This window comes from Pseudomonas sp. KH_027 (assembly GCF_057838565.1).
The window spans coordinates 4306290-4534190 of sequence record NZ_CM174470.1 but is presented as its reverse complement, the minus strand read 5'-3'; the positions used below and the strand labels follow the sequence as shown (position 1 = coordinate 4534190).

The following is a 227901-nucleotide window of genomic DNA, read 5'->3' as shown; positions in this document are numbered from 1 at the left end:
TCGTCATTGCGCCGGACAAGGTCGCGCTGTCGATTCTGGGGGCGGTGGCGTTGAACATGGTGCTGGCGATCAACCACCGCGCCGGGCGCTATATGGGCGTGAGCTGAGCGGGTCGACGCGTTGACCGCTCGTCCAGGGCGTAAACCACCGGCGCGCAGGCGCTTCTAGACGCTCACGTCGAGTTCCTCGAGGTGGGCGCAGGCAGTTCGATCAGCTCGGCGTCGATCCGGCCATTGTCGATGCGCAGCAGCGCCAGTGAGATCGGCAGCTTGAAACGGCGGGGTCCGGCACTGCCGGGGTTGATATAGAGCACACCGTGCTTCAGCAGTTGCAGCGGTTTATGCGAGTGGCCGGTGACCACCACATCGATGCCGGCGGGCAGTTGCTCGGGCACGTTCGCCCGCGCATGGACGACATAAATACCGATACCACCGATCCGCAGCACCGCCTCGGCCGGAATGGCGCTGGTCCAGGCATCGCCCTCGTCGTTGTTGCCACGCACCACGGTCAGTGGCGCCAGCTCACGCAGGGCATCGAGGATTTCCGGCTTACCGATATCGCCGGCATGGATGATGTGTGCGCAGCCCTGTAACGCCGCGAGCGCTTGTGGACGCAGCAGGCCGTGGGTGTCGGAGATCAAGCCGATGCGCATGCGGGTTCCTTCTTGCGGCAGAAGTCTTGGTCATAATAAAAAAACCCGGCAGTTACGCCGGGCTTTTTTTGTTTCGGTTGGGCGCTTACGGCACCAGCTTGTCGAGCATCGCCTTGTCGCGTACCGCGCCTTTGTCGGCACTGGTGGCCAGCAGGGCGTAGGCCTTCAGCGCGGTGGTCACCTTGCGTGGGCGGACTTCCACGGGCTTCCAGCCTTTCTTGTCCTGCTCATGACGACGGTGCGCCAGTTCCTCGTCGCTCAGCAGCAGGTTGATGCTGCGGTTATGGATGTCGATCAGCACCTTGTCGCCTTCGCGCACCAGGCCGATGGCGCCGCCCGCTGCGGCTTCCGGCGAGGCGTGGCCGATGGACAGGCCCGAGGTGCCGCCGGAGAAACGCCCGTCGGTGAGCAGGGCGCAGGCTTTGCCCAGGCCCTTGGATTTCAGGTAGCTGGTGGGGTAGAGCATTTCTTGCATGCCCGGGCCGCCTTTCGGGCCTTCGTAACGGATGATCACGATGTCGCCGGCTTTCACTTCGTCGGCGAGGATGCCACGCACGGCGCTGTCCTGGCTTTCGAAGATCTTGGCACTGCCTTCGAAGACGTGGATCGACTCGTCGACGCCGGCGGTTTTCACCACGCAGCCGTCGCGGGCGATGTTGCCGTAGAGCACGGCCAGGCCGCCTTCTTGCGAGTAGGCGTGCTCGACGCTACGGATGCAGCCGTTTTCACGGTCGTCATCCACGGTTTCCCAGCGGGTCGACTGGCTGAACGCGGTCTGGGTCGGGATGCCTGCCGGGCCGGCCTTGAAGAAGGTGTGCACGGCCTCGTCGTCGGTCTGGGTGATGTCCCACTTGGCGATGGCCTCGCTCATGGTCTTGCTGTGCACGGTCGGCAGTTCGGTGTGCAACAGGCCGCCACGGGCCAGTGAGCCGAGGATGCTGAAGATGCCGCCGGCGCGGTGCACGTCTTCCATGTGGTACTTCTGGATATTCGGCGCCACCTTGCACAGCTGCGGCACTTGGCGCGACAGGCGGTCGATGTCGCGCAGGTCGAAGTCGATCTCGGCTTCCTGGGCGGCGGCGAGCAGGTGCAGGATGGTGTTGGTCGAGCCACCCATGGCGATGTCCAGGCTCATGGCGTTTTCGAACGCCTTGAAGCTGGCGATATTGCGCGGCAGGGCCGATTCGTCGCCGTCCTGGTAATAGCGCTTGCACAGCTCGACCACGGTGCGCCCGGCCTGCAGGAACAACTGCTCGCGGTCGCTGTGGGTGGCCAGGGTCGAGCCGTTGCCCGGCAGGGCCAGGCCGAGGGCTTCCATCAGGCAGTTCATCGAGTTGGCGGTGAACATGCCGGAGCAACTGCCGCAGGTCGGGCAGGCGCTGCGCTCGTATTCGGCGACTTTCTCGTCGGAGGCGCTGTCGTCGGCGGCGATGACCATGGCGTCGACCAGGTCCAGGCCGTGGCTGGCCAGTTTGGTCTTGCCGGCTTCCATCGGCCCGCCGGAGACGAAGATCACCGGGATGTTCAGGCGCAGGGCGGCCATCAGCATGCCGGGGGTGATCTTGTCGCAGTTGGAGATGCAGACGATGGCGTCGGCGCAGTGGGCGTTGACCATGTATTCGACGGAGTCGGCGATGATCTCGCGGCTCGGCAGCGAATAGAGCATGCCGTCGTGGCCCATGGCGATGCCGTCATCGACGGCGATGGTGTTGAATTCCTTGGCCACGCCGCCGTGCTTTTCGATCTCGCGGGCGACCAGTTGGCCGAGGTCCTTCAGGTGCACGTGACCGGGCACGAACTGGGTGAAGGAGTTGGCGATGGCGATGATCGGCTTCTTGAAGTCTTCGTCCTTCATCCCGGTGGCGCGCCACAGGGCGCGGGCGCCGGCCATGTTGCGGCCGTGGGTGGAGGTCTTCGAACGGTAATCGGGCATTGCGGCGTTCCTGCAGGCTATTCAGGTAATGGTCATAGGGTGAGCGCGCAAGGCGCCGTAGGCAAACGGAAAATCACCGTTGCGTGCGGACATGGCAGAGGAACGCCGCGGGATCGCCGCGGGCCCGGCCGGGGCTCACTGGCCCGCCTGAGGGTGTGGCAGGGGAGTGGCGATTCTAATCCTAGGTGTGGACAACACGAAAGGCCGCGGGCCGAATGGTCGTCGCGGGTGCGAATTGCTGGAGCAATGCGCAACGCGGTAGCGGCGCCTGGATTAGACTACGCGCCTGCACAACCCCGCCTGCAAGGATGACCGGCATGAGCGCCTCACCCACCCGTTCCCTGTTCTTTTACCTGGCCATCGGCCTGTGCCAGGGCCTGCTGTTCTGGTGGGGCCTGAGCCTGGGCGACTCGCCGCGCTGGCTGGCCAGCCTGGCTTGCGGGCTGATTACCCTGAGCCTGGTCGGCGGCCTGGGCCTGCAACTGCTCGGCGAGCAGAGCCGTGAGCGCGGTGCCCTGGCCCTGCTGCTTGGGCTCGCGCTGTTGATGGCAGTCATCAGTGGCTGGGTGTTCTGGCAGGCCAGGCCGCTCGGCGACGAGGGTCCCGATGATGGCCAGTTGCTGTTCAGCTGGAGCCTCGGTGCGCAGGTGCTGGGCTATATCGCCATCGCCTTCATCCTCAGCTGGGCGACCCGCGAGCAAGGGCGCCTGCGCTACGAGGATCTGTTCCGTCATGCCTGGAACAACGCCTTCATCCTGCTCCTGGCGTTCCTGCTGGTGGGCCTGTTCTGCCTGCTGTTGGGGCTTTGGGCCGGCCTGTTCGCCATGCTTGGCATCGACCTGTTTGGCGAGCTGTTCACCTCGTCGGGCTTCATGGCCATCAGCTCGCTGCTGGTGTTCGCCGTCGGCGTGCGCATGGGCTGTGAAAGCGAGCGGGTGATCGGCCTGCTGCGCGGCATTCTGCTGACCCTGTGCCGCTTCCTCCTGCCGCTGAGTGCGCTGATCGCCGTGCTGTTCACCCTGGCGCTGCCGTTCACCGGCTTGCAGGCGATCTGGAGTACCGGGCATTCGACGGCGATCCTGCTGTGCCTGATTTTCATCAACCTGCTGTTGCTCAATGGAGTGTTCCAGGACGGCAGCGCGGCGCCCGGGTATCCACGTTTGCTGCGCCACCTGGTGGAAGCCAGCGTGTTGTGCATGCTGGTGCTGGCGGCGCTTGCCGGTTACTCGACCTACCTGCGCCTTGCCCAGTACGGGGTCACGCCGCAGCGCTTCTATGCCGCCCTGCTGGTGCTGGTGGCGCTGCTGCATGGGCTGGCCCTGCTGTGGGCGTTGCGCCCGCGGCAGGCCGTCTGGCTGGGCAGCCTGCGCCGCAGCAATCCGCCGCTGGCGCTGCTGGTCTGCGTGTTGCTGGTGCTGGCGCACAGCCCCTGGCTGAATGCGCTGGATGTCAGCGCGCGCAGCCAGGTGCAGCGGCTGCTGGCAGGCCAGGTCAGTGCGCAAGATTTCGAGGTGGCCTATCTGCGCCATGAGCTGGGGCGCCCCGGCGTGCAGCAGTTCGATGGGTTGAAGGCGCGTCTGCAGGCTGGCGAGCTGCTCGAGGCATCGGCTCGCGCTGCGCTATTGGCACGTATGGATGAGCTGGTCGAGCAGGGGGCTTATGGCGCAGCCGCGTTCGATCCGCAGGCCATGCCGGAGCAGACCCTGGACTGGATCGGACCGGCCGAGGACGAGGCACAGCGGGTGGTGGATGAGCAGACGCTGAAGGATGAGTGCGACCATGCCGGCTGCCTGCTGTGGGCCGTGGACATGGATGCCGATGGGCGCAACGAGGTGTTGCTGCTGCCGACCAAACACTATGGCAGCGAGCTGTTTTTCTTCGCCCGCAACGAGCGCGATGAGTGGCAGGTGGCTGGCAGCTTCGAGCAGGCCTATTCCAGCGAAGACCTGATCGAGGCGGCGCGCCAAGGCAGCGTGACGCTGGTCAAGCCGCGCTACCAGAGCCTGCAGGTTGGCGGGGCACTCTACGTGCCGCTGCCGCCGGACGAATAATGAGCCGGGCCGGCGCCCCGTGAGGCGCCGGCAGGGGCTTAGCTGTTGGGCAGCAGGCGGCAGGTCATGCTTTTGATGTAGCGGGTTTCGGCAATGGCCATGTGCACCGGGTGGTCCGGGCCCTGGCCGCCGCGTTCGAGCATCATGATGTTGCGGTCGAGGTGGCGGGCGCTTTGCAGCAGGATGTTCTGCAGGTGCTCTTCTTCCAGGTGCATGGAGCACGAGGCGCTGACCAGAATGCCGTCCTTGCTGAGCAGGCGCATGGCCATTTCGTTGAGGCGGCGGTAGCCGGCTTCGCCGTTCTTCACGTCTTTTTTGCGTTTGATGAAGGCGGGCGGGTCGGCGACGACCACGTCGAAGCGTTCTTCGGCGGCCTTCAGCTCCTTGAGCGCGGCGAACACGTCACCTTCGATGCAGGCCACCCGCTCGGACAGGCCGTTGAGGGTGGCATTGCGCTCGACACCATCGAGGGCGAAGCCGGAGGCGTCGACACAGACCACTTCGCTGGCGCCGAATGCGGCGGCCTGTACGCCCCAGCCGCCGATATAGCTGAACAGGTCGAGCACGCGCTTGCCTTTGACGTAGGGCGCCAGGCGTGCGCGGTTCATGCGGTGGTCATAGAACCAGCCGGTCTTTTGCCCTTCGATCACCGGAGCTTCGAACTTGACCCCGTTCTCTTCCAGGGCGACCCACTCCGGCACCACGCCGAACGGGGTTTCGACATAACGCGGCAGGCCTTCGGCATCGCGGGCGGCGGAGTCGTTCTTGAACACTACGCCGCTTGGTTGCAGCACCTGAACCAGGGCGGCGAGCACGTCGTCCTTGTGGCGCTCCATGGTCGGCGAGCTGATCTGTACCACCAGAATGTCGAAGAAACGATCGACCACCAGACCCGGCAGCAGGTCGGAGTCGCCGTACACCAGGCGGTAGCAGGGCTGCTCGAACAGGCGCTCGCGCAGCGATAAGGCGACATTGATGCGGTGCACCAGCAGCGATTTATCCAGCACATGCTTGGTGTCACGCGACAGCAGGCGCGCGCAGATCAGGTTGTTCGGGCTCATGGCGACGATGCCGACCGGCTTGCCGCCAGCCGCTTCGAGGATGGCCTGGTCGCCGGCCTGGAAGCTGGTCAGCGGGCTGGCGACGACATCGATTTCGTTGCTGTAGACCCACAGGTGTCCGGCGCGCAGGCGGCGATCGGCATTGGCTTTGAGGCGCAGGCTGGGCAGGGACATGGGGTCGCTCTCCGGAAAAAGAGCGGGATTATAGCCCAGGCGACGCCTCAGCTGGTTGCGCACGCGTGCAGCGGGTTAATGTGGAATGGTCGGCATTTGGCTAGACTGTGGCGGTTTTCAGCTACCAGCAGTTGTCGCCGCCATGGCTAACGAGTTATCCGCCGAACAGATTCAGAAGGTCCTGCAGGGCATCAGCGTGCCGCCGCAGCCGCAGATCATGGTCGACCTGCAGATGGAACAGGTCATGCCCAACCCCGATCTGAAGACCATCGCCAAGCTGATCAGCCAGGACCCCGGCCTGTCCGGCGCGTTGCTGAAAATCGTCAATTCGCCCTATTTCGGCCTGGCCAACAAGGTCAGCTCGATCCAGCGGGCGGTCAACCTGCTGGGCAGCCGCTCGGTGATCAACATGATCAACGCGCTGTCGATCAGGGGTGAGATGAGTGACGAGACCATCGTCACCCTCAACCGCTTCTGGGACACCGCCCAGGATGTGGCGATGACCTGCCTGACCCTGGCCAAGCGCATCGGCTGCGAGGCGGTGGACGAGGCCTACACCCTCGGGCTGTTCCACAACTGCGGCATCCCGCTGATGCTCAAGCGCTTTCCCAATTACATGACGGTGCTGGAAGAGTCCTATGCCAGCGCCAGCGCCGAATTGCGCGTGGTTGATACCGAGAACCGCCTGCTCAACACCAACCATGCGGTGGTCGGCTACTTCACCGCCAAGTCCTGGAACCTGCCGCTGCACCTGTGCGAGGCGATCGCCAATCACCACAACGCCTTGGCGATCTTCAGCGATGACTCGGCGCGCGATGCGCAACTGAAGAACCTGCTGGCGATCCTCAAGATGGCCGAGCACATCTGCTCCAGCTACCGGGTGCTCGGGCAGCAGAGCGAGGACCATGAGTGGCAGAGCATCCAGCGCTTGGTGCTGGAGTACGTCGAACTGTCCGAATACGACTTCGAAACCCTCAAGGAAACCATTCGCGACCTCGGCGCGGGCTAGCGCCTGCTGACTTTCCCGCGCCGGCTTGGCGGCTGAAACCGGCCACGTCTGCCGTGTTATCGCCGGCCCGCTCTTCTGCTACTGTGACGGCCCCTGTTCGAAGCCCGGTCCGTCATGCCCGAACTCCCCGAAGTCGAAACCACCCGCCGCGGTATCGCGCCGTATCTCGAAGGTCAGCGCGTCAGCCGGGTGATCGTGCGTGAGCGTCGCTTGCGCTGGCCAATCCCCGAAGACCTCGATGTGCGCCTGTCCGGGCAGCGCATCGAGTGCGTCGAGCGGCGCGCCAAGTACCTGTTGATCAAGGCCGAGGCCGGCACCTTGATCAGCCACCTGGGTATGTCCGGCAGCCTGCGCCTGGTGCCCGAGGACACGCCGGTGGCCAAGCACGAGCATGTGGATATCGTGCTCGAATCCGGGTTGGCGCTGCGTTACACCGATCCGCGGCGCTTCGGTGCGCTGCTCTGGAGCAGCGACCCGCTCAACCACGAACTGTTGCTGCGCCTGGGCCCGGAGCCATTGACCGAGTTGTTCGACGGCGAGCGGTTGTATCAGCGCTCGCGCGGCAAAAGCATGGCGGTCAAACCCTTCATCATGGATAACGCGGTGGTGGTCGGGGTTGGCAACATCTACGCCAGCGAGGCGCTGTTCGCTGCCGGTATCGACCCGCGCCGCGAGGCTGGCTCGATCTCGCGGGCGCGCTACCAGACGCTGGCGCAGGAAATCAAACGCATCCTCGCCCACGCCATCGAGCGTGGCGGCACCACCCTGCGGGATTTCGTCGGCGGCGATGGCCAGCCGGGTTATTTCCAGCAGGAGCTGTTCGTCTACGGGCGCGGCGGCGAGTTCTGCAAAACCTGCGGCAGCACCTTGCGCGAGATCCGTCTGGGCCAGCGCGCCAGCGTTTACTGTCCGCGCTGCCAGCGCTGAGGATGAGTCCGCTCGGCAGGCACCCCTAACAATAAGAAAGCCAGAGGTATGGATGTCCGGGAATTACCTGCCGCCCAGTCGTTCGGCTGAGGGCATTGGGCGTTTGCTGCTGCGGCTGATGGGCTGGCGCATCGCGGGTGAGCTGCCGCAGTTGGATAAGTTCGTGCTGATCGGGGCGCACCACACCTCCAACTGGGACTTCGTGATCTTTATCGCGCTGAAGTTCGTCCTGCGCCTGAATGCCCGCTGGTTCGGCAAGCACACGATCTTCCGTTGGCCTTTCGGCGGATTGATGCGCGCCTGGGGCGGCCTGCCGATCCAGCGCGAGCGCCAGTCCAATACTGTCGAACAGGCGGTTCAGGCGTTTCGCCAGAACCCGCAGTTCATACTGGTGCTGTCGCCGGAAGGCACGCGCAAGAAGGTCGAACGCTGGAAAATGGGCTTCTACCATATCGCCTGTGGCGCCGGCGTACCCATAGTGCTGGCGGCGCTGGACTACCCGAACAAGCGGGTGGTGATCGGCCCGTTGTTCTGGCCGAGTGGCGATGAGCAAGCCGACCTCACGCTGATCTTGGCTTTCTACCGGCCTTTTCCGCCGAAAAAGCCGCACTACGCGTTCTACGGCGATTGACGGCCGTCACGCTGACAATTCCCCGAGCGCTGTTATAGTTAGCCACACCGTACCCTGAATCGTTGAAGGATCGCACCCATGAACCTGTTTCGCTCAACCGCTGTTGTCTTGGCGCTGACCACTGGCCTTCTGGCGCTGCCGGCACAGGCGGAGGTGGTGCAGCAGAATGCCAGTGGTGACCCTGTGTATAGCGTAGAAGCCCCGCCGGCCTATTCGATGATCGGCGATCTGGTGGTTGCCCGCCCATTGCTGATCGCCGCCACGGTGATTGGTGCCGCGGTATTTGTCGTCAGCCTGCCGTTCACCGCGCTGGGCGGCAACGTCGGCGAAGCCGGCAAGGCGCTGGTCGTCGATCCGGGCAAAGAAGCCTTCGTGCGCTGCCTGGGCTGCACCACCAGCGGCTACAAACAGAACTGAGTTCGGGCTGACGCTGAAAAGCCGGTCAATCGACCGGCTTTTTTGTGTCTGACTTGGGCGAGAACAGTGCAGCCTGGCCTATCCCGCGCGGATCGCTGGCAGCCTCGACGCTGGCGCTGTGCTTGTCCCACAGCAGCACCTGCTGGTTGCCGTAGCGCCGTTCCAGTGCTTTGAGCTGATGGCCGCGGGCTTGCAGGGCGGCGATTTCGGCCGGGGTGAACGCTGCGGGTTCGTACTCGATCTGGTCTGGCAGGTATTGATGGTGATAGCGCGGCACCGCCGGCCAGCTCGCCAGCGCCTGGCCATCGAGGTATTCGAGGATCGACAGCAGCACCATGCTGGGGATGCGGCTGCCGCCGGGGGTGCCGAACGTGGCGAATTGCCCGGGGCTTTCGATAAAGGTCGGGCTCATGCTCGACAGCGGGCGTTTGCCGGCGGCGATGGCGTTCGCCTGGCTGGCGCTCAGGCCGTAGGCGTTGGCGCCCTGCAGGTTGGCGGCGAAGTCGTCCATTTCGTCGTTGAGCAGCACGCCGGTGCCCGGCACGGTGAAGGCGGCACCAAACGGCAGGTTGACCGAAAGCGTGGCCGCCACGGCATTGCCGGCGCTGTCGAGGACTGCGAAGTGGGTGGTGTGATCGCCTTCGCGCCACGCCGGAGCGGGCGGCAGGCTGCTGCTGGGCGTGGCGCGCAACGGCTCGATGCTGTGCGCCAGTTGCTGCAGATAATGGCTGTCGAGCAGCTTGGCGGTAGGGTTGGCGATAAAGTCCGGGTCGCCGAGCAGGCTGCGGTCGCGATAGGCGCGGCGCAGCACTTCCACCACATAGTGGCTGCGCTGCAGCTTATCGGCTTGGCGCCAGGGTAGCTGTTGCAGCATCGCCAGGCTTTGCGCCAGGGCGATGCCGCCGGCGGAGGGAGGCGGCGCGCTGATCAATTCACGGCCTTCGGCCAGCGGGTAGCGCAAGGGTGCGCGTTCCACCACCCGGTACTGCGCGAGGTCGGCGAGGCTCCAGATGCCGCCGGCCGCTTTCACGCCGTTGACCAGTTTCTGCGCCGTTTCGCCGCCATAGAAGCCGGCCTTGCCATCGCGACCCAGGCGTTCCAGGGTGGCAGCCAGTTCCGGTTGGCGCAGCAGGCTCAGTTCTTCGGGGACTGCGCCCTTATCGTCGAGGAAGACCCGCGCGCTTTCCGGGTCGTCGCGCAGGGCCGCCAGGCGCCAGGTGGCGCGCTCGCGGTAGACGCGGTCGATGGAGACGCCGTCGCGCGCCAGACGGATCGCCGGCGCCAGGGAGTCGATCAGGGGCAGGCGGCCGAATCGCTGGGCCAGCTCCACCAGGGCGGCGGGTAAACCAGGGATGGCCGCCGCCAGGCTGCCATCCAGTGACAGGCCTGGTTGCACCTGGCCGTCGCGGCGGTACATCTCGGCGTGGGCCGCCAGCGGTGCCCGTTCGCGGGCATCGAGAAAGCGATAAGTCGGCTGTGCGCCGGCTTCGCGCAGCAGAAAGAAGCCACCGCCGCCGAGCCCCGAACCATAGGGCTCGACCACGGCGAGGGCGGCGCTGACCGCCACGGCGGCATCGAAGGCGTTACCGCCCGCCGCCAGGGTTTCCAGCCCGGCCACGGTGGCGGCGGGATGGGCGCTGGCGATGGCGGCTTGTTTGGGGGTTGGCGCGGCCTGGGCGAGCAGGGCACAGACCAGCAACAGGGCGCCGAACAGCGCTCTGGCAGGCAGGCTGCCGCGGATCAGGCGGCGCACGGGCTCAGGCTTTGCCGGTGAGGATCAGGTATTTCTGCATCAGCTCGTCTTTGCTTTCGACATGGGCTTCGTCGAGCGGGATGCAGTCGACCGGGCAGACCTGCTGGCATTGCGGCTCGTTGTAGTGGCCGACGCACTCGGTGCACAGGTTGGGGTCGATGACGTAGATCTCTTCGCCCTGCGAGATGGCGCCGTTCGGGCACTCAGGTTCGCAGACGTCGCAGTTGATGCAGTCGTCGGTGATGATCAGGGACATGGGACAACTCCTGCCGTGGCGCTGGCCACGACATTGGGAAACTATGCGGTGAATTGTGCCGCATTGGCGCCCGCAGTGCACGCGGGCGCCTTACCGCCGGGCTCAGCGTTTGAAGCGTTCGTTCAGGGCCGCGGCCACCGCCGGGTGGACGAACTTGGTGATGTCACCGCCCAGTGCCGCGATTTCACGCACCAGCGTGGAGGAAATGAACGAGTATTTCTCCGACGGCGTGAGGAACAGGCTTTCCACGTCCGGCACCAGTTGCCGGTTCATGTTGGCCAGTTGGAATTCGTACTCGAAGTCGGAGACGGCGCGCAGGCCACGCAGGAAGACATTGGCATTCTGCTCCTTGGCGAAGTGCGCGAGCAGGGTGGAAAAGCCCACGACCTCGACGTTCGGCAGATGTTTGGTGACCTCACGGGCCAGCTCGACGCGTTGTTCCAGGGGGAACAGCGGGTTTTTCTTCGGGCTGGCGGCTACGGCGATGACCACTTGATCGAACAGCCGTGAGGCGCGCTCGACGAGATCGCCATGGCCCTTGGTGATGGGGTCAAAGGTACCTGGGTACAACACTCGATTCATCGTGACGTCCTGGCGGAGTCCGTAGGGGATTCGGATGGTAGCGCAGCAGGAGCTTGGCGGCCAAGCCGGGGCGATGGCTTAAGGCTTGGCGTGGGCGATGAAATACAGGCGTAGGGTGGATTCAGCGCAGCAATCCACCAATGCCAGCGCAGGCTGCAACTCGGGTGCCGATGGCGGGTTACGCCGCTACGCGGCTAACCCGCCCTACGCTTTGCCGAGCCGCTCGGCCAGCCGCATAGCCAGTTGCGCAGTCAGGCCGTAGACCGACAGCTGCGGGTTGGCACCGATGCTGGTGGGGAACAGCGAGCCGTCGTGGATCGACAGGTTGCGCAGCTGGTGATGGCGGCCGAGGCTGTCGGTGACGGCTTGTTGCGGGTCTTCGCCCATGGCGCAGCCGCCCATCACATGGGCGCTGCCCAGGCGGGTGCGGTACAGCTCCAGGCTCAGGCCGTCGATCAGGGCGCGGGCTTCTTTCAGGGTCTTCACGTAGTCGGCATCGGCGTGCAGTGGCAGCACGCTTTTCGCCCCGGCGGCGAACTGCACTTCGGCCATGGTGTGGAAGGCCCGGCGTACGCCATCCCAGGTGTAGTCGGTCATCCGGTAGTCGAGCACCGGCGTGTCGTCGCTGCGCAGCTCCACTGTGCCTTCGGCGCTGTCCGGGTGGAAACCGTCGCGCAGCAACGCGAGCATGGCGTTGGTGTGCGGCAACTGCTCCATGCGCAGGGCGTTGTCGACGCCGAAGCGACCAAGCAGAGTGGCGGTCAGCGCCGGCTGCAAGGGCGGCACTTCCAGCTTGTAGGACATGCGCCCGGTGGTGCCGTGGTCCCACTGGAAGTGGTCGGAGTAGATCGATTGCGGCGCGCCGTAGAAGGGGTTGATCACCTGTTCGAACTGCGCCGCGGAGAAATTCACCAGGTGCAGGAAGGTGCGCTTGCCGGCGCGCTGATGGGGGTCCGGTGCTTTGGAGCGCAGCAGAATCGCCGGGGTGTTGATGCCGCCGCCCGCCAGGACGTAATGCTTGGCCTTGACGGTGATCTTGCGGCCGTTCGGCGCCACGCTGCGCTCGTCCATGCCCACGCATTCGATGCCGCTGACCTGGTCGCCATCCAGCAGCAGGCGTTCGGCGCGCGCCAGGTAGAGCAGCTCGCCGCCTTTCTCCAGCGTCGCCGGAATGGTGGTGACCAGCATCGATTGCTTGGCGTTGGTCGGGCAGCCCATGCCGCAGTAGCCGAGGTTCCAGCAGCCGCGCACGTTGCGTGGGATGACTTTCCACTCGTAGCCGAGCTTTTCGCAGCCGTTGCGGATCACATCGTTGTTGGGGTTCGGCGGGATCGCCCAGGGTGTGACGCCCAGGCGTTGCTCCATGCGCTCGAACCAGGGCGCCATCTCGGCCGGGCTATGGCCTTTGACGCCATGTTCCTTGGCCCAGTGCTCCAGGGTCGGGTCAGGCGTGCGGAAGCTCGAGGTCCAATTGATCAGCGTGGTGCCGCCGACGGCGCGGCCTTGCATGATGGTGATGGCGCCGTCCTTGCTCATCCGCCCGATACCTTCCTGGTAGAGGCTGGCGTAGGCCTCGTCTTCGAGCATCTTGAAGTCGCTGCTGGTTTTCAGTGGGCCTTCCTCGATCAGCAGCACCTTGAACCCGGCGGCGCTGAGGATTTCCGCCGTGGTGCCGCCACCGGCGCCGGTGCCGACGATGGCGACATCCGCTTCGAGGGTCAGGTCGTGGTCCAGGCGCGAGCCGTTGTAGGTTTTCCAACCGTGGGCCAGGCCCTCTTTGAAGCTATCTGGTACAGGCATTTAAGGCAGCTCTCAGGCGAATTCTTATTAGGGGCGTGGCGTGGGTCAAACCGTGGGTGGCCCTGGGTAGCCGCAGTGCGCCCAGGACTCGGCGCGGCTGTACCAGCTCATCATCACCAGTTGCAGCAGCGAGGTATGGCCCATTTTCAGCAGGCCGAGGGAGCTGTTCTGCCAGCGCGCGAGGAAGTTGCGCACGTCATCCGCCGAGGCGTTTTCCCAACTGCCCCAGACCCCGGTCAACGGCCCGCGGGTGATCGGCAAAGCGAGCACGTCGAAGAGTTGCACGGTGAGCTTGAGCATTTCCGGCGACAGGTGGTTGAGGCTGTAGTCGAGGCTCTGCAAGGTGCCCTCGATGGCCTTCGGCATCTGCGCCGGGGCGACGGCGCCTTCGAGCATCACCGGGATTAGCGCCTGCAGGAATGGCAGGTCAGTCGTGCGCAGTACCGCCAGCCCAGCCTGCGGCGTGCTCGTCGAGCAGCCGCTGAGCGTGGCGGCCAGACCCGCGGTGGCGAGGAAGGCCGAGCCGAACAGGCCGACCTTGAGCAGGCTGCGCCGCGACAGGCCGGCGGGTTCAATAGTGGTGTCGGTCATTTTTATTATCACCCGTGCAAGCTTTCGTAGGAGCGGGTTAGCGCACGAACAGCTTGAGAACCAGCTTCTGCAGCGCCTTGCCATAGGGTGGGTAGATCACCCTGGAGGCGTTGAAGCGCTGCTTGATGAATACGCCCTTGGCCTTGCTGAAGGTCAGGAAGCCTTCGTGGCCGTGGTAGTGGCCCATGCCGGATGGGCCGATGCCGCCAAACGGCATGTCGTCCTGGGCCACATGCAGCAAGGTGTCGTTCAGGCACACGCCGCCGGCATGGGTTTCGTGCAGCACGCGTTGCTGCTCGCCCTTGTTGTAGCCGAAATAGTAGAGCGCCAGCGGCCGGGGACGGTCGTTGATGTAGGCGAAGGCCTCCTCGATGCGTTCGTACGGCACGATCGGCAGCAGCGGCCCGAAGATTTCGTCCTGCATGACCTTCATCTCGTCGTTGACGTTCAGCAGCACGGTCTGCGGCATGCGCCGACCCTGGCCTTCGGCGAACAGGGGGAGCAGGGTGGCGCCTTTGCTTTCGGCGTCTTTCAGGTAGCTCTGCAGGCGCTGCAACTGGCGCTCGTTGATGATCGCGGTGTAGTCCGGGTTGTCTTTCAGGGTCGGGTAGAAACCCTGTACCGCCTGGCGATAGGCGGCGACGAAGCCGTCGACGCGGTCTTTTGGCACCAGCACATAGTCTGGCGCCACGCAGGTCTGCCCGGCATTCATGGTCTTGCCGAAAGCGATGCGTTCGGCGGCGTCGTTCAGCGGTACGTCAGCCGAGACGATCGCCGGTGATTTGCCGCCCAGTTCCAGGGTTATCGGCGTCAGGTTTTCCGCGGCGGCGCGCATCACATGCTTGCCGATGCTGGTGGCGCCGGTGAACAACAGGTGATCGAAGGGCAGCTTGGAGAAGGCCATGCCCACCTCCGCTTCGCCCAGCACCACGCTGACCAGGTCTTCCGGGAAGATCCGCGCCAGCAGCTCCTTGACCAATTGCGAGGTGGCCGGGGTCGACTCGCTCATCTTGATCATCACTCGGTTGCCGGCCGCGAGGGCGCCGACCAGCGGGCCGACGGCGAGAAACAAGGGGTAGTTCCACGGCACGATGACGCCGACCACGCCCAGTGGCTGGTACACCACCTTGGCGCTGGCCGGCTGGAAGGCCAGGCCGACCGCGCGGCGCGAGGGCTTCATCCACTTCTTGATGCGTTTGGTGGCGTAATGGATGCCGTGCACGCTGGGCATGATTTCGGCCAGCAAGGTCTCCTCGGCGGCACGGTTGCTGAAATCCTGGGAAATCGCCTTGACCAGCGCATCCTGCTCGTTCAGCAACAGTTCGCACAGGGCCTTCAGCCACTGGATGCGCTGGCCCGCCTCGGGCATCGGGTTGGCGCGAAAGGCCGCGCGCTGGCGGCTGAGCAGCTCGTCCAGTTGCGAGATCTGTTGCTGGCTGTGCTGCAGGTAAGCGATATCGGCGACCATGGTGCGACTCCTTGGCGATCCAGCGGGGGAAGCCCGACCGCCAGCAATAAGGCGGTTTGTGGCTTCACGGAAAGTGCGTGCTGGATTTTTAGAGCAATTACTCTAATGTGTCAAATAGGATGCCGTGGCAGCGTGTCGGGTGCAGCCCAACGAAAAGTCAGTATGCGTTCGTCCGCGTGGTATTGGGTAACACTGCGCAGGCTTGGCCCTGTACCTTTGGCACCGCACGGCGATCTACCCGTATCCAACCCAGAGCAGCTTTATGGCCGTACCGATCAAAACCCGCGAACGCATCATCCAGGCCAGCCTGGAGCTGTTCAACGCCCAGGGCGAGCGCAACGTGACGACCAATCACATTGCCGCGCACCTGGGTATTTCGCCGGGCAATCTGTATTACTACTTCCGCAACAAGCAGGCGATCATCGCCGAGCTGTTCAACCAGTATGAGCGGCGGGTCGATACCTTTTTGCGCCGTCCCCAGGGTCGCGCCATGACGGTGGCGGACAAGACCTTCTACCTGGAAGCGCTGCTGGCGGCCATGTGGTACTACCGCTTCCTGCATCGCGACCTCGAACACCTGCTGGAATCCGATACCGAACTGGCGGCGCAGTACCGGCTGTTCTCCCAGCGCTGTCTGAGCCACGCCCAGGGCATCTATCAAGGCTTCGTCGAGGCCGGGATTCTGCTGATGGACCACCAGCAGATCGAGGCGCTGAGCCTCAACAGCTGGATCATCATGACCTCCTGGGTGCGTTTTCTCTGCACGACACGCGGCGATCCCGGCGACCTCAGCGAAGAGCTGCTGCGCCGCGGTATCTATCAGGTGCTGGCGCTGGAAGGTGGGCATATCGCGCCGCTGGCCCAGGATGCAGTGCAGACGCTGTATCAGAAATTCTATGTGCCTATGGAGCAGGTGATTGCTCGACGCTCTACGGAGCCGGAGCAATAGTGGGCATGTGCAAAACGTCGCGCCAAGGCAGCAGATAGGGTTTCGATAAAAGCTTGGCGCCATGCTAGTGTCGTTCACGCTCTACACACTCTGCCCAAAGGTCGCCTCTCGCAGCCTGGATACCCCGCGCATGCTCACCAATTCTCCCCGCGTAGCCGTTTTTGGCACTGCCGAATCTGCAGCCTTGGCGTCGGAAGTCGACCACTACCGTGATCTGTCCAGCCTGCTTGCAGTCGCCAGCTACGATGTCGTGCTGCTGGACCTGCCGGCCGCCGCTGCGGGGCAGGCGCTGCGCAGCCTGCGCATGGTCGATGGTTACCGTTTCAGCCTGATCTACAACTGTCGGGACGGCGATGGCTGGTGCGAGGCCCTGGGTGACGGCAAGCCTCCGCCTGAGTTGGGTGCGCTGGCACCGCTCTGGCGTCTGTGGAAAGAACGTTTTGCCCTGTTCAACCGGGGTGCGGCCCCCGAACGCTTCGAAACCCGCGTGCTGGCCTGGTTGTGGTTGCGCTCGCGTGGCGATGTGCATGCGCTGCGCGATCCCGAAGTGCCGCAGCATTATCGCTACCCGCTGCTGGAGGTGCTGGCCGGCACCGAGGCGGTCAATGCTTTCGTCTGGCTGCAATTGATGACCCAGCAGGGCTGGCTGGAAGAGGGGGTGTTGATCGATCGGTTGCGCCTGTGTTCGGGCTGCGGTTCGGGGCGTTTGAACTATGTCGATGTGTGCCCGGAATGCAGCGCCCTGGACATTTCCCGCCAGCCTTCGCTGCACTGTTTCACCTGTGGTCATGTGGGCCCGCAGGACAACTTTCTTAAAGACGGCTTATTGCTCTGCCCCAACTGCCTGAGCCGTTTACGGCACATTGGCAGCGACTACGATCGGCCCTTGGAAAACTACCGTTGCCGCGGCTGCCAGGCCTTTTTTGTCGATGCCGAGGTCGAGGTACGCTGCCTGGACTGCAACCAGGTGCACACGCCGGACAAATTGCGCGTACGCGAGGTGCGCCATTTTCGCCTGGCGGAGGCCGGCCGGCTGCGCTGCCGCCAGGGCTTTGGCAAAGAGGCTGATGAAGTCGATCATTTTGGCCGGCTCAACCTGCTGGGGGCGAAGCACTTTCGCGAGATGCTCAACTGGCAGATTCAGCTCGTGCGCCGCTATGGCGCGCCGGAGTTTTCGCTGTTGGGCCTGCGCTTCGTCAACCTGGCCGAGGCGCTGGCCAAGCTCGGCGAGTTGCGCGGCCATGCGCTAGTGGACAGCCTGGTCGAGCGCCTGCAGGAAGCCGTGCGCGAAACGGATCGCTGCACCCGCAGCAGTGAGGAATACCTCTGGTTGCTGCTGCCGCACACCGGCGCTTCTGGCCTGGGCAGTCTGCGTCAGCGCCTGGCGAAGGTGGCCGAGTTGTTCCGCGCAGTCGAGGTGCGCGATATCGAGTTGCGGATGGTCGGGTTTACCGCGCCCCAGGATTTGCTCAAACAGGAAGATGCCGAGCTGTTGCTCGCGCGGCTGGCCGGGGAAATGGTTTGAGACGGATATGAACGGGTTTTTCCAGCAATGGCAGGGCATGCTTGCGGGGCTGGCCGGCCCGGACGGTATCAGCCAGCTGTTCCTGCAGCTGTTCCCTTACTTCATGCTGTTCGAATTGCCGCTCAATGTCCTGGTCCTGCTGGGCGTGCTGCGCTGGTTCACGCGCCGGCGCAGTAGCACGCCGCAACAGAGCCTCTACCAGCCGCAGGTGACGTGCATCATCACCTGCTACAGCGAGGGCCTGGACGTGCAGAAGACCCTGCTGAGCCTGTGCGAACAGACCTACCCGGGGCATATCGAAATGATCCCGGTGGTCGATGGCGCCACCGCCAACCAAACGACCCTGCGCGCCGTGCGCGACTTTCAGCTGAATGCCGAGCTGTACCCGCGCCGGCATTTGCGGCCCATCGCCAAATGGCAGCGCGGCGGCCGGGTGTCCTCGCTGAACGCCGGCCTGGCACATGCCAGCGGTGAGATCGTCATGGCCCTGGATGGCGACACCTCGTTCGACAACAACATGGTCAGCGCCATGGTCCGGCACTTCGCCGACCCGGATGTACCGGCGGTGGCCGGGAGCCTGCGCGTGCGCAATGCCTGGAGTTCGCTGACCACGGCGGTGCAGGCGCTGGAGTACCTGCTGTCGATCCATATGTCCAAGATCGGCCTCAGCGAATGGAATGTCGTCAATAACGTCTCCGGTGCCTTCGGTGCCTTCCGCCGCAGTTTCATCGAGCGCATCGGCGGTTGGGATACCCACACCGCCGAAGACCTGGATATCACCCTGCGGATCAAGAGCTATTTCGGTCGTCGGGCGCTGCGCATTCCCTTCGAGCCGGAGGCCATCGGCCATACCGACGCGCCGGCGTCCTTCCGGCAGTTCCTGATGCAGCGCCTGCGCTGGGATGGCGACTTGTTTTTCCTCTATATCCGCAAGCACAGCCACAGCATCACCCCGCGCCTGCTGGGCTGGCCGAATTTCCTGATGACCCTGGTCAGCGGCTTTTTCTTCCAGTTGGTACTGCCCTTCATCATCCTCGGTTACAGCCTGATGGCCTTGTTCCTGTTGCCCGGGACGACCTTGCTGGTGCTGTCCACGATGGTTTACCTGTTCTATTTCCTGATGACCCTGCTGCTCTATGTGGCCATGCTGGTGATGGTTTCCGAGCGTCCGCGACAGGATTTGCGCCTGGCCATCCTGCTGCCGATTTTCCCCCTGTTCATGCTGGTCATGCGCTGTTGGAGTGCGGTGGCGATGCTCAACGAGGCTTTGCGCCGTGGTCACGAGGAAAGCAGCATGGCGCCCTGGTGGGTACTGAAAAAGGCCACGAGGTTCTGATGCCGCGCCTGACGCTGTGTTGCCTGCTATTGCTCAGCCTGCCGCTGTACGCGGCCCCCCTGCCACTGGCGGAGCTGCTTGCCAATCAAGTGGAAGACCCGGCGGTACGGGCTGCCGAAGCCGAGGGGCAGGCCCTGGGCGCCGAGCGCGAACTGCGACAGGCTCAAGGCGGCTGGCAGGTTTTCGCCGGCGTCAGTGCGGGGCATTACCGCGAGTTGGTGACCGAGGATCTGCGCGACGAGTACGATGGCCGCGACCTGACGCTGGGGTTGCGCCACCCGCTGCTCGGCAGCCTCAAGCGCCAGGCCGACGCGGTTCAAGCCAGCCAGCACGAACAACAGCGGCAACAACTGCGTGTGGCCTTGCGCCGGGCCGAACAACGCCTGGCATTGCGCAGCGCCTATGCCGACTGGTGGCGGGCGCAACAGGAAGCTGCCTGGTGCGCGCCCATGGCGGCCGCGACCGAGACGGCTGTAGAGCGCATTGAACAGCGCCTGAAAAGCGGCTGGTTGTTGGCCTCCGAGGCGCACTTGCAGCGCAGCCGCTGGCAGGAGCTGGGGCGCCGTTGTGCCGAGCTGGTGCGGTTCACTGAAGAAACCCAGGTCAGCCTGGCCCAGTTTGCAGGCGTCGCCGTGCCGGATGCGGCCCAGGCGGTTGCCGAGCCATTGGCGGATCGTCCGCAGGCGCAAGCCGAGTGGTTGGCCCTGCTGGAACGCCACCCACGGCTGGCTGAGCGGCAGGACCAGCTGAGCCAGGCCGAGCAGGCACGGCAAAGCCCGTGGTACGGCGCTGTCGAGTCGGATTTCAGCCTGGCGCAGAGCGTTGAGGATCGCGGCGGGGCGGCCAGCCCCGGCAATGGCCTGGTGGCCAGCCTGAACTTCTCGGCGCCGCTCGATCTGCTCGGCTACGACCAGGCCCGTCGCCGCGCGGGCGAAGCCCGCTACCAGGCGGCCGAGCAACAATTGTTGGCCGAGCGGCGCAACCTCGGGCTGGAGCTGGGGCGGGCGTTGCGTGCCCACAGCGCGGCATTGAGCACCTTGGCCCTGCGGCGTGAGCAACTGGCTGCCGCCGAGCTGGCCCTGCGCGAGCGCCGCGCTCGGGCACCGCTGGAGCGTGAAGACGGCGTGCTGCGGGAGCTGGACGCCGAACGCGAGTATTATCTGAACGGCTTCGCCCTGATCGCGGCCTGGCATGCGACCTGGCTGCGCGAGGCGGCGCTGCGCCTGTTCGGCGATGACGATGCGGCCTTTGCCGCGCTGCTTGGCCAGAGCCGGCAGACCTTTGCCGCGCCGGGAGAACCGAGGACTAGTCGCAGCGAGGCGCGCTGGAGCCAGGCGAGCTATGTCTGGGACAGCCGCGCCCTGCTCGATCCGGTGCGCCAGGCCGGCGAGTTGCAACGTTTGCACCGGGCCGGCATGCAGGGCATCTATGTCGGGCTGGATGCCGCGCAGGTGCGCAACCTGTCGAGCACCCGCCCGGCGTTGCAGCAACTGCTGACGGCCGCCCGGCGCCAAGGCCTGAGCGTTGGTTTGCTGCTGGGCGACCCGGCCTGGATTCAGCCGGCCGGGCGCGCGGGGCTGCTGACGTTGATCGCCAGCCTGCGCGACCTGCCGTTCGCCAGCCTGCACCTGGACCTGGAAGTCGAGCAGCTCGGCTGGCCGGTTCCCGATACGCGGTTGCAGGATTGGCTGGACACTCTGCAGGCGGCCGCCGCGGCGAGTCCCTGGCCGCTGGCGCTGTCCAGCCATCCGCGTTGGTTTGTCGCCGCCGCCGCTGGGCAGACCTGCGTGCCTTGCGCCTTGCCCGGGATCGGCGTGCAGCGCGTCAGCCTGATGATTTACACCCGCAACACCACGCGCAGCAGCGAGTTGACCCGCGAGATCGCCCAGCGTTGGCCGGCCCTGCAGTTCCGTCTGGCGCAGAGCCTCGAGCCCGAGCTGCCAGCCAGCGAAAGCTGGGCCGGCAGCCCTCTGGGCGTTCTGCGGCAACAGCTCGAACGCTGGCGCGAGGCGTTGCAACCCTTGGGCGTGACCGGCATCGACTGGCAGGCCTGGAAAGACTTTCCGCACTGATGGACGCTCAATGAAGATTCGCTTTGACAGCCGCAAGGAGCACAACCCGACCCAGGAGCAGGGGCTGGAAGTACTGTATGCGCCGGGTAAACGCATGGCCTTTCGCCTGCGCTGGTACCTGATCCTGTTTCTGGTGCTCAGCCCGTTGTTCTGGTTTGTGTTCAAGGTCGGCTATGGCTTTTGGCTGGTCGAGGCGCCGGCGCAGTTGCGCCTGCCGACCTTGGACGTACGCGCCCGGGATGCCGGGGTGGTCGCCGAGCTGGACGTTAAACTGGGCGACCAGGTGGCTGCCGGCCAGCGCCTGCTGCGCCTGGACAATCCCGAATGGCGTTCGCGCATGGCGCAGCTGCAAGCCTCTGCTCAGCTGAGCCCCGCGCCGGCGATGCCGGTGGAGGCCCGCCAGCAGGCGTTACTGCGTGCTCAACTGAGCCGTGCCGAGCAACGCCTGGCGCAGGCGCGGGCCTTGCTGGCCGAGGGGGCGGCCACCCGCGGCGAATTGCAGGCGGCGCAGAACGAGCGGGACGCGCGGGAAAGCGAGCTGCTCGCCTTCGAGCAGCGCCAGCTCGAGGCGCAGCAGCAACCGCCGGCCTATGCGCGCGAGCTGATCCAGCAGAATGCCGAGCTGGTCTGGCTGCAGTCGCGCCTGCACGGTTTGCAGCTGCAGGCCGGCGACGCCGGACGGGTGGCGGAAATCCTGGTCAGCGAAGGCGAGAATGTCGGCCCCGGCACGCTGTTGATGCGCCTGACGGGAAGTGGTGAACCGTTGTTGTGGCTCTACCTCGAACCCCGCCATATCGCCTACGCCGAACCCGGGCAGCCCTTCGAGCTGCGCCTGCCGGATGGTCGCTGGGTCGCCGGTAAAGTCTTGCAGGCGGCAGACAGCGCCCGCAGCCTGCCTGGGGATCTGCGTTCGCCGTTCAGCGCCAACCAGCTGGGCTTGCTGGTGCCGGGTCGGTTGGACGAGCCGCTAGCGGCGCATTGGCGGGTCGATCAGTTGCCGCTGAAAGTGCGCTTTCCCCATGACTGGCAGCGCCTGCTGGGCAATTAGCGCTCGCGCAGCCAGGCTGGAATGCGGCGCTCCAGGTAATAAGCGGGGCGTCCCAGCGGGCCTTCGACAAAGCCGACATGACCGCCGCGCGGATGCAGTTCGAGGGTGGTATCGGTGGCCAGCTCAGCGGTTTCCGGCAGGCTGTGGCGGAATACGAAGGGATCGTCGGTCGATTGGATCAGCAGCGTCGGGATCGTGATCGCGCCGAGGTAATAGCGGCTCGATGCGCGCCGGTAGTAATCCTCGGCATCGGCATAACCGTGCAGCGGCGCGGTGATGCGCCCGTCGAAGTCCCAGAAGGTGCGCATGCCGTCCAGTGGCCCGAGCTGTTCGAGGGTGGCCAGGCGCTCGGCTTGGCCGTCGAGCTTGAAACGCGCCTGCTTGCCACGCACATAGGCGAGCATTTCGCGCATGAAATGGGTCTGGTAAACCTTGGAAAAGCCGATGCCGATGCGGTCCGCGCAGTGATCCAGGCGATACGGCACCGACACCGCGACCGCCGCCCGCAACCCGCACGCTGTACCGGTTTCACCCAGATGCTTGAGCAGCACATTGCCGCCCAGCGAATAGCCGACCGCATACAGGGGCGCCAATGGCCGCGCGCTGCGCAGGTGCTCGATGACGGTGGCGAGGTCTTCGCTGACCCCGGAGTGATAGCCGCGTGGCAGCAGGTTCGGCTCACCGGAACAGCCGCGCCAATTCAGCGCCACGCTGGCCCAGCCCTGGGCGGCCAGCTGTTGCTGCAAGCCGAGCACGTACAACGAGCTGGATGAACCGGTCAGGCCATGCAGCACCAGCACCAGCGGCGCCTCGGCCGCATGGGGGCCGTGCCAGTCGAGGTCGAGAAAGTCGCCATCTTCCAGCCACAGGCGTTCGCGCTGTCGCTCGAGCACGGGCGGGCGTCGGCACAGCGCATTCCATAGGGTCTGCAAATGGGCGCCGGGCAACCACCAGGCCGCTTTGAAGCTCGTGCTCATGTTGTTGCTCATCGATCAGTCGCAGGGTGGGTTACCCATGTGTCCGGGCCAAACACTAGATGTAACCCACCATGGGTCGGCGCGGTGGTCTTGGCGGGTTACGCCGCTGCGCGGCTAACCCGCCCTACGCCGTGCGTTGCCATAACGCGTAGTAGACCTGGCCGGCTTTCTGCTCCCGGTGCAGGCGCCAGTTGCCCGGCAGGCCAAGCCCCGAGGGTGGGGTTTCGCTTTCGGTGTAGACCCAGGCATCGTCGGCCAGCCAGCCTTTTTCTTCCAGCAAGGTGCAGGCTGGCAGCAGCAGGTTCTGGCTGAACGGCGGGTCGAGAAACACCAGGTCGAAGGCGCTGCCCGGCTGGTTTTCCAGGTAGCGCAGGGCATCGCTCTGCAGCAGTTGGCCGTTGCCGCATTTGAGCGTATCCAGCACCTGACGCAGGCTGGCGATGGCGCTGGCATTCAGGTCCAGCGCCAAGGCCATGCCGGCACCACGCGACAGGGCTTCCAGGTACAGCGCACCGCTGCCGGCAAACAGGTCGAGCACGCGGGCACCGGCCACATAAGGCGCGAGCCAGTTGAACAGGGTTTCGCGCACCCGGTTCGGGGTCGGCCGCAAGCCGTGGGCCATTGGGAAGCTGAACTGGCGGCTACGCCATTCGCCACCGATGATCCGCAGCTGGCCTTGGCCGCCGTGGGCTGGAACGTTGCTGGGTTTCGCGGGACGGCTCATCAGTGCTCCGGGACGCCGAGCGGCTGCTCGACGGGATGGTCGGTGGGGGGCGGCAGTTCTTTCTGCGGTACGCTCGGGCCGGCGCTGACGATCAGCAGCGCGTCCGGCTGCAGGTGTTTGCTCATCGCCGCTTTGACCTGACCGACATCGAGTGCCTGAACCTGCTGCATGAAGTCTTCCAAGTAGGTTAACGATAGGTCGTAGAAGCCAATGGCACCCAATTGCCCGACTATATCGGCATTGCTCGCGGTGGACAGCGGGAAGCTGCCGGCCAGCTCGCGCTTGGCGTCATCCAGTTCCTTTTGCGTCGGGCCGTTGCTCAGGTAGTCGCGCAGGATGCTTTGCACCAGTTTCAGGGTGCCTTCGCTGAGTTCGGCACGGGTTTGCAGGCTGATCATAAACGGCCCACGGGCCTGCATGGCACTGAAACCGGAGGAAATGCCATAGGTCAGCCCACGTTTTTCCCGCACCTCCTCCATCAGGCGCGTGCCAAAACCGCCGCCGCCGAGGATCTGGTTGCCCAGGTACAGCGCGGCGTAGTCCGGTTCGCGGCGGTCGATGCCCAGTTGGGCCAGCAGCAGGGTGGTTTGCTTGGAGGGGAACTCGATATGGCTGGGCCCGGCTTTCGGCTCCTGCGGCTGGGCCACCTTGGCCAGCGCCGGGCCTTTCGGCAGCGCGCTGGAGACCTGTGCCGCCATGGCTTCGGCCTCGGCCCGCGTAAGGTCGCCGACCAGCGCGATCACCACATTGCCGGCGGCGTAGGCCTTGCTGTGGAAAACCCGCAACTGCTCGATGCCGATGGCGGGAATCGACTGCGCGTCGCCTTCGCTGGAGTGGGCGTAGGGATGCTCGCCATAGAGCCGTTCGAACAGTTTCAGGCCGGCCAGTTTGCCGGGGTTCTGCTTCTGGTATTCGAAACCGGCCAGCACCTGGTTCTTGATCCGCGCCAGGGCGTCGGCGGGGAAGCTCGGCTGGCCGATGACCTGGGTGAACAGCTGCAGCGCCGGTTCGCGTTTGTCGGCGGCGGTCAGGCTGCGCAGGCTGGCGACGGCCATGTCGCGATAGGCGCCGTTGCCGAAGTCGGCACCCAGGTTTTCAAAACCCTCGGCGATAGCGCTGACGTCCTTACCGGGCACACCCTCGTTGAGCATGGCGTTGGTCAGCATCGCCAGGCCGGGCGTACCGGCGTCCTGGCTGCTGCCGGCGGCGAAGGTCAGGCGCAGGTCGAACATCGGCAGTTGATGCGCCTCGACGAACAGCACTTTGGCGCCTTCGGCGGTCTGCCAGGTCTGGATTTCCAGTGCGCGGTGGTTGGGTGCATGGCCGTTGAGGGCGGCCAGTGATTGCAGTTGCTCGCTCGGTACCGCCGCCGGTGTGCTCGGGACCCGGGTTGGGCGGTTGATAAAGAAGACCAGGACGGCCAGCAGCAGTAGCAGGGCCAGACCGAGCAGGCCGTAACGCAGAGCGTTGCGCTCACTCATGGGAAGCCTCCTTGGGCAGGATCTCGGCGACGCTCAGGCGCTCGCGGATGAAGTAGGTGCGGGCGGCTTGCTGGATATCGGCGGGTGTCACCGCTTCCAGGGTGGCGAGGTCCTCATCCATCAGCTTCCAGGACAGGCCGACGGTTTCCAGTTGGCCGATGGTGGTGGCCTGGCTGGTGATGGAGTCGCGCTCGTAGACCAGGCCGGCAATCACCTGGGCCCGCACGCGCTGCAACTCTTCGACGGACGGCGGCGTGTTCTTCAGGTCGTCGAGCTGCCGCCAGAGGCCGGCTTCGGTGTCCTGCAGGGTTTTACCGGTTTGCCCATTGGGCGTGGCGGACACTACGAACAGGCTGTCGCCGCGGGTGTAGGCGTCGTAATAGGCCGAGGCGCCGGACACCAGCTCTTCGCCGCGCTCCAGGCGGGCCGGCAGGCGTGCGCTGTAGCCGCCGTCGAGCAGGGCGCCGATCAGTCGCAAGGCATGCACGTCGCGGACCTTCTTGGCGCTTGCCAGCCCCGGCACGTTGAAGCCCATCAGCAGGCTCGGCAACTGGGTCTGCAGGTGCAGGCGAATGCGTCGCTCGCCCGGTTCGGCCAGCTCTACCGGTGTCTTGGCGTTTGGCACGGCGCGCCGCGGGGCAGGGCCGAAATAGCGCTCGGCCAGGGTTTTCACCTCGTCGAGGCTGACGTCGCCGACCACTACCAGGGTGGCGTTATTCGGCGCGTACCAGGTTTCGTACCAGTGACGCAGCTCCTCGACCGTCATGCGTTTGAGGTCGGCCATCCAGCCGATGGTCGGGGTGTGGTAACCGCTGGCAGGGTAAGCCATGGCCTGGAAGCGTTCATAGGCCAGGGCGCTGGGCTGGTCGTCGGTGCGCAGCCGGCGCTCTTCCTTGATCACCTCGATCTCGCGGCTGAACTCCTCCGGCGGCAGGCGCAGGCTGGCCAGGCGGTCGGCCTCCAGCTCGAAGGCCACGCTCAGGCGATCGCGCGCCAGCACCTGGTAATAGGCGGTGTAGTCGTCGCTGGTAAAGGCATTCTCCTCGGCGCCCAGCTCGCGCAGAATCCGTGAGGCTTCGCCGGGGCCGAGCTTGCGGCTGCCCTTGAACATCATGTGTTCGAGGGCGTGGGAAAGGCCGGTCTGCCCCGGTGTTTCGTAGCTGGAGCCGACCTTGTACCAAATCTGCGAAACCACTACTGGAGCCCGGTGATCTTCGCGGACGATGACCTTGAGGCCGTTTGCCAGCGTGAACTCGTGAGTCGGCTGAGGTTCTGCGGCCATTGCGGTCAGCGGCATGCAGAGGGCCGCGAGCAGCAGGCCGGCGACGTGGCGGGCAAGCATTTTCATTAAGCGATTGACCTGTCGGAAGGCCCGCTTGGTCTTAGCGTCGGCGGGCGCGGAGGTGCTAGGATACTCATCCGTTTTACTGGCGGCCACGGCTGTTGGGTTTTTACCCTGTCGGCGCGTCGCTCCCTTGAGATAGCCGTCTCCATGTTTGGTTCCAACGACGACAAGAAGACTCCAGCCGCTGCTGGAGAGAAAACTCCGGCTGAAACCGGAGAAAAAAAGAGCCTGTTCGGCTGGCTGCGCAAAAAGCCCCAGGCGCCTGCCGCCGAGGCCCAGGCCGTCACGCCTGAGGTATTGACGCCGCCAAACGGTGCGCTCGAACAGCCGTCGCCGGTAGAGGCGCCGCCGGCGTTCGTGCCGAGCCTGGCGCCAGAGTCGCCGGCCAGTCCGGTCGCGCCTGACCCTGTCGAGCCGCCGGCAGCTGCCGCGCGGCTGCCGGACATCCAGCCGGCAACAGCGGCCCCGGCCGTACCCGAGCGCGAGCAGACTGTCGCCGAGCCCGAGCCCGAGCCGCCGAGCCCGCAGGCAACCGCACCGATTACCGAGCCGCCAGTGCCGTTGGCCCAGGTAGTTGCTGCGCCGGTAGCGCCCGAGGTACCACTGACACCGACGCCGGTCAGCGTGCCGGACCTGGCGGCCAACGCCGAAGAAGCCAAAGCCGGCTTCTTCGCACGGTTGAAGCAGGGCCTGTCGAAGACCAGCGCCAGCCTCGGCGAAGGCATGGCCAGCCTGTTCCTCGGCAAGAAAGCCATCGATGACGAGCTGCTCGACGAGATCGAAACCCGCTTGCTGACCGCCGACGTGGGCGTCGAAGCCACCACGGCGATCATCCAGAGCCTGACGCAGCGGGTCGCGCGCAAGCAGCTGACCGACAGCGGCGCGCTCTATAAAGCCCTGCAGGAAGAGCTGGCGGCCTTGCTCAAGCCGGTCGAGCAGCCGCTGCAGATACCGGCGGCGAAAAAGCCGTTCGTGATTCTGGTGGTCGGCGTCAACGGTGCCGGGAAAACCACTACCATCGGCAAGCTGGCGAAAAAACTGCAACTCGAAGGCAAGAAAGTCATGCTCGCCGCCGGCGATACCTTCCGCGCCGCCGCCGTCGAGCAGCTGCAGGTCTGGGGCGAGCGCAACCAGATCGCGGTGATCGCCCAGCAAACGGGCGCGGACTCCGCCTCGGTGATCTTCGACTCGGTGCAGGCCGCCACGGCGCGCGGTATGGATGTATTGATCGCCGACACCGCCGGGCGCCTGCACACCAAAGACAATTTGATGGAAGAGCTGAAAAAGGTTCGCCGAGTGATCGGCAAACTCGATGAAGCCGCGCCCCACGAAGTGCTGCTGGTGCTGGACGCCGGCACCGGGCAGAACGCCATCAACCAGGCCAAGCAGTTCAACCAGACGGTCAACCTGACCGGCCTGGTGCTGACCAAATTGGACGGCACGGCCAAGGGTGGGGTGATCTTCGCCCTGGCCAAGCAGTTCGCGCTGCCGATCCGCTATATCGGTGTGGGTGAAGGCATCGATGATCTGCGTACCTTTGAGGCCGCCTCTTTCGTGCAGGCCTTGTTTGCCGAGCGGGAGCATCCATGATTCGCTTTGAGCAGGTCGGTAAACGCTATGCCAATGGCCACGTCGGCCTGCATGAGCTGAGTTTTCGCGTGCGGCGCGGCGAGTTTCTGTTCGTCACCGGGCATTCGGGCGCCGGCAAAAGCACTTTGCTGCGGCTGATTCTGGCGATGGAGCGGCCAACCACCGGCAAGTTGCTGCTGGCCGGGCAGGATCTGGCGCAGATCACCACCGCGCAGATTCCCTTCCTGCGCCGACAGATCGGGGTGGTGTTTCAGAACCACCAACTGCTGTTCGACCGTACCGTGTTCAACAACGTCGCCTTGCCGATGCAGATTCTCGGCCTGTCCAAGCCCGAGATCGCCAAGCGTGTCGACGCGGCGCTGGAGCGCGTGGCGCTGTCGGATAAGCGCGATCTGTTCCCCGGCGACCTTTCCACCGGCCAGCAACAGCGGGTCGGTATCGCCCGTGCGGTGGTCCATCGCCCAGCCCTGCTGCTGGCGGACGAACCCACCGGTAACCTCGACCCGCGGTTGGCGGCGGAAATCATGGGCGTATTCGAAGACATCAACCGTATGGGCACCAGCGTACTGATCGCCAGCCACGACCTGGCGTTGATCGCGCGCATGCGCCATCGCATGCTGACCTTGCAGCGTGGCCGCTTGATCGGCGATGGGGAGGCCGGCTGATGAGTGCGACTCGCAACCCGCAAGAGCCTTCCTCGGCCGCTGAGCGCGTAGGCGCTGCGCCGAAGAAGAACGACAAGAAGGATGACGGCGGGCCGGATTTCCGTACCCTGCTGCACGCCTGGCTGGAAAGCCATCGCTACAGCCTGGTCGACAGCCTGCGCCGCCTGGGCAAGCAGCCGATCGGCAGTTTCTTCACTTGCCTGGTGATGGCCATCGCCCTCAGCCTGCCGATGGGGCTGTCCCTGCTGCTCAATAACGTCGAGCGTCTCGGTGGCTCCTGGCAGCGTGCCGCGCAGATTTCGCTGTTCATGCAGATCGATGCCAGCGACGCCGAAGGCGAGCAACTGCGGGCGCAGATTGCCGAAATGGCCGATGTGGCGGAGTCCGAGTGGATCAGCCGTGAGCAGGCTCTGGCGGAGTTCCAGCAGCAGTCGGGCCTCGGCGAGGCGCTCAAGGAGCTGCCGCAGAACCCGCTGCCCGGGGTGATTCTGGTCACGCCCAAGGAAGTCGATAAAACTGGGCTGGAGGCCCTGCGCCTGCGCCTGGCGGAGCTGCCGAAGGTGCAGCAGGCGCAGCTCGATCTGCTCTGGGTGGAACGCCTGAGCGCGATCCTCAAGCTCGGCGAGCGCTTCGTCTTTGGCCTGACCCTGTTGCTGGTCATGGCGCTGCTGCTGGTCATCGGCAACACCATTCGCCTGCATATCGAGAACCGCCGCACCGAGATCGAAGTGATCAAGCTGGTGGGCGGCACCGACAGCTACGTGCGGCGGCCTTTCCTCTATATGGGTGCGCTCTACGGCTTGGGCGCCGGGTTTCTCGCCTGGGCGGTGCTGGCCTTTGGCCTGGACTGGCTGAATGGCGCCGTGCTGCGGCTGGCGGGCCTCTACGGCAGCGATTTCGCCCTCGGCGGAGTACCCCTGGCCGATGGTCTATCTCTGCTGCTCGGTGCGCTATTGTTGGGGTATATTGGCGCCTGGCTGGCGGTGGCCCGGCACTTGAACGAGCTCGCGCCAAAGTAATAAGTGTTTGTTTCTATTTGTTTTTTTGTGTTTTTTGAACTTTTGAGTCAACTGTATAGTCATATTCGCAGTGCTTGAAAGGCACACGTTTTCCGTGAGTCGGAGGATTCGCATGAGCAATTCTTTGCAACCTGTCTATGCCTTAGTCCCGGGTGCCAACCTGGAAGCCTATGTGCATGCGGTGAACAGCATTCCGTTGTTGAGCACCGAGCAGGAGCGTGAACTGGGCGAGAGTCTCTATTACCACCAAGACCTCGAAGCCGCCCGGCAGATGGTGCTCGCGCACCTGCGTTTTGTCGTACATATCGCGAGAAGCTATTCCGGCTATGGCCTGGCCCAGGCTGACCTGATTCAGGAAGGCAACGTCGGCCTGATGAAGGCGGTCAAGCGTTTCAACCCGGAAATGGGTGTGCGCCTGGTGTCCTTCGCCGTGCATTGGATCAAGGCCGAGATCCACGAATTCATCCTGCGCAACTGGCGCATCGTCAAAGTCGCCACCACCAAGGCGCAGCGCAAATTGTTCTTCAACCTGCGCAGCCAGAAGAAGCGTCTGGCCTGGCTGAACAATGACGAAGTGCATGCCGTGGCCGAAAGCCTGGGCGTCGAGCCGCGTGAAGTGCGCGAAATGGAAAGCCGGCTGACCGGCCACGACATGGCTTTCGATCCGGCAGCCGAAGCCGACGACGACAGCGCGTTCCAGTCGCCGGCCAACTACCTGGAAGACCACCGCTACGATCCCGCCCGGCAGTTGGAAGATTCGGACTGGAGCGACAGTTCCACCGCCAACTTGCATGAAGCGCTGGAGGGGTTGGACGAGCGTAGCCGCGACATTCTCCATCAGCGCTGGTTGGCCGAGGAGAAGGCGACCCTGCATGAGCTGGCGGCCAAGTACAATGTATCCGCCGAGCGTATTCGCCAGTTGGAGAAGAACGCCATGAACAAGCTGAAAGGGTCGATCGCGGCCTGAGCCTGTCAATCGCGTTGGAAAAGCCGCACCCTGGTGCGGCTTTTTTCTGTCTGTCTATTTCCGGAGCCTGACTATGTCCATGCCGCCGCTGCGTTTGCAGCATTGGCTGTTGTTTGCCCTGGTGGCGGTGCTGTTCTTTGCCTGGGGTGGTTGGTTGATGCGCGCGCCGGACAAGGCTCAGCCACTGTCCGGTTTCGCTCAATGGCAGAGCCAGATACTCACGCCCCAGGCCGATGAACGGCTGACCTTGGCGGGGTTGAGCGAGGTGACGCAAGGCGAGTTGTGGCTGCAGCCGCGGGTGGATGGCCCGCGCCTCCTCTATCGCGCGGAACTGGCGCAAGCCGATGAAACCTGGCATCTGGAAGCCGAGCTGGCACTGAGTGACCGCGAGCGCGCCAGCCTGATGGCGGCCGCGGGGTTGTTGAGTGTCCGGGATGCCGAACAACCCCTCAGCCAGCAGTTGCTCGGGCAATTGGGCCAGCACGCATTGACCAGCTTGACGCTCACACCGCGGCAGCCGGTGGCCGCCGAGCGCGTCGCCGCCAGCCTGGGTCAGCCGCGGCTGCGGTTGCAGTTGGCCGAGGGCGAGGCCTGGGTCTATCCGCTGCAAGGCTTGACCGCCCACCTGCAGGAGGAGCGGTTGCAGTTGCTGCGCATCGTGCCGCGCCGGGCGCTACGCTAGGCATCGGCCACGCCGGCGCTGCTTTTCGCGGTCATGGACCGCTCCTACAGGCCCGGCATTGACTAACTGGAGCGGGCCTGCATCGCATTGAGGTAGTGACTGCCGCCCAGTTGCTGCATCTGCCGACGGATCCAATTGGCGCGACGATTGACATAGCCGCTCGGGCGGCCGGCACTCCACTCGCGCGGGTTGGGCAGCACGGCCGCCAGCAGGCTGGCCTGGCGGCCCGACAGGTAAGGCGCACCGATACCGAAGTGCTTGTGCGCGGCGGCTTCGGCGCCGAACACTCCATCGCCCCATTCGACGCTGTTGAGGTACACCTCAAGAATCCGCTGCTTGGGCCAGAACAGCTCGATCAGCCCGGTGAACCAGACCTCCAGGCCTTTGCGCAGCCAGCTGCGGCCGGACCAGAGGAACAGGTTTTTCGCCACCTGCTGGCTGAGGGTGCTGGCGCCGCGCAGCGAGCCACCACGTTCGTTATGGGCCAAGGCGGCCTGGATGGCGGCGATGTCGAACCCCCAATGCTCGGCGAACTTCTGATCCTCGCCGGCAATCACGGCAATCTTCAGGTCGTCCGGCAGTTCCTTCCACGGGCGCCAGTCGCGCTTGAGGTCGATGGGCTTGCCGTCGACCCAGGACTCGATCTTGCGCTCGACCATCAGCGCCGTGCCGGGCGGCGGCACCCAGCGAAAGAGCAGCACCAGCAAAAGCGAGCCGGCCGCGAACCAGAGCAGGGCTTTCAATAGGCGGGGTAACAGTGATTGAAACATGCGCGGCTGAGCCTGGCGGTGAAGGCGGCCATTATAGCCAGGGGGATGGCCAGTCGCGCAGCTCTGTCGGGGCAACCCTGCCGCCGGTTGTCGCCAGGCGGTGGCAGGGTGCAGGGGTCAAGCGAAGACGAAGTACTTCCTGACGGTTTCCACCACTTGCCAGGTGCCGCGCATGCCGGCTTCGACGATGAAGATATCGCCGGCCTTGAGGTGGATCGGCTCTTTGCCCTCGGGGGTGATGATGCAGTAGCCCTCCTGGAAGTGGCAGTACTCCCAGCGGTCATAGTTCACCTCCCAGGTGCCCGGCGTGCAGATCCAGGTGCCCATGATCTTCTTGCCGTCTTCCGAGGTGTAGGCATTGAGGTTCACGGTGTGCGGGTCGCCGGCGATTTTCGTCCATTTGCAGGCATCCAGTACGGGGAGCGGATGGGTGTCACGCAGAACGGTGATCGGATTGGTCATGGGAGGCTTCCACTGGCAGTCGACAAGCGCGGTTGGGCGGCCACTATAGGTCGCCGGTGCGTGGCGCGATTGTCTACAGCCGACCTGCCATGCTTCGGTTCCCGTCACAATTTTGCCGCTGCGGGCTTGTGCGGGCATGATGGTCGGCCACTATTGCGGGTCGGTCATTCTGGAGTGCTGTGCATGCTGCGTTTATTCGTTTTGTTGGCGGCTTTTTTCGGCTTTTTCGGGGTTGCCCTTGGCGCATTCGCCGCCCATGGCTTGAAAAGCCGCCTGTCGGCCGAATACCTGGCGGTGTTCCACACCGGCGTGCATTACCAGTTGGTTCATGCCCTGGCGCTGCTGGCGGTGGCGTTGCTGACGCTGCACCTGCCGGGGCGCCTGCTGACGGTGGCGGGCAGCCTGTTCGCGCTGGGTATCCTGCTGTTTTCCGGCAGTCTTTATCTGCTGACGCTGACCGGCATCGGCAAGCTCGGCATGATTACGCCTTTTGGCGGCCTGGCCTTTCTCGCCGGTTGGGCGTGCCTCGGTGTTGCGGCCTGGCGTTTAACCTGACTTTGGCGTCAACTGTGAGACGAATGGCGCGCCTTTGCCTTGGTCATCGTCAGCGATAGGGCTAGAATGCCGGCCCCCCTCAAATTGTGATTGCCCTGTCATGCGCATTCAGTTGAACGGAGAAGCTTTCGAGCTACCTGATGACCAGACGGTTGCCGACCTGCTGGTGCGTCTTGAGCTGACCGGCCGCCGGGTGGCGGTCGAGCTCAATCTGGATATCGTGCCGCGTAGCCAGCACGCCGCCACGCGCCTGTGCGAGGGCGACCGGCTGGAAGTGGTACATGCCATCGGCGGCGGCTAGCTTGCGCCGCGACAGTGCAGCCTGACAGCAACAGAACCGGCGGTAACCGCGCCACAGCCGAAGAGGATTTCCGATGAGCCACGTTCGCAGCGATAAGCCCTTTACCCTGGCCGGTCGTACCTACCAGTCACGTTTGCTGGTAGGCACCGGCAAGTACCGGGATCTGGAAGAAACCCGGCTGGCCATCGAGGCTTCGGGCGCGGAGATCGTTACGGTCGCGGTGCGCCGTACCAATATTGGCCAGAACCCGAATGAGCCGAACCTGCTCGATGTGATTTCGCCGTCGCGCTACACCATCCTGCCGAACACCGCCGGTTGCTATGACGCCGAGGACGCGGTGCGCACCTGCCGCCTGGCGCGCGAGCTGCTGGACGGGCACACGCTGGTCAAGCTGGAAGTGCTGGCCGACCAGAAAACCCTGTTCCCTAATGTGATCGAGACCCTCAAGGCCGCCGAAGTGCTGGTCAAGGACGGTTTCGACGTGATGGTGTACACCAGCGACGATCCGATCATCGCCCGCCAACTGGCCGAGATGGGCTGCATCGCGGTCATGCCGCTGGCCGGCTTGATCGGCACCGGGCTGGGCATCTGCAACCCCTACAACCTGCGCATCATTCTCGAGGAAGCCAAGGTTCCGGTGCTGGTGGATGCCGGTGTCGGCACGGCGTCCGATGCGACCATCGCCATGGAGCTCGGCTGCGAGGCGGTGCTGATGAACAGCGCCATCGCCCACGCGCAGAACCCGGTATTGATGGCCGAGGCGATGAAGCACGCCATCGTTGCCGGGCGATTGGCCTACCTGGCCGGGCGGATGCCGAAAAAGCTGTATGCCAGTGCCTCGTCGCCGCTGGATGGTCTGATCCGCTGAAACACTGCGTGCGCGCCGTGTTCATTAACGTTAAGAGTTCGCCATGATCGAATCGCAAGAGCCATCCGTCCCGGTCGATGAAGAGCGCCATCTGCGCACCATCAAGAGTTTCGTCATGCGCGCCGGACGTATGACCGACGGCCAGCAACGCGGCCTCGACCAGGGTCTGCCGCGCTTTGGCCTGGAGCTGGCGGCCGGTGCGGCGGATTTCGATGCGGTGTTCGGACGCAGTGCGCCGCGCACCTTGGAGATTGGCTTCGGTATGGGCCATTCGCTGCTGGAAATGGCGGCGGCGGCACCGGAGCAGGACTTCATCGGCATCGAGGTGCATCGGCCGGGCGTCGGTGCGCTGCTCAATGGCTTGCTGACGCAGAACCTGAGCAACGTGCGCGTCTACCAGTGCGATGCGATGGAGGTGCTGCGCGACTGCATCGCCGACGCCAGTCTGGATCGCCTGTTGCTGTTCTTTCCCGACCCCTGGCACAAGTCGCGGCACCACAAGCGCCGCATCGTCAAACCGGAGTTCGCCGAACTGGTACGGCAGAAACTGAAAGTCGGCGGTGTGCTGCACATGGCCACCGACTGGCAGCCCTATGCCGAGTTCATGCTCGAAGTCATGCAGGTGGCGCCGGGTTACCGCAACCAGGCGTCGGACGGCGGTTGCGTGCCGCGGCCGCCGGAACGTCCGATCACCAAGTTCGAGCGCCGTGGCGAACGCCTCGGTCATGGGGTCTGGGACCTGAAGTTTCAGCGCATCGACTGATTCACCGTCTCTCTTACCGTTCATCTCGAATAGCCTTGGCGCTGGCGTCCGGGCCGTTCCTGGTTTGACCGACAACGACGCCACACCGGCCGCTCAGCGGCGCAGGGATGTTAATAAAGACCGGCACGAGCCGGCGCCAGGACGGCTCCTCACCGTACCAAACGCAACGACAAAGCTCGGCCTAGACTGGCTGGACAAATAAAAAAAACAGCGCGGTTTCGAGGCGCTGCGAGGAGAAGGCTGTGTTGAGATGTTGTGGAATTCTGCTGCTGATGGTGTGTGCGCTACCGGCGCAAGCCAAAGTCGATGCCGTCGAGGCCAATCGCCTGAATGGCGATCTCACCCCGCTGGGGGGTGAGCGTAGCGGTAATGTGGCGGGCACCATCCCGGCCTGGGACGGTGGCTTGGCGCAACCCATCGCGGGCTACCAAGCCGGCATGCACCACCCCGACCCCTATGCCCAGGATGCCGTGCAATATGTGGTCAACAGCAAGAATGCAGGCCAATACCAGGCGTTGTTGCCAATCGGCCTGAAGACGCTGCTGGAGAACAACCCCGACTATTTCCTGCGGGTATTCCCTACCCATCGCAGTGCGGCGGCGCCGCAACGCATCTATGACGCCACGCGCTTCAACGCGCTCAACGCCGAGCTGATTTCGGGCGGTAACGGTGTGCAGGGCGTGGCCGCCGGGATTCCTTTCCCGCTGCCGCAAACCGGCCAGGAAGCCATCTGGAACCACATCATGCGTTACCGTGGCGAGCAGATTCACTTCGTCACCAACCAGGCGGCGGTGCTCTCCAATGGCGCCTACAACCTGCTCAAGCTCGATCGCGACATCTACTTCCGCTACGGGCGCGAGGGTGTCAGCCCGAAGGACCTGGATAACACTCTGTTCTTCTACAAGTACAAGGTCGTTGCCCCGGCCAAGCTCTCGGGTTCGGCCCTGGTGGTACAGGAAACCCTCGACCAGGTGCTGTCGATCCGCAAGGCCTGGCGCTTCAATCGCGGCGAGCGCCGTGTGCGCCGCCTGCCGATGCTGGCGTTCGATACCCTGCAACCGGATACCAACGGCATGGCCACTGCCGACATGGTCGACGCCTATAATGGCGCGCCGGATCGTTACGAGTGGCAACTGCTCGGCAAGCAGGAAATGCTGGTGCCTTACAACAGCTATGCGGTGCACCAGAAAGGCCTGCCTTACGCGAGCATCCTGCAAGCCCAGCACGTCAACCCCGAGCTGCTGCGCTACGAGTTGCACCGCGTATGGGTGATCGAGGCCGCGCTGCGCAAGGGTTTTAGCCACCCTTACGCCAAGCGCCGCTTCTACCTGGATGAGGACAGCTGGCAGATCCTTGCGGTCGACCTCTACGACAAAGACGGCGAGCTGGTCGGTCTGCAGGAAAGCCACCCGATCAGTTACTACGATGTGCCGATGTTCGGCAGCACCCTGGAAACCATCTACGACTTCCCGGGTAAGCGTTATTTTGCCGATGGCATGGATAACAACGAACCCATGTACGACTTCCGGGCGCCGCTCAGTGCGGGCGACTTCACCCCGCAAGCGCTGCGTCGCGAAGGTAACTGAGGCCGCGCTGGCCGGATAAAAAACCGCCCTTGAGGCGGTTTTTTATGGCCGAGGGTTTGGGCTGCAGGGTTTTAGTCGACTAGTTCGGCGCCAATGATGGTCGGCTCCGGCAGGGCTATGGGGGCGGGGCAGACTTGCAGGTACTTGATGCTTTCCCGCGGGATGAGCAACAGATCGCCATCCACTTGGATGCTGAGGAACGGCGACTCCAGCTGCTTGCGTAGGCTGCGGGCGATGCTGCCAGGGTCGTCACTTTGTTGCGGGAAGCGCAGGATCAGGCGCTGGCCGTCCTGAAAGTGCAGGTAGAGATGCTTGAGTGGCTTCATGGGGCCTCCTGCTGGTGGCTATCGGCCGCCAGCAGGAGCCGTCAGCCTAGTTGCGATCCGCGATCACGCCGATCAGGAAGAAGACTAGTAGCAGTACCGGTGCCAGGGTGTAGTTATTGAAGTACCCCAGCCCTTTGGCCAGCCAAGGCGTGAGAAAGATCATCGCCAGGCCATAGCCGACCGCGCAGATCAGCACGAACAGCAGGGTGCGGAAGATGAAATTCAGCCCGCCGATACGCTGCTGCACCCAAGCGTTGATCCCCGGGCCGAACAGCACCAGCAGGGTCGCCATGACGGCCAGGGAGATGTCGTACAGATGCCCGCGGCTCCAGCGCGACAAGGTGGCGATCAGGTCGAGTAGCAAATCCATCCGGTGTCCTTAGCCCGTTCAGGGCAGAAAGTGTTGCAGCAGATCGTTGAGAAACAGCTGGCCTTCACGCGTTGCGACCAACCGCTCGGGGTCGGCCACCAGCAGGCCGCGGGCTTCGGCTTCGCGGCGCGCGCTGGCCAGTTCCGCCAGCGGCAGGCCGGTGCGTTGGCTGAAGAGCTCGGTTGCCACGCCGTCCGTAAGGCGCAGCACATTCATCAGAAACTCGAACGGCAGCTCCGCGGGGCCGAGTAGCCGCTCGCCGGCCTGGAAGGTTTTGCCCGAATCCAGGTAATCCTTCGGCAGGCGGGTTTTCCAGGCGCGGACGATTTGCCCGTTCGGATTGGTCAGTTTGGCGTGGGCGCCGGCACCGATGCCGAGGAAATCACCGAAGCTCCAGTAATTCAGGTTGTGCCGCGCCCGGCGACCATCGCGGGCGTAGGCGGAGACTTCGTACTGGACATAGCCGTGCTCGGCCAGCAGTGCCTGGCCGGCTTCCTGGATGTCCCACAGGGTGTCGTCTTCGGGCAGCGTCGGTGGCTGGTTCCAGAACACCGTGTTCGGCTCCAAGGTCAGCTGGTACCAGGACAGATGGGTCGGCGCCAGGTCGATGGCCTGGCGCAGGTCGGCGAGGGCCTCGTCGATGGACTGATCGGGCAGGCCGTGCATCAGGTCCAGGTTGAAGTTGTCGAAGCCAGCCCGGCGCGCCATGTCTGCCGCGCGGATCGCTTCGGCGCCGTCATGGATGCGGCCCAGGGCTTTGAGTTTGGCCTCCTCGAAGCTCTGCACGCCGATCGACAGGCGATTGATGCCGAGTTGGCGGTAGGCGCGGAATTTGGCTTGTTCGAAGGTGCCGGGGTTGGCTTCCAGGGTGATCTCGATATCGCGGGCGAACCTGATCCGCTGTTCGACGCCATCGAGCAGGCGCCCCAGGGCTTCGGCGCTGAACAGGCTGGGGGTGCCGCCACCGAAGAAAATCGAGGTCAACTCACGGCCGTGGACGTGGTGCAGATCCTGGTCGAGATCGGCCAGCAGCGCATCGACATAAGCGGTTTCCGGCAGCTCGGGGCTGGCGGCATGGGAGTTGAAATCGCAGTACGGGCATTTGCGCACGCACCAGGGAATATGGATGTAGAGCGCCAGCGGCGGCAGTTGCAGCAACCCCTCGCCCGCGGCGGAGCGCGGTGGGAAGATCAGTCCGTGCTCGCTCATGCCAGGCCCAGGCGCTGGCGCAACAGCGCCATGGCGCGGGCGCGGTGGCTCAGCTGGTTCTTCTCGGCCGGGGAGAGTACGGCGCTGGAGCAGCCGCGCTCGGGCACCCAGAACAAGGGGTCGTAACCGAAACCATGTTCGCCCTCGGCCTGTTCGAGGATGCGCCCATGCCAGAGGCCTTCGCAGACGATCGGCAGCGGATCATCGGCATGCCGCACCAGCGCCAGGGCGCAGACGAACTGTGCGCCGCGTTCGGCTTCCGGCAGGCCTTGCAAGGCGCTCAGCAACTTGGCGTTGTTCGCCGCATCGCCCTGGCCGTCGGCATAGCGCGCCGAGTAGATGCCTGGGGCGCCACCGAGGGCGTCCACTGCCAGGCCCGAGTCGTCGGCCAGTGCCGGCAGGCCGGAGACGCGGGCGGCGTTGCGGGCCTTGAGGATGGCGTTCTCGATGAACGACAGGCCGGTCTCTTCCGGTTCGATGCTGCTGAACTCGCCCACCGAGCGCACACGGATGGCGTCGCCGAGCATGGCTTGGAGTTCTTTGAGTTTGCCGGCGTTGTGGCTGGCCAGCACCAGTTGTGTGAAGGGCATCATTCGTCGGGGAAAAACTCTTGGCTGAAATCGAGGCTGTTGGCTGCGCTGTCGCCGGCTTGCACCTTGATGCTGAAGCGCAGCACTTCCTGTTGCGCGAAGGGGAACTGCGCCAGGTAGTAGATGGCGCCACTTTCATTGACCTGTTTGAAAGTCAGGGTGCTGACCTTGCCGAGCAGGTCCTTGACCTCGCCGCTGACCTGCGCGGTGCTGGCCTTGCCGGCTTTGAGCACGGCGATGTTCAGCACTCCGAGGGTCTTGCTGCGGGTCAGGCCGGCGGCGGCCGCGATGTCGGGCTGCAGGAAGCTGGAGTTGAAGGCGCTGTAATGCACATCCAGGTCGCCAAAGCTTTGCTTGCGTTCGGCGGCGGCGGGCAGTGCCAGGCACAGGGCGAGAATGAATAGCGCGAAGCGACGCATGATGGCTCTCCTTAAACGATGGCGACGGGCCTTGAGGCGGCAGGCCGCTAAATAGCGATGTGCAGATCCGACACGCCTGGGCCGCTGACGCGATAGATACCGATCTCACCCAATAGATTAGGCCAAACGCGGCTGGTCCAGCCGTGTCTGTGCTGGTGATCCACCGCCAGACGGTTGAGTACCCGTACCTTGCGCTCGCGGCACAGCGCCTCGAAGTCCTGGAAGGTGCAGAAGTGGATGTTCGGCGTGTTGTACCAGGTGTACGGCAGGAACTCGGAAACCGGCATCCGGCCTTTGCTCGCCAGGTACCAGCGGCAGCGCCAGTGGCCGAAGTTGGGGAAGGTGATGATGCATTGGCGGCCGACCCGCAGCATCTCTTCGAGAATCTTGTCCGGGTACTGCACGGCCTGCAGGGCCTGGGTCATCACCACCACGTCGAAGCTGTTGCTGGCGAAGTTGCCGAGGCCCTTGTCCAGGTCCTGTTCGATGACGTTGACGCCTTTGCTCACGCACTCGGCGATATTCGCCGGGTCGATTTCCAGGCCGTAGCCGCTGACCTGCTTGTGGTCGCGCAGCCAGGCGAGCAACTCGCCATCGCCGCAACCGAGGTCGAGCACCCGGCTGCCGGCGGGTATCCAGTCTTGGATGATTTCCAGATCGGCTCTCACGGGAATCCTTAGATGCTGATGCGGTTCATGTAACCGCCGAAGGCTTGCAGGTAGCGTGGAATCGGCATCAGGAAGGCGTCGTGGCCTTGCGGCGCGTCGACTTCCAGGTAGCAGACGTTCTTGCGCGCGGTCATCAGCGCATCGACGATTTCTCGCGAACGCGCCGGCGAGAAGCGCCAGTCGGTGGTGAAGGAGATCACGCAGAAGTCGGCCTTGACCTGCGCCAGGGTCTTGGCCAGGTCGCCGTCATGGGCCGCCGCCGGGTCGAAGTAGTCCAGCGCCTTGGTCATCAGCAGGTAGGTGTTGGCGTCGAAACGCCCGGAAAACTCCTCGCCCTGATAGCGCAGGTAGCTTTCCACCTGGAATTCCACGCTGTGGAAGTCGTAGTTGAGCTTCTCGCTCTTCAGGCCTCGGCCGAATTTCTCGCCCATGGCGTCATCCGACAGGTAGGTAATGTGGCCGACCATGCGCGCCAGCATCAGCCCGCGCTTGGGGATCACGCCCTGTTCCTGGAAGTGCCCGCCGTGGAACTCCGGGTCGGAGAGGATCGCCTGGCGCGCCACTTCGTTGAAGGCGATGTTCTGTGCCGACAGTTTCGGTGCCGAGGCGATGGCCAGGCAGTGGCGAATGCGCTCTGGGTAGCTGATTGCCCACTGGATGGCCTGCATGCCGCCGAGGCTGCCGCCGACCACCGCAGCCCATTGGTCGATGCCCAGGCGGTCGGCCAGCAACGCTTGGCTGTGCACCCAGTCCTCCACGGTCAGCACCGGGAAGTCCGCGCCGTAGGGTTTGCCGCTGGCCGGGTTGAGGCTGGAGGGCCCGGTCGAGCCGTTGCAACCGCCGAGATTGTTCAGGCTGACGACGAAGAACTTGCGCGTGTCGATGACCTTGCCGGGGCCGATGCAGCTGTCCCACCAGCCGGGCTTGCGCTCATCGACACTGTGATAACCGGCGGCGTGATGGTGACCGGACAGGGCGTGGCAGATCAGCAGCGCATTGCTGCGGGTCGCGTTCAGTTCGCCGTAGGTCTCGTAAACCAACTGGTAGTCGGCCAGGCTGCGGCCACAGGCCAGCGCCAGGGGATCGGCAAAGTGCGCGGCCTGGGGCGTGATCAGGCCGACGGAGTCTTCGGGAAAGGCGGTGGGCATCGACCCTGCTCTCGCTTAAAGGAGGCGTCAGTCTAAAGAGCACCGCCCCAGGCGGCAAGCGCATGGGGCGGCGGGGTAAGGTCTTGAAATAGTGGGCCGATCGGCGACAGGGGCGTGCTCGGGGCTTAATCGGCCGTGCTCTGCTGGCGCCCGGCGAGCGGCAGGGTGACGACCTTGCCCTGGCGCTGGATCGGCGCGGGGCGGCGCAGGGTGCGGAGCATCTCGTTGGCCTGGTTCAATTGCAGCTCAAGCTCCTGGATATAGCGCTGCATCTGTTGGCCGCGCAGGCGCGCTTGCTGGGTGTCCTGGGCCAGGGCCTTGAGTCGCAGCATGTGGGTTTCCAGCAGTTGCTTGTGCTCCAGGGTGTGCTGCATCAGTGGCATCAGCGCGTCGCTGGCCCATTGCTCGGCCTCCTGGCGCAAACGCTGATGCAGGCCGATGACTTCCTGCACCAGGGTGGCGAAGAAGCGGCGGGTGAGGGTGCGTTGCTCGGTCAGCAGGGTTTTCAGGTGCAGGCGGAACTGGTCGGCCTTGCCCTGCTGCTGTTTCAACTCGCGCAGGTAGCGTTTGACGTTGAACTGTGGCGCATCCACGCCGTGCAGCGGATTTTCTTCGTTGTGCCGGCGGTAGATGGCGGCGACCATCTTGTTGGCCATCTCGGCTTCCTGCTCGAGGTTATGCAGGTCGCTCTCCATCGAGCGGAAGAAATGCCGGATCGCCTGATTGATCCCAAAGGTGGTCCAGCTACCGGTGAGGTTGTTGCGCACCTTGTGCAGGTGCTCCTCCAGGCGCTCGGGGCGCACCGCGGCGCGCAACAGGTCGCCTTGGCGCTTGAGCAGGCGCTGGTTGGTCTTCAACCCGAGCAGGCGTCGATGGTGCTGGCTGTGATCGTCCTTGGTCTTGGCGGTCAGCTCGAAGAGCATCTGGCCGTTGTCCTGCTGGTGGTTGGCCAGCAGCGTTTGTTGTTCGCGAACTTTCTCCAGGCGCAGATTGAGCAGGTGCTGGCTGTTTTGCAGCAGCCCCAGCACCTGATGGACCACGCGATCTTCGAGCAGGCGTTCCTTTTGCGCGACGATGCGCTCGCACAACAGGTTTTCCAGGTCGCCGATCTGGCTGCGATTGAGCAGTGGCTGGTCCTTGCGCACTTTGGCCAGCAGCGCCTGTTTGGCCGACAGCGGCAGCACATCCTCGCGGGCGATGCCCAACTGCTTGGCGGTCGCCGCCTGGATCTGCTGGATGGCGTTCTGCACGAAGGTTTCGCCGGCCAGGTCGTCCCATAGCACGTCGATTTTGTTCAGCACGGCGAACAGGCTGGTCTGGGTGTCTTCGTCGAGTTGGCGAATGTGCGTCTGCCAGACGGCCATGTCGCTGGCGGTCACCCCGGTATCGGCGGAGAGCAGAAAGATGATCGCCTGGGCGCTGGGCAGCATCGACAGGGTCAGCTCGGGTTCGCTGCCGAGGGCGTTCAAGCCGGGGGTGTCGAGGATGCGCAGGCCCTGGCGCAGCAGCGGGTGGTCGAAGTTGACGATGGCGTGGCGCCAGGCCGGCACCAGCACGTAGTCCGGCTTGCCGGCGCTTTCCAGCATGTCCGGGTGGAAGCCCAGCTGGATCGCCTGCTCCACCGGCATCGGCTTGGTCTTCGCGACCTGGGTGAAGGCCTGGACCATATTGTCCGGGTCGCTGACATCCAGCGGGATGTTCACCCAATGCCGAGGGATGCGCTTGAACTGCGCCACGCTGGCTTCGGCCATGCGCGTTTCGATCGGCAGCAAGCGGATATAGGAACGTTCCGAACGCGGGTCGAAGAACAGTTCGGTCGGGCACATGGTGGTGCGCCCCGCGTGCGAGGGCAGCATGCGCTGGCCGTATTCGGAGAAGAACAGGCTGTTGATCAGCTCGGTCTTGCCGCGGGAGAACTCGCCGATGAAAGCCAGGGTGATATGGTCGGTGCGCAGCAGGCGCAGTGCGCCGTCGAGTTTGGCTTCCACCGCTTCGGAGGTCAGGCGGTTGTTGGCCAGCCAGCTGCGATAGCGGGTGATCTCGCGCATCAGCTCGCGCTTCCAGGCGACGTAGGCACTCACCTGTTGACTGAGACGTTCCATGCTCATCCGTGCACTCCTGTCGGCAACGCGTCCTGCGGTTATTGGGGGATCATTGGCTGCATAGGCGTTCGGCGCAAGCTGTCGCAAGCCGCAGAATGCGCAGTGTGTGGCAGTCTGCCACTGCATCGCATTATGCGGTTCGTGGTGTGAACGTCAATTGGCGCGGCGCGGTGGCCCGCCTTAAGGTCGGTCAGGGCGACCGGGCGGTCAGTTCGAGTTCAGGCGGCAACTGTTTGGGGCTGTTGATGCGCACGCGCTTTTGCCGGTTCAGCTCGCCGCTTTCCAGGCTGACCTGACGCTTGGCGACGCCGAAAGCGCTGGCGAGAAAGGCCAATAAGTGGGCATTGGCCTTGCCTTCCACCGGTGGGGCGGTGAGACGGATCTTCAACCGCTCGCCATGCAGCCCGGCGAACTCGTCGCAACTGGCCTTGGGCTGCAAGTGGCAGTCGAGGATCAGGTCATCGCCATCCCAGCGGTGCCAGGCCATCTCAGATGAACGGGCTGAGAATGGCTGGCATGCCGCTCATGACAGCGAGGTTGCCGATGACAAAGCGATCCAGCAGGTTCAGTGCGATAAAGGCGAAGATCGGCGAAATATCCAGGCCGCCCATGCTTGGCAGGATGCGCCGGATCGGCATCAGCATCGGCTCGCAGATCTGGTTGACCAGTTGCGCGCCGGGGTTGTGGCTGCCGGGAGCGACCCACGACAGGATCACGCTGATGATCATGGCGAAGAAGAAAATCTTCAGGAACAGCGAAGTCACCGCAATGATCGCCCAGATCAGCAGCTGCAGGCCAATAGCCACGGGGTTGGCGCCGGCGATAAGGGTGATCACCACCATCAGCAGCAACTGCACCAAAATAGCCAGCACCAGCGAGGCGATGTCCAGCCCGCCAAGGCCGGGAATGATGCGGCGCAGCGGCTTGAGCAGTGGCTGGGTGGCCTTCAGGGTGAACTGGCTGAGCGGGTTGTAGAAGTCGGCGCGCACCAGTTGCAGGATGAAGCGCAGCAAAACGATCAGCAGGTACAGGCTGCCGAGGGTCTGAATGATATAGATGAGGGCTTCCGCGAATCCGGACATGCAGGCTCCTTATTGTCCTAGTTGTGCAGCGAGTTCGGCCGAGCGGTGCGCGGCGGCGTTGAGTGCCTGTTCGACCAGGGCTTCAAAGCCACCGGCCTGGAAGGTTTTGATCGCCGCTTCGGTGGTGCCGGCGGGCGATGTGACGCGACGGCGCAGTTCGGCGGCCTCGACATCGCTGTCGACGGCCATGCGCGCAGCGCCCAGCGCTGTTTGCAGGGTCAGCTGAGCGGCCGTCTCGCGGGGCAGGCCAAGTTTTTCGCCGGCGGCGGTCATCGCCTCGATCAGCAAGAAGAAATACGCCGGGCCGCTGCCAGACACGGCGGTCACCGCGTCGATCAGCTGTTCTTCGTCGAGCCACAGTGCGACCCCGACTGCCGAGAGCAGTTGCTCGGCTTGCTGGCGCTGGGCGCTGGATACGTGCGCGTTGGCGAACAGGCCACTGACGCCCTGGCGCAGCAGGGCCGGTGTGTTGGGCATGCAGCGCACGATGGGGCTCGGCGCGGCAGATGGCGTACTCAGCCAGTTCTGCATGCTGGCGCAGGGAATGCCGGCGGCGATCGAGACGATCAACTGTCGGCCAGTGAGGCTCGGCGCCAGTGTCTGGCAGACGGCCTTCATCGCCTGTGGCTTGACCGCCAGGACGATCACGTCGGCGCCTTGAATGGCCTCGGCGTTATCGGCAACGACCTCGATGCCATGCTCGGCGGCAATCTTGGTGCGCTGTTCGGCGCCTGGGTCGCTGGCGCGGATAAGTGAGGCGTCCATGCCTTGGGCGCGCAGACCGCCGATCAAACTGGCGGCCATGTTGCCGGCGCCGATAAACGCAATACGGGTGTTGCTCATAAAACGCTTCCTTTAATAAGGCGAGTGCCGCGCATGTCAGCGGGTGGTCGATTCATCTGTACCGCTGTCTTTACTGGCGTAGTCGCGGGCACCAAACAGGGCCGTGCCAATCCGTACCCAACTGGCGCCTTCGGCTATCGCGGCTTCCAGGTCGTGGCTCATGCCCATGGAAAGGGTGTCGAGTTCCAGGTTCAGGCCGGCCTGCAGCTTGCGCACTTGGGCGAAGGCGGCCTGTTGGGCCGCGAGATCCTCGGTAGGTTCGGGAATGGCCATCAGGCCGCGTAGTTTCAGGTGTGGCAGCTTCGCGACCGCGGCCGCCAGCGCCGGCAAATCCTCTGGTGCACAGCCGGATTTGCTCGCCTCGCCACTGACATTGACCTGCAAGCAGATATTCAACGGCGGCAGCTGTGGCGGGCGTTGCTCGGACAGGCGCTGTGCGATCTTCAAGCGGTCGACCGAATGCACCCAGCTGAAGTGTTCGGCGATGGCTTTGGTCTTGTTTGATTGAATGGGGCCGATGAAATGCCAAATCAAGGGCAAATCCGCCAATTCGGCCTGTTTGCCCAAGGCTTCCTGCAGGTAGTTTTCACCAAAGTCGCGCAGACCGGCCGCATAGGCTTCACGAATGGCGGGCGCGGGTTTGGTTTTGCTCACCGCCAACAGGCCAATCGCTGTGTAATCACGCTGCGAGGCTTGCGCCGCCTCACGGATACGCTCACCGACCTTTGCAATATTCTCTGCTATCGTGGACATTACTTGCGCCAGCCGCCTAGTGTCTGCGGCATTCTACCTGCTTGCTTGTCATTAGGGAGTTCCATGGATATCACTGAGCTGCTTGCCTTCAGCGCTAAACAAGGCGCTTCGGACCTGCACCTCTCTGCTGGTCTGCCGCCGATGATTCGGGTTGACGGCGATGTGCGGCGAATCAATTTACCCGCTCTGGATCACAAGCAGGTGCATGCGCTGATCTACGACATCATGAACGACAAGCAGCGCAAGGATTTCGAAGAGTTCCTCGAGACCGACTTCTCCTTCGAAGTGCCGGGCGTCGCGCGTTTCCGGGTCAACGCCTTCAACCAGAATCGCGGTGCCGGTGCGGTATTCCGGACCATTCCGTCCAAGGTGCTGTCCATGGAAGACCTGGGCATGGGCGAGATCTTCAAGAAGATTTCCGACGTGCCGCGTGGCTTGGTGTTGGTCACCGGGCCGACCGGTTCGGGCAAATCGACCACTTTGGCGGCGATGCTCGACTACATAAACAGCAACAAGTACCACCATATCCTTACCGTCGAAGACCCGATCGAATTCGTTCACGAATCGAAAAAATGCCTGATCAACCAGCGCGAAGTGCATCGCGATACCCTTGGCTTCTCCGAGGCGCTGCGTTCGGCGCTGCGGGAAGACCCGGACATCATCCTGGTCGGTGAGATGCGTGACCTGGAAACCATCCGCCTGGCGCTGACCGCCGCGGAAACCGGGCATTTGGTGTTCGGCACCCTGCACACCACGTCCGCCGCGAAAACCATCGACCGGGTGGTCGACGTGTTCCCGGCGGAAGAAAAGTCCATGGTTCGCTCCATGCTGTCCGAGTCGCTGCAGTCGGTGATCTCGCAAACCCTGATCAAGAAAGTCGGCGGTGGCCGGGTGGCGGCGCATGAAATCATGATCGGCACCCCGGCGATCCGTAACCTGATTCGCGAAGATAAAGTCGCGCAAATGTACTCGGCGATCCAGACCGGCGGCTCGCTGGGCATGCAGACCCTGGACTCGTGCCTCAAGGGCTTGGTGGCCAAGGGCTTGATCACACGCGAGAACGCCCGCGAAAAATCCAAAACCCCGGAAAACTTCTGATCCGTACCCGTCCCGCCATGTGGTGGGGTGGGTTACGTCGGTTGCGGTACACGCTCGCAGCCGGCTCGCCCTTAGGGCTGGCGGTAATGCATTACTGCCGCGAGAGAGTCGCGTGATAGGCGAGAGAGTCCATGGAATTCGAAAAGCTGCTGCGTTTGATGGTGGAAAAGGGTGGTTCCGACCTGTTCATTACCGCGGGTGTGCCGCCGTCGATGAAGGTCAATGGCAAGATCATGCCGATCACCAAGGTACCCCTGTCGCCGGAGCAGACCCGTGAAACCGTGCATGCGGTGATGAACGAGCAGCAACGGCGCGACTTCGGTGAAAACCACGAATGCAACTTCGCCATCAGTGCGCGTGGTGTCGGCCGTTTCCGGGTCAGTGCCTTCTACCAGCGCAACCTGGCGGGCATGGTGCTGCGGCGCATCGAAACCAATATTCCGACTCTGGACGACCTCAAGCTGCCGGAAGTGCTGAAGAAGCTGGCGCTGACCAAACGGGGTCTGGTGCTGTTCGTCGGCGCCACCGGTACCGGCAAGTCGACCTCGCTGGCGGCGATGATCGGTTACCGCAACAAGAACAGCAGCGGCCACATCATCTCCATCGAAGACCCGATCGAATATATCCACCAGCACCAGAGCTGCATCGTCACCCAGCGCGAAGTGGGGATCGATACCGAGTCCTTCGAAGTGGCGCTGAAAAACACCCTGCGCCAGGCCCCGGACGTGATCTTGATCGGTGAAGTGCGGACCCGCGAGACCATGGACCATGCCGTGGCGTTCGCCGAAACCGGCCACCTGTGCCTGGCCACCCTGCACGCCAACAACGCCAACCAGGCGCTGGACCGGATCATCAACTTCTTCCCCGCCGACCGGCAACAGCAGGTGTGGATGGATTTGTCGCTGAACCTCAAGGCCATCGTCGCCCAGCAGCTGGTTCCGACCCCGGACGGCAAGGGCCGGCGCGCGGTGATCGAAGTGCTGATCAACACCCCGCTGGCGGCCGACCTGATCCGCAAAGGCGATGTGCACGAACTGAAGGCTTTGATGAAGCGCTCCACCGAGCTGGGCATGCAGACCTTCGACCAGGCGCTGTACCAACTCTATACCCAGGGCGAAATCACCTACGAGGATGCGCTGGCCTATGCCGACTCGGCGAACGACCTGCGCTTGATGATCAAGCTCGGTTCGGAGGCCGACGGCGACCACCTCACCAGCATGAGTCAGGGCCTGAGCCTGGAAACCAGCGAAGAGGATACCGGTCGGCGCTTTCGCTGAGCTTGTCCGCCGCGTGGCCTGGCAACGGGCCGCGTTACGCCGCTTCGCCTTCACCGGCAAGCGGCGTTGTCATTTATGGCCGCTTGAGTCGCGCGTCGATGCTGCGCCGGCAGTAGTTATCGGTGCTCCTGGCGCAGGGTGGCCGGCAGCACTCGCTCGGGCTTGGCCGTTCTCAGCGTTGGCTGATCTGGATCGGATTGGCGCCGCTGGATTCCGGCAGTACCCGTTTAGCCAGGGCGTAGTGCTGCTTCCAGTAGGGCTTTTTCAAGTTGTCGATGCGCACGGTTTTGCCACGGCGCGGCGCATGGATAAAGCGGTCGTTGCCCAGGTAAATCGCGACATGATTGACCTTGCGGCTTCTGATGTTGAAGAACAGCAGGTCACCCGGCTCCAGTTGCTCGCGCGAGACTTTTTGCCCGTCGGCACGGGACATGGCGTTGGAGGTGCGCGGCAGATTGACCTCGGCGATAGGGTCGAAGGCATATTTGACCAGGCCGCTGCAGTCGAAGCCTTTTTCCGGCGTGCTGCCACCCCAGCGATAGCGCACGCCGAGCGCATTGACTGCACGGCTCAGGACGTTACTGCTGTCCTCGGCCGTGTGCGTCGAAAGCGACGGGATAGCAGGCGCGCTGCGGCTGCTTGAAGAGGCTTTGACCGTGTGTCCGGTGGAGCCAGCCGGCAGCGGCTGGTAGCGGTTGCTCGCTTGGGCGGCGAGTGGCAACGCTAGGCAAATGGCTAGCCATGTCAGGTAAATCGAACGCATTTGGCAGGGCTCTTGGTTAGACCGCGCAACTTTATAACAGCTTTTTTGTATGTTTTTTGACCATTGGTCGATTGGAACCTCTGTGCAGTTGCTGATCAGCCGAGACAAAATGCTGCTTTTCAGTGGGATTCAAGGGAGTAACGCTGTCGATGCGCCTTGCTGTAAATTTAGCCGGACGCTCTGTTTCGGGGCGAGCCTGCGCCGAGCAAACCGGTATCGAATTCGACGCTCAGAGCCCTACTCATCACCTGCCAGGAGGCAATCATGGACGTACGTCAGGACACTCACAGCAAGGTCATCGGTTATCTGTTGTGGATCTTCGGTTTCCTCGGAGCGCACCGTTTCTATTACGGCAAGCCGGTCACCGGGACGATCTGGTTCTTTACCTTCGGCCTGCTGTTCGTCGGCTGGATCATCGACCTGTTCCTGATTCCGGCCATGGATCGCGAGGCCGACCTGCGTTTCACCGCCGGTGACACCGATTACAACGTCGCCTGGATTCTGCTGACCTTCCTTGGCGTGTTCGGCGTGCACCGCATGTACCAGGGCAAGTGGATCAGCGGCATCATTTACCTGTGCACCGGAGGCCTGTTCCTGATCGGCGTGCTGTACGACTTTTGGACCCTGAATGCCCAGGTATCGCTCAAGAATGCCGTGCGCGGTTGATCCGCGAACAAGAAAAAGCCCGCCGATTGGCGGGCTTTTTTCTGCGCGGGGTATCAGGCCTGGTAGCTGACGTGCCCGTCCACCAGGGTGTAACGCACCGCGCCCGGCAGGCAGTGGCCGATGAACGGGCAGTTCTCACCCTTGGAGTACCAGGTTTCGCCGGCCAGGGTCGATGCCTGCGGGTCGAACAGCACCAGGTCGGCAGGCTGGCCTACCGCCAGTCTGCCGGCGGGCAGGCGCAGAGCCGCGGCGGGGCCGGCGCTGAGGCGGGCGAGCAGGGTCGGCATGTCCAGCAGGCCGTCCTGCACCAGGCTCAAGGCCAGCGGCAGCAACAGCTCGACGCTGCTGATGCCGGGCTCGGTGGCTCCGAAGGGGGCGAGCTTGGCGTCCGCCTCATGGGGCTGGTGGTGGCTGGCGATGGCCTGGATCACCCCGGACTTCACGGCGGCGCGCAGGCCGGCGCGGTCGGCGGCGGTGCGCAGCGGTGGTTGCACATGGTAGAGGCTGGAGAAGTCGATCAGCGCCTCGTCGGTCAGGATCAGCTGGTACAGCGCCACATCGGCGCTGACCGGCAGGCCACGGGCTTGCGCCGCGGCGATCAGCTCGACGCCACGGGCGCTGGTCAGCTGGCTGAAGTGCGCACGCACGCCGGTTTGCTCGACCAGCAGCAGGTCGCGGGCCAGGGCGACGGTCTCGGCGGTTTCCGGGATGCCGGGCAGGCCGAGGAAGCTGGCGGTCGCGCCCTCATGTGCCAGGCCGCCTTCGGCCAGATCGTGGTCCTGGGAGTGAAAGACCACGGTCAGGTCGAAGGTCGCGGCGTATTCCAGGGCGCGGCGCAGGGTGCGGTTGTTGCTGAAGTTGTCCAGGCCATTGCCGAAGGCCACGCAACCGGCGTCGCGCAGGGCTACCAGTTCGGCCAGCTGTTCGCCGGCCAGGCCTTTGCTCAGGGCGCCGATCGGGAACACCTTGGTATGGCCGGCGACGCGGGCGCGGTCGAGGATCAGCTCGGCGACCGCCGGGGTGTCCAGAATCGGCCGGGTAAACGGCGGGCAGCACAGGCTGGTGACGCCGCCAGCGGCAGCGGCGAGGGTCTCGCTGGCAATGCTGCCTTTGCGGCTGTAGCCGGGCTCGCGCAGCGCGACACTGAGGTCGACCAGGCCGGGGGCGGCCACCAGACCTTGGCCGTCGATGCGCTGGCGGGCCTCGAAACCGGCCGGCGCTGCGCCGATTGCGGCGATTTTGCCGTCCTGCAGGTAGATGTCGCTGATTTGGTCCAGCCCGCTGGCCGGGTCGATCACACGGGCGCCGAGGATAACGGTGGGCATCAGTTCTGCTCCTCAGCGTCTTGATTGATCTGGCGCTGGGCATTCTGCCCGCTCATGGCCATGGACAGCACGGCCATGCGGATGGCGATGCCATAGGTGACTTGATTGAGGATTACCGACTGCGGGCCGTCGGCCACCGCCGATTCGATTTCCACGCCACGGTTGATCGGCCCCGGGTGCATGACCAGGGCATCCGGCTTGGCCAGTTTCAGGCGTTCGTTGGTCAGGCCGTAGAGGCGATAGAACTCGCCTTCGCTCGGCAGCAGGCCGCCGGTCATGCGTTCGCGCTGCAGGCGCAGCATGATGATCACGTCGACGTCCTTGAGGCCGGCGGCGAGGTCGGTGAAGACCTTCACGCCGTACTGCTCGATCCCGACCGGTAGCAGGGTTTTCGGCGCAATGACGCGGATGTCCGGGCAGCCCAGGGTTTTCAGCGCCAGCATGTTCGAGCGCGCCACCCGTGAATGCAGGATGTCGCCGACTATGGCCACCGAGAGGTTCTCGAAGCCGCCCTTGTGCCGACGGATGGTCAGCATGTCGAGCATGCCCTGGGTCGGGTGCGCATGGCGGCCGTCGCCACCGTTGATGATCGCCAGGTTCGGGCACACATGCTCGGCGATGAAGTGCGCCGCGCCGGAGTCCGCGTGGCGCACCACGAAGATATCGGCGGCCATGGCTTCCAGGTTGCGCAGGGTGTCGAGCAGCGTTTCGCCTTTGCTGGTCGAGGAGGTGGAGACGTTCAGCGTGATCACGTCCGCGGACAGCCGTTGGGCGGCCAGCTCGAAGGTGGTGCGGGTGCGGGTGGAGTTCTCGAAGAACACATTGCACACCGTCTTGCCGCGCAGCAGCGGGACTTTCTTCACCGCGCGGGCGCCGACTTCGAGGAATGAGTCGGCGGTGTCGAGGATTTCGGTCAGCAGCTCGCGCGGCAGGCCATCGAGCGTGAGGAAGTGGCGCAGCTGGCCCTGATCGTTGAGCTGCAGCGGGCGCTTGGCGTCGGTCGGCGTCATCACGGAGATCTCAGTTGGCGGCGGAGGCGAGGGGCTGGTGCTCAAGGGTGAGCGGCGCGGGGCCGAGCAATTTTACCCGTTCGCCAGGGGCGAGCGACAGTATGGCGCCGACTACATCCGGGCGAATCGGCAGTTCGCGCGCGCTGAGGTCGAGCAGGCAGACCAGGGTCACACTGGCGGGGCGGCCGTAGTCGAACAACTCATTGAGGGCGGCGCGGACGGTCCGGCCGCTCATCAGCACATCGTCGACCAGTACCAGGTGCTGGCCTTCGATCTCGAACGGCAGCGCCGAGGGCCGCACTTGCGGGTGCAGGCCGTTCTGGGTGAAGTCATCGCGGTAGAAGGAGACGTCGAGAATCCCCAGTTCGGCGCTGCGGCCGAGGGCCTGCAGCAGTGCCTGGGCGACCCAGACGCCACCGGTGTGGATGCCGATGAAGCGCGGCTCGGCGATGGAGCGGCTGGCCAGGTGGGCGCTCAGCGCAGCAGCCATCTGTGGCAGCAGCTCGGCGGGGTTGGGCAGGCTCATGGTGTCTCCTTGTGGGCCGCAATGGCGTGCAATTGTGCTCAGGCGCTGTGTTCGGCCAGCCAGCCTTCCAGCAACAGGGCGGCAGCCAGGGCGTCGACCGGGTTTTCCCGGTAGCCGCCGCGCTGGCCTTGCTGCAGTCGTTCGCCTTTGGCGGCGTAAGTGGTCAGGCGTTCGTCGTGGGTATGCACCGGCAGGTTGAAACGGCCATTCAGGCGGCGGGCGAATTTTTCCGCCCGTTCGCTCATCTCGCTGGCAGTACCGTCCATGTTCAACGGCAGGCCGACGACTATGGCGTCGGGCTGCCATTCACGGATCAGGGCCTCGACTTTCTGCCAGTCGGGCACGCCGTTCTGCGCTTTCAGTACGCACAACTCGCGGGCTTGGCCGGTAATTGCCTGACCGACGGCGACGCCGATCTGTTTGGTACCGTAATCGAAACCGAGCAACAGACGCAGGGGTTTGGCTGTGGCAGGCGCAGCCATCAGGCGTGCCCGGCCTGGGAGGTCAGCAGGCTGAGGTTGATGCCCAGGCGTTCGGCCGCGGCATTCAGGCGCTGGTCGAAGGGTAGGTCGAAGAGGATGCGCGAGTCGGCCGGGCAGGTTAGCCAGACGTTATTGATCAGCTCGTTCTCCAGTTGGCCAGCTTCCCAGCCCGCGTAGCCGAGGGTGATCAGGTAGTGCTCCGGCCCCGTACCGTCGGCAATGGCGAACAGCGCGTCCTGCGAGGTCGACAGCGCCAGTTCGCCCAGCTCGAGGGTGGCCTGGAATTGTTGCCCGGTGGGGTGCAGGACAAAGCCGCGGTCGGTTTGCACCGGGCCGCCGGAAAAGATCGGCAGGTTCTGGCAGGTCGCTGCCGGGGTGCTGTCCGGGCGCAGTTGTTCGAGCACGTCGGCGAGGCTCAGGCCGCTGGGCCTGTTGATCACCAGGCCCATGGCACCTTGGGCGTTGTGTTCGACGAGGTAAGTGACGGTATGCACGAAGTGCGGATCGGCCATGTGCGGCATGGCAATCAGCAGGTGGTGCTTGAGGTAGCTGGGGCTGGCGTCTTTCATGGGTAATAGTGTGGCCGTTGGGTGGTCACCCTGACAAGCAGCGCGGCTTGTTCGGGGGCCTATTTGCTCGACAGGCGGTCGCCGCGCTCGAAGCGCCAGGTGCGGATGATTTCCAGGCGGTCGATGTCCGCCAGGTCGCCGGTAAACGGCGAGAAGGGGGCCGCCAGGCGCACGATGCGTTGCGCTGCCTGATCGAGCAGTGGTTGGCCGGAGGATTCCAGCACCTGGACCTCGAACAGGCTGCCGTCACGGTTGATCGAAACCAGCAGCCGCAGGTTGCCGTATATCCGCTGGCGGCGTGCTTCGTCAGGATAGTTGAGATTGCCGACGCGCTCGACCTTCTTGCGCCACTCGTCCTTGTACCAGGCGCCTTTGTCGCGCATGGTCGAGGCGGCGTTCAGGCGATGGATTTTCGGTCGTTTGGCGTACAGCTGCTGTTCCTGCGCCAGTTCTGCCTCCAGGCTGGAGATTTCGGCGGACAACTGCTCGCTATCGAAGGCCGGGGCTTGCCGGGTTTGCGGTTCGGGCTTGGCCTGCTCGCGCTTGACCGGGGTTTTCTGTGGCTGCGGGGTGCGGGTGGCGACCGCGGCTTTCGGCGCTTCCTGCTTGGTGGTTGCGCGTGGAGTGGCTGGCGGAGTGACGCGTTTGACTTCCTTATCCTGGAACAGCGCCTGCTCGGTGGTCTTCGGTGCGGCCTTGTGCTCCAGGGTGCCGCTGCCCTGCTGGTTGTCCTGAGCGAGGTAGTCGGCCACTTTGGGCTTTTCCGTGCTCTTGAAGGTAGACAGGGTGATTTCCAGGGTTTTGCTGATCTGACTCGGCTCGACCAGGGTGAAGCCGACGCCGAGGATCAGGGCCACATGCAGCACGGCGGCCAGGAACAGGGTAAAGCCCAGCCGGTCCGCCGGGCGGACGCCGGCGTCAGACAGTTCAGGCGGGAGGGCGGCTGCGTTCATCGCTCATCGTGGTCAGTTCAGGTTGCCGCGCAGTCTGCCGAGGGCTTGGGGAAAAGTCCATGAAGCACTGCGCGGCTTGGTGATGCACTGAACATTTCAGCGCGAGGTTGTGTCGCGCGCGCTCAGTTGCTTGGCGATGGCCTCCATCAACTGCTCGCCGATCTTCGTGCCGAAGGCATTGTCGATCTCGCGGATGCAGGTCGGGCTGGTGACGTTGATTTCGGTGAGGTACTCGCCGATCACGTCCAGGCCGACGAACAGCAGGCCCTTCTCGCGCAGCGTCGGCCCGACCTGGGCGGCGATCCAGCGATCGCGCTCGGTCAGCGGGCGCGCTTCGCCACGACCGCCGGCCGCCAGATTGCCGCGGGTTTCGCCAGCCGCCGGGATGCGCGCCAGGCAAAAAGGCACCGGTTCGCCGTCGATCATCAGGATGCGCTTGTCGCCGTCCTTGATCGCCGGCAGGTAGCCTTGCGCCATGATCTGCTGGGTGCCGTTGGCGGTCAGGGTCTCGAGTATCACGGAGAGGTTGGGATCGCCTTCGCGGTGGCGAAAGATCGACGTGCCGCCCATGCCATCCAAGGGTTTGAGAATGATGTCACGCTGCTGTCTTGCAAACTCGCGCAGAATGTCGGCTCTGCGGCTGACCAGTGTCGGCGGGGTGCAGTGGGGGAACTGGGTGGCGAACAGCTTCTCGTTGCAGTCGCGCAGGCTTTGCGGGCGGTTGACCACCAATACGCCAGCGCGCTCGGCTTGCTCCAATAGATAGGTGCAATAGACGAACTCCATGTCGAACGGAGGATCCTTGCGCATCAGGATCACGTCGAGCTCGCTCAGCGGCAGGTCGTTTTCGTCGTCCAGTTCGAACCAGTGTTGGGGATCTTCAAAGACTTTGAGTGGGCGCATGCGTGCCCGAGCCTCGCCGTCAATCTGGTACAGGTCTTGCTGTTCCATGTAGAACAGCGACCAGCCACGGGCTTGGGCGGCCAGTAGCATGGCCAGCGAGCTGTCCTTTTTGAAGGAGATGCGCGCAATGGGGTCCATGACTATGCCGAGGCGAACGCTCATGGGGGAAATCCTCCGCAAAAGGAATGCGACAGCGGACAGGCTGTCGAGGCTAGACTGTGTGGCGCCAGGGTGGCGCCGGTGATCTTCCCGGTCAAGGAAAAACCTTGTGCTTCTAGGGCTTATAGATTGCTTCTAGAGAGTGTGCTAAAAAGACCTACGATTGGGTCGCAGCCCGTCGCTGGTAGGCCTCAGGCGCACTAAAAACGTAGAAAAATAACGACTCACCGAGGCGATGGTAGGGCAAACATGGAACAGCATTCCGAAGGGTTAAGGGTCATGGTGATTGACGATTCGAAAACGATTCGTCGCACTGCGGAAACCCTGCTGAAAAAAGTGGGTTGTGAGGTCATCACCGCGGTCGATGGCTTCGATGCGTTAGCGAAAATTGCCGACACCCATCCCAATATCATCTTTGTCGACATCATGATGCCGCGGCTCGATGGCTATCAGACCTGCGCCCTGATCAAAAATAACAGTGCTTTCAAATCCACCCCGGTGATCATGCTGTCCTCCAAGGACGGCCTGTTCGATAAGGCCAAGGGTCGTATCGTGGGTTCCGATCAGTACCTGACCAAGCCTTTCAGCAAGGAAGAGTTGCTCGGCGCCATCAAGGCTCATGTGCCTAACTTCACCCCGGTGGAACAAGCATCTTGACGTTCGACCGCTAGGGCGGTGACGTATTTTCCATATGGGGAACACCATGGCTCGAATTTTGATTGTTGATGACTCGCCAACCGAGATGTACAAGCTGACCGCCATGCTGGAAAAGCATGGGCATCAGGTACTCAAGGCAGAGAATGGCGCTGATGGCGTGGCTTTGGCCCGCCAGGAAAAGCCCGATGCAGTTCTGATGGATATCGTCATGCCGGGCCTCAATGGCTTTCAGGCGACCCGCCAGTTGACCAAGGATGCGGATACCAATCACATCCCGGTGATCATCGTCACCACCAAGGATCAGGAAACCGACAAGGTCTGGGGCAAACGCCAGGGCGCGCGTGACTACCTGACCAAGCCGGTGGACGAAGATACACTGCTGAAAACCCTGAATGCGGTGCTGGCCGGCTGATGCCGGGCTAGTGCGCAGTTAAAAATAAGAAGAAGGTTCGGGCCGGCATGTCGGACGTACAAACCCCCTTTCAGCTCCTCCTCGAGATCGACCAGCGTTGTCGCCTCTTGGCGGCTGGGCTGCCGTCGCAGCGCGCGATGGTGCAGACCTGGAGCGGCATCGGCTTTCGCATGGGTGAACGCCTGTTCGTCGCGCCGATGGGGGAAGTTGGCGAAGTGCTGCACGAACCGAGGTTTACCTTGCTGCCGGGTGTGAAAAGCTGGGTCAAGGGTGTCGCCAACGTGCGTGGTCGTTTGTTGCCGGTGATGGACCTGTGCGGGTTCTTCGGTAATGACCTGTCGCCATTGCGCAAGCAGCGGCGGGTGCTGGTAGTGGATCATCAGGAAGTCTTCGCCGGCCTGACCGTCGACGAAGTGTTCGGTATGCAACATTTCCCGGTGGATAGCTTTTCCGAGCAACTGCCGCCGTTGGAAACGGCCATCGAGCCTTTTATCCATGGCATGTTCCAGCGCGAACAGCCCTGGCTGGTGTTCAGCCCTCATGCGCTGGCACGGCATCCGGGCTTCCTCGACGTGGCTTTCTAAGCGTTTTTCGGTTGGGTCGGCGTTGCCGGCCTTTTAGCGTTACATGGGCAACGTAGTGCGGTAGGTCCAGGCGGGGGCCAAATAATGAAAAAACTAAACGCAGGCAATCTATTGGCTGGGATGCGCAGCAGCACCTTGATCGCGGGGCTTTTTATCGTCCTGATCGTGTCCATCGTGCTGTTGTTCGCCAACTTCGCCTATATCAACACCCAGTCGAACTACGACAAGGAATACATCAGCCACTCCGGTGAGCTGCGTGTACTCTCCCAGCGCATCGCGAAGAACGCCACGGAAGCGGCGGCGGGCAAGGTCGAGGCTTTCGCCTTGCTCAAAGATGCGCGCAACGACTTCGAGAAGCGTTGGGGGTTCCTGGTCAAGGGTGACGAGTCCACCGGGCTGCCATCATCGCCAGACACCGTGCAGACGGAAATGGCCGCCGTGCAACAGGACTGGGACAGCCTGCGGAAAAACTCCGACGCCATCCTGGCCAGCGAACAAACGGTTCTCTCCCTGCACCAGGTGGCCGCGACCCTGGCGGAAACCATTCCGCAACTGCAGGTCGAGTATGAAGAGGTGGTCGACATCCTCCTCGAAAGCGAGGCGCCGGCCGCCCAGGTTTCCGTCGCCCAGCGTCAATCGCTGCTGGCTGAACGTATCCTCGGTTCGGTGAACAAGGTACTGGCCGGTGACGAAGACTCGGTCCAGGCCGCCGACATGTTCGGTCGCGATGCCAGCCTGTTCGGTCGCGTCTTGAGCGCGATGCTCGAAGGCAACGCGGCGATGAAGATTGCCAAGGTGACCGACCAGGAGGCTCTCGAGCGTCTGGCGGAAATTTCCGAGCTGTTCGAGTTCGTTTCCGGCTCGGTGGACGAAATTCTGGAAACCTCGCCGGAACTGTTCCAGGTGCGGGAATCCGCCAGCAGCATCTTCACCGTGTCGCAGACCCTGTTGGACAAGGCTTCGCAACTGGCCACCGGGTTTGAAAACCTGGCCGGCGGCCGCGCCCTGAATACCCTCATCGGTTATGTGTTGGGCTTGCTGGCATTGGCCTCGATCATCCTGATCGGCCTGGTCATGGTGCAGAGCACCCGCAGCCGACTGGCTGAAACCGCCGAGAAGAACGAACGCAACCAGGCGGCGATTCTGCGACTGCTCGATGAGATCGCCGACCTCGCCGACGGTGACCTGACGGTAGCGGCAACGGTAACCGAAGACTTCACCGGCGCCATCGCCGACTCGATCAACTACTCGATCGACCAACTGCGCGACCTGGTCGCGACGATCAACTTGACCGCCGTACAGGTAGCCGCCGCCGCCCAGGAAACCCAGGCAACGGCCATGCACCTCGCCGAGGCCTCCGAGCACCAGGCGCAGGAAATTGCCGGTGCATCGGCGGCGATCAACGAAATGGCCGTGTCGATTGACCAGGTATCGGCGAACGCCTCGGAATCCTCCGCGGTAGCGGAACGTTCCGTAGCCATCGCCAACAAAGGCAACGAAGTGGTGCACAACACCATCACCGGCATGGATAACATCCGTGAGCAGATCCAGGACACCTCGAAGCGGATCAAACGCCTCGGTGAATCGTCCCAGGAGATCGGTGACATCGTCAGCCTGATCAACGACATTGCCGACCAGACCAACATCCTCGCATTGAACGCTGCGATCCAGGCCTCCATGGCCGGTGACGCGGGCCGAGGCTTCGCCGTGGTAGCGGACGAAGTACAACGCCTCGCAGAACGTTCCTCGGCTGCAACCAAGCAGATCGAGGCACTGGTTAAAACGATTCAGACCGACACCAACGAAGCGGTTATCTCCATGGAGCAAACCACTTCCGAAGTAGTGCGCGGGGCCCGTCTGGCGCAGGACGCCGGTGTGGCACTGGAAGAGATCGAGAAGGTATCCAAGACCCTCGCAGCCTTGATTCAGAACATCTCCAACGCCGCTCGTCAGCAAGCTTCCTCCGCTGGCCATATCTCCAACACCATGAACGTGATTCAGGAAATCACCTCGCAGACCTCCTCGGGCACCACGGCTACCGCCAAGAGCATTGGTAACCTGGCCAAGATGGCCAGTGAAATGCGGCGCTCGGTTTCCGGCTTCACCTTGCCAGAAACCACCGACCAAGCCTGATCAGGAGAGGCGCGGCGGCCTGCAGAGGTCGTCGCCACGCGGCCATGAGCGAGGGGCACGGTATGCAGCCAAGCGGGGCCTGGGCCTTGAAACCCCTGGTCGATATGACTCCGGCGGAATTCCACGACTGGCAAACGTTGTTGGAAGAGCGCACCGGGGTGGTGATCAGCGAGCAGCGCCAGGCATTTTTGCAGACCAACCTGAGTACGCGGATGCGCGAGTTGGGTGTGCCTGACTATGCCAGCTACTACCGCCAGGTCATCGATGGCCCGCGTGGCGCGGTGGAATGGTCGACCTTGCTGGATCGTCTGACCGTTCAGGAAACCCGCTTTTTCCGCCATCGCCCGTCTTTCGACGTACTGGAGCATTACCTGGGTGAACGTTTGGCGCGGGCCGAGGCCGGCGAGCAACCCTGGGCTTTGTGGAGTGTCGGTTGTTCCAGTGGCGAAGAACCGTACTCGCTGGCAATCAGCGCCGCCGAAGTGTTGCGTGACAGCGAACGGCCCGCGCACTTTGGCGTGACCGGTACCGATATCAGTTTGAATGCCCTGAACAAGGCACGCGAAGGTGAATACGCCGCGCGCAAGCTCGAACACATGGATATGGACCTGTGCGAGCGGTATTTTGCCGCGCAGGCCGATGGACGCTTCAAGGTAGTACCGAGTCTGGCGGCGCGCGTATGTTGCGCCCGGCTCAATGTGCTGGAGTTGGCGAAGGCGCCAATGTCCGGTATGGACGTCATTTTCTGTCAGAACTTGCTGATTTATTTTCGTCGCTGGCGTCGCCGCGAGATCCTCAACCGCCTGGCCGAGCGCCTGGCCCCGGGTGGTCTGCTGGTAGTCGGCGTCGGCGAAGTGATCGGTTGGCAACACCCGGACCTGGTGCCGGTGGCCGACGAGCGAGTGCTGGCTTTTACCCGAAAGGGGTAACGTGCGGTTATGAGTGGAGTTGCTATGGGTGATCGGCACGACTATGTCGCCCTGGAGTGGGTCAAAGGCGAGATCGCAGAGACTCTGAAGCAGGCGCGGCAGGCCCTGGAGGCGTTCGTCGAGAACCCCCAGGATTCGACGCGCATGCGTTTCTGCCTGACCTATGCACACCAGGTCCATGGCACTCTGCAGATGGTGGAGTTCTACGGCGCGGCCCTGCTCGCGGAAGAAATGGAGCACCTGGCCCAGGCGCTGATGGAAAACCGCGTGGCCAACCAGGGCGAGGCCCTGGAAGTGCTGATGCAGGCAATTCTGCAGCTGCCGGTTTACCTCGACCGGATTCAGACCGCACGGCGCGATCTGCCGATGGTGGTGCTGCCGCTGCTCAACGATTTACGTGCGGCGCGTGGCGAAAAGCTGCTGTCGGAAACCAGTCTCTTCTCTCCGGACATGTCGGCGCGTCAGCCGGCCTTGTCGGTGGAGTCGCTGGCCCAGTTGCGCACCGCCGAACTGCCGGTGTTGCTGCGCAAGCTGCGGCAGATGCTGCAGATGGCCCTGGTCGGTGTGATCCGCAACCAGGACCTGGGCACCAACCTGGGTTATATGGCGCGGGTTTTCGCCCGCCTCGAAGTGCTCTGCAAAGACGCGCCGCTCGGCCCGCTGTGGCAGATCGCTTCGGGCATGGTCGAAGGGCTGGCCAACGGCAGCGTGCTCAATGGCACCTCGGTGCGGACCTTGCTGCGGCAGGTGGATAAAGAACTCAAGCGCCTGCTGGAACAGGGGGCGGACGGCATCAACCAGGCCGCGCCGGACGAACTGACCAAGAACTTGCTGTTCTATGTGGCAAAGGCTTCGGCACAGTCGCCGCGCATCCGCGCCCTGAAAGAACAATACCGCCTCGATGACGCCTTGCCGGACAACGACGTGGTCGACGAAGAGCGTGCGCGCCTGGCCGGACCGGATCGCGATGCGATGCGTTCGGTGGTCGCCGCGCTGTGCGAAGAGCTGGTGCGGGTCAAGGACAGCCTCGACCTGTTCGTGCGCAGCGACCGCAGCAAGGTCGCCGAGCTCGACAGCCAGCTGGCGCCGCTCAAGCAGATCGCCGATACCCTGGCGGTGCTGGGTTTCGGTCAGCCGCGCAAAGTCATAGTCGACCAGATCGACGTGGTGCACGGCCTGTCCCTCGGCCAGCGCGAGCCAAGCGATGCAGTGCTGATGGATGTCGCCGGGGCGTTGCTGTATGTGGAAGCGACCCTGGCCGGCATGGTCGGCCCGGCCGATGACCGCAGCCGCGAAGAAAGCCATCTGCCGACCACCGACGTGGCACAGATCCACCAGTTGGTGATCAAGGAAGCGCGCAACGGCCTGGAGCAGGCCAAAGACGCGATCATCGAATTCATCGCCTCGCAGTGGAACCACGAACACCTGGCCCGCGTGCCGGAACTGTTGACCCAGGCCCGTGGCGGCTTGGCGATGATTCCGCTGGCGCGCGCCGCGGCCCTGCTGCAAGCCTGCAATCGCTACATTCAAGAGCAGTTGCTGGCCCGCAAGGCGGTGCCGAACTGGCAGAGCCTCGACACCCTGGCCGATGCCATCACCAGCGTCGAGTATTACCTCGAACGGCTGGCGGAAGACCATGCCAGCCAAGGCGATCTGATCCTCGATGTGGCCGAAGAGAGCCTCGAGACCCTCGGCTACCCGCTGAAGGAAAAGCCGTCGATTCTCGACCGGGTCGAACCTGAGGTTGAGTCGTTCGCGCCGCTGGCCGATCCGATGCACGACATCGAGGTGTTGGCCGACGAGCCGCTGGAAGAGCTCGACCCGGGCTTGCCGGAGCAGCCGCAGGACGTGAGTTTCGAATCGGCTGAGCTGTCGCTGGAAAGCCTTGAACTGACCGAGCTGCAGCTTGACGATGAGCTGAGCCCGGAGTTCGCAGCGGTTGCCAGTGACGACACTGAACTGCTGGTTGCCGATGACAACTGGCAGCTCGGTGAATTGCCGGAGGCAGAGCTGCAAGAGATCGACTTCAGCCTGGCGGCAACGGTTGACGAGCTGTCGTCGTTGCCCGGCCTGGAGTTGAGCGAAGTAGAGGCGCCCTTGAGTTGGCTTGGCGATAGCACCTTGGAGCTGGAAGAACTCAGCTTCGATGCGCTCAACGACAACCCGGCACAGTGGAACGAGGCCGAGCTGGCCGAGCTGGGGCTGCCGGACGTCGAACTGCCGAGCGCGCCGGTCGAAGCCGAAGTGCCCGCCGCACCCGTCGACAAGCCATTGTCCATGGCCGAAGTCATGGCGACGCCGGTGCAGGCCATCAACCCGCCTGCCCAGGACGTCCCCCCGAGCCTGCTGCCACCGCCGGCCGGTGAAGAGGCGATCGACGAAGAACTGCTGGAAGTCTTTATCGAAGAAGTCGGTGAAGTGCTGGAAACCATCGCCGAGTACCTGCCGCAATGGCGCGCGAACACCGACGATAAGAATGCGCTGAGCGAAGTCCGTCGTGCTTTCCACACCCTCAAGGGCAGTGGCCGGATGGTGCGCGCGCTGATCATCGGCGAGTTGGGCTGGTCGATCGAAAACCTGCTCAACCGCGTGCTGGAGCGCAGCATTCTGCCGGGCGCAGAAGTGCAGCAAGTCATAGTCGATGTGATCGAATTGATGCCGGCGCTGGTGGACGAGTTCGCCGCCAAAGCGCAGCGTCAGCGTGACGATGTCGACCGTTTGGCCGCCACGGCTCATGCCTTGGCCAAGGGGCAGAGCGCCCCAAAAACTGACGCCCCGGCTTCCCCGCAGGCAGCCGAAACCGTGGGCGAGCCCGTGGCTGCAACGCTTGTGGATACCGGGGTCGAGGCGCTCGACCCGCAGTTGATCGAGATCTTCCGCAATGAGGCGGAAACCCACCTGGATACCCTGGTGGCGTTCCTCGCCGATTGCGCCCAGGAACTGCCGCAGCCGGTCACCGATGATCTGCAGCGGGCCCTGCACACCCTCAAGGGCAGCGCGTACATGGCCGGCATCCTGCCGATCGCCGAGATCGCCACGCCACTGGAAAAACTGGTCAAGGAATTCAAGGCCAACCTGATCCCGATGGATCTGGGCGAGGCCGAGTTGCTGCACAGTGCCGAGCAGCTATTCCGCCGTGGCCTGGAGCAATTGGAAGATCGGCCGCTGGCGCCCATCGAAGGGACCGCGGAACTGCTCGAACGCGCGCATAAATTACACCTGGATCGCTTGGAGGCCGCGCAAACGGCGCGCCAGGCCAACCAAGGCGAAAGCCGAGACCCGCAACTGATCGGCATCTTTCTCGCCGAAGGCATGGATATCCTGCTGGACGCCGAGGATCTGCTGCGTCTCTGGCGCGAGCATCCGTCCGAACGTCAGGAGCTCAGCGCCCTGCTCGACGAGCTGAGCACCCTTGGCCGGGGCGCCGAGATGGCCGAGCTGCCGCAGATCGATGAGCTGTGCGAAGCCTTGCTCGATCTCTATGGCGCGGTCGAAGAAGGCGGCTTGGCCGTCAGCGAGCGCTTCTTCAGCGAAGCCGAGAGCGCCCATGAAGCGCTGATCAGCATGATGGATCAGGTTGCGGCCGGTTTGCAGGTCAGTGCCCAGCCCGAGCGCGTCGAAGCCCTGCGCAGCTTGCTGGGCGAGGCGCTCGACCCGCAGACCCTGGCCTTGCTGGCGACCGATGGCAGTTCGCAGCTGCACGTCATCGAATTGGACGCGGCAACCGCCGAGCTGGAATTGGCCGAGCTGGCCAATGGCGAGTCGAGCGAACACTTCGCGCCGAGGGAATACAGCGCAGAGCCAGCCCCGCACGCGTTACCGCAGCAGGCCGTCGAAGCGCTGTCGCCGGTTGTCACACCAGACCCTCTGGATGAGGAAATGGTGGAAATCTTCCTCGAAGAGGCGGTGGATATCCTCGAAAGTGCCGGCCAGGCGTTGGAGCAATGGCTCGGCGAGCCGGAAAACAATCGCGTGCTGACTTCACTGCAGCGCGACCTGCACACCCTCAAAGGTGGCGCGCGGATGGCCGAGATCGGCCCGATCGGCGATCTCGCCCATGAGTTGGAAGCCTTGTACGAAGGCCTGGTGGATCGGCGTTACAGCTATTCGCCGGTGCTGAGCGGCCTGTTGCAACAGAGCCACGACCGCCTGGCGGTGCTGCTGGAGCAATTGCAGGCCAAGCGTGTTCTGCCCGATCCTGCCGAGTTGATTCAAGCGATCCGCGGCTTCCGTCAGGGTGGAGCGCAAAGCTTGTCGGCGGCGGCTGTCATGCCCCAGCCTGACTTCGAAGCCGAAGCCGAAGCCGAAGCCGAAGCCGAAGCCGAAGCCGAAGCCGAAGCAAAGGTCGAGGTTGAGGTTGAGGTTGAGGTTGAGGTTGAGGTTGAAGATGAAGCCGAAGTCGAACCGCTGGCGGAAGAAGTCATTGAGTTAGAGCTGGCGTCGCTGGACGATGAATTGGCCCCTGAGTCGAGCGCTGAATTAAGCGCTGAACCGCAAGAGTTGGCGTTGGTCGAGCCGCTTGACCTCGCGGCGTCAGTCGAGTCAGAACCCGAGCTTATCGAGTCGAACGAAGCGCCGGCCTGCATTGCCCCGGCAGTTTCGACGTTCTATGACGAGCGCGATCCCGAGTTGGTGGAAATCTTCCTGGAGGAGGGTTTCGACATCATCGACAGCTCCAGCGCGGCCTTGCAGCGCTGGAAGGGCGACCTCGATAACAGCCTCGAACTCGAGTCCCTGCAACGCGACCTGCACACCCTCAAGGGTGGTGCGCGGATGGCCGAGATCCGTGAAATCGGCGACCTGGCGCATGAACTGGAGTTTCTCTACGAGGGCCTTGGCGATGGCCGGCTGCGTGCCAGCCCTGGTCTCTTCGGCCTGCTGCAGGTGTGCCACGACCGGTTGGCGGAAATGCTCGAAGCGGTGCGTGATAAGCGCGCGGTGCCGAGTGGTGACGCGCTGATCGAGACCATCCGCCACTTTCGCGCCAACCCGGACGAGCAACTGAGCATTCCGTCCAGCGTGCACCTCAAGGCCGCTGTCGACGCCCATGCCGATGATGCCGAGGCGGATATCCTCGATATCTTCCTGGAAGAAGGCGATGACCTGCTGGAAGCCATGGAAAGCGCCATCGGCCGCTGGGAAGAACAGCGTGACAATGGCGCGGCCATCGACGACATGCTGCGCCTGTTGCACACCCTGAAAGGTGGCGCGCGGCTGGCGGGGCAGAAAACCCTGGGCGATCTGACCCACGACCTGGAGCAGCACCTGACCGAGGCGCAGCAGCAAGGCGCGCCCTGGCCGGAAAGCCTGTTCATTGATGTGCAGTCCGGTTTCGAAGGCTTGCAGGGCGAGCTCGATCAGCTGCGCGAGCGCGTCAACGACAACCTGGCCGCTGAGTCGACCGAGGCGCCGCAGCCCGAGCCGATTGCCCAGCTGCCAGTGCTGCATTCGCTGAGCAGCCCGATCGTGGCCGCCAGCGAACTGCCGACCGCGCCGGTGGCGGCGAAGGTTCTGCCTTTCGTCCGTCGCGCCCAGGAAGCCGCCTTGGAGGCCGCCGCCCGGCGCGCCCCGCAGGAATTGGTCAAGGTCCCGGCCGAGCTGCTCGAAGGCTTGGTCAACCTGGCGGGTGAGACCTCGATCTTCCGGGGTCGGGTCGAGCAACAGGTCAGCGACTTCGGTTTCACCCTCGGTGAAATGGAAGCCACCATCGACCGGGTGCGCGATCAATTGCGCCGGCTGGACATCGAAACCCAATCGCAGATCATCAGCCGCTATCAGGCCGAGGCCGAGCGCGTTGGTTACGAAGACTTCGATCCGCTGGAGATGGACCGCCACTCGCAGTTGCAGCAGCTCTCGCGCGCCCTGTTCGAGTCGGCTTCCGACTTGCTGGAACTGAAAGAAACCCTGGCGGCACGTAACCGTGACGCGGAAACCCTGCTGTTGCAGCAGGCACGGGTCAATACCGAGCTGCAAGAAGGCCTGATGCGCACGCGCATGGTGCCTTTCGACCGTCTGGTGCCACGTTTGCGCCGCATCGTGCGGCAGGTGGCGAGCGAACTGGGCAAGCAGGTCGACTTTATCGTCGGCAATGCTGATGGCGAAATGGACCGTACGGTGCTGGAGCGTATTGTCGCGCCGCTCGAGCACATGCTGCGCAACGCCGTCGACCACGGTATTGAAGCCACTGATGTGCGTCGTGCTGCCGGTAAGAACGAACAAGGCAATATCCGTTTGAGCCTGGGCCGCGAGGGTGGCGATATCGTCCTGACCCTGGCGGACGATGGTGGTGGCATCAAGCTCGACGCGGTGCGCCGCAAGGCCATCGAGCGCGGCATGATGGATGCCGACTCCGACCTGACCGACCACGAGATTCTGCAATTCATCCTCGAAGCCGGCTTCTCCACCGCCGAGAAGGTCACGCAGATTTCCGGGCGTGGCGTCGGCATGGACGTGGTGCATTCCGAGGTCAAGCAACTCGGTGGCTCCATGAGCATCGAGTCGACCCTGGGCGAGGGCACCACCTTCCGCATCCGCCTGCCATTCACCGTGTCGGTCAACCGTGCGCTGATGGTGCTCTCCGGCGAAGACCTGTACGCCATTCCGTTGAACACCATCGAAGGTATCGTGCGGGTCTCGCCCTACGAGCTGGAGGCTTACTACGCGCCGGACGCACCGCGCTTCGAGTACGCCGGGCAGGCTTACGAGTTGCGCTACCTGGGCGACCTGTTGAACAACGGTCAGCAGCCGAAGCTGGTGGGCCAGAGCCTGCCGTTGCCGGTGATCCTGGTGCGCTCCAGCGAACATGCGGTGGCGGTGCAGGTGGATTCCCTGGCCGGCTCGCGCGAAATCGTGGTGAAGAGCCTCGGCCCGCAGTTCGCCGGGGTGCATGGCATCTCGGGTGCAACCATCCTCGGCGACGGCCGCGTGGTGGTGATCCTCGATCTGTTGGCGACCATCCGGGTGCTGCATGCCCACCTGCTGACGCAAATGCTGCCGCGTACCGCCAGCCGCGTGGATCTGCCCGTTGAGCTGGAAGTCGAGCGACCGACGCTGGTGATGGTGGTGGATGACTCGGTCACCGTGCGCAAGGTCACCAGCCGCCTGCTGGAGCGTAACGGCATGAACGTGCTGACGGCCAAGGACGGGGTCGACGCGATCTCCCTGCTGCAGGAGCACAAGCCCGACATCATGCTGCTGGACATCGAAATGCCGCGCATGGACGGCTTCGAAGTGGCGACCCTGGTGCGCCACGATGAGCGCCTGAAAGACCTGCCGATCATCATGATCACCTCGCGTACCGGTGAGAAACACCGCGAGCGGGCGATGAACATCGGCGTCAACGACTACCTCGGCAAGCCTTACCAAGAGTCCTTGCTGCTCGAAACCATTGCACAGCTGGTCAAACGGACATGACTGAGAAAACTGCCGCCCGCATTGCGGTGCTCGCCGATACCTCGCTGCAGCGCCATGTGCTGCAGCAGGCACTCGTGGGGAACGGCTACAACGTGGTGCTCAACAGCGACCCGGCGCGGCTCGACGCGGATGCGTTGGCCGCCTGCGAGGCCGACCTGTGGCTGGTCGATCTGGCCCAGTCGGAAGACTCGCCACTGATCGACAGCCTGCTCGAATACGCCAGTGCCCCGGTGTTGTTCGGCGAGGGGCATGCCCCGGAACGACACTCCGAGCATTACCCGCGCTGGGAAAGGCGGCTGGTCGGCAAGCTCAAGCGCCTGGTCGGTGATCCGACCCAGGCGGTCGGCCCCACGCTGCAAGCGCTGCTCGGCGACGCCCAGCGGCCCGCGCGGCTCGACCTGCCTCGGGCGTTGGCGGATACACCGCTGGTGGCCGGTGAACCGGCGCGGCAGGTGTGGCTGCTGGCCGCTTCGCTGGGTGGCCCGGCGGCGGTCAAAGCCTTCCTCGATGCCTTGCCGGGCGGCCTGCCGGTCGGCTTCATCTATGCCCAGCACATCGATGCCAGCTTCGAGACGGCCTTGCCGCAAGCGGTCGGCCGGCATAGCCAGTGGCATGTCAATCCGGCCCGCCAGGGCGATGCGATACGCTGCGGCGAAGTGGTGGTCGCCCCTATCGTCTACGAACTGGGTTTTGCCGACGGCGGCGCCATGCAGATCGCCGATCGCGGCTGGCCCGAGCCCTACAGCCCGTCCATCGACCAGATGATGCTCAACCTGGCGCAGCACTTCGGTGCCCTGTGCGGGGTGATCGCCTTCAGCGGCATGGGCAGCGACGGCAGTGCCGCGGCGGCCTATGTGCGCCGGCAAGGCGCTGAAATCTGGACCCAGCGCGGCGACAGCTGCGTCTGCCCAAGCATGCCGGACAGCCTGCGCGAAGGCGGCTACAGCGCCTACAGTGGCGACCCGCGCGAGCTGGCGGCGACGCTGGTCAATCATTTGGCGGCGCAGTGCGGCTGAGGCCGCGCGTTGCCGCGTACAGGACATACCGATGAGCCAAGCCGTAACCACTGCCAATAGCGTGACCAGCCTGACCAGCCTGACCGGGCTGCTGGTGCCGTTGGCGGATCGCACCTTGCTGCTGCCGAACGTTGCCGTGGCCGAGCTGATTCCTTACCGTGCGCCGCAGGTGACGCCGGGCATGCCGGCCTGGTTCTTGGGACAGATGCCCTGGCGTGACCTGAGCCTGCCACTGCTGTCCTTCGAGGCGGCTTCCGATGGCCAGCCACAGATCCGGCCGGGTGCCCGGGTGGCGGTGATCAACGCCTTGGGCGGTCGACCGAAAGTGAAGTTTCTCGCGCTGTTGGTGCAAGGGATTCCGCGCTCGTTGAAGCTCGGTACCGAGTTGCCCCGTGCCAATGTGCCGTTGGCTCCGCTGGAATTGGCGGCGGTCAGTTTCGGCGAGGACGTGGCAAGGATTCCTGATCTGGTCGCGCTTGAGCAGATGCTGGCGGATGCCGGTTTGATCTGAACCGCCTGCCCGTAAAAAGCCCGCCTAGCGCGTAATGCTGTTCACTTAAGCGGAGCAGCATTGCGGTTAACTGGGTAACGGGTCTTGGAAATTTTCACCGTCCTTGGTCGTGATGGCCTTGGACGGTGATCCAGAAACAACCCTCCGATGCCCGCCCGCAAAGCCGACAAGCGTCTACCTGTTGCCGACAGTGGATTGGCAGCGGCCATCACGATCAGCTGCACGGCGATGTACTGGCAAGCCGGCTTGAAGCGTATATCGGACGGGGTGCGTCCAAACGCTACCGCCGCCTGACTCGCCTCCCGACGAATGATGTTGTAGGCCAGCAGCAATCCCCAAACTTCCTGGTAGATCAGGTCAATCTTCTTGCTGCGCAGGGTTGCGGCATTCTGCTGCATGGAGCTTTTGATATCCCTGAAGCCCAGTTCAATTTCCCAGCGCTCCTGGTACAGCTCTGCAACGGCTTCGGCGCTGTAGGCGTCGGCCGGTAGCGAGGTCAGGACGGTTTTCACTTTGCCCTGCACTGCATAGCTGACTTCACGCACGTCCCAGTAGGTTGGTAGGTCTGGGTTACGCTTTCTCGCCTGCGGTGAAACCTTCATACGCAGCAGGCGATCCTGCTTGCCGTAACGGATCACCTCCTCGCTGATCAGGCCCTGACGAGCGGGGATCAACCAGTGTCGGTTGTCACCGGCCGTGGCCACTTTCAGCAGCAAATCAGCACTCCAGAAGCCTTTATCGAACAACGTGACCGAATGGTTGGGGATCTGTTGCAAAAACTCATCGGCCAGGCGCATTTCACTGCGCCGATAGGGGCTCAGCTGGGCATTCAGAATCAAATGGGAGCGCACATTCATCAAGGCTACAAGACGCATCATGGGGAAGGGCGTCTGGCGCTCGGTGGAGGTATTGCCAGACCCGAAATGGTCCCGTAGTTCAGGCGTATCGGGCGTGCGCATGAGTGCCCCGTCCACGGCAAAAACCTGCAGCCCCCGCCAGGTGTCATCGCTATAGCGTTCGCCTCCCCATTGGCTGCCAGTTTTGCGGAACAGCCACTCGACCGGCTCGGCGCCAAGCCGCTTGCGAGCCTCAGTGACACCACTTTTGGCCAGCAAGCAATCCGAAGCCAGTCCCTGGGCACAAATGTTTAGACGCCTGGCCACCTCATGGACAGGCTCATCGCGGAAGAGCGCCATGCCTAGCACCAGCCAGAGCACCTGATCGGCAGGTAGCCGACGACGGCGGATGGTGGCCTGAGAGGAAAGATCAAGCGCGGACGCCACCCACTCGATTGGGATGTTCTGGGTGAAGGTGCTCAGGTCGGAGAAGTTGAATAGCTCGCCCAGATCGAGCAGATGCTGTTGGAAAGACATAAAAAATCCGATACCAGGAAGACTGGCATCGGATTCTCGGGGAAGCCCGGCTGGCGTTCAAATGCTTAAGTGAACAGCATTACGCCTAGCGCGGGCTTTTTTCTGCCGGACGAATCAGAAGTCGCCCCACAGTTGTTGGGCCACGGCCAGCGCCACCACCGGTGCCGTCTCCGTGCGCAGCACCCGCGGGCCAAGGCGGGCGGCATGGAAGTCGGCCTGCTGCGCCTGTGCCACTTCCGCGTCGGACAGGCCGCCTTCGGGGCCGATCAGAAAGGCCAGGGTGCCGGGCTTGGCATGGCTGGCCAGCGGTTCGGCGACCGGGTGCAGCACCAGTTTCAACTCGGCCTGGGTCTGTTCCAACCACTCGGCGAGGCTCCGCGGCGGGTGAATCAGCGGTAGTTGTGAGCGCCCGCACTGCTCGCAGGCGCTGATCGCCACCTGGCGCCAGTGGGCCATGCGTTTGTCCGCGCGTTCGTCTTTGAGGCGCACTTCGCAACGCTCGCTGACGATCGGGGTGATCTGCGCGACCCCCAGTTCGGTGGCTTTCTGGATCGCCCAGTCCATCCGTTCGCCGCGTGACAAGCCCTGGCCGAGATGCACCTGCAACCTCGATTCCGCCTGACCCGCCAGGCTTTCAGCGAGATTGACGCGCACGCGCTTTTTGCCGACCTCGATCAGTTCGCCGAGGAACTCCGAGCCGGAACCGTCGAACAGTTGCACGGCGGCGCCTTCGCTCAGGCGCAGCACGCGGCCGATGTAGTGCGCCTGGGCTTCCGGCAGTTCGTGTTCGCCAAGGCTGAGAGGGGCGTCGATAAAGAAACGGGAGAGGCGCATAGGTTTAAGACGGTTTCCGAATGCATAGGCTGGGTAGAGCGTAGCGAAACCCAGCGGGTAAGGGGGAAAGCAGGGTTTCGCCAAGACGCTACCCGGCCGACACAGCGCTAGTTGTGCTTAGCCCGGGTCTCTGAAGTTCGGGTGCCGCCCGCTGACTGGCACCTGGATGTTGCTGCGGGTGGCGATGTCGATGCCTTCGCTGGCGACCTCGGCGAGGAAGTCGATCTGCTCCGGGGTGATCACATAGGGCGGCAGGAAATACACCACGCTGCCCAGCGGGCGTAGCAACGCGCCTCGTTCCAGGGCGTGTTGGAAGACCTTGAGGCCACGCCGTTCCTGCCAGGGGTACGGGGTTTTGCCGGCTTTGTCCTGCACCATCTCGATGGCCAGGACCATGCCGGTCTGGCGCACGTCGGAAACGTTCGGGTGATCGGCCAGATGCGCCGTCGAACTGGCCATGCGCTGGGCCAGGGCCTTGTTGTTCTCGATGACGTTGTCTTCTTCGAAGATATCCAGCGTCGCCAATGCCGCCGCGCAGGCCAGGGGATTGCCGGTGTAGCTGTGGGAGTGGAGGAAGGCGCGCAGGGTCGGATAGTCGTCGTAGAAGGCGCTGTAGACGTCGTCGGTGGTCAGGCAGGCGGCCAGCGGTAAGTAGCCACCGGTGAGGGCCTTGGACAGGCAGAGGAAGTCCGGGCGGATGCCGGCCTGTTCACAAGCGAACATCGTGCCGGTACGGCCGAAGCCAACGGCGATTTCGTCGTGGATCAGGTGCACGCCATAGCGGTCGCAGGCCTCGCGCAGCAGCTTGAGGTACACCGGGTGATACATGCGCATGCCACCGGCGCCCTGGATCAGCGGCTCGACGATCACGGCGGCGACGTCCTGGTGATGCTCGGCGAGGGTCTGCTCCATGGCCGCGAACATGTTCCGCGAATGCTCTTCCCAGCTCATGCCCTCGGGGCGCGTGTAGCAGTCCGGGCTCGGTACCTTGAGGGTGTCGAGCAGCAGCGCCTTGTAGGTTTCGGTGAACAGCGCGACATCGCCGACGGACATCGCCGCGATGGTTTCGCCGTGGTAGCTGTTGGTCAGCGTGACGAAGCGCTTCTTCGTCGGCTGCCCACGGTTGAGCCAGTAGTGGAAGCTCATCTTCAGCGCGACTTCGATGCAGGACGAGCCATTATCGGCGTAGAAGCAGCGGGTAAGGCCTTCCGGCGTCATCTTCACCAGTCGCTCGGACAGCTCGATCACAGGCTGGTGGCTGAAGCCGGCGAGGATCACATGTTCGAGCTGGTCGACCTGGTCCTTGATGCGTTGGTTGATGCGCGGGTTGGCGTGGCCGAATACATTGACCCACCAGGAGCTGACCGCGTCGAGGTAGCGCTTGCCTTCGAAGTCCTCCAGCCACACGCCTTCGCCGCGCTTGATCGGCACCAGCGGCAGTTGTTCATGGTCTTTCATCTGGGTACAGGGATGCCAGAGCACGGCAAGGTCGCGCTGCATCCACTGATCATTCAGGCCCATTTCAACTCTCCTCGGAACTCAGACAAGGTCCAGCGCAAGCCCGCTGGACTCAAGGGCGGCAAAGACGCCCGGCAAACCGTTGCGCAAGCCTATGCAATGCCCGGGCGCGGGACAACCCGGATTGTCGTTTCGACGCGCGCCGGCGTCCGACGGGCACGCCTGGCCCGGTCTCGGAGGCTGGCGTATCCTGCGCGCCATTAAAGGCTGCGCAGATCGCGGGGCGATTTCTTGGCTGGTTGGGGAGTTGGGCATGTTGCAAGTTGGGTTACGCGCGCTGGCGTTGTTAACACTGGGGTTGTTCGGCGTGGTCGCGCAGGCCAAGGACAAACCACCCAGTGCCATAGTGGTGGGCGCTGGCCTGGCGGGGCTGACCGCCGCCTACGAGCTGCAGCAAAAGGGTTGGCAGGTGACGGTGCTGGAAGCCAAGCCAAGTGTCGGTGGGCGTTCGGGTCTGGCCACCAGCGAGTGGATCGGCAACCAGAAAGCGCAGCCGGTACTCAATGCCTACCTCGACGGTTTCAAGCTGAAGACGCTGGCGGCGCCGGAGTTCGTGCGCACGCCGAGCTACCTGATCGAGGGTCAATACTTCACGGCCGCCGAGCTGGCGCAAAAGCAACCGGCGACTGCCGAAGCACTGAAGCGTTTCGACAAAAGCCTCGATGAGCTGGCCGCCTCCATCGGCGATCCGCAAAATCCTGCGGCCAACAGCACCTTGTTCGCCCTCGATCAGATCACCGTGGCCAAATGGCTGGACAAATTGGAACTGCCCGGCACCGCGCGCCTGCTGGTGAACCAGCGGATTCGCACGCGCTATGACGAGCCTTCGCGCTTGTCGCTGCTCTATCTGGCGCAGCAGACTCGGGTCTACCGTGGTATTGACGACCGCGACCTGCGCGCTGCCCGCTTGCCGGGTGGTAGTCAGGTGCTGGCGCAGGCTTTCGTCAAACAGCTGAAAACCATCAAGACCGGCGCACGGGTTTCGGCCATCAGCCAGAACCCGGATGGCGTGGTGGTCAAGGCCGGCGCGGTGGGCTACAGCGCCGATTACGTGGTGCTGGCGGTGCCGTTGCGCGCCCTGGCGCAGATCCAGCTGACGCCGACCCTGGATACCGCACACTTGGCGGCGCTGAAGAGCACCAACTACGGCTGGCGCGACCAGATCATGCTGAAGTTCAAGACGCCAGTGTGGGACAGCAAGGCGCGCCTCTCGGGTGAAATCTACAGCGACCAGGGTCTGGGTATGTTGTGGATCGAGCCGGCCTTGAAGGGCGGGGCCAATGTGGTGGTCAACCTGTCCGGCGACAATGCGCGGCTTTTGCAGGCGTTCGGCGACAAGCAGATGGTCGACCAGGTATTGATCCGCCTGCACAAGTTCTATCCGAAGGCGCGCGGTGCTTATACCGGCTATGAGATCCGCCGTTACAGTACCGACCCGGCCACCGGTGGCGCCTACCTGGCGTTCGGTCCGGGGCAGATCAGTCGTCATTGGCGTTTGTGGGAAAAGCCGTTGCCGCGCGTGGCTTTCGCCGGCGAACACACCGACGCGCTCTACCCGGGCACCCTGGAAGGTGCCTTGCGCAGTGGCCAGCGGGCGGCTCTGCAGGTGCAGGATTTGCTGGCCGGCAAGGCGGTCGAACCAGTCAAGCCTGTGGTGGTCGCGACTGAGGCGGACAAAGCCAAGGCCGGCGGCGACAAGCCGGGTTTCTTCTCACGGCTGTTCAAGTAACGCCCCTGGGTTGCGCGGCCGTACGGGTCGCGCCCCTGACCTTTGATCCCCGCTCAGGCGCCCCTCGGCCGCTTGGCACTGAACTTCAACCTCCCGCGGCACACTAAACCAGGCGTAGTTCTGCTTGGTGTATCAATCGTATTTCTCGATATTTCAAAGCAGTATTTTCCGCTTTAAATCGATAGATATGCCGCTAACCTTACTCAATCGTTTTTTCACGGAAATCTCTGTATGCAACTGCGCAACTCTTCCTCTCGTTATGGTCTGGTCAGCATCCTGCTGCACTGGGGTATTGCGTTGGCAGTGTTCGGGTTGTTCGGGCTGGGTCTGTGGATGGTCGGCCTGGATTACTACAGCCCCTGGAATCACACCGCCCCGGAACTGCACAAAAGCATCGGCCTGGCACTGTTCGCGGCCATGCTGCTGCGCCTGCTCTGGCGCTTTGTCAGCCCGCCGCCGGCGGTATTGAGCAGTTACAGCCGGTTGACCCGCCTGGGTGCCAAGGTCGGCCACAGACTGCTGTATGCGGGCCTGTTCGTGCTGATGGTCTCCGGCTATCTGATTTCCACCGCAGACGGCCAAGGCATCGAGGTGTTCGGCTTGTTCAGCGTGCCGGCCACGATCAGCGGCATCCCCGGCCAGGAAGATGTGGCCGGTCTGGTGCACGAGTACCTGGCGTGGGCCCTGGTAGTTTTTGCCGGCTTGCATGCCTTGGCGGCACTGAAACATCACTTTATCGACCGCGATGCGACCCTGGCGCGCATGCTCGGGCGCAACCCGGATTAAACCCCAATCGCACAAGGAACCTTGCAATGTTGAAGCACCTCACGATGAAGAAAACCCTGGCTGCTCTGGCCCTCGGTACTGCGCTGTTGGGCGCGGGCCAAGCCATGGCGGCGGATTACGCGATCGACAAAAAAGGCCAGCACGCCTTCGTCAACTTCAAGATCAGCCACTTGGGTTACAGCTGGCTGTACGGCACGTTCAAAGACTTTGATGGCAGCTTCAGCTTCGATGAGAAAAACCCGGAAGCCAGCAAGGTCAATGTCACGCTGAACACCACCAGCGTCGATACCAACCACGCCGAGCGCGACAAGCACATCCGCAGCGCCGATTTCCTCAATGTCGGCAAGAATCCGCAGGCGACTTTCGTCTCCACCGCGGTCAAATCGACCGGTACCGGCACTGCCGATATCAGCGGCGACCTGACTTTGAACGGTGTGACCAAGCCGGTGGTGGTCAAGGCCAAGTTCATCGGCGAGGGTGATGATCCTTGGGGCGGCTACCGCGCAGGCTTCGAGGGCACTACGACCCTCAAGCTGAAAGACTTCGCGATCCAGAAGGATCTCGGCCCGGCATCCCAGGAAGTCGAGCTGATCATCTCGTTCGAAGGCGTGCGCAAGTAAGCCGCGCGGCCTGAATGGAAAACGCCGGCCCTGTGGCCGGCGTTTTTGTTTCTGCAATCCGGCTGCCAGCCCCGTCGCGGGGGCTGGCGGTATGGCGTGTCGATCATCCCCACACTCTGCATGTGAAATGTGCGCCGCCAGACAAAGAAACACCGGCACAGGGCCGGTGTTTTCGGTGCAACGCTTGGCTTAGGCTTCGCGGTTGCGGGTCAGCAGCGCCGGCTTCTCGCCACGGGTGCGATTTGGCAACTGATCCAGTTGCTCCAGCTGCTCGGGCGTCAGCACACGGTCAATCTTCGACTCCTTGTGCACGATCCGCGGTTGGCTGTCGCGCGGGCCTTTCACGGCCGGTTCCTGGCGCAGCTGGTCGTCACGACCGGGGCCACGGCCACGGGAGTCGTCACGGCGCGCCTGGCCGGAGCCATTGCGGCCGGGTTGGCCCTGGCGCTTGCCCTGGCCACCGTCACGCGAGCCGGCTGGCTTGCCTTGGCCCTGGGGCCGTGGCGCCTGGCCGGCAGGCCGTGCGCCGCCGAGGCCAACGCCGTTGCTGGCACTTGGGCCGCTCGGTGCCGCTGGGGCGCCGGGGCGCCGGCCACGGTTCTGCTGCTTGTTCTGGTGCGGGCTGACATAGTCGGCACGGTTGCCGAAGTTGTCGATTTCGTCATCCAGAAACTCGTCCGGCGCGCGGTCGGCACGCGGTGTGGGCACGGCACTCGCGCTGGTGCGTGGTTGACGCTGCTCGCGGGCGGGTTGCTGCGTGCGGGCCTGAGCCGGGCGCGCCTGGGCGGCGGATTTGTCCTTGCCTGTATCCTTGCCTTTGTCCTTGCGCCCGCTGCCGTGACGCTCACCACCGCCACGTGGGCTGTTCGGGTCACGCGGTTCACGCGGGCCGCCGCGTTGGCCACGTACGTCCGGGCGCTCGCGGGCTTCCGGCTTTTCAGCTTCCACGGTGCTGGCATCGAAACCCAGTAGGTCGCCATCGGCGATCTTCTGTTTGGTCATGCGCTCGATGCCTTTGAGCAGCTTCTCTTCGTCCGGCGCCACCAGCGAGATCGCCTCGCCGCTGCGACCGGCCCGGCCAGTACGGCCGATACGGTGCACGTAGTCTTCTTCGATGTTCGGCAGTTCGAAGTTGACCACGTGCGGCAGTTGGTCGATATCCAGGCCGCGGGCGGCGATATCGGTGGCGACCAGAATCCGTACGGCGCCGGCCTTGAAGTCGGCCAGGGCTTTGGTGCGGGCGTTCTGGCTCTTGTTGCCGTGAATCGCCACGGCTGGCAGGCCGTGCTTGTCGAGGTACTCGGCGAGGCGATTGGCGCCGTGCTTGGTGCGGGTGAAGACCAGCACCTGTTCCCAGGCGCCAGCGGTCACCAGGTGCGCGAGCAGGGCGCGCTTGTGGCTGGCCTGCAGGCGGAACACGCGCTGTTCGATACGCTCGACCGTGGTGTTCGGCGGAGTGACTTCGATGCGCTCGGGGTTGTGCAGCAGCTTGCCGGCGAGATCGGTGATGTCTTTCGAGAAGGTCGCCGAGAACAGCAGGTTCTGGCGCTTGGACGGCAAGCGGGCGAGGACCTTCTTCACGTCATGGATAAAGCCCATGTCGAGCATGCGGTCGGCTTCGTCGAGGACCAGGATCTCGACGTGCGAGAGGTCGACGCTGCCTTGCCCGGCGAGGTCGAGCAGGCGCCCGGGGCAGGCCACCAGCACGTCGACGCCGCGGGCCATGGCTTGCACCTGCGGGTTCATGCCAACGCCGCCGAAGATGCAGGCGCTGACGAATTTGAGGTCGCGGGCATAGACCTTGAAGCTGTCGTGCACCTGGGCGGCCAGTTCACGGGTCGGCGTCAGCACCAGCACGCGCGGTTGACGCGGGCCGTGGCGACGTTCGCGATCCGGGTGACCGTTGGGGAACAGGCGCTCGAGGATGGGCAGCGCGAAGCCACCGGTTTTACCGGTGCCCGTCTGGGCGGCAACCATCAGATCGCGACCTTGCAACACGGCGGGGATAGCCCGCTGTTGCACTGGAGTGGGCTCGGTGTAGCCAGCTGCCTCAACGGCGCTGACTAAAGCCTCGGAGAGACCGAGGGAAGCAAAGGACATGAGTAATCCTGTCTAGTTAGGGCGTAGCCCAATGGGATGATCTTGCCAGACTCGAAACGCGTTTAGGGGCGCGATCCCGTCCGGTCCTGCTGGGCCGCGGGGGCCGAGCGTCCGGGCGTAAGCCTGGCGGGAAGCCGGAGTATAACAGAGCGGCGAAACTGCGCTGCTTTCCTGCTGCTCAACGGTTGGTCGGTGTTGCATGCGTTAATGGACAGTACAAAACGGCAGTCGTTCCGGCCGGGGTGTGGCCGCCAGTTGGGCTGACATACGCGGGCTGGCGCGGCATGGTGAGCCCAACGGCCGAGCCCTGCCCGGCTTTGGGCGGCAAAACCTCAGCGTGGCAGCTTGAGGTTGTTCCAGATCGCCAGGCTGGGTTCGGCCTGGTTCAGGGTGTAGAAGTGCAGCCCCGGTGCGCCGCCTTGCAGCAGGCGCTCGCACATGTCGCTGATCACCTGTTCGCCATAGCACTGGATGCTTTCGATGTCATCGCCGTAGGCTTCCAGCTGCTTGCGCACCCAGCGCGGAATTTCCGCACCGCAGGCGTCGGAGAAGCGCGCCAGCTTGCTGTAGTTGGTGATCGGCATGATGCCGGGCACCACGGGAATGTTCACACCCATCTTGCGTACGCGCTCGACGAAGTAGAAGTAGCTGTCGGCGTTGAAGAAGTACTGGGTGATGGCACTGTCGGCGCCAGCCTTGGCCTTGCGCACGAAATTGGCCAGGTCGTCTTCGAAGTTGCGCGCCTGGGGATGCATTTCCGGGTAGGCGGCGACTTCGATATGGAAATGGTCACCGGTCTCTTCGCGGATGAAGCTCACCAGTTCGTTGGCGTAGCGCAGTTCACCGCTGGCCATGCCCATGCCCGAAGGCAGGTCGCCGCGCAAGGCGACGATGCGTGTGATCCCGGCCTGCTTGTAGTGATTGAGCAGGGCGCGCAGGTCGGCTTTGGAGTCGCCGACGCAGGAAATGTGCGGTGCGGTTTGCACCTTGGTTTCGCTGTCCAGCTGCAACACGGTGTTCACCGTGCGGTCGCGGGTCGAGCCACCGGCACCGTAGGTGCAGGAGAAAAAATCCGGGCTGTAGCTGGCCAGCTGATGAGCAGTGGCGAGCAGTTTTTCATGGCCAGCGTCAGTCTTGGTGGGGAAGAACTCGAAGCTGTAACGGCGTTCTTGAGACATAGGAATTCTCTTCAGCGACAGGGCGTAGGGTGGGTTAGCGCCGCCTGTCACCAGAGCAAGAGCATGCTGTGGTCAGTGCGTGGCGCGTAACCCACCAAGGTTATCGATGGGCTACGCCGCTGCGCGGCTAACCCATCCTACGCATCAGTAGCGGTAGGCGTGCGGCTTGAACGGACCTGCCTGCGGCACACCGATGTACTCGGCCTGCTTGCTGGTCAACTGGGTGACGACGCCGCCGAAGCCCTTGACCATTTCCAGCGCGACTTCTTCGTCGAGCTTCTTCGGCAGCACTTCCACGGTCAGACGCTCGGCTTTTTGCGCGGTCGACAGGTTGGCGAACTTCTGGCCGAACAGGAAGATCTGCGCCAGCACCTGGTTGGCGAAGGAGCCGTCCATGATCCGGCTCGGGTGGCCGGTGGCGTTGCCCAGATTGACCAGGCGACCTTCGGCCAACAGGATCAGGTAGTCATCGTTGTGCGGATCGAAGCTGCCGGCACCGGTGCGGTGGATCTTGTGCACCTGCGGCTTCACTTCTTCCCAGGCCCAGTTCTTGCGCATGAAAGCCGTGTCGATTTCATTGTCGAAGTGGCCGATGTTGCAGACCACGGCGCGTTTTTTCAGGGCGGTCAGCATGTTGCTGTCGCAAACGTTGACGTTACCGGTGGTGGTGACGATCAGGTCGATCTTGCCCAGCAGTGCTTTGTCGATGCTGGCGGCGGTGCCGTCGTTGATGCCGTCGATGAACGGCGAAACCACTTCGAAACCGTCCATGCAGGCTTGCATGGCGCAGATCGGGTCGACTTCGGTGACCTTGACGATCATGCCTTCCTGGCGCAGCGACTGGGCCGAGCCCTTGCCCACGTCGCCGTAGCCGATCACCAGCGCCTGCTTGCCGGACAGCAGGTGGTCGGTGCCGCGCTTGATCGCATCGTTGAGGCTGTGACGGCAGCCGTACTTGTTGTCGTTCTTGCTCTTGGTCACCGAGTCGTTGACGTTGATCGCCGGGATTTTCAGCTCGCCCTTGGCCAGCATGTCCAGCAGGCGATGCACGCCAGTGGTGGTTTCTTCGGTGACGCCGTGGATCTTGTCCAGCATCGCCGGGTATTTCTTGTGCAGGATCTCGGTCAGGTCGCCGCCGTCGTCGAGGATCATGTTGGCGTCCCATGGCTGACCGTCTTTCAGAATGGTCTGCTCGATGCACCACTCGTACTCGGCTTCGGTCTCGCCTTTCCAGGCGAATACCGGGATGCCGGCGGCGGCGATGGCGGCAGCGGCCTGGTCCTGAGTCGAGAAGATGTTGCAGGACGACCAGCGCACTTCGGCACCCAGGGCAACCAGGGTTTCGATCAGTACGGCAGTCTGGATGGTCATGTGGATGCAGCCGAGAATCTTCGCGCCTTGCAGCGGCTGTTCGCCGGCGTACTTGTGGCGCAGGCCCATCAGGGCTGGCATTTCGGATTCGGCGATAATGGTTTCGCGACGGCCCCAAGCGGCCAAAGAAATATCCGCGACTTTATAGTCGGTAAAAGCAGCGCTCATGCTGTAACTCCATTCGTGGTGTGCGAATGGGCGCCGTTGATGCGTTTGAACAGCGGTTGCAGCTGTCAGTGACAGTGCGACCGGCCGTTGAGTACGCCCCATCCGAGCCTGACAGAGGTGATCTGCTGCAGCGCCCCTCGGACAGGTGGCGGGAGCGGCCGAAACCAGGTTGGCCGCTGTGAAGCTGGGCGATTATAGCTGCCTCGAGCGAACTGCCCAAGGCTTTCTGTCGGTTGTCGATCGAGGGGCGCCCTGGTTATTGGCTGTGGTGCCGAGCATCGTCTTCGCACAGTCATGGACGGCCCCAGTTGGGGCGGGCAGGATGCGCTGGCATTTGCCCACAACAATAATAGATGGAGTCGTTATGACCATTGCTTACGGGTGCGTACTGATTGCCCTGATCCTGCCTTACCTGTCCACCGTCGCGGCCAAGGGCGTGAGTGGTGGTTTCAATCCGAAGCATAATTACGATCCGCGCGCTTTTCTCGCCACGCTCAGTGGTGTGGGGCGGCGCGCAAATAATGCTCAGTTGAACGCCTTTGAAGTCACCCCGGCGTTCTCCGTCGCGGTGATCATTGCCCATCTGGCCGGCGGTGCGGCCCAGAGCACCCTGGATCTGCTGGCTATCGCCTTCGTCGTCAGCCGGTTGCTGTACCTGGCCTGCTACCTGGCCGATTGGGCGTCGTTGCGTTCGTTGGTCTGGTTTGTCGGCATGGGGTTGATCATCAGCCTGTTCGTTGTTTCGGCCTGATTTGCTTGTCAGTTCGAGGGGCGTGAGCGCTCCTCGATAGGGCCTGCGACGGCCGGGGTTTGGTGTTCCGCCTTTAGGCGAGGATACTGTCGGCCGCCGTTCAGTCGCTAAGTGTTGCTCATGACCTTGAAAAAACGCTCCATCATCCTGCTGGCCTGTCTGACATTGACCGCGTGTGGTGGGGTCGACCCGAACTCGCCGCAGGGCCAGCGCCAGGCGATCTTCAAGCAGATGCTGAAAACCGGCGAAGACCTCGGCGGCATGCTGCGCGGGCGCATCCCCTTCGATGGGGTCCGCTTCGCGGCAGGAGCGGTCGAGCTCGACGGCCTCTCGCAGCAGCCGTGGCAGCACTTCCCGCAGGTCAAGGAAACCGACAAAAGCAGCGCCAAGGCCGAGGTCTGGGAAAACCAGGCGCGCTTTCAGGAGTTGGCACGCGAGCTTGAAGGCGCAACTGCGGCGTTAGTGCTCGCGAGCACGCAACAGCCGCTGGAGCCGCTCAAGCTCGGCCCACCGGTACAGGCTGTCGAAGACGCTTGCGAGACTTGCCACAAGGCGTTCCGCACCCACTGATCAGCGGCCCAGCTGATCCTGGGCTTGCTGCAGCTCTTTGCGCGCTTCGGCGAGTTTGTCCTTGCGGCTGTTGATTTTCTCGGCATCGCCTTTGGTCATGGCTTTGCGCAGATCGCTCTCGCGCTGGCTGACCTCATGCTGGGCATCGAGGACTTTCTCTTCGCGGGTCTTTTGCAGCGAGTCGATGCTGCACCCAGCTTTGACCTTGCTCAGGGCTTTCTCCAGCCCCGCTTGCTGACTGCTATTGCTGTCGGTCTTGGCCTGCTCGATCTGCGCGTTGATGGCCTGGCGTTTGGCCGCGCAGCCGGTTGGCGCGGTATCGTTTTCGGCGGCCGAAAGTGCGCTGGCGAACAGGCTGAAGGTGGTGAGCAAGGCGGCGGACAAGCGGTTACGCGGTGACATACAACACTCCAAAGCAGCTAGGGTCACGCTAGAGTCGACTGCGCCCAGCGGGAAAAGTTTGTCCGCAATCCTGACAGATGTGCGCGTTGTTGCGGCAGATCAGTGTCTCCTCGCCTCACTCTAGAAGCCCTCGATGCCCGCGGCGTGCAGTTGCGCGCGCAAGGCCAGCGCCTCGGGATGGCGAAAGAATGCGCGGAGCTGTCGGGCGCGGGTCGGGCCTATGCCCGGCTCGGCTTGCCACGGCTGTTCGCTGCGCCGGGCCAGTTCCTCGCATCGGGAGCATCCTTGCTCGGGAAGTGACTTGGCACGTCTAGACCCGGCAGGCGAAGTGGCGGCGCGCTGCTTTGCGTCGAGCAATAAAAAGCCCCGCACTGGGCGGGGCTTTTTACTTTCCGGCTGACCTTTACAGGCCGGCAGCGGCGCGCAGGGCGGCGGCTTTGTCGGTTTTTTCCCAGGTGAAGGTGGTGAAGGTGTCGCCATCCACCGTCACTTCTTCCGGGGTGCGGCCGAAGTGGCCGTAGGCCGCGGTGGCCTGGTACATCGGGTGCAGCAGGTCGAGCATCTTGGTGATGGCGTATGGACGCAGGTCGAACACGTCGCGCACCAGCTTGATGATGGTGTCTTCCGCTACTTTGTTGGTGCCGAAGGTGTTGATCGACACCGAAGTCGGTTGTGCCACGCCGATGGCGTAGGACACCTGGATCTCGCAACGTTCGGCCAGGCCGGCGGCGACGATGTTCTTCGCCACATAACGACCGGCGTAGGCGGCCGAGCGGTCAACCTTGGATGGATCCTTGCCGGAGAACGCACCGCCGCCGTGACGGGCCATGCCGCCGTAGGAGTCGACGATGATCTTGCGGCCGGTCAGGCCGCAGTCGCCCACTGGGCCGCCGATGACGAAATTGCCGGTCGGGTTGATGTGGAACTGGGTGTCCTTGTGCAGCCATTCAGCCGGCAGCACGTGCTTGACGATCAGCTCCATCACGCCTTCACGCAGGTCCCTGTAGGACACTTCCGGGCTGTGCTGAGTCGACAGCACCACGGCGTCGACGGCGACCGGCTTGCCGTTTTCGTAGCGGAAGGTGACCTGGGATTTGGCATCTGGACGCAGCCACGGCAGCAGGCCGGACTTGCGTGCTTCGGCTTGGCGCTCGACCAGGCGGTGGGCGTAGCAGATCGGTGCCGGCATCAGCACGTCGGTGTCGTTGCTGGCATAACCGAACATCAGGCCCTGGTCGCCAGCGCCCTGGTCTTCCGGCTTGCTGCGGTCAACGCCCTGGTTGATGTCCGGGGACTGCTTGCCGATGATGTTCATCACCGCACAGGTGGCACCGTCGAAGCCGACGTCGGAGCTGTTGTAGCCGATGTCGATGATGACGTTGCGGACGATTTCTTCGAGGTCGACCCAGGCGCTGGTGGTGACTTCGCCGGCGATGATCGCCACGCCGGTTTTCACCAGGGTTTCGCATGCCACGCGGGCGAATTTGTCCTGGGCGATGATGGCGTCCAGCACCGCATCGGAGATCTGGTCGGCAATCTTGTCCGGATGTCCTTCGGACACGGACTCAGAGGTGAAAAGAGAGTATTCGCTCATCTCGACGGTTTCCTAGGTTATCGATGGAGGCACCGATGGGTGAGGGTCGCCAGCCGGCCGCTGAAAGTGTCGGACCTGAATCTGGAAACCATTACGTAAGCCCACATACAGGCTTTCACCGGGCATAAGCCCTGCGGCTGTGGCCCAGCGGGCCAAATCGTCCTGTTCAAAGCCCAACCAGAGATCACCGCAGGCCTCCCTGGCCCAACTCTGATTGTGGCTGCACAACTCGGTGATCAACAAACTGCCGCCGGCCTGTACGCGCGGCGCCAGTTGTTTCAATGCTTCGGCCGGCGCGGGGAAATGGTGCAGGACCATATTCAGCACCACGCAATCGGCGGTCTCGCCAGCCTCGCCCAGGGCATCGGCCAGCTGTAAATCGACATTGCCCAGCCCTTCGCGCTCGCAGCGCTGGCGCGCCAGCTCGAGCATCGCCGGGCTGTTATCCAGCGCGGTGACCCGGCTGAAACGGCGGGCCAGTTCCGGCAGGAAGCCGCCGTCACCGGGACCGACTTCCAGTGCCGTGGCGCCAGCGGGGAAGCTCAACGCATCGAGCAACGCCAACACGCTATCGCGGTACTGTGGCAGCCCGGCGATCAAATCCTGTTGCGCCTGAAAGCTGGCCGCCATGCGCGCAAAGAAGTCGTGGCTGGCCGCGGCGCGTTGGCCGTGCACCAGGCCGATGCGCGTCTGCACGTCCGCCGGCAGGGGCAGTTCATCCACTTCGTCCAGCAGCGCCGCGTGCAGCGTGCCGCCCAACAACTCGCTCTGCGGCAAGGCGCGGCGATAGAAGATCGCGTTGCCCTCGCGGCGGGTGGCGACCAGCCCGGCTTGGGCGAGCACCTTCAGATGGTGGCTCATGCCGGATTGGCCGATGGCGAAAATCTGCGCCAGTTCCAGTACCCCGAACGAATCGTTAGCCAGCGCGCGCAACACATTCAAACGCAGCGGGTCGCCACCGGCTTTGCACAGGGCGGCCAGTTCATCGCAGTCGTCATGGCGGATCAAGGGTGCGCGCAAGTTCATGGGGCGGCAGTCTAGCCCCCGGTTTTTCTGCTCGCAATGCCAATATCAAAAAGTTTTGATATTGGCTGATAGGCGGCGCTGCTGTCGCCGACCGGGCTTGCGCGAATCATCGGCCAGCAGGCGGCTTCTATAAAAGCCACGCGAGCTGGCCGGATAAGCGGTCGCTATCCAGGTTGTTTGGCCCGGATGAGTCGGTGAATGCGTGGGGCTGGCCGTCGAAAAACGACCGCTACGCGGCAAAAATGGCCCTGCTGGCGAGCTTTTGCCCGAGGCGCGACCATCTGTGATTGCCCCGGCGGGGTTGGCTGGGCGAAAATAGCCGCCTTTTTTCGATCCGCTGTTTTAATGCAGCCCTCCCAGGAGATCAGCGATGCCCAGCCGTCGTGAGCGTGCCAACGCCATTCGTGCCCTCAGCATGGATGCCGTGCAAAAAGCCAACAGCGGCCACCCCGGTGCTCCTATGGGCATGGCCGACATCGCCGAAGTGCTGTGGCGCGACTACCTCAAGCACAACCCGAGCAACCCGGAGTTCGCCGACCGCGACCGTTTCGTACTGTCCAACGGCCATGGCTCGATGCTGCTCTACTCGCTGCTGCACCTGACCGGTTACGACGTCACCATCGATGACCTGAAGAATTTCCGTCAACTCAACTCGCGAACGCCGGGCCACCCGGAGTTTGGCTATACCGCGGGCATTGAGACCACCACCGGCCCGCTCGGCCAGGGTCTGGCCAATGCCGTGGGCTTCGCCCTGGCGGAAAAAGTCCTGGCGGCGCAGTTCAACCGCGACGGGCACAACATCGTCGACCACCACACCTATGTGTTCCTCGGCGATGGCTGCATGATGGAAGGTATTTCCCATGAAGTCAGCTCGTTGGCCGGCACCTTGGGCCTGGGCAAGCTGATCGCTTTCTACGACGACAACGGCATCTCCATCGACGGCGAAGTCGAGGGCTGGTTCACCGACGACACGCCCAAGCGTTTCGAAGCCTACGGCTGGCAGGTGATCCGCAATGTCGACGGCCACGACGCCGACGAAATCAAAACCGCCATCGACACCGCGCGCAAGAGCGCACAGCCGACGCTGATCTGCTGCAAGACCGTGATCGGTTTCGGCTCGCCGAACAAGCAAGGCAAGGAAGACTGCCATGGCGCGCCGTTGGGTAACGACGAAATCGCCCTGACCCGTGCGGCACTTGGCTGGAAACATGGCCCGTTCGAAGTACCGAGCGAACTCTACTCTGCGTGGGATGCCAAAGAAGCTGGCGCCGCCGCCGAGGCCGAGTGGAGCCAGCGCTTTGCTGCTTACACCGCCGCTTACCCGGAGCTGGCCAGCGAGTTCAGCCGGCGGATCAAGGGCGAGCTACCGGCCGACTTCGCGGCTAAGGCCGCGGCCTATATCGCCGATGTCGCCAACAAGGGCGAAACCATCGCCAGCCGCAAGGCCAGCCAGAATGCCTTGAACGCCTTTGGCCCGCTGCTGCCGGAATTCCTCGGCGGTTCGGCCGACCTGGCCGGCTCCAACCTGACCCTGTGGAAAGGCTGCAAGGGCGTCACGGCCTCCGACGCCAACGGCAACTACATGTTCTACGGCGTGCGCGAGTTCGGCATGAGCGCGATCATGAACGGCGTCGCCCGCCACGGTGGCTTCATTCCTTACGGCGCGACCTTCCTGGTCTTCATGGAGTACGCCTGCAACGCGGTGCGCATGGCTGCACTGATGAAGCAGCGCGTGCTGTTCGTCTACACCCATGACTCCATTGGCTTGGGCGAGGATGGCCCGACCCACCAGCCGATCGAACAACTGGCCAGCCTGCGGATGACGCCGAATCTGGACTGCTGGCGTCCCTGCGATGCGGTGGAGTCCGCGGTGGCCTGGAAGCAGGCTATCGAGCGCCAGAACGGTCCGTCCGCGCTGATTTTCTCCCGACAGAACCTGGCACATCAGGCGCGGGAAGTGGAGCAAGTCGCCAATATCGGCCGTGGCGGCTACGTACTCAAGGACTGCGCCGGCGAGCCGGAGCTGATCCTGATCGCCACCGGCTCCGAAGTTGGCCTGGCGGTGCAGGCCTTCGACAAGTTGACCGAGCAGGGCCGCAAGGTGCGCGTAGTGTCCATGCCGTGCACCGGCGTGTTCGATGCCCAGGACGCCGGTTACAAGCAGTCCGTACTGCCGCTGCAGGTCGGCGCGCGGATTGCCATCGAAGCGGCCCACGCCGACTACTGGTACAAGTATGTCGGCCTCGAAGGTCGGGTGATCGGCATGACCACTTTCGGTGAGTCGGCACCGGCGCCGGCGTTGTTCGAGCATTTTGGCTTCACTGTAGAGAACATCCTCGAACAGGCCGCCGAGCTGCTGGAAGGCTGAGAGTCCGAGTAGGATGGTTTGAGCGTAGCGATACCCATCGGATCGATTGATGGGTTACGCCGTTGCGCGGCTAACCCATCCTACGCTTGCATGCCCCGTCACCCGCTCAGTGAGCCCGTCCATGTCCCAACGTCCTTACAAAGTTGCCCTCAACGGCTATGGCCGGATCGGTCGTTGCGTGCTGCGCGCGTTGTATGAGCGCGGGGCCAAGGCCGGTTTCGAGGTGGTGGCGCTCAATGATCTGGCCGATCTGGCCAGCATCGAATACCTGACGCGTTTCGACTCCACCCACGGCCGCTTTCCGGGCGACGTGCGGATCGAAGGCGATTGCTTGCACATCAATGGCAGCAGCGTACGCGTGCTGCGCAGCGCCACCCCGGAAGGCGTCGACTGGGCCGCGCTGGGCATCGACCTGGTGCTCGAGTGTTCGGGCGCCTACCACACCCGCGCCGACGGTCAGCGCTTTCTCGATGCCGGTGCGCCGCGCGTGCTGTTCTCGCAGCCGATGGCCGGCGAGACGGATATCGACGCCACCATCGTCTTCGGGGTCAACCAGCACCAGCTCAGCGGCGCCGAACGCTTGGTCTCCAACGCTTCCTGCACCACCAACTGCGGCGTGCCGTTGCTCAAACTGCTGAATGAGGCGGTGGGGCTGGAGTATGCGTCCATCACCACCATCCACTCGGCGATGAACGACCAGCCGGTGATCGACGCCTACCACCACGAAGACCTGCGCCGCACGCGTTCGGCGTTCCAGTCGGTGATTCCGGTGTCCACTGGTCTGGCGCGGGGCATCGAACGGCTGTTGCCGGAACTTGCCGGGCGGATACAGGCCAAAGCTGTGCGCGTGCCGACGGTCAACGTGTCCTGTCTGGACATTACCTTGCAGACGGCCCGCGATACCGATGCCGGCGAAATCAACCGCGTGCTGCGCCAGGCGGCCGAGTCGGGTCCGCTCAAGGGCCTGCTGGCCTATACCGAGCTGCCGCATGCCAGCTGCGATTTTAATCACGATCCGCATTCGGCGATTGTCGATGGCAGCCAGACCCGTGTTTCCGGCCCTCGGCTGGTGAACCTGCTGGCCTGGTTCGACAACGAATGGGGTTTTGCCAACCGTATGCTCGACGTTGCCGACCATTATCTGCACGTTTCAGCCAATCCAATTGAACAACCAGCCCCGTGAAGGACTGCGCCATGACCACGCCTTTCGTAAAAATCGCGAAAATGATCGACCTCGACCTCCAGGGTAAGCGCGTACTGATCCGCGAAGACCTCAACGTGCCGGTAAAAGACGGCGTGGTGACGAGCGATGCGCGCATCCTGGCCTCCCTGCCAACCATCAAGCTGGCACTGGAAAAAGGCGCCGCGGTGATGATCTGCTCGCACTTGGGTCGTCCGACCGAGGGTGAGTTCTCGGCCGAGAACAGCCTCAAGCCGGTCGCCGATTACCTGAGCAAGGCCCTCGGCCGCGACGTGCCGCTGGTGGCCGACTACCTCGACGGCGTCGAGGTCAAGGCCGGCGAAATCGTGCTGTTCGAGAACGTGCGCTTCAACAAGGGCGAGAAAAAGAACAGTGATGAGCTGGCGCAGCAGTACGCGGCGCTGTGCGATGTGTTCGTCATGGACGCCTTCGGTACCGCCCACCGCGCCGAGGGTTCGACCCATGGCGTGGCCAAGTTCGCCAAAGTCGCTGCGGCGGGTCCGCTGCTGGCCGCCGAGCTGGATGCGCTGGGCAAGGCCCTGGGTGCGCCGGCCAAGCCGATGGCAGCCATCGTTGCCGGCTCCAAGGTCTCGACCAAACTCGATGTGCTCAATAGCCTGAGCCAGATCTGCGACCAGTTGATCGTCGGTGGCGGCATCGCCAACACCTTCCTCGCGGCGGCCGGTTACCCGGTCGGCAAGTCATTGTATGAGCCGGATCTGCTCGATGTGGCCAAAGCCATCGCCGCCAAGGTCAGCGTGCCGCTGCCAGTTGACGTGGTGGTGGCCAAGGAGTTCGCGCAAAGCGCCGTGGCGACGGTCAAGGCCATCGCTGACGTTGCCGAAGACGACATGATCCTCGACATCGGCCCGCAGACTGCTGCGTTGTTCGCCGAACTGCTGAAGTCGTCGAAGACCATCCTCTGGAACGGCCCGGTCGGCGTCTTCGAGTTCGACCAGTTCGGTCACGGCACCAAGGCCCTGGCCCTGGCCATCGCCGAAAGCCCGGCGTTTTCCATCGCCGGGGGTGGCGACACCCTGGCAGCTATCGACAAATACGGCGTAGCCGACAAAATCTCCTACATCTCCACCGGTGGTGGCGCCTTCCTCGAGTTCGTCGAGGGCAAAGTGCTGCCGGCCGTTGAGGTCTTGGAACAGCGCGCCAAGGCGTGAGTTTTGAACATGCTCAAGCCCTTGCTGGTGCTGATGGTTGCGGCTTTTGTCGCGGGCTGTGCGAGCGCGCCCGAGCGCCAGGTCGACGTGGCTGAACAGCGCCAGTCAGGGCCGGATGAGCAAAGTTGTTACCGCAAAGCCTGGTGGGCGCAAACCGGCCCGCTGCTTTACCGGCGCTTCGGCGAAGAGGCTATGCCAAGGCCTGCGCTGATCGGCGATGAGCCGCTGGCGGCCGCTGCACCAGCGGATGAATGCCCGTAAATCGGTAGTTGGTCCGCTGGCGGCAACCAACCGCAGCCAGTAGTGGTCTTTGTAGTGGGCTTGGCGTAAGCGGAGGGCCTCACTATGAAGTGCCATCTTTCGATGCCGGTTATGGCGATGCTGATGCTGCTGTGTTTGGGGCTTGCAGGTTGTGCCGAGGGGCGAGCGCCGAGTACCTGTGCGGTGTGGAGCCCGGGGCAGATGCCCCAGCCGAGCGACAACGACACGCAGGAGCAACGGTGCCCCTGAATAATGGCCAAGGACGAGCGGCGCATGCTGGCTCGTGCACAAGGAGTGTTGGATGAAAGGCTTTATAGCCCTGACCGTATTGGTCATGCTGGCCGGTTGTGCCAGCTCGCCGCCGCCGACGGATCAGTGGACGCGCTGGGTCTGCGACAGTCAGGCGCAAGTGCTCTGGCGTTTCGCCGACAACCATCAGGAAGCGGTCGATCTGCGCCTCGGTGGCGGCGACATCGTCTACCGTCTCAAGCAGGAACCTGCTGCTTCGGGGGCGTTCTATAGCGATGGTGTCCTGGCCTTTCACAGCCAGGGCGAGGAAGGTTTGCTTTACTGGGTTGCCAACAACGACCTGATTGGTCGCGGCTGCAAAGCCCGGTAAGGATTCAAGTGGCAGGGCCGGCAGGCGAGATCGATTTGCCGCTTGGCGCTGTCATGGTGGCTAACGCAGTGCGTTCTTCGCCCTATACAATGCACGCCATTGCAGGCTTGCACGATTAACGACCCCCAACCGGGAGATAGGTAAACCATGGCACTTATCAGCATGCGCCAGATGCTGGATCACGCCGCCGAATTCGGCTACGGCGTTCCGGCTTACAACGTCAACAACCTGGAACAGATGCGCGCCATCATGGAAGCGGCTGACAAGACCGATTCCCCGGTGATCGTGCAGGCCTCCGCCGGCGCGCGCAAATACGCCGGCGCACCGTTCCTGCGTCACCTGATCCTCGCGGCGATCGAAGAATTCCCGCACATCCCGGTGTGCATGCACCAGGATCACGGCACTAGCCCTGACGTCTGCCAGCGCTCGATCCAGCTGGGCTTCAGCTCGGTGATGATGGACGGCTCCCTCGGCGAAGACGGCAAGACCCCGACCGACTACGAATACAACGTCCGCGTCACTCAGCAGACCGTGGCCATGGCCCATGCCTGCGGCGTGTCGGTGGAAGGTGAGCTGGGCTGCCTGGGTAGCCTGGAAACTGGTATGGCCGGCGAAGAAGACGGCATCGGCGCCGAAGGCGTGCTCGATCACAGTCAGATGCTGACCGACCCGGAAGAAGCCGCCGACTTCGTCAAGAAGACCCAGGTCGATGCCCTGGCCATCGCCATCGGCACCAGCCACGGTGCTTACAAGTTCACCAAACCACCGACCGGCGATATCCTCGCCATCGACCGCATCAAGGCGATCCACGCGCGCATCCCCAACACCCATCTGGTGATGCACGGTTCTTCTTCTGTTCCGCAAGAATGGCTGGCGATCATCAACCAGTACGGCGGCGAGATCAAAGAGACCTACGGCGTGCCGGTCGAAGAAATCGTCGAAGGCATCAAGCACGGCGTGCGCAAGGTCAACATCGACACCGACCTGCGTCTGGCGTCCACCGGTGCCATGCGCCGTTACATGGCTCAGCACCCGAGCGAGTTCGACCCGCGCAAGTTCTTTGGCGAAACCGTCAAGGCCATGCGCGATGTCTGCATCGCCCGTTACGAAGCCTTCGGTACTGCTGGCAACGCCTCGAAGATCAAGCCGATCTCCCTGGAGAACATGTTCCAGCGTTACGCCAAGGGTGAGCTGAACGCCAAGGTGAACTGATCACCACGCGTTTATCGCGCCAACGAAAAGCCCGCAGCGATGCGGGCTTTTCGCGTTTTCAGGGGGTGGCGACGGGCAGCGGCTTGTGGTCGATCTTCAGGCTGTAGAAGGTCGCGTTGCCTGCTTCGGTTTCATAGCCGGTGTTGTCCTGGGGGTAGACGCCGGCCTTGAAGTACAGCGGCTTGGCTGCCCAACTGGAGCTCAGCTGTTTGCTCCAGAGGGTGCTGTTGATCATCACGCTCAGGCGCCCCGACGGTGACAGGTTGAGCACGTAGGTGAAACGCTGATTCAGCTTGATGCCCTTGAGCACGGTGATCACCTGGCCTTCCTCGTCGAGCGGCGTGCCGCGTACCTTGATCACCATGTTGGCCGTGGCGCTGGCGGTTTTGTACTGGTACTCCAGCTTGAGCATCGGCTTGTCGCTGCCGTAGGCGTGGATCTGGCCGATCACGATCTTGCCGGTCGATGGTACCTGGCCGACGCTCAGGGCCGCGCTCAGAGAGTTATCGGCTGCCGGGTAGGTCCAGTTGCGCAGCTTGCCGTCCGCGAAGGTTTCGCGCAGTTCGCTGCGTGGGTAGCTGGCGTTGGCCGTGGTGGTGCCATTGACCGGTGCCCAGAAGAACAGCGTGTCCGCGCTGGATTTGAAGTAGTGATCCTGATAACCGCCGACCAGCAGCGGAGTGGCGATGGTGACGGAAGGCACACCGACAGGGATGGTGAGGTTCCAGGTGGCAAGGTCGATCATGGCTGATTCTCCGTGGGGCGGTTGATCCGGTCGGGTGCTACGCCAGCAAGGGGCTGCTCGGTGTTCCAGTCGGCGACATGCGAGCGAAGGCGTGCGGGCGGCCGCTGGGCGCTGTGCTAGCGGTCGTTTCTCGGAATCTGTATCGGGATATCTGAGCTGCGCTTGATGACCGCCCGTCTTTATTCTGGCGCCATAATTAAGGCGTTTTTTGGCGGAGTCCGGGTGGAGCCGTGTGGTGCGCCGAGTCCGGTGTGGCTGAAGTGTTTCTGCCATGGAACCAGGAGCAGGTCCGAGCCGACCAGCGGTTCTGCCCGGGGTGGTCATCAGCTGGCGCACACAGGCAGATCCCACCCTGGCTGCATGCGCGTTACACTGGCGCGCCCAGATCCGGTTCAGTCACAGTCCATGAGTGCGCTCAAATACCTCCAGGCCTACCCCGCCACCCTGCAGGACCAGGTGCGCCAGCTGATTGCGGAAAATCGCCTGGGCGACTACCTGAGCCAACGCTACCCGGCGCGGCATGCGGTGCAAAGCGATAAGGCGCTGTATGCCTACACCCTGGCGTTAAAGCAGGAGCACCTGAAGAGCGCTCCGGGCATCGACAAGGTGTTGTTCGATAATCGCCTCGACCTGACCCACCGCGCCCTGGGGCTGCACACGGCGATCTCGCGGGTGCAGGGCGGCAAGCTCAAGGCGAAGAAGGAGATTCGCGTGGCCTCCTTGTTCAAGGACGCGGCGCCGGAGTTTCTCAAGATGATCGTGGTGCATGAGCTTGCGCACCTGAAAGAACACGAGCACAACAAGGCGTTCTACCAGCTCTGCGAATACATGCAGCCGGGTTATCACCAGTTGGAGTTCGATCTGCGCGTCTACCTGACCTACCGCGAACTGGCGGGCCGCCCGTCGGCGGACGCCGCGCGCTAAGGGCGACGAGCCGCCGGACTTACTTGCGCAACAGCAGATTGAGCTGATCGACGATCTCGGCCCAGTCGGCATCCTCGAGAATTTCCTCGCGCAAGAAGGCCGCTTGCGCCGGTGTCCAGAAGGACGCCTCGGCCAGGCTCAGCGCGGCTGGCAGGGGCGAGTGGGTGGATACGAAGGCGTTGATGCTGGCGGGGTCGGCAGGCAGCCCCAGTTGCTTGAACAGGGATGGGAGGCTGTGGGTAGGGGATTCCATGGGCTTCTCCAGAGAGCGGGCTTGAGCGGGCAGGCCGCAGGTAGTTTGCCCGGCAGTCGCTGCTTGAACTAAAACCCTAGCCTAGATCGCCCCCCGCCGGGCGATTTGCATCACCCACGGAAACGACCGTCCGCGCCTCCAGCGTCCTCACGTCGAACGCCTGTTGTGTCGACGTGGCCTTGTGCGGGCGGGCGCAGCCGCAGGGCGACCGCTAATGGCAAACCTCGCAGACCTCGGCGCTGGGTACCAGCTTGAGGTACTGATCCATGCGCATATGCACCAGGTTCTTGTGATCACCTGCCTCCAGGTAGATGTCCTGCTGGCGAGTGAGCATGGGGTCGACCACCATGTTCATTCCGTAAGCTTCACCCAGCGCTGGCACGGCGCCGCGCTCGCAGTCCGTGAACAGCGTGGCGATCGTGCTTTCTTTGGTCAGTTGCCAAGCCTCTGCACCCCGTACTTTGCCCAGGTCCAGGTGCCGACTGGCAGGCACCACCGCCATCAGATAGCGGCCATGCTGGTCATCGAGGATCACCGATTTCGCCACCCGCTCCGCTGGAATGCCAGCCACCCGGGCTGTCTCCAGGCTGCTCGCCGAGTGCGGGTGCGCCACGAGGTCGAATTCGCAATGCGCCTGTTCCAGGCTGCGTTGTAAGGTTTTTGCCATGCGCATGATGCACCTCCATGCCCTGTCACCGATGCAGGGCTGTTGGTTGTAAGAGTTCCCCTGATTGAAAGTTTAGGCAGTGCACCGGCACGTGGCAGCGTGTGGCAGTAACACTTGCTGCTATGGGCGGGGGTCGATAGCGATGATTGGCCTAAGGAGAGGTAATCGGCAGACGGGTTCTACGGCGCGGCCTGGTGCCGATAAGTGAAGTGGTGGCCTGCGAGGGTGTTCCCAGAGTGTGACGGAGGACGTGAATGAATCGCTTTGCGCCACTTCCATGACGCCAGAATATAGTCTAATAATGGCGTGTGGCCATTATTGCGTGACGCTTGCTGCGCCGCTTGGCCCGGATGGGGCTGTGGTCCTGCGTTGAGGTGGCGGGCGATGGATGTTGGCCCGCATGGATGGCGACGAATAATAAGGAAGAGACCCGTGTCGCGCACTGTGCTGCTGTGTGTGTTGTGGTGGCTGGCGAGCGGCGTGTCGGCACAGACGTTGCGCCTGGTGGCGGATATCTGGCCGCCGTTTACCGACCAGAGCCTGCCGAACGGTGGCTTGGCCAATGACTTGGTCAGCACTGCCTTGACCCGCGCCGGTTACGCCACGGAGTCGGTGCAGGTGCCCTGGGCGCGGGCGCTGCATGGCATCGAGGCGGGTCGTTATGACGTGCTGGTGAACGCCTGGTTCACCGAAGAACGCACCCTGGTTGGGCAGTTTTCCGCCCCTTATCTGGTCAACCGCGTGCGCTTGCTCAAACGCAAGGGCGCGCCGATTGACTTCACCACGCTGGCGGATTTGCAGTCTTTCAGTATCGCGGTGGTGCGTGGTTACACCTACAGCGCCGACTTCGACCGCGCGACCGGTTTGCGCAAGGTGCCGGTGCTCGGCTTTGCCAGCGCGGCGCGCATGCTGCACGCCGGACGGGTCAACCTGACACTGGAGGATGAGTACGTTGCACGCTATTACCTCAGCCGCGAGTCGAGTCGTGTGCGCGATAGCCTGGAGTTTTTGCCCAAGCCGCTGAGCGAGAACAACCTGCATATTCTGGTCAGCCTGCACAACCCGCAACATGCGCGGATCGTCACGGCCTTCAATCGGGCGATCAAGGCGATGAAGGCTGACGGCAGCTACATCGCACTGTTCAAACGCCACGGGTTTTAGCCGCTCAGGTTCGCCGGCATGCCCGGCGGGCTTGGGCAAGTCACTGCTAGTGTTTAGCCTTTATCTCAGGTAGGGACGCGCGTGGAGGCTGGATAGTCGGGCTATGCCAAGTATCGGCAGGTAGTGTCGCAGTTGATGTCCGGCGCCGAGCAACTACCCAGTCTGCCGATGATCACGCGGGAAATTCGTCGGGCGCTGCACAGCCCTGATGTCGGTCTGGGCGACTTGAGCCGTTTGTTCGGCAAAGCCCCGGCCCTGGCGGCTTACGTCAAGCTGTTGCCGCCGCTGAACCTGATCGCCGACAACGGCGAGTTGCGCTAGGGGCTTGGCGGGCTCAGTTCTGACCGGGGCTAGCGTGCGGCGTCAGGTGCATACGGCCCCACCCGGTCGCGCAGCAGATGCGCGGCGAGGGTGCGCAGCGGGCCGAGCTGGCGGCAGATCAGCGCCAGCTCGCTTTGCACCAGGCGTTCGCGGTCGTCCATGTCCTCCGGCAGTTGCTCCAGCGCCTTGGCGAGGTTCTCTTCGGCATCGCTGTGGACGGTGACCGGGGTTTTACTCGCCAGGTTCTGCGCCACTTCATCGAGGCTGCTGGCCAGACGCGTGGCGGCGTCGCTGAGCAGACTGGGCGGTGCGGCGCTCGCTAAGGCTTCGCCACGGTGGGCGCCGAGGGCCGAGAGATAGCTGAGCAAGGTGTGCGACAGCACCAGAAAGCGGAAGCCGATATCCGCCTCTTTGCGGAAGTGACCGGGCTCCATCAGCATATTGGCCAGGGTGCTGGAGAGCGCGGCGTCGGCGTTGTGCGCATTGCGCCGGGCCAGGCGGTAGGCCAGGTCGTCGCGTTTGCCGTCGACGTACTGCTGCATGATCTGTCGCAGGTAATGGCTGTTGCAGCTGAGGGTGTTGGCCACCACCTGGTTGAGCCGCCGACCTTGCCAGTCCGGCAGGATCAGGAATACTGCGAGGCCGGCGATCAGGCTGCCGAGCAGGGTGTCGACCAGGCGCGGCACGATCAGCCCGTAGCCGTCGCCGATCTGGTTGAAGCAGAACATGATCATCAGCGTGATGGCGGCGGTGGAGAGGGTGTAGCGGGTCGCCCGATTGGCGAAGAACACCACGCCGGCGATGACCGCGAACATGGCCTGGATCAGCGCGCTGGGAAACAGGTCGAACAGCGCCCAGCCGAGCACCAGGCCGATTACCGTGCCGCTGACGCGCTGCACCAGCTTGCGCCGGGTGGCGCCGTAGTTCGGTTGGCAGACGAACAGCGTGGTGAGGATGATCCAGTAGCCTTCGCTCGGGTGGATCAGGTGCAGCACGCCATAGCCGGCCGTCAGCGCAATCGCCAGGCGCAGGGCGTGACGGAATAGCAGCGAGGTGGGCGTCAGCTGCAGGCGCAGGCGGGTCCAGATGTCCTTCAGCGAGCGCGGCGAGCGGTCGAGCAGGCTGTTGTCCTGTTCGTCCGCCAGGGCATCCGGGTTGTTGGCGTTGCACAGCAGGTTATTCAACGTACCGAGGTTGCTGGCCAGCGCGCGCAGCGAGCGCAACAGGCTGCGCCAGGCCGGATTGCTCTGGCTGCGCAGGTGTTCCAGCGAAGCCTGCAGATCACTCAGGGCCTGGGCCGAGAGGTCGCCGTACTCGAACCTCTGGCGCAGTTGGATGGCCTGGGCCAGCGCCTGACAGGCTTCGCCCTGCTGGCGCAGCAGGCGTTGGCAGCGGAACAGCACATCGCTGTGGAAGAACGCCTCGGCCAGCTCGTTGTAGGGGTAGTGCGAGGAGCTGGCGCGTTCGTGGATGTCTTGTGCCATGAAGTACAGCTTCAGGTAGCGGCTGACCTTCGGCCCTGGCCGGTCATTGCCGACGCGGTGCAGGATGATTTCTTTGGTACTGTTGAGCGCGCCCACCAGACGGCCATTCTGTTGCGCCAGCTGCAGGCGGCGTTGTTCCAGATCCAGCCCGCGCACCGGCTCGAACAAAGCGGATTTGAGCTTGAGGTAACGGCCCAGTTCACGGAACAGGCGCGCCAGGCTCTGCTGCACCGGTTGATGAACGAACAGCGCCTGCCAGATCACCGACAGCAGGCCGTACCAGGCCGCCCCCGCCACCAGCAGCAGGGGTTCATGCCAGAAATTGGCTGTCGCGCCGTCCCGCTGGTCGACCCCGATCATGGTGTAGACCGCCAGGATCAGGGTGGCCTGGGCGATGCTGGCGTAGCGCTCGCCCAGCGCGCCGAGCATGGTCAGGCTGAAGCTCGACAGCGCCAGTGCGCCGACGAACAACCATGGATAGGGGAACAGCAACTCGACCGCCACCGAGGCCACGCTGAAGCAGCCCAAGGTCACCAGCAGCGCCGTCAGCCGGCCTTGCCAGCTGTCATCGGTTTCCGCCAGGGCGCTGGCGATGATGCCGAGGAACAGCGGAATCAACTGGTGCATCGCATCCTGTGCCCAGCACAAGGCCATGCTGCCAGTCAGTGCGATGAACGTACGCAAGCTGTAACTGAACTTATCCAATGCCCAGAGGCGGCGCAGGGAATGGCTGATTGAGGGGGAAGACATCGAAGGCTGAAAACCTGGCTGGCGATAAACCGATTAGAGCGGATATGCGTGCCGCTGCGAACAGTCTGCGCAGACTTTTTAGCAGAAATCGTGCGTTGAACGGACGCCCATCCCGTACCTCCTGCGTCAACTAAGCTGTAAACACAGGCTGCCATGCGCGAGCGTCGCAGCAACCGCAGCCTGTGCTCGGCTGTGAGCCGCTGTTGGCAGTGGGAGGCAGGCATGGCGGCCCGTGGGGATTTACCAGGAGGCTTCCGTGAACCGTCGGTGGTGGCGCAGTCTGCTCTTGCTGTCGATGCTGGCCGGATCACCGACCGGTCAGCTGCCGGCTGCTGATGCGGAGCCGGCCGCAGGGGGCGCAGTCATGCTGCTGACGGTGAACGATGCGATCGGCCCGGCCAGCGCCGATTACCTGATTCGTGGTCTGGCGCGGGCGGAGGACGAAGGCGCGCAGTTGGTGGTGCTCAACATCGACACCCCGGGCGGGCTGGATACTTCGATGCGCTCGATCATCAAGGCGATTCTCGCCAGCCCCTTGCCGGTGGCCAGTTTTGTCGCCCCGAGCGGGGCGCGGGCCGCCAGTGCCGGCACCTACATTCTCTATGCCAGCCATATCGCCGCCATGGCGCCGGGCACCAACCTCGGCGCCGCCACGCCGGTGCAGATCGGCGGCATGCCGGGTACCCCTCCGGGGCAGCCGAATCCCCCCGCCGATCCGGCGGCGGACAAAAGCCCGGCGGCGGGGCCTGAAGACACCCTGAGCAAAAAGCAGATCAACGATGCCGCCGCCTACATCCGCGGGCTGGCCCAGTTGCGCGGGCGCAATGTCGAGTGGGCCGAGCAGGCGGTGCGCGAGGCGGTCAGTCTGTCGGCCGAGGAAGCGCTCAAACTCAGGGTGATCGACTACGTGGCGGCCGATCTGGGTGATCTGCTCAAGCAACTGGACGGCAAAAAGTTGAACACCGCCGGGCAGACCGTGCAATTGCATACTGTTGGCGCGGTGCTGATCAGCCATGAACCGGATTGGCGTACGCGCCTGCTGGCGGTGATCACCAACCCCAGCGTGGCGCTGATCCTGATGATGATCGGTGTGTACGGCCTGTTCTTCGAGTTCATGAACCCCGGCACGGCGGTCGGTGGGGTGCTCGGTGGCATCTGCCTGATTCTCGCGCTGTATGCCTTGCAGCTGCTGCCGGTGAGCTACGCCGGGATGGCGCTGATCCTGCTCGGTATCGCTTTCATGGTGGCCGAAGCCTTCCTGCCGAGTTTCGGGGTGATCGGCTTCGGCGGCATCGTCGCCTTCGTGGTCGGCGCGGTGATCCTGATCGACACCGAGGTGCCGGGGTTCGGCATTCCGCTGGCGCTGATCATCACCCTGGCGCTGACCAGCGCATTGCTGCTCGCCCTATTGGTCGGCATGGCGCTGAAAGCCCGGCAGCGGCAGGTTGTCAGCGGCGATGCGGGCCTGGTCGGCAGCCTGGCCACGGTGGCGGCGTTGCAGGCGGGCGATCCACTCGCCGGCTGGGTGCTGCTGCAAGGGGAGAACTGGCAAGTGCTGAGCCAGGCGCCGCTGCACCCCGGGCAGCGGGTGCGGGTGGTGGCGCGCAAGGGCCTGCTGCTGGATGTCACTGCGGCTGACGAGACGCCGCCGCGAGGAGACTGATCATGGGCTTGGAAATGGGGTTTGGTGCGCTGCTGGCGCTGCTGATCGGGCTGGCGGCTTCGGCTTTTCGTATCCTGCGCGAATACGAGCGCGGGGTGGTGTTCCAGCTCGGACGCTTCTGGCAGGTCAAGGGGCCGGGGCTGATCCTGCTGATTCCGGCGGTGCAGCAGATGGTGCGGGTGGATCTGCGTACCGTGGTGCTGGACGTGCCGCCGCAGGACGTGATCACCCGCGACAACGTATCGGTCAAGGTCAATGCGGTGCTCTACTTCCGCGTGCTCGACCCGCAGAAGGCGATCATCCAGGTCGAGGACTTCCTCATGGCCACCAGCCAGCTGGCGCAAACCACCTTGCGTGCGGTGCTCGGCAAGCATGAACTGGACGAGCTGCTGGCCGAGCGCGAACGGCTGAATGTCGACATCCAGCAGGTGCTGGACGCGCAGACCGACGCCTGGGGCATCAAGGTGGCGACGGTCGAAATCAAGCACGTCGACCTCAACGAGTCGATGATCCGCGCCATCGCCAAGCAGGCCGAAGCCGAACGCGAACGGCGGGCCAAGGTGATCCACGCCGAGGGCGAATTGCAGGCTTCGGAAAAACTGATGCAGGCCGCCGAAATGCTCGGTCGCCAGCCTGGCGCCATGCAGCTGCGCTACATGCAGACGCTCGGCGCGATCGCCGGCGACAAGAGTTCGACCATCGTCTTCCCGTTGCCGATCGAGCTGTTGAAAGGCATGGCCGACTTGTCGCCGAAGACCTGAGTGGCCCGGTAAACGCGCGGTTTTCAGCGGAATCAACCAAAACCCGGACGCTATTCAGGGCCTGCCGTGGCGGCGATTCCCTAGGCTATACCTCAGCGAGCGGTGCACCGCTCAATCGATCTGGAGGTTGTCATGCGTATCGGCGTACCCAAGGAAATCAAGAACCATGAATACCGTGTCGGCCTGACGCCGCAGTCGGTGGCCGAGCTGAGCGGGCTTGGCCATGAGGTCTGGGTGCAGACCCAGGCGGGCGCGGCCATCGGTTTCAGCGACGAGGATTACCGCGCGGCCGGCGCACGGATCGGTAAGGACGCTGCCGAGGTGTTCGCTGAGGCGCAGTTGATCGTCAAGGTCAAAGAGCCGCAGGCCGGCGAGCGTGCCCGGTTGCGCCCGGAGCACACGTTGTTCACCTACCTGCATCTGGCGCCGGATCTGCCGCAGACCGAGGAGTTGATGGCTTGCGGAGCGATATGCATCGCCTATGAAACCGTCACCGATGCGCAGGGGCGTTTGCCCCTGCTGGCTCCGATGTCCGAAGTGGCCGGGCGGATGTCGATCCAGGCCGGCGCCAACTGCCTGGAAAAGGCCCGGGGCGGGCGCGGCGTGCTGCTCGGCGGGGTGCCTGGGGTGGCGCCGGGCAAGGTGGTGATCCTTGGCGGCGGTGTGGTCGGCAGCCATGCGCTGGCCATGGCGGTGGGGCTGGGCGCGAATGTCACGGTGCTGGACAAGAACGTCGATGTCTTGCGTCGCCTGGACGCGCAGTATGGCAACCGCATCCGCACGCTGTACTCGACCCGTACGGCCCTGCACGAACAGGTGCTGGCGGCGGACCTGGTGATCGGCGGGGTGCTGATCCCCGGTGCGGCGGCGCCGAAGCTGATCACGGCGCAGATGATCCGGCAGATGCAGGCGGGTGCGGTATTGGTGGACGTCGCCATCGACCAGGGCGGTTGTTCCGAAACCTCGAAAGCCACCACCCACGACAATCCGACCTATGTGGTCGATGGGGTGGTGCATTACTGCGTGGCCAACATGCCCGGTGCGGTGGCGCGCACCTCGACCCTGGCGCTGAATAACGCGACCCTGCCTTTTGTTAGCGCACTTGCGGAGAAAGGCACGCGGCGAGCCCTGGAAGAAGACCCGCACCTGCTCAACGGGTTGAACGTCGCCAAGGGCGTAATCACCTGCGGCAGCGTGGCCGAGGCTCACGGCCTGCCGTTCCAGTCTGCCAGCAGCGTGCTGGAGCATCTCTAAGGAAGCGCTGAATTAACGTTCTTTCGTCGTTCCCGCGAAGGCGGGAGCCCAGCTGTCGTGCAGGTTCTGGATCCCCGCCTACGCGGGGATGAAGATTATTTCGGCCCTTCCCAGTTGCGTAGGCTGGGATATTCGCCAAGCGGTTTTCCTCCACGGGGAGTCCGGGTTGCTTGGCGGGTGGATAACTAGAGCGTTATCCACCCTGGGTCTGAACTCCCGAGCCGTTGTCTTGGCCTGCTGGGCCACTCGCCGAGCCAGGCGCACCGAGCCTAAGCTTGGGTATCTTCCGCCGAGTAGTGTCGCGATGCCCGCCAAGACCGTTGTAATCCCTTTGCCCAGTCGCGATTTCGATCCCAGCGAGGTCGCGCTGAGTTGGCAGATAGTCCGCACGGCGGGCTATCGGGTGTGCTTCGCCACTCCGGATGGGCGCCCGGCCCTGGGCGATCCGCTGATGGTGACGGGCATGGGCCTGGACCCCTGGGGTTGGATTCCCGGCTTGCGCCGGTTCAGGCTGCTCGGCCTGCTCCTGCGCGCCCGGCGCGGTGCGCGTGAGGCCTATCAAGCGCTGCTGGCGGATGCGGAATTTCGTCAACCGCTACGCTATGAGCAGCTCGAGGTGGCCGACTTCGACGGCTTGCTGCTGCCTGGCGGGCATTGGGCACGGGGCATGCGCGACTATCTGGAGAGCGAGGTATTGCAGCGCTTCGTCGCGGCTTTCTTCGTCAGCGACAAGCCGCTGGCGGCCATCTGTCATGGCGTGGTGTTGGCTGCACGCAGCCAGGCGGCGGATGGCCGTTCCGTACTTTACGGGCGCAAGACCACCGGCCTGACCTGGGCGATGGAGAAGAGCGCCTGGAACCTGACGCGTTTCTACGGTCGTTTCTGGGCGCCGAACTACTACCGGACTTATCTGGAGCGGCCTGGGGAACCCGCGGGTTATCGGAGTGTGCAGGCCGAGGTGAGCCGCGCCCTGGCCAGTGCGCATGACTTCCTCGACGTGCCCGCGGATGCGCCGGAGCATCTGCGCAAGACCAGCGGCCTGCACCGGGACAGCCTCGATGACAGTCGCCCGGCCTGGGTGGTCTGCGACGGCAATTACATCTCCGCGCGCTGGCCGGGGGACGTGCACAGCTTCGCCCGGCAGTTCGTCGAGCGGTTGGGGCGTTAGGCGAAGCAATCGCGAAATCCGTAGGCGCGGGCCATGCCCGCGATGCTTGAGGGGCGTTCGCGGGGTGGCCGCCGTTCCTTACGGCTTAGGGCATTTCCCACATCCATGTGGGTCACAGGCCCACCCCTACGAAGAGCTCAAGCCTGAAACAGCTCAGACGTACTGCGCCGCCGCGTAGCCCGAGGCCCAGGCCCACTGGAAGTTGAAGCCGCCGAGGTGGCCGCTGACGTCGAGCACTTCGCCGATAAAGTACAGGCCAGGTGATTTCAGCGATTCCAGGGTCTTGGAGGAGACTTCCTTGGTGTCGACGCCGCCCAGGGTCACTTCGGCGGTGCGATAGCCTTCGGTGCCGGCCGGCACCAATTGCCAGCTCGCCAGGCGCTCGGCGATCTCGCTCAACTCGCCGGGGGTGTATTGCTTCATTGGTTTGGAGGCGAACCACTGCTCGGCCAGCAGGTTGGCCATCTTCTTGGTGAAGATCTCGCCGAGCAGGGTTTTCAGCTCGGAGTTGGGGCGTTCGGCCTGTTGCTGCAACAGCCAGCTCGGCACGTCATGGTCGGGCAGCAGGTTGATTTCAACGGCCTGACCCGGCTGCCAGTACGAGGAGATCTGCAGGATCGCCGGGCCGCTGAGGCCGCGGTGGGTGAACAGGATGTTCTCGCGAAAGCTTTCGCCGTTGCAGCTCACCAGGCAATCCACCGAGGTGCCGGACAATTCGCTGCAGAGCTCCTTGAGCTGATCGGTGATGGTGAACGGCACCAGCCCGGCGCGGGTTGGCAGCAGGTTGTGACCGAACTGCTTGGCCACCTGATAGCCGAAGCCGGTCGCGCCGAGGGTCGGGATCGACAGGCCGCCGGTGGCGATCACCAGGGACTCGCAGCCCAGCGGCCCGGCGCTGGTCTGCAACTGGTAACCGCTGGCGGCCTTGTCGATTTGCTGGATCGAGGTATTGAGCAGCACCTGCACGCCGGCTTGCGCGCATTCGGCCAGCAGCAGGCCGAGGATGTCGCTGGCCTTGTTGTCGCAGAACAGCTGACCGAGCTTTTTCTCGTGATAGGGCACGCCGTGCTTGCTCACCAGCTCGATGAAATCCCACTGGGTGTAGCGTGCCAGGGCGGATTTGCAGAAGTGCGGGTTCTGTGAGAGGAAATTGCCGGGTTCGGTGTACATATTGGTGAAATTGCAGCGCCCGCCACCGGACATGAGGATTTTTTTGCCGGCCTTGTTGGCGTGGTCCAGCAGCATGACCTTGCGCCCGCGACTGGCGGCGGTCAGCGCACACATCAGGCCGGCCGCACCGGCGCCAAGAATCACTACATCTGTACCAAGCACTGCCACTTCCTCGAACCCTGATGAAACCAGAACCTGCTGGGGCCGGCAGTTTACCGCAAGGTTTGCAAAACGCTTGGCGTTTCCCGCCAACCGGCCTGGTATTGAGTGGCGCGGGCTGACTAAGCTGCACTATCGATTAATCGGTTACGGACGGTAGGCATGAGGCTTTCACGCGCTATTGCGTTGTGGGCATTGTTTTGCAGTTGCTGCACCGTCAACGCCGACCCCTTGCGATTGGTGGCCGATACCTGGCCACCGTTCACCGATGCCAGGCTGCCGAACAATGGCTTGGCCAGTGACCTGGTGATGACTGCGCTGCAGCGTGCCGGCTACGCCAGCGAATACATCGAGGTGCCCTGGGCCCGCGCATTACGCGGCTTGCAGGCCGGCGACTACGATGTAGTGCTGAGCGCCTGGTACGACGTGCAACGTGCCGAGTACGGGCTGTTTTCCGATGCCTATCTGGTCAACCGCATTCGCTTCCTGCAGCGCAAGGGCGCGAATATCCGCTTCGAGCGGCTGGATGACCTGCTCCCGCACAGCATCGCGACGGTGCGTGGCTATGCCTACCAGGCGGAGTTCGATCAGGATGCGCGGTTGCTCAAGGTGCCGGTGCTGGAGTTCGCCATGGGCGCGCGGATGCTGGCCGCCGGGCGGGTGCAACTGGCCCTGGAGGACGAACTGGTGGCGCGCCACTACATGCAGCGCGAGTTGCTCGGCGTGCAGGAGCAGCTGGAGTTCCTGCCCAAACCGCTCAGCGAGAATGGCCTGCACATTCTGGTGCGCCGCAGCCATCCCCAGCACCGACAGATAGTCGCGGGTTTCAACCGGGCCTTGCAGGAGATGCGCGCGGACGGCAGCTACGCGCAGGTTTTCCAGAACCACGGGTTCTGAGGTCGGTGAGGGGAAAAGCGCAGAACCCGTAGGGGCGGGCCATGCCCGCGATGCTTTCGCTTGCAGAGCTTTCGCGGGGATGGCCCGCTCCTACGAAGAGTTGCAGTCCTGCTTAAGGCTCAGCGGCCATGGCTGGGCTTTTTCAGAGAACCCGCACGCGCAGCGAGCGGCCCTTGATCTTGCCTTCGCTCAGGCGTTGCAGCGCCTGTTTGGCGACCCCGCGTTCGACCGCGACATAGGCCTGGAAGTCGAAGATGGCGATTTTGCCGACCTGCGCGCCAGGGATGCCGGCGTCACCGGTCAGTGCGCCGAGGATGTCGCCGGGGCGAACCTTGTCCTTGCGTCCGCCGCTGATGCACAGGGTGACCATCGGTGGCAGCAGCGGCCCGCCGCCTTGTGGCTTCAGGCTATCGAGCTGGTGCCAGTTCAATGGCGCCTTCTGCAGGGTTTCGATGGCCTGGGCGCGATGACCTTCGGCCGGGGCCACCAGGCTCAGTGCCAAGCCCTTCTCGCCGGCGCGGCCGGTGCGGCCTACGCGGTGGATGTGGATTTCCGAGTCACGTGCCAGCTCGACGTTGATCACCATGTCCAGGGCTTCGATATCCAGGCCGCGGGCGGCGACATCGGTGGCCACCAGCACCGAGCAGCTGCGGTTGGCGAACATCGCCAGCACCTGATCGCGGTCGCGCTGTTCCAGGTCGCCATTCAAGGCCTGGGCGGAAATGCCGTTAGCCGAGAGGTGATCGACCACCTCCTGGCATTGCTGCTTGGTGAAGCAGAACGCCACGCAGGACTGCGGGCGGAAGTGCGCCAGCAGCTTGGTCACGGCGTCCATGCGCTGTTCCGGGGCGATCTCGTAGAAGCGCTGCTCGATCTGGCTGTCGGCGTGCATCGACTCGGCTTTGACCTGCTGCGGGTCACGCATGAATGCCGCCGACAGCTGCTTGATGCTGGCCGGGTAGGTGGCGGAGAACAGCAGGGTCTGGCGTTTGGCCGGGGTCTGCTGAAGGATCTCGGCAATGGAGTCGTAAAAGCCCATGTCGAGCATGCGGTCGGCTTCATCGAGCACCAGGGTGTTGAGGCCGTCGAGCTTCAAGGTGCCCTTGCGCAGGTGTTCCTGAATCCGCCCCGGGGTGCCGACGATGATGTGCGCGCCGTGTTCCAGCGAGCCGATCTGTGGGCCGAAGGGTACGCCGCCGCACAGGGTCAGGACCTTGATGTGGTCGGTGCCACGGGCCAGTCGGCGGATTTCCTTGGCGACCTGGTCGGCCAGCTCGCGGGTCGGGCACAGCACCAGCGCCTGGCAGCCGAAGTAGCGTGGGTTCAGCGGGTTGAGCAGGCCGATGCCGAAGGCGGCGGTTTTGCCGCTGCCGGTCTTGGCCTGGGCGATCAGGTCCATGCCCTTGAGTATCACCGGCAGGCTTTGCGCTTGCACTGGCGTCATCTGGGCATAACCGAGGGATTCGAGGTTAGCCAGCATGGCGGCGGACAGTGGCAGCGAATTGAAAGCGGTGGAGGTCACGGGACTGGCCTGCTAAACGAAAATGGCCTGCAGTGTAACAGGGACGCTGGTACAGGCAGCAGACGGTGCTTGAAAGGCCCGACGGACTGTGTCGCCCAGTCGGGCAGGGCGATACGCACGATGTTAGTCTGCCGGTATCGCGAGTGGCCTATCCTGGCGGCTACGGCTAGGTCTCTTGCCAGGTTGCTATCGTGCTGAAACGCATTGTTGCCTCCGATCTGTGCCAGGCGATGTACATCCATGAGTTCTGCGGCTCGTGGATGGAGCATCCGTTCTGGAAAGCCCGGTTTCTGCTGGACAACCCCAGGGATTTGCAGCGCATTCGCGACAGCGGCATCGACGAAGTCTGGATCGACACCGACAAGGGGCTGGATCTGCCGAGTGGGCAGCAGGGCCAGACCGAGGCCGAGGTCGCCGCGCAAACCGAGGCCTGCCTGCTGGCCGTCGAGGCGCTGCCAACGTTCAGGGACGTGGCGCTGGACGAGGAAGTACGCCGCGCGCAGCAGCTCTGTTCTCGCTCCAAACAGGCCGTCGTGGCGATGTTCGGCGAAGTGCGCATGGGCCAGGCCATCGATGCCGCGCAGGTAACCGAATTGGTGGAGGAGATTTCCGCCTCGGTGCTACGTCATCCCAATGCCTTGATCAGCCTGGCGCGCTTGAAGAGCTCCGACGAATACACCTACATGCATTCGGTGGCGGTCTGTGCGCTGATGATCGCCCTGGCCCGCCAGCTCGGGCTGGCCGAGGCGCAAGTGCGTGAGGCCGGGGTGGCCGGGCTGCTCACTGGTCGATCCCCGGATCGATGCGACGCGCCTGGCGCCCATCCTCGGGGGCCAGTTGCAGGAAGATCGCGGCCGCCAGCATCGATAACACCCCGACGCAGACGAAGGTCAGCTGGAAGGCGCCGAGCAGGCTGCTGACCGCGCCGGCTTTACCGATCTCACTGCTGAAGCCGCCGAGCAGCGCGGCGCCGGAGGCAATGCCGAGGCTGATCGCCAGTTGCACCACCACCGACAGCAGGCTGTTGCCGCTGCTGGCGGAGGCGTCGTCGAGATCGATCAGGGTGACGGTGTTCATCGCCGTGAATTGCAGCGAGTTGACCGCACCGAGCAGGCCCAGTTGCAGCAGCAGAACCGCATAAGGCGTAGCGGCGTCGACCAGGCCCAGGCTGGCCAGTAGCGCGCCGAGCAGCAGGGTATTGCCGGTCAGCACAGTACGGTAGCCCAGGTGCTCGATCAGCGGTTTGGCCAGCGGTTTGACCAGCATGGCGGCCAGCGCCAGCGGAATCATGCCCATCCCGGCCTGGGCCGGCGAGTAGCCCAGCGCCACTTGCAACAGCAGCGGCACCAGGAACGGCAGCGAGCCGCTGCCGAGGCGGGCGAACAGGTTGCCGAGAATGCCGACGGCAAAGGTACGGGTCCGAAACAGCGCCGGGGCGAACAGCGGCTGCTCGATGCGCCCGGCGCGCAGCCAGTAAGCCGCCAGGCAGGCCAGCCCGCCGAGCAACAGCAACATCACGCGCATGTGCGCCAGTTGCAGTTCGCCGAGGCCTTCGAGGGCGATAGTGATCAGCAGCATGGCGGCGCCGAACAGGGCGAAACCGACGCCATCGAAACGGCTGCGCTGTGGGCCGCGCAAATCCGGCATGAAGCGGATCGCGGCGTAGCAGCCGAGCAGCCCGACCGGCAGGTTGATCAGGAAAATCCAGTGCCAACTGGCGTACTCCACCAGCCAGCCGCCCAGCGTCGGGCCGATCAAGGGGCCGAGCAGGCCGGGCAGGGTGATGAAGCTCATGATCCGCACCAGCTCGGAGCGTGGGTAGGCGCGCAGCACCACCAGCCGCCCGACCGGCATCATCAGTGCGCCACCGAGGCCTTGCACCACCCGCGCGGCGGCCAGTTGGCTAAGGCTTTCGGACAGCGCGCAGAACAGTGACCCGCAACTGAACAGCAGGATTGCGCCAAAGAAGATCCGCCGCGTGCCGAAGCGGTCGGCGATCCAGCCCGAAGCCGGAATCAGCAGCGCCACCGTAAGCATGTAGGCGATCACCACCGACTGCATGCGCAGCGGGTCTTCGGCGAGGTCGCGGGCCATGGCGGGCAGGGCGGTGTTGAGGATGGTGCCATCGAGGGTTTGCATGAAGAAGGCGATGGCCACGATCCAAGGCAGCAGGCGGGCGGTGCGGGCGTCCAGGTTGGGCATGGGAGTTCTCGGCGCGAAAGCTGCCCGGACTGTAAGCCGACGCCCCGCCGCTTGCCAGTGCCAATGCCCTGGTGGAATATGCGGCGAACCTGATCGACGTTCAATGGCGCGTGACTGCCAGGTTTGCGCAAGTGTTCTTCCCCGCTCCCCCGCCAACCCGGACAAGGCGCTGCCGATGCAAATGCTCTGCACCCTCCTGTTGCTACTCCTGGCTGCTACGCCCTTGCGCGCGGCGGACTGGTTTCCCGTGCCGGTGATTACCGATGGCCAGCCAGCCCGCTACCAGCCACAGGCCATGGCGAGCAAGCCCTGGCGTATCTGTGCGTTGTTGCCCCAGGGCAAGGACCGCTACTGGTGGGGCGTGGCCGCGGGGTTGGATCAAGAGGCCCGGCGCCAGGGCGTGCAACTGGGTATCTACGAGGCTGGTGGTTATCAGTACCCGGCCATGCAACGCGCGCAGCTGACCCGCTGCATCCAGCTCGGCGCCGATGCGTTCGTGATCGCGGCGATCAACATCCGTGGGTTGTGCGATGAAATCGGTTTGCTCTACAAGGCCGGGGCGCCGGTGATCGACTTGGTCAACCGGGTCGATTGCGCCGGTGTCAGCAGCCGCTCGCGGGTGGATTTCGCCGACATGGCCAAGGCCGCGCTGGCCTATATCGTGGGCCACAGCCAGGGCCGGACGGTGCGCGTCGGCTGGCTGCCGGGGCCGCAGGACGCCGGCTGGGTGGAGGACGGCGAGCGCGGCCTGCGCCAGGGCCTGCAGGGTAGCGCGGTGAGGCTGGTGCCGGGCGGCTACGGGCCGGTGGATCGTGCCAGCCAGGCGCAACTGGTGCGCCAGCTGCTGGCCCGCGAGCCCGATCTCGACTACCTGCTGGGTAATGCCGAGGCCGCTGCCTTCGCCGGCCAGATGCTGCGCTCGGCGGGTAGCCGTTACCACGCGCAGGTGGTGTCCTTCTATGCCACCGACCGGGTGCTGGAGGCCATCGAGAACGGCCAGGTACTCGCCGCGCCGAGTGACGCACCGGTGATCCAGGCGCGAGTCGCCATCGACCTGGCGGTACGGGCGCTGGAGGGCCAGCAGCTGCCAGGCCGGGTCAGCCCACAGATCGAGATGCTCGACCGGCAGAGGCTCAAGCACTTCGATCGCAGCCGCCTGCTGACGCCCGAGGGGCGGTGGATGGTCCGCCGGGTATTACCCGAGTAAAGCCCGGACATTGATCGGCGGTGCAAGGATGGCCGTGCAGCCTGAGACGCTCCGCGTTCGGGCTGCCGACCAGTAAGCGTTCTTCAGGCTTGCGGGCGCAGCGGTTTGCCGCGTACCGGTGCGCCGTTGGCGACGTAGTACTTGGCCTTGCTGCGTGGCAGCGGCTTGCGGCCACGGATTTTGTCGGCGATCTTCTCGGCGATCATGATGGTCGGCGCGTTGAGGTTGCCGGTGGTGATCAGCGGCATGATCGAGGCATCCACTACGCGCAGGCCTTCCAGCCCGTGGACGCGACCCTGGCCATCGACCACCGCCATTTCATCCGTGCCCATCTTGCACGAGCAGGATGGGTGGAAGGCGGTCTCGGCGTGCTCACGGACGAACTGGTCGAGCTGCTCATCGGTCTGCACATCGATGCCCGGGCTGATCTCGCGGCCGCGGAAGGCGTCCAGTGCCGGCTGCTGCATGATCTCGCGGGTCAGGCGGATGCCGTCGCGGAATTCCTGCCAGTCCTGCTCGGTGGACATGTAGTTGAAGAGGATGCTCGGGTACTCGCGCGGGTCTTTCGACTTCACCTGGATGCGGCCACGGCTCGGCGAACGCATGGAGCCGACGTGGGCCTGGAAACCATGCTCTTTCACGCCGTTGCTGCCGTTGTAGTTAATCGCCACCGGCAGGAAGTGGTACTGGATGTTCGGCCACTCGAACTCTTCGCGGGTGCGGATGAAACCACCGGCTTCGAACTGGTTGCTGGCGCCGATGCCGGTGCCGAGGAACAACCACTCGGCGCCAATGGCGGGCTGGTTCCACCAGAGCAGCGACGGGTACAGCGAGACCGGCTGGGTGCAGGCGTACTGCAGGTACATTTCCAGGTGGTCCTGCAGGTTCTGGCCAACCCCGGGCAGGTCGTGGACTACCGGGATGTCCAGGTCGCGCAGCAGGGCCGCCGGGCCGACGCCGGAGCGCTGGAGGATTTGCGGCGAGGCGATGGCGCCGGAGCACAGCAATACTTCGCGGCGGGCCTTGGCTTCGATGCGGGTGTCGCTGGCGCCGACCAGATAAGCCACGCCGACCGCGCGTTTGCCGCTGAACAGGATGCGGTCGGTGAGGGCGTGGGTGACGATGCTCAGGTTCGGCCGGCCACGGGCCTGGTCGAGGTAGCCGCGCGCGGTGCTGGAGCGGCGACCTTTGGGGGTCACGGTGCGGTCCATCGGGCCGAAGCCTTCCTGCTGGTAACCGTTGAGGTCGATGGTCGCCGGGTAGCCGGCCTGCACGCCGGCTTCGACCATGGCCTTGAACAGCGGGTTATTGCCGGCCTTGGGCGTGGTCACGCTGACCGGGCCGTCGCCGCCGTGGTAATCGTTGGCGCCGATATCGCGGGTTTCCGCTTTGCGGAAATACGGCAGGCAGTCGAGGTAGCTCCAGTCTTCCAGGCCCGGGGTTTTCGCCCAGCCGTCGTAGTCCAGGGCGTTGCCGCGGATGTAGCACATGCCGTTGATCAGCGAGGACCCCCCCAGACCCTTGCCGCGCCCGCACTCCATGCGACGGTTGTTCATGAACGGTTCCGGGTCGGTTTCGTAGGCCCAGTTGTAGCGCCGGCCCTGCAGCGGGAAGGCGAGGGCGGCGGGCATCTGGGTACGGAAGTCGAGGCGGTAGTCCGGGCCACCGGCTTCGAGCAGCAGCACGCTGACGTCGGCATCCTCGGTCAGGCGGGCGGCCAGGGTGTTACCGGCGGAACCTGCACCGATGATGATGTAGTCGAATTCTGTGGTCATGGTTGCACCCTTCGTATGGGCATGTGCAGCACGTAGGGTGGATTAGGCCAAGCCGTAATCCACCGTGGCGGACGTGGAGCTGAACGGTGGATTACGCCGCGATGCGGCTAATCCACCCTAGGGGTTCGTTTAGAACACCGAGCTGTAATCGCCCAGTTCGACCTGCACGGATTTGATCCGCGTGTACTGGGCCAGGGTGGTCAGGCCGTTCTCGCGGCCGACCCCGGATTGCTTGTAACCGCCGACCGGCATTTCCGCCGGCGACTCGCCCCAGGTGTTGATCCAGCAGATACCCGCTTCGAGCTTGTGGATCACCCGGTGGGCACGGTTCAGGTCCTGGGTGACGACCCCGGCGGCCAGGCCGAACTCGGTGTCGTTGGCGCGGCGGATGACTTCAGCTTCGTCGTCATAGACCAGGATGCTCATCACCGGGCCGAAGATTTCCTCACGGACGATGCTCATCTCGTCGCTGCAGTCGCTGAACACGGTCGGTGCGACGTAGGCGCCCTTGGCATATTCGCCGTCAGTCACGCGCTCACCGCCGCTCAACAGGCGCGCGCCCTCGGCTTTGCCCTTTTCGATATAGCCGAGCACGTTTTCCATGTGGGCGAAGCTGACCAGCGGGCCGAAGTTGGTGTTCTCGTTCATCGGGCTGCCGAGGCGGATGCGGTTGACCCGCTCCAGCACCTTGGACTCGAAGCGCGACTGCAGGCTGCGCGGGATGAACACGCGGGTGCCGTTGGTGCAGACCTGGCCGGAACTGTAGAAGTTGGCCATCACTGCGATATCGGCGGCGCGGTTGAGGTTGGCGTCCTCGAAGATGATCAGCGGCGACTTGCCGCCCAGCTCCATGGTGACTTCCTTGAGCGACGAGCTGGAAGCGCTGGCCATGACTTTCTTGCCGGTGTCGGTGCCGCCGGTGAAAGAGATTTTCTCGATGCGCGGGTGCTCGGTCAGCCAGGTGCCGACTTCGCGGCCACTGCCGGTCAGCACGTTGAACACGCCCGCGGGCAGACCAGCAGCGGTGTAGATTTCCGCCAGTTTCAAGGTGCTCAGCGAGGTGACTTCGCTGGGTTTGAAAATCATCGCGTTGCCGGCGGCCAGGGCCGGGGCGGATTTCCACAGGGCGATCTGGATCGGGTAGTTCCAGGCGCCGATGCCGGCGACCACGCCCAGCGGTTCGCGGCGGGTGTAGACGAAGGAGGTTTCGCGCAGCGGGATCTGCTCGCCTTCGATCGCCGGCACCAGGCCGGCGTAGTACTCGAGCACATCGGCGCCGGTGACGATATCGACGTTGCGGGTTTCCGACAGCGGCTTGCCGGTGTCCAGGCTTTCCAGCTCGGCCAGTTCGTCGTTGCGCTCACGGAGGATCTCGACGGCTTTGCGCAGGATGCGCGAGCGTTGCATGGCGGTCATCGCGGCCCAGACTTTCTGGCCCTTTTCGGCACTGGCGACGGCCCGTTCAACGTCGGCTTGCGAGGCGCGTTGCACCTCGGCGAGCACCTCGCCGTTGGCCGGGTTGATGGACTCGAACGTGGCGCCGCTGGTGGCATCCACATAACCGCCGTCGATGTAGAGTTTTTGCAGGTCGAAACGGGCCATAGTGTCCTCGCATGTTGTCTGGTGTTGGCGGCTCGGGTCAGCCCGCCTGTCTGGCCAATTGTTGGTCCAGGTAGTCGTAAGCGATTTGCAGTGCCTGCTTGATGTCGAAGGCTTCTCCGGACAACGCGCCGCGCAACCACAAACCGTCGATCAAGGCCGCCAGGCCTCGGGCCGCGCTGCGCGCATCAGCGAGCGGCAATACGCGGCGGAACTGGCAGCACAGGTTGGAGTACAACCTGTGGTCGTTGATCCGCTGCAGGCGGCGCAACGAGGGCTGATGCATGCTGCTGGCCCAGAAGGCCAGCCAGGTTTTCATGGCCGGGCCGTTGACCTGGCTGTCATCGAAGTTGCCGTCGATGATGGCGCGGATCTGGGTGCCGGCGCTGTCGTCGCACAACAACAGGCGACGGTCGCGTACTGCCAGGCTCAGGGCCGCCATCAGGTGGCGCATGGTGGCTTCGAGCAGGCCGTTCTTGTCCTGGAAATAGTGACTGATGATGCCGTTGGAGACCCCCGCCAATCGCGCGATCAAGGCGATGCTCGCATCGCTCATGCCGACCTGGTCGACCGCCAGCAGGGTGGCGTTGATCAATTGCGAGCGGCGAATAGGCTGCATACCGATCTTGGGCATCTTGCAAATCTCCTTGCGCCGGGTTGCACGGCAAACGTCCGAATTAAGCAGGAGTCAGTCTATTTTGTTTTTATTGAACGCTCAATCAATAAAAAATCAATGCCGTATAACCTTCTGAATCGACCTCGCGAGTGGGTGTCGCTCTATTGCCGGTGTGAGTTGTGCGGGGCGAGAGGGCTGGCCGCCGCCGGAAGCCCGGCCTTTGCGCTACCCGGCTGGGTAGCGCAAGTCTCGTTGCGGGGCAGGCTGTCTCAGCCGAGGTTCTTGCCGAGCAGGGCGTGGTACAACTCGCTGTCGCCGAGTACGCCGACCACCCGGTCCTGATCCTGCAGCACCAGTTTGTGGCCGGTCTGGTAACGGATCTGCAGGGCGTCGCGCATGCCGATGTTCGAGTCGACCAGGGTCGGTCGCCGTCCCAGGCTTTCCATCGCCTGGCCGGGCGCCCAGTTCTGCAGGGTGATCGCGTCCGCGCCTTGGCGGGCGCCCTTGAACACGTTGCCTTCGGCCAGCCCGAGCCAGGAGTCGTCACCCGGATCGAGGCAGACTTCGCCGTTGACCCGTTTGCAGTTGTCCAGCGGGCGCATCAGGCTGCGTCCGCAGAGCACGTTCAGCGGGTTGGTGTGGGCGACGAACATGCGCACGTACTCATCCGCCGGGTTGAGCACGATGTCTTCCGGCTTGCTGTACTGGATGATGCGCCCGTCTTTCATGATGGCGATCCGCGAGCCGAGTTTCAGCGCCTCGTCGAGGTCGTGGCTGACGAACACGATGGTCTTCTGCAGTTTGCGCTGCAGGTCCAGCAATTCGTCCTGCAGACCCTGGCGGATCAACGGGTCGAGGGCCGAGAACGGTTCGTCCATCAGCAAGATGTCGGCGTCCATGGCCAGTGCGCGGGCCAGCCCGACGCGCTGCTGCATACCGCCGGAGAGTTCGTCCGGACGCTTGTTGCGCCATTGGGTCAGGCCCACCAGTTCGATTTTCTCATCGACCAGCTTGCGTCGTTCTTCACTCGGGCGGCCCTGCATTTCCAGGCCGAAGCTGATGTTCTCGCGCACCGTCAGCCAGGGCATCAGGGCGAACTTCTGGAACACCATGGCGATGCGCTTGGTACGCATGGCCTTGAGCGTGGCGGCGGAGCAGCTGGCGATGTCGACTTCGCTGCCTTCATGCTCGATCAGCAGTCGACCGCGGCTGACGGTGTTGAGGCCGTTGATGCAGCGCAGCAGGCTGGATTTGCCCGAGCCGGAGAGGCCCATCATCACGCAGATCTCGCCGCGCTCCACATCCAGGCTGGCTTTTTCCACGCCGACCACCAGGCCGGTTTTCTTCAGAATCTGGTCGCGGGTCAGGCCCTGGTCGAGCAAGGCCAGGGCCTCGCGCGGGAACTTGGAGAAAATGACGTCGACGTTATCGAAACGAATCATGCTCATGAGTCAGCCCTCAACTTGGCTTCCGGTTGCTTGCACACCCGGTCGAGGATAATGGCCAGCAGCACGATGGCCAGGCCGGCTTCGAAACCGAGGGCGATGTCAGCGGTGTTCAGTGCGTTGACCACCGGCTTGCCCAGTCCGTCGGCGCCCACCAGTGCGGCGATTACCACCATCGACAGCGACAGCATGATGCACTGGGTGATGCCGGCCGCGATGCTCGGCATGGCGTGCGGCAGTTCGATGCGGGTCAACAGTTGGCGGCGCGAGCAGCCGAAGGCCTTGCCGGCGTCGAGCAGCTCGGTCGGCACATCGCGGATGCCCAGGTAGGTCAGGCGGATTGGCGCGGCGACGGCGAAGACCACGGTGGAAATCAGCCCCGGAACTACGCCGAGACCGAACAGTGTCAAGGTTGGAATCAGGTACACGAAGGTCGGCACCGTCTGCATCAGGTCGAGGACCGGCTGCATCACGGTATAGAAGTGCGGTTTGTGTGCGGCCATGATGCCCAGCGGCACGCCGATGACCACGCAGACCAGGGTGGCGAACAGCACTTGCGCCAGGGTTTCCATGGTTTCCTGCCAGTAACCGAGGTTGAGGATCAGCAGGAACGACAGCACGCAGAACAGGGTCAGGCCCCATTTGCGTTGAATCAGATGAGTGAGCACGCCAAACAGACCGATCAATACCAGCGGATTGAAAAAGGTCAGTCCGTTGGTCACGCCATGAATCATCATCTCCAGCGCATCGGCGAAGGCATCGAAGTAAGCGGCGCCGTGCTGGGTCAGCCATTCGACGAAGTCGGCTATCTTTTGACCCAGAGGGAGTTTTTCAAAAGTCGGCATGGTATTGAACGTCCACATGCAGAGGGATGGAAGCAGGCCGTCGAACGCGCTGGCGAGTTGCCTTGGCCGCGTTCAACCGGCCTGAGTTGCGGTTGTATCAAAGAGCCAGTTTTGCCTTGACCACGTCCAGTGCCGGCTTGCCGTCCAGGCTGTTCACGCCAGCCAGCCAGGTTTCCAGCGCTTCCGGGTTGGCTTTCAGCCAGGCCTTGGCGGCGTCACGCGGTTTCTGGTTTTCGTTGAGCACGGCATCCATCAGCTGGTTTTCCATGTCCAGGCTGAACACCAGGTTCTGCAGGAGCTTGCCGACGTTGCTGCATTCCTGGGTGTAACCCTTGCGGGTGTTGGTGTAGATGGTCGCCTGACCGTAGTTCGGGCCGAAGTAGTCATCGCCGCCGCTCAGGTACTTCATCTTGTTGCGGGTGTTCATCGGGTGCGGTTCCCAGCCGAGGAACACCATCCATTCGTTCTTGCGGGTGGCGCGTTTGAGTTGCGAGAGCATGGCGGCTTCGCTGGACTCGACCACTTTGAAGTCCTTCAGGTCGAAGGCGTTCTTGTCGATCATGCTCTGGATCAGGCGGTTGCCATCGTTGCCCGGCTCGATACCGTAGATCTTGCCGGCCAGCTGCTCTTTGAACTTGGCGATGTCGGCGAAGCTTTTCAGGCCGGCGTCGTAGGCGAACTCCGGTACGGCGAGGGTGTATTTGGCGCCTTCGAGGTTGGCGCGCAGGGTTTCCACCGTGCCCGCTTCGCGATAAGCCTTGATGTCGTTCTCCATGGTCGGCATCCAGTTGCCGAGGAAGACATCGAGGTCCTTGCCGACCGCCAGGGATTTGTAGGTCACCGGTACCGACAGCATGGTGGTCTTGGTTTTGTAACCCAGCGCTTCCAGCACTTCGCTGGTGACCGCGGTGGTGACGGTGATGTCGGTCCAGCCGACATCGGAGAAGCGCACGGTGCTACAGGACTCGGGCTCTGCCGCATTGGCCAGCAGCGGTAGGCTGAGCGAAGCGGCCAACAGCAATGGTGTGCAACCTTTCATGGGACGGACTCCTTTCTGATTGTCGTCGGCAGCGTGCTGCTGAGTGCGAGTTGCCGGTTTTTTGTGTGCTGCTGGTTGAACCCGAAAGGGGGTTTCGGGCCTCACCGCCATTCAGCCTAGCGGGCGTGTCGAGAACGATCATGGAACAGTGAAAAACAAACGCCTACAGGGTGCGTCGCATCCAGTGCAGAGTGCGTCGTATCCAGCATTAGTAAGGTCGTTTACGGACTTTTTGCCGGTCAAAGTTGCGGTTTCGGCAACGCTGACCGGCGAAGCGGGGGGCGATTGCAATGTTGCGGCGGCGTTATTGCGCCAGCCCCAGTTTGCTTTTGACCACGGCCAGCGCCGGTTGCCCGTCGCGGCTGGAGACACCCTGCAACCAGGCGTCTAGCACCTGCGGGTTGGCCTGCAGCCAGGCTTTGGCCGCTTGCCGCGGGTTGAGGCTCTGGTTCAGCACGTCGTCCATCAGCTGGTTTTCCATTGGCAGCTCGAACGCCAGGTTGCTCAGCAGTTTGCCGACGTTGCCGCACTCCTGGCCGTAGCCTTTGCGCACGTTGGTGTAGACCGTGGCGCCACCGTAGTCGGGGCCGAAGTAGTCATCGCCGCCAGTCAGGTATTTCATCTGGAGATGGGTGTTCATCGGGTGCGGTTCCCAGCCGAGGAATACCAGCCATTGCTTGAGGTGCCCGGCACGTTCGACGCTGGCGAGCATCTTCGCCTCGTTGCTTTCTACCAGTTTGAATTGGCCGAGGCCGTAGGCGTTGTCCTTGATCATCTTGCCGATCAGCTGGTTGCCATCGTTGCCGGGTTCGATGCCATAAATCTTGCCATCCAACTGGGCGGCGAACTTGGCGATGTCCTTGAAGTCCTTCAGACCCCCTTCGTAGACGTAGTCCGGCACGGCCAGGGTGTATTTGGCGCCATGCAGGTTGGCCCGCAGGGTCTCCACACTGCCTTTGTCCAGGTAGGGGCGAATGTCGCCTTCCATGCTCGGCATCCAGTTGCCGAGGAAGACGTCGAGCTTCTTGTCTTCCAGCGCTTTATAGGTCTGCGGCACGGACAGGCGCTTGACGTTGGTCACGTAGCCGAGCGAGCCGAGCAGCAACCGGGTCACGGCGGTGGTGACGGTGATGTCGGTCCAGCCGACATCGGCGAACCGCACCCGCTGGCAGCTTTCCGCTTCCGCCGCATTGGCCAGCACGGGTGAGCCGAGGCACAGGGCCAAGCATAAAGAGGTGAAACATTTCATCGGCGCGATCCTTAGCAGGGAAATGGCAGGGGCCGTTACCAGGCTCTGTAGAAACTACGGCGCACGGTGGTCTGGTTACGGTGGGCACTTCGGCCTCGCAGGAAGCGTGCCGGGCGGCTGGATCATGGGCCAGGGGCATGACGGCGACTATGGCGTGGGTCGCGTTTGGCATCGCTGGCGTCGTATTCAGCGTGGCGCGCGACGTTGCTTCGGGTGCGGCGCCGGTCGCGACCCAAGCGTGCGACGTTTGTGGGTATGGGCGGGTCGGTGTGAGATGCCGGGTCGCCGTGGAAAAGCTTGATGATCCGTGCATCAGTGGGTTGGCCGATCTGGTGTGTGCCCGCATCGTGCGTTTTAGGAGATAGCTATGGCCATCAGCGTATTCGACCTGTTCAAGATTGGTATCGGCCCTTCCAGCTCGCACACGGTGGGGCCGATGCGCGCCGCCGCGCTGTTCGTGCAAGGGCTGCGCGAGCGTGGCGTGCTGGAACAGGTGCGGCGCGTCGAAGTGCGCCTGTACGGCTCGTTATCGGCCACCGGCGTCGGCCATGGCAGCGATAACGCGGTGATCATGGGGCTGATGGGCGACTGGCCGGACGCCATCGACCCGGCGCAGATCGCCCCGCGCATTGCCAGCCTGCGCGACAGCCAGTGCCTGCTACTCGACGGTCACTTCGAGGTGCCGTTCGACTGGGCTCGCGATCTGCTGCTGCTCGACGAAAACCTGCCCTATCACCCCAACGCCATGACCCTGATTGTCGAAGGCGCGAGCGGCGAACTGCACCGCGACACCTATTACTCGGTTGGCGGCGGTTTCGTGGTGGATGCGGCGCAGGCCGCCAGCGGTGTGCTCGATCAGGATCAGACCGAGCTGCCTTACGACTTTTCCAGCGCCGCCGAACTGCTGAGCCTGTGCCAGGAGCACGGCCTGCGGGTGTCCGAGCTGATGATGGCCAACGAAAAGGCCTGGCGCAGCGAAGCGGAAATCCGCCAGGGGCTGATGCGTCTGTGGCAGGCCATGCGCGACTGCGTCGATCAGGGCCTCAAGCATGAAGGCATCCTGCCCGGCGGGCTGAACGTCAAGCGCCGCGCCGCCAAGCTGCACCGCAGCCTGCAGGAGCTGGGCAAGCCCAACGTGATCGGTTCGACCTTGAGCGGCATGGAGTGGGTCAACCTGTTCGCCCTGGCGGTGAACGAGGAAAACGCCGCCGGCGGGCGCATGGTCACGGCACCGACCAATGGCGCGGCGGGAATCATCCCGGCGGTGTTGCACTACTTCGTCCGCTTCAGCCCGGCCGTGACCGAGGCCGACGTGGTCGATTACTTCCTGGCTGCCGCCGCTGTCGGCATCCTCTGCAAGAAGAACGCCTCGATCTCCGGTGCCGAAGTCGGCTGCCAGGGCGAGGTCGGTTCGGCCTGCGCTATGGCCGCCGCCGGTCTGGCGGAGATCCTCGGCGCGACGCCGGGGCAACTGGAGAACGCCGCCGAAATCGGCTTGGAACATAACCTCGGGCTGACCTGCGACCCGGTCGGCGGCCTGGTGCAGGTGCCCTGCATCGAGCGCAACGCGATTGCCGCGGTGAAGGCCATCAACGCCGCGCAGATGGCCCTGCGCGGCGATGGCGAGCACTTCATCTCACTCGACCGGGTTATCCGCACCATGCGCGATACCGGCGCCGACATGCACGACAAATACAAGGAAACCTCGCGCGGTGGCCTGGCCGTCAGCGCCATTGAATGCTGACAGGGTGATCAGCGCAGTCGCTCGACGTTTGCACGCTTTTCGCTCGAACTCGCCGTGCTGCGCCATCTTTTGGCGCGATGCGGCTCTCCCGCGCTGCTACTGAACGGTACGCCGCGCGCTGGCCGATCGTGCCTAGGGTGACAGCCCGCCCAGGCCATGACGGGCTGTCACTGCAAAGTGCTACGAAAGTGCTCAGCCCCTGTCCTTGCAGGGCTCTTCTCTGGGCGCTCAGCGAACTTTTTTACTGTTGGCGGCCTGCCGGCTAGAGGCTTTGCGGCGTCGTTTTTAGGTTTTATTGAATACGTGTTCAATTTAGGCACGGCATTTGCGTTGTGATAAGCCTAAGCCAGGGTGTCGTCCGCGCTGCCCACGGCAATAAAACAAGAGCCTCGCCTGAGGCCATATCCGTGTTGCGTGAGGAGATACCGTGATGACGCCGTTCAACCAAGGGGCGCAACCCCAGAACCGTGCTCCACAATCCATCGGCTTTCTGCTGTTGGATAATTTCACTCTGATTTCATTGGCCTCAGCCGTTGAACCGCTGCGCATGGCCAACCAGTTGTCCGGCCGCGAACTGTATCGCTGGACCACGCTGACCATCGACGGTGGCCAGGTCTGGGCCAGCGACGGCCTGCAGATCACCCCGGACTGCGCGGTGAGCAAGGCGCCGCCGCTGGACATGGTGATCGTCTGTGGCGGTATCGGCATTCAGCGCAGTGTTACCCGCGAACACGTGGCCTGGTTACAGACCCAGGCGCGCCAGTCGCGCAAGCTTGGCGCGGTCTGCACCGGCAGTTGGGCGCTGGCCTGCGCCGGCCTGCTCGATGGCTTCGATTGCAGCGTGCACTGGGAATGCCTGGCGGCGATGCAGGAAGCCTTTCCGCGGGTGGTGATGAGTACTCGACTGTTCACCCTCGATCGCAACCGCTTCACCAGTTCCGGCGGCACCGCGCCGCTGGACATGATGCTGCACGTCATTTCTCGCGAGCATGGCCGCGAGCTGTCGGCGGCGATCTCGGAAATGTTCGTCTACGAGCGTATCCGCAACGAGCAGGATCATCAGCGCGTGCCGCTCAAGCACATGCTCGGCACCAACCAGCCGAAGCTGCAGGAAATCGTCGTGCTGATGGAAGCCAACCTGGAAGAACCGATCGACCTCGACGAACTGGCGGTCTACGTCAACGTCTCGCGCCGTCAGCTCGAGCGCCTGTTCCAGAAATACCTGCATTGCTCGCCGTCGCGCTATTACCTGAAGCTGCGCCTGGTGCGTGCCCGGCAACTGCTCAAGCAGACGCCGATGTCGATCATCGAAGTGGCGTCGGTCTGTGGTTTCGTCTCCACGCCGCACTTCTCCAAGTGCTACCGCGAGTACTTCGGCATTCCGCCGCGTGACGAGCGCATGGGTTCCAATACCGCGCAGCAGGTGGCATTGATGCCGATCCCGCAGGCCTTGGTGCTCTCGCCGTTGTCCGGGGCCATGTCGGCCTTGAGCCAGGCGCGCAGCGAGTCGACCTTCGCCAGCGTCAGGCTGTAAGCCTGTAAACCTCAAATCGGGAGCGGTGGACAAGACCCGCTCCTGTCCTACGGCTCGCGCCGCACCGCGCTCAGCCGTGGGTCTGTCTGTACTGTGCCAGCGCCGGCAGCAATTGCCGGGCAATGGCCTCGCGTACCGTGGGCAGCATCACCGCGCCACTGGCCAGCATCTGTTCGACCAGGCTGCGCAATGCCGCTGCGCGTGATTCGTTCAGCCCCAGTAAGGCGCGCTCGCAGGCCTGCTCGGCAGTCAGGCCGGAGGGTACTTCAAAACCCAACGCTAACAGGCGCTCACGCAGGTCGTCCTGGTCGATCAAGTCTGTATGCATCATCGCGGTGGTCCTCGTCCGGGGTCGTTGTCGCTGCGATTCTGGTGATGCGCCGCGGCCGCGACAAGGGCGTTGGTCGGTCAGTGGCTTGGACGCGTACGAACAGGTCGCTTTCAACTAATTGCTCCCCGTCCCCAGCCAGCACAATTGGCCCCAAGAACGTCCACTCCATAGCGCACACTTTGCGCTTCACGGTGGGTTTGGTCACCCGCCTGGACGGCTTGATCGAGGGTGGTTCCTCGCATTAGAACCACATTTCGCCCCCCGCTTGTGTCGGCGCACAGGGGGGGCTTTTTTTGCCTGCGAAAAAATGCCGGGCAGCATCCGCATGCTGACCGGCCACGTGCTATCGCGCGGGCAGTGGCGGGCGCGGTTTAGCGTTGCAGCACGTGAATCCGCGAGAGCAGCTCTTCGCGATCCACATAGCAGCCTTGGAAGTGGCGGGTGCCACTGGCCGGGTCGAAGGCGTTGCGCGCATGCAGGGTGCGGCGGTTATCGAAGCACCAGAGCTGCCCCGCATCCAGCCGGCGAATCACGCGGAAACGCGGATCGCGGGTCAGGGTCTGGAAGTGTCGGTAAGCGCGATAGAGCAGGGGCATCTGCTGCGCTTCAACGTCGAAGGGTGCGCGCAGGAAGTTGGCGATGCGGATTTCGCTGACCGCGCCATAGGCATCCAGGGCGATGATCGGCGCCAGGCAACGGTAGTCGCTGCGGCGATCCTTGTTGCGGAACTCCACCGGTATCTCGCACAGCGTGCGGAAGTCCTCCGGTGCCTCCTGGCGCAGCGCGTCGGCGATGGCGAAACCGTCAACGAAGATGCTCTCACCGCCCACCGCGTCATTCACCAGGCAGTGCAGAAATTGCAGCCCCGGCTGCAGCTCGCGGGTCGGCAGGTCGCTGTGCAGTGGCAGGTTGAAAGCGGTGTAGGCGTTGCTGTCGGCATCGGCCTTGGACTGTACGTTGAACAGCACGCCGAAATTGCTTTCGCGAATAAAGGAAATCCGCTGGGCAATGGCTTGCAGCGAACCGGGAGCGGTCGGCACGCCGCGCACCTGGGTCAGGCCGATATCCCGCACGGCCAGCAGCCAGGCCAGCAATGCCTGTGGATCCTGCATCAGCGCGTCGTATTCGTACAGCGGTAACTGTTCGCTCAGCTCGGCCCTCCAGAGCTGGCTGCGTGGGCGCTGCTGGCGACGCTCGGCGCGGGAGCTGTCGTCATAGGCGTGGGCGCGCAGCCAGCCGGGATGAAAGCGGCTGCGGTGCCCATCCTGCCAGTCGACCAGCAGGTTGCCTTCATCGTCGACCCGCATGTGCTGGGGCGCGAGTTCGGCGCAAACATCGACTATTTCCAGAACCTGCTCGCGGGTGACGGTGTACACGCAGCTGGAGCAGGGACAGTTGTCGCGTAGCCACTGATGATGGAAGGGGCTGACGCGGCTGTCGCTCCAGACCGCCTCCAGGTAATCGTGGCGTGGCCGCAACGTGGCCAGGGCGCTGGTGGTGGGATAGCTTCGCCAATCGGCGATGAGGTTTTCTGCCTGGTTCATTACGCTCTCCTTGGTCCTGTTATTCAGGATGGCAGTGCGATCACCCGCCCGGCGTGGCTCGGCCGGGGCAGGTCGGCCTGGGCGCTGGCCAGCGCTTCGACCTTGGCCAGCACCGGCGCACTGAACGGCGCCGAGCGCGGGCCGGCGAGGTCGACGTGCAGCAGCATCTGTTCGCTGACCGCCAGGGCTTCCCCGGTACCTGGCAGGTGCAGGCTGTGATACAGGTGCAGGCGTTTGCGGTCGTGGCCGAGCAGTTGGGTGCGGACTTCCACCGTGGCCCCTTCTTTCACTTCGTGCAGGTAGTTGATGTGGCATTCCAGGGTGAACAGGGAATTGCCACTGGCCTCGCGATTGCCGCTGTCGAGGCCGATCTGATCCATCAGGGCATCACCGGCATAACTGAAAATCAACAGGTAGAAGGCATCGCGCAGGTGGCCGTTATAGTCGACCCAGTCGTGGATGATCTGGGTCTGATAGGTGGTAAGCGGTGCGCTGGCTGGCATATGCGGGACTCCTCTGGTGTTATCTGGTCTGTAGGCGCGGGGCATGCCCACGATCAACCCAATCGCGGGCATGGCCCACTCCTAAGGGTTCTGTGCATCGCCAGGGTCACTCGGCAAACGCGAAGCCGTGTTTGGCCTTGGTGGTTTTCAGTGCATCGAGTACCGCCAGCAGGCAATCATCACGATAGCGCTCCAGCTCGGCGATGCTGCGTTCGCCCTGTTGCGCGCTGGTGCCTTCGACCACGCTGTCGATCAGGGCGTCGGTCAGCTCGGGTGCCGGCAGGTAGGTCCAGGGTAGCTTAAGCGCCGGGCCGAACTGGGCCATGAAATGGCGCATCCCGGCATCGCCGCCGGCCAGGGTGTAGGTCAGGAAACTGCCCATGAACGACCAGCGCAGGCCGGCGCCGAAGCGGATCGCATCGTCGATCTCGCCGGTGGTCGCCACCCCGTCGTTGACCAGGTGCAGCGCCTCGCGCCAGAGCGCTTCGAGCAGGCGGTCGGCGATAAAACCGGGAACTTCCTTGCGCACGTGCAAGGGGCGCATCCCCAGTGACTCATAAACCTGGATCGCCGCCTGCACCGCTTCCGGCGCGGTTTTCACGCCGCCGACCACCTCCACCAGCGGCAGCAGGTACACCGGGTTGAACGGGTGACCGACCACGCAGCGCTCGGGGTGCGTGGCGTCGGCGTAGAACTCGCTCGGCAGCAGGCCCGAGGTGCTTGAGCCGATCAGCACATTAGGCCGCGCGGCGGCACTGATCTTGGCGTGCAGGTCGAGTTTCAATTCGAGTCGTTCGGGGGCGCTTTCCTGGATGAAGTCGGCGTTCTTCACGCACTCCTCGATGGTGGCGACGAAGCGCAGACGCTCCTGGTCGGCGCCGAGGGCCAGGCCCTGTTTCTTCAGTGCCGGCCAGGCGTTGGCGACGCGCTGGCGCAGTGCCGCTTCGGCGCCGGGCGCCGGATCCCAGGCGACCACATCAAGGCCATGGGCGAGGGCGCGGGCGACCCAGCCGCTGCCGATAACGCCACTGCCGAGGGCGGCGAAGGTTTTGATTTCGGTGATAAAAGCCATGTTGGCTCCTTTGCGCGAGAGTTTGGTGTTTCCCTCTCCCCCGGCCCCTCTCCCGGAGGGGAGCAAAACGGTTCGGGAGGAGGGCGCTAGTCAGCGGTGCTTGAGGCCCATCTTCACGCGGCCCTCGGCCGGGCTGAGGATGCGCGCGCCGAGGCGGGTGAGAATCTCGCTGACCCGTTCGACCAGTTGGCCGTTGCTGGCCAGCACGCCTTTGTCGAGCCAGAGGTTGTCTTCCAGGCCGACCCGCACGTTGCCGCCGAGCAGTACGGCTTGGGCCGCCATCGGCATCTGCATGCGGCCGATGCCGAAGCCGGCCCAGGTGGCGCCGACGGGCAGGTTGTCGACCATGGCTTTCATGGTGGTGGTGTCCGCCGGCGCGCCCCATGGGATGCCCAGGCACAGCTGGAACAGTGGGTCGTCGAGCAGGCCTTCCTTGATCATCTGCTTGGCGAACCACAAGTGGCCGGTGTCGAAGATTTCCAGTTCGGCCTTCACGCCCAGCTCGGTGATGCGTTTGGCGCCCACCCGCAGTTGCGCCGGGGTGGAGACGTAAATGCTGTCGCCATCGCCGAAATTCAGGGTGCCGCAGTCCAGGGTGCAGATTTCCGGCAACAGTTCTTCGACATGCGCCAGGCGGGCCAGTGGACCGATCAGGTCGGTATTCGGGCCGAACTCCATCGGCCGCTCGCCGGCACCGATTTCCAGGTCGCCGCCCATGCCGGCGGTGAGGTTGACGATGATGTCGACGTCCGCCTCGCGGATGCGCTCCATCACTTCGCGGTACAGGGCCACGTCGCGGCTGAACTTGCCGGTCTCGGGGTCGCGCACGTGGCAGTGGACCACGGTGGCGCCGGCCTTGGCGGCTTCCACGGCGGCGGCGGCAATCTGTTTGGGGGTGATCGGCACCAGGTGGCTTTTCCCGGTGGTGTCGCCAGCACCGGTCAGTGCGCAGGTGATGATGACGTCATGGTTCATGTCGGACTTCCTTCAAGCGTGATTTTTACAAGCGTGGTTGTCCCGTGCGCAGCCAGGGTCGGCTGCGCGGGCGTGGTACACCGATGGATTAAGGCGTGGCGCTGAGCTGCAGGTGTTCGGCGCCCGGCTTGCCGTCGAAGGTGGTCACACCGTCGAGCCAGCGCTTCTGGTCTTGCGGATGATCCTTGAGCCATTGCTTGGCCGATTCGAACGCATCTTTGTGATCGAGCAACGGCTGCATCATCTTGCTTTCGTCCTCGGCACTGAACGTCAGGTTGCTCAGCAGGCGACCGATGTTCGGGCAACGGCTGGCGTAGTCCGGCGCGGTGACGGTCCAGACGGTGGCCGAGCCTTCGTTCGGGCCCAGCGCGTCGTCGCTGCCGGTGAGGTAGGTCATCTTCTGGTTGACGTTCATCGGGTGCGGCGCCCAGCCGAAGAACACAATGGCTTCGTTGCGCTTGACCGCGCGGCTGACGGCCGAGAGCATCCCGGCTTCACTGGATTCGACCAACTGGAACTTGCCGAGGCCGAACTGGTTCTTGGCGATCATGTCCTTGATCTGGGTATTGGCGCCCGAGCCGGGCTCGATGCCGTAGATCTTGCCGCCCAGTTCCTTTTCGAAGGTGGCGATGTCGGCGAAGGTTTTCAGGCCCTTGTCCGCGAGGTACGTCGGCACCGCCAGGGTGGCCCGCGCATCCTTCAGGCTCGGGGCGTCGAGCACCTTGACCTGCTTGGCGTCGACGAAGGGGGTGATGGTCTGGGTCATCAGCGGGTTCCAGTAGCCGAGGAACAGATCCAGGCGTTTGTCGCGAATGCCGGCGAAGATGATCTGCTGCGAGGCGCTGGTCTGTTTGGTCTGGTAACCCAGGCCGTCGAGCAGCACCTGGGTCATGGCGCTGGTGGCGATCACGTCGGTCCAGTTGACCACGCCCATGCGCACCTTCTGGCACTCGGCTGGTTCGGCGGCGTACAGGGCACTGCTGGTGAGCATCAGCAAACAGCAACTGACGTGGCGAGCTACTTTTTTCATCTGGGCTCCCTCATGCGGCTGATTCCTTTCCGGGGCGAAGCAGTCTTCGGTTGTCGGCGCTTACGTCATGGTTTGCAACTGATGGGCGGTTGCAACTGCTGCGCGGGCGTCGAATCCAGCTTCGCCGGAAGCGGAATACTTATTGTCATTGGTGTGGCCGGCAGTACTGCATCACCAGCTGGAGCCAAAATTACGCAGTGGGCGAACGCCGCAAACGCACCTGAGCGACCAGCTCTTGCACGGTAGCGACCTGATGGATTGCTAAAGCGCCGCGACTCGCGTAAGCCGTGAATACGCTGGCCAAATTTCGAGCACGCCTGCCATGTCCCAAGACTTCTGGTTCCTGTTGCTGCCCGGTTTTTCGGTGATGGGCTTCGTCTCGGCCGTCGAGCCGTTACGGGTGGCCAATCGCTTTCGTGGCGAGTTGTACCGCTGGCATGTGCTGAGCCTGGACGGCGGCCCGGTGCTGGCCAGCAATGGCATGTCGATCAACGTCGATGGCGCGCTGGAGCCGCTCAAGCGCGGCGCCACGCTATTGGTTGTAGCCGGCTTCGAGCCACTGCAGACCTATACCCCGGCGCTGGAGCATTGGCTCAAGCGCCTCGACCGCGAGGGCGTGACCCTGGGCGGCATCGACACCGGCAGTTTCGTGCTGGCCGAAGCCGGCCTGCTCGGCGGCCATCGGCTGACGCTGCACTGGGAGGCGATTGGCGCCTTCCAGGAGTCCTACCCGAACCTGGACGTGACCCAGGAGTTGTTCGAGATCGACCGCACGCGGATCACCTCGGCCGGCGGCACCGCGTCCATCGACCTGATGCTCGACCTGATCGGCCAGGCCCACGGCGCCGAGCTGGCGGTGCAGGTTTCCGAGCAGTTCGTGCTCGGCCGCATCCGCCCACGCCAGGACCACCAGCGCCTGCAGATCGCCACGCGCTACGGTGTCAGCAACAAGAAGTTGGTGCAGGTGATCGGCGAAATGGAGCGGCATACCGAGCCGCCGCTCAGCACCCTGGAGCTGGCCGAAGGCATACAGGTGACCCGGCGCCAGCTGGAACGGCTGTTTCGCCTGCATCTGCAGGACACGCCGTCGAACTTCTACCTCAATTTGCGCCTGGACAAGGCCCGGCAACTGCTGCGGCAAACCGAGTTGAGCGTGCTGGAAGTCGGCCTGGCCTGCGGTTTCGAGTCGCCGTCGTACTTCTCGCGCAGCTATCGCGGGCGTTTCGGCTTCTGCCCCAGCCAGGACCGTCAGGGCTTGTCAGCACGCTCCCGGCCGACCGGCGGGCTGCAGATCGGCGCCGCGCACTAGCCTGGGGAGGCCGACGGTCGTCGCTTTGACGCTTTCGACAATTCCCCTGTCGTTTTTGCGCGATAGCGGCGCATCCCCCAGGGATATGCTGACCCCAAAGCGCCGCTAGAAGATTCGGCGCACCGAACTCCCAGCTCCAGCCAAATACAGGGGACCGCCTGATGAGCCCAGCCGAACTGCACGCCGACAGCATCGTTATAGACGGGCTGATCATTGCCAAATGGAACCGCGAACTCTTCGAGGACATGCGCAAGGGCGGCCTGACCGCCGCCAACTGCACCGTGTCGGTGTGGGAGGGTTTCCAGGCCACCGTCAACAACATTGCCGCCAGCCAGAAGCTGATTCGCGACAACGCCGACCTGGTGATCCCGGTGCGTACCACCGCCGACATCAAGAAGGCCAAGGAGCAGGGCAAGACCGGGATCATCTTCGGCTTCCAGAACGCCCATGCTTTCGAGGACCAGCTCGGTTACGTCGAGGTGTTCAAGCAGCTCGGCGTCGGCGTGGTGCAGATGTGCTACAACACCCAGAACCTGGTCGGCACCGGCTGCTACGAGCGCGATGGCGGGCTGTCCGGCTTCGGCCGCGAGATCGTCGCCGAGATGAACCGCGTCGGCATCATGTGCGACCTCTCCCACGTCGGCGCGAAGACTTCCGAAGAGGTCATCCTCGAATCCAGCAAGCCGGTCTGCTACTCCCACTGCCTGCCGTCCGGGCTGAAAGAGCACCCGCGCAACAAATCCGATGAGGAGCTGAAGTTCATTGCCGACAATGGCGGCTTCGTCGGCGTGACCATGTTCGCGCCGTTCCTCGCCAAGGGGATTGATTCGACCATCGACGATTACGCCGAAGCCATCGAATACGTGATGAACATCGTCGGTGAAGACGCCATCGGTATCGGCACTGACTTCACCCAGGGCCACGGCCAGGACTTCTTCGAGTGGCTGACCCACGACAAGGGCTACGCCCGCCGGTTGACCAACTTCGGCAAGATTATCAACCCGCTGGGTATCCGCACCGTCGGCGAATTCCCCAACCTCACCGAAACCCTGCTCAAGCGCGGCCACCCCGAGCGCGTGGTGCGCAAGATCATGGGCGAGAACTGGGTAAGCGTCCTTAAAGACGTCTGGGGCGAATAAGCACAACTCGAACGTAGGGTGGGTTAGCCGAAGGCGTTACCCACCAACCGGTCGACCGGGCCGTCCAAGGCGATGCCTGGGGGCATCGATGGTGGGTTACGCCGCTATGCGGCTAACCCACCCTACATATCAAACCGAATTCCGAGATTCTCACCATGGCTAAAATCGCCCCGCAACTGCCTATCGAAGTCGACAGCGAAACCGGTATCTGGACCAGCGATGCGCTGCCGATGCTCTACGTGCCGCGGCATTTCTTCGTCAACAACCATATCGGCATCGAGGAAGTGCTGGGCGCCGAAGCCTATGCCGAGATCCTCTACAAGGCGGGCTACAAGTCGGCCTGGCACTGGTGCGAGAAAGAAGCCGAATGCCACGGTCTGCAAGGCGTGGCGGTGTTCGAGCACTACATGAAGCGTCTGTCGCAACGCGGCTGGGGTCTGTTCAAGATCCAGGACATCGACCTGGAAAAAGGCACCGCCAGCGTCAAGCTCGAACACTCGGCGTTCGTTTACGTCTACGGCAAGGTCGGACGCAAGGTCGACTACATGTTCACCGGCTGGTTCGCCGGCGCCATGGACCAGATCCTGGCGGCCAAGGGCAGCGCGATCCGCACCGTCGCCGAGCAGGTCTACGGCGGTTCCGAAGAAGGCCACGACGACGGCCTGTTCGTGGTGAAGCCGCTCTGAAAACAACCGTACGTGGGAGGGGCTTTAGCCGCGACAGCATCGCCGCTAAAGCGCCTTCCACAGAGAAACGCTAGACCGCTTTTCCGTGAGGGTGCCGTAATGGCTTTCGAAGCAATGTTCCAGCCGATCCAGATCGGCAAACTGACCATCCGCAACCGTGTGCTCAGTACCGCGCACGCCGAGGTGTATGCCACCGACGGCGGCATGACCACCGAGCGCTACATCAAGTATTACGAGGAGAAGGCCAAGGGCGGTATCGGTCTGGCCATTTGCGGCGGCTCCTCGGTCGTGGCCATCGACAGCCCGCAGGAATGGTGGAGTTCGGTGAACCTGTCCACCGACCGGATCATCCCGCACTTCCAGAATCTGGCCGACGCCATGCACAAGCATGGCGCCAAGATCATGATCCAGATTACCCACATGGGTCGCCGCTCGCGCTGGGATGGCTTCAACTGGCCGACCCTGATGTCGCCGTCCGGCATCCGTGAACCGGTGCACCGCGCCACTTGCAAAACCATCGAGCCGGAAGAAATCTGGCGGGTGATCGGTAATTTCGCCCAGGCGGCTCGCCGCGCCAAGGCCGGTGGCCTGGACGGTGTCGAGCTGTCCGCTGTGCACCAGCACATGATCGACCAGTTCTGGAGCCCACGGGTCAACAAGCGTACCGACGAGTGGGGCGGCAGCTTCGAGAAGCGCATGCGTTTTGGCCTGGAAGTGCTGAAAGCGGTGCGTAAGGAAGTGGGCGACGATTTCGTGGTCGGCATGCGTATCTGCGGCGACGAGTTCCACCCGGACGGCCTCAGCCATGAGGACATGAAACAGATCGCCAAGTACTACAACGACACCGGCATGATCGACTTCCTCGGCGTCGTCGGTTCCGGCTGCGACACCCACAACACCCTGGCCAACGTCATCCCGAACATGAGCTACCCGCCGGAGCCGTTCCTGCACCTGGCGGCCGGGATCAAAGAAGTGGTTACGGTGCCAGTGTTGCACGCGCAGAACATCAAGGACCCGAACCAGGCCACGCGGATTCTCGAAGGTGGCTACGTGGACATGGTCGGCATGACGCGCGCGCACATCGCCGACCCGCACTTCATCGCCAAGATCAAGATGGGCCAGGTCGACCAGATCAAGCAGTGCGTCGGCGCCAACTACTGCATCGACCGCCAGTACCAAGGGCTCGATGTCCTGTGCATCCAGAACGCCGCGACCTCCCGTGAATACATGGGCGTGCCGCACATCATCGAGAAAACCACCGGCGTGAAACGCAAGGTGGTGGTGGTCGGCGGTGGCCCGGCCGGGATGGAAGCCGCGCGTGTGGCGGCCGAGCGCGGCCACGACGTGACCCTGTTCGAGAAGAAGGACGCCCTCGGCGGGCAGATCACCACGGCCTCGAAAGCGCCGCAGCGTGACCAGATCGCCGGGATCACCCGCTGGTACCAGCTGGAGCTGGCGCGCCTGAAGATCGACCTGCGCCTGGGCACCGGCGCCGATGCGGCAACCATCCTCGACCTGCGCCCGGATGTGGTGGTGCTGGCCAACGGCGGTCACCCGTACCTGGAACAGAACGAACACTGGGGCTCCGCCGAAGGTCTGGTGGTCAGCAGCTGGGACGTGCTCGACGGTAAGGTCGCGCCGGGCAAGAACGTGCTGGTCTACGACACCATTTGCGAATTCACCGGCATGTCGGTGGCGGACTTCCTCGCCGACAAAGGCTCGCAGGTCGAGATCGTCACCGACGACATCAAGCCGGGCGTGGCCATGGGCGGCACCTCATTCCCGACCTACTACCGCAGCATGTACCCGAAAGAAGTGATCATGACCGGCGACATGATGCTGGAGAAGGTCTATCGCGAGGGCGACAAGCTGGTCGCGGTGCTCGAGAACGAATACACCGGCGCCAAGGAAGAGCGGGTGATCGACCAGGTGGTGGTGGAAAACGGCGTGCGTCCGGACGAAGAAATCTACTACGCGCTCAAGGCCGGTTCGCGCAACAACGGCCAGATCGATGTCGAGGCCCTGTTCGCCATCCAGCCGCAGCCGTGCCTGAGCGAGGCGGGCGAGGGTTACCTGCTGTTCCGCATCGGTGACTGTGTGGCCCAGCGCAATACCCATGCGGCGATTTATGACGCGCTGCGGCTGTGTAAGGACTTTTAACGGCACCCGTAGGGTGGGTTAGCCGCGTAGCGGCGTAACCCACCAATCGGATCACCGAGCCGACCAAGGCGATGCCTGGCGGCATCGATGGTGGGTTACGCCTTCGGCTAACCCACCCTACGTGGCAGCTTTCCGGTCCCGCGAAGGAGACCAACGATGTTGAACACCATTCTCCCTATCCTGCTGTTCACCGCCCTGGCGCTGGCCGTTCTCGGTGCGGTGAAACGCATGCTGTTGTGGAATCAGGGCAGACCCTCGAAAGTCGACCTGCTCGGCGGCCTGCTGGCCATGCCGCGTCGCTATATGGTCGATCTGCACCATGTGGTTGCCCGCGACAAATACATCGCCAACACCCACGTGGCCACCGCCGGCGGCTTCGTGCTGGCGGCGCTGCTGGCGATTCTGGTGCATGGCTTCGGCCTGCATAACCGCATCCTCGGTTTCGCCCTGCTGGCGGCCTGTGTACTGATGTTCGTCGGTGCGCTGTTTGTCGCCAATCGGCGCAAAAATCCTCCGGCGCGCCTGTCGAAAGGCCCATGGAACCGCCTGCCGAAAAGCCTGCTGATGTTTTCCGCCAGCTTCTTCATCGCCACCTTGCCGGTGGCCGGCATTCTTCCGGCGGATTTCGGTGGCTGGATGCTCGCCGTGATCCTCGCTGTCGGCGTGGCCTGGGGCGTGTCGGAAATGTTCTTCGGCATGACCTGGGGCGGGCCGATGAAGCACGCCTTCGCCGGCGCCCTGCACCTGGCCTGGCACCGCCGCGCCGAGCGCTTCGGCGGCGGTCGCTCGACCGGCTTGAAAGCTCTCGATCTGAACGATCCGAAGGCGCCGTTGGGGGTGGAAAAACCCGCGGACTTCACTTGGAACCAACTGCTCGGTTTCGACGCCTGCGTGCAATGCGGCAAGTGCGAAGCCGCCTGCCCGGCGTTCGCCGCCGGGCAGCCGCTGAACCCGAAAAAACTGATCCAGGACATGGTCGTCGGCCTGGCCGGCGGCACCGATGCCAAGTTCGCCGGCAGCCCTTATCCGGGCATTCCGCTCGGTGAGCACAGCGGCGGCCCGCATTTGCCGATCGTTTCATTGCAAGGCAAGGCCTTGGTGGATGCCGAGACCCTCTGGTCGTGCACCACCTGCCGCGCCTGCGTCGAGGAGTGCCCGATGATGATCGAGCACGTCGATGCCATCGTCGACATGCGCCGCCACCTGACCCTGGAAAAAGGCGCGACGCCGAACAAGGGCGCCGAGGTGCTGGACAACCTGATCGCCACCGACAACCCCGGCGGCTTCGCTCCTGGCGGGCGGATGAACTGGGCGGCGGACCTCAACCTCGATCTGCTCAGTGAGAAGAAAGCCACCGACGTGCTGTTCTGGGTCGGCGACGGCGCCTTCGACATGCGCAACCAGCGCACCCTGCGCGCCTTTGTCAAAGTGCTCAAAGCGGCCAACGTCGACTTCGCCGTGCTCGGCCTGGAGGAGCGCGACAGCGGCGACGTGGCACGCCGGTTGGGCGACGAGGCAACCTTCCAGCAATTGGCCAAACGCAATATCGAAACCCTGGCCAAGTACCGCTTCAAACGCATCGTCAGCTGCGATCCGCACAGCTTCCATGTGCTGAAAAACGAATATGGGGCGCTCGGTGGCAACTATGAAGTGTTGCACCACAGCACCTACATCGCCGAACTGATCGCCGCTAAACAGCTCAACCTCGGCCAGCACAAGGGCGGTAGCGTGACCTATCACGACCCCTGCTACCTCGGCCGCTACAACGGCGAGTATGAAGCGCCGCGCACTGTGCTCAATGCCATCGGCATCGAAGTCAAAGAGATGCAGCGTTCGGGCTTTCGTTCGCGCTGCTGCGGCGGTGGCGGCGGTGCGCCGATCACCGACATCCCCGGCAAGCAGCGGATTCCCGATATGCGCATGGTCGATATCAAGGAAACCGGTGCCGAACTGGTGGCCGTCGGTTGCCCGCAATGCACGGCGATGCTCGAAGGGGTGGTCGAACCGCGCCCGCAGATCAAGGACATCGCCGAGCTGGTGGCCGATGTGTTGATCGACGCTGCGGCCGCTACGCCGGTCAAGCGCGAAGCAGCGGGGGTGCAGTGATGAAAGCCGCAGGTTTTAACTCCCCTCGCCCATTTATGGGTGAGGGGGCGGGGGAGAGGGTGCTTTGCGGCGACCCTCTCAGCCGTTTGCAACCCACTCTCCCTAGCCCTCTCCCCCGTGGGTGCGAGGGGACTGATCCTGCATGCTTGGAGTTGCCCGCATGAGCGACATCATCCGCCGAGACCCGCGTGCCGAATGGATCGCGCGCAACCGCCTGCATCCGCTGCATGCGGCCATGCAGCGCAGCGAAACCAGTTGGATGGGCCCCAACGGGCTGATTCGCAAGAATCCCCATGCGCTCGGTTTCATCGGCCCCAACGGGATCAAACGCATTGACCGCAGCGGTGCCCAGCAGGGTGGTGCCAACAAGCGCACGACCCAGGCCGCCGTGGTACAGCTGCCGCTGCATGTCATCGCCCAACCGCGCTTCCACATCGTGGTCGTGCCGGACCTGGTCGGTGGCCGCCTGACCAGCCACGACCGCGACCTGCTGGGTCTGGCCCGCAGCTTGGCCGGCGACGAGGGTGCGGTGCTGGCGGTGGTGTTCGGCGAGCACAAGGAAACCGGCTTCGATGTCGCCGGTGTCGACCGCCTGCTGCAGCTCGAGGGCGCGGAATATTCCGGCTACTCGCCCGAGCAACAGGTCCAGGCGCTCGGCGCCGTGGAGCGGCAGTTCCAACCACGCCATTGGCTGCTGCCGGACAGCCGCAGCGGGGGCGGCGAACTGGGGCGGCGCCTGGCTGCGGTGCTGGGCGAGCGCCCGGCGACACGGGTCTGGCAGGTTACCGAGCAGCAATGCATCGGCCGTGCCGGCGCCGGTCGCGAAGACCTGGTGCGGCCGCTGGCGCGCTTGATCCTGGCGGCGGGCGAATGTGCCGAGCCGGTCAGCGACACGCGCCATGAGGCGCTGCCGGTTACCCTGGAACAGCCCATCGCCCGCAGCCTGCCACGCATCGAGGACCTCGGCGCGGTGGCGGTCGACCCGGCGGCAACGCCGATGGCCGAGGCCGAATTCATCCTTTCCGGCGGCAACGGCGTCAAGGACTGGGCGCAGTTCCACCGCGCCGCCGAGGCTCTCGGCGCGACGGAGGGCGCCTCGCGGGTGGCGGTGGACGATGGCCACATGGCGCGCAATCGTCAGGTCGGCGCCACCGGCACCTGGGTCACCGCGCGGGTCTACCTGGCGGTCGGTATTTCCGGCGCGATCCAGCACCTGCAAGGCATCGGTGGCTGCGACAAGGTGGTGGCGATCAACCTGGACCCCGGCTGCGACATGATCAAACGTGCCGATCTGGCCGTAATCGGCGATTCCGCCGCGATCCTCGCCGCGCTGATCCAGCGGGTGGCCGAGCACCGTGCGGGAGGTGACCGCGATGCGGCGTGAAGCGGTTTACTGGATTCCCGCCTGCGCGGGAAGGACGGAGTGCTGTCATGACTGACCTGAACATTGTCGCCCTGGTGTCCGTCGGTGCGCACCCGACTTCCGGGCGCGCCCGCCGCGCCGAGCAGGATGCCCGCGCGGTCGAGCTCGGCTTGCGCCTGGCAGGCGAGCACTTGCAGGTGCTGCATGCCGGCGACACCCGGGAAGAAGCCCTGCGCGCTTATTTGGGCATGGGCCTGAGCGAACTCAGCGTGCTCGAGCAGCCGCGCGGCGCCGATGCTTTGCCGGTACTGGTCAGCTACCTGCGCGAGTCCGGCGCCCAGCTTGTACTCACGGGTAGCCAGGCGGAAACCGGCGAAGGCTCGGGGATGCTGCCCTTCCTGCTGGCGGAACAGCTCGGCTGGCCGCTGGTGGTGGGCCTGGCTGAAGTGGAGCGGGTCGAGCACGGCGTCGCCCAGGTGTTGCAAGCCTTGCCACGCGGTCAGCGGCGGCGGCTGAAGGTGCGACTGCCGTTTCTCGCCAGTGTCGATAACGCCGCGCCGACCGCTCGGCAAAGCGCCTTCGGCCCAGCCCGGCGTGGCGTGTTGCAGGCCGAAGAGGTCGAAGTGGTCGACGATGCCCTGCTCGCCGCCGCGCAGTTTCAGCCGGCCCGACCACGGCCCAAACGCCTCAAGGTGATCAAGGCGAAAACCGGTGCCGAACGGATGAAAGCCGCCACGGCCAAGGCGGCCGGCGGCGGTGGGCAGGTGTTGAAAGACCTCAGCCCGCAAGACGGCGCCGAAGCCATCTTCAAGTTGCTGCTCGAAGAAGGCGTGCTGCGCTAGTCAGCCCGATCGCTCCGCTCTGAAGTGACGGACGCGCTCCCGATAACAGGGCGCGCGTGCCCGTGCGTGGCCGACGCAATCGCCGCGGGTGCTGGGTTTGCGACCGGCACCAGCAGCCCCGCGAGCATGGCAACGGTTCTTCTGGCAGAGCCGTTCAAGTACGACCGTTCTATGTCGATACCCCTATCAGGTTGCCAGCGATGCGCTCATTCCATTCGTAGCAGCCCCTCTCTCGCCAAATGGACCTTGAATACGGGTCAGCACCGGAAGGAACCGTGATATGACGCTGCGTAATCTCAATATTGCCCCCAGGGCTGCCTTGGGTTTTGGCCTAGTGGCCTTGTTGGTGTTTGTCCTCGGCGGTTTTGCCTTGTTGCAAATGGCCAGCATGCGCAAGAGTACGGTCGAGGTGGACGAAAACTGGTTGCCCGGCCTATTGGCGCTCGACCATGTCGCTCAGAATGCACTGCGCCTGCGGACGATCACCTTGCGCTTGTTGCTCAACCGTGACGAAGCGGCCCTGCGAGATAACAGCGCCCGTGCCGAGCAATTGAAAGCCGAGCTGAGCAAGGCCCGAGACCACTATGAAACACTGATATCCAGCCTTGAAGAGCGCGCGCTGTACCAGCGCTTCGAGGCTGCAGAAACGCTCTACCTCCAGGAGCAGGGTAAGATCATGGCGTTCTCGCGCCAAAACCTGCTCGACAAGGCGCTCGCCATTGCCAGCGGTGAGATGAATACGCACGCCGACAATATGGCTCGCGCGCTCGTCGAGTTGAGTGAGCTCAATGAGCAGGGGGCGACCCAGGCGGCGACCCAGGCCTCGGAGGTATTCCACAGCGCGCGCATCGGGGTCATCGTGGCCATGCTGCTGGCGGGCCTGCTCACGATAGTGCTGGCCATGCTGCTGACGCGCAGCATCGTCACCCCGCTGGCGCGGGCGGTGGCCGCTGCGCAAATGGTGGCCTCGGGCAACCTGACCGACGAAATCGTGGTGGATGGCACGGATGAGCCGGCGCGTTTGCTCGGTGCGCTGAAAACCATGCAGCAGAGCTTGCGCAACACCATCCAGGGCATTGCCGACTCCTCCAACCAGTTGGCGTCCGCCTCGGAAGAGCTCAGCGCCGTAACCGAAGACTCGACTCGTGGCCTGCATCAGCAGAACGGCGAAATCGAGCAGGCGGCGACCGCGGTAAACCAAATGACCACCGCCGTGGAAGAGGTGGCGCGCAATGCGGTGATCACCTCCGAAGCCTCGCGCGAGTCGGACCGCACCACCCAGCGTGGCCGCGAACAGGTACGGCAGACCGTTGACTCGATCTCCAACCTGTCTGAAGACGTGACGGCGACGGCGGATCAGGTCGAGCAGCTGGCCGACAAGGTGCGCGATATCAGCAAGGTGCTCGATGTGATTCGCTCGATTGCCGAACAGACCAACCTGCTGGCCCTCAACGCCGCCATCGAAGCCGCCCGTGCGGGCGATGCCGGGCGCGGTTTCGCGGTGGTCGCCGATGAAGTGCGGGCCCTGGCCCATCGCACCCAGCAGTCGACCCGGGAAATCGAGCAGATGATCGGTGGCATCCAGCAGGGCACCGATCAGGCGGTCAGCGCCATGCAGAATAGTAATCAGCGCGCCCGTTCGACCCTGGATGTGGCCAAGGCCGCGGGCCTGGCGCTGGAGGAGATTTCGACGGCCATCGCGGCGATCAATGAGCGCAATCTGGTGATTGCCAGCGCTTCGGAAGAACAGGCGCAAGTCGCCCGCGAGGTGGACCGCAACCTGATGAATATCCGCGACCTGTCGCTGCAGAGCTCAGCCGGCGCCAACCAGACCAGCGCCGCCAGCCAGGAGCTGTCGCGCCTGGCGGTGGGCCTGAACAGCATGGTGGCGCGTTTCAAGGTGTGAGGCGGTTTACTGGGTCCTCGCTTTCGCGAGGATGACGGCGCCTAGGCCCGGACAGTGCGTCCGGATGTACAAAAAAGCCCCCGCAACCATCGGCTGCGGGGGCTTTGCGTTTGCGGCGGGTGTTACTGGCTCTTGATCCCGCGCAGGTAGGCGGCTGGTGCTGCGCCGAGGTTGTTCAGCAGGCGCTCGCTGTACCAGTCGACGAAGTTGACCACGCCGAACTCGTAGGTCTTCGAGTACGGGCCCGGCTGGTAGGCGGTGGAGTTGATGCCGCGCTGGTTCTCTTCGGCCAGACGGCGATCCTGGTCGTTGGTCGCATCCCAGACCTCACGCATGCGCGCCACGTCGTAATCCACGCCTTCAACCGCGTCCTTGTGCACCAGCCATTTGGTGGTGACCATGGTTTCCTGGGCGCTGATCGGCCACACGGTGAAGACGATGATGTGGTCGCCCATGCAGTGGTTCCACGAGTGCGGCAGGTGCAGGATGCGCATCGAACCGAGGTCGGGGTTCTTGATCCGGCCCATGAGCTTTTTGCAGCCTTGCTTGCCGTCCATGGTCATCGACACGGTGCCCTTGAGCAGCGGCATGCGCACGATGCGGTTACGCAGGCCGAAGCTGGCGTGGGCATACGGAATTTTTTCAGCGTCCCAGGCAGTGGCGCAGGCGGCCACGTGATCCTTGAAGGCCTGGTCGGCGCGGGGGTCGGTGACGTCGTCCCACTCCAGCAGGGTTTTCAGCAATTCCGGGTGCGAGCCGCTGCAGTGGTAGCACTCGCGGTTGTTTTCCAGCACCAGTTTCCAGTTGGCCTTTTCCATCAAGGTGGTTTGCACCGCCACCTTGGTGTTCTCCATGTCGTAGGGCTCCATGTAATGGGCCAGGGTGGAGAGGAATTCGTCGATGGCCGGCGGGTTCTCGGCCAGGGAGATGAAGATATAGCCGCCGGCGGTCTTTACGTTCACCGGCTTGAGGCCGTACTGCTTCATGTCGAAGTCGGCGCCCATTTCGGTGCCGGCGAACAGCAGGCGGCCGTCCAGCTCATAGGTCCACTGGTGGTAGTTGCACACCAGTTTGGCGACCTTGCCCTTCTCGCTGGTGCACAGGCGTGAACCGCGATGGCGGCAGACGTTATGGAAGGCATGCACCACGCCTTCGGCGCCGCGGATGACGATGATCGGGTTCTTGCCGATCTGCAGGGTCAGGTAGTTACCCTTGGTCGGGATCTCGCACGTCATGCCGGCGATCAGCCATTCCTTGTGGAAGATCTCCTGCATATCGATATCGAACAGCCGCTCGTCACTGTAGAAAGGTTGCGGCAGCGAATAGGTGCGTTCGCGGTTCTGCAGCATTTCGGCGGTGGCCTTGCGTGCTGGTTCCAGCGGATCGCCCAAACTCAGGGTAGTGGTGACATCCATCGGTAAGTCCTCATGGCTGGTCGCGGCAGGCGGCCAGCGAAAAAGTGGCGGTTACGGTGTGCACGCAAGGCGCTGTGGTCGCGCTCTGATTCGGCCGCTGGCAGATACTCCGGGCTAGGGCTCGACTGGATTGGAGTGTGGCGTCGGGCGGGTTCGGGGCCTTATCCATGGGCGACATGCTCGCATCCGTTTCCGACGCGCCAAGCCCGGTGGTTAGGGGCTGGTCGCGATAAGCATGTGGATGTCGCAGATAGGTAAGTGGGCACTTATTGCCTTGCCCACAATCGCTTCCATCAGCCTGAATCAGCGTTTCTGCTGGCGGGCGCTTGCCCAGCTGCGCCCTGAGCTATCGTTGGCGCAGGGGCACTCTAATATGGCGCGGGAGCGAAGCATGTCCAACACCTTCCTTAATCCGGTCAACACCCAGACCTGGGCCAACGGCCGCCATCTGGTGCGTTGCGTCAAGGTGATCCAGGAAACCTGGGATGTGCGCACCTTCTGCTTCATGGCCGATCAGCCGATCATGTTCTTCTTCAAGCCGGGGCAGTTCGTCACCCTGGAGCTGGAGATCGACGGCCAGCCGATCATGCGCTCCTACACCATCTCCAGTTCGCCGTCGGTGCCCTACAGCTTCTCGCTGACCATCAAGCGCGTGCCGGGCGGCAAGGTGTCCAACTGGCTGCACGACAACATGAAAGAGGGCGACGAGTTGCCCGTTCACGGCCCGGTCGGGCTGTTCAACGCCATGGATTTCCCGAGCGACAAAGTGCTCTACCTCAGCGGAGGGGTGGGAATCACGCCGGTGATGTCGATGGCGCGCTGGTTCTTCGACACCAACGGCAATGTCGACATGGTCTTCGTGCACAGCGCCCGGGCGCCGCGCGACATCATCTACCACCGCGAGCTGCGCCACATGGCTTCGCGGATCAACAACTTCAGGTTGCACCTGATCTGCGAGCGCTACGACATCGGCGAAACCTGGTCGGGATATCGCGGCTACCTCAACCAGAAGATGCTCGAACTGATCGCTCCGGACTTTATGGAGCGGGAAGTCTTCTGCTGCGGGCCGACACCCTACATGAACGCGATCAGGCGCCTGCTCGAAGCCAACGGCTTCGACATGAAGCGCTACCACGAAGAGTCTTTCGGCGCGACGCCGCCGGAAGCCCGTGCCGATGCCATCGAGCACGCCGAGCAGGCCGCCGAGGCGCCGGAGGTGGATGCCGCCGACCTGCATCAGGTGGAATTCACCAATACCGGCAAAAGCATCCGCGTGGCGCCGGGTGAGACGGTGCATGCCGCTGCCGCCAAGCTCGGCCTGCATATTCCCAAAGCCTGCGGCATGGGTATCTGTGGCACCTGCAAGGTGATGAAAACCGCCGGCGAGGTGGCGATGGAGCACAACGGCGGGATCACCGATGAAGACGTCGCCGAGGGTTACATCCTCTCCTGCTGTAGCGTGCCGAAGGGCGATGTGAGCATCGAGTACTGAGGCGCGGCCAGGCAGGGCAACGAGGGGCGCAGAGCCTTACGCAGGGCTGATCTACGCTGAATGAGTCACGCGCGGGCGTTGCTGCGAAGGTTCTGGCAGCACTCGCGCTCAGCCCGGTCTGCGGGCTGTCACTCACCCCTGCGGAGTCATAGCCATGAAGCTTTACTACTCACCCGGTGCCTGCTCGCTGGCCATCCACATCGTCCTGCTTGAGTCCGGCTTGCCCTTTGCCCTTGAGCGGGTCGATACCTCAACTCACAAGACCGAAACCGGTGCCGACTTTTACAGCCTCAACCCCAAGGGCTATGTACCGCTGCTGGAGCTGGACAATGGTGAGCGGCTGAGCGAGGGGCCGGTCATCGCCCAGTACATCAGCGACAAAGCCGGCAATACCGATCTGATGCCCACCGCCGGAAGCCTGGCGCGCTATCGCGTGATGGAGTGGCAGAGTTACCTCAATTCTGAGGTGCACCAATCCTTTTCGCCGCTGTTCAACCCGGCTTTCGACGCGGCGAGCAAGGCGATCTTCGCCGGTCGCCTGCAAAAGAAATTCAGCTGGCTCTCCGAGCAATTGCGCGGCAAGCAGTATCTGACCGGCGACAGCTTCACCGCCGCGGACGCTTACCTGTTCACGCTTGCGGGATGGGCGCCGTATATCAAGCTCGAACTGCCGAACAGCGAAGAACTGCAAGGCTATCTGCAACGGGTAGTCGCCAGGCCGACGGTGCAAAAAGCCTTGAAGACAGAAGGCCTGCTCTGAGAGCCAGTGCCAGGTTCTGTACGAAAAATGCCTCAGCAGGCAGGAGAAGGGCGGCGCGGACTTAGCCCGGCCGCCTAGTCCTTCAGGTACTTGTCGTAGATTGCCTGGTAGCGACCGCTCTGTTTCAAATGTTGCAGGCCGGCATTGAAGTCGTCGCGCACCTTGATGTCGCGGAAGATCGGCCGGTAGTCGTTCGGGTTCAGCTCCTCGAAGTGCTGCTCTTCGATCGGCTGGGGCTGGAGGCCTCGCTCTTTCTTCAGCTTCAACGAGAAGTACTTGAAGATGTTGCGGTCGCTCAGCACCACGTCCTGTCGGCCTTTCTCCAGGCTCAGCACCTGGGTTTCCTGGTCGGGTTGTTCGTGGTAGTTGCCGGCCGCATTCACCGGGTCCAGCCATTGCGGGTAACGGTTCAGCGCGCCCTGGAAGGCGATCACGCTGAGGCCGTCGAGGTCAGCCGGCTGGCGGATCTTCAGCTGTCTGGCCTTGAGCGTGATGAACACGTTGTCATAGAACACCGCCGGGTCGCCGTAATGGCCGCCATGCAGCGTCAGGTCCTGGCCCAGGTCGGTCATGGCCGCATCCACTTCGCCGATCCGGAAGGAAAACGGTACCCGGGCGAAGGGGACGTAGCGTGGCTTGAGCACGTGGCCACGGTAGGCCAGTGCCTCGCCGATCACCTCCAGCTCGATGCCGGTATTGGTTTCGGGAAAGCAGTAGGGTGGAATCTTCTCGCCAAAGGCCATGCTGACTTCGACCGCGTGCGCGGCTGGCGCACTCGCCAGGAGTGCCAGAAGGAATGCCAAACGTTGCAATAGAGATCCTTATCGAAATCAACGAGCGGCGCCCGCAAGGCGGTGGGCGCCGGTCTTTAGCCATCGCAGTCGGTTTTGTGTCAGTGGCGAATTATCGCGGTAAAGCCTGCGCCAGTCGCCTGGAACTCCGTCACAAACTCGACACATTGCGCGCTGTCCTCGGGCCATGCCAGGGAGCTTACAGGACGGGCGACGACCGGTGTATGGCAGCGCAGCAGCGCCGTGGTCGCGTTCGGAGCGCGCGGTTGTTTACGGCCGGCGGCTTCGAGCCGGAGCGCTGTCCCGCTAACGGTCTGGGGTGGGCGCTGGAAAGGGAGGGTTTTGGCCGGTCGTGCGCGTGTGCGGCCGGGTATGGAGTGCATAAGCTTCCGATTAAGCCGTGACGGCAAGCGCTCGGCTTGGCTGGCCGCTCAGTCATCCTCGCGCTCGGCCCTGTAACCGGCGGCCAGGCGCTGCTGCACCTCCTGCGGCACGTTGTTGTAGTGGCTCAGCACCAAGGTGTAGGCGCCCTGCCCGGCGGTGATGGATTTGAGCCGGCCGCCATAGTCGTCCAATTCGGCCAATGGCACCTGGCCGCGGATCAGCACCATGTTCTGCGACAGCGTCTCGGTGCCGGCCACCTGACCACGGCGGCCGATCAGGTCGGTGGTGATGTCACCGAGCCTGGCTTCGGGCGTGGTGATCTCGATGGCGACGATCGGCTCCAGCAGGATACTGCCCGCCGCCCGCAGACCGTCGAGCATGGCCTTGCGCCCGGCCGCCTGGAAGGCGATGTCCTTGGAGTCGACCGAGTGGCTCTTGCCGTCGTAGACCGTGACTTTCACATCCTCGACCGGGTAACCGGCCAGCGGCCCGGCCATCAGCATCGAGCGCACGCCTTTCTCCACCGAGAGGATGAACGGCCCCGGGATCACGCCGCCCTTCACTTCGTCGACGAACTCGAAGCCACTGCCGCGCGGCAGCGGCTCCACGCGCAGGAACACTTCACCGAACTGGCCGGCGCCGCCGCTCTGCTTCTTGTGCCGGCTATGGCCCTCGGCCTTGCGGGTGATGGTTTCCCGGTAGGGCACGCGGGGCGGCTGGGTTTGAACCTCGAGCTTGTAGGTGCCGGCCAGGCGGTCGAGCAGGTAACGCAGGTGCAGTTCACCCATACCGCGCAGCACGGTCTCTTGGGTGCTCGGGTGGTAATCGAGCTTCACGCAGGGGTCTTCGATCAGCAACCGGTGCAGCACTTCGGATATCCGCTGTTCGTCGCCGCGCCGCTTGGCCTCGATGGCCAGCCCCTGCATCGGGGCGGGGAAAGCCAGCGGCTTGAGGTGGATGGCATCCTCGTCGTGGGAATCATGCAGGACAGCGTCGAACTCGATCTCGTCGACCTTGCTGATTGCGCCGAAGTCGCCGGGTATCAGCCGCGTCACTTCGTCATGGCGCTTGCCCTGCATGCGCAGCAGGTGGCCGACCTTGAACGGCTTTTTGCCATCGCCGATGAACAGCTGCATGTCGCGCTGCAGCGTGCCTTGGTGCACGCGAAACACGCCGAGCTTGCCGACGAAGGGGTCCATCACCACTTTGAATACATGGGCCAGCACATGGCGGTCCGGGTCGGGTACTGAACGAAAGGGTTTCGCCGCCGCGCCTTCGCCCTTGAAGAACAGCGGTGGGTTGCCTTCGAGCGGGTTGGGCGCGAGCCGCGCGAGGATCTCGAGCAGCTCGCCGATGCCGGCGCCGCTGCGGCCCGAGACGAAGCACAGCGGGATCAGATGGCCTTCGCGCAGCGCCCGCTCGAAGGGCGCATGCAGCTCCTCCGGGGTGATTTCGCCTTGTTCCAGGTAACGCGCCATCAGTTCTTCGTCGACTTCGACCACCTGATCCACCAGCGCCTGGTGCGCCTCGGCCACCGACGAGAAGTCCGCCTCGCCAGCCGGATTGAAGAAGCAGTCCACCACCCGGCTGCCGCACGCGCTGGGCAGGTTGATCGGCAGCACCTCCTTGCCGAACGTCGTGCGCAGGTCGGCGACCAGCGTCGGCAGGTCGATCCGCTCGGCATCGATCTTGCTGACCACCAGCATCCGGCATAGCCCGCGCTCGCCTGCCGCGTGCATCATCCGCTGGGTGGTCAGTTCGATACCGGTTTGTGCATTTACCATGACCAGCGCGGTTTCCACCGCCGCCAGCGCGGGAATCGCATGGCCGATGAAGTCGGGAAACCCAGGGGTGTCGATCAGGTTGATCTCGGCGCCGGCGTGGCTGAAGTGCACCAGCGCCGCCGCCAGTGAATGACGGTATTCGCGCTCCATCGGGTCGAAGTCGCAGACCGTGTCGCCACGCTCCAGCGTTCCAATCACCGGGATGGCGCCGCTGCGCTGGAGCAGCGCCTCGACCAGGGTGGTCTTGCCGCTGTCGCCATGGCCGAGCAGGGCAACCGCACGAATGTTCTCGACCGAATAGTTCGCCATGACGGGCTCCAAACGCTAAGTGTTTGCAGTATAGGCAGGCTGCGCCGGGGCGTTCAGGGGCGTGCGCTTGGTCTTTAATCAAACAGGCGTGTTGACCATTCAGAGGCAACGCGGCCCCGCCCTGATCGCCAGAGGCCATGTCGTTATGCACAAGCTCCTTTGCCGGGTGACGGTCATTCGCGTGCTCCTGCTGCTCGCCGCTGCCGCCAGCGCCCGGGCGACGGAAGTGACCTACGCGGACCTCGCACCGATCCTGCAGGCCCGTTGCGCGATCTGCCATAGCGGGCCGGCCGCGCCCATGCAGCTGGAGCTGGTCAGCCTCGAAAGCCTGCTCAAGGGCAGCCGCAATGGTCCCGTGGTGCAGGCCGGCAATCCGCCAGGCAGCGAGCTGATCAGGCGGCTCAAGGGCCAGAGCCTGCCGCGCATGCCGATGAGCGGGCCGCCGTTCCTGGCCGATCAGCAGATCGAGCTGTTCGAGCGTTGGGTCGCCGCGGGGTTGCCGCCCGGTTCCAGCGCCGGCGTGGCGGTTGTCGCCGCGCCAGCGGCGCCGCAACCGGGCGAGCGGGTGACCTATGCCCATGTCGCGCCGATCTTCGCGCGGCACTGCAGCAAGTGCCATTCGGCCAATGGGGTGCTGGATGCGGCGCCCGAAGGTTATGAGCTGACGTCCTACCGGGCGACGCTCTCCGCTGCCGAGCGGGTGGAGGTGGTGCCGGGCTCCGCGCAGGCCAGCGAGCTGGTACGGCGCATTCGTGGCGATGCCGAGCCGCGCATGCCTTACGATGGGCCGCCGTACCTGGACGACGCGGACATCGCTTTGATCGTCGAGTGGATCAACCAGGGCGCGCTGGATGCCAATGGCCTGGCGGCGCCTGTGCCCAGTGGTGGGCGCGTGCGTCTGCACGGCATCCTGCGCGAAGGCTGGAAGCTGGATTCGCTGAGTCTCGGCATCAACGCCGAGACCCGGATCGACAAGTCCCCGGAGGTCGGGGATTACGTGGAAGTGCGAGGTCGCCTGGGGGCCGATGGCAGTGTGCTTGTCGAACGCATCCGCCGGCGCTGAGTGCGCTGCTGCAGGGCTGGCGCCGCGTGGGCCGGAGCTTACTTGACGAGGTTCATGCGCTTGTTGGTGAACACGCAGATCACCCCGGCCTTGTTGTACATGACCTGGTGGTTGAAGTCGCAGTAGGCGGCCGCCACGCTCAGCGGCAGTTGCTCGTTGCTCCACTGGTCGGGCTTGAACCAGGCCAGTTGGCCGTCCTTGCAGCGCTCGGCTTGGGCGTCGGTGCTGTAGGTGCAAAGCTGCGCCTGGTCGACTTGGTTTTTTTGCCCGAAGCAGCCCGACATGGCCAGGGCGCTGGCGCCGATCAACAGGTACTGGGTGATTTTTTGCATGGTTGCTCCATAGCCTGATTCAGGCCTTCGATGATCGGAATGTTCAGCTATCGGCCCCGGTCCGCAGTCGCCGCGCACGCGCTGTCGTCGTGGCGCCGTTCAGTGGGCGCGGGGTGGCCGACCGCATGCAGACCACGGCGCCGGCCGGCAGTTCAGGCGGATGGTTCGGCCGCTGCCCATGGCCCGACCAAGTGCGGCACCGATCCGAGGCTTCAATCGCGCCACAGCGGGAACCTCGGCAAGCTCTGGTAGAAGGCCATGTCGTGATTGGGCCAGAGCTGTGCGTCTTCATCGCGGGCCAGGGTATTGAGTTTGTGGATGCTGGCGAGGGCCAGCGCTTCGTTGTCCTGCCAGCAGTAACCGGGGGCGATTTCCTCCGTCAGGTTCTCAGTGAGATCGGCGGCATCGCCGCAGAGGATCACCGGTCGGCCCTTGGGCAGTTCGATGAACAGCGACATGTGCCCGGCCGTGTGCCCGGGGCTGGCGATGGCATGCACGCCCGGGGCGACCGCATACTCGCCGGTCTGCAGGCGCCATTGCTCGGCATTGCTCAGTTCGTCGGCGAACACGCCTTCATCCAGCCCGGTACGCGCGGCTGCCAGTTCGTCGGCGTGCAGGTGCACCTCGCAGCCCGGCAGGTCGCAGAGGCCGCCGGCATGGTCGAAGTGCAGGTGGCCGATGAACACCACATCGATATCCGCGGCCGTCAGCCCCAGTTGCCCCAGGTAGCGGGGGATGCGTTGCTCTTCAAGCATGGAGGGGGCATCGAACTGGGGACGCATTGGCTCGAAGTACTGCTTGTTCAACATCGGGTCGGCGACCTTGCGGTAGTCGCAGCCGACGTCGTAGAGGATGCGACCGTTCGGGGTCTCGATCAGGTAGGCGAGGATGGGGGCCTGAATGAACTGCCCATGGCCACGGCCGCGGGTCGACACGGTCTTTTCGTAACGGTGGGTGCCCGTCAGCAGGGGCCAGAGTTTGAGCGCGTGTGACATGCTGAACTCCTGGTGGCACCGCGCCGAGCGAAGCGCTCGGTTACAGCGGTGGCGAACACCACCGCCGAGGGTGGGTTCGCGGTGCTTGAATGCCCGTCAGACGGGAAGCCAGCATGCAGTATAGGTCGGCGAGGCCCGGGCGCGGCGGTGGGGCGAAGAGCGGCTTATCGAACGGGCCTCAGCCGGCGCTCATCACCTGGCGAATGTCCGCCGCCAGCTCGCGCACCCGGGCTTCTTGGGTATCCCACGAACACATGAAGCGGGCGCCGCCGGCACCGATAAAGGTGTAGAAGCGCCAGTCACGGGCGCGCAAGGCCTCGATCGCCGGTTCCGACAGTTGCAGGAACACGCCGTTGGCTTCGACCGGGAACATCAGGCTGACGCCGGGTATGTCGCTGACCAGTTCGGCGAGCAGGCGCGCGCAATGGTTGGCATGGCGGGCGTGCTTGAGCCAGGCGTCGCCTTCGAGCAGGCCGATCCAGGGCGCGGAAAGGAAGCGCATTTTTGACGCCAGTTGTCCGGCCTGCTTGCAGCGGTAACCGAAGTCTTCGGCCAAGGCCTTGTTGAAGAACAGGATGGCCTCGCCGACAGCCATGCCGTTCTTGGTGCCGCCAAAGCAGAGCACATCGACACCGGCTTTCCAGGTCAACTCCGCCGGCGAGCAACCGAGAAAGGCGCAGGCGTTGGAAAAACGCGCGCCGTCCATGTGCAGGTTGAGGCCCAGTTCATGGCAGGTGGCGCTGAGGGCGCGCAGTTCGTCCGGGCGGTAAACGGTGCCGATCTCGGTGGCCTGGGTGAGGGTCACCACCCGTGGTTTCGGGTAGTGGATATCCTGACGCTTGAGCGCGATTTCGCGGATTGCCGCCGGCGTCAGCTTGCCATTTTCGGTCGGCGCGATAAGCAGTTTGGAACCATTGGAGAAGAACTCCGGCGCACCGCATTCGTCGGTTTCGACGTGGGCGGTCTCGGAGCAGATGACGCTGTGGTAGCTCTGGCACAACGCCGACAGCGCCAGCGAGTTGGCGGCGGTGCCGTTGAAGGCGAAGAACACTTCGCAGTCGGTTTCGAACAGGCGGCGGAAGTGATCGGCGGCACGGGCGGTCCACTGGTCCTCGCCGTAGGCCTGCTGATGGCCCTGGTTGGCGTGTGCCATGGCGGCCCAGGCTTCCGGGCAGATGCCGGAGTAGTTGTCGCTGGCGAATTGCTGTGTGTTGTCGGTCATGGGGCGCGTTCCTGTTTGCGGCTATGTGGCCACTTTAGCGGGATTGTTTCGCGCCGGGGTGGCCAGGCTCAGTCTTTCATCCCGTCAGGCGCAACCGAGGTTGCGCATCGGCCGCCGAACGGTAGGTGCCACACGGGATTGAAAGCTGTCGCAATTGGGATATAGCGCCTCTACTAATGCGCTCGAACCTTGGCGCCAATTTTATTATTTCAGGGCATGCAGGGCGGTTATGGCAAGGCCGCACGCCGAGCCGATCAACCCCGGGTCGGGCAGCGTCAGGCGCGGGCTTTGGCGCTTGCGGCAACGTCGCTCAGCGGCGCCTTGGCCGCTGGTCGCGAATGGCTGGCCTTTGGGACGGTAAATTCGCCCGGCGGTGGTCGCGCTTGGTCAGTTTGAGCATTTTGACGTCGTAAACAGGCAAATGCAGTGCCCGGGTATTTCGCAGAATCGGTAGCAACGCAGAACCCAGGCCGACCGCCGCTGGCCGCGTCACCGCCGCCGGGCTGCATCTGGCCCAGCGGGTGGCGCATCGACCCGGGCAGGGCGGCCCTCACAATAAACGTGACAGACAATTGTCGCAGGAGATCCGAGATGTTCAGCAAGCACGACCAGATCAAAGGCTATGACGACGAACTGCTGGCAGCGATGAACGCCGAGGAAGCGCGGCAAGAGCACCACATCGAGCTGATCGCCTCGGAAAACTACACCAGCCAGCGCGTGATGGAAGCGCAAGGCAGCGGCCTGACCAACAAGTACGCCGAAGGCTATCCGGGCAAGCGTTACTACGGTGGCTGCGAGCACGTCGATGTGGTCGAGCAACTGGCCATCGATCGCGCCAAGCAACTGTTCGGCGCCGACTACGCCAACGTCCAGCCGCACTCCGGCAGCCAGGCCAACGCCGCAGTCTATCTGGCCCTGCTGCAAGCCGGCGACACCGTGCTGGGCATGAGCCTGGCCCACGGCGGCCACCTGACCCACGGCGCCAAGGTCAGCTTCTCCGGCAAGCTGTACAACGCCGTGCAGTACGGCATCGACACCGCCACCGGCTTGATCGACTACGACGAAGTCGAGCGCCTGGCCGTCGAGCACAAGCCGAAGATGATCATCGCTGGCTTCTCCGCCTACTCCAAGACCCTGGATTTCCCGCGCTTTCGCGCCATCGCCGACAAGGTTGGCGCCTATCTGTTCGTCGACATGGCCCACGTCGCCGGCCTGGTCGCTGCCGGTCTGTACCCGAACCCGATTCCCTTCGCCGACGTGGTCACCACCACCACTCACAAGACCCTGCGCGGCCCGCGTGGCGGCCTGATCCTGGCCAAGGCCAACCCCGACCTGGAGAAAAAACTCCAGGCCGCGGTGTTCCCGGGTGGCCAGGGCGGCCCGCTGATGCACGTGATCGCGGCCAAGGCCGTGTGCTTCAAGGAAGCGCTGGAGCCAGGTTTCAAAGCCTACCAACAGCAGGTGATCGACAACGCCCAGGCCATGGCCAGGGTCTTTATCGACCGTGGTTACGATGTGGTTTCCGGTGGTACCGACAACCACCTGTTCCTGGTCAGCCTGATCCGTCAGGGCCTGACCGGCAAAGACGCCGATGCGGCGCTGGGTCGTGCCGGTATCACCGTGAACAAGAACGCCGTACCGAACGACCCGCAATCGCCGTTCGTGACCTCCGGTCTGCGTATCGGCACCCCGGCGATCACCAGTCGTGGTTTCAAGGTGGCGCAGAGCGTCGAGTTGGCGGGCTGGATCTGCGACATCCTCGATCACCTCGGCGATGCCGATGTCGAGGCACAGGTGGCCAAGCAGGCGGCGGCGATGTGCGCCGATTTCCCGGTTTACCGCTGAGTTTCGCGGCGCCTGTAGGGTGGGTTAGCCGAAGGCGTAACCCACCAGAGTCCAGGCGCAGGGTGTCATCCGCCGCTGCGGTGGGTTACGCCGCTTCGCGGCTAACCCACCCTACGTTCTGCGCAAAGACAGTTTTCACGTATCAGGAGTACCACTGATGCAACGCTATTCCGGCTTCGGCCTGCTCAAACACTCGCTCAGCCATAACGAAAACTGGCAGCGCATGTGGCGTAACCCAACGCCGAAACCGGTGTATGACGTGGTCATCGTCGGCGGTGGCGGTCACGGCCTGGCTACCGCTTACTACCTGGCCAAGGTCCACGGCATCAAGAATGTCGCGGTGGTCGAGAAGGGCTGGCTGGGTGGCGGCAACACCGCGCGCAACACCACCATCGTCCGCTCCAACTACCTGTGGGACGAGTCGGCGGCGATCTACGAGCACGCCATGAAGCTCTGGGAAGGGCTGTCGCAAGATATCAACTACAACGTCATGTACTCGCCGCGCGGGGTCTTCAACCTCGGTCACACGCTGCAGGACATGCGTGACATCGAGCGCCGCGTCAGCGCCAACCGCCTCAATGGCGTGGATGGCGAAGTGCTGAATGCCAAGCAGGTGGAGGAGATGATCCCCTACCTCGACTGCTCGAAGAACACCCGCTACCCGGTGCTGGGCGCTTCCCTGCAACGTCGCGGCGGCGTGGCCCGTCACGATGCCGTGGCCTGGGGCTATGCCCGCGCCGCCGATGCCCTGGGCGTCGACCTGATCCAGCAGACCGAAGTAACCGGTTTCCGCAAGGAGAACGGCGTGGTGATCGGCGTCGAAACCAATCGCGGCTTTATCGGCGGCAAGCGTGTCGGCGTGGTCACGGCCGGTAACTCCGGGCACATGGCCAAACTCGCCGGTTTCCGCCTGCCGCTGGAATCGCACCCGCTGCAGGCGCTGGTGTCGGAGCCGATCAAGCCGATCATCGACAGCGTGATCATGTCCAACGCCGTGCACGGCTACATCAGCCAGTCGGACAAGGGCGACCTGGTGATCGGCGCCGGTATCGACGGTTATGTCGGTTACGGCCAGCGCGGCTCCTACCCGACCATTGAACACACCCTGCAAGCCATCGTCGAGATGTTCCCGGTGCTCAGCCGCGTGCGGATGAACCGCCAGTGGGGCGGCATCGTCGACACCTCGCCGGATGCCTGCCCGATCATCAGCAAGACCCCGGTGCCGAACCTGTTCTTCAACTGCGGTTGGGGTACCGGTGGCTTCAAGGCTACCCCGGGTTCCGGCCATGTGTTTGCCGCGAGCCTCGCCACCGGCGAAATGCACGCGCTGGCAAAACCCTTCGCCATGGACCGTTTCCATAACGGCGCTTTGATCGACGAACACGGCGCCGCCGGCGTCGCGCACTAAAAAGGTCGCCTGAAAGGCGACGGCCGATGACCCTCGCCCATTTATGGACGAGGGTGCGCGAAGGGCGGGAGAGGGTGGGGTCGGCCTGCACGAGAATCCCTCTCCCCAGCCCTCTCCCTGAAGGGAGAGGGGGTAGACCGAGAATGATCGTTGCCCCTTGCCTCATACGAAGGCGGGGGGAGTAAAGAATTCTGGAGGTACGGCACATGCTGCAAATATTCTGCCCTCACTGTGGCGAACTGCGCTCCGAAGAGGAATTCCACTCGGCCGGCCAGGCGCACATTCCGCGCCCGCTCGACCCGAACGCCTGCACCGATGAAGAGTGGGGCGACTACCTGTTCTTCCGCGACAACCCGCGCGGCCTGCACCACGAACTGTGGATCCATGCGGCGGGCTGCCGGCAGTACTTCAACGCCACCCGTGACACGGTGAGCTACGAAATTTTCGAAACCTACAAGATTGGCGAAAAGCCGAGCGTAACCGCCAAGCCCAAGAGCGCTCCGCTCGTCGGCCGTGCGGCAGGAGAACAGGCATGAGCCAGATCAATCGCCTGAACAACGGTGGCCGGATCAACCGCAACCAGCCGTTGACCTTCAAATTCAATGGCGAGACCTATCAGGGTTATGCCGGTGACACCCTGGCCGCCGCGCTGCTGGCCAATGGCGTCGACATCATCGGTCGCAGCTTCAAATACTCGCGGCCGCGCGGCATCGTCGCCGCCGGCGCCGAAGAACCGAACGCCGTGCTGCAGATCGGCTCGCGCGAAGAGACCCAGATCCCCAACGTGCGTGCCACGCAGCAGGCGCTGTACAGCGGCCTGGTCGCCAACAGCACCAACGGCTGGCCGAGCGTCAACAACGACCTGATGGGCATTCTCGGCAAGGTTGGCGGCGACATGATGGCGCCGGGTTTCTACTACAAGACCTTCATGTATCCGCAGTCGATGTGGATGACCTACGAGAAGTACATCCGCAAGGCCGCGGGCCTCGGTCGCGCGCCGAAAGAAAACGACCCGGACCGCTACGACTACATGAACCAGCACTGCGACGTGCTGGTGGTCGGCGGCGGTGCAGCCGGCCTGGCCGCGGCATTGGCCGCAGGGCGCGCCGGTGCGCGGGTGATCCTGGCGGACGAGCAGGAAGAGTTCGGCGGTCACCTGCTGGACAGCCGCGAGAGCCTCGACGGCAAACCGGCCGCCGACTGGGTGGCCAAAGCCATCGCCGAACTCAAGGCCATGCCCGACGTGCTGCTGTTGCCGCGCGCCACGGTAACCGGCTACCACGACCACAACTTCCTGACCATTCACGAGCGGCGCTGCGATCACCTCGGTGAAACCGCGCCCATGGGCGCTTTCAGTTTCCAAGAGGTGCGCCAACGCATGCACCGCGTGCGGGCCAAGCGCGTGGTGTTGGCCAGCGGCGCCCACGAGCGGCCGTTGGTCTACGGCAACAACGATGTACCGGGCAACATGCTGGCCGGCGCGGTCTCCACCTATGTGCGCCGTTATGGCGTGGCGCCGGGCAAGCAGCTGGTGCTCAGCACTACCAACGACTACGCCTACCGCGTGGCGCTGGACTGGCTGGAAGCCGGCCTGAAAGTGGTCGCCATCGCCGATGCCCGGCCCAACCCGCGTGGTGCCTGGGTCGAGGAAGCGCGGGCGAAAGGCCTGCGGGTACTGACGGGCAGTGCCGTGATCGAAACCCGTGGCAGCAAGCGCGTCAGCGCGGCGCGCGTGGCGGCCATCGATCCGCTCGCGCACAAGGTCACCAGTCCCGGCGAGTGGCTGGAGTGCGATCTGGTCGCGACGTCCGGCGGCTACAGCCCGGTGGTGCACCTGGCTTCGCATTTGGGCGGCAAGCCGACCTGGCGCGAAGACATCCTCGCGTTTGTGCCGGGTGAAGGCTTTCAGCAGCGCATCTGCGCCGGTGCGGTGAACGGTGTGTTCGCCCTCGGCGACGTGCTCGCCGATGGTTTCGAAGCCGGCGTCAAAGCCGCCGGTGATGCCGGGTTCGCTCCGGTCAGCGGCGAACTGCCGAAAGTCTTCGGTCGGCATGAAGAAGCCAGCGTGGCGCTGTTCCAGGTGCCACATGAAAAGCCGACGGCACGTGGGCCGAAGCAATTCGTCGACCTGCAGAACGATGTCACCTCTGCCGGCATCGAGCTGGCGACCCGCGAGGGCTTCGAGTCGGTCGAACACGTCAAACGCTACACCGCGCTGGGTTTCGGTACCGATCAGGGCAAGCTGGGCAACATCAACGGCTTGGCCATCGCCGCCCGTTCGCTGGGTATCAGCATCCCGCAGATGGGCACCACCATGTTCCGCCCGAACTACACGCCGGTGACCTTCGGTGCCGTGGCCGGACGTAACTGCGGGGCATTGTTCGACCCGGTGCGTTACACCGCGCTGCATAACTGGCACCTGAAAAATGGCGCCGAGTTCGAGGATGTCGGCCAGTGGAAGCGTCCGTGGTACTTCCCGAAAAACGGTGAAGACCTGCACGCCGCGGTCGGCCGCGAGTGCAAGGCGGTGCGCGACAGCGTCGGCATTCTCGATGCCTCGACCCTCGGCAAGATCGATATCCAGGGCCCGGATGCCCGCGAGTTCCTCAACCGCGTGTACACCAACGCCTGGACCAAGCTGGATGTGGGCAAGGCCCGCTACGGCTTGATGTGCAAGGAAGACGGCATGGTCTTCGACGACGGCGTGACCGCCTGTCTGGCCGACAACCACTTCCTGATGACCACCACCACCGGCGGTGCCGCGCGAGTCATGCAGTGGCTGGAAATCTACCACCAGACCGAATGGCCGGAGCTCAAGGTGTACTTCACCTCGGTCACCGACCACTGGGCGACCATGACCCTGTCCGGGCCGAACAGCCGCAAGCTGCTGGCCGAAGTCACCGACATCGACCTGGACAAGGACGGCTTCCCGTTCATGACCTGGAAAGAAGGTCTGGTCGGCGGCGTACCGGCGCGGGTGTTCCGCATCTCCTTCACCGGTGAGCTGTCGTACGAAGTCAACGTGCAGGCCGACTACGCCATGGGTGTGCTGGAAAAGATCGTCGAGGCTGGCAAGCCGTACAACCTGACCCCGTACGGCACCGAAACCATGCACGTGCTGCGGGCCGAGAAGGGCTTCATCATCGTCGGCCAGGACACCGACGGCTCGGTGACCCCGGACGACCTGAACATGGGCTGGTGCGTCGGCCGCACCAAACCGTTCTCCTGGATCGGCTGGCGTGGGATGAACCGCGAAGACTGCGTGAAGGAAAACCGCAAGCAGCTGGTCGGCCTCAAGCCGCTCGACCCGCAGCTGGTGCTACCCGAAGGCGCGCAGCTGGTGTTCGACACCCAGCAGCAGATCCCGATGGCGATGGTCGGTCACGTCACGTCCAGCTACTACAGCGCGAGCCTGGGTTACAGCTTCGCCCTGGCGCTGGTCAAAGGCGGCTTGAAACGCATGGGCGAGAAGGTCTACGCGCCGCTGGTGGATGGCCGCATGGTCGAGGCGGAAATCGTCAGCGCGGTGTTCTTCGACCCGAAAGGGGAGCAGCAGAATGTCTGACGCCGCTATCCGTCGTTCCCGCGCAGGCGGGAACCCAGAAACCAGCCTGTATCGGGCTCCCGCCTGCGCGGGGATGACGGTTCCTTTCCATCGCTCGATGTGCCAGCAAGCGAGGCCTCTATGACTTCCGTAAACGTCTACAAACAGCGCCCGGATGCGGCCCACGCCGAGTCGCCGCTGTTCCACGCCGGCCTCAATGAGCTGGCGGGCAAGGGTAAAGCCAACGCCGGTATCCAGCTGCGCGAGAAGAAACTGCTCGGCCACCTGACCCTGCGTGGCGATGGCCATGACCCGGCATTTGCCGGCGGCGTGCACAAGGCCACCGGGCTGGAGCTGCCCGGCGCATTGATGCTGGTCAGCCAGGGCGAAAGCTCGCTGCAATGGATGGGCCCGGATGAGTGGCTGCTGATCGTCCCGAGCGGCCAGGAACTGGCCGCCGAGCAACGCCTGCGTGAAGCCCTGGCCGGGCAGCACCATCAGGTGGTCAACGTCAGTGGCGGGCAGACGATTCTGGAGCTCTCCGGGCCGAAGGTCCGCGAGCTGCTGATGAAGTCCACCAGCTATGACGTACACCCGAAAAACTTCCCGGTCGGCAAAGCGGTCGGCACCGTGTTCGCCAAGTCGCAACTGGTGATTCGCCGTACCGGCGAAGAAACCTGGGAGCTGTTGGTCCGCCGCAGCTTCTCCGACTACATCTGGTTGTGGCTGCAGGATGCCAGCCAGGAGTATGGGCTGGCGATCAAGGCGTAAGGGTCGCATCCGATCGTTCCCACGCTGGAGCGTGGGAACGATTAAATACCCCCATCGGAGTACGCACATGAGCCGCACACCCGATACCTGGATTCTCACCGCCGATTGCCCGAGCCTGCTGGGCACGGTGGATGCGGTGACGCGCTACCTGTTCGAACAGGGCTGCTATGTCACCGAACACCACAGCTTCGATGACCGGCTGTCGGGGCGCTTCTTCATCCGCATCGAGTTCCGCCAGCCGGATATCTTTGCCGAGCAGGCGTTTCGCGAGGGCCTGGGCGAGCGCGTCGCGGCGTTCGACATGCGCTTCGAGCTGACCCCGCCGAACTACCGCAGCAAGGTGGTGATCATGGTCTCCAAGGCCGACCACTGCCTGAACGACCTGCTCTATCGCCAGCGCATCGGCCAACTGCCGATGGACGTGGTGGCGGTGGTGTCCAACCACCCGGACCTCGAGCCGCTGGCGCGCTGGCACGGCATTCCCTACCACCACTTCGCCCTCGACCCCAACGACAAGGCCGGGCAGGAGCGCAAGGTCTGGCAGGTGATCGAGGAGTCCGGCGCCGAACTGGTGATTCTCGCCCGCTACATGCAGGTGTTGTCGCCGGAGCTGTGCCGCAAGCTGGATGGCTGGGCGATCAATATCCATCACTCGCTGCTGCCCGGTTTCAAGGGCGCCAAGCCCTATCACCAGGCCTATCAGAAGGGCGTCAAGCTGGTCGGCGCGACGGCGCACTACATCAATAACGACCTGGACGAAGGCCCGATCATCGCCCAGGGCGTCGAGCCGGTGGACCACACCGACTACCCCGAAGACCTGATCGCCAAGGGCCGCGACATCGAGTGCCTGACCCTGGCCAAGGCCATCGGTTTCCATATCGAGCGGCGGGTGTTCCTCAACGCCAATCGCACGGTGGTGCTGTAAGGCAACGGTTTTTGTAGGCGCGACCCATGGCCGCGATTGCTCTTGAATCGTTCGCGGCCATGGGCCGCTCCTACAGGATGAGGGAGAGGTTTTACCGTGCTGCCTGCGCGGTCTCTCCCGCAACAGACACAAGCTCCAGTACAGGGCCGCGTGGCCGGTGGCTGCGCCTTTGTATTCACAAAAACAAAGGAGAACAACATATGTCTGGTAATCGTGGTGTCGTGTACCTCGGCGCTGGCAAGGTCGAAGTACAGAAAATCCCTTTCCCGAAAATGGAAGATCCGCGCGGCAAGCGCATCGAGCACGGCGTCATCCTGCGCGTGGTCTCGACCAACATCTGCGGTTCCGATCAGCACATGGTGCGCGGCCGCACCACGGCGCAGGTCGGGCTGGTGCTGGGGCATGAAATCACCGGTGAGGTGATCGAGAAGGGCCGTGACGTCGAGCATCTGAAAGTCGGCGACTTGGTCTCGGTGCCGTTCAACGTCGCCTGTGGCCGTTGCCGCAGCTGCAAGGAGCAGAACACCGGCGTCTGCCTGACGGTCAACCCGGCGCGTCCCGGCGGCGCCTATGGCTACGTCGACATGGGCGACTGGGTCGGCGGCCAGGCCGAATACGTGCTGGTGCCCTATGCCGACTTCAACCTGCTGAAGCTGCCGGACCGCGACAAGGCGATGGAGAAAATCCGCGACCTGACCTGCCTCTCCGACATCCTGCCGACCGGCTACCACGGCGCGGTAACCGCCGGCGTCGGCCCCGGCAGCACGGTGTATATCGCCGGTGCGGGCCCGGTTGGTCTGGCCGCTGCCGCTTCCGCCCGCCTGCTTGGCGCGGCGGTGGTGATCGTCGGTGACGTCAATCCGGTGCGTCTGGTGCATGCCAAGGCGCAAGGCTTCGAGATTGTCGACTTGTCTCAGGACACGCCGCTGCACGAGCAGATCGCCAACCTGCTCGGTGAGCCGGAAGTCGATTGCGCAGTCGATGCGGTGGGCTTCGAAGCGCGCGGCCATGGTCACGAAGGGGCGCAGCATGAAGCGCCGGCGACCGTGCTCAACTCGTTGATGGGCGTGGTGCGGGTGGCTGGCAACATTGGCATCCCCGGTCTGTATGTCACCGAAGATCCGGGTGCGGTCAATAACGCCGCCAAGCATGGCAGCCTGAATATCCGCTTCGGCCTCGGCTGGGCCAAGTCGCACAGCTTCCACACTGGCCAGACCCCGACGATGAAGTACAACCGCCAACTGATGCAGGCGATCATGTGGGACCGGATCAACATTGCCGAGGTTGTCGGCGTGCAGGTGATCAGCCTGGATGATGCGCCCAAGGGCTACCATGAGTTCGATGCCGGGGTACCGAAGAAATTCGTCATGGACCCGCACAAGCTGTTCAGCGCGGCGTAAACCGCGAAGAGTGGAGAAAGGGCAGCCTGGAGCTGCCCTTTTTTATGGGCGCGGCAAGCGTCTGACGGCGACGCGTCGGGCACTTGCGTGCGCGGCGCGGGTTGTTTGGCGTCGCCTTACCGGGCCGGGCAGCAGATAATCTTGCGGCGGGCGGGAACATCGTCCGCATCGCCCCAGTCAAACCTGTGGCTCATTGACCTGCCGGCGGGATTGCCTAGGCAGGATTTTCTCCGAAGAGGTTTTACCGATGAATGCTCCACGTCGCCTTGCTCTGGTCGCTGTCCTTTCCCTGGCCGCTTGCCCGGCCTTTGCTTTCAGCCTCAGCGATGCCGCCAATGTGTACTCGGCTGCCCAGGGCGGCAAAGGCGCTGATGCGGCCAGCCTGCTGAGCAACCCGCAGAACCTGGAACTGTTGCAGGCGCTCAAGGACCTGAAAGTCACCCCGGAACAAGCCGTAGGCGGCACCGGCGCGTTGCTGGGCCTGGCGAAGAATCAATTGCCGAACAACGAATACAGCCAGCTGACGCAAAGCGTGCCGGGCCTGGAGAAGCTCGAGGGCAGCAACGGCCTGAGCCAGTTGGGGGCTATCAGCGCTCTGTTGGGCAAATCGGCCGGCACGCCGGTCAGTGCCGAGGCGAATGCCGCGGTAGCCAATGTGAACAGCGCGCAAGACCTGAATAACGCCTTCAGCGCCCTGGGCATGGACAGCGGCATGATCGGCCAGTTCGCGCCGTTGCTGCTGCAGTACCTCGGCCAGCAGGGTGTTGCCGGTTCGCTGCTGGGCAACCTGGGCAGCCTCTGGGGTGTCGGCGGCGCGTAGCGGTCGATCCGCATCACAGGGGCAGGGCAGGCGGGTTTCTGGCGTCGCTACACTGGCGTACGTGGGCGGGTGCAGCGGGCGCCGAACACCTGACAACCCCGGCACAGGATTTTCACAGCCCGTCGAGTAAAAAGAACCAACGGCGGCGAATCCAGTCCCATCCCTACACACTTAGCCCGGAGTAACTCTGCGCGTGAAACGTATTCTTGCCCTGCTGACCCTCGTGGCGTTGCCTGTTCTGGCCGCCGACCCGACCATTTATGGTCGCTACGAATACATCAAACTGCCGGAAATCGATCAGACCTTCAAAGCCAAGATGGACACCGGCGCGCTGACCGCGTCCCTGTCGGCCAAGGACATCGAGCGCTTCAAGCGCGATGGCGAGGACTGGGTGCGCTTCCGCCTGGCGACCAAGGACGCGGACGACACCGTCTACGAGCATCCCGTGGCGCGCATCAGCAAGATCAAGAGCCGCGCCGATGAGGAAGATGGCGAGGAAGAGCCGGAGGCGGTCAAACGCCCGGTGGTCGATATGAAAATGTGCCTGGACGGCGTCACGCGCACCATCGAGGTCAACCTGACCGATCGCAGCAGCTTCAACTATCCGCTGTTGATCGGCGCCAAGGCGCTGCGCGAGTTCGACGCGGCGATCAACCCGGCGCGGCGCTTCACCGCCGGCAAACCCAAGTGCTGAAAGGGTCGCCGCTCTGCTGAGAGCAACCGGCTCGCTGCGGGTTACTGAGCGCCTGGCCTATTGGTGCCGGCGCCGCCGGCCTTGACGCTGCGGCCAGCCTGTCGCAGGCTCCTCGCCCAGTCTGTTCAGCCGCAGGACGCCCATGCCGCAGATTCTGATTGTCGAAGACGAAGCCGCAATCGCCGATACCCTGATCTACGCCCTGCAAAGCGAGGGCTTCACGACCCTCTGGCTGACATTGGCCGGCGCAGCGCTGGAGTATCAGCGCGCGACTCCAGCCGATCTGCTGATTTTCGATGTCGGCCTGCCGGACATGAGTGGCTTCGAGGCGTGCAAGCAACTGCGGCGTTTCTCCGAGGTGCCGGTGCTGTTCCTCACCGCCCGCAATGCCGAAATCGACCGGGTGGTGGGCCTGGAGATCGGTGCCGACGATTACGTGACCAAACCCTTCAGCCCGCGCGAGGTGGCGGCCCGGGTCAAGGCCATCCTCAAGCGCATGCTGCCGCGTGCGCTCGAGCCGACGAGTGCAGCCGCGCAGGCGCACGGCCCGTTCCGGGTCGACGCCGAGCGCTTCCAGATCCACTACCGTGAGCAGTTGCTCAGCCTCACCCGCCATGAGTTCCGTCTGCTGCACACTCTGCTGGCCCAGCCCGAGCGGGTGTTCAGCCGCGAGCAGTTGCTGGATGCCGTCGGCGTCGCGGCGCAGGATGGTTACGAGCGCAACGTCGACAGCCATATCAAAAGCCTGCGCGCCAAGCTGCGCCAGGTGGCGGCGGATGCCGAGCCGATCCAGACCCATCGCGGGCTGGGTTATAGCCTGAGGCTGATCTGATGCCGCTCGGCATTCGCATCTTCCTGGTTTACTTCCTGTTCGTCGGCCTGGCCGGCTGGTTCGTGCTGAGCACGGTGATGGATGAAATCCGCCCCGGCGTACGGCAGACCACCGAGGAAACCCTGGTGGACACCGCTAACCTGCTGGCCGAGTTGCTGCGCGAGGACCTGCGTAGCGGCAATCTCAACCAGAATCGCTGGCAGGAGCTGTTCCAGGCCTATGGCCAGCGTCAGCCGCAGGCGCAGATCTGGGGTGTGACCAAGACCGCCGTGAGCCATCGCATTTATGTGACCGATGCGCATGGCATCGTGCTGGTGGACTCCAGTGGCGAGGCCGTCGGCCAGGATTACTCGCGCTGGAACGATGTCTACCTGACTCTGCGTGGCCAGTACGGCGCCCGCTCGACCCGCGAAGAGGCGGACGACCCCGACTCTTCGGTGATGTACGTGGCGGCGCCGATCAAGGACCAGGGGCAGATTGTCGGCGTGGTTTCGGTGAGCAAACCGAGCCGCACCCTGCAACCCTACATCGAGCGCTCGCAGCGGCGCCTGGCCTGGTTCGGCGCCGGGCTGATCGGCCTCGGTCTGTTGGTTGGCGGCTTGCTCTCCTGGTGGCTGAGCGGCTCGCTGCGGCGCCTGACCCACTATGCCCGGGCTGTGTCGGCCGGTGAGCGCGGCGAGCTGCCCAGGCTGCATGGCGGCGAGCTGGCGCAACTGGCCGAGGCGCTGGAACACATGCGCAGCGAGCTGGAGGGCAAGGCCTATGTCGAACGCTACGTGCATACCCTGACCCACGAGCTGAAGAGTCCGCTGGCGGCCATTCGCGGTGCCGCCGAATTGCTCGAAGGCGAGATGCCGGCTGCGCAGCGCCAACGTTTCATCGGCAATATCCAGAGCGAGAGCGCGCGCCTGCAGCAACTGATCGAGCGGCTGCTGAACCTGGCCCTGGTGGAACAGCGCCAGGGCTTGGAGGCGTGCATCGCCGTGCCGCTGCGGGCGCTGCTGGACGAGCTGCTGCAGGCCCAGGCCGCGCGTATCCAGAGCGCCCAGCTGCGGGTCGAAAACCTGGTGGGCGAGGGCGTGCAACTGCTGGGCGAGCGCTTTCTACTGCAGCAGGCGCTGACCAATCTGCTCGACAACGCGCTGGACTTCACTCCGCCCGGCGGGCTGCTGCGCTTGACTGCCGAGACGCGTGCCGGGGACGTTGAACTCAGCCTGTTCAACCAGGGCGAGCCGATTCCCGCTTACGCCTTGCCGCGTTTGACCGAGCGTTTCTATTCCCTGCCGCGCCCGCTCACTGGGCGTAAGAGCACCGGTCTGGGGCTGAATTTCGTGCAGGAGGTGGCCAGCCTGCATGGCGGTGCTATAACAGTGGGCAACGTGTCGGGCGGGGTCGATGTGCGGTTGACCCTGCCGCAGGTTGAATAGTGTGGGCCGCATCCAGTGCCGTAACCGCTCTGCAAGGCTGTCAAGCTACCTCGCAGGTCGCTCCGCATGCTCAGCCGCGCAGCGCTCGACGCGAGTGGGGCCGGGCGTTGGCATAAATCGTGTTACGCACACCGCTCTGCTATAAAAACAAAAGCCTCAGGAGTAACGGTATGAAAACGGTTGCCGAAATCCTCAAGTCCAAAGCGCATTCAACGATCTACAGCGTCAGCCCCACGACCTCGGTCCTGGAAGCCGTGACCCTGATGGCCGAAAAGGGCATCGGCGCACTGGTGGTGATGGAGGGCGAGCAACTGGTGGGGATCGTCAGCGAGCGTGACTACGCCCGTAAGATCGCTCTGCTGGAGCGCTCGTCGTTTACTGCGCGGGTCAGTGAAATCATGACAGCGAAGGTCATTACGGTAGACCCCAAACAGGGTAACCGGCATTGCATGCAGTTGATGACCGAAGGGCGCTTGCGCCACCTGCCGGTGATGGCCGACGGCAAGCTGATCGGCCTGTTGTCCATCGGCGACCTGGTCAAGGACATCATCTCCGAGCAGGAAAGCCTGATTCAGCACCTGGAACAGTACATCCGCGGGGAATAGCCCGCTGCCGGCTTTGTGCCCTCTCCCCGACCCCTTTCCCGCAAGCGGGAGAGGGGAGCCCGTCGCCCACACAATCTCCACACTGTCTCCATGCCCGCTGCATAAAGCCCCCACCGCCGCCCGCCAGACTCTCCTCCATCCAATCCACAAGGAGAGTCGAGATGAACCGAACCCTGGGCATCAAATTGGGCGCCATCGCCCTGCTGATCGTATTGCTGATGATTCCACTGCTGATGATCGACGGCCTGATCGACGAGCGTCAGTCCGCCCGCGATGGCGTGCTGGAAAACATCGCCCACAGCTCCAGCTACAGCCAGCAGCTCACCGGGCCGATCCTGGTGGTGCCGTACCGCAAGACCGTGCGCGAGTGGAAAACCCACGAAAAAACCGGCCAGCGTTACCTCGAAGAAAGTGAAATACGCAGTCGCATTTATATCCTGCCCGAGCGCTTTGTCCTGAACGGGGCGGTGAGCACCGAACTGCGGGCGCGTGGTATCTACAAGGCGCGGTTGTACAAGAGCGATAACCAGATCAGCGGGCAGTTCCTGCTGCCAGCCCACTACGGCATCGACGAGGACCTGCAGGACTATCGATTCGAGCAGCCGTTCCTGGCGGTCGGCATCAGCGATATCCGCGGCATCAACAATGCGCTGAAACTGCGCCTGAACGGCCAGAGCCTGAACTTCGAGCCGGGCAGTGGCGACGCCTTGCTGCCCAATGGCGTGCATGTGCCGCTGCCGAAACTGACGGCCGGCGCCGAGCAGCAACTGGATTTCGCCTTCGACCTCAAACTGCAAGGCACCAGCAGCCTGAGCGTCACGCCGATCGGCCGCGACAGCCAGGTCGAGCTGACTTCCAGCTGGCCGCATCCGAGCTTTATCGGCGAGTTCCTGCCCACCGAGCGCGAGATCAGCGCCGAGGGCTTCAAGGCCAAATGGCAGACCAGTTTCTTCGCCACCAACATGGAAGAGGCCGTGGGCGAGTGTGTCTTCAACTCCGAGTGCCAAGCCTTTAATGCGCGGGTGTTCGGTGTCAGCTTCGTCGACCCGGTGGACCAGTACCTGAAGACCGACCGCGCGATCAAATACGCGCTGCTGTTCATCAGCCTGACCTTCGCCGGTTTCTTCCTGGTCGAAGTGCTCAAACGCCTGGCCGTGCACCCGGTGCAGTACGGCCTGGTGGGGTTGGCGCTGGCGTTCTTCTACCTGTTGCTGCTGTCGCTCTCCGAGCACCTGGAATTCGCCTTGGCCTATGGCCTTTCGGCTGCCGCCTGCGTTCTGCTGGTCGGTTTTTACGTCAGTCATGTGCTGCACAGCTGGTTGCGCGGCGGCGGTTTTACCCTCGGGCTGGCGGCGCTTTACGGGCTGCTCTACGGCTTGCTCAGCGCTGAGGACTACGCGCTGCTGATGGGCTCCTTGCTGGTCTTCGGCCTGCTCGCCTGTGTGATGGTGCTGACCCGCAAGCTGGACTGGTATGGCGTCGGCAAGGCCACCACGACCGCTCCCGAATCGAGCCTTTGATCGAGCGTGGCGCGGTGCCGCCGCGCCCCTTTTCAGGAATATTGGTTATGCGCGTACTGCTGCAATTTTCCGCCTGTTTCGCCCTGGGTATGGTGGTGTCGGTGTTGATTCTCGGCGGCCTGATGTTCGCTGGGAACTTTGCTGTGATCGATCTTTGGCTGTTGACCGGCAAGCCCCTTGCCAGTGCTGCGTTGCTGATACTGCCGGACAGCTTCTGGCAAGGGTTGACGGGTGTCGTCGGCGCCCGCAGCAACCCTTCAGTGAGCTCGTTCCTGCAGATGTGCGCGGCGCTCGGACAGTTCGCGCTGTTGCTGGCGGCGGGCGGTTTCCGCCTCTGGTACTGGCGATGAGCGGCCATCTCGGCTTGCGCGAGGATGCCGCGTGCGGTGCGTTGCTGGCGGCGCGCATCGCTCAGCTGTTTCCGTGCCCAAGCAGGCAGCCAGTGCCGGCGCGCCAACCCGTGGCGCGCGTTTCGCCGGTGCTCAAACCGGCGGCTGGGTGGCCTGCATCGACGGTCGTTGGCTGACTTCGGCGTACCAGCCGGCCAGTTGCGGGTGTTGGCTGCGCCAGCCCAGTTCCGGTTGGCGCAAGTCCAGGTAGCCCAGGGCGCAGGCGACACCGATGGCGGCTACATCGAAATGGCTGCTCAGTTCGGCGATGGCCTGCTCTTCGAACTGGCGCAGGGCACGGTTGATCTTGTCCTGTTGCGCGGCGAGCCAAAGGTCCCATTGTTTGTCCGCCGGGCGCAGGAAGGTTTCGTAGCGGATCAGCACGGCGGCATCGAGAATCGCATCGGCCAGCGAGGCCAGGGTCAGGCGCCGCCAGCGCGCACTGCCTTCGCGGGGGATCAGCGTTTCGCCGACATGTTGCTGGTCGAGGTAGTCGAAGATCACCCGGCTGTCGTGCAGCAGGTTGCCATCGGCCAGCAGCAGGGCGGGAATCTTGCCCGCCGGATTGCTGGCATTCACTTCCGCGTTCGGGCTGGTCGGGCTCAGTGTCACGCTCTGCAACGCCACGCGATCGAGCTGGCCGGTCTCATGCAGAAGCACCATCACCTTGCGCACGAAGGGCGAGCTGGCGGAGTGGAAAAGGGTCATGGTGGGGCTGGACATGGGGCGTTCCTCTCTGGCTGGGCGGGCTCCAGCCTAGCAGCGTCACGGCCTGCGAGCAGCCCCTGGCGTTGATTTATCTCGGCCTCGTCCGGCGTGTGTGAGCGCAGCAAAAGTGTGTCATGGCTCGCGGACTTTCGCTGAAAAGCCGCCTCTACCCAGCCATGGCCAGTGTCAAACGCCCGGCTTGTCCGTACGGGGCGAGAGGCGCAGGAATGGGCGCACGGCCAAGAGTGTCGGCAGGCCCAGGCCGCCCCAGGCTGCCGCATCCCAGCCGCCGTCACCGAGCAGGGCGCTGAGCAGCCCGCCGGCTGTCAGCAGCGCCAACAGGGCCGGCATGCCGAATGTGCGCCGCCGTGAACCGTGGCGGCGCTTCATTCTTGCGCCCCGGCCGTGGCGGGTGTGACGCGGGGCGCTGCCCGCCGGCGTACCCACCAGAGATACAGGCCGCTGCCGAGCACGATGATGGTCAGCAGATCGAGCGCCGCCCAGAGGATTTTCATCGGCAGGCCGCCGTAGTCGCCGAAGTGCAGCGGCTGGGACATGGCCAGCGCATCCATGTACCAGGGCCGGGTGCCGATGGCGGTGACGTGCAGGGTTTGTGCGTCGATCAATACCGGTGTCCACAGGTGCGAGGTGAGGTGCGTGCTGCCTTTCATGAACACGGCATAGTGGTGCGCGCTGGAGAAGCGTGTGCCGGGAAAGGCGATGAAGTCCGCCTGCATGCCCGGCGTGGCGGCGGCGGCAATCTGCAGCAGCTCGCTGGCCGGTGCGCGCAGGGTCAGCGGCGGCGCCTCACGGTAGGGTTCGACCATGCGCGTCAGGCTGTCGTTGCGCCAGGCGGCGATCAGCAGGTCGGCGGTGGCGCTGATCACCCCGGTAGCGCCGACCACCAGCGCCCAAGTCAGGGTGACGATGCCGATCAGATTGTGCAGGTCGAGCCAGCGGGTACGCCGCGAACGCTGCTGGCGCACCGTGCCGAATTCCAATCGGCGCATGAACGGCGCATAGAGCACCGCGCCGGAAACGATCGCCAGGACGAAGAGGACGCCCATGAACGCCAGCAGCAGCTTGCCCGCCAGCCCGGCGAACATGTCCACGTGCAGGCGCAGGATGAGCAGCATCAAGCCGCCGTTGGCCGAGGGCATTTCCAGCGCCTCGCCGCTGCGCGCATCGAGCATGAAGGTGTGCGACGAGTTGGGTTCGGTACCGGCGGTGGCGGCCATGATGGTGACCACGCCGTTGGGTTCGTCCTCCTCCCAGCCGAGGTACTGCACCACTTCGCCGGGGCGATGGTGTTCGGCGGCCTGCACCAACTGTTGCAGGTCCAATTGTGGCGTGCCGGCCGGCAACTCGCGCAGCTGCGGCGCGTCACCGAGCAGGTGGTCGATTTCGTGGTGGAAGATCAGCGGCAGGCCGGTCAGGGCCAGCATCAGCAGGAACAGGGTGCTGATCAGGCTGGTCCAGGTATGCACCCAGGACCAGCGGCGGATGGTGATGCTTTTCATGGGCTATCCACATGCCAAGGGCCACTCGTATCGAGTGGCCTTTTTTGCCGCAATCACGCTCGGCGAATTACCACTTGTAGTTCACGCTGGCGACCACGTTGCGTTCGTCGCCGTAGTAGCACCAGTAGCCGTCGCAGGTGGATAGGTAGTCCTTGTTGAAGAGGTTCTTCGCGTCGACCGCCACCGAGGCGCCCTTGAGGCCATTGCTCAGACGGCCGAGGTCGTAGTGCACGGAGGCGTCATAAACACTGTACGAGCCGACATGGCCGAGATCGGTGTTGGTGGTGTTGCCGTAGGTGTCGCCGACATAGCGCACGCCGGCGCCGATGCCGAAGCCATCGAGCAGGCCGCTGTGCCAGGTGTAATCGGCCCAGGCGGTAGCCTGGTTGCGTGGGATTTGCTGCATGCGGTTGCCCTTTTCCGCCGGCAGGCCTTTGACGATTTCCGAATCGGTGTAGGCGTAGGAAGCCAGCAGCTTGAGGTTTTTGCTGACGTCGGAAGTGGCTTCCAGCTCCAGGCCGCGCAGTTCGAGCTCGCCGGTCTGAGTGGTGATGCCGCCCTGGCTGACGCTGACGTTCTTCTGGCTCAGGTCATACACGGCCGCAGTCAGCAGGGTTTCGCTACCCGGCGGCTGATACTTGATGCCCAGTTCGTACTGCCGGCCTTCGGTCGGCTTGAACGAGTCGGTGCTACTGACCGTTGCGCCCATGGATGGCTGGAAAGACTCGGTGTAGGACAGGTAGGGGGTGACGCCATTGTCGAACACGTAGCTGAGCCCGGCGTTGCCGCTAAAGGCCGCGTCGCGCTGGGTATTGGTGGCGTCGGCCTGGTTGTAGAACGTTGTGCCGGTGTGCACCCAGTCTTCCCGCCCGCCGAGGGTCAGGCGCCAGTTGTCGAGGGCGATCTGGTCCTGAACATAGAGGCCGGTCTGGCGGGTTTTCTGGTTGTAATCCTGCAGGGCGAAATAGCCGACGCCGGAGAGGTCCTGACCATACACCGGGTTGTTGACGTTGATCGAGGGGACGCCAAAGCCGTACAGCCACTGGTAGTTGGTATTGGAACGCTGGTGATCGAAGCCGAGCAGCAGGGTATGGGTCAGTGCTCCGGTCTGGAAGTCGGCCTGGAAATTGTTGTCCACGGCAAACTGGCTGATGTCTTCGTTGACGATGCCCGATTCGCGGCTGACGTTGCCGTTAGCGTCGACCGTGTTGAACGTGGAGACGTTCACGGCTTGGAACTCCAGGTCACTCTTGGTGTAACGCAGGTTCTGGCGGAACTGCCAGACATCATTGAAACGATGATCGAAGGCGTAGCCCAGTGCGTAGTAGGTGCGGTCGTAGAAATCCCAGTCCGGCTCGCCGAGGTTCTTGTGGTGGGAAATGTTGCCGAAAGGCGAATCGACCTTGGTGCCTTGCAGCGGCAGGAACTGACCGGTGATCCCGGTATCGTCGCGGGTGTACTGCGACAGGAAGGTCAGGTGGGTGTCGTCGTCGAGGTTCCAGGTCAGGCTCGGCGCGAGGTTGTAGCGCTTGTCCGGGATGTGGTCGATAGGCGTATTGCTGTCGCGCACCACGCCGCTGAGGCGATACTCGAAACGGCCGTCATCGTCGATCGCGCCCGTGCTGTCGAAGTTGATCTGCTGGTGTTCGTTGCTGCCCGCCTGCAGCTCGAGCTCATGGCTGCTTTCGGCTTGCGGCCGACGGCTGACCATGTCCAGCATCCCGCCAGGTGGTGTTTGCCCATAAACCGAGGAGGACGGGCCGCGCAGTACGGCAATGCGCTCCAGGTTCCAGGGATCGACCTTGGGGTTGGCGAAGGAGCCGACAGGAAGTGGCAGGCCATCCAGAAACTGGGTCGGAACGAAGCCGCGCACTTTCAGCCAGTCACTGCGCGAGTCGGAACCGTAGCCGCTGCTCATGACGCCAGCGGAATAGCGCAGAGCGTCGTTCAGGCTCAGGGTCTGGCGGTCGTCCATCTGCTCGCGGGTAATCACCGATACCGAGCGGGGCATTTCGATGATCGGCGTATCGGTTTTAGTACCGGCGGCCGAGCGGGTAGCGAGATAGCCGGTGGCGGGGCCCCAGGCGCTTTCATAGTTGCCACTGGCATTCACGCGGGTGTCCGGCAGGGTCATTGCGCCCTGTGCGAGGGGGGCCAGGCTGTAGGTGCCGGCGCTGCTCTGTACCAGTTGCAGGCCGCTGCCTTGCAGGGCGCGGCTAAGCGCGTCGAGGGCGCTGTAGTCGCCCTGAACCGGCTGGGCGGTCTTACCGGAGGTCAGGCTCGGGTCGATGCTCAGGGCGATGCCGGCTTGGCTGGCGATGCGGTTGAGTGTGCTGGCCAGCGGTGCGGCTGGCAGCTGGTAGGTTTCGGCCAGGGCGGTGAATGGGCCGGCGAAGGTGATGGCGGCAGCCAGGAGGCTGGGGCGGAGCAGGTTCAGCGGACGGGACACTGGGAATATCTCCTAAGCGATAATAAGTCTCAATGTCCTGTTGCCGAAGCAAAAACCAAAAGTGATAGGGCTGGCGGAAAATATTTTCCGTCAGCTCACGCGGTTACTGTTCTGGTGTCGCGGGTACGACGCGAACCCACCAATCGGTGTGCCGCTCGATGCGCACCGGCAGGCTCGGTGGCAAGGCGGCGAGGGCGAGATCGCTGTTGTACAGCGGGAAGCTGCCGCTGATGCGCAGGTCGGCAACACGCGGGTCGGCGCTCAGGTAGCCACGGTGGTAGTCGCCCAGCTGCTCCAGCAAGTCGCTCAGGCGCATGTTCTCCACCACCAGCATGCCGTGCGCCCAGGCATCGGCGGTGGTTGCGGCGCTCTGGCTGTCGCTGAGCGCATTAGCCCTCATCAGCACCTGCTGGCCTTCTTTGATGATGCGTTCGCCTTCTGCCTGGCGCGGGTGCGCGGCAACGGCCGATTGCAGCACGATCAGGCGCGTGCCCATGGCTTCGCGCTTGACCAGAAAACGCGTGCCCAGCGCCCTGAGGTCGCCCTCGGCGGTGGCGACGATAAAGGGGCGCGGATCGCCGTGGGCGGTTTCCACCAGGATTTCCCCGCTGCGCAGGAACAGCCGCCGCTGTTCGGGGTTGAAGTCGATATCCACGGCGCTGCGGCTATTGAGGCGAACCTTGGAGTGATCCGCCAGCTCCAGTTCGCGCTGCTCGCCGCTGCCGGTGGCTTCGTCGGCCAGCCAGTCGCCCAGCGGTCGCGACTGGTTGAGCAGGCCGAGACCGAGCGCCGCGACCAGCAGCAGGCTGAGCAGGCCGCTGCGTAGCAGAGGGCTCTTGGCCGGCCTGCCGGAGCGCAGCAGGGCACGGCGTGCCGGCGGGTTGGCGGCTGCGGCGAAGTGCGGGTCCATGCCGGCAAGCCGGGCCCAGGCCAGCGCATGTTCGGTATCCGCCGCATGCCAGAGGTTGAATGCGGCTTTGTCCTGCGCGCTTGCCTCACCGGAGCCGAGGCACAGCTGCCAGCCGATGGCCTCGTCGAGTACCCGCGCGCAAACGGCTGTGCGCGTCATGTCGGTTGACCATAGAGCGCGATGTAGCACTGGCGCAGGCCCTGGGCCAGGTATTGGCGTACCCGTGGCACGGAGACGCCGAGGCGCTCGGCGATTTGTGCATGGCTGAGGCCATCGATGCGGTTATGCAGGAAGGCGGCGCGGGCCTTGCTGGACAGCTTGCCCAGCAGCCGATCGATTTCGCGCAGGGCTTCGAGCATCAGCGCCTGTTCCTCGACGTCGGGATGCACCGTCTCCGGCAGCAGCGAGAGTTCGTCGAGGTAGGCGCGTTCCAGGGCACTGCGGCGGAAGTGATCGACCAGCAGGCCCTTGGCGATGGTGGTCAGCAGCGCCCGCGGTTCGCGCAGCTGCTGCAGGTCGGGTTTGTTGAGGATGCGCACGAACGTGTCCTGGCTGAGGTCTTCCGCGCGATGCGGGCAGCTCAGGCTTTTGCGCAGCCAGCCGAGTAGCCAATCGCGATGGTCGCGATAGAGCAGGCTCGCCAGTGCGTGATTCGTGGTTTCCCCAACCGACACAGCAATCTCCGCTAATCAGCAGATTAGATACGAAAGAAATCGAGAATTATTCGCATATGTTCGCAGAGATCGACTGTCGTCCGCAATTGCAGGTGGTCAGTTTTATCCGCGCCGACTGGCGGAAACGGCTATGCAGTGAACCCTGCGCGTATTCGAGAGGCTGGCGCTTGGGGTCGCGCGCCGGTTCAGAGGGAATGCCGGCGTCGGCGCCAGCCAGCCAGGCGCTGTTCGAGGGCGAGGGGGCTGTCCAGCCCTTGCTGGCGGGCGCGGCTGAACAGGATCAACGCCAGTTCGGCGGTGACCAGGGCATCGGCGCTGGCATGGTGGCGTTGTTGCACCTGCAGGCCGAAGTGTCCGGTCCAGTCGTCCAGCCCGCCCTGGCGGATCGTGACGTGGGGGCAGAGCAGCGGTGCCAGTTCGGCGACATCGAAGAACGGGTGTTGCAACGGGCAGCCGAGTTCATGTTTCAGGGCCCGGCCGAGCATGTGCTGGTCGAACGGGGCGTGGAAGGCCAGCAAGGGGCTGTCGCCGACGAATGCCATGAAATCCAGCAAGCCCTGCGCCGGTTCGACCCCGGCCGCCACGGCGCTGGGGGCGATGCCGTGGATCAGCACGCTGGGGCTGAGCTTCTGCGCGGCTTGCTGCAAGGTGCATTCGAACTGCTGGCCGAGGTCGATGGCGCCGTCCTCGATCACTACCGCGCCGATCGACAGCACCACATCGCGGTTCATGTTCAGCCCGCTGGTCTCCAGGTCGAGGACCACGAAGCGCTGTTCGGCCAGGGGCCGATTGTCCAGTGCCGCCGGTGCCGGCAATTGCTCGCGGCGCTCGGCCAGGGCTTGGCCCAGTTGCACGCTGCCGCGAGGCCTGATCCAGGAAAAAACGCTCATAGCTGGTAACGCAGCGCCAGGCTGCTCTGCAGGCGCTGGGCCTGGCGGAAGGATTCACGCAGGATGCGTCGATCCAGATGGTTGAGGCTATCCGGGTCCAGGCGATTGGAGTATGGCAACTGCTGCCGCGCCTGCTGCTGGTGTTGTTGCATGCGGGTCTGCTGAATGAAGTGGTAGGCCTCTTCATAGGCGGCGCCATCCAGCGGGTCGATCACCGCGTGGTCGATCAATTCGCGCAGGCGCTGCAAGGTGTTGCCGGTGCTGATGCCGTGGGCCAGGGCGAGAAGCCGGGCGCCATCGACGAAGGGGGTAAGGCCCTGCACCTTGAGGTCCAGGGTGTGCTTTTCGCTGCCACTGCGGCTCACCACGAAGTCGCGGAAACGCCCGACCGGCGGCCTTTGGCGCAAGGCGTTATCGGCCAGCAGGCGCTGGAAAATACGGTTGTCGGCGACTTCGATGAGAATCTGCTGACGCAGTTGCTCGCAGCCGTCCTGCGGGCCCCAGACGGCCCGCAGGTCGAAGTAGATGCTGGAGCTCAGCAGGTTCTCCGGCGTCGCTTCGCGAATGAAAGCGCTGAAACGCCGCGACCATTCCGAGCGCGACAGGCACAGCTCCGGGTTGCCGGCCATGACGTTGCCTTTGCACAGGCTGAAGCCGCAGCGCGCCAGGCTCTGGTTGATATGGCTCGCCAGAGGCAGCAGGCGGCGGCGCATCTGTGCCGCCTCGGCGGCGTCCGCGGCTTCGAACAAGATGCCGTTGTCCTGGTCGGTGTGCAGGGTCTGCTCGCGACGGCCCTCGCTGCCGAAGCACAGCCAGGTGAAGGGCACGCCGGGATCGCCGAGCTCCTCCAGGCTCAGCTCGATCACCCGGCAGACGGTGTGGTCGTTGAGCAGGGTGATGATCTGGGTGATCTGCGTCGAGGAGGCGCCGTGGGCGAGCATGCGGTCGACCAACTGGCGAATGTCGCTGCGCAGCGCCACCAGGGTGTCGAGCTTGCCGGCGTGGCTGATGGTGCGCGCCAGGTGCACCAGGTCGACCCGTTGCAGGGAGAACAGGTCGCGCTCGGACACCACCCCGCAGAGTTGTTCGCCCTGCACCAGGCAGACGTGGGCGATATGCCGTTCGGTCATGGCGATGGCGGCGTCGAAGGCGCTGGCTTCTGGCGGCAGATGAAAGGGCGCGGGCGTCATCAGTTGGTCGATCGCCTGACCCAGGTCGCCGCCGCCGGCAGCCACCACGCGGCGCAGATCACGCAAGGTGAAGATCCCCAGCGGCCGCCGCGCAGGGTCGACGATGACGATGCTGCCGACCTGCTGTTCGTGCATCAACCGAACCGCCTGGTTCATCGGTGTGCCGGGTACGCAGATCACCGGTTGACGCATGGCCAGCTCGCTCAGGCGGGTATCCAGCGAGTACTGCGAACCGAGGGTTTGCGCCGCACGCAGTTGCACCTGCTGGTTGACCTGGTCGAGCAGGCTGCTGACCCCGCGCAGGGCGAAGTCGCGGAACGGGTTGGACAGGGCGAACAGCTTGATGAAGGCCGGTTTGCTCAGCAGCAGGCAGAAGCTGTCTTCGGCGGCCAGGTGTTCGGTGCGGGTGGCGCGTTCACCGAGCAGTGCCGCCAATGGGAAGCACTCGCCCGTGGTGATCTCGAAGGTCGTCTCGGTGCCACCCTTGGCCGAGTGCGGCCGTTCGCCGACGACCCGCCCCTGCTTGACGATATAGAAATGCTGCACCGGCCCGCCGTTGGGCTGCAGGATGCTCTCGCCGGCGCCATAGAAGCGCAGCTGGCAGTGCTCCAGCAGGTAGCCCAGGTGGGCGCTTTCCATCAGGTTGAACGGCGGGAACTTGTGCAGGAACTCCATCAAGCCGTGGATGTTCTGCTGCACCGCCACCTTGCCGGCCTGGGCGAAGTCATTGGCCTTGCTCATTGCGCCCTTCCAGATTCATTGACAGCCTATGGTCGACGCAATGACGCCGAGGGCACATTGGACGTAAGTCTAGTTCGTCCGTGGGTGGCAGGTGGTTCCTACAGGGTGTATTGCATTTGGCCGGGCATAAAAAAACCGCCCCGGAGGGCGGTTTTTTTATCTAACCAATCGCGAATCAGAGGCCGTTCTTGGCTTTGAACTCGCGGCGACGGCGGTGCAGGACCGGCTCGGTGTAACCGTTCGGCTGTTTGGCACCTTCGACCACCAATTCCAGGGCAGCCTGGAAGGCGATGTTGCTGTCGAAGTTCGGCGCCAGCGGGCGGTACAGCGGGTCGTTGGCGTTCTGCCGGTCGACCACCGGAGCCATGCGCTTGAGGCTGGCGACGATCTGCTCTTCGCTGGCGATACCGTGGCGCAGCCAGTTGGCCAGCAGCTGGCTGGAAATCCGCAGGGTGGCGCGGTCTTCCATCAGGCCGACGTCATTGATGTCCGGCACTTTCGAGCAGCCGACGCCCTGGTCGATCCAGCGCACCACGTAACCGAGGATGCCCTGTGAGTTGTTGTCCAGTTCGTTCTGGATCTCGTCGGCGGACCAGTTGGTGTTGGCGGCGAGCGGGATGCTGAGGATGTCGTCGATGGACGCACGCTCACGCTTGGCCAGTTCGGCCTGCCGGGCGAACACGTCGACCTTGTGGTAGTGCAGCGCGTGCAGTGCGGCGGCAGTCGGCGACGGGACCCAGGCGGTGTTGGCACCGGCCAGCGGGTGGGCGATTTTCTGTTCGAGCATGCCGGCCATCAGGTCGGGCATGGCCCACATGCCTTTACCGATCTGCGCACGACCTTGCAGGCCGGTGGCCAGGCCGATATCGACGTTCCAGTTCTCGTAGGCGCTGATCCACTTCTCGGCTTTCATGGCCGCTTTGCGCACAACGGCGCCCGCTTCCATCGAGGTGTGGATTTCGTCGCCAGTGCGGTCGAGGAAGCCGGTGTTGATGAACACCACGCGCTCGGCAGCTGCTTTGATGCAGGCTTTGAGGTTGACGGTGGTGCGCCGCTCTTCGTCCATGATGCCGACTTTCAGCGTGTTGCGCGGCAGACCGAGCACATCTTCGACGCGGCTGAAGATTTCGCTGGTGAAGGCGACTTCTTCCGGGCCGTGCATCTTCGGTTTAACGATGTACACGGAGCCGGTGCGGGTGTTCTTGCGGCGGGTGTTGCCGTTGAGGTTGTGCACCGCGATCAGGCTGGTGAACAACGCGTCCTGAATGCCTTCCGGAATTTCGTTGCCTTGGGCATCGAGGATCGCCGGGTTGGTCATCAGGTGGCCGACGTTACGCACGAACAGCAGCGAACGACCGTGCAGGGTCAGCTCGCCGCCATCGACGGTGCTGTAGACGCGATCCGGGTTCATGGTGCGGGTGAAGGTCGAGCCGCCTTTGGCCACTTCTTCCGCCAGGTCGCCTTTCATCAGGCCGAGCCAGTTGCGGTAGATCACGGTCTTGTCGTCGGCATCGACGGCAGCCACGGAGTCTTCGCAGTCCATGATGGTGGTCAGCGCCGCTTCCATCAGCACATCTTTGACGCCAGCGGCATCGGTCTGGCCGATCGGGCTTGCGGCATCGATCTGGATTTCGAAGTGCAGGCCGTTGTTCTTCAGCAGCACGGCCACCGGTGTGGCGGCATCGCCTTGGAAACCGATGAACTGGGCGGCGTTTTTCAGGCGGCTGCTGCTGCCGTCTTTCAGGCTGACCACCAGCGCGCCGCTCTTCACGGCATAGGCCGTGGCGTCGACGTGGGAGCCGCTTTCCAGTGCGGCGGCGTCATCCAGGAAGGCGCGGGCGAAGGCGATGACCTTGTCACCGCGAACCTTGTTGTAACCCTTGCCTTTCTCGGCGCCGCCTTCTTCGCTGATTGCGTCGGTGCCGTACAGGGCATCGTAGAGCGAGCCCCAACGGGCGTTTGACGCGTTGAGGGCGAAACGTGCGTTCATCACCGGGACGACCAGTTGCGGGCCGGCCATGCGGGCGATTTCTTCGTCGACGTTCTGGGTAGTGGCCTGGAAGTCCGCGACTTCTGGCAGCAGGTAGCCAATTTCCTGCAGGAAGGCTTTGTACGCCACGGCATCATGCGCCTGACCGGCACGCGCCTGGTGCCAGGCATCGATCTTGGCCTGGAGGTCATCGCGCTTGGCGAGCAGGGCTTGGTTCTTCGGCGCCAGGTCATTAATGACGCTTTCGGCACCGGCCCAGAACTGCTCGGCAGAAATCCCGGTACCGGGGATGGCTTCGTTATTTACGAAGTCGAACAGGACTTTGGCGACCTGCAGGCCACCGACTTGAACGCGCTCAGTCATCACTTGCCTCACTCTGCTCAGCTCTTCAGCTCTACTCAATAGCCCATTTCGGACCCGACGTTGGCCGTCTTGTAGTCCGAGGCGCGGCATACTACATCAAGATGTTGTGAAAATCAGTGGGCACGCGTCGCTCTGCGACCGGAGCGTGCCTTGCAGTCACAGCGGGGGCGCGGATGTTCTCAAAAATCATGCAGATTGTTCCAGATAAATCTTCAAACAGTACACGATTAATTGGTCAGCGCAGCTGCGACTCGCTGTCGCGGTGGTTCTACAGCGTGTGCCTATACTCCGGCAACCACCCTTAGGAGCATTTGTGAATGCCTGTACATGCTGCCGCTATTGAAGACCTCGACGATCTTGCGCGGTTGTTTGCCGGCTATCTCGAGTTCTACCAGGTTCCCAAGCCGCTGCCGGCCATCCGCAGCTTCCTGGCGGCGCGCCTGGCGCGTGGCGATTCGCGGCTGCTGCTGGCCCGCGCCGAGGATGGCGCGGCGCAGGGATTCGTCCAGCTCTACCCGTTTCATTCATCCCTGGCGCTCGAGCCAGCATGGTTGTTGAGCGACTTATATGTGTCGCCCCAGGCCCGCCGCCAGGGCGTTGCCGAGGCGCTGATGAATGCGGCGCGGGCCCATGCGCAGGCGAGCGGCGCGTGCGGCCTGCAATTGGAAACGGCAAAGACGAATTTGCCCGGGCAGGCGCTGTACGAGCGCCTAGGCTATGTAAGAGATGAAGTTTTTTATACCTATTGGCTGAGCCTGGCGCCTACCTGAGTCGGGATACAGGTCATTGAAGAGGAGTCGCGCGTGAATCATCTGGTACTCACGATCATGGCCCAGGATCAGCCTGGCCTGGTCGAACGCATCGCCCAGTGCATCTCCGAGCATGGTGGCAACTGGCTGGAAAGCCGCATGTCGCGAATGGCCGGGCAGTTCGCCGGCATCCTGCGGGTCGGGGTGCCGGCGGAGGCCTACGATGAACTGGTCGATGCCCTGCAGGCGCTGAACAGCTACGGCATCCGGGTGTTGCTGGCGGAAAGCGGCATCGAACCGTCCTGCACCTGGAAGCCGATCCTGCTCGATCTGGTGGGTAACGACCGGCCCGGCATCGTCCGCGATATCACGCGGGTGTTGACCGAGCTCGGGGTCAACGTGGAAAGCCTGGTCACCGACGTCATGCCGGCGCCGATGAGCAGCGAGCCGTTGTTCCATGCCGAGGCCGTGCTGGCGATACCGCTGACGCTCTCGCTGGACCTGCTGCAGACCCGCCTGGAAACCCTGGCCGATGACCTGATGGTGGAACTCAACCTGCGCAGCGAGACGTAGGCCGGGGAGTCGAGCGTAGGGTGTCGGTCGAGGGCAGTAACCCGCCATCCGGCCCGTTGGGCCGGCCAATGACGATACCTGTGAGTCTCGATGGTGGGTTACGCCGCTTTGCGGCTAACCCACCCGACGACTGCTGCGTTAGTACGCCCTACGCGGCGGCGCGGCGCATATTGACCCAGATGTCGATGCTGTACAGCAGCAGCCCGGCCCAGATGAAACCGAAGGCCAGCAAGGTGCTGGGCGCCAGGTGCTCGTCGAACAGGAAGACTGCCTGCAGCAGCACCAGGGTCGGCGCCAGGTACTGCAGGAAACCCAGGGTGGTGTAGGGCAGGTGGCGGGCGGCGGCGTTGAAGCACACCAGCGGCACCAGGGTAATAGGCCCGGCCGCGGCGAGCCAGAGCGCTTGCGAGGTGCTCCAGAAACTGGCCTGGCTGCTCACCGCCGTCGGGTTCAACAGCAACCAGCCGATGGCCAGCGGTACCAACATCCAGGTTTCCACGACCAAGCCGGGCAGCGCCGCCACCGGCGCCTGCTTGCGAATCAACCCGTAGAACCCGAATGTAAGGGCCAGCACCAGCGACACCCAGGGCAGGCTGCCGACCTGCCAAACCTGCTGCATGACCCCGATCGCGGCGAGGGCCACGGCCAGCCATTGCAAGGGGCGAAGCCGCTCGCGCAGCAACAGCATGCCCAGCAGCACGTTGATCAGGGGGTTGATGTAGTAGCCGAGGCTGGCTTCCAGCATGCGGCCGTTGTTCACCGCCCAGACATAGGTCAGCCAGTTCACCGCAATCAGCGAACCACTGGCGGCCAGCACGGCAAAGCGCCGGGGGTTGGCGCGCAGCTCGGCGAGCCAGCCAGGATGCTTCCAGACCAGCAACAGCAGTGCCCCGCAGAGCGCCGACCAGAGCACGCGATGGACGATGATCTCAAGCGCCGGCACCTGGGCGATGGCTTTGAAATAGAGCGGGAACAGGCCCCAGATGATGTAGGCGGTGAGGCCGAGGATGTACCCGCGGCGCGGGTTGGCGGCGTGCATGCTGAGTCCTTGCTTAGGCAGCTAACGAGTGCGTCGGCCATTCTAAGGGGCGCTCGCCCGACCTGTCTGTCAGTTCAGGTTTTTCTTGCCCGGGTAAAACACTTCAGGCGTAAGTTTTACGTTACGTCTGCGCGGGGCGCAGCCTCGCGGCCTGTGTGATCCGTTCAATTAGTCAAGTTCGGCGCCTTGTCTCAGGACCCAGGCATCCGAACTCGGGTTAACCAACTCGCCGTACAGGCCACTAGAACAGCCGCAGCGGCTCCTCGCTGAGGGCCGATATCTGTTCGCGCAGCACCAGCACCTGCTCGCCCCAATAACGCTCGCTGCCGAACCACGGGAAACTGTGGGGGAAGGCCGGGTCATCCCAGCGGCGTGCCAGCCAGGCGCTGTAGTGCATCAGCCGCAGCGCGCGCAGGCCTTCGATCAGCGGCAGTTGGCGCGGATTGAAATCGTGGAACTCCTGGTAGCCATCCATCAACTCGGAGAGCTGGCTCAGGCGCTCCTGGCGGTCGCCGGCGAGCATCATCCACAGGTCCTGCACCGCCGGGCCCATGCGGCAGTCGTCGAGGTCGACGATATGGAAAACCTCGTCACGGCACATCATGTTGCCGGGGTGGCAGTCGCCGTGCATGCGGCTCGCCTGGTAGGGCGTCGCCGCATAGAGGTCTTCGACACGCTTGAGCAGGTCGCGGGCCACCGACTCGTAGGCCGGCAACAGGCTGCGCGGGATGAAGTTGCCTTCCAGCAGGGTGCGCAGCGAGTCATGGCCGAAGTTCTGCACCGTCAGCTCTTCACGGTGCTCGAAGGGCTGGGTCGCGCCGACCGCGTGCAAGCGGCCGAGCAACTGGCCAAGGCGATAGAGTTGGTCGAGATTGCCCGGCTCCGGCGCGCGGCCGCCGCGCCGGGGAAACAGAGTGAAGCGAAAACCGGCATGCTCGAACAGCGTCTGGCCGTTGTGCTTGAGCGGCGCCACGACCGGCACCTCGCACTCGGCCAGTTCGAAGGTGAAGCTGTGCTCTTCGAGGATGGCCGCATCGGTCCAGCGCGCCGGTCGGTAGAACTTGGCGATCAGCGGTTCGCCTTCATCGATGCCCACCTGATACACGCGGTTCTCGTAGCTGTTCAGCGCCAGCACGCGGGCGTCGCTGACAAAGCCGATGCTCTCGACGGCATCGAGTACGAGATCGGGTGTGAGCGCGGCGAAGGGGTGAGTCATGGGGCAGTCCAGAACAACGAGGTGTGCCAGTGTACGCCCAGCCGTCGGCTAACCGCCGATCAAGCGCGAGAAAACTCGGCGACAGACGCAGTGGCGCTACGCCAGTCTACTGATCGCCGGGCTTCGGTGTGCGGGCCAGGCAATACACATCGACGCGCGCGGCGCCGGCTTTTTTCAGCAGGCGGGCCAAGCTTTCGGCGGTAGCACCGGTCGTCAACACATCGTCGACCAACGCCAGATGGCGGCCCTTGACCTCTGCATCTGCGGCCAAGGCAAAGGCCTTGCGCAAGTTGCGTTTGCGCGCGGCGGCGTCGAGTTGCTGTTGTGCCGGGGTGTCGTGGGGGCGCAGCAGCCAGCCCTCCGCCACTGGCAGTTGCAGGCCCTGGCTGAGCCAGCGGGCCAGTAGCGCCGCCTGGTTGAAGCCGCGTTGGCGCAGGCGTTGATTGGCCAGCGGCACGGGCAGCATAAAGTCCGGTCGGGGCAGGCCATGATCGAAGGAATCGAGCAGGTGTTGTGACAAAAGCTCGGCCAGCAGACGTCCCAATGGCCACTTGGCCTGATGCTTGAACCGGGTGATGAGGGTGTCGACCGGGAACCCGTAGCGCCAGGGCACTATCACACGGTCAAAACTTGGCGGGTGTTTCAGGCACTCGCCACAAATCAGACCGGAGGCGGGCAGCGGCAGGGCGCAGACTGAGCAGTGCCCGCCGAGCCAGGGCAGTTCCGCTTCGCAGCCGCTGCACAGCTGCACAGCGGTGTCTGCGGGCTCATCGCACAGCAGGCAGGCCTGTTTGTTTTTTAACCAGATGTAAACCTGTCTGTTGCTATCTGGTTGACAGCGCATATCGCTTCCTTAACTATGCCGAACATCCGTGTCGCGCCTGTGGACTTTAGCAGGTGCAAGCTACTAATAAGGAACACCGAATGAGTGCCACTACTAACCCTAACCTGCGTCACGACTGGTCCCTCGCCGAGGTTAAGGCGCTCTTCGAGCAGCCGTTCAACGATCTGTTGTTCCAGGCCCAGACCGTACACCGCGCGCATTTCGATGCCAACCGCGTGCAAGTCTCGACCCTGCTGTCGATCAAGACCGGCGCCTGCCCGGAAGACTGCAAGTACTGCCCGCAGTCCGGTCACTACAACACCGGGCTGGAAAAAGAAAAGCTGATGGAGGTGCAGAAAGTCCTGCAGGCCGCCGCCGACGCCAAGGCCATCGGCTCGACGCGCTTCTGCATGGGCGCTGCCTGGAAGCATCCATCGGCGAAAGACATGCCCTACGTGCTGGAAATGGTCAAAGGCGTGAAGGCGTTGGGCCTGGAAACCTGCATGACCCTCGGCCGCCTGGATCAGGAGCAGACCGCCGCCCTGGCCACCGCCGGCCTCGACTACTACAACCACAACCTGGATACCTCGCCGGAGTTCTACGGCAGCATCATCACCACCCGCACCTACGGCGAGCGCCTGCAAACGCTGGCGTATGTGCGCGATGCCGGGATGAAAATCTGCTCCGGCGGCATCCTCGGCATGGGTGAGTCGCTGGACGACCGCGCCGGGTTGCTGATCCAACTGGCCAACCTGCCGGAGCACCCGGAGTCGGTGCCGATCAACATGCTGGTCAAGGTCCAGGGCACGCCGCTGGAGAATGCCGAGGATGTCGACCCGTTCGATTTCATCCGCATGCTCGCCGTGGCCCGCATCCTGATGCCCAAGTCGCACGTACGGCTGTCCGCCGGTCGTGAGGCGATGAACGAGCAGATGCAGGCCCTGGCGTTCTTCGCCGGCGCCAACTCGATTTTCTACGGCGAGAAGCTGCTGACCACCGCCAACCCGCAGGCGGGTCAGGACATGCGGCTGTTCAGTCGCCTGGGGATCAAACCGGAAGAGCGCGAAGAGCATTCCGACGAGGTGCATCAGGCCGCGATCGAACAGGCCCTGGTCGAGCAGAAGAGCAGCGAGCTGTTCTACGACGCCGCCTCTGCCTGACTCTGCTCAGTTCCCTCTCCCGATTCGGGAGAGGGAAGAACCTCTGCCCTAGCACCGAGTTCCCATGAGCTTCGATCTCGCCGCCCGCCTCGCCGCCCGTCATGCCGACAATTTGTACCGTCAGCGACCCTTGCTCGAGTCGCCGCAAGGCCCGCTGGTCAGGGTCGATGGTCGCGAACTGCTGGCGTTCTGCAGCAACGATTACCTCGGCCTGGCCAATCACCCCGAGGTGATCGCCGCCTGGCGTGCCGGTGCCGAGCGCTGGGGCGTCGGTGGCGGTGCGTCGCACCTGGTGATCGGTCACAGCACGCCGCACCACCAGTTGGAAGAAGCCTTGGCCGAACTCACCGGACGGCCTCGGGCGTTGCTGTTTTCCACCGGCTACATGGCCAACCTCGGCGCCGTCACGGCACTGGTCGGGCAGGGCGATACGGTGCTGGAAGACCGTCTCAATCACGCCTCCTTACTGGATGCCGGCCTGCTCAGTGGCGCGCGTTTCTCGCGCTACCTGCACAACGATGCGACCAGCCTTGCCAGCCGCTTGGCCAAAGCCCGCGGCAATACCCTGGTGGTGACCGACGGCGTGTTCAGCATGGACGGCGACCTGGCCGATCTGCCGGCCCTCGCTGCCGCGGCAAAGGCCCGTGGCGCCTGGCTGCTGGTTGATGACGCACACGGTTTCGGCCCGCTGGGCGCGAACGGTGGCGGTATCGTCGAGCACTTCGGCCTGGGGCTGGAGGATGTGCCGGTGCTGGTCGGTACTCTCGGTAAAGCCTTCGGCACCGCAGGCGCGTTCGTCGCCGGTAGCGAGGAGCTGATCGAAACCCTGATCCAGTTCGCCCGGCCCTACATCTACACCACCAGCCAGCCGCCAGCGCTGGCCTGCGCCACGTTGAAAAGCCTCGAACTGCTGCGCACACAACGCTGGCGGCGGGAGCACCTGAGCAGGCTCATCGAGCAATTCCGGGTCGGCGCGCAGGCGATCGGTTTGCAGCTGATGGACAGTTTCACGCCGATCCAGCCGATCCTGATCGGCGACAGCGGTCGTGCCGTGCGCTTGTCGCAGATGCTGCGCGAACGCGGCCTGCTGGTCACCGCGATTCGTCCACCCACGGTGCCGGCCGGCAGTGCGCGCTTGCGGGTAACCCTCTCCGCCGCCCATAGCGAGGCGCAGCTGCAGCTATTGTTAGAGGCACTGGCCGAGTGCTGGCCGCGTCTGGAGTCGGCTGACCCCGAGGAGGCTGCCAATGCGTAACCGTCTGATCCTGTTGCCGGGCTGGGGCCTGGGTAGTGCGCCGCTGGAGCCCTTGGCGGCGGCCTTGCAAGGCCTGGATGAGCGCCTGCGGGTGCAGATCGAGCCGTTGCCGAGGCTCGACTCCAGCGACCCGGCCGACTGGTTGGATGAACTGGATGCCAACCTGCCGGAGGATGTCTGGCTCGGTGGCTGGTCATTGGGTGGCATGCTCGCCAGCGAGTTGGCCGCGCGCCGCGCGGATCGCTGCTGTGGCCTGCTGACGCTGGCGGGGAACGCCTGTTTCGTTGCCCGCGGCGATTGGCCGAGTGCCATGTCCAAGGCCTATTTCGCCGCCTTTCGTGATGGCTGTGCGGTCGATGCGGATACCACGTTGAAACGCTTCAGCCTGCTGTGCGCCCAGGGCGCGGCCGAGGCCCGCAGCCTGGCGCGGCTGCTCGCCGGTGGCGCGCCGCGCAGCAGCGCGGTCGAACTGCTGCACGGCCTGGACGTGCTCGCCGCGCTGGATACCCGTGGCGCCTTGCAAGACTTCCGTGGCCCGCAACTGCACCTGTTCGCCGGCGCCGATGCGCTGGTGCCGGCCGAGGCGGCCGGGGCGCTGCTGGGGCTGCTGGCGGATATCGAAATCGGCCTGATCGAGCAGGCCAGTCACGCCTTCGTGGTCGAGCGTCCCCATGAAGTGGCGGCCGCGATCCAGGCCTTTCTGCATGAGTCGGGCGATGACTGATCTCGCCCATTCGCCGCAACTCGGCGGGCTACCGGACAAACGCCAGGTCGCGGCGTCCTTCTCCCGTGCAGCGCAGAGCTACGACAGCGTGGCTGAGTTGCAGCGCGCGGTCGGCGCGCAACTGTTGGCGCACTTGCCGGCCGAGTTGCCGACCGCGGCGTGGTTGGACCTGGGCTGCGGCACCGGGCATTTCAGCCGGGCCTTGGCGCAGCGTTTCCCCGACGCGCACGGCGCGGCGCTGGATATCGCCGAGGGCATGCTCCGCCATGCGCGACCTTTGGGTGGCGCCCGGCAGTTCATCGTTGGCGATGCCGAACATCTGCCGCTGCGAGCGCACAGCCGCGACCTGCTGTTCTCCAGTTTGGCGGTGCAGTGGTGTGCGGACTTCGCCGGGGTCTTGGCCGAAGCCGAGCGGGTGCTGCTGCCGGGCGGGATGTTCGCCTTCAGCAGCTTGTGCGTGGGGACGCTGCAGGAGCTGCGCACCAGTTGGCAGGCGGTGGATGGCCTGGTGCATGTCAATCGCTTCCGCCAGTTCGCCGATTATCAGCGCCTGTGTGCCGCCAGCGGTCTGCGCGTGCTGAGCCTGGAAACGCGGGCCGAAGTGCTGCACTACCCGGATGTGCGCAGCCTGACCCATGAGCTGAAAGCCCTGGGCGCGCACAACCTGAACCCAGGTCGCCCCGGTGGCCTGACCGGGCGGGCGCGGATTCTCGCGCTGATCGACGCCTACGAGAACTTTCGTCAGCCCCTGGGGCTGCCGGCCACCTATCAGGTGGTCTATGCCGTTTTGCAGAAAGAGCGCTGACATGGCGGCGGCCTTTTTTATTGCCGGCACCGATACCGAAATCGGCAAGACCACCATCGCCGCCGGCTTGTTGCACGCGGCGCGGCTGGCCGGGCTGAGCACGGCGGCGGCCAAGCCGGTGGCCTCCGGCTGCAGCGCCGGCCGCGAGGGCCTGCGCAACGAGGACGCGCTGGCGCTGCTCGGCGAATGCACGCTGGCGCTGACTTACGCCGAGGTCAATCCCTGGGCGTTCGCGCCGGCCATTGCCCCGCACCTGGCGGCGCGCGAGGCGGGGGTGACGCTGAGCGTCGAGGCGCTGCGCGGGCCGGTGCAGCATATTCTCGGCAAAGGCGCGGACTTTACTCTGGTCGAAGGCGCCGGCGGCTGGCGCGTGCCATTGGCCGGGCAGGCGTCATTGTCGGATCTGCCGATCGCCCTCGCGTTGCCAGTGATTCTGGTGGTCGGCATTCGACTGGGCTGTATCAACCATGCGTTGTTGACGGCAGAAGCCATTCTGCGGGACGGCCTGCGCCTGGCCGGTTGGGTGGCGAACATCGTCGACCCGGCCACTTCGCGCCTGGACGAGAACCTGGCGACCCTCGCCGAACGCCTGCCAGCGCCGTGCCTGGGGCGTGTTCCGCGTCTGGCTGACGCCACGCCAGCAGCGGTGGCCGCGCACCTGGACTTGGCGCCATTGGGGTTGCCGTTATAAGTAGCGGCTTGCTCATAGCCTTTTTTCGGTACTTTTCCTGCGCGTTAGCTGCTTCAATTACGCCCAGAGAATCATCCCCGTGCGTGGAGTGCAGTATGCAGATATCGGGCAGTGCTTTTGGTGCCGGGCTGAGTGCCTTGCAGTCAGGCCAGCAGCGCGTCGGTCAGGCGGCGAGCGATATCGCCGGCAGTGCCCTGCCGCGCCCCGAGCGTGCCACCGATGGCAGCCAGCTCGCGGTCAACGCGAATGCCGTCGATCTGGCCACCAGCCTGACCCAACTCACCGTGGGCAAGTTCGAGGCAGAGGCGGGCGCCAAGGTCATCAGAACCGCCGACGAAGTGCTCGGCACGCTGATCGACACCCGCGCCTAGATTTTTGCCCGGCCGCCCAGGCCTGTCCGCTATTCCTTTCCGTATCTGCCGCCTGCGCAGCACTCTGCCGCTTTGCTGTGGCCCGCTCTTGCGCTAATCCGGCGCCCATCCCTGCTCTGCGAATGACATCGTGCACATGCCAGTGCAAAGCCGAAACGCAGGCTTTGCGGCATGAGCTTGGCCAGCACACGGTGCCGCAGGGGCCTAAACTGAAGCTGTGGCGGTCTTGGTCTCGGGGCCACGCCGGCTGCGCGCTGAGCCCGGATTGCATGGACGACTGGCGACCGATGCTTGACAAGGGTTGGACGTAAACGTATGTTTCAAACGCCTGTTTGATTGCTGGGCCGCATCCTAGCTGCCGGGCAATCGGGAGAGATCCCGTAAGCGACCGCAAATCCGGTCACCCAATCTAGGACCCATCGTAGAGGTTACCGCTATGCCTGATTACAAGGCCCCCTTGCGTGATATCCGTTTCGTACGCGACGAACTGCTCGGCTACGAAGCGCATTATCAGAGCCTGCCGGCTTGCCAGGACGCTACTCCGGATATGGTCAACGCCATCCTCGAGGAAGGCGCCAAGTTTTGTGAGCAGGTACTGGCGCCGCTGAACCGCACCGGTGATATCGAAGGCTGCACCTGGAGCGAGTCCGGCGTTAAGACCCCGACTGGCTTCAAAGACGCCTACCAGCAGTACGTTGAAGGTGGCTGGCCGAGCCTGTCCCACGACGTTGCCCACGGCGGCCAAGGCCTGCCGGAGTCCCTTGGCCTGGTGCTGAGCGAAATGGTTGGCGAGTCCAACTGGTCCTGGGGCATGTACCCGGGCTTGTCCCACGGCGCGATGAACACCATTTCCGAGCACGGCACCGCGGATCAGCAGCACACTTACCTGACCAAGCTGGTTTCCGGCGAGTGGACCGGCACCATGTGCCTGACCGAACCGCACTGCGGCACCGACCTGGGCATGCTGCGCACCAAGGCCGAACCACAAGCGGACGGCTCTTACAAAGTATCCGGCACCAAGATCTTCATCTCCGCCGGCGAGCACGACATGGCCGATAACATCGTCCACATCGTTCTGGCCCGCCTGCCCGACGCGCCGCAAGGCACCAAAGGCATCTCGCTGTTCATCGTGCCGAAGTTCATGCCGAACGCAGACGGCAGCGCCGGTGTGCGTAACGCCGTGTCCTGTGGTTCGCTCGAACACAAGATGGGCATCCACGGCAACGCCACCTGCGTGATGAACTTCGACGGCGCTACCGGTTACCTGATCGGCCCGGCGAACAAAGGCCTGAACTGCATGTTCACCTTTATGAATACCGCGCGTCTGGGCACTGCACTGCAAGGTCTGGCCCACGCCGAAATCGGCTTCCAGGGCGGCCTGAAATACGCTCGCGAGCGTCTGCAGATGCGTTCGCTGACTGGCCCGAAAGCGCCGGACAAAGCCGCTGACCCGATCATCGTGCATCCGGACGTGCGCCGTATGCTGCTGACCATGAAGGCCTTTGCCGAAGGCAACCGGGCGATGGTGTACTTCACGGCCAAGCAGGTCGATATCGTCAAGTACAGCCAGAACGAAGAAGACAAGAAGGTCGCCGATGGCCTGCTCGCCTTCCTGACGCCGATCGCCAAAGCGTTCATGACTGAAGTCGGCTTCGAAGCGGCCAACCACGGCGTACAGATATATGGCGGCCACGGCTTCATCGCCGAGTGGGGCATGGAGCAGAACGTTCGCGACAGCCGTATTTCCATGCTGTACGAAGGCACCACCGGTATCCAGGCTCTCGACCTGCTGGGTCGTAAAGTGCTGCAGACCCAAGGCGAAGCGCTGAAAGGCTTCACCAAGATCGTCCACAAGTTCTGCCAGAACAACGAAGCCAATGCTGCGGTCGCAGAGTTCGTGGCACCGTTGGCCAAGCTGAACAAAGAGTGGGGCGAACTGACCATGAAGGTCGGTATGGCCGCGATGAAAGACCGTGAAGAAGTCGGTGCCGCTTCGGTGGATTACCTGATGTATTCCGGTTATGCCTGCCTGGCCTATTTCTGGGCGGACATGGCGCGTCTGGCAGCGGAAAAACTGGCCGAGGGTACTTCGGAAGAAGCCTTCTACACCGCCAAGCTGCAGACCGCGCGCTTCTACTTCCAGCGCATTCTGCCGCGTACCCGTACGCACGTAGAAACCATGCTGTCTGGCGCCAGCAACCTGATGTCGATGGACGAAGAGCACTTCGCCCTGGGTTACTGAGTTGTAGCCTGACCTGCGGGTTGGAAAAAACCGCTCACCTTCACCGGTGAGCGGTTTTTTTATTTGCGCGGCAAGGACGTGGGGAAGAGCTAGGGCGGGCTCAGGCGCGAAGCGAGCAGGCCGCCGTTCGAAACCCCAGGGGTACTCCTGTGCGAGTACGTGCTACCTCGGCGAGCCGCGAGTTGTGCGTTTTATCCTCGGGCCGGGCCGCGTTATTGATGGGTTTGCGACCTATCCCCGTGCTGAATCCAGCGCAAGCAGGCAAAATGCCAGCTAGGGTCTGCCGACCCGTCAGCCTGTGGAATTTGTCGTGTCTCGGTTCAAAGCGGTTCGTCTCAGTCACTTTCTGCCGTCGTTGCTGCTGCTCTGCGGTGGGCTGGCGGCTGCCAGCCTGGCAACGCTGAACGAGTTCTTCACCTCGCTGTTCAATGTGCTGCCAACCCTGCTGCTGTCACTGGGCGGGGCCTTCTGTCTGATCTATTCCCGCCAGCGCGAGCTGTTCCTGCTGCTGGTGGTGTACCTCGCGTACTTCGTGCTCGACATCCAGACTGACTATTTTCGCAGCCATGGCCAGACCCGCCCCGATGCGGCGCTGCTGTTCCATCTGTGCAGCCTGCTGTTGCCCCTGCTCTATGGCTTGTATGCGGCATGGCTGGAGCGCACCCACCTGCTGCGCGACCTGATTGCCCGCGCGGCGCTGCTGTTCGCGGTAGGCGGTGTCGCGCTGGCGTTGGCGCAGCGATACCCCGACGGTTTGTTGGCGTGGCTGGCGCACATCCGCTGGCCGGCCCTGCATGCCGAATGGATGAGCCTGATTCAGCTGGCCTATCCGGTGTTTTTGATCGCCTTCATCGTGCTGTTGGTGCAGTACCTGCGCCGGCCTCGGCCGTTGCATGCGGCGCAAATGGTCGGCTTGCTCGGGTTGTGCTGGATGTTGCCGAACACCTTCCTGCTGCCGCACGGGCTGAATGTGATGAGCAGCCAGGTGATGCTGATCCTGGCTGCGGCGGTGGCTCACGAGGCCTATCAGATGGCCTTTCGCGATGAGCTGACCGGGCTGCCCGGCCGTCGCGCATTGAACGAGCGACTGCCACGGCTGGGGCGCCACTATGTGATCGCCATGGCCGACGTCGACCACTTCAAGAAATTCAACGACACCCACGGCCATGATGTCGGCGATCAGGTGCTGCGGGTGGTCGCCAGCCAGTTACGCAAGATCGGCGGTGGCGGCAAGGCTTACCGCTACGGTGGCGAGGAATTCACCCTGGTGTTCTCCGGCAAGACCCTGGAGGAGTGCCGGCCGCACTTGGACGTGGTGCGCCAGGCCATCGAGAGCTACGTCGTGTTGCTGCGCGACAAGGGTAACCGCCCCCGCGATGACCGCCAGGGCAAGCAGAAGCGCGGAGCGGCCGCGGCCACCAGCGTGTCGGTGACGGTGAGCATCGGCGTGGCGGAAAAGGAGAGTGATCAACGCACCCCGGAAGAAGTGATCAAGGCCGCCGACCGGGCGCTCTACGCCGCCAAAGGCGCGGGCCGTAACTGCGTGATGCAGTACGGGCAGAACCGCCGTGGCGCGGTGCGCGTTGCCGCCGCCGCGGAGTAAGCCGCCGGTTGCTTATGGCGGCGCATTCAGCGTGCGCAGGGTGATTGTTCTCGGCTGGCGGTCGGCAGTAGCGTGCTCGACTTGATTACGCCTTCTGCGTAGCTGCTGACGGAGAACTGCCATGCCCGACTACAAGGCTCCCATGCGCGATATGCGCTTTCTGATCGACGAAGTCTTCGATTTCCACGCCAGTTATGCCGAGCTCGGTGCGACCGACGCGACGCCGGACATGGTCAGCGCCATCCTTGAAGAGGGCGCCAAGTTCTGCGAGCAGGTGCTGGCACCGCTCAATCGTTCCGGCGACGAAGAAGAATGCCAGTTCGACAACGGCGTGGTGACCACCCCGAACGGTTTCAAGGAGGCCTACGCCCAGTATGCCGAAGGCGGCTGGATGAGCCTGGCGGCCGATCCGAACTACGGTGGCCAGGGGTTGCCGCACTCGCTGGGGCTGCTGGTCAGTGAAATGGTCGGTGCCAGCAACACCTCCTGGGGCATGTACCCGGGGCTGACGCAGGGTGCGATGTCGGCGATCCATGCTCACGGTACCGAAGAGCAGAAACAGACCTACCTGACGCGCATGACCGCCGGCAGTTGGACCGGCACCATGTGCCTGACCGAAGCCCATTGCGGTACCGATCTGGGTATCATCAAGACCCGCGCCGTGCCGCAGGCGGATGGCAGTTACGCGATCTCCGGCAGCAAGATCTTCATCTCCGCCGGCGAGCACGACATGAGCGCCAACATCGTTCACCTGGTGCTGGCCAAGTTGCCCGACGCGCCGGCTGGCACCAAGGGCATTTCGCTGTTCATCGTGCCCAAGTTCCTGCCCGATGCGCAGGGCGAGGCGGGTGCGCGCAATGCCGTATCCTGTGGCTCGATCGAACACAAGATGGGCATCAAGGCCTCGGCCACCTGCGTGATCAACTTCGATAACGCCAAGGGCTTTCTGATCGGCGAGGCCAACAAAGGCCTCAACTGCATGTTCACCATGATGAACCACGCACGCCTGGGCACCGGCATGCAGGGGCTTTGCCTGGGTGAGACGAGCTTCCAGGGCGCGATCAAATACGCCAACGAGCGCCTGCAGATGCGTGCGCTGACCGGGCCGAAAGCGCCGGACAAGGCCGCCGACCCGATCATCGTGCACCCCGATGTGCGCCGCATGCTGTTGACCATGAAGGCCTTCAACGAAGGCAATCGGGCGTTGGCCTACTTCACCGCGCAATTGCTGGACGTCGCCCACGCCAGCGACAGTGAGGAAAAGCGCCAGGAGGCGGAGAACCTGCTGGCCTTCCTCACGCCGATCTGCAAAGCCTTCATGACCGAGACCGGCCTGGAGGTGACCAATCACGGCATGCAGGTGTTCGGCGGCCATGGCTTTATCCGCGAGTGGGGCATGGAGCAATTGGTGCGTGACTGCCGCATCGCGCCGATCTACGAGGGTACCAATGGCATCCAGGCGCTCGACCTGCTCGGGCGCAAGGTGCTCGGCAGCCAGGGCAAGTTGCTGCGCGGCTTTACCAAGATCGTGCACAAATTCTGCGAAGCGCAGGCGCAGCACCCGCAGCTCAGCGGCTATGTGGCCCAGTTGGCGACACTGAATGCGGCGTGGGGCGAGCTGACCCAGAAAGTCGGCATGGCCGCCATGAAGAACCCGGACGAGGTCGGCGCCGCTGCCCTGGATTACCTGATGTACTCCGGTTACATCATCCTCGGCTATTTCTGGCTGCGGATGGCGGTGGTTGCTCAGGGCCGGCTCGATGCCGGGGCTGGCGAAGCCGCCTATTACCAGGCCAAGTTGGCGACCTGCGCGTTCTACTTCAAACGCCTGCTGCCGCGCACTGCCGCGCACCGGGCCGCAGTGGAAGCCGGCAGTGATTGCCTGATGCAGTTGCCGGCCGAGCAGTTCGCGCTCTGACCAGCGGTAAAATTGCTCAAAAGGCCCGCCTTCCGGCGGGCTTTTTTGTGCTCCAGGTGGTGTGATCTGCTGGTGACCGTTTGGTCATAACTGGACCCTATGTGTCTTAAAAGTTGTTCGGGTAAACTCCAAAGTCTGCGTCATACCGGCCGGTAGGCCGCTCCGTTGGATCGTTCGAGGATCGCCACATGGCTGACTACAAAGCACCCCTGCGCGACATGCGCTTCGTCCTCAATGAAGTATTCGAGGTCGCCAAACTCTGGACCGAATTACCGGCCCTGGCGGAAACCGTCGATGCCGATACCGCCGAGGCGATCCTCGAGGAAGCCGGCAAGGTCACCGCGAAGACCATAGCCCCGCTCAATCGCAGCGGCGACGAAGAAGGCTGCCGTTGGAGCAACACTGAAGTCAGCACCCCGACAGGTTTCCCCGAGGCTTATAAAGTCTACGGCGAAGGTGGCTGGGTCGGTGTCGGCGGTGATCCGAACTACGGCGGCATGGGCATGCCCAAGGCCCTCGGCGCGCAAGTGGAAGAAATGCTCAACTCGGCCAACCTCTCGTTCGGCCTGTACCCGATGCTGACCGCCGGCGCCTGCCTGTCGATCAACGCCCACGCCAGCGAAGAGCTCAAGCAGGCCTACCTGCCGAACATGTATGCCGGGGTCTGGGCCGGTTCCATGTGCCTGACCGAGCCGCACTCCGGTACCGATCTGGGCATCATCCGCACCAAGGCCGAGCCGCAGGCGGATGGCAGCTACCGGGTCAGCGGCACCAAGATATTCATCACCGGCGGCGAGCACGACCTGACCGAGAACATCATCCACCTGGTACTGGCCAAGCTGCCGGATGCGCCGGCGGGCTCGAAAGGCATTTCGTTGTTCCTAGTGCCAAAGTTCATGGTCAATGCCGATGGCAGCCTGGGCGAGCGCAACGCCGTGGCCTGTGGCTCGATCGAACACAAGATGGGCATCCAGGGTTCCGCGACCTGCGTGATGAACTTCGACGGCGCCACCGGCTACATCATCGACGGGCCGAACAAAGGCCTGGCGGCGATGTTCACCATGATGAATTACGAGCGTCTGGGCGTCGGTATCCAGGGCTTGGCGGCCGGTGAGCGCTCCTACCAGAACGCCATCGAATACGCCCGCGATCGTCTGCAAAGCCGCGCGCCGACCGGCCCGGTGGCGAAAGACAAGGTGGCCGACCCGATCATCGTGCACCCGGACGTGCGCCGCATGCTGCTGACCATGAAAGCCAGCAACGAGGGCGGCCGCGCCTTCTCCACCTATGTCGCCATGCAACTGGACACCGCCAAGTTCAGCGAAGACCCGAGCACCCGTAAGCGTGCGGAAGAGCTGGTGGCGCTGCTGACGCCGATTGCCAAGGCCTTCCTCACCGACCTCGGTCTGGAAACCACCGTGCACGGCCAGCAGATCTTCGGCGGTCACGGTTTTATCCGCGAGTGGGGCCAGGAGCAGCTAGTGCGCGATGTGCGTATCACCCAGATCTACGAAGGCACCAACGGTATCCAGGCGCTGGACCTGGTCGGGCGCAAGATCGTCGGCAGCGGCGGCGCGTTCTACAAGCACTTTGCCGATGAGATCAAGACCTTTACCGGCAGTGCCGGCGCTGAACTGGCCGAGTTCGTCGAGCCGCTGAAAGCGGCCGTGGCCAACCTCGATGACTTGACCGAATGGCTGCTGCAAAGCGCCAAAGGCAATCCGAACGAGATCGGCGCCGCCTCGGTCGAGTACCTGCATGTGTTCGGCTACACCGCGTACGCCTACATGTGGGCATTGATGGCCAAGGCCGCGCTGGGTAAGGAAACGCAGGACGAGTTCTACGCCAGCAAGCTGGGTACCGCGCGTTTCTACTTCGCCCGTCTGCTGCCGCGGATTCATTCGCTCACGGCTTCGGTCAAGGCTGGCAGTGAGTCGCTGTACTTGCTGGATGCCGCGCAGTTCTAAGGCATTCGAAATAGCAGAAAAAAGCCCCGCCGATGCGGGGCTTTTCTTTTCGCGCAAGGAGAGGGCTCGCCAGCAAACGGGCCGTTACGGATAAACCACGCGCCTGCCAACGGTAGGCGCGGGCTGGCCCGCGAAGCGCTTGAGCGTTACTCCTGAGTCAACTGATCCGCCGCCGCCGGCGCATCGATAAAGCGGTTGCGGGTGCCTTGCAGTGCCTCGATCTGGTCATTGCGGGCTTTCTCCTGCGCGTCCGGCGGGTCGATCTGGTTCCAGCGCTGGTACATCTGCAGCTGGCCGACAATCGGCAGGTCATATTCGCTGTGCATGTAGAAGATGGCCCGCGCCACGTTGCCCTTGGCTTCATCGCGAGGTTCGATCAATTGGAAGCTGGCTTTCAGGTCGCAGCCGATATCGCTGAACTTGCTCGGTACGCTGTCGTCGAGCTCACCGAACAAGGCATTGCGCCGCGCCAGCTCGACCCGGCTCATCTCCGGGTAAAGGTTGTGCAGATCGGCGAGCATGTAGGGGTATTGCGGGTTCGACACCGTGCACTGGTTGTCGGTCATGCAGCGCAGGGCCGATTTGATCTGTTTGCCGCTGTACACCAGGCTGGCGATGACCTGGCCGCGTTCGGCGCTGAAAGGCGTGCCGCAATACAGTGAGGTCCCGCCGTTGGCGTAGAGCTGTTTCCAGAAGAATTGCTCGACGGCCACCTTGGGGTCGGAGAGTTGGTTTTGTCCGCCGGCGAAAGCCTGGGAGGCGGCACAAGCCGCTAGACAAGAGAGGGCGATCACAACTGCACGCATGGTCTTGGCTCTTGGACCGCCGTGTCGGGGTCTGTTGTTTTTGTAGGACAGATTCAGTCTAACAAGTCCTTCGTCACAAAAGGAAGCCAAGCGGACGCTTGGTTGGTTTGTAAGCTTTGGCTTACATAGTGTGCTGCCGATCGCCGCTATCGCCTCTTGGTGTGCGCGGGTAGTCTGCAGGCATGGACGTTGCGCAGGAAGCGCCTAGGAAAGAACAGGGATACGCTGGATTCCGCCAGGACGGTGGAGCGATTACGGATGTCAGGATTCAGTCTGCAAAGCCCCGCTTCGGTGGGGTTTTCTTTTTTCGGCGTTTGACCGGTCCATCTCACGACACACCTTGTTGCATCTGCTGCAGGTCCCGACTCAAGCGATTTCTGCGCCGATCAGGTCTGCGAGCAGGGTGACTTGCGTCGGCACGCGGCGGCTCCAGGCTCAGCCGCTAGACCGCAGTTTCCTCAGCGACCTTCTGCAACAGCGCTCAAGTGGCGCCTTCTCCGTCAGTGGCGACTAGGCCCGGGCAACGTGAGGACGGCCATGAACCCTGTAGGTAAAGCGCTCTGGTACATCGAGAGTCATCATGCCAGCGAGTTGTCGCCGGCGCAGATCACCACGCTCTGTGCGCTGTCGCGGTTCAGCCGGTCGCGGGCATTCGGGGGGACGATCGGGTATACGGTGATGCGCTACTTGCGTGGCCGACGGCTGAGCGAAGCCGCGCGCGGTTGGCCGCTGGCGCGCCGGATATTCTCAGCGTCGCGCTCGACGCCGGCTATGGTTCTCACGAAGCCTTCACGCGGGCGTTCCGCGAGCAGTTCGGCATCACGCCGGAAAGCCTGCGCGCGCAGCACAACCTTGAGTGCATCGCTTTGGTGGAGCCTTCAGAATGGATAACGTGCAAATCATCGACCTCCAGCCACCCCGCTTGGAAACCAGTGAGCCCCTGCTGATTGTCGGCCTGGGCGAGCGTTTCAGCGTCGAGACGAACGAAGGCATTCCAACCCTGTGGCAGCGCTTCGTCCCATACATCGGCAATATCCCCGGCCAAGTCGGCTGGCGCACCTATGGCGTCTGCTGCGACAGCGACGGCAATGGCATGTTCGACTACATCGCGGGTGTCGAGGTCGCGAGTTTCGAGGGTATCGTGGAGCCGTTTCGCCGAATCAGAATTCCCCAGCGCCGTTATGCGGTGTTCACGCATCAGGGCCATATCTCGACAATCCGCGACACCGTCAACAGCATCTGGAACCAGTGGTTGCCGCAGTCTGGCTATCAAGTGGCGGATGCGCCGGAATTCGAACGCTACAGCGAGGATTTCAACCCGCTGGCGGGGACCGGTTTTGTGGAGATTTGGCTGCCGGTCGAGACGTGACTGCAGCAAGCGCTATCGGGCGAACGAGGTGCGACGCTATTGCCGCGCTGGCGAAGCAAATGCCGCCGCGTGGCTGTCCGAGGGCTCCCGCGTGTCGGCGCGAGAATCCTCGGTATGGGCACTCAGCCCTTGGCGTGTTGCTCTACCCATTGGGCATAGGCATTGATGAACTTCTGCAGGAACGGCCGGATACCATCGCCAAGCATGCCGGCCTCTTCGAAGAAACTGCCGGCGCCGCCCAGATAAGCCTCTGGCTGCTGCATCATCGGTACATCGAGGAAGACCATGGACTGGCGCAGGTGGTGGTTGGCGCCGAAGCCGCCCACCGCCCCCGGCGAGGCGCTGAGCACCGCCCCCGGCTTGCCGCTGAAGGCGCTTTTGCCATAGGGGCGTGAACCCACGTCGATGGCGTTCTTCATCGGCGCCGGCACCGAACGGTTGTATTCCGGGGTGACGAACAGTAGCGCGTCGGCGGCTTTGAGCTTGGCGCGGAAGGCGGCGTAGGCCTCGGGTGGTGGGTCGATGTCGATGTCTTCGTTGTACAGCGGCAACTCGCCGATCTCGACAATTTCCAGCTTCAGCGAAGGGGGTGCCAGGTCGGCCAGGGCCAGGGCGAGTTTGCGGTTGATGGAGGCCTTGCGCAGGCTGCCGACCAGAACGGCGACGTGGTGAACCTTGCTCATGATGACTCCTTGCACGCTACGGATAGGGGCGAACGGGGAAGGTCTGAGCTGAAAACTATAGCCGCGCGCGGCGAGGAAGGTCGCCTGAGTCGCTGCGTGCGCCCAGCCGCTAAAGCCTGTTCGGCGCTCAGGGCTGCGGAGCCTGGCGTTTCGGTGGCTTGAAGGCGCCGAGCAAGTCCTCGACGAAAGCCATTTGCGCCTCGCTGGGTTGGCGGCCGCGATGGCTGGCCAGATGAAAGCGCACGCTGAAACCCAATTGCTGCGCCAGCAGCGCGCGCAGTCGACCCCGTGCCACCCAGGGGGAGGCGATATGCTCGGGCAAGTAGCCGATATGGGCACCGGAGAGCAGAAAGGCCAGGGTGCCTTCGACCTGTTCGCTGCGTGCGCTGCTGGCGCCGGACTTCCACGGTTCGTCGAGCTGGATGAAGCGATAGGGGTGGTGCACGCCATCTTCGCCCAGCAACTGCTCCAGGCTGATTTCGCTCTGTTCGAATAGCCGATGGCCGAGGCCGCAATACAGCACTTGTTCTTCCTCGAACAGCAAGCGGTGATCGAGTGCCGCCTGGGCGCCGGAGAAGTAGCCGATAGCCAGGTGCAATTGATCCTGCAGCAGGCGTCGCTCCAGCTCGGCCGGCATGGCGCTGATCAGCTCGATCTGTACCGCCTGGTTGCGCTGACGAAAACGTTGGATGGCCGCACCGACCCGTTCCAGCACCTGCGCATCGAGGGCTTCGGAGAGGCCGATGCTGAGCTCGCCAAGCAGTTTGTCGGCCATGCCCTGGGCTTCGCCCTTGAAGGTTTCGATGGCGGCAAACAGCTTGCGGGTGGCTTGCAAGACTTCCTCACCCTTGGGAGTCAGGCGAAAGCCGGCCTTGCCGCGCTCGCACAGACGAAAGCCCAGACGGGTCTCCAGCTTGGCCATCTGCGTGCTGATGGTCGACTGGCCGATCCCCAGCTCGCCTTGTGCCGCACTGAAGCCGCCGCATTCGACCACGCTGACGAACAGCCGCAGCAGTTGCAGGTCGAGGTCGCGGACTTGGCTGAGCATGGCGGCTCCAAACATTGATCGTGGTGAATGCCAAAGTAGCACACTTCATATTTATCAGAAGCAAGCCAGGTTGCAGGATGGCGTCAGGCAAAACTCAAACCCCAATGAGGAGTTCCACTCATGCGTATGGCCCTCTGGCCCTTATTGCTCTTTTGCGTGTTGCCCGTGCACGCGGAAGAGAAGGCCCTGAACCTCTACAGCTGGTCCGCCTATATCCCGGAGCAGGCGCTCAAGGACTTTCAGCGGGAGAGCGGCATCCAGGTCAAATACGACATCTTCGACAGTGCCGAGGCGCTGGACAGCAAACTGCTCACCGGCGGCAGCGGCTACGACGTGGTGTTCCCGGCCTCCAGCGGGTTGGCGCGGGCGATCAAGGCCAAGGCCGTGCAACCGGTCGAACAGGCGCAACTGAAGCATTACGCCAACCTCGACCCCGAACTGCTGGCCAAACTGGCCAGTGCCGACCCGGGCAACCGCTACGGAGTGCCCTACACCTGGGGCACGGTCGGTCTGGGCCTGAATAAAGAGGCGGTGACGAAGCGCATTCCCGACGCGCCACTGAACAGCCTCGATCTGCTGTTCAAGCCGGAATATGCCAGCAAGCTCAAGGACTGCGGCATCGCCGTGCTGGATTCGCCGCAGGAAGTGATCAGCATCGCCCTCAATTACCTCGGTCACGACCCCTACAGTACCGACGCGGCCGAGCTGAAACAGGTGCAGCAACTACTCGCCGAGCTGCAGCCGAACCTGCGTTATGTCGGCACCGGTCGGCATATCGATGACCTGGCCAAGGGCGAGATCTGCCTGGCGCTGACCTACAACGGGGACGCCGGCATGGCCGCCGCCCGCGCCAGCGAGGCGAAGCAGCCGTTCGAGGTGCTCTACCGCATTCCGAGTGAGGGCACGCTGATCTGGTTCGACACCATGGCGATCCCGGTGGATGCGCCGCACCCGCAGGCCGCGCTCGCCTTCATCGACTACATGCTGCGCCCGGAGGCGATCGCCGAGCTGACCAACAGCGTGTACTTCGCCAACGCCAACAGCGCCGCCACGCCACTGGTCGACCCTGCTGTAAGTGGCGATCCGGACATCTACCCGCCGCAGGACGTGCGTGCACGGCTGTTCAGCGAACAACTGCTGTCGCTGCGCACGCAGCGCGAGCGCACCCGCATCTGGTCCAGTTTCCGCACCCAGTACTGAGGAGTTCAGCATGGAAGAGTTTCAGGGTAACGATCTCGCCATCACGCGCGACAGCCTGTATGGCACCTTTTCCGAACCGACCTACGCCGGCGTCACCAGCTTTATGCGCCGGCGCTACACGCGGGACCTGCGCGGCGTCGATCTGGTGGTCAGCGGCGTGCCGTTCGACACCGCCACCACCAACCGCCCGGGTACCCGCTTCGGCCCGCGGGCGATCCGCGCCGCCTCGGTGACCAGTGCCTGGGAGCGCCACTATCCCTGGGAGTTCGATCCCTTCGATCATCTGGCGGTGATCGATTACGGCGATTGCAACTTCGACCACGCCCAGCCGCAGCAGACGCCGGCGGCCATCGAGGCGCATGCCGAGCACATCCTCGAGGCCGGCTGCGGCATGCTGACCCTGGGCGGTGACCACTTCATCAGCTACCCGCTGCTCAAGGCCCATGCGAAGAAACACGGCGCCCTGTCCCTGGTGCATTTCGACGCCCACAGCGATACCTGGCCGGATACCGACGATGGCGTACAGGGAGTCAATCACGGCACCATGTTCTACTACGCCGCCCGCCAGGGCCTGGTGGATCCGGCGCGCTCGGTGCAGATCGGCCTGCGTACCACCAATGATGACGTGATGGGTTTCCAGGTGCTGGATGCCCGCCAGGTGCATCGCAACTCGCCGGAGGTCATCGCCGAGCTGATTCGCGCACGGGTCGGCGACAACCCGGTGTACCTGACCTTCGACATCGACTGTCTCGATCCGGCCTTCGCGCCCGGCACCGGTACGCCGGTCTGCGGCGGGTTGAGCACGCATCAGGCGCTGGAGATCCTCCGTGCATTGCGCGGCATCAACCTGGTCGGGATGGATGTGGTGGAGGTCTCGCCGCCTTACGACAACGCCGAAGTGACCGCGCTGGCCGGGGCGACCATCGCCATGGAGATGGTTTGCCTGTATGCCGCGCGGCACAAACTTGGCTGAGCCCGCAGGGGTGGCGCCGGGCCCTGGCTCAGCCGATACGTGACTGGCTGAGCCCGTTGCCGCGCAGATATTGAATGGCAGGCGGCAGCGGAACCATGGGCGGCTGAGCGTGGTCGATTATCGGGTACAGCCCAGCCGGGCCAACTCAAGGGAGTTATCTCATGGACCTGATCCGCATCCTGATCGCCATCCTGCTGCCGCCGCTCGGCGTGTTTCTGCAAGTCGGTTTCGCCGGCGCCTTCTGGCTGAATATCCTGCTGACCCTGTGCGGCTACATCCCGGGGATCATCCACGCGGTATGGATCATCGCCAAGCGTTGACGCCGTACAAGGCCCGCCGCCGAAAGCAAAAAGCCGCGCCATTGCGCGGCTTTTCATTGAGCGTTGATGCTGCCGGATCATGAATCCCGAGGCTATTGGCTCGAGACTGAGCGGTTACTGCCGAGGATTGCCAGTTGCCTGCACAATTCTCTGATGGAGTTGGTGGGCCCACACGGACTCGAACCGTGGACCAAAGGATTATGAGTCCTCTGCTCTAACCAACTGAGCTATAGGCCCTGGAAAGCCGGCGGATTATACCGGCGCCTTGTGTGGAGCGCCAATCGAACGGTGCGGGCCGAGAAAAGTGTTGGCGAAAAGCTCGGCAGGCAAGGGTCGGCTGACGATGAAACCTTGGATATGTTCGCAGCCTTCGCTGGCGAGGAACTGTTCCTGGGCCTTGGTTTCCACGCCTTCGGCGATCACGGTCAGTTGCATGCTGCGCCCGAGGGCGATGATGGCGCGGGTGATGGCGGCGTCGTGCGGGTCCTCGGGCAGGCCGCGGACGAAGGACTGGTCGATCTTCAAGGTGTCCAGCGGCAGGCGTTTCAAGTAACTCAAGGAGGAGTAGCCCGTGCCGAAGTCGTCGATGGCCAGTTGTACGCCCAGGCGTTTCAGCTCGTGGAGGATGGCCAGGGCTTCTTCGGTTTGGCTCATGATGAAGTTCTCGGTGATCTCCAGTTGCAGCAGGGCCGGTTCGAGGTTGTGGCGCTTGAGCAGGCCGTCGATGCGTTCGACCAGCTCTGGCTGGCGCAGTTGCGCGCCGGCGAGGTTGACCGACAGTGAACCGAAGGGGGCGTGCCGCTTCTGCCATTCGCCCATCTGCCGGCAGGCCTCCTGTAGAACCCAATCACCCAGTGGCAGGATCAGGCCGCAGTCTTCGGCCAGTGGAATGAAACGCTCGGGGGGAACTTCGCCGAGTAGCGGGTGATGCCAGCGGATCAGGGCTTCCGCGCCGACCAGGCGGTGCGTGCCGAGGGACAGCTTCGGTTGGTAGTCGAGGCTCAGTTCCCCGCGCTCCAGGGCTCGACGCAGCTCATGCTCCAGCGCCATGCGCTCGGTGGCTTGCACCGTCAGGTCGCGGGTGTAGAGTTCGGCGCGGTTGCGGCCCTTGGCTTTGGAGCGGTACATGGCGGCATCGGCGTTCTTCACCAGTGTGGCGACGTCGTTGCCATCCTGCGGGAAAAGGCTGACGCCGATGCTGGCGCTGATGAAGAACTCGTGCCCGTCGGCGTGGAAGGGCGCGGCAAGGCCCGCCAGTACTTTGTTGGCGACGTGTTCGGCGTCAGCGGGTTGCTGCAGGCCAGGCAGCAGGATGATGAATTCATCGCCTCCCAGGCGGGCAACGGTGTCGATATCGCGCAGTTGTTCCTTGAGGCGCAGGGCGATGGCTTTCAGCAGCAGGTCGCCGACCGGGTGGCCGAGGCTGTCGTTGATGTGTTTAAAGCGGTCGAGGTCGAGGAACAGTACCGCGCCCTGGCGATCGTCGGCGTGGGCGTCGCTCAACCCGGCGCGCAGACGGTTCTCGAAGAGCAGGCGGTTGGGCAGGCCGGTGAGCGGGTCATGGTGGGCCTGATAGTCGAGGGTGGCCTGCGCATCCTTGAGGGTGGAGATGTCGGCGAAGACGCCGACGAAGTGGGTTGTCAGCGCTTCGCTGTTGCGCACGGCGCTGATGGTCAGCCACTCGGGGTAGAGTTCGCCATTCTTGCGCCGGTTCCAGATTTCCCCTTGCCAGTGCCCCTCGGAGTCCAATTGGTGCCACATGGCCGTGTAGAACGCACTGTCGTGCCGGCCGGAGGCGAGCAGGCGCGGTGACTGGCCGAGGGCATCCTGTTCGCTGTAGCCGGTGATTTCGCTGAAGGCACGGTTCACGGCGGTAATGCGTTGCTGGGTGTCGGTGATCATCACTCCTTCGGCGGTGCTTTCGAAGACGGTGGCGGCTTGCTGCAGTTTCTCTTGTGTCTGCAGGCGCTCGGTGACGTCGCGGGCGATGGTCAGCAGGCAACTTTCGCCATTGATGTGCATGATCTGGGTCGACAGTTCGCAGACTTTCAGCTCGCCGCTGCGGGTGCGGATCGGCGCGGTGAAGTCGCGCACGACGCCATGCTTGCCGAGCAGTTGCATGATTCGTTGGCGATCCTCGGGGTTGTGCCAAAGGCCCAGGTCGATCGTGGTGCGGTCGGCTATGTCGCTGCCGCCATAACCGCTGATGCGGGCGAAACCTTCGTTGACTTCCAATAGCAGGCCATCGCTCATGCGGGTCAGCAGCAGCCCGTCAGGCGAGGAATGGAAGGCCTTGGCGAACTTCTCTTCGGATATCTGCAGGCGTTGCTGGGTCTCTTTCAGCTGACTGATATCGCGCACCACGACCACCAGTGCCGGGGTGTCGGCGAGCTGGAAGGGTTGCGCCGAGATCAGCCCGGTGAACAGTTGGCCGTCATGTTTGCGGAAGGGCATTTCCAGGTTGCGCAGAGCGCCGTTCTGCAGGCGTTGCAGCACGCTGGGGCCGACGCCCGGGATGCCCCAGATGTTGAGTTCGGTCGCGGTTTTGCCCAGGGCGTTGGCGATCGGGATGCCGGTCTGCTCCTCGAAGGAGGCGTTCACTTCCAGCAGGCAGCCGTCGGAGCGGCGGGCTATGACCAGTATGTCCGGGCATTGCTGGAAGACCGAGGCGAACTTCTGTTCCGAGAGGCGCAGGGCCTGCTCGATCTGCTTGGTTTCGGTGATGTCGATCATCAGGCCGCGTAACAGCACGCTATCGCCATTCGGGATCAGGGTAACGATGTCGTGGATCCAGACGATGCGCCCATCGACGGCGTACATCCGATAATCGAGGCTGTGGTCACGCAGAGCCTTGCATTCATTGTGGCAGTAGTCGAATGCCCGCTGGCGGTCGTCGGGGTGCAGTGTGCGTTGCCAGAAGTCGGGCTTTAGCCAGTCGGCAAGCGGGTAGCCGAGCAGCTTCTCGGCGTGCGGCGAGACGTAGGTGTAGCCGTAGTCGCTCATGCGCGCTTCCCAGGTGATGGCCGAGAGGCTTTCGACCAGGCCGCGATAGTGCTGCTCGCTACTGCGCAGTTGTTGCTCCAGTGCGCTGCGCCCGGCTATTTCGGCGCTCAGGCGGCGGTTGATGCGGATCACCATGGCGAAGATGGCCAGTCCAAGCAGCAGTCCCAGCAGCGCTGGCAGGCTATAGCGCTGGATCTGTGGCCAGAGGCTGCGCTGGTCCAGTACGCCGCCGACCCAGGGCTCCTGCAGGGCGGCGATTTCGGCGCTGCTCATGTCGGCGAAGAGCTTGTCGAGAATCCCCACCAGGATGGCTTGGTCACGTGGTGCGGCCATGGCCAACTGGTAGCGATAGGGTGTTTCGCCGCTTATGTACAGGCCTTCCAGCTTGAGTTGGCGCAGGCTCCAGATGCTGGATGCCAGGTCGCCGATCATGGCGTCGGCCTGACAGGTGGCGAGGGCCTGCAAGGCGGCATTGACGCTAGGCAGCGGCAGCAGGTTGAGATCCGGGTGCTGGTTACGCAGCAGCTCGTGGGGCGCATAGTCTTCGACTACGGCGATTTTGAGCCCGTAGAGGTCTTTCAGTACGCGCGGTTGTGGACCGCCCTTGCGGGCCATGATGACAATCGGGAAGTCCAGATACGGCCGGGTGAAGGCCAGGTAGGTCTGCCGTTCGGGGGTCGCCATGATGCCGGGGAGCAAATTCAGCTGGCTGGCCTTGGCCTGCGCCAGCACCGCACTCCAGCTGCTCGGCTCCACGGGCTGGAGACTGACGCCCAGGCGCTTCTCGATCAGTGCTATGTAGTCGGCGGCCAGGCCTTGGTAGCGCCCTTGTTCGTCGCGAAACTCGAAGGGTGGCCAGGAGGCGTCGACCCCCAGGCGCAGGGTCGGATGCGCAGCCAGCCAGCTGCGCTCTTCTTGGCTAAGGGTCAATGCAACAGCCGGGGCTGCCCAGTACGCCAAACACAACAGGAGAATGGCCAGCAGTCGCGGCATGGCGGAGCCTCAATACAACGCAGGTGTATTGGCGAGTGTAGCCGGGCTGCTAATTCTAAGCACTCAGAAAGCAGAACCCCCAGCTAGGCCGGGGGTTCTGGTGTTACTCGTCGAGGAAGGAGCGCAGATGCTCGCTTCTCGTCGGGTGGCGCAGCTTGCGTAGCGCCTTGGCTTCGATCTGCCGGATCCGCTCTCGGGTCACGTCGAACTGTTTACCGACTTCCTCGAGGGTGTGGTCGGTATTCATATCGATGCCGAAGCGCATGCGCAGTACCTTGGCTTCACGGGCAGTGAGGCCGGCCAGCACTTCGCGGGTCGCTTCCTTGAGGCTTTCGACCGTGGCTACATCGATCGGCGACTGCATGGTGGAGTCTTCGATGAAGTCGCCCAGGTGGGAATCTTCATCATCACCGATCGGGGTTTCCATGGAGATCGGCTCTTTGGCGATCTTCAATACCTTGCGGATCTTGTCCTCAGGCATTTCCATGCGCTCACCCAGCTCTTCCGGAGTCGGCTCGCGGCCCATCTCCTGCAGCATCTGGCGAGAGATGCGGTTGAGCTTGTTGATCGTCTCGATCATGTGCACCGGAATACGGATGGTGCGCGCCTGGTCGGCGATCGAGCGGGTGATCGCCTGGCGAATCCACCAGGTGGCGTAGGTCGAGAACTTGTAGCCGCGACGGTATTCGAACTTGTCCACCGCCTTCATCAGGCCGATGTTGCCTTCCTGGATCAGGTCGAGGAACTGCAGGCCGCGGTTGGTGTACTTCTTGGCGATCGAGATCACCAGGCGCAAGTTCGCTTCAACCATTTCTTTCTTCGCACGGCGGGCCTTGGCCTCGCCGATCGACATGCGACGGTTGATATCCTTGATCTCGGACAGCTTCAGGCCGGTATCGGCTTCAAGTGCGGCGAGCTTCTGCTGGCAGCGCTGGATGTCGGCCTGCAGGCGACCGATGGCCTCGGCGTATTTGCTCTTGCCTTTGGCCAGTTGATCGGTCCAGCTTTCGTCGATCTCATGGCTGGGGAACTGGCGCAGGAAATCGGCGCGCGGCATGCGGGCATCACGTACGCAGAGTTGCATGATGGCGCGTTCCTGGGCGCGCAGGCGCTCCAGGGCGTCGCGGACACGCACAACCAAGGCGTCGAACTGCTTGGGTACCAGCTTGATCGGCATGAACAGGTCGGCCAGCTCTTTCAGCTCGGCAATGGCTTGCTTGCTGTCACGGCCGTGCTTTTTCAGCACTTTCTTGGCTTTTTCCAGCTGTTCGGCCACCGCGCCGAAGCGTTGACGAGCGATTTCCGGATCCGGACCGCCGTCGCCTTCCTCTTCTTCCTCGGTGTCGCCTTCGGCTTCTTCGTCTTCGGTTTCAGCTTCGGCGGCAGCGCCGTCCTTGATCACCGGGACCGGTACTTCGGCGGGCGCGGCAATACCGTCATCCGGGTCGATGTAACCGCTGAGAACCTCGGCCAGTCGCCCACCTTCGGTGGTGACGCGAGTGTATTCGGCCATGATGCTGTCGACGGTACCCGGGAAATGGGCGATAGCGCCCATCACTTCGCGGATGCCTTCCTCGATGCGTTTGGCGATTTCGATTTCGCCTTCGCGAGTCAGCAGCTCCACCGTGCCCATTTCGCGCATGTACATGCGCACCGGGTCGGTGGTACGACCGATATCGGTTTCCACCGCGGCCAACGCGGCAGCGGCTTCTTCCGCGGCGGCCTCGTCGGTGTCGGCTTCAGCCAATAGCAGGGCATCCGCGTCCGGGGCGCTTTCGAAAACGTTGATCCCCATGTCGTTAATCATGCGGATGATGTCTTCCACCTGTTCCGGATCGGAAATATCCTCCGGCAGGTGGTCGTTGACCTCGGCGTAAGTCAGGTAACCCTGCTCACGACCACGGCTGATCAACTCTTTGAGGCGAGACTGTTGTTGCGCTTTTCCGGACATAACACCCTATCCACTGAAGGTCTTGGCGGGCAAAAAAACAAGCCGAGGATTATACCTGAGCAGGGACCTCACGCGCCAGTTGAGGTCGGGGTGATGGGAGTAATAGTGCGGCTGAGCAAGTCGCGCAGCTGGTCTTTTTCCTCTGCGCTCAATTCACTTTGACGTGCTTTGCGCAGCAAATGTTCCAGGCTGCGCTCGCGTTGGCGGGCTGCAAGACTGGTTATGGTGTCGAAAAACTGTTGTTCAAGGTTGTCGGCCTGAATCAGCCATTCCTTTTCGGCCAGCGCCTTGAGCAGGCGACCTTGTTCGGTGCCGTGCCAGCGAGCGATCAGTTGCAGTGAGCGTAGCTTGGGATTCTTCTGCAGGGCGCCGAGCAGGGCCACCAAGAGTTGCGCATAGGTATCGTTTTCCGCCGCGAAGTGGCTGGCGTCTTCGACCTTGTGAGCCAGTTCCGGGTGATGCAGCAGCGTGCGCAGGGCGGTCAGCGTGGGCGACTCCACCGGTGCGGCGACGCGCGGGGCTCTGGGTTGGAAGTCTGGGCGCTGGCCTTTCTTGTCCCAGGACTTTTCCCATTTCTTCTGCCCGCTGCCTTTCTGCCCGGATTTCTTCTGCCAATTCTGTTCCGGCGGTGGGCTGTAGGGTTCGTGCCCGTAGTCGGGGGCTACGTCGTAGTAGCCGTTCGGGTCGTAGCTGGGCGGTTCCTCGGTGGGTGCGGGGGCGTGCTGGATCGCCTGGCCGAGCGCCTCGCTGTTGAGGCCGGTGATTTCGCTGAGGCGCTGGCGCATCAAGGTGCGCAGGTTGGCGCCGGGTATTTTGTCGATCAGCGGTACGGCCAGGGTGGCGAGGTGCGCCTTGCCCTCCAGGGAGCGCGGGTCGGCTTCCTGGGTCAGTTGCTGGAAGAAGTAGTCGGCCAGCGGCTGTGCCTGCTGATTGATGCGGGCGCGAAAGGCGTCGGTGCCTTCGCTGCGCACCAAGGTGTCAGGGTCTTCGCCTTCCGGCAGGAACAGGAAGCGGGCGCGGCGGCCGTCTTGCAGGCTCGGCAGGGTCGACTCCAATGCGCGCCAGGCGGCGCTGCGGCCGGCCTGATCGCCGTCGAAGCAAAACAGGACGCTCGGCACGATGCGGAACAGACGCTTGAGGTGTTCTTCGCTGGTGGCGGTGCCGAGGGTGGCGACGGCGTTGCGCAAGCCCTGTTGGGCAAGGGCGATGACGTCCATGTAGCCTTCGACCACCATGACCTCGTCGAGGTCGCGGTTGCTCTTGCGCGCTTCATACAGGCCATAGAGCTCCTGGCCTTTATGGAATACCGGGGTTTCCGGCGAGTTCAGGTATTTCGGCTTGTCGTCGCCCAGCACACGGCCGCCGAAGGCAATGACGCGGCCACGGCTGTCGCGGATCGGGAAGATCACCCGGTCGCGGAAGCGGTCGTAGCGTTTGCCGCTCTCGGCGTTTTCGATCAGCAGGCCGGCATCGATCATGGCCTTTTGCTGCAGGGTGTCGCTGGCCAGGTGCTTGAGCAGGTTGTCCCAGCCGGGTGGGGCGAAACCCAGACCGAAATCGCGGGCGATCTCGCCCGACAGGCCGCGGCCTTTCAGGTAGTCCACGGCGGCTTTGCGCGTCGGGTGGCTTTTCAGCGCTTGCCGGTAGTAGTCGGCGGCGGCCGTCAGTAGCGGGTACAGTGGTGAGTCGGTCGGTTGCCGCGGTTTTTGGTTGCGGCCGGCGCTTTCTTCGCGCTGCACTTCCATGCCGGCGGACTTGGCCAGCTCCTCGACGGCCTGGACGAAGTCCAGGTTGTCGTGATCCATGATAAACCCGAGAGCATTGCCGCCGGCGCCGCAACCGAAACAGTAATAGAACTGCTTGTCCGGGCTGACGCTGAACGAGGGGGTCTTCTCTTTGTGGAACGGGCAGCAGGCGCTGAAGTTCTTGCCGGTTTTCTTCAATTGCACGCGCGAGCTGACCACGTCGACGATGTCGGTACGGTTTAGCAGGTCGTCAATAAAAGTCTGGGGTATCAGCCCGGCCATGGCGTTCTCGTAATCAGGCGAGTCGCCAGCATAGCTGCGGCGGAATCAGGAGGACAGACAGGCTTTCAATTGTTGGCTGACCAGTGCCATATCGACACGGCCTTGCACCTGAGGGCGCAATAGTGCCATCACTTTGCCCATGTCTGGCATGCCTTGGGCGCCACTTTCGACGATGGCTTGCCGGATCAGCGTACTGATCTCGCTCTCGTCCAATGGTTTTGGCATAAAGGCTTGAAGCACGACGATTTCGGCGGCTTCGACATCGGCCAGGTCTTTGCGACCGGCGTCGCTGAACTGACGCAAGGAATCGCGCCGCTGTTTGATCATCTTGTCGAGGATCAGCAGGGTGCGGGCGTCATCGACCTCGATACGCTCGTCAATTTCGATACGTTTAATATCGGCCATGGCGAGACGTAACGTCATCAGTCGAGGCTTGTCTTGGGCGCGCATGGCGTCCTTGATGGCCTCTGTGATGCAGGTCTTGATGCTGTGTTCGGTCATGCCGGGAGCCCGGCTTTGGGCCGGGCGTGGCAAAAACTGACTACGTGCGTCTGTGGATTAATACAGGCGTACGGCGCGGCGCTGTTCGCGCTGCACTTTCTTGGCGTGACGCTTGACTGCTGCTGCAGCTTTGCGTTTGCGCTCGGAAGTGGGCTTCTCGTAAAACTCGCGGCTGCGAACTTCGGCCAGAACACCGGCTTTTTCACAGGAGCGTTTGAAGCGACGCAGAGCTACGTCGAATGGTTCGTTCTCTTTAACTTTGACGGCGGGCATCCAGAGCTACCTTCGTTTATTACCGGGGTAGACGTACTCGTGGCAAATGGCGCTGGAGGACGTCGGTTTTTAAGGGTTGCGGATGTTAACGCCTCATCGCCAGGAATGCAAAGCCTCTGATCGAAAACCGCTGGCCGGAGCCTAGGTCGGAGATTATTATGCGCGCCTTCGAATTTGCCCAGGCTGAAGGGACAAACCCATGCTCGTACTGGGATTAGAAACCTCATGTGATGAAACCGGCGTCGCGCTGTATGACAGCGAGCGCGGGCTGTTGGCCGATGCGCTGTTCAGTCAGATCGACCTGCATCGCGCCTACGGCGGGGTGGTGCCGGAGCTGGCGTCGCGCGACCACGTCAAGCGTATGCTGCCGTTGATCCGTGAGGTGCTGGCTGAGTCCGGCTGTGTGCCTGGCGATATCGACGGCATTGCCTATACCGCCGGTCCCGGCCTGGTCGGGGCGTTGCTGGTCGGCGCCTCATGCGCGCAGGCGCTGGCCTTTGCCTGGGATATCCCGGCGCTGGGCGTGCACCACATGGAAGGGCACTTGTTGGCGCCGATGCTGGAAGAGCAGCCGCCGGAGTTTCCGTTCGTCGCTTTGTTGGTTTCCGGCGGGCATACCCAGTTGGTGCGCGTGGATGGCATTGGTCGTTATCAATTGCTCGGCGAGTCCCTGGACGATGCCGCCGGCGAGGCCTTCGACAAGACTGCCAAGATGATCGGCCTGGGCTATCCCGGCGGGCCGGAAATCGCCCGGCTGGCGGAAAGCGGCAGGGCAGGGCGTTTCGTTTTCCCGCGGCCGATGACTGATCGCCCTGGGCTGGATTTCAGTTTCAGCGGCTTGAAAACCTTTGCCTTGAACACCTGGCAGCAGTGCCGCAGCACTGGCGACGACGGTGAGCAAACCCGTTGCGACATCGCCCTGGCCTTCCAGCATGCGGTGGTGGAGACTCTGACCATCAAGTGTCGGCGTGCGCTGAAGCAGACCGATCTCAAGCGGCTGGTGATCGCCGGCGGCGTCAGCGCCAATCAGGCGCTGCGCCAGTCGTTGGAAAAAATGCTCGCCGAGCTCAAGGGCGAGGTCTTTTACGCGCGGCCGGCGTTTTGCACCGACAATGGCGCGATGATCGCCTATGCCGGGTGCCAGCGCCTGCAGGCCGGTCAGCATGAAGGGCCGAGCATCATGGTGCAGGCGCGCTGGCCGATGGAGCAGTTGCCGCCGCTCTGAGCGGTGAACCTGAGCCACTTTCAGCGGGTGGATTCAGAAGTGTCGTTCGCGCCCGGCCAGCAGGTCGCGTAGATTGCCGCGGTGCCGCCAGACGATCAGTGCGGTCAACGCGCACATCGGCAGGAGTGCCCCCGGTTGTTGCCACGCCAGCAGCGGCAGGGTCAGCGGTGTAGCGATCAGGGCGGCCAGCGAACTGGTGCGGGTGAGGAGAAAGGTCAGCGCCCAGGCGCCAACCGCCAGCAGCGCGGCCGGCGGGTAGAGGCCCAGCAGCATACCGGCGGCAGTGGCGACGCCCTTGCCGCCGCGCAAGTGAAAGTACAGCGGATAGAGGTGGCCGATAACCGCAGCCAGGCCAATCCAGGCTTGTTGCTGGATATTGAAGCCCAGTAGGTGCGCGATCAGGACGGGCAACAGGCCCTTGAGCAGATCGCCGAGCAAGGTCAGGATCGCCAGCTTCTTGCCCGCGACCCGCAGCATATTGGTCGCGCCGGGATTGCCCGAACCACTGGCGCGCGGATCCGGGCCACCCGCCAGACGGCTGAGCAGAATGGCGAAGGAAAGCGAGCCGAGCAGGTAGGCGAGGATCGCCAGCAACCAAAACATGGTATCCATTCCGGGGCGGGTAAGCCCCGATTCTAACGGGGCTTACCCGCCCTTGTCGTGCTGCGGAGCAGAGTGCTTGGACAGAGTGTTTATCGAAGGTCTGGAAGTCGACACCGTGATCGGTGCGTATGACTGGGAGCGTGACATTCGCCAGTGCCTGCGCCTGGACCTGAGTTTTGCCTGGGATAACCGCCTGGCGGCGGCCGGTGACGATCTGAGCAAGGCGCTCGACTATGCCAGCGTGGCGGCGCGAATCCAGGCGTTTGCCGCGCAAGCGCAGTTCATCCTGGTGGAAACCTTCGCCGAGCGCCTGGCCGAGACGCTGATGAGCGAGTTCCAGATTCCCTGGCTGCGCTTGAAGCTGACCAAGCCTGGCGCGGTGCCGGCAGCCAGTGGTGGTGTCGGTGTGGAGATCGAGCGCGGATGTCTCTGACCCCGATTCTGCTTGGCCTCGGTAGCAATATCGAGCGCGAAGCGCATCTGACCGCCGGTCTTGAGGCGCTGTCCGGCTTTCTGCAGGGCTTGCATTGCTCGCCGGTGTTCGAGAGTCAGCCGGTGGGGATCAAAAGCGGCCCCTTCTACAACCTGGTGGTGACCGCGCACACGGATTTGCCGTTGATCGAGTTGGACCGCCGTCTGAAGTTCATCGAGGCCGACAACGGCCGCTATGCGCCTGAGCGCAAGGGCCTGCCGCTGGATATCGATGTGCTGCTGTATGGCGAGCAGGTCGGCAATTTCGACGGCCTGATACTGCCGCGCGCGGAAATCCTGAAAAACGCGTTCGTGCTTTGGCCGCTGGCCCTGTTGGTGCCGCAGCGGCTGCATCCGGGGGTCGGTAAAACGTTTGCCGAACTCTGGGCCGAGGCGCGGATCGATCAGCAACTCTGGCCGGTGGCCTTCCAGTGGCGTGGCGGCGAGCTGACGCCGCCGGAGCTGAGCTTGGCGTTCCCCGCGCTATAACCGAAGCCGCGCCTACAAGGACTCTTTCCCAGAAATCTGCTTCAGGCTTTCAGCGCCTCGGCCTTGTACGCTTTGAGTGCGGTCAGGCGCTCACGCGTCAGCGCTTCTCCCAGCTCTGCACCTTTGAGGCCCTGCGCCAGTAACGGCTGAACCGTTACCGCGCGGGCTGCTTCGGCCGCGCCGCGCAGGTAGGCGGCCTGGGGGTAGTCGCGTTGCTCCAGGCCCAGACGGCCGCGGGCGTCCATTTCGCAGGCGCCGATGAACTCCTCGAAACGCGACGGCCGGCGATAGACGTCGAAGCGCTGTAGCAGCTCGAGCAGGGTTGCGGGTTTGAGCTCCAGGGCGCGATGACCGTGGGTGTGGTACTCGCCGACCAGCAGCGCCAGTTCCTGACAGTCACGCGGCGCCTTGCAGCGTTCGTTGACCGCGTGAATCAGGCGCAGGCCCTTCTGCTCGTGGGCGACATGTTGCGGCCACTCGGTTTCCGCTGTCAGGCCCTTGCCCAGGTCATGCAGCAGGCAGGCCCAGCGCACCGTCAGCGGCTGCGCATGCTCGGCGCATTGGCGCAGCACGCTGAGCACGTGGGTGCCGGTATCGATTTCCGGGTGGTGGGCGGCCGGCTGCGGCACGCCGAACAGGGCGTCGACTTCCGGCAGCAAGGCCTTGAGGGCGCCACAGCTGCGCAGCACGTCGATGAATATGTCCGGGCGTGGCTCCAGCAAGGCGCGGGACAACTCTTTCCAGCTGCGTTCGGGCGTCAGCGCCAGCAGCTCGCCGGATTCGCTGAGTTGGCGCATCAAGCCCAGGGTTTCGGCGGCGACGTGAAAACCCAGTGGCGCATAGCGGGCGGCGAAGCGAGCGACGCGCAGCACCCGCAGCGGGTCTTCGGCAAAGGCTGGAGAGACATGGCGCAGCAGGCCGGCGGCGAGGTCACGCTGGCCGCCGTAGGGGTCGTAGAGCACGCCGTGCTCGTCTTCGGCCATGGCGTTGATCGTCAGGTCGCGGCGGATCAGGTCTTCTTCGAGGGTGACCTCGGGGCTGGCATAGAAGGTGAAGCCGCCGTAGCCGCGTCCGCTTTTGCGCTCGGTACGGGCGAGGGCGTATTCCTCGCCGCTCTGCGGGTGGAGAAATACCGGGAAGTCATCCCCGACCGGGCGGAACCCCAGGGCCTGCATCGCTTCGGCCGTGGCGCCGACCACCAGCCAATCGATGTCGCTGACCGGGCGACCGAGCAAGCGGTCGCGCACTGCGCCGCCGACCTTGTAAATCTGCATGGGAAACCCCTCCGTTAGCGCGACAGCATAACCGCTGCGCCCTGAAAACGGAGGCTCAGTGGGCCTCGGGAATGTGTTGCAGTAGCGCGGCCACCGCGCGTTGTAGCTGTTCGGCGCTGTCCCAGGCGGGGCTCAGGCCGGTGCTGGCCAGCCCTTCCCAGAGTACCTGGTCGTGCAGGTCGGTTATCCGTACGCGCAGGGTGCCGGTTTCATCGTGCAGGCGGTGGATGGCCTGGTAGGTGCCGAGCGGGTTGGGTGGTGGCACATCGACGCGAAACTCCAGCGGGGTGTCGCGCACGGCCAGCCAGTAATACACCCGCAATTCGGCTTGCTGGCTTTGCTGATAACCGCGTGCGGCCAGGCCCTGGTGCAACAGCGATGCGAGTTGAGTGTAATGTTCGCGCAAAGGTAACTCGCTGCTGAGGGCTTGCTGCGGTGGCAACAACTGAAAACCATGGAGGCTCGCCAGGGCGGGCGTTGCGGCGTGCATCACGCGGATCTGCGGGATGTGGCTGGAACAGGTGGCCAGTGTCAGGCAGAGCAGCAAAACGACGAATACACGCATGGGGCGGCAAGCTCCGCGAACGATTGGTGCATGCTCGGCGGCAGCTTGCGAGCGGTCAACCGATCAAATGGGTGGGATGATCAGGTCAAGCCGTGGATAGTCGCCCGTGCTTTCCTGCTCGGATCTGGGGGGGACGTGCTGGGTCTGTACGATCTGCTCGCCGCGCACGGTTTCCAAATGGATATCGAAGCCCCACAGGCGGTGCAGGTGTTTGAGTACCTCTTCGGTGGATTCGCCGAGCGGCTTGCGATCGTGCTGCTGGTGCCGCAGGGTCAGGGAGCGGTCGCCACGCCGGTCGATGCTCCAGATCTGGATGTTGGGTTCGCGGTTGCCGAGGTTGTACTGGGCGGCGAGGGTTTCACGGATGATGCGATAACCCGGTTCGTTGTGAATCGCCGAGACCAGCAGCTCGTCCTTCTGGTCGTCATCCATGATGCTGAACAGCTTGAGGTCGCGGATCACCTTGGGGGAGAGGTACTGCAGGATGAAACTCTCATCCTTGAAGCTGTTCATGGCGAATTTCAGGGTCGTGAGCCAGTCGCTGCCGGCGATATCCGGGAACCAGTGCCGGTCCTCTTCGGTCGGTGCTTCGCAGATGCGGCGGATGTCGCGGTACATGGCAAAACCCAGGGTGTAGGGGTTGATGCCGCTGTAATGGGGGCTGTCGAATGCCGGTTGGTAGACCACGCTGGTGTGCGACTGGAGGAACTCCATCATGAAGCCGTCGGTGACCAGGCCTTCGTCATACAGGTCGTTCATGAGGGTGTAGTGCCAGAAGGTCGCCCAGCCTTCGTTCATCACCTGGGTCTGGCGTTGTGGGTAGAAGTACTGCGCGATCTTGCGCACGATGCGCACCACTTCGCGCTGCCAGGGCTCGAGCAGCGGTGCGTGTTTCTCCAGGAAATACAGGATGTTTTCCTGGGGCTCCGAGGGGAAGCGTTTGTTGTCTTTATCGCTGCCCTTGCCGGCGCCTTTGGGGATGGTGCGCCAGAGGTCGTTGATCTGCTTCTGCAGGTGTTCTTCGCGGTCTTTCTGCCGCCGCCGTTCCTCTTCGGCGGAGATCGGGTAGGGGCGTTTGTAGCGGTCCACGCCGTAGTTCATCAGGGCGTGGCAGGAGTCCAGCAGGTCTTCCACGGCATCGATGCCGTGGCGTTCCTCGCATTGCATGATGTACTGCTTGGCGAACACCAGGTAGTCGATGATCGAGCTGGCGTCGGTCCAGGTGCGGAACAGGTAGTTGCCCTTGAAGAAGCTGTTGTGCCCGTAGCAGGCATGCGCCACCACCAGGGCCTGCATGCACATGGTGTTCTCTTCCATCAGGTAGGCGATGCAGGGGTCGGAGTTGATCACGATTTCGTAGGCCAGGCCCATCTGCCCGCGAGTGTAGGATTTCTCGGTGCTGAGGAAGTGTTTGCCGTAGGACCAGTGGTGATAGCCCAGCGGCATGCCGACGGAGGCATAGGCATCCATCATCTGCTCGGCGGTAATCACTTCGATCTGATTCGGGTAGGTGTCCAGCGCATAGCCTTCGGCGATCCGGCTGATTTCGCGGTCGTAAGCGCGGATCAACTCGAAGGTCCATTCCGAGCCGGTGGAAATGGGTTGGCCTTTTTTCTCGCGTGCGCTCATGTCAGAAGACCTCATGTTACGAGCCGGCGCTGGAAGAGTTCGCGGAACACTGGGTAAATGTCCCCGGCAGACACCAGTTGCTGCTGGGCGAAGGTGTCGGCGAAGGCCTCGCCGACCTGTTCGTACTCGAACCACAGTGCCTGGTGTTCGCGCGGGGTGATCTCGACGTAGGTGAAGTACTGCACGAACGGCATGATTTGCTTGAGCAGGATGTCGCGGCAAATGGGCGAGTCATCGTTCCAGTTGTCACCGTCCGAGGCCTGGGCGGCGTAGATGTTCCATTCGTTGATCGGGTAGCGCTCGGCCATGACCTCCTGCATCAGCTTGAGGGCGCTGGAAACGATGGTGCCGCCGGTTTCCCGGGAGTAGAAGAACTCTTCCTCGTCGACCTCACGGGCGCTGGTGTGGTGGCGTATGAACACCACCTCGATCTTCTCGTAGTTCCGCTTGAGGAACAGGTACAGGAGGATGAAGAAGCGCTTGGCGATGTCCTTGGTGGCTTGGGTCATGGAGCCGGAGACGTCCATCAGGCAGAACATCACGGCCTTGGAGCTGGGGTTCGGATGCTTGACCAGCAGGTTGTACTTGAGGTCGAAGGTGTCGAGAAAGGGGACTTTTTTGATCCGCGCGCGTAGGCGGACTATTTCCGCTTCCGTGAGCTGAATGTCGGCGAAGTTGTCAGGTTCTTCGCGTTTAAGGCGCTCCAGTTCGAGCTCGGTTAAGTGCAGTTTGAGGCGGCTGCTGCCGGACAGCGCGATACGCCGTGCATGGGCCGACCTGAGGGTGCGGACGATATTGATCCGTGAAGGGTTGCCTTCGTTGCTGATCCCCGCGCGTACGGTCTTGAAGGTGTCGCTGCCGCTCAGGTGGCGTTTTACCAGGTTGGGCAGTTCCAGGTCCTCGAACATAAAGTCGAGAAACTCCTCCTGGGTGATCTGGAAGACGAACTCGTCCATGCCTTCGCCGGAGTTGCTGGCCTTGCCGGCCCCCTTGCCGCCGCCACCGCCGCTTGGGCGCGGGATGCGCTCGCCGGTGGTGAACTCCTTGTTGCCCGGATGCACCACGGTTTGCTTGCCGCCCCGGCCGTGATGCAACAACGGCTCGTCGATATCGCGACCGGGAATGCTGATCTGTTCGCCGTGCTCCATGTCGGTTATGGAGCGGCGGCTGACGGCTTCTTCCACCGCCTTCTTGATGTGATCACGATAACGCCGCAGAAAGCGCTGGCGGTTCACCGTGCTCTTGTTCTTGCCGTTCAGGCGTCGGTCGATCACATAACTCATGGGCGCTCCTTAGAGCCTGTTCAATATCCACTGCGCTCGCGGCGAGCTTGAACCGGCTCTTGGAGCCTGCGTCCGTGATGGGCGCAGGCTCTGCGGCAACAACGACCGGGCGGGCCGGTGGCGGCTTACTGCGACTTTCTGACCCGCAGGTACCACTCGGACAACAGGCGAACCTGCTTGTCGGTGTAGCCGCGCTCGACCATGCGGGAGACAAAGTCGTTGTGTTTCTGTTGATCCTCCTTGCTCGCCTTGGCATTGAAGCTGATGACCGGCAGCAGGTCCTCGGTGTTGGAGAACATTTTCTTCTCGATCACTACGCGCAGTTTCTCGTAGCTGAGCCAGGTCGGGTTCTTACCGTTGTTGTTGGCGCGGGCACGCAGCACGAAGTTGACGATTTCGTTGCGGAAGTCTTTCGGGTTGCTGATCCCGGCCGGTTTCTCGATCTTCTCCAGTTCCTCGTTGAGGGCCACGCGGTTGAGGATTTCGCCGGTTTCCGGGTCGCGGTATTCCTGATCCTGAATCCAGAAGTCGGCGTACAGCACGTAGCGGTCGAAGATGTTCTGGCCGTACTCGCTGTAGGACTCCAGGTAGGCGGTCTGGATTTCCTTGCCGATGAACTCGATATAGCGCGGCGCCAGGTATTCCTTGATGTAGCGCAGGTAGCGCTCGCGCACCTCGGCCGGGAATTGTTCCTGCTCGATCTGCTGTTCCAGCACATACAGCAGGTGCACCGGGTTGGCGGCGATTTCGTGCGGGTCGAAGTTGAACACCTTGGAGAGGATCTTGAAGGCGAAGCGGGTCGATAGCCCGTTCATGCCTTCGTCGACACCGGCGCTGTCGCGGTATTCCTGGATCGACTTGGCCTTGGGATCGGTGTCCTTGAGGTTTTCGCCGTCGTAGACGCGCATCTTCGAGTAGACGTTGGAATTGTCCGGCTCCTTCAGGCGCGAGAGCACCGAGAACTGCGCCAGCATCTTCAGGGTGTCCGGGGCGCAATGGGCCTTGGCCAGCGAGCTGTTGAACAGCAGCTTGTCGTAAATCTTGATCTCGTCGCTGACGCGCAGGCAGTAGGGCACCTTGACGATGTAGATCCGGTCGATGAAGGCTTCGTTGTTCTTGTTGTTGCGGAAGCTGTGCCATTCCGATTCGTTGGAGTGGGCCAGCAGGATGCCGCTGAACGGCAGGCCGCCCAGGCCCTCGGTGCTGTTGTAGTTGCCTTCCTGGGTGGCGGTCAGCAGCGGGTGCAGGACCTTGATTGGTGCCTTGAACATCTCGACGAACTCCATCAGCCCCTGGTTGGCGCGGCACAGGGCGCCGGAGTAGCTGTAGGCGTCGGCGTCGTTCTGCGGGAAGTCCTCTAGCTTGCGGATGTCGACCTTGCCGACCAGGGCGGAGATATCCTGGTTGTTTTCATCGCCGGGTTCGGTTTTGGCGATGGCGATCTGGTTAAGGATCGACGGGTAGAGTTTGACCACGCGGAACTGGCTGATATCGCCGCCGAACTCAGTCAGGCGTTTGGTGGCCCAGGGCGAGATCACCGTGCTCAGGTAGCGCCGCGGAATGCCGAAGTCCTCTTCGAGGATCGCGCCGTCCTCGGTGGTATTGAACAGTCCCAATGGCGACTCGAACACCGGCGAGCCCTTGATCGCGTAGAAGGGCACCTTTTCCATCAGTTGTTTGAGCTTTTCCGCCAGGGAGGACTTGCCGCCGCCCACCGGCCCGAGCAGGTAGAGGATCTGTTTCTTCTCTTCCAGGCCTTGGGCGGCATGGCGGAAGAAGGACACGATCTGGTCGATGCACTCTTCCATGCCGTGGAAGTCTTCGAAGGCCGGATAGCGGCGAATCACCTTGTTGGAGAAAATTCGCGAGAGTCGCGAATTGTTCGAGGTGTCGAGCAATTCCGGTTCGCCAATGGCCAGCAGCAGGCGTTCCGCCGCCGTGGCATAGGTGCTGCGGTCCTGCTTGCACAGCTCAAGGTATTCCTGAAGGGAATACTCCTCCTGGCGGGTTGCTTCGAAACGCTGTTGGAAGTGGCTGAAAATACTCATGACGTCACCTCGCTTGATGCTCGGAACCGGCGCGGGATCGGTCGTGCGGGTGCTGGCAACCTGCCGACGAGTCGGCGGGTGAGAATCCCCCAGAACACCTAAAAGGTCGCTGCCGATAGCCCGGAAGCCGGTGTGCCGGCTCTCCCCTATTTTGGATGGCCTGGGGGTAAGGATAGTTCGGAATTGGCAAGGTCAAGGGCTGACGAACGATAAGTCGGAATTACCGTTCGTCAGAGTAGGGCGGGAGCCCAGTGCTGGCGCGGGATCGCCATGCAGAAATTTTTTATTCGGTCGGCTCGCTGGCGGTCTCGGCCGGGAAGGTCGCGCGCCACAGCTCGAAGCCACCATCCAGGCTGTAAACCTCGGAAAAGCCTTGGCTGACCAGATAGGCCGCGGCGCTCTGGCTGGAGTTGCCGTGGTAACAGGTGACGATCAGCGGCTGGTCGAGGTCGGCCTTGGCGATGAAGTCGTGCAGCGAGTGGTTGTCCAGGTGCCGCGAGCCGCTGATATGGCCCATGGCAAAGCTCTGCGGGTCACGCACGTCGACCACCACTGCGCCTTGCTCGCGCAGGGCCTGGGCTTGTTCGGGGGGGATGCGTTTGAAGTCATTCATGGATGGTTCTCCGTGCAGTCGCAGTGGTGTCGCTCGCCGCTGTCGACATTCAATAAGGTCATGGCCCCGCCCCACACACAGCCGGTGTCGAGGGCGAACAGACCGGGCTCATTGCATTGGCCTTCCAGCGCGGCCCAGTGCCCGAAGATCAGTTTCTGCCCACGGGTCTTGCGCCCGGCGTAGCTGAACCAGGGCGCGTAGCCGGGTGGGGCGCTGTCGAGGCCTTCTTTGCTCTTCAGGTCGAGGCTGCCGTCGGCGGTGCAAAAACGCATGCGGGTGAAGTAATTGGTGATCACCCGCAGACGGGTCACGCCTTTGAGGTCCTTGTCCCACTTGGTCGGCTCGTTGCCATACATACCGTCGAGGAACAGCGGCAGGCGGGCATCGTCGAGCAGCGCTTCTTCGACCTCGGCGGCGCATCTGAGGGCCTTCTTCAGTGTCCACTGCGGAGGGATGCCGGCATGCACCAGGACGATGTCGCGCTCGGCGTCATAATGCAGCAGCTTTTGTCGCCGCAGCCAGTCGAGCAGGTCGTCGCGATCAGGCGCTTCGAGGATCTCGCGCAGGGTGTCGGCTTTCTTCAGGCGTTCGATGTTGTGCGCCACCGCCAGCAGGTGCAGGTCGTGGTTGCCCAGCACGCACACCAGCGAGTCGCGCATGGCGTAGAGAAAGCGCAGGGTTTCCAGCGACTGCGGGCCACGGTTGACCAGGTCGCCAACCAGCCAGAGACGGTCTTCGGCGGGGTTGAAGGCGACACGTTGCAGCAGGCATTGCAGGGGTTGCAGGCAGCCTTGCAGGTCGCCGACCGCGTACACCGTCATCAGTGCAGGGCTCCGGGCACGGCCAGGCGGAACGGTGCGATGATGGCGTCGAAGCGTTTGCCGTCATCGGCGAGCATCTGATAACTGCCCTGCATGGTGCCGACGCGGGTGCCCATCACGGTGCCGCTGCTGTACGTGTGGCTTTGTCCGGCTTCGATCAGCGGTTGCTGGCCAATCACGCCGGGGCCGCGGACTTCCTGGACACGGCCATCGCCGTCGGTAATCAGCCAGTAGCGTGACAGCAGCTTGGTAGCCAGTTGGCCGTTGTTGTGGATGGTCACGGTGTAGGCGAACGCAAAGCGGTTCTGCTCCGGCTGCGACTGCTCCGGGAGAAAGCGGGTGACGACGCTGACGTCGACCTGATAGCGGGGATCGGACATGCGAATGGCTCTGATAGCGGAACGGCCGGAAGTCGAGTTTAGTGCGCGGCCTGAAAAATAACTGTTCAATTTTGCCGAGTGCAGGCTTGAACGTATTTCCCCCGCCGCGCCGCAGGACCTACTCGGCGCTCGTCTGCTCGCACAGTTTGTCCGCCAGGCGCACAAAGGCGGCCAGGTCCAGCTGCTCGGGGCGCAAGCTGCCATCGACATTGGCGGCGTCGATCTGGTCGCTGCTGAGCAGGGCCTTGAGCGTGTTGCGCAGCGTTTTACGGCGCTGATTGAACGCCTCGCGCACCACGCGCTCGAGTTGCCGGTGGTCTTTCGCCGGGTGCGGCAGGGTTGCATGCGGCACCAGACGAACGATGGCCGAGTCGACCTTGGGCGCGGGCTTGAAGGCCCCGGAGCCGACGTTGAACAGGTGCTCCACCTGGCAGTGGTACTGCACCATGATCGACAGCCGGCCCCAGTCGCCGCCGCCGGGCGTCGCCGCCAGGCGCTCGACCACTTCCTTCTGCAGCATGAAGTGCATGTCGCGGATCAGCGCAGCATGCTCGAGCAGATGGAAGATCAGTGGTGTGGAGATGTTGTAGGGTAGGTTGCCCACCACCCGCAAGCTATGCGCTCCAGGATTCAGGCTGGCGAAGTCGAACTTCAGCGCATCGCCCTGGTGCAGGGTGAAGTTGGGGTTCGCTTCGAATTTGTGTTTCAGCAGCGGGATCAGATCGAGGTCCAGCTCCACTACATCCAAATGTGCACCGCTGGATAGCAGCCCCTCGGTGAGGGCGCCTTGCCCTGGGCCGATCTCCAGCAGGCGTTCGCCTGGGCGTGCGTGAATGGCCCGCAGGATGCGGTGAATGACCCCGGCATCATGCAAAAAATTCTGGCCGAAGCGCTTACGCGCACGGTGTTGGTAGTGCTCAGTCATAGGTTCTCGGCCATCTGGTAGGCGGTTTCCAGTGCGACCTGCAGGCTGCCGGTGTCGATCTTGCCGCTGCCGGCAAGATCCAGCGCGGTGCCGTGATCGACCGAGGTGCGGATGATCGGCAGGCCCAGGGTCACATTGACGGCGGCGCCGAAGCCTTTGTACTTCAGCACCGGCAGCCCCTGGTCGTGGTACATCGCCAGCACTGCGTCGCAGTGCTCCAGATATTTGGGGGTGAAAAGGGTGTCGGCCGGCAGCGGGCCAATCAGGTTCAGGCCGTCGCTGCGCAGGCGTTCCAGTGTGGGTTCGATGACGTCGAGCTCTTCGCGACCGAGGTGGCCGCCTTCACCGGCGTGCGGGTTCAGGCCGCAGACCAGGATGCGTGGCGCAGCGATGCCGAACTTGCTGACCAGGTCGGCGTGGAGGATGCGTGTGACCCGCTCCAGGCGTTCGGCGGTAATGGCCGCGGCCACGTCCTTGAGCGGTAGGTGCGTGGTCACCAGGGCGACGCGCAAGCCGCGGGTTGCCAGGAGCATCACCACTTGCGCGGTGTGGGTGAGGTCGGCGAGAAACTCGGTGTGGCCGGAGAAGGCAATGCCGGCCTCGTTGATCACGCCCTTGTGCACCGGGGCGGTGATCATCCCGGCGAAGTCGCCGTTGACGCAGCCTTGGCCGGCGCGGGTCAGGGTTTCCAGCACATAGGCGGCATTGGCCGGATCGAGCTGGCCGGATTCCACCTTCGCGCGCAAAGGCGTATCCCAGACGTACAGGCTGCCGGCGGGTGCCGGGACATCCGGCCAGGCGTCCGGCGCGACCGCCAACAAGTGTACGTTCAACGCCAACTGCGCGGCCCGCTCGACGAGCAGGTCACGGCTGGCGATTGCGATCAGGGGGTGGGGTTGTGCATGGCTGGCGAGCAGCAGGCACAGGTCGGGACCTATGCCGGCAGGCTCGCCGGGCGTCAGAGCGAAGCGCTGTGGGCTCACAGCTTGGTTTCTACGTAGGCCTCGTCGCGGATTTGGCGCAACCAGGCTTGCAGTTCTTCGTCGTATTTGCGGTTGCGCAGTACGTTCAGCGCCTGCTGTTCACGGAACTCTTCGCTGCTGTCGGTGGCGCGGCGGCCAATGACCTGCAGTACGTGCCAGCCATAGGGGCTCTTGAACGGTTTCGACAGTTCGCCACTGGCGGTGGTCGCCATCACTGCACGGAACTCAGGAACCAAAGCGTTCGGGTCGATCCAGTTGAGGTCGCCGCCGTTCAAGGCCGAGCCCGGGTCTTCGGAGAAGCTCTTCGCCAGTTCGGCAAAGTCTTCGCCCGCGAGGATGCGCTCATACAGGCGTTCGGCCAGGCGCTGGGTCTCGGCTTCGCTGCGGATTTCGCTCGGCTTGATCAAGATGTGGCGCACATGCACTTCGTCCTTCACCTGGGAACCGCCACCGCGCTTCTCCAGCAGCTTGAGAATGATGAAGCCGCCGGGCGTGCGTACTGGTTCGGTCACTTCGCCAACGGCCAGAGCCGCGATCATGTTGTCGAACGGTGGCGGCATCTGCCCGGCTTTGCGCCAGCCCATTTCGCCGCCTTCCAGGGCAGTCTCGCTGGCAGAGCGTGCGATCGCCAGTTGCGCGAAGTCAGCACCTTGCTTGAGCTGCTGATAGAGCTCCTGCGCTTGACGGTCGGCCGCTTGAATGGTTTCCGGCGAGGAGCTTTCCGGCACTGGAATCAGGATGTTGGCCAGGCGGAATTCTTCCGAGAGCTGCATTTTGCCCAGGTCGGAGGCGAGAAAGTTCTGCACTTCCTGGTCGGTCACTTGAATGCGCTCGGCCACGCGACGTTGCCGTACACGGCTGATGACCATTTCCCGGCGCACCTGGTCGCGGGCGTCGTCGTAGGACAGGCCGTCCTGGGCCAGCGCCGCACGGAACTGCTCGACGCTCATGTTATTGCGCTGGGCAATGGTGCCGATCGCCTGGTTCAGCTCTTCGTCGGTGATGCGGATGCCCGAGCGATCACCGATTTGCAGCTGGATGTTCTCGATGATCAGGCGTTCCAGCACCTGCTGGCTCAGGACATGCTCGGGCGGCAAGGCCGCGCCGCGCTTGGCGATGGTTTGTTGCACCTCGCGCAGCCGGTTGTCGAGCTGGCTCTGCATGATCACGTCGCTATCGACGATGGCCACGACGCGGTTGATGGATTGCACTTCGGCATGCGCCGCAGTACTCAGAAGCACTGCGCCCAGCAACAGCGGGCGCAGACAATCAGTAAGCTTGGTCTTCACGTTCACGGTAACCTTGAATGCCTTGGTCGAGGAAACCCTCTACCTTGTTGCCGACGACGCCACCGAGGCCCTTCAGCACGATTTGCAGGAAGATCCCGCGGTCGCCTTGCTCGTCACGGTTGAGTGCGAACTCGTCGTACTCGACCCAGTAACGGTTGATCAGGCGCAACTTCCAGCAGCAGCTGTCGTATTCAAAACCACCAAAGGCTTCGAGCGTGCGGCTCTGGTTGTAGTCGAACTGCCAGCGCGCAATCGCGCTCCACTGCGGAACGACCGGCCAGATGATCGAGAAGTCGGACTGGTCGATTTTGTACTCTTCGCCGCCGAACTCGAACTCACCGGTGTTCGGGTTGAAGCGCTTGGTGTCGTTGCGGTAGCGGTAGCCGGCGTTGACGATCTTGCCCGGCTCGGCTTCCGGCTGGTAATGGAACATCAGGTTGCCCGAGCGGGTTTCGCCCTGGTCGGGATCCCAGTTGTAGTCGGAGGACAGGCGCCAGTCGCGGTTGAAGCGATATTGACCGGTCAGGGCGTACGGCGAGGTGGAGGCAGTCTCTTTCTCGGTGATACCCGGCAGCTGCACGCGGCGGTCTTCGAAGTAGAAGATCTGGCCGACGGCAACGCGGGCGCGTTCGAAGCCATCCGGCTCGATAAAGCGGCTGGCGGTGCCGAGCGACAGCTGGTTGGCATCGCCGATGCGGTCCTTGCTCGAGAAGCGGTTCTCGCGCCACAGGGAGTTGTAGCTGAAGGTGGTTTCGCTGGTGTCGAAGACCGGGATGTCCGACTGGTCGCGGAACGGCACGTTCAGGTAGTACAGGCGCGGTTCCAGGGTCTGGCGGAACGGGCTGCCGAAGAGCGTGGTGTTGCGGTCGAAATACAGGCCGCCGTCCAGGCTGTAGAGCGGAACGCCGCGATCCTGATTGCTCTCGAAGCTCTGGCCGGCGGCGAGGGTGTTTTTACCCCGCTGGTCCAGGTCCAGGCTGTAGTCGGTGTAGAGGTATTTGACCGTCGGTTTGACGAAGCCCCAGTTCCAGTTCAGCGGCAGGCCGACGCCTGGCTCCAGATGGGCGCGGTCGCCGGTGGTACGCGTCAGCCCACGCAGGTTGCTGTCCGGGCTTGCCGTGCCTTCGAATACATATTCATCCAGATTACGGTCGAAACGTACGAACTCGGTGCCGTAGGTGAAGTTCAAGCCACCCGGCTGGAACGGCAGGGCGCCATTGAAGGTGACCTGTGGCAGTCGGTCGTAAGGCGTGACGTCCGTGACCGTGGCCAGCTCGTAGGCATGCACATTGAGTCGCGCGGTGTAACTGTCGCCCCGGTAGGTCAGGCTGCCTTGCTGGTCGACGAAGGTCTGGTTGCTGACATCCAGGTCGGTTTCCAGGTCCTGGAAGTAGTACGGGTCGCTGATCTTGGTGTAATCGACTTCGCTGAGCAGGCGCGAGTCCAGGCCGCCCTTGTGTTGCCAGTTATAGAGGTAGCGCTGGTCTTCGTACTTCGGCTCGTCCTTGCGCTCGTCTTCCTGGTCATCCAGATAAGAGGCGCCCAGTTGCCCTTCGCTGCTTTTGGTCAGGTAGCGGAACTCGCCTTCCATCATCAGGCCGCGTTCGCTCATGTAGCGCGGGTAGAGGGTGGCGTCGTAGTTCGGCGCGAGGTTGAAGTAATAAGGCGTGACCAGCATGAAGCCGGTGTCGCTGGACGTGCCGATGCTCGGCGGCAAGAAGCCGGACTGGCGACGGTCGTCGATCGGGAAATAGATGTACGGCGTGTAAAAGACGGGGATGTCCTTCACTCGCAGGGTCACGTTGGTGGCCGTGCCGAAACCGGTGGCCGGGTTCAGCGTGATGTTGTTGCCTTTCAGGTTCCAGGCGTTGCTGCCCGGTTCGCAGCGGGTGTAGGTGCCATCCTTGAGGCGGATGATGGCGTCTTCCTGGCGCTTGGCGTACAGCGCATTGCCGCGAACATTGGCCTTGTGCAGCACATATTCGGCGTTATCGATCTTGGCTTCGCCGTTGTCCAGCTGCAGCTCGGCGTGATCGCCGACGACCAGTGCGCCGTTATCGCGCAGCCTGACGTTGCCGTTCAGCTCGCCACGGTTCTCGGCTTGCAGCAAGCTGGCCTCGTCGGCTTCGACTTGCATGCTGCCCTGGCGCAGCACCACATCGCCGGCCAGGGTCGCGACCTGTTGTTCCTGCTCGTAGCGCGAAGCTTTGGCGGACACGAACATCGGCGCTTCTTTGAGCGGTGTCTCATCGCTCATGCCGGGGCGGGTCGGCTCGATATAGGCGCCGGCGCAGTAGGGGCCGGTTTCGGCCAGTTGGGCAGCGGTGAGTTTGTCGCGTGGCACCCAGTCCAAGTGGCTGAAGTCAGCGCTACGGGTCGCCAGGCCTTTGCCTTCGCTCTCGGTAACCAGTTTGGGCGTTGGCCCTTCGCTGGTGGCCGCAGCTGCAGCGGTGCCGGGCTTCTCAGCGGCAGTGCCGACCGTCGAACTCACCGCGCCGGTGCTGTGCACAGGGCGTGGCGGGAGCGCGGTGGTGTCCGTTTTCGGCGTGCAGGCCCAACCGCCAGAGGCGGACACCTGGCAGTCGAACTGCTCGGCGGCGACCACATATTGAGTGGCAACGGGTTGCAAGGCCAATAGACTGCCGGTAACCAGCAGCGGAAATTTTTTGCGGAACGCGGGGTATTTTGCTGCCATCTTGTAGTCCGGGCTTCCTGCGCGCAATCGGCCCGCTAGGACCGCACGCCTCTCGATGGGCTGAAAAAGATGCTGGATAATAAAGCATGACCCGCACAACGGCTAGCGCCGTCGGAGACCCTTGTAATGCTTGATGAAGATGTACGCCTGCAACAGCTGTCTGGCTGGCTCGACCAGCATTTGCCCGCCCTGTTCATTGCCCGCGGCTGGGGCGCCGTTCCGCCCGCGACGCTGACGGCAGCCAGCAGCGATGCGAGTTTTCGCCGTTACTTTCGCTGGGAAGGCGAGGGGCGCAGTCTGATCG

201 protein-coding genes, 1 tRNA gene, 4 pseudogenes and 1 riboswitch (2 of these 207 running past the window's edge) are annotated in these 227901 nt (G+C 63.6%); of the genes and pseudogenes, 101 read left to right on the top strand and 105 right to left on the bottom strand.

What is annotated here, in order from left to right; translation table 11 throughout:
• Positions 1-107, top strand: the end of a protein-coding gene (locus AC3IYG_RS21245) for a YitT family protein (RefSeq protein WP_489311450.1). It extends 541 nt beyond the left edge of the window; 107 of the gene's 648 nt are visible here — the last part of the coding sequence; its start codon lies off the left edge, out of view; its stop codon occupies positions 105-107.
• 65 nt (positions 108-172) lie between these two features.
• Here the strand turns inward: AC3IYG_RS21245 and AC3IYG_RS21240 are convergent, their stop codons facing one another.
• Together AC3IYG_RS21240 and ilvD are read right to left on the bottom strand one after the other, a co-directional pair.
• A complete protein-coding gene (locus AC3IYG_RS21240; protein WP_489311449.1) occupies positions 173-652 on the bottom strand; it encodes a metallophosphoesterase family protein in 480 nt (159 codons plus the stop codon).
• An 85-nt stretch (positions 653-737) separates the two neighbouring features.
• Positions 738-2585 (bottom strand): dihydroxy-acid dehydratase, encoded by a 1848-nt coding sequence (gene ilvD / locus AC3IYG_RS21235; RefSeq protein WP_489311448.1) that lies wholly within the window; start codon positions 2583-2585, stop codon positions 738-740.
• Between the two features lie 317 nt (positions 2586-2902).
• On the opposite strand from ilvD, the gene AC3IYG_RS21230 reads away from it, so the two are divergent.
• The gene (locus AC3IYG_RS21230; protein WP_489311447.1) at positions 2903-4636 is read left to right on the top strand and encodes a DUF4153 domain-containing protein; all 1734 of its coding nucleotides are present in this window, start codon (positions 2903-2905) and stop codon (positions 4634-4636) included.
• Between the two features lie 38 nt (positions 4637-4674).
• Here AC3IYG_RS21230 and AC3IYG_RS21225 read toward each other — a convergent pair whose 3' ends face one another.
• Positions 4675-5871, bottom strand: a complete 1197-nt coding sequence (locus tag AC3IYG_RS21225) for a class I SAM-dependent rRNA methyltransferase (RefSeq protein ID WP_489311446.1) — start codon at positions 5869-5871, stop codon at positions 4675-4677.
• 196 nt (positions 5872-6067) lie between these two features.
• Between AC3IYG_RS21225 and AC3IYG_RS21220 the strand changes: the two genes are divergently transcribed.
• From AC3IYG_RS21220 to AC3IYG_RS21205, 4 genes are all read left to right on the top strand, one after another.
• A complete protein-coding gene (locus AC3IYG_RS21220) occupies positions 6068-6880 on the top strand; it encodes an HDOD domain-containing protein (protein ID WP_489313977.1) in 813 nt (270 codons plus the stop codon).
• 114 nt (positions 6881-6994) lie between these two features.
• The gene (gene mutM, locus AC3IYG_RS21215) at positions 6995-7807 is read left to right on the top strand and encodes a bifunctional DNA-formamidopyrimidine glycosylase/DNA-(apurinic or apyrimidinic site) lyase (RefSeq protein WP_489311445.1); all 813 of its coding nucleotides are present in this window, start codon (positions 6995-6997) and stop codon (positions 7805-7807) included.
• 52 nt (positions 7808-7859) lie between these two features.
• Positions 7860-8438: a lysophospholipid acyltransferase family protein gene (locus AC3IYG_RS21210; protein ID WP_489311444.1), complete on the top strand. Its 579-nt coding sequence runs from the start codon at positions 7860-7862 to the stop codon at positions 8436-8438.
• Positions 8439-8516: 78 nt separating this feature from the next.
• Entirely contained in the window at positions 8517-8855 is a 339-nt protein-coding gene (locus AC3IYG_RS21205; protein WP_489311443.1) for a multidrug transporter, read from the top strand.
• Between the two features lie 25 nt (positions 8856-8880).
• Here AC3IYG_RS21205 and ggt read toward each other — a convergent pair whose 3' ends face one another.
• From ggt to AC3IYG_RS21175, 6 genes are all read right to left on the bottom strand, one after another.
• Positions 8881-10608: a gamma-glutamyltransferase gene (gene ggt / locus AC3IYG_RS21200; protein ID WP_489311442.1), complete on the bottom strand. Its 1728-nt coding sequence runs from the start codon at positions 10606-10608 to the stop codon at positions 8881-8883.
• A 4-nt stretch (positions 10609-10612) separates the two neighbouring features.
• Positions 10613-10864, bottom strand: coding sequence for a YfhL family 4Fe-4S dicluster ferredoxin (locus AC3IYG_RS21195; protein ID WP_119952829.1), 252 nt, complete (start codon positions 10862-10864; stop codon positions 10613-10615).
• Positions 10865-10966: 102 nt separating this feature from the next.
• Entirely contained in the window at positions 10967-11446 is a 480-nt protein-coding gene (gene coaD / locus AC3IYG_RS21190; RefSeq protein WP_489311441.1) for a pantetheine-phosphate adenylyltransferase, read from the bottom strand.
• A 204-nt stretch (positions 11447-11650) separates the two neighbouring features.
• The gene (locus AC3IYG_RS21185; protein WP_489311440.1) at positions 11651-13246 is read right to left on the bottom strand and encodes a GMC family oxidoreductase; all 1596 of its coding nucleotides are present in this window, start codon (positions 13244-13246) and stop codon (positions 11651-11653) included.
• A gap of 45 nt (positions 13247-13291) precedes the next feature.
• A complete protein-coding gene (locus AC3IYG_RS21180) occupies positions 13292-13837 on the bottom strand; it encodes a twin-arginine translocation pathway signal protein (protein WP_489311439.1) in 546 nt (181 codons plus the stop codon).
• Between the two features lie 37 nt (positions 13838-13874).
• Positions 13875-15305 (bottom strand): coniferyl aldehyde dehydrogenase, encoded by a 1431-nt coding sequence (locus AC3IYG_RS21175; RefSeq protein ID WP_489311438.1) that lies wholly within the window; start codon positions 15303-15305, stop codon positions 13875-13877.
• 262 nt (positions 15306-15567) lie between these two features.
• On the opposite strand from AC3IYG_RS21175, the gene AC3IYG_RS21170 reads away from it, so the two are divergent.
• The 5 genes from AC3IYG_RS21170 to AC3IYG_RS21150 all read left to right on the top strand — a co-directional run bounded on the left by AC3IYG_RS21170 (position 15568) and on the right by AC3IYG_RS21150 (position 22235).
• Positions 15568-16254, top strand: a complete 687-nt coding sequence (locus tag AC3IYG_RS21170; RefSeq protein WP_489311437.1) for a TetR/AcrR family transcriptional regulator — start codon at positions 15568-15570, stop codon at positions 16252-16254.
• Positions 16255-16384: 130 nt separating this feature from the next.
• A complete protein-coding gene (locus tag AC3IYG_RS21165; RefSeq protein ID WP_489311436.1) occupies positions 16385-17779 on the top strand; it encodes a TackOD1 domain-containing metal-binding protein in 1395 nt (464 codons plus the stop codon).
• Between the two features lie 7 nt (positions 17780-17786).
• On the top strand, positions 17787-19115 hold the full coding sequence (locus AC3IYG_RS21160) for a glycosyltransferase family 2 protein (protein WP_489311435.1): 1329 nt from the start codon (positions 17787-17789) through the stop codon (positions 19113-19115).
• Complete coding sequence (locus tag AC3IYG_RS21155; RefSeq protein ID WP_489311434.1) at positions 19115-21187, top strand: TolC family protein; 2073 nt, start codon at positions 19115-19117, stop codon at positions 21185-21187. Before AC3IYG_RS21160 ends, AC3IYG_RS21155 begins: the two co-directional genes overlap by 1 nt.
• A gap of 10 nt (positions 21188-21197) precedes the next feature.
• Positions 21198-22235, top strand: a complete 1038-nt coding sequence (locus AC3IYG_RS21150; protein ID WP_489311433.1) for an HlyD family secretion protein — start codon at positions 21198-21200, stop codon at positions 22233-22235.
• Here AC3IYG_RS21150 and AC3IYG_RS21145 read toward each other — a convergent pair.
• From AC3IYG_RS21145 to AC3IYG_RS21130, 4 genes are all read right to left on the bottom strand, one after another.
• Positions 22232-23212: a hydrolase gene (locus tag AC3IYG_RS21145; protein WP_489311432.1), complete on the bottom strand. Its 981-nt coding sequence runs from the start codon at positions 23210-23212 to the stop codon at positions 22232-22234. The genes AC3IYG_RS21150 and AC3IYG_RS21145 overlap by 4 nt on opposite strands.
• A gap of 124 nt (positions 23213-23336) precedes the next feature.
• Complete coding sequence (rsmD, locus tag AC3IYG_RS21140) at positions 23337-23936, bottom strand: 16S rRNA (guanine(966)-N(2))-methyltransferase RsmD (protein ID WP_489311431.1); 600 nt, start codon at positions 23934-23936, stop codon at positions 23337-23339.
• Positions 23936-25417 carry a M16 family metallopeptidase gene (locus tag AC3IYG_RS21135; RefSeq protein ID WP_489311430.1) on the bottom strand — a complete coding sequence of 494 codons (1482 nt, stop codon included), beginning with the start codon at positions 25415-25417 and terminating at the stop codon, positions 23936-23938. The genes rsmD and AC3IYG_RS21135 overlap by 1 nt, the downstream gene beginning before the upstream one ends.
• The gene (locus AC3IYG_RS21130) at positions 25410-26765 is read right to left on the bottom strand and encodes a M16 family metallopeptidase (protein WP_489311429.1); all 1356 of its coding nucleotides are present in this window, start codon (positions 26763-26765) and stop codon (positions 25410-25412) included. Before AC3IYG_RS21130 ends, AC3IYG_RS21135 begins: the two co-directional genes overlap by 8 nt.
• A 144-nt stretch (positions 26766-26909) precedes the next feature.
• On the opposite strand from AC3IYG_RS21130, the gene ftsY reads away from it, so the two are divergent.
• The 5 genes from ftsY to AC3IYG_RS21105 all read left to right on the top strand — a co-directional run bounded on the left by ftsY (position 26910) and on the right by AC3IYG_RS21105 (position 31685).
• Positions 26910-28352, top strand: coding sequence for a signal recognition particle-docking protein FtsY (gene ftsY / locus AC3IYG_RS21125; protein WP_489311428.1), 1443 nt, complete (start codon positions 26910-26912; stop codon positions 28350-28352).
• Positions 28349-29017, top strand: a complete 669-nt coding sequence (gene ftsE, locus AC3IYG_RS21120) for a cell division ATP-binding protein FtsE (RefSeq protein ID WP_489311427.1) — start codon at positions 28349-28351, stop codon at positions 29015-29017. The genes ftsY and ftsE overlap by 4 nt, the downstream gene beginning before the upstream one ends.
• Positions 29017-30036 (top strand): permease-like cell division protein FtsX, encoded by a 1020-nt coding sequence (gene ftsX, locus AC3IYG_RS21115; RefSeq protein ID WP_489311426.1) that lies wholly within the window; start codon positions 29017-29019, stop codon positions 30034-30036. The genes ftsE and ftsX overlap by 1 nt, the downstream gene beginning before the upstream one ends.
• Positions 30037-30148: 112 nt before the next feature.
• Positions 30149-31003, top strand: coding sequence for an RNA polymerase sigma factor RpoH (rpoH, locus tag AC3IYG_RS21110; protein WP_489311425.1), 855 nt, complete (start codon positions 30149-30151; stop codon positions 31001-31003).
• A gap of 73 nt (positions 31004-31076) precedes the next feature.
• A complete protein-coding gene (locus AC3IYG_RS21105) occupies positions 31077-31685 on the top strand; it encodes a hypothetical protein (RefSeq protein WP_489311424.1) in 609 nt (202 codons plus the stop codon).
• Positions 31686-31747: 62 nt separating this feature from the next.
• Here AC3IYG_RS21105 and mtgA read toward each other — a convergent pair whose 3' ends face one another.
• The gene (mtgA, locus tag AC3IYG_RS21100) at positions 31748-32455 is read right to left on the bottom strand and encodes a monofunctional biosynthetic peptidoglycan transglycosylase (RefSeq protein ID WP_489311423.1); all 708 of its coding nucleotides are present in this window, start codon (positions 32453-32455) and stop codon (positions 31748-31750) included.
• Positions 32456-32572: 117 nt separating this feature from the next.
• A complete protein-coding gene (locus AC3IYG_RS21095) occupies positions 32573-32917 on the bottom strand; it encodes a cupin domain-containing protein (RefSeq protein ID WP_489311422.1) in 345 nt (114 codons plus the stop codon).
• A gap of 183 nt (positions 32918-33100) precedes the next feature.
• Between AC3IYG_RS21095 and AC3IYG_RS21090 the strand changes: the two genes are divergently transcribed.
• The 5 genes from AC3IYG_RS21090 to AC3IYG_RS21070 all read left to right on the top strand — a co-directional run bounded on the left by AC3IYG_RS21090 (position 33101) and on the right by AC3IYG_RS21070 (position 36990).
• Positions 33101-33472, top strand: a complete 372-nt coding sequence (locus tag AC3IYG_RS21090; protein ID WP_489311421.1) for a DUF423 domain-containing protein — start codon at positions 33101-33103, stop codon at positions 33470-33472.
• A 100-nt stretch (positions 33473-33572) separates the two neighbouring features.
• Complete coding sequence (gene thiS / locus AC3IYG_RS21085; protein ID WP_489311420.1) at positions 33573-33773, top strand: sulfur carrier protein ThiS; 201 nt, start codon at positions 33573-33575, stop codon at positions 33771-33773.
• 73 nt (positions 33774-33846) lie between these two features.
• On the top strand, positions 33847-34641 hold the full coding sequence (locus AC3IYG_RS21080; RefSeq protein WP_489311419.1) for a thiazole synthase: 795 nt from the start codon (positions 33847-33849) through the stop codon (positions 34639-34641).
• A gap of 91 nt (positions 34642-34732) precedes the next feature.
• Positions 34733-35404 carry a tRNA (guanosine(46)-N7)-methyltransferase TrmB gene (gene trmB / locus AC3IYG_RS21075; RefSeq protein WP_489313976.1) on the top strand — a complete coding sequence of 224 codons (672 nt, stop codon included), beginning with the start codon at positions 34733-34735 and terminating at the stop codon, positions 35402-35404.
• Between the two features lie 272 nt (positions 35405-35676).
• On the top strand, positions 35677-36990 hold the full coding sequence (locus AC3IYG_RS21070; RefSeq protein ID WP_489313975.1) for a DUF1329 domain-containing protein: 1314 nt from the start codon (positions 35677-35679) through the stop codon (positions 36988-36990).
• A 71-nt stretch (positions 36991-37061) separates the two neighbouring features.
• Here the strand turns inward: AC3IYG_RS21070 and AC3IYG_RS21065 are convergent, their stop codons facing one another.
• The 12 genes from AC3IYG_RS21065 to AC3IYG_RS21010 all read right to left on the bottom strand — a co-directional run bounded on the left by AC3IYG_RS21065 (position 37062) and on the right by AC3IYG_RS21010 (position 46500).
• Entirely contained in the window at positions 37062-37316 is a 255-nt protein-coding gene (locus AC3IYG_RS21065; RefSeq protein WP_489311418.1) for a hypothetical protein, read from the bottom strand.
• A 46-nt stretch (positions 37317-37362) separates the two neighbouring features.
• On the bottom strand, positions 37363-37686 hold the full coding sequence (locus AC3IYG_RS21060; protein WP_489311417.1) for a DUF3392 domain-containing protein: 324 nt from the start codon (positions 37684-37686) through the stop codon (positions 37363-37365).
• Between the two features lie 18 nt (positions 37687-37704).
• Positions 37705-38895: a radical SAM family heme chaperone HemW gene (gene hemW / locus AC3IYG_RS21055; RefSeq protein WP_489311416.1), complete on the bottom strand. Its 1191-nt coding sequence runs from the start codon at positions 38893-38895 to the stop codon at positions 37705-37707.
• Positions 38892-39488, bottom strand: coding sequence for an RdgB/HAM1 family non-canonical purine NTP pyrophosphatase (rdgB, locus tag AC3IYG_RS21050; protein ID WP_489311415.1), 597 nt, complete (start codon positions 39486-39488; stop codon positions 38892-38894). The genes hemW and rdgB overlap by 4 nt, the downstream gene beginning before the upstream one ends.
• On the bottom strand, positions 39485-39904 hold the full coding sequence (locus AC3IYG_RS21045; protein ID WP_489311414.1) for a DUF4426 domain-containing protein: 420 nt from the start codon (positions 39902-39904) through the stop codon (positions 39485-39487). The genes rdgB and AC3IYG_RS21045 overlap by 4 nt, the downstream gene beginning before the upstream one ends.
• Before the next feature lie 47 nt (positions 39905-39951).
• Entirely contained in the window at positions 39952-40572 is a 621-nt protein-coding gene (gene metW, locus AC3IYG_RS21040; RefSeq protein ID WP_489311413.1) for a methionine biosynthesis protein MetW, read from the bottom strand.
• Positions 40573-40580: 8 nt separating this feature from the next.
• Positions 40581-41720: a homoserine O-succinyltransferase MetX gene (metX, locus tag AC3IYG_RS21035; protein ID WP_489311412.1), complete on the bottom strand. Its 1140-nt coding sequence runs from the start codon at positions 41718-41720 to the stop codon at positions 40581-40583.
• Positions 41721-41845: 125 nt separating this feature from the next.
• Entirely contained in the window at positions 41846-43828 is a 1983-nt protein-coding gene (locus AC3IYG_RS21030; protein WP_489311411.1) for a dynamin family protein, read from the bottom strand.
• Between the two features lie 184 nt (positions 43829-44012).
• Positions 44013-44309 (bottom strand): DUF167 domain-containing protein, encoded by a 297-nt coding sequence (locus AC3IYG_RS21025; RefSeq protein ID WP_489311410.1) that lies wholly within the window; start codon positions 44307-44309, stop codon positions 44013-44015.
• 1 nt (position 44310) lies between these two features.
• The gene (locus tag AC3IYG_RS21020) at positions 44311-44904 is read right to left on the bottom strand and encodes a YggT family protein (protein WP_489311409.1); all 594 of its coding nucleotides are present in this window, start codon (positions 44902-44904) and stop codon (positions 44311-44313) included.
• A gap of 9 nt (positions 44905-44913) precedes the next feature.
• On the bottom strand, positions 44914-45747 hold the full coding sequence (proC, locus tag AC3IYG_RS21015) for a pyrroline-5-carboxylate reductase (RefSeq protein WP_489311408.1): 834 nt from the start codon (positions 45745-45747) through the stop codon (positions 44914-44916).
• A 36-nt stretch (positions 45748-45783) separates the two neighbouring features.
• Positions 45784-46500 carry a YggS family pyridoxal phosphate-dependent enzyme gene (locus AC3IYG_RS21010; protein ID WP_489311407.1) on the bottom strand — a complete coding sequence of 239 codons (717 nt, stop codon included), beginning with the start codon at positions 46498-46500 and terminating at the stop codon, positions 45784-45786.
• A 63-nt stretch (positions 46501-46563) separates the two neighbouring features.
• Here AC3IYG_RS21010 and pilT point away from each other — a divergent pair, with 63 nt between their 5' ends.
• Both pilT and AC3IYG_RS21000 read left to right on the top strand, forming a co-directional pair.
• On the top strand, positions 46564-47598 hold the full coding sequence (pilT, locus tag AC3IYG_RS21005) for a type IV pilus twitching motility protein PilT (protein ID WP_489311406.1): 1035 nt from the start codon (positions 46564-46566) through the stop codon (positions 47596-47598).
• A 131-nt stretch (positions 47599-47729) separates the two neighbouring features.
• Positions 47730-48875 (top strand): PilT/PilU family type 4a pilus ATPase, encoded by a 1146-nt coding sequence (locus tag AC3IYG_RS21000; protein ID WP_489311405.1) that lies wholly within the window; start codon positions 47730-47732, stop codon positions 48873-48875.
• A 172-nt stretch (positions 48876-49047) separates the two neighbouring features.
• Here the strand turns inward: AC3IYG_RS21000 and AC3IYG_RS20995 are convergent, their stop codons facing one another.
• On the bottom strand, positions 49048-49638 hold the full coding sequence (locus tag AC3IYG_RS20995; RefSeq protein ID WP_489311404.1) for a C40 family peptidase: 591 nt from the start codon (positions 49636-49638) through the stop codon (positions 49048-49050).
• A 264-nt stretch (positions 49639-49902) separates the two neighbouring features.
• On the opposite strand from AC3IYG_RS20995, the gene AC3IYG_RS20990 reads away from it, so the two are divergent.
• Positions 49903-50304, top strand: coding sequence for an NINE protein (locus AC3IYG_RS20990; protein WP_489311403.1), 402 nt, complete (start codon positions 49903-49905; stop codon positions 50302-50304).
• Positions 50305-50357: 53 nt separating this feature from the next.
• On the opposite strand, the gene AC3IYG_RS20985 is transcribed toward AC3IYG_RS20990, so the two are convergent.
• From AC3IYG_RS20985 to gshB, 7 genes are all read right to left on the bottom strand, one after another.
• The gene (locus AC3IYG_RS20985) at positions 50358-51629 is read right to left on the bottom strand and encodes a dihydroorotase (protein ID WP_489311402.1); all 1272 of its coding nucleotides are present in this window, start codon (positions 51627-51629) and stop codon (positions 50358-50360) included.
• Positions 51629-52639: an aspartate carbamoyltransferase catalytic subunit gene (locus AC3IYG_RS20980; RefSeq protein WP_489311401.1), complete on the bottom strand. Its 1011-nt coding sequence runs from the start codon at positions 52637-52639 to the stop codon at positions 51629-51631. Before AC3IYG_RS20980 ends, AC3IYG_RS20985 begins: the two co-directional genes overlap by 1 nt.
• A 10-nt stretch (positions 52640-52649) precedes the next feature.
• On the bottom strand, positions 52650-53165 hold the full coding sequence (gene pyrR, locus AC3IYG_RS20975; protein WP_489311400.1) for a bifunctional pyr operon transcriptional regulator/uracil phosphoribosyltransferase PyrR: 516 nt from the start codon (positions 53163-53165) through the stop codon (positions 52650-52652).
• A 38-nt stretch (positions 53166-53203) separates the two neighbouring features.
• Positions 53204-53647: a Holliday junction resolvase RuvX gene (gene ruvX / locus AC3IYG_RS20970; protein ID WP_489311399.1), complete on the bottom strand. Its 444-nt coding sequence runs from the start codon at positions 53645-53647 to the stop codon at positions 53204-53206.
• Positions 53647-54216, bottom strand: a complete 570-nt coding sequence (locus AC3IYG_RS20965; RefSeq protein WP_489311398.1) for a YqgE/AlgH family protein — start codon at positions 54214-54216, stop codon at positions 53647-53649. Before AC3IYG_RS20965 ends, ruvX begins: the two co-directional genes overlap by 1 nt.
• Positions 54217-54275: 59 nt before the next feature.
• Complete coding sequence (locus tag AC3IYG_RS20960) at positions 54276-55169, bottom strand: energy transducer TonB (protein ID WP_489311397.1); 894 nt, start codon at positions 55167-55169, stop codon at positions 54276-54278.
• A gap of 96 nt (positions 55170-55265) precedes the next feature.
• Entirely contained in the window at positions 55266-56234 is a 969-nt protein-coding gene (gene gshB, locus AC3IYG_RS20955) for a glutathione synthase (protein ID WP_489311396.1), read from the bottom strand.
• A 246-nt stretch (positions 56235-56480) separates the two neighbouring features.
• Here gshB and pilG point away from each other — a divergent pair, with 246 nt between their 5' ends.
• The 8 genes from pilG to AC3IYG_RS20915 all read left to right on the top strand — a co-directional run bounded on the left by pilG (position 56481) and on the right by AC3IYG_RS20915 (position 69886).
• Positions 56481-56888: a twitching motility response regulator PilG gene (pilG, locus tag AC3IYG_RS20950; protein ID WP_079203716.1), complete on the top strand. Its 408-nt coding sequence runs from the start codon at positions 56481-56483 to the stop codon at positions 56886-56888.
• A 46-nt stretch (positions 56889-56934) separates the two neighbouring features.
• Positions 56935-57300, top strand: coding sequence for a twitching motility response regulator PilH (gene pilH / locus AC3IYG_RS20945; protein ID WP_108094980.1), 366 nt, complete (start codon positions 56935-56937; stop codon positions 57298-57300).
• A gap of 47 nt (positions 57301-57347) precedes the next feature.
• Positions 57348-57884, top strand: coding sequence for a chemotaxis protein CheW (locus AC3IYG_RS20940; protein WP_489311395.1), 537 nt, complete (start codon positions 57348-57350; stop codon positions 57882-57884).
• 84 nt (positions 57885-57968) lie between these two features.
• A complete protein-coding gene (locus tag AC3IYG_RS20935) occupies positions 57969-60017 on the top strand; it encodes a methyl-accepting chemotaxis protein (RefSeq protein ID WP_489311394.1) in 2049 nt (682 codons plus the stop codon).
• Positions 60018-60079: 62 nt separating this feature from the next.
• Positions 60080-60946 (top strand): protein-glutamate O-methyltransferase, encoded by an 867-nt coding sequence (locus AC3IYG_RS20930; RefSeq protein WP_489311393.1) that lies wholly within the window; start codon positions 60080-60082, stop codon positions 60944-60946.
• 24 nt (positions 60947-60970) lie between these two features.
• On the top strand, positions 60971-68359 hold the full coding sequence (locus AC3IYG_RS20925) for an Hpt domain-containing protein (RefSeq protein ID WP_489313974.1): 7389 nt from the start codon (positions 60971-60973) through the stop codon (positions 68357-68359).
• The gene (locus AC3IYG_RS20920) at positions 68356-69375 is read left to right on the top strand and encodes a chemotaxis protein CheB (RefSeq protein WP_489311392.1); all 1020 of its coding nucleotides are present in this window, start codon (positions 68356-68358) and stop codon (positions 69373-69375) included. Before AC3IYG_RS20925 ends, AC3IYG_RS20920 begins: the two co-directional genes overlap by 4 nt.
• A 31-nt stretch (positions 69376-69406) precedes the next feature.
• Entirely contained in the window at positions 69407-69886 is a 480-nt protein-coding gene (locus AC3IYG_RS20915) for a chemotaxis protein CheW (RefSeq protein WP_489311391.1), read from the top strand.
• 41 nt (positions 69887-69927) lie between these two features.
• On the opposite strand, the gene AC3IYG_RS20910 is transcribed toward AC3IYG_RS20915, so the two are convergent.
• The 3 genes from AC3IYG_RS20910 to AC3IYG_RS20900 all read right to left on the bottom strand — a co-directional run bounded on the left by AC3IYG_RS20910 (position 69928) and on the right by AC3IYG_RS20900 (position 73614).
• Positions 69928-71259 (bottom strand): IS4 family transposase, encoded by a 1332-nt coding sequence (locus AC3IYG_RS20910; RefSeq protein ID WP_489309617.1) that lies wholly within the window; start codon positions 71257-71259, stop codon positions 69928-69930.
• 114 nt (positions 71260-71373) lie between these two features.
• Entirely contained in the window at positions 71374-72093 is a 720-nt protein-coding gene (locus tag AC3IYG_RS20905) for a 16S rRNA (uracil(1498)-N(3))-methyltransferase (RefSeq protein WP_489311390.1), read from the bottom strand.
• Between the two features lie 117 nt (positions 72094-72210).
• Positions 72211-73614, bottom strand: a complete 1404-nt coding sequence (locus tag AC3IYG_RS20900) for an adenosylmethionine--8-amino-7-oxononanoate transaminase (RefSeq protein ID WP_489311389.1) — start codon at positions 73612-73614, stop codon at positions 72211-72213.
• 250 nt (positions 73615-73864) lie between these two features.
• On the opposite strand from AC3IYG_RS20900, the pseudogene AC3IYG_RS20895 reads away from it, so the two are divergent.
• The 3 genes and pseudogenes from AC3IYG_RS20895 to AC3IYG_RS20885 form a co-directional block, all read left to right on the top strand.
• Positions 73865-75334, top strand: a pseudogene (locus AC3IYG_RS20895) (flavin monoamine oxidase family protein); the annotation flags it as partial.
• 237 nt (positions 75335-75571) lie between these two features.
• A complete protein-coding gene (locus AC3IYG_RS20890; protein WP_489311388.1) occupies positions 75572-76126 on the top strand; it encodes a cytochrome b in 555 nt (184 codons plus the stop codon).
• A 44-nt stretch (positions 76127-76170) separates the two neighbouring features.
• Positions 76171-76746, top strand: a complete 576-nt coding sequence (locus AC3IYG_RS20885; protein WP_489313973.1) for a YceI family protein — start codon at positions 76171-76173, stop codon at positions 76744-76746.
• Between the two features lie 189 nt (positions 76747-76935).
• Here the strand turns inward: AC3IYG_RS20885 and rhlE2 are convergent, their stop codons facing one another.
• The 3 genes from rhlE2 to ahcY all read right to left on the bottom strand — a co-directional run bounded on the left by rhlE2 (position 76936) and on the right by ahcY (position 81563).
• Positions 76936-78846 (bottom strand): RNA helicase RhlE2, encoded by a 1911-nt coding sequence (gene rhlE2 / locus AC3IYG_RS20880; protein ID WP_489311387.1) that lies wholly within the window; start codon positions 78844-78846, stop codon positions 76936-76938.
• Between the two features lie 332 nt (positions 78847-79178).
• Positions 79179-80024 carry a methylenetetrahydrofolate reductase [NAD(P)H] gene (gene metF / locus AC3IYG_RS20875; RefSeq protein WP_489311386.1) on the bottom strand — a complete coding sequence of 282 codons (846 nt, stop codon included), beginning with the start codon at positions 80022-80024 and terminating at the stop codon, positions 79179-79181.
• Positions 80025-80168: 144 nt separating this feature from the next.
• Complete coding sequence (gene ahcY / locus AC3IYG_RS20870) at positions 80169-81563, bottom strand: adenosylhomocysteinase (RefSeq protein ID WP_489311385.1); 1395 nt, start codon at positions 81561-81563, stop codon at positions 80169-80171.
• A gap of 21 nt (positions 81564-81584) precedes the next feature.
• A riboswitch (S-adenosyl-L-homocysteine riboswitch) is annotated at positions 81585-81708 on the bottom strand.
• A gap of 219 nt (positions 81709-81927) precedes the next feature.
• Between ahcY and AC3IYG_RS20865 the strand changes: the two genes are divergently transcribed.
• Positions 81928-82314: an MAPEG family protein gene (locus tag AC3IYG_RS20865; protein ID WP_489311384.1), complete on the top strand. Its 387-nt coding sequence runs from the start codon at positions 81928-81930 to the stop codon at positions 82312-82314.
• 120 nt (positions 82315-82434) lie between these two features.
• A complete protein-coding gene (locus tag AC3IYG_RS20860; protein ID WP_489311383.1) occupies positions 82435-82884 on the top strand; it encodes a c-type cytochrome in 450 nt (149 codons plus the stop codon).
• Here the strand turns inward: AC3IYG_RS20860 and AC3IYG_RS20855 are convergent, their stop codons facing one another.
• From AC3IYG_RS20855 to AC3IYG_RS20840, 4 genes and pseudogenes are all read right to left on the bottom strand, one after another.
• The gene (locus AC3IYG_RS20855; protein WP_489311382.1) at positions 82885-83286 is read right to left on the bottom strand and encodes a DUF1090 domain-containing protein; all 402 of its coding nucleotides are present in this window, start codon (positions 83284-83286) and stop codon (positions 82885-82887) included.
• Between the two features lie 120 nt (positions 83287-83406).
• A pseudogene (locus AC3IYG_RS20850) lies at positions 83407-83595 on the bottom strand (NAD-dependent DNA ligase LigB); the annotation flags it as partial.
• A 94-nt stretch (positions 83596-83689) separates the two neighbouring features.
• Complete coding sequence (gene metK / locus AC3IYG_RS20845) at positions 83690-84880, bottom strand: methionine adenosyltransferase (protein WP_489311381.1); 1191 nt, start codon at positions 84878-84880, stop codon at positions 83690-83692.
• A 12-nt stretch (positions 84881-84892) separates the two neighbouring features.
• Complete coding sequence (locus tag AC3IYG_RS20840) at positions 84893-85906, bottom strand: ArsR/SmtB family transcription factor (protein ID WP_489311380.1); 1014 nt, start codon at positions 85904-85906, stop codon at positions 84893-84895.
• Between the two features lie 370 nt (positions 85907-86276).
• On the opposite strand from AC3IYG_RS20840, the gene tkt reads away from it, so the two are divergent.
• From tkt to fba, 6 genes are all read left to right on the top strand, one after another.
• Positions 86277-88274, top strand: coding sequence for a transketolase (tkt, locus tag AC3IYG_RS20835; RefSeq protein WP_489311379.1), 1998 nt, complete (start codon positions 86277-86279; stop codon positions 88272-88274).
• A gap of 121 nt (positions 88275-88395) precedes the next feature.
• Positions 88396-89457 carry an erythrose-4-phosphate dehydrogenase gene (gene epd / locus AC3IYG_RS20830; protein WP_489311378.1) on the top strand — a complete coding sequence of 354 codons (1062 nt, stop codon included), beginning with the start codon at positions 88396-88398 and terminating at the stop codon, positions 89455-89457.
• A gap of 11 nt (positions 89458-89468) precedes the next feature.
• Positions 89469-90647 (top strand): phosphoglycerate kinase, encoded by a 1179-nt coding sequence (locus AC3IYG_RS20825; RefSeq protein ID WP_489311377.1) that lies wholly within the window; start codon positions 89469-89471, stop codon positions 90645-90647.
• A 9-nt stretch (positions 90648-90656) separates the two neighbouring features.
• Positions 90657-90908, top strand: coding sequence for a hypothetical protein (locus AC3IYG_RS20820; protein ID WP_489311376.1), 252 nt, complete (start codon positions 90657-90659; stop codon positions 90906-90908).
• 301 nt (positions 90909-91209) lie between these two features.
• Positions 91210-91527, top strand: a complete 318-nt coding sequence (locus tag AC3IYG_RS20815; protein ID WP_489311375.1) for an MliC family protein — start codon at positions 91210-91212, stop codon at positions 91525-91527.
• Between the two features lie 147 nt (positions 91528-91674).
• A complete protein-coding gene (gene fba, locus AC3IYG_RS20810) occupies positions 91675-92739 on the top strand; it encodes a class II fructose-bisphosphate aldolase (RefSeq protein ID WP_119952761.1) in 1065 nt (354 codons plus the stop codon).
• Between the two features lie 58 nt (positions 92740-92797).
• On the opposite strand, the gene AC3IYG_RS20805 is transcribed toward fba, so the two are convergent.
• Complete coding sequence (locus AC3IYG_RS20805; RefSeq protein ID WP_489311374.1) at positions 92798-93484, bottom strand: polysaccharide lyase family 7 protein; 687 nt, start codon at positions 93482-93484, stop codon at positions 92798-92800.
• A 405-nt stretch (positions 93485-93889) separates the two neighbouring features.
• Between AC3IYG_RS20805 and AC3IYG_RS20800 the strand changes: the two genes are divergently transcribed.
• Positions 93890-94408: a M48 metallopeptidase family protein gene (locus AC3IYG_RS20800; protein WP_489311373.1), complete on the top strand. Its 519-nt coding sequence runs from the start codon at positions 93890-93892 to the stop codon at positions 94406-94408.
• A gap of 19 nt (positions 94409-94427) precedes the next feature.
• On the opposite strand, the gene AC3IYG_RS20795 is transcribed toward AC3IYG_RS20800, so the two are convergent.
• Together AC3IYG_RS20795 and AC3IYG_RS20790 are read right to left on the bottom strand one after the other, a co-directional pair.
• Positions 94428-94661 carry a DUF2789 domain-containing protein gene (locus tag AC3IYG_RS20795; RefSeq protein WP_489311372.1) on the bottom strand — a complete coding sequence of 78 codons (234 nt, stop codon included), beginning with the start codon at positions 94659-94661 and terminating at the stop codon, positions 94428-94430.
• A 211-nt stretch (positions 94662-94872) separates the two neighbouring features.
• Positions 94873-95334: an aminoacyl-tRNA deacylase gene (locus AC3IYG_RS20790; RefSeq protein WP_489311371.1), complete on the bottom strand. Its 462-nt coding sequence runs from the start codon at positions 95332-95334 to the stop codon at positions 94873-94875.
• 426 nt (positions 95335-95760) lie between these two features.
• Between AC3IYG_RS20790 and AC3IYG_RS20785 the strand changes: the two genes are divergently transcribed.
• Together AC3IYG_RS20785 and AC3IYG_RS20780 are read left to right on the top strand one after the other, a co-directional pair.
• Entirely contained in the window at positions 95761-96489 is a 729-nt protein-coding gene (locus tag AC3IYG_RS20785) for a substrate-binding periplasmic protein (protein ID WP_489311370.1), read from the top strand.
• Positions 96490-96612: 123 nt separating this feature from the next.
• Entirely contained in the window at positions 96613-96810 is a 198-nt protein-coding gene (locus AC3IYG_RS20780) for a hypothetical protein (protein WP_489311369.1), read from the top strand.
• 29 nt (positions 96811-96839) lie between these two features.
• On the opposite strand, the gene yccS is transcribed toward AC3IYG_RS20780, so the two are convergent.
• On the bottom strand, positions 96840-99044 hold the full coding sequence (yccS, locus tag AC3IYG_RS20775) for a YccS family putative transporter (RefSeq protein WP_489311368.1): 2205 nt from the start codon (positions 99042-99044) through the stop codon (positions 96840-96842).
• A 295-nt stretch (positions 99045-99339) separates the two neighbouring features.
• On the opposite strand from yccS, the gene AC3IYG_RS20770 reads away from it, so the two are divergent.
• The 4 genes from AC3IYG_RS20770 (at position 99340) to AC3IYG_RS20755 (ending at position 103890) form a co-directional block, all read left to right on the top strand.
• Positions 99340-100707, top strand: coding sequence for an NfeD family protein (locus AC3IYG_RS20770; protein ID WP_489332215.1), 1368 nt, complete (start codon positions 99340-99342; stop codon positions 100705-100707).
• A gap of 2 nt (positions 100708-100709) precedes the next feature.
• On the top strand, positions 100710-101468 hold the full coding sequence (locus tag AC3IYG_RS20765; protein WP_489311366.1) for a slipin family protein: 759 nt from the start codon (positions 100710-100712) through the stop codon (positions 101466-101468).
• A gap of 132 nt (positions 101469-101600) precedes the next feature.
• Positions 101601-102722: an alanine dehydrogenase gene (ald, locus tag AC3IYG_RS20760; RefSeq protein WP_489311365.1), complete on the top strand. Its 1122-nt coding sequence runs from the start codon at positions 101601-101603 to the stop codon at positions 102720-102722.
• A gap of 304 nt (positions 102723-103026) precedes the next feature.
• Complete coding sequence (locus AC3IYG_RS20755; RefSeq protein ID WP_489311364.1) at positions 103027-103890, top strand: type 1 glutamine amidotransferase domain-containing protein; 864 nt, start codon at positions 103027-103029, stop codon at positions 103888-103890.
• Positions 103891-104043: 153 nt separating this feature from the next.
• Here AC3IYG_RS20755 and AC3IYG_RS20750 read toward each other — a convergent pair whose 3' ends face one another.
• The gene (locus AC3IYG_RS20750) at positions 104044-105222 is read right to left on the bottom strand and encodes a BaiN/RdsA family NAD(P)/FAD-dependent oxidoreductase (RefSeq protein WP_489311363.1); all 1179 of its coding nucleotides are present in this window, start codon (positions 105220-105222) and stop codon (positions 104044-104046) included.
• Between the two features lie 159 nt (positions 105223-105381).
• Here AC3IYG_RS20750 and AC3IYG_RS20745 point away from each other — a divergent pair, with 159 nt between their 5' ends.
• Positions 105382-106116 carry a substrate-binding periplasmic protein gene (locus AC3IYG_RS20745; protein WP_489311362.1) on the top strand — a complete coding sequence of 245 codons (735 nt, stop codon included), beginning with the start codon at positions 105382-105384 and terminating at the stop codon, positions 106114-106116.
• 142 nt (positions 106117-106258) lie between these two features.
• Here the strand turns inward: AC3IYG_RS20745 and dbpA are convergent, their stop codons facing one another.
• Positions 106259-107638 carry an ATP-dependent RNA helicase DbpA gene (gene dbpA, locus AC3IYG_RS20740; RefSeq protein WP_489311361.1) on the bottom strand — a complete coding sequence of 460 codons (1380 nt, stop codon included), beginning with the start codon at positions 107636-107638 and terminating at the stop codon, positions 106259-106261.
• Between the two features lie 191 nt (positions 107639-107829).
• Here dbpA and AC3IYG_RS20735 point away from each other — a divergent pair.
• Positions 107830-108420: pseudogene (locus AC3IYG_RS20735) on the top strand (DUF3391 domain-containing protein); the annotation flags it as partial.
• Here AC3IYG_RS20735 and mdtD read toward each other — a convergent pair.
• A complete protein-coding gene (gene mdtD, locus AC3IYG_RS20730) occupies positions 108419-109840 on the bottom strand; it encodes a multidrug transporter subunit MdtD (RefSeq protein ID WP_489311360.1) in 1422 nt (473 codons plus the stop codon). The pseudogene AC3IYG_RS20735 and the gene mdtD sit on opposite strands and share 2 nt — an antisense overlap.
• Positions 109841-110015: 175 nt before the next feature.
• Here mdtD and torT point away from each other — a divergent pair, with 175 nt between their 5' ends.
• On the top strand, positions 110016-111047 hold the full coding sequence (gene torT / locus AC3IYG_RS20725; RefSeq protein WP_489311359.1) for a TMAO reductase system periplasmic protein TorT: 1032 nt from the start codon (positions 110016-110018) through the stop codon (positions 111045-111047).
• Between the two features lie 83 nt (positions 111048-111130).
• Here the strand turns inward: torT and betA are convergent, their stop codons facing one another.
• From betA to AC3IYG_RS20690, 7 genes are all read right to left on the bottom strand, one after another.
• Entirely contained in the window at positions 111131-112822 is a 1692-nt protein-coding gene (gene betA / locus AC3IYG_RS20720) for a choline dehydrogenase (protein ID WP_489311358.1), read from the bottom strand.
• Between the two features lie 129 nt (positions 112823-112951).
• Positions 112952-114424, bottom strand: coding sequence for a betaine-aldehyde dehydrogenase (betB, locus tag AC3IYG_RS20715; RefSeq protein WP_489311357.1), 1473 nt, complete (start codon positions 114422-114424; stop codon positions 112952-112954).
• A gap of 37 nt (positions 114425-114461) precedes the next feature.
• On the bottom strand, positions 114462-115055 hold the full coding sequence (gene betI / locus AC3IYG_RS20710; protein ID WP_489311356.1) for a transcriptional regulator BetI: 594 nt from the start codon (positions 115053-115055) through the stop codon (positions 114462-114464).
• Positions 115056-115306: 251 nt separating this feature from the next.
• Positions 115307-116485, bottom strand: coding sequence for a choline ABC transporter ATP-binding protein (gene choV, locus AC3IYG_RS20705; RefSeq protein WP_489311355.1), 1179 nt, complete (start codon positions 116483-116485; stop codon positions 115307-115309).
• Complete coding sequence (gene choW / locus AC3IYG_RS20700) at positions 116482-117327, bottom strand: choline ABC transporter permease subunit (RefSeq protein ID WP_489311354.1); 846 nt, start codon at positions 117325-117327, stop codon at positions 116482-116484. Before choW ends, choV begins: the two co-directional genes overlap by 4 nt.
• 97 nt (positions 117328-117424) lie before the next feature.
• Positions 117425-118366, bottom strand: coding sequence for a choline ABC transporter substrate-binding protein (locus AC3IYG_RS20695; RefSeq protein WP_489311353.1), 942 nt, complete (start codon positions 118364-118366; stop codon positions 117425-117427).
• A 304-nt stretch (positions 118367-118670) separates the two neighbouring features.
• On the bottom strand, positions 118671-119615 hold the full coding sequence (locus AC3IYG_RS20690) for a choline ABC transporter substrate-binding protein (RefSeq protein WP_489311352.1): 945 nt from the start codon (positions 119613-119615) through the stop codon (positions 118671-118673).
• A gap of 367 nt (positions 119616-119982) precedes the next feature.
• Here AC3IYG_RS20690 and AC3IYG_RS20685 point away from each other — a divergent pair, with 367 nt between their 5' ends.
• Both AC3IYG_RS20685 and gbdR read left to right on the top strand, forming a co-directional pair.
• Positions 119983-121359, top strand: a complete 1377-nt coding sequence (locus AC3IYG_RS20685; RefSeq protein ID WP_489311351.1) for an L-serine ammonia-lyase — start codon at positions 119983-119985, stop codon at positions 121357-121359.
• Positions 121360-121789: 430 nt separating this feature from the next.
• Positions 121790-122893, top strand: coding sequence for a choline metabolism transcriptional regulator GbdR (gene gbdR / locus AC3IYG_RS20680; protein ID WP_489311350.1), 1104 nt, complete (start codon positions 121790-121792; stop codon positions 122891-122893).
• A 70-nt stretch (positions 122894-122963) separates the two neighbouring features.
• Here the strand turns inward: gbdR and AC3IYG_RS20675 are convergent, their stop codons facing one another.
• From AC3IYG_RS20675 to AC3IYG_RS20650, 6 genes are all read right to left on the bottom strand, one after another.
• Positions 122964-123224 (bottom strand): hypothetical protein, encoded by a 261-nt coding sequence (locus AC3IYG_RS20675; RefSeq protein WP_489311349.1) that lies wholly within the window; start codon positions 123222-123224, stop codon positions 122964-122966.
• A 371-nt stretch (positions 123225-123595) separates the two neighbouring features.
• Positions 123596-124768 carry a gamma-butyrobetaine dioxygenase gene (locus AC3IYG_RS20670; protein ID WP_489311348.1) on the bottom strand — a complete coding sequence of 391 codons (1173 nt, stop codon included), beginning with the start codon at positions 124766-124768 and terminating at the stop codon, positions 123596-123598.
• A 23-nt stretch (positions 124769-124791) separates the two neighbouring features.
• A complete protein-coding gene (locus AC3IYG_RS20665; RefSeq protein WP_489311347.1) occupies positions 124792-125271 on the bottom strand; it encodes a thioesterase family protein in 480 nt (159 codons plus the stop codon).
• Positions 125272-125377: 106 nt separating this feature from the next.
• On the bottom strand, positions 125378-126343 hold the full coding sequence (locus tag AC3IYG_RS20660) for an L-carnitine dehydrogenase (protein ID WP_489311346.1): 966 nt from the start codon (positions 126341-126343) through the stop codon (positions 125378-125380).
• A gap of 90 nt (positions 126344-126433) precedes the next feature.
• Positions 126434-127318: a 3-dehydrocarnitine:acetyl-CoA trimethylamine transferase CdhC gene (cdhC, locus tag AC3IYG_RS20655; RefSeq protein ID WP_489311345.1), complete on the bottom strand. Its 885-nt coding sequence runs from the start codon at positions 127316-127318 to the stop codon at positions 126434-126436.
• 88 nt (positions 127319-127406) lie between these two features.
• Positions 127407-128348 carry a choline ABC transporter substrate-binding protein gene (locus tag AC3IYG_RS20650; protein ID WP_489311344.1) on the bottom strand — a complete coding sequence of 314 codons (942 nt, stop codon included), beginning with the start codon at positions 128346-128348 and terminating at the stop codon, positions 127407-127409.
• 322 nt (positions 128349-128670) lie between these two features.
• On the opposite strand from AC3IYG_RS20650, the pseudogene AC3IYG_RS20645 reads away from it, so the two are divergent.
• From AC3IYG_RS20645 to AC3IYG_RS20610, 8 genes and pseudogenes are all read left to right on the top strand, one after another.
• Positions 128671-129664 (top strand): annotated as a pseudogene (locus AC3IYG_RS20645) (GlxA family transcriptional regulator); the annotation flags it as partial.
• Between the two features lie 154 nt (positions 129665-129818).
• Positions 129819-130796: a dipeptidase gene (locus AC3IYG_RS20640; RefSeq protein ID WP_489311343.1), complete on the top strand. Its 978-nt coding sequence runs from the start codon at positions 129819-129821 to the stop codon at positions 130794-130796.
• A 155-nt stretch (positions 130797-130951) separates the two neighbouring features.
• Entirely contained in the window at positions 130952-131482 is a 531-nt protein-coding gene (locus tag AC3IYG_RS20635) for a DUF5943 domain-containing protein (protein ID WP_489311342.1), read from the top strand.
• 99 nt (positions 131483-131581) lie between these two features.
• Positions 131582-133642: a dimethylglycine demethylation protein DgcA gene (dgcA, locus tag AC3IYG_RS20630; protein ID WP_489311341.1), complete on the top strand. Its 2061-nt coding sequence runs from the start codon at positions 131582-131584 to the stop codon at positions 133640-133642.
• Between the two features lie 156 nt (positions 133643-133798).
• Complete coding sequence (gene dgcB, locus AC3IYG_RS20625; protein WP_489311340.1) at positions 133799-135748, top strand: dimethylglycine demethylation protein DgcB; 1950 nt, start codon at positions 133799-133801, stop codon at positions 135746-135748.
• Between the two features lie 160 nt (positions 135749-135908).
• A complete protein-coding gene (etfA, locus tag AC3IYG_RS20620) occupies positions 135909-137132 on the top strand; it encodes an electron transfer flavoprotein subunit alpha (protein ID WP_489311339.1) in 1224 nt (407 codons plus the stop codon).
• A 47-nt stretch (positions 137133-137179) separates the two neighbouring features.
• On the top strand, positions 137180-137953 hold the full coding sequence (etfB, locus tag AC3IYG_RS20615) for an electron transfer flavoprotein subunit beta (RefSeq protein ID WP_489311338.1): 774 nt from the start codon (positions 137180-137182) through the stop codon (positions 137951-137953).
• Positions 137954-138233: 280 nt separating this feature from the next.
• The gene (locus AC3IYG_RS20610) at positions 138234-139859 is read left to right on the top strand and encodes a methyl-accepting chemotaxis protein (RefSeq protein WP_489311337.1); all 1626 of its coding nucleotides are present in this window, start codon (positions 138234-138236) and stop codon (positions 139857-139859) included.
• Between the two features lie 122 nt (positions 139860-139981).
• Here AC3IYG_RS20610 and gbcA read toward each other — a convergent pair whose 3' ends face one another.
• Positions 139982-141274 carry a glycine-betaine demethylase subunit GbcA gene (gene gbcA, locus AC3IYG_RS20605; RefSeq protein ID WP_489311336.1) on the bottom strand — a complete coding sequence of 431 codons (1293 nt, stop codon included), beginning with the start codon at positions 141272-141274 and terminating at the stop codon, positions 139982-139984.
• Between the two features lie 391 nt (positions 141275-141665).
• Here gbcA and gbcB point away from each other — a divergent pair, with 391 nt between their 5' ends.
• Both gbcB and gstA read left to right on the top strand, forming a co-directional pair.
• Positions 141666-142766, top strand: a complete 1101-nt coding sequence (gbcB, locus tag AC3IYG_RS20600) for a glycine-betaine demethylase subunit GbcB (protein WP_489311335.1) — start codon at positions 141666-141668, stop codon at positions 142764-142766.
• Positions 142767-142920: 154 nt separating this feature from the next.
• Positions 142921-143526 (top strand): glutathione transferase GstA, encoded by a 606-nt coding sequence (gene gstA, locus AC3IYG_RS20595; protein WP_489311334.1) that lies wholly within the window; start codon positions 142921-142923, stop codon positions 143524-143526.
• Between the two features lie 74 nt (positions 143527-143600).
• Here the strand turns inward: gstA and AC3IYG_RS20590 are convergent, their stop codons facing one another.
• Both AC3IYG_RS20590 and fusA read right to left on the bottom strand, forming a co-directional pair.
• Entirely contained in the window at positions 143601-144338 is a 738-nt protein-coding gene (locus AC3IYG_RS20590) for a substrate-binding periplasmic protein (RefSeq protein WP_489311333.1), read from the bottom strand.
• Positions 144339-144748: 410 nt separating this feature from the next.
• The gene (gene fusA, locus AC3IYG_RS20585; protein ID WP_489311332.1) at positions 144749-146794 is read right to left on the bottom strand and encodes an elongation factor G; all 2046 of its coding nucleotides are present in this window, start codon (positions 146792-146794) and stop codon (positions 144749-144751) included.
• 145 nt (positions 146795-146939) lie between these two features.
• Between fusA and AC3IYG_RS20580 the strand changes: the two genes are divergently transcribed.
• A complete protein-coding gene (locus AC3IYG_RS20580) occupies positions 146940-147857 on the top strand; it encodes a c-type cytochrome domain-containing protein (protein ID WP_489311331.1) in 918 nt (305 codons plus the stop codon).
• Positions 147858-147895: 38 nt separating this feature from the next.
• Here the strand turns inward: AC3IYG_RS20580 and AC3IYG_RS20575 are convergent, their stop codons facing one another.
• The 3 genes from AC3IYG_RS20575 to AC3IYG_RS20565 form a co-directional block, all read right to left on the bottom strand.
• On the bottom strand, positions 147896-148189 hold the full coding sequence (locus tag AC3IYG_RS20575) for a hypothetical protein (RefSeq protein WP_489311330.1): 294 nt from the start codon (positions 148187-148189) through the stop codon (positions 147896-147898).
• 212 nt (positions 148190-148401) lie between these two features.
• Complete coding sequence (locus tag AC3IYG_RS20570) at positions 148402-149184, bottom strand: N-acyl homoserine lactonase family protein (protein WP_489311329.1); 783 nt, start codon at positions 149182-149184, stop codon at positions 148402-148404.
• A 178-nt stretch (positions 149185-149362) separates the two neighbouring features.
• The gene (locus AC3IYG_RS20565; RefSeq protein WP_489311328.1) at positions 149363-150406 is read right to left on the bottom strand and encodes a threonine aldolase family protein; all 1044 of its coding nucleotides are present in this window, start codon (positions 150404-150406) and stop codon (positions 149363-149365) included.
• 591 nt (positions 150407-150997) lie between these two features.
• On the opposite strand from AC3IYG_RS20565, the gene glyA reads away from it, so the two are divergent.
• The 14 genes from glyA (at position 150998) to AC3IYG_RS20495 (ending at position 166547) form a co-directional block, all read left to right on the top strand.
• Entirely contained in the window at positions 150998-152251 is a 1254-nt protein-coding gene (gene glyA, locus AC3IYG_RS20560) for a serine hydroxymethyltransferase (RefSeq protein WP_489311327.1), read from the top strand.
• A 157-nt stretch (positions 152252-152408) separates the two neighbouring features.
• Positions 152409-153659, top strand: coding sequence for a sarcosine oxidase subunit beta family protein (locus AC3IYG_RS20555; RefSeq protein WP_489311326.1), 1251 nt, complete (start codon positions 152409-152411; stop codon positions 153657-153659).
• A 206-nt stretch (positions 153660-153865) separates the two neighbouring features.
• Positions 153866-154195 carry a sarcosine oxidase subunit delta gene (locus AC3IYG_RS20550; protein ID WP_489311325.1) on the top strand — a complete coding sequence of 110 codons (330 nt, stop codon included), beginning with the start codon at positions 153866-153868 and terminating at the stop codon, positions 154193-154195.
• Positions 154192-157224: a sarcosine oxidase subunit alpha gene (locus AC3IYG_RS20545; RefSeq protein WP_489311324.1), complete on the top strand. Its 3033-nt coding sequence runs from the start codon at positions 154192-154194 to the stop codon at positions 157222-157224. Before AC3IYG_RS20550 ends, AC3IYG_RS20545 begins: the two co-directional genes overlap by 4 nt.
• A 120-nt stretch (positions 157225-157344) precedes the next feature.
• Complete coding sequence (locus AC3IYG_RS20540) at positions 157345-157974, top strand: sarcosine oxidase subunit gamma (RefSeq protein ID WP_489311323.1); 630 nt, start codon at positions 157345-157347, stop codon at positions 157972-157974.
• Between the two features lie 67 nt (positions 157975-158041).
• On the top strand, positions 158042-158899 hold the full coding sequence (gene purU, locus AC3IYG_RS20535) for a formyltetrahydrofolate deformylase (RefSeq protein WP_489311322.1): 858 nt from the start codon (positions 158042-158044) through the stop codon (positions 158897-158899).
• A gap of 200 nt (positions 158900-159099) precedes the next feature.
• Positions 159100-160299 carry a formaldehyde dehydrogenase, glutathione-independent gene (gene fdhA, locus AC3IYG_RS20530; RefSeq protein WP_489311321.1) on the top strand — a complete coding sequence of 400 codons (1200 nt, stop codon included), beginning with the start codon at positions 159100-159102 and terminating at the stop codon, positions 160297-160299.
• Between the two features lie 247 nt (positions 160300-160546).
• Positions 160547-161119: a DUF2780 domain-containing protein gene (locus tag AC3IYG_RS20525; RefSeq protein WP_489311320.1), complete on the top strand. Its 573-nt coding sequence runs from the start codon at positions 160547-160549 to the stop codon at positions 161117-161119.
• Positions 161120-161312: 193 nt separating this feature from the next.
• Entirely contained in the window at positions 161313-161813 is a 501-nt protein-coding gene (rloA2, locus tag AC3IYG_RS20520) for a retropepsin-like aspartic peptidase RloA2 (protein ID WP_489311319.1), read from the top strand.
• A gap of 142 nt (positions 161814-161955) precedes the next feature.
• Entirely contained in the window at positions 161956-162645 is a 690-nt protein-coding gene (gene creB / locus AC3IYG_RS20515; protein ID WP_489311318.1) for a two-component system response regulator CreB, read from the top strand.
• The gene (gene creC / locus AC3IYG_RS20510; RefSeq protein ID WP_489311317.1) at positions 162645-164072 is read left to right on the top strand and encodes a two-component system sensor histidine kinase CreC; all 1428 of its coding nucleotides are present in this window, start codon (positions 162645-162647) and stop codon (positions 164070-164072) included. Before creB ends, creC begins: the two co-directional genes overlap by 1 nt.
• 170 nt (positions 164073-164242) lie before the next feature.
• On the top strand, positions 164243-164677 hold the full coding sequence (locus AC3IYG_RS20505) for a CBS domain-containing protein (RefSeq protein WP_489311316.1): 435 nt from the start codon (positions 164243-164245) through the stop codon (positions 164675-164677).
• Positions 164678-164838: 161 nt separating this feature from the next.
• Positions 164839-166197: a cell envelope integrity protein CreD gene (gene creD, locus AC3IYG_RS20500; protein ID WP_489311315.1), complete on the top strand. Its 1359-nt coding sequence runs from the start codon at positions 164839-164841 to the stop codon at positions 166195-166197.
• Between the two features lie 47 nt (positions 166198-166244).
• Positions 166245-166547, top strand: a complete 303-nt coding sequence (locus AC3IYG_RS20495; RefSeq protein WP_489313972.1) for a hypothetical protein — start codon at positions 166245-166247, stop codon at positions 166545-166547.
• 132 nt (positions 166548-166679) lie between these two features.
• On the opposite strand, the gene AC3IYG_RS20490 is transcribed toward AC3IYG_RS20495, so the two are convergent.
• The 9 genes from AC3IYG_RS20490 to AC3IYG_RS20450 form a co-directional block, all read right to left on the bottom strand.
• A complete protein-coding gene (locus tag AC3IYG_RS20490; protein ID WP_489311314.1) occupies positions 166680-167309 on the bottom strand; it encodes a glutathione S-transferase in 630 nt (209 codons plus the stop codon).
• Between the two features lie 171 nt (positions 167310-167480).
• Positions 167481-167684: a hypothetical protein gene (locus tag AC3IYG_RS20485; protein WP_489311313.1), complete on the bottom strand. Its 204-nt coding sequence runs from the start codon at positions 167682-167684 to the stop codon at positions 167481-167483.
• Positions 167681-168814, bottom strand: a complete 1134-nt coding sequence (locus tag AC3IYG_RS20480) for a PepSY-associated TM helix domain-containing protein (protein WP_489311312.1) — start codon at positions 168812-168814, stop codon at positions 167681-167683. Before AC3IYG_RS20480 ends, AC3IYG_RS20485 begins: the two co-directional genes overlap by 4 nt.
• Before the next feature lie 67 nt (positions 168815-168881).
• Complete coding sequence (locus tag AC3IYG_RS20475) at positions 168882-171263, bottom strand: TonB-dependent siderophore receptor (protein ID WP_489311311.1); 2382 nt, start codon at positions 171261-171263, stop codon at positions 168882-168884.
• A 103-nt stretch (positions 171264-171366) separates the two neighbouring features.
• A complete protein-coding gene (locus tag AC3IYG_RS20470) occupies positions 171367-172332 on the bottom strand; it encodes a FecR family protein (protein ID WP_489311310.1) in 966 nt (321 codons plus the stop codon).
• The gene (locus AC3IYG_RS20465) at positions 172329-172853 is read right to left on the bottom strand and encodes an RNA polymerase sigma factor (RefSeq protein ID WP_489313971.1); all 525 of its coding nucleotides are present in this window, start codon (positions 172851-172853) and stop codon (positions 172329-172331) included. Before AC3IYG_RS20465 ends, AC3IYG_RS20470 begins: the two co-directional genes overlap by 4 nt.
• Before the next feature lie 179 nt (positions 172854-173032).
• A complete protein-coding gene (locus AC3IYG_RS20460) occupies positions 173033-173737 on the bottom strand; it encodes a 3'-5' exonuclease (RefSeq protein ID WP_489311309.1) in 705 nt (234 codons plus the stop codon).
• Positions 173734-175668 (bottom strand): putative nucleotidyltransferase substrate binding domain-containing protein, encoded by a 1935-nt coding sequence (locus AC3IYG_RS20455; protein ID WP_489311308.1) that lies wholly within the window; start codon positions 175666-175668, stop codon positions 173734-173736. Before AC3IYG_RS20455 ends, AC3IYG_RS20460 begins: the two co-directional genes overlap by 4 nt.
• 175 nt (positions 175669-175843) lie before the next feature.
• Positions 175844-178021: a malate synthase G gene (locus AC3IYG_RS20450; protein WP_489311307.1), complete on the bottom strand. Its 2178-nt coding sequence runs from the start codon at positions 178019-178021 to the stop codon at positions 175844-175846.
• 317 nt (positions 178022-178338) lie between these two features.
• Here AC3IYG_RS20450 and AC3IYG_RS20445 point away from each other — a divergent pair, with 317 nt between their 5' ends.
• Positions 178339-178791 carry a GNAT family N-acetyltransferase gene (locus tag AC3IYG_RS20445; RefSeq protein WP_489311306.1) on the top strand — a complete coding sequence of 151 codons (453 nt, stop codon included), beginning with the start codon at positions 178339-178341 and terminating at the stop codon, positions 178789-178791.
• A 33-nt stretch (positions 178792-178824) separates the two neighbouring features.
• Positions 178825-179343: a glycine cleavage system transcriptional repressor gene (locus tag AC3IYG_RS20440; RefSeq protein WP_489311305.1), complete on the top strand. Its 519-nt coding sequence runs from the start codon at positions 178825-178827 to the stop codon at positions 179341-179343.
• A 148-nt stretch (positions 179344-179491) separates the two neighbouring features.
• Here AC3IYG_RS20440 and rarD read toward each other — a convergent pair whose 3' ends face one another.
• The 3 genes from rarD to AC3IYG_RS20425 all read right to left on the bottom strand — a co-directional run bounded on the left by rarD (position 179492) and on the right by AC3IYG_RS20425 (position 182442).
• Positions 179492-180382, bottom strand: coding sequence for an EamA family transporter RarD (rarD, locus tag AC3IYG_RS20435; RefSeq protein WP_489311304.1), 891 nt, complete (start codon positions 180380-180382; stop codon positions 179492-179494).
• 241 nt (positions 180383-180623) lie between these two features.
• Positions 180624-181598, bottom strand: coding sequence for a serine/threonine protein kinase (locus tag AC3IYG_RS20430; protein WP_489311303.1), 975 nt, complete (start codon positions 181596-181598; stop codon positions 180624-180626).
• A gap of 106 nt (positions 181599-181704) precedes the next feature.
• Positions 181705-182442 (bottom strand): ComFC family protein, encoded by a 738-nt coding sequence (locus AC3IYG_RS20425; protein ID WP_489311302.1) that lies wholly within the window; start codon positions 182440-182442, stop codon positions 181705-181707.
• A gap of 80 nt (positions 182443-182522) precedes the next feature.
• Between AC3IYG_RS20425 and bioB the strand changes: the two genes are divergently transcribed.
• The 10 genes from bioB to AC3IYG_RS20375 all read left to right on the top strand — a co-directional run bounded on the left by bioB (position 182523) and on the right by AC3IYG_RS20375 (position 195157).
• Positions 182523-183581, top strand: a complete 1059-nt coding sequence (bioB, locus tag AC3IYG_RS20420; RefSeq protein WP_489311301.1) for a biotin synthase BioB — start codon at positions 182523-182525, stop codon at positions 183579-183581.
• A gap of 64 nt (positions 183582-183645) precedes the next feature.
• Positions 183646-184836 carry an 8-amino-7-oxononanoate synthase gene (bioF, locus tag AC3IYG_RS20415; RefSeq protein WP_489311300.1) on the top strand — a complete coding sequence of 397 codons (1191 nt, stop codon included), beginning with the start codon at positions 183646-183648 and terminating at the stop codon, positions 184834-184836.
• Complete coding sequence (locus AC3IYG_RS20410; protein WP_489311299.1) at positions 184829-185560, top strand: alpha/beta fold hydrolase; 732 nt, start codon at positions 184829-184831, stop codon at positions 185558-185560. The genes bioF and AC3IYG_RS20410 overlap by 8 nt, the downstream gene beginning before the upstream one ends.
• Positions 185553-186365, top strand: a complete 813-nt coding sequence (bioC, locus tag AC3IYG_RS20405; RefSeq protein ID WP_489311298.1) for a malonyl-ACP O-methyltransferase BioC — start codon at positions 185553-185555, stop codon at positions 186363-186365. Before AC3IYG_RS20410 ends, bioC begins: the two co-directional genes overlap by 8 nt.
• Before the next feature lies 1 nt (position 186366).
• Positions 186367-187056 (top strand): dethiobiotin synthase, encoded by a 690-nt coding sequence (bioD, locus tag AC3IYG_RS20400; RefSeq protein ID WP_489311297.1) that lies wholly within the window; start codon positions 186367-186369, stop codon positions 187054-187056.
• Positions 187057-187151: 95 nt separating this feature from the next.
• On the top strand, positions 187152-187427 hold the full coding sequence (locus AC3IYG_RS20395) for a hypothetical protein (RefSeq protein ID WP_489311296.1): 276 nt from the start codon (positions 187152-187154) through the stop codon (positions 187425-187427).
• A 436-nt stretch (positions 187428-187863) separates the two neighbouring features.
• Positions 187864-189669 (top strand): phenylacyl-CoA dehydrogenase, encoded by a 1806-nt coding sequence (locus AC3IYG_RS20390; protein ID WP_489311295.1) that lies wholly within the window; start codon positions 187864-187866, stop codon positions 189667-189669.
• 310 nt (positions 189670-189979) lie between these two features.
• On the top strand, positions 189980-191272 hold the full coding sequence (locus tag AC3IYG_RS20385) for a GGDEF domain-containing protein (protein WP_489311294.1): 1293 nt from the start codon (positions 189980-189982) through the stop codon (positions 191270-191272).
• 121 nt (positions 191273-191393) lie between these two features.
• Positions 191394-193190, top strand: a complete 1797-nt coding sequence (locus AC3IYG_RS20380; protein ID WP_489311293.1) for an acyl-CoA dehydrogenase C-terminal domain-containing protein — start codon at positions 191394-191396, stop codon at positions 193188-193190.
• Positions 193191-193378: 188 nt separating this feature from the next.
• Positions 193379-195157, top strand: a complete 1779-nt coding sequence (locus AC3IYG_RS20375) for an acyl-CoA dehydrogenase C-terminal domain-containing protein (protein ID WP_489311292.1) — start codon at positions 193379-193381, stop codon at positions 195155-195157.
• 146 nt (positions 195158-195303) lie between these two features.
• Here AC3IYG_RS20375 and AC3IYG_RS20370 read toward each other — a convergent pair whose 3' ends face one another.
• Complete coding sequence (locus tag AC3IYG_RS20370) at positions 195304-195963, bottom strand: endonuclease (protein WP_489311291.1); 660 nt, start codon at positions 195961-195963, stop codon at positions 195304-195306.
• A gap of 722 nt (positions 195964-196685) precedes the next feature.
• Between AC3IYG_RS20370 and AC3IYG_RS20365 the strand changes: the two genes are divergently transcribed.
• Both AC3IYG_RS20365 and AC3IYG_RS20360 read left to right on the top strand, forming a co-directional pair.
• The gene (locus tag AC3IYG_RS20365; RefSeq protein WP_489311290.1) at positions 196686-196910 is read left to right on the top strand and encodes a helix-turn-helix domain-containing protein; all 225 of its coding nucleotides are present in this window, start codon (positions 196686-196688) and stop codon (positions 196908-196910) included.
• The gene (locus AC3IYG_RS20360) at positions 196847-197332 is read left to right on the top strand and encodes a GyrI-like domain-containing protein (protein WP_489311289.1); all 486 of its coding nucleotides are present in this window, start codon (positions 196847-196849) and stop codon (positions 197330-197332) included. The genes AC3IYG_RS20365 and AC3IYG_RS20360 overlap by 64 nt, the downstream gene beginning before the upstream one ends.
• Positions 197333-197454: 122 nt before the next feature.
• Here AC3IYG_RS20360 and AC3IYG_RS20355 read toward each other — a convergent pair whose 3' ends face one another.
• Both AC3IYG_RS20355 and AC3IYG_RS20350 read right to left on the bottom strand, forming a co-directional pair.
• Positions 197455-198015, bottom strand: coding sequence for an NADPH-dependent FMN reductase (locus AC3IYG_RS20355; protein ID WP_489311288.1), 561 nt, complete (start codon positions 198013-198015; stop codon positions 197455-197457).
• Positions 198016-198142: 127 nt separating this feature from the next.
• Entirely contained in the window at positions 198143-199063 is a 921-nt protein-coding gene (locus tag AC3IYG_RS20350) for a LysR family transcriptional regulator (protein ID WP_489311287.1), read from the bottom strand.
• A 120-nt stretch (positions 199064-199183) separates the two neighbouring features.
• Between AC3IYG_RS20350 and AC3IYG_RS20345 the strand changes: the two genes are divergently transcribed.
• The 3 genes from AC3IYG_RS20345 to AC3IYG_RS20335 all read left to right on the top strand — a co-directional run bounded on the left by AC3IYG_RS20345 (position 199184) and on the right by AC3IYG_RS20335 (position 201556).
• Positions 199184-200263, top strand: coding sequence for a polyamine ABC transporter substrate-binding protein (locus AC3IYG_RS20345; RefSeq protein ID WP_489311286.1), 1080 nt, complete (start codon positions 199184-199186; stop codon positions 200261-200263).
• 10 nt (positions 200264-200273) lie between these two features.
• Positions 200274-201236 carry an agmatinase gene (gene speB, locus AC3IYG_RS20340; RefSeq protein WP_489311285.1) on the top strand — a complete coding sequence of 321 codons (963 nt, stop codon included), beginning with the start codon at positions 200274-200276 and terminating at the stop codon, positions 201234-201236.
• 161 nt (positions 201237-201397) lie between these two features.
• Positions 201398-201556, top strand: a complete 159-nt coding sequence (locus AC3IYG_RS20335) for a YqaE/Pmp3 family membrane protein (RefSeq protein WP_489311284.1) — start codon at positions 201398-201400, stop codon at positions 201554-201556.
• 160 nt (positions 201557-201716) lie between these two features.
• On the opposite strand, the gene AC3IYG_RS20330 is transcribed toward AC3IYG_RS20335, so the two are convergent.
• From AC3IYG_RS20330 to rpsU, 6 genes are all read right to left on the bottom strand, one after another.
• Positions 201717-201793 (bottom strand) — tRNA-Ile (locus AC3IYG_RS20330).
• Positions 201794-201808: 15 nt separating this feature from the next.
• Complete coding sequence (locus tag AC3IYG_RS20325) at positions 201809-205552, bottom strand: bifunctional diguanylate cyclase/phosphodiesterase (protein WP_489311283.1); 3744 nt, start codon at positions 205550-205552, stop codon at positions 201809-201811.
• Positions 205553-205655: 103 nt separating this feature from the next.
• The gene (rpoD, locus tag AC3IYG_RS20320; RefSeq protein WP_489311282.1) at positions 205656-207503 is read right to left on the bottom strand and encodes an RNA polymerase sigma factor RpoD; all 1848 of its coding nucleotides are present in this window, start codon (positions 207501-207503) and stop codon (positions 205656-205658) included.
• 68 nt (positions 207504-207571) lie between these two features.
• On the bottom strand, positions 207572-209530 hold the full coding sequence (gene dnaG, locus AC3IYG_RS20315) for a DNA primase (RefSeq protein WP_489311281.1): 1959 nt from the start codon (positions 209528-209530) through the stop codon (positions 207572-207574).
• A gap of 45 nt (positions 209531-209575) precedes the next feature.
• Complete coding sequence (locus tag AC3IYG_RS20310; protein WP_489311280.1) at positions 209576-210031, bottom strand: GatB/YqeY domain-containing protein; 456 nt, start codon at positions 210029-210031, stop codon at positions 209576-209578.
• Between the two features lie 57 nt (positions 210032-210088).
• Positions 210089-210304: a 30S ribosomal protein S21 gene (rpsU, locus tag AC3IYG_RS20305; protein ID WP_002551877.1), complete on the bottom strand. Its 216-nt coding sequence runs from the start codon at positions 210302-210304 to the stop codon at positions 210089-210091.
• A 199-nt stretch (positions 210305-210503) separates the two neighbouring features.
• Here rpsU and tsaD point away from each other — a divergent pair, with 199 nt between their 5' ends.
• Positions 210504-211529: a tRNA (adenosine(37)-N6)-threonylcarbamoyltransferase complex transferase subunit TsaD gene (tsaD, locus tag AC3IYG_RS20300; protein WP_489311279.1), complete on the top strand. Its 1026-nt coding sequence runs from the start codon at positions 210504-210506 to the stop codon at positions 211527-211529.
• 33 nt (positions 211530-211562) lie between these two features.
• On the opposite strand, the gene plsY is transcribed toward tsaD, so the two are convergent.
• A complete protein-coding gene (plsY, locus tag AC3IYG_RS20295) occupies positions 211563-212132 on the bottom strand; it encodes a glycerol-3-phosphate 1-O-acyltransferase PlsY (protein ID WP_489311278.1) in 570 nt (189 codons plus the stop codon).
• Positions 212133-212208: 76 nt separating this feature from the next.
• On the opposite strand from plsY, the gene folB reads away from it, so the two are divergent.
• The gene (folB, locus tag AC3IYG_RS20290) at positions 212209-212565 is read left to right on the top strand and encodes a dihydroneopterin aldolase (protein WP_489311277.1); all 357 of its coding nucleotides are present in this window, start codon (positions 212209-212211) and stop codon (positions 212563-212565) included.
• Positions 212556-213092, top strand: coding sequence for a 2-amino-4-hydroxy-6-hydroxymethyldihydropteridine diphosphokinase (gene folK / locus AC3IYG_RS20285; protein WP_489311276.1), 537 nt, complete (start codon positions 212556-212558; stop codon positions 213090-213092). Before folB ends, folK begins: the two co-directional genes overlap by 10 nt.
• A gap of 41 nt (positions 213093-213133) precedes the next feature.
• On the opposite strand, the gene AC3IYG_RS20280 is transcribed toward folK, so the two are convergent.
• The 12 genes from AC3IYG_RS20280 to AC3IYG_RS20225 form a co-directional block, all read right to left on the bottom strand.
• Positions 213134-214366 carry a multifunctional CCA addition/repair protein gene (locus AC3IYG_RS20280; RefSeq protein WP_489311275.1) on the bottom strand — a complete coding sequence of 411 codons (1233 nt, stop codon included), beginning with the start codon at positions 214364-214366 and terminating at the stop codon, positions 213134-213136.
• Between the two features lie 55 nt (positions 214367-214421).
• Complete coding sequence (locus tag AC3IYG_RS20275) at positions 214422-214931, bottom strand: DUF4136 domain-containing protein (protein ID WP_489311274.1); 510 nt, start codon at positions 214929-214931, stop codon at positions 214422-214424.
• A gap of 63 nt (positions 214932-214994) precedes the next feature.
• On the bottom strand, positions 214995-216560 hold the full coding sequence (locus tag AC3IYG_RS20270) for a SpoVR family protein (protein ID WP_489311273.1): 1566 nt from the start codon (positions 216558-216560) through the stop codon (positions 214995-214997).
• 11 nt (positions 216561-216571) lie between these two features.
• Positions 216572-217843, bottom strand: a complete 1272-nt coding sequence (locus AC3IYG_RS20265) for a YeaH/YhbH family protein (RefSeq protein WP_489311272.1) — start codon at positions 217841-217843, stop codon at positions 216572-216574.
• Between the two features lie 125 nt (positions 217844-217968).
• Complete coding sequence (locus tag AC3IYG_RS20260; protein ID WP_489311271.1) at positions 217969-219891, bottom strand: PrkA family serine protein kinase; 1923 nt, start codon at positions 219889-219891, stop codon at positions 217969-217971.
• A gap of 283 nt (positions 219892-220174) precedes the next feature.
• On the bottom strand, positions 220175-220504 hold the full coding sequence (gene glpE, locus AC3IYG_RS20255; RefSeq protein ID WP_489311270.1) for a thiosulfate sulfurtransferase GlpE: 330 nt from the start codon (positions 220502-220504) through the stop codon (positions 220175-220177).
• Positions 220501-221325 carry a symmetrical bis(5'-nucleosyl)-tetraphosphatase gene (locus tag AC3IYG_RS20250; RefSeq protein ID WP_489311269.1) on the bottom strand — a complete coding sequence of 275 codons (825 nt, stop codon included), beginning with the start codon at positions 221323-221325 and terminating at the stop codon, positions 220501-220503. Before AC3IYG_RS20250 ends, glpE begins: the two co-directional genes overlap by 4 nt.
• Positions 221325-221705, bottom strand: a complete 381-nt coding sequence (gene apaG, locus AC3IYG_RS20245) for a Co2+/Mg2+ efflux protein ApaG (protein ID WP_489311268.1) — start codon at positions 221703-221705, stop codon at positions 221325-221327. The genes AC3IYG_RS20250 and apaG overlap by 1 nt, the downstream gene beginning before the upstream one ends.
• Before the next feature lie 118 nt (positions 221706-221823).
• Positions 221824-222630, bottom strand: a complete 807-nt coding sequence (rsmA, locus tag AC3IYG_RS20240) for a 16S rRNA (adenine(1518)-N(6)/adenine(1519)-N(6))-dimethyltransferase RsmA (RefSeq protein ID WP_489311267.1) — start codon at positions 222628-222630, stop codon at positions 221824-221826.
• The gene (gene pdxA, locus AC3IYG_RS20235; RefSeq protein WP_489311266.1) at positions 222627-223613 is read right to left on the bottom strand and encodes a 4-hydroxythreonine-4-phosphate dehydrogenase PdxA; all 987 of its coding nucleotides are present in this window, start codon (positions 223611-223613) and stop codon (positions 222627-222629) included. The genes rsmA and pdxA overlap by 4 nt, the downstream gene beginning before the upstream one ends.
• A complete protein-coding gene (locus AC3IYG_RS20230; RefSeq protein WP_489311265.1) occupies positions 223610-224902 on the bottom strand; it encodes a peptidylprolyl isomerase in 1293 nt (430 codons plus the stop codon). The genes pdxA and AC3IYG_RS20230 overlap by 4 nt, the downstream gene beginning before the upstream one ends.
• On the bottom strand, positions 224883-227597 hold the full coding sequence (locus AC3IYG_RS20225; protein ID WP_489311264.1) for an LPS-assembly protein LptD: 2715 nt from the start codon (positions 227595-227597) through the stop codon (positions 224883-224885). Before AC3IYG_RS20225 ends, AC3IYG_RS20230 begins: the two co-directional genes overlap by 20 nt.
• A 126-nt stretch (positions 227598-227723) precedes the next feature.
• On the opposite strand from AC3IYG_RS20225, the gene AC3IYG_RS20220 reads away from it, so the two are divergent.
• Positions 227724-227901, top strand: partial view of an aminoglycoside phosphotransferase family protein gene (locus AC3IYG_RS20220; RefSeq protein WP_489311263.1) — the 5' end (the start) only. The gene runs 848 nt beyond the window's last position; only the first 178 of its 1026 coding nucleotides appear in the window; the start codon lies at positions 227724-227726; its stop codon lies off the right edge, out of view.

Coding starts and splice junctions, on each gene's coding strand:
- AC3IYG_RS20490 (WP_489311314.1), bottom strand. CDS start 167,309: ATGTCCAGCCCCACCATGACCCTTTTCCACTCCGCCAGCTCGCCCTTC.
- dgcA (WP_489311341.1), top strand. CDS start 131,582: ATGGCTTTCGAAGCAATGTTCCAGCCGATCCAGATCGGCAAACTGACC.
- AC3IYG_RS20800 (WP_489311373.1), top strand. CDS start 93,890: ATGAGTGCGCTCAAATACCTCCAGGCCTACCCCGCCACCCTGCAGGAC.
- AC3IYG_RS21165 (WP_489311436.1), top strand. CDS start 16,385: ATGCTCACCAATTCTCCCCGCGTAGCCGTTTTTGGCACTGCCGAATCT.
- AC3IYG_RS20910 (WP_489309617.1), bottom strand. CDS start 71,259: ATGTCTTTCCAACAGCATCTGCTCGATCTGGGCGAGCTATTCAACTTC.
- AC3IYG_RS20470 (WP_489311310.1), bottom strand. CDS start 172,332: ATGACGCGCACAGCCGTTTGCGCGCGGGTACTCGACGAGGCCATCGGC.
- pilG (WP_079203716.1), top strand. CDS start 56,481: ATGGAACAGCATTCCGAAGGGTTAAGGGTCATGGTGATTGACGATTCG.
- AC3IYG_RS20410 (WP_489311299.1), top strand. CDS start 184,829: ATGCGTAACCGTCTGATCCTGTTGCCGGGCTGGGGCCTGGGTAGTGCG.
- yccS (WP_489311368.1), bottom strand. CDS start 99,044: ATGTCTTCCCCCTCAATCAGCCATTCCCTGCGCCGCCTCTGGGCATTG.
- rdgB (WP_489311415.1), bottom strand. CDS start 39,488: ATGATGCCCTTCACACAACTGGTGCTGGCCAGCCACAACGCCGGCAAA.
- AC3IYG_RS20885 (WP_489313973.1), top strand. CDS start 76,171: ATGAAGAAAACCCTGGCTGCTCTGGCCCTCGGTACTGCGCTGTTGGGC.
- gbcA (WP_489311336.1), bottom strand. CDS start 141,274: ATGGATGTCACCACTACCCTGAGTTTGGGCGATCCGCTGGAACCAGCA.
- gbdR (WP_489311350.1), top strand. CDS start 121,790: ATGACGCCGTTCAACCAAGGGGCGCAACCCCAGAACCGTGCTCCACAA.
- AC3IYG_RS20995 (WP_489311404.1), bottom strand. CDS start 49,638: ATGCGTTCGATTTACCTGACATGGCTAGCCATTTGCCTAGCGTTGCCA.
- AC3IYG_RS20540 (WP_489311323.1), top strand. CDS start 157,345: ATGACTTCCGTAAACGTCTACAAACAGCGCCCGGATGCGGCCCACGCC.
- AC3IYG_RS20275 (WP_489311274.1), bottom strand. CDS start 214,931: ATGCGTGTATTCGTCGTTTTGCTGCTCTGCCTGACACTGGCCACCTGT.
- creD (WP_489311315.1), top strand. CDS start 164,839: ATGAACCGAACCCTGGGCATCAAATTGGGCGCCATCGCCCTGCTGATC.
- bioF (WP_489311300.1), top strand. CDS start 183,646: ATGAGCTTCGATCTCGCCGCCCGCCTCGCCGCCCGTCATGCCGACAAT.
- choV (WP_489311355.1), bottom strand. CDS start 116,485: ATGAGCATGATTCGTTTCGATAACGTCGACGTCATTTTCTCCAAGTTC.
- hemW (WP_489311416.1), bottom strand. CDS start 38,895: ATGAGCGAGCACGGACTGATCTTCCCACCGCGCTCCGCCGCGGGCGAG.
- AC3IYG_RS20925 (WP_489313974.1), top strand. CDS start 60,971: ATGGGTGATCGGCACGACTATGTCGCCCTGGAGTGGGTCAAAGGCGAG.
- AC3IYG_RS20550 (WP_489311325.1), top strand. CDS start 153,866: ATGCTGCAAATATTCTGCCCTCACTGTGGCGAACTGCGCTCCGAAGAG.
- AC3IYG_RS20890 (WP_489311388.1), top strand. CDS start 75,572: ATGCAACTGCGCAACTCTTCCTCTCGTTATGGTCTGGTCAGCATCCTG.
- metX (WP_489311412.1), bottom strand. CDS start 41,720: ATGCCCACCGCCTTTCCCGAAGACTCCGTCGGCCTGATCACGCCCCAG.
- AC3IYG_RS20480 (WP_489311312.1), bottom strand. CDS start 168,814: ATGAAAAGCATCACCATCCGCCGCTGGTCCTGGGTGCATACCTGGACC.
- AC3IYG_RS20670 (WP_489311348.1), bottom strand. CDS start 124,768: ATGAACCAGGCAGAAAACCTCATCGCCGATTGGCGAAGCTATCCCACC.
- tkt (WP_489311379.1), top strand. CDS start 86,277: ATGCCCAGCCGTCGTGAGCGTGCCAACGCCATTCGTGCCCTCAGCATG.
- AC3IYG_RS20855 (WP_489311382.1), bottom strand. CDS start 83,286: ATGTCACCGCGTAACCGCTTGTCCGCCGCCTTGCTCACCACCTTCAGC.
- AC3IYG_RS20610 (WP_489311337.1), top strand. CDS start 138,234: ATGACGCTGCGTAATCTCAATATTGCCCCCAGGGCTGCCTTGGGTTTT.
- AC3IYG_RS21150 (WP_489311433.1), top strand. CDS start 21,198: ATGAAGATTCGCTTTGACAGCCGCAAGGAGCACAACCCGACCCAGGAG.
- AC3IYG_RS21060 (WP_489311417.1), bottom strand. CDS start 37,686: ATGGATTTGCTACTCGACCTGATCGCCACCTTGTCGCGCTGGAGCCGC.
- AC3IYG_RS20250 (WP_489311269.1), bottom strand. CDS start 221,325: ATGACGGTGTACGCGGTCGGCGACCTGCAAGGCTGCCTGCAACCCCTG.
- mtgA (WP_489311423.1), bottom strand. CDS start 32,455: ATGTTTCAATCACTGTTACCCCGCCTATTGAAAGCCCTGCTCTGGTTC.
- mutM (WP_489311445.1), top strand. CDS start 6,995: ATGCCCGAACTCCCCGAAGTCGAAACCACCCGCCGCGGTATCGCGCCG.
- AC3IYG_RS21095 (WP_489311422.1), bottom strand. CDS start 32,917: ATGACCAATCCGATCACCGTTCTGCGTGACACCCATCCGCTCCCCGTA.
- metK (WP_489311381.1), bottom strand. CDS start 84,880: ATGAGCGAATACTCTCTTTTCACCTCTGAGTCCGTGTCCGAAGGACAT.
- AC3IYG_RS21030 (WP_489311411.1), bottom strand. CDS start 43,828: ATGAGCATGGAACGTCTCAGTCAACAGGTGAGTGCCTACGTCGCCTGG.
- AC3IYG_RS21205 (WP_489311443.1), top strand. CDS start 8,517: ATGAACCTGTTTCGCTCAACCGCTGTTGTCTTGGCGCTGACCACTGGC.
- choW (WP_489311354.1), bottom strand. CDS start 117,327: ATGCCGACTTTTGAAAAACTCCCTCTGGGTCAAAAGATAGCCGACTTC.
- rsmA (WP_489311267.1), bottom strand. CDS start 222,630: ATGACTGAGCACTACCAACACCGTGCGCGTAAGCGCTTCGGCCAGAAT.
- AC3IYG_RS20395 (WP_489311296.1), top strand. CDS start 187,152: ATGCAGATATCGGGCAGTGCTTTTGGTGCCGGGCTGAGTGCCTTGCAG.
- AC3IYG_RS20450 (WP_489311307.1), bottom strand. CDS start 178,021: ATGACTGAGCGCGTTCAAGTCGGTGGCCTGCAGGTCGCCAAAGTCCTG.
- AC3IYG_RS20815 (WP_489311375.1), top strand. CDS start 91,210: ATGAAAGGCTTTATAGCCCTGACCGTATTGGTCATGCTGGCCGGTTGT.
- etfA (WP_489311339.1), top strand. CDS start 135,909: ATGAGCGACATCATCCGCCGAGACCCGCGTGCCGAATGGATCGCGCGC.
- betA (WP_489311358.1), bottom strand. CDS start 112,822: ATGACCACAGAATTCGACTACATCATCATCGGTGCAGGTTCCGCCGGT.
- AC3IYG_RS20825 (WP_489311377.1), top strand. CDS start 89,469: ATGACCACGCCTTTCGTAAAAATCGCGAAAATGATCGACCTCGACCTC.
- AC3IYG_RS20820 (WP_489311376.1), top strand. CDS start 90,657: ATGCTCAAGCCCTTGCTGGTGCTGATGGTTGCGGCTTTTGTCGCGGGC.
- pilT (WP_489311406.1), top strand. CDS start 46,564: ATGGATATCACTGAGCTGCTTGCCTTCAGCGCTAAACAAGGCGCTTCG.
- gshB (WP_489311396.1), bottom strand. CDS start 56,234: ATGAGCGTTCGCCTCGGCATAGTCATGGACCCCATTGCGCGCATCTCC.
- AC3IYG_RS21180 (WP_489311439.1), bottom strand. CDS start 13,837: ATGACCGACACCACTATTGAACCCGCCGGCCTGTCGCGGCGCAGCCTG.
- apaG (WP_489311268.1), bottom strand. CDS start 221,705: ATGTCCGATCCCCGCTATCAGGTCGACGTCAGCGTCGTCACCCGCTTT.
- AC3IYG_RS20505 (WP_489311316.1), top strand. CDS start 164,243: ATGAAAACGGTTGCCGAAATCCTCAAGTCCAAAGCGCATTCAACGATC.
- AC3IYG_RS20265 (WP_489311272.1), bottom strand. CDS start 217,843: ATGAGTTATGTGATCGACCGACGCCTGAACGGCAAGAACAAGAGCACG.
- AC3IYG_RS20445 (WP_489311306.1), top strand. CDS start 178,339: ATGCCTGTACATGCTGCCGCTATTGAAGACCTCGACGATCTTGCGCGG.
- AC3IYG_RS20430 (WP_489311303.1), bottom strand. CDS start 181,598: ATGACTCACCCCTTCGCCGCGCTCACACCCGATCTCGTACTCGATGCC.
- dgcB (WP_489311340.1), top strand. CDS start 133,799: ATGTTGAACACCATTCTCCCTATCCTGCTGTTCACCGCCCTGGCGCTG.
- AC3IYG_RS20260 (WP_489311271.1), bottom strand. CDS start 219,891: ATGAGTATTTTCAGCCACTTCCAACAGCGTTTCGAAGCAACCCGCCAG.
- fusA (WP_489311332.1), bottom strand. CDS start 146,794: ATGGCGAACTATTCGGTCGAGAACATTCGTGCGGTTGCCCTGCTCGGC.
- AC3IYG_RS21160 (WP_489311435.1), top strand. CDS start 17,787: ATGAACGGGTTTTTCCAGCAATGGCAGGGCATGCTTGCGGGGCTGGCC.
- AC3IYG_RS20965 (WP_489311398.1), bottom strand. CDS start 54,216: ATGAAAGACGCCAGCCCCAGCTACCTCAAGCACCACCTGCTGATTGCC.
- ald (WP_489311365.1), top strand. CDS start 101,601: ATGCGTATCGGCGTACCCAAGGAAATCAAGAACCATGAATACCGTGTC.
- AC3IYG_RS20390 (WP_489311295.1), top strand. CDS start 187,864: ATGCCTGATTACAAGGCCCCCTTGCGTGATATCCGTTTCGTACGCGAC.
- AC3IYG_RS20650 (WP_489311344.1), bottom strand. CDS start 128,348: ATGAAAAAAGTAGCTCGCCACGTCAGTTGCTGTTTGCTGATGCTCACC.
- AC3IYG_RS20940 (WP_489311395.1), top strand. CDS start 57,348: ATGTCGGACGTACAAACCCCCTTTCAGCTCCTCCTCGAGATCGACCAG.
- AC3IYG_RS20380 (WP_489311293.1), top strand. CDS start 191,394: ATGCCCGACTACAAGGCTCCCATGCGCGATATGCGCTTTCTGATCGAC.
- AC3IYG_RS20370 (WP_489311291.1), bottom strand. CDS start 195,963: ATGCGTGCAGTTGTGATCGCCCTCTCTTGTCTAGCGGCTTGTGCCGCC.
- speB (WP_489311285.1), top strand. CDS start 200,274: ATGGAAGAGTTTCAGGGTAACGATCTCGCCATCACGCGCGACAGCCTG.
- AC3IYG_RS21130 (WP_489311429.1), bottom strand. CDS start 26,765: ATGAAAATGCTTGCCCGCCACGTCGCCGGCCTGCTGCTCGCGGCCCTC.
- pyrR (WP_489311400.1), bottom strand. CDS start 53,165: ATGAGCCTGCCCAACCCCGCCGAGCTGCTGCCACAGATGGCTGCTGCG.
- ilvD (WP_489311448.1), bottom strand. CDS start 2,585: ATGCCCGATTACCGTTCGAAGACCTCCACCCACGGCCGCAACATGGCC.
- coaD (WP_489311441.1), bottom strand. CDS start 11,446: ATGAATCGAGTGTTGTACCCAGGTACCTTTGACCCCATCACCAAGGGC.
- etfB (WP_489311338.1), top strand. CDS start 137,180: ATGACTGACCTGAACATTGTCGCCCTGGTGTCCGTCGGTGCGCACCCG.
- gbcB (WP_489311335.1), top strand. CDS start 141,666: ATGTCCAACACCTTCCTTAATCCGGTCAACACCCAGACCTGGGCCAAC.
- glpE (WP_489311270.1), bottom strand. CDS start 220,504: ATGAATGACTTCAAACGCATCCCCCCCGAACAAGCCCAGGCCCTGCGC.
- AC3IYG_RS20635 (WP_489311342.1), top strand. CDS start 130,952: ATGGCTAAAATCGCCCCGCAACTGCCTATCGAAGTCGACAGCGAAACC.
- AC3IYG_RS20905 (WP_489311390.1), bottom strand. CDS start 72,093: ATGCGCCTCTCCCGTTTCTTTATCGACGCCCCTCTCAGCCTTGGCGAA.
- AC3IYG_RS21175 (WP_489311438.1), bottom strand. CDS start 15,305: ATGGTCGCCGATATCGCTTACCTGCAGCACAGCCAGCAACAGATCTCG.
- pilH (WP_108094980.1), top strand. CDS start 56,935: ATGGCTCGAATTTTGATTGTTGATGACTCGCCAACCGAGATGTACAAG.
- folK (WP_489311276.1), top strand. CDS start 212,556: ATGTCTCTGACCCCGATTCTGCTTGGCCTCGGTAGCAATATCGAGCGC.
- rpsU (WP_002551877.1), bottom strand. CDS start 210,304: ATGCCCGCCGTCAAAGTTAAAGAGAACGAACCATTCGACGTAGCTCTG.
- AC3IYG_RS20790 (WP_489311371.1), bottom strand. CDS start 95,334: ATGCGCATGGCAAAAACCTTACAACGCAGCCTGGAACAGGCGCATTGC.
- rsmD (WP_489311431.1), bottom strand. CDS start 23,936: ATGAGCCGTCCCGCGAAACCCAGCAACGTTCCAGCCCACGGCGGCCAA.
- betB (WP_489311357.1), bottom strand. CDS start 114,424: ATGGCCCGTTTCGACCTGCAAAAACTCTACATCGACGGCGGTTATGTG.
- torT (WP_489311359.1), top strand. CDS start 110,016: ATGCAAATGCTCTGCACCCTCCTGTTGCTACTCCTGGCTGCTACGCCC.
- plsY (WP_489311278.1), bottom strand. CDS start 212,132: ATGTTTTGGTTGCTGGCGATCCTCGCCTACCTGCTCGGCTCGCTTTCC.
- AC3IYG_RS21195 (WP_119952829.1), bottom strand. CDS start 10,864: ATGTCCCTGATCATCACCGACGACTGCATCAACTGCGACGTCTGCGAA.
- AC3IYG_RS21000 (WP_489311405.1), top strand. CDS start 47,730: ATGGAATTCGAAAAGCTGCTGCGTTTGATGGTGGAAAAGGGTGGTTCC.
- mdtD (WP_489311360.1), bottom strand. CDS start 109,840: ATGCCCAACCTGGACGCCCGCACCGCCCGCCTGCTGCCTTGGATCGTG.
- bioD (WP_489311297.1), top strand. CDS start 186,367: ATGGCGGCGGCCTTTTTTATTGCCGGCACCGATACCGAAATCGGCAAG.
- AC3IYG_RS20335 (WP_489311284.1), top strand. CDS start 201,398: ATGGACCTGATCCGCATCCTGATCGCCATCCTGCTGCCGCCGCTCGGC.
- AC3IYG_RS20485 (WP_489311313.1), bottom strand. CDS start 167,684: ATGAAGCGCCGCCACGGTTCACGGCGGCGCACATTCGGCATGCCGGCC.
- AC3IYG_RS20455 (WP_489311308.1), bottom strand. CDS start 175,668: ATGAGCAAGGCCAATGACTTCGCCCAGGCCGGCAAGGTGGCGGTGCAG.
- AC3IYG_RS20425 (WP_489311302.1), bottom strand. CDS start 182,442: ATGCGCTGTCAACCAGATAGCAACAGACAGGTTTACATCTGGTTAAAA.
- AC3IYG_RS21230 (WP_489311447.1), top strand. CDS start 2,903: ATGAGCGCCTCACCCACCCGTTCCCTGTTCTTTTACCTGGCCATCGGC.
- ruvX (WP_489311399.1), bottom strand. CDS start 53,647: ATGGCTGCGCCTGCCACAGCCAAACCCCTGCGTCTGTTGCTCGGTTTC.
- AC3IYG_RS21145 (WP_489311432.1), bottom strand. CDS start 23,212: ATGAGCACGAGCTTCAAAGCGGCCTGGTGGTTGCCCGGCGCCCATTTG.
- AC3IYG_RS20990 (WP_489311403.1), top strand. CDS start 49,903: ATGGACGTACGTCAGGACACTCACAGCAAGGTCATCGGTTATCTGTTG.
- AC3IYG_RS20840 (WP_489311380.1), bottom strand. CDS start 85,906: ATGAACTTGCGCGCACCCTTGATCCGCCATGACGACTGCGATGAACTG.
- AC3IYG_RS20765 (WP_489311366.1), top strand. CDS start 100,710: ATGGGCTTGGAAATGGGGTTTGGTGCGCTGCTGGCGCTGCTGATCGGG.
- ftsY (WP_489311428.1), top strand. CDS start 26,910: ATGTTTGGTTCCAACGACGACAAGAAGACTCCAGCCGCTGCTGGAGAG.
- AC3IYG_RS21045 (WP_489311414.1), bottom strand. CDS start 39,904: ATGCGTCGCTTCGCGCTATTCATTCTCGCCCTGTGCCTGGCACTGCCC.
- AC3IYG_RS21025 (WP_489311410.1), bottom strand. CDS start 44,309: ATGGCCTGGCACCGCTGGGATGGCGATGACCTGATCCTCGACTGCCAC.
- AC3IYG_RS20565 (WP_489311328.1), bottom strand. CDS start 150,406: ATGACCGACAACACACAGCAATTCGCCAGCGACAACTACTCCGGCATC.
- metF (WP_489311386.1), bottom strand. CDS start 80,024: ATGTCTCAAGAACGCCGTTACAGCTTCGAGTTCTTCCCCACCAAGACT.
- fba (WP_119952761.1), top strand. CDS start 91,675: ATGGCACTTATCAGCATGCGCCAGATGCTGGATCACGCCGCCGAATTC.
- rpoH (WP_489311425.1), top strand. CDS start 30,149: ATGAGCAATTCTTTGCAACCTGTCTATGCCTTAGTCCCGGGTGCCAAC.
- AC3IYG_RS21225 (WP_489311446.1), bottom strand. CDS start 5,871: ATGTCCCTGCCCAGCCTGCGCCTCAAAGCCAATGCCGATCGCCGCCTG.
- AC3IYG_RS20795 (WP_489311372.1), bottom strand. CDS start 94,661: ATGGAATCCCCTACCCACAGCCTCCCATCCCTGTTCAAGCAACTGGGG.
- gstA (WP_489311334.1), top strand. CDS start 142,921: ATGAAGCTTTACTACTCACCCGGTGCCTGCTCGCTGGCCATCCACATC.
- AC3IYG_RS20930 (WP_489311393.1), top strand. CDS start 60,080: ATGCAGCCAAGCGGGGCCTGGGCCTTGAAACCCCTGGTCGATATGACT.
- epd (WP_489311378.1), top strand. CDS start 88,396: ATGTCCCAACGTCCTTACAAAGTTGCCCTCAACGGCTATGGCCGGATC.
- AC3IYG_RS21210 (WP_489311444.1), top strand. CDS start 7,860: ATGTCCGGGAATTACCTGCCGCCCAGTCGTTCGGCTGAGGGCATTGGG.
- AC3IYG_RS21185 (WP_489311440.1), bottom strand. CDS start 13,246: ATGCCTGTACCAGATAGCTTCAAAGAGGGCCTGGCCCACGGTTGGAAA.
- proC (WP_489311408.1), bottom strand. CDS start 45,747: ATGAGCAACACCCGTATTGCGTTTATCGGCGCCGGCAACATGGCCGCC.
- AC3IYG_RS20460 (WP_489311309.1), bottom strand. CDS start 173,737: ATGAGCGTTTTTTCCTGGATCAGGCCTCGCGGCAGCGTGCAACTGGGC.
- AC3IYG_RS20310 (WP_489311280.1), bottom strand. CDS start 210,031: ATGACCGAACACAGCATCAAGACCTGCATCACAGAGGCCATCAAGGAC.
- AC3IYG_RS21080 (WP_489311419.1), top strand. CDS start 33,847: ATGAGCCACGTTCGCAGCGATAAGCCCTTTACCCTGGCCGGTCGTACC.
- AC3IYG_RS21020 (WP_489311409.1), bottom strand. CDS start 44,904: ATGTCCGGATTCGCGGAAGCCCTCATCTATATCATTCAGACCCTCGGC.
- AC3IYG_RS20985 (WP_489311402.1), bottom strand. CDS start 51,629: ATGCCCACCGTTATCCTCGGCGCCCGTGTGATCGACCCGGCCAGCGGG.
- thiS (WP_489311420.1), top strand. CDS start 33,573: ATGCGCATTCAGTTGAACGGAGAAGCTTTCGAGCTACCTGATGACCAG.
- cdhC (WP_489311345.1), bottom strand. CDS start 127,318: ATGAACCATGACGTCATCATCACCTGCGCACTGACCGGTGCTGGCGAC.
- AC3IYG_RS20375 (WP_489311292.1), top strand. CDS start 193,379: ATGGCTGACTACAAAGCACCCCTGCGCGACATGCGCTTCGTCCTCAAT.
- AC3IYG_RS20920 (WP_489311392.1), top strand. CDS start 68,356: ATGACTGAGAAAACTGCCGCCCGCATTGCGGTGCTCGCCGATACCTCG.
- AC3IYG_RS21170 (WP_489311437.1), top strand. CDS start 15,568: ATGGCCGTACCGATCAAAACCCGCGAACGCATCATCCAGGCCAGCCTG.
- AC3IYG_RS20640 (WP_489311343.1), top strand. CDS start 129,819: ATGAGCCCAGCCGAACTGCACGCCGACAGCATCGTTATAGACGGGCTG.
- AC3IYG_RS20545 (WP_489311324.1), top strand. CDS start 154,192: ATGAGCCAGATCAATCGCCTGAACAACGGTGGCCGGATCAACCGCAAC.
- AC3IYG_RS21010 (WP_489311407.1), bottom strand. CDS start 46,500: ATGTCCACGATAGCAGAGAATATTGCAAAGGTCGGTGAGCGTATCCGT.
- AC3IYG_RS20580 (WP_489311331.1), top strand. CDS start 146,940: ATGCACAAGCTCCTTTGCCGGGTGACGGTCATTCGCGTGCTCCTGCTG.
- AC3IYG_RS20805 (WP_489311374.1), bottom strand. CDS start 93,484: ATGATCGACCTTGCCACCTGGAACCTCACCATCCCTGTCGGTGTGCCT.
- AC3IYG_RS20360 (WP_489311289.1), top strand. CDS start 196,847: ATGGATAACGTGCAAATCATCGACCTCCAGCCACCCCGCTTGGAAACC.
- AC3IYG_RS20495 (WP_489313972.1), top strand. CDS start 166,245: ATGCGCGTACTGCTGCAATTTTCCGCCTGTTTCGCCCTGGGTATGGTG.
- AC3IYG_RS20915 (WP_489311391.1), top strand. CDS start 69,407: ATGAGCCAAGCCGTAACCACTGCCAATAGCGTGACCAGCCTGACCAGC.
- AC3IYG_RS20935 (WP_489311394.1), top strand. CDS start 57,969: ATGAAAAAACTAAACGCAGGCAATCTATTGGCTGGGATGCGCAGCAGC.
- tsaD (WP_489311279.1), top strand. CDS start 210,504: ATGCTCGTACTGGGATTAGAAACCTCATGTGATGAAACCGGCGTCGCG.
- AC3IYG_RS21240 (WP_489311449.1), bottom strand. CDS start 652: ATGCGCATCGGCTTGATCTCCGACACCCACGGCCTGCTGCGTCCACAA.
- AC3IYG_RS20960 (WP_489311397.1), bottom strand. CDS start 55,169: ATGAACGCAGCCGCCCTCCCGCCTGAACTGTCTGACGCCGGCGTCCGC.
- AC3IYG_RS20350 (WP_489311287.1), bottom strand. CDS start 199,063: ATGCTCAGCCAAGTCCGCGACCTCGACCTGCAACTGCTGCGGCTGTTC.
- dnaG (WP_489311281.1), bottom strand. CDS start 209,530: ATGGCCGGGCTGATACCCCAGACTTTTATTGACGACCTGCTAAACCGT.
- creB (WP_489311318.1), top strand. CDS start 161,956: ATGCCGCAGATTCTGATTGTCGAAGACGAAGCCGCAATCGCCGATACC.
- creC (WP_489311317.1), top strand. CDS start 162,645: ATGCCGCTCGGCATTCGCATCTTCCTGGTTTACTTCCTGTTCGTCGGC.
- AC3IYG_RS20325 (WP_489311283.1), bottom strand. CDS start 205,552: ATGCCGCGACTGCTGGCCATTCTCCTGTTGTGTTTGGCGTACTGGGCA.
- AC3IYG_RS21065 (WP_489311418.1), bottom strand. CDS start 37,316: ATGAAGCCACTCAAGCATCTCTACCTGCACTTTCAGGACGGCCAGCGC.
- AC3IYG_RS20660 (WP_489311346.1), bottom strand. CDS start 126,343: ATGGCTTTTATCACCGAAATCAAAACCTTCGCCGCCCTCGGCAGTGGC.
- AC3IYG_RS21105 (WP_489311424.1), top strand. CDS start 31,077: ATGTCCATGCCGCCGCTGCGTTTGCAGCATTGGCTGTTGTTTGCCCTG.
- rarD (WP_489311304.1), bottom strand. CDS start 180,382: ATGCACGCCGCCAACCCGCGCCGCGGGTACATCCTCGGCCTCACCGCC.
- AC3IYG_RS20980 (WP_489311401.1), bottom strand. CDS start 52,639: ATGACGCCGACCGACGCCAAGCGCCCGCTGCAGCTCAACGATCAGGGC.
- ftsE (WP_489311427.1), top strand. CDS start 28,349: ATGATTCGCTTTGAGCAGGTCGGTAAACGCTATGCCAATGGCCACGTC.
- AC3IYG_RS20280 (WP_489311275.1), bottom strand. CDS start 214,366: ATGCAGATTTACAAGGTCGGCGGCGCAGTGCGCGACCGCTTGCTCGGT.
- rpoD (WP_489311282.1), bottom strand. CDS start 207,503: ATGTCCGGAAAAGCGCAACAACAGTCTCGCCTCAAAGAGTTGATCAGC.
- AC3IYG_RS20900 (WP_489311389.1), bottom strand. CDS start 73,614: ATGGGCCTGAATGATCAGTGGATGCAGCGCGACCTTGCCGTGCTCTGG.
- AC3IYG_RS20665 (WP_489311347.1), bottom strand. CDS start 125,271: ATGCCAGCCAGCGCACCGCTTACCACCTATCAGACCCAGATCATCCAC.
- AC3IYG_RS21070 (WP_489313975.1), top strand. CDS start 35,677: ATGGTGTGTGCGCTACCGGCGCAAGCCAAAGTCGATGCCGTCGAGGCC.
- AC3IYG_RS20695 (WP_489311353.1), bottom strand. CDS start 118,366: ATGAAAGGTTGCACACCATTGCTGTTGGCCGCTTCGCTCAGCCTACCG.
- AC3IYG_RS20355 (WP_489311288.1), bottom strand. CDS start 198,015: ATGAGCAAGGTTCACCACGTCGCCGTTCTGGTCGGCAGCCTGCGCAAG.
- AC3IYG_RS20745 (WP_489311362.1), top strand. CDS start 105,382: ATGAGGCTTTCACGCGCTATTGCGTTGTGGGCATTGTTTTGCAGTTGC.
- AC3IYG_RS20225 (WP_489311264.1), bottom strand. CDS start 227,597: ATGGCAGCAAAATACCCCGCGTTCCGCAAAAAATTTCCGCTGCTGGTT.
- rhlE2 (WP_489311387.1), bottom strand. CDS start 78,846: ATGTCCTTTGCTTCCCTCGGTCTCTCCGAGGCTTTAGTCAGCGCCGTT.
- betI (WP_489311356.1), bottom strand. CDS start 115,055: ATGCCCAAGATCGGTATGCAGCCTATTCGCCGCTCGCAATTGATCAAC.
- AC3IYG_RS20690 (WP_489311352.1), bottom strand. CDS start 119,615: ATGAAATGTTTCACCTCTTTATGCTTGGCCCTGTGCCTCGGCTCACCC.
- purU (WP_489311322.1), top strand. CDS start 158,042: ATGAGCCGCACACCCGATACCTGGATTCTCACCGCCGATTGCCCGAGC.
- AC3IYG_RS20675 (WP_489311349.1), bottom strand. CDS start 123,224: ATGATGCATACAGACTTGATCGACCAGGACGACCTGCGTGAGCGCCTG.
- fdhA (WP_489311321.1), top strand. CDS start 159,100: ATGTCTGGTAATCGTGGTGTCGTGTACCTCGGCGCTGGCAAGGTCGAA.
- glyA (WP_489311327.1), top strand. CDS start 150,998: ATGTTCAGCAAGCACGACCAGATCAAAGGCTATGACGACGAACTGCTG.
- AC3IYG_RS21135 (WP_489311430.1), bottom strand. CDS start 25,417: ATGAGTGAGCGCAACGCTCTGCGTTACGGCCTGCTCGGTCTGGCCCTG.
- ftsX (WP_489311426.1), top strand. CDS start 29,017: ATGAGTGCGACTCGCAACCCGCAAGAGCCTTCCTCGGCCGCTGAGCGC.
- AC3IYG_RS20770 (WP_489332215.1), top strand. CDS start 99,340: ATGCTGGCCGGATCACCGACCGGTCAGCTGCCGGCTGCTGATGCGGAG.
- bioB (WP_489311301.1), top strand. CDS start 182,523: ATGAGTGCCACTACTAACCCTAACCTGCGTCACGACTGGTCCCTCGCC.
- AC3IYG_RS21155 (WP_489311434.1), top strand. CDS start 19,115: ATGCCGCGCCTGACGCTGTGTTGCCTGCTATTGCTCAGCCTGCCGCTG.
- AC3IYG_RS21090 (WP_489311421.1), top strand. CDS start 33,101: ATGCTGCGTTTATTCGTTTTGTTGGCGGCTTTTTTCGGCTTTTTCGGG.
- AC3IYG_RS20865 (WP_489311384.1), top strand. CDS start 81,928: ATGACCATTGCTTACGGGTGCGTACTGATTGCCCTGATCCTGCCTTAC.
- ahcY (WP_489311385.1), bottom strand. CDS start 81,563: ATGAGCGCTGCTTTTACCGACTATAAAGTCGCGGATATTTCTTTGGCC.
- AC3IYG_RS20270 (WP_489311273.1), bottom strand. CDS start 216,560: ATGAGCGCACGCGAGAAAAAAGGCCAACCCATTTCCACCGGCTCGGAA.
- AC3IYG_RS20525 (WP_489311320.1), top strand. CDS start 160,547: ATGAATGCTCCACGTCGCCTTGCTCTGGTCGCTGTCCTTTCCCTGGCC.
- AC3IYG_RS20860 (WP_489311383.1), top strand. CDS start 82,435: ATGACCTTGAAAAAACGCTCCATCATCCTGCTGGCCTGTCTGACATTG.
- bioC (WP_489311298.1), top strand. CDS start 185,553: ATGACTGATCTCGCCCATTCGCCGCAACTCGGCGGGCTACCGGACAAA.
- AC3IYG_RS20685 (WP_489311351.1), top strand. CDS start 119,983: ATGGCCATCAGCGTATTCGACCTGTTCAAGATTGGTATCGGCCCTTCC.
- AC3IYG_RS20555 (WP_489311326.1), top strand. CDS start 152,409: ATGCAACGCTATTCCGGCTTCGGCCTGCTCAAACACTCGCTCAGCCAT.
- AC3IYG_RS20345 (WP_489311286.1), top strand. CDS start 199,184: ATGCGTATGGCCCTCTGGCCCTTATTGCTCTTTTGCGTGTTGCCCGTG.
- AC3IYG_RS20570 (WP_489311329.1), bottom strand. CDS start 149,184: ATGTCACACGCGCTCAAACTCTGGCCCCTGCTGACGGGCACCCACCGT.
- AC3IYG_RS20575 (WP_489311330.1), bottom strand. CDS start 148,189: ATGCAAAAAATCACCCAGTACCTGTTGATCGGCGCCAGCGCCCTGGCC.
- AC3IYG_RS20755 (WP_489311364.1), top strand. CDS start 103,027: ATGCCCGCCAAGACCGTTGTAATCCCTTTGCCCAGTCGCGATTTCGAT.